Source organism: Sinorhizobium sojae CCBAU 05684 (genome assembly GCF_002288525.1).
In the GTDB taxonomy this organism is placed as follows: domain Bacteria; phylum Pseudomonadota; class Alphaproteobacteria; order Rhizobiales; family Rhizobiaceae; genus Sinorhizobium; species Sinorhizobium sojae.
This window is the reverse complement of sequence record NZ_CP023067.1, coordinates 912,902-1,138,153: the sequence shown is the minus strand read 5'-3', so window position 1 is coordinate 1,138,153 and position 225,252 is coordinate 912,902. Positions and strand designations below refer to the sequence as shown.

The 225,252-nt window shown below is 61.1% G+C and carries 228 protein-coding genes, 6 tRNA genes and 7 pseudogenes (2 of these 241 only partly in view); 82 read left to right on the top strand and 159 right to left on the bottom strand.

Features of this window, described 5'->3' with window-relative positions:
* The 8 genes from rpoC to secE form a co-directional block, all read right to left on the bottom strand.
* Positions 1-2,002: the start of a DNA-directed RNA polymerase subunit beta' gene (gene rpoC / locus SJ05684_RS05585; RefSeq protein ID WP_034858884.1), read on the bottom strand. Its footprint begins 2,204 nt before the window's first position; the window shows 2,002 of its 4,206 coding nt (coding positions 1-2,002); it begins with the start codon at positions 2,000-2,002; its stop codon lies beyond the left edge, outside the window.
* 185 nt (positions 2,003-2,187) lie between these two features.
* Positions 2,188-6,330: a DNA-directed RNA polymerase subunit beta gene (gene rpoB, locus SJ05684_RS05580; RefSeq protein ID WP_034858882.1), complete on the bottom strand. Its 4,143-nt coding sequence runs from the start codon at positions 6,328-6,330 to the stop codon at positions 2,188-2,190.
* A gap of 263 nt (positions 6,331-6,593) precedes the next feature.
* Positions 6,594-6,974 (bottom strand): 50S ribosomal protein L7/L12, encoded by a 381-nt coding sequence (gene rplL / locus SJ05684_RS05575; RefSeq protein WP_034858879.1) that lies wholly within the window; start codon positions 6,972-6,974, stop codon positions 6,594-6,596.
* Positions 6,975-7,032: 58 nt separating this feature from the next.
* The gene (gene rplJ / locus SJ05684_RS05570) at positions 7,033-7,551 is read right to left on the bottom strand and encodes a 50S ribosomal protein L10 (protein WP_034858877.1); all 519 of its coding nucleotides are present in this window, start codon (positions 7,549-7,551) and stop codon (positions 7,033-7,035) included.
* Between the two features lie 328 nt (positions 7,552-7,879).
* The gene (gene rplA, locus SJ05684_RS05565) at positions 7,880-8,578 is read right to left on the bottom strand and encodes a 50S ribosomal protein L1 (RefSeq protein ID WP_034858876.1); all 699 of its coding nucleotides are present in this window, start codon (positions 8,576-8,578) and stop codon (positions 7,880-7,882) included.
* 4 nt (positions 8,579-8,582) lie between these two features.
* A complete protein-coding gene (gene rplK / locus SJ05684_RS05560; protein WP_034858872.1) occupies positions 8,583-9,011 on the bottom strand; it encodes a 50S ribosomal protein L11 in 429 nt (142 codons plus the stop codon).
* Positions 9,012-9,218: 207 nt separating this feature from the next.
* On the bottom strand, positions 9,219-9,749 hold the full coding sequence (gene nusG / locus SJ05684_RS05555; protein WP_034858867.1) for a transcription termination/antitermination protein NusG: 531 nt from the start codon (positions 9,747-9,749) through the stop codon (positions 9,219-9,221).
* A gap of 17 nt (positions 9,750-9,766) precedes the next feature.
* Positions 9,767-9,967, bottom strand: coding sequence for a preprotein translocase subunit SecE (gene secE / locus SJ05684_RS05550; protein WP_034858866.1), 201 nt, complete (start codon positions 9,965-9,967; stop codon positions 9,767-9,769).
* A gap of 185 nt (positions 9,968-10,152) precedes the next feature.
* Here secE and SJ05684_RS29525 point away from each other — a divergent pair, with 185 nt between their 5' ends.
* The 7 genes from SJ05684_RS29525 to SJ05684_RS05520 all read left to right on the top strand — a co-directional run bounded on the left by SJ05684_RS29525 (position 10,153) and on the right by SJ05684_RS05520 (position 17,460).
* The gene (locus SJ05684_RS29525) at positions 10,153-10,437 is read left to right on the top strand and encodes a hypothetical protein (protein WP_157212029.1); all 285 of its coding nucleotides are present in this window, start codon (positions 10,153-10,155) and stop codon (positions 10,435-10,437) included.
* Positions 10,434-11,828: a tyrosine-type recombinase/integrase gene (locus SJ05684_RS05545; RefSeq protein ID WP_034858862.1), complete on the top strand. Its 1,395-nt coding sequence runs from the start codon at positions 10,434-10,436 to the stop codon at positions 11,826-11,828. The genes SJ05684_RS29525 and SJ05684_RS05545 overlap by 4 nt, the downstream gene beginning before the upstream one ends.
* Positions 11,825-12,760 carry a hypothetical protein gene (locus SJ05684_RS05540; protein WP_157212028.1) on the top strand — a complete coding sequence of 312 codons (936 nt, stop codon included), beginning with the start codon at positions 11,825-11,827 and terminating at the stop codon, positions 12,758-12,760. Before SJ05684_RS05545 ends, SJ05684_RS05540 begins: the two co-directional genes overlap by 4 nt.
* A 59-nt stretch (positions 12,761-12,819) precedes the next feature.
* The gene (locus SJ05684_RS05535) at positions 12,820-13,821 is read left to right on the top strand and encodes a site-specific integrase (RefSeq protein ID WP_034858845.1); all 1,002 of its coding nucleotides are present in this window, start codon (positions 12,820-12,822) and stop codon (positions 13,819-13,821) included.
* A gap of 617 nt (positions 13,822-14,438) precedes the next feature.
* Positions 14,439-14,738, top strand: a complete 300-nt coding sequence (locus SJ05684_RS05530) for a DUF6634 family protein (RefSeq protein ID WP_050980200.1) — start codon at positions 14,439-14,441, stop codon at positions 14,736-14,738.
* Between the two features lie 382 nt (positions 14,739-15,120).
* Complete coding sequence (locus SJ05684_RS29520) at positions 15,121-15,507, top strand: hypothetical protein (RefSeq protein WP_157212027.1); 387 nt, start codon at positions 15,121-15,123, stop codon at positions 15,505-15,507.
* A gap of 21 nt (positions 15,508-15,528) precedes the next feature.
* On the top strand, positions 15,529-17,460 hold the full coding sequence (locus tag SJ05684_RS05520) for an AAA family ATPase (RefSeq protein WP_162098825.1): 1,932 nt from the start codon (positions 15,529-15,531) through the stop codon (positions 17,458-17,460).
* Here the strand turns inward: SJ05684_RS05520 and SJ05684_RS05515 are convergent.
* Positions 17,457-17,744, bottom strand: a complete 288-nt coding sequence (locus SJ05684_RS05515; protein ID WP_050980198.1) for a helix-turn-helix transcriptional regulator — start codon at positions 17,742-17,744, stop codon at positions 17,457-17,459. The genes SJ05684_RS05520 and SJ05684_RS05515 overlap by 4 nt on opposite strands.
* A 475-nt stretch (positions 17,745-18,219) precedes the next feature.
* Between SJ05684_RS05515 and SJ05684_RS05510 the strand changes: the two genes are divergently transcribed.
* Positions 18,220-20,628 carry a type I restriction endonuclease gene (locus SJ05684_RS05510; RefSeq protein WP_095694216.1) on the top strand — a complete coding sequence of 803 codons (2,409 nt, stop codon included), beginning with the start codon at positions 18,220-18,222 and terminating at the stop codon, positions 20,626-20,628.
* A 1,405-nt stretch (positions 20,629-22,033) separates the two neighbouring features.
* Here the strand turns inward: SJ05684_RS05510 and SJ05684_RS05500 are convergent.
* From SJ05684_RS05500 to SJ05684_RS05470, 4 genes are all read right to left on the bottom strand, one after another.
* The gene (locus SJ05684_RS05500) at positions 22,034-22,978 is read right to left on the bottom strand and encodes a lysozyme inhibitor LprI family protein (protein ID WP_034858834.1); all 945 of its coding nucleotides are present in this window, start codon (positions 22,976-22,978) and stop codon (positions 22,034-22,036) included.
* Between the two features lie 85 nt (positions 22,979-23,063).
* Positions 23,064-25,283 (bottom strand): ATP-binding protein, encoded by a 2,220-nt coding sequence (locus tag SJ05684_RS30285; RefSeq protein WP_244426722.1) that lies wholly within the window; start codon positions 25,281-25,283, stop codon positions 23,064-23,066.
* A gap of 644 nt (positions 25,284-25,927) precedes the next feature.
* Positions 25,928-26,614, bottom strand: a complete 687-nt coding sequence (locus SJ05684_RS05475) for a hypothetical protein (protein ID WP_034858830.1) — start codon at positions 26,612-26,614, stop codon at positions 25,928-25,930.
* Positions 26,615-27,040: 426 nt separating this feature from the next.
* Positions 27,041-28,228: a serine hydrolase domain-containing protein gene (locus SJ05684_RS05470; RefSeq protein ID WP_244426724.1), complete on the bottom strand. Its 1,188-nt coding sequence runs from the start codon at positions 28,226-28,228 to the stop codon at positions 27,041-27,043.
* A gap of 208 nt (positions 28,229-28,436) precedes the next feature.
* Between SJ05684_RS05470 and SJ05684_RS05465 the strand changes: the two genes are divergently transcribed.
* From SJ05684_RS05465 to ligD, 6 genes are all read left to right on the top strand, one after another.
* Positions 28,437-29,414 (top strand): hypothetical protein, encoded by a 978-nt coding sequence (locus SJ05684_RS05465; protein WP_172901113.1) that lies wholly within the window; start codon positions 28,437-28,439, stop codon positions 29,412-29,414.
* Between the two features lie 68 nt (positions 29,415-29,482).
* Positions 29,483-30,193, top strand: coding sequence for an SH3 domain-containing protein (locus SJ05684_RS05460; RefSeq protein WP_244426721.1), 711 nt, complete (start codon positions 29,483-29,485; stop codon positions 30,191-30,193).
* 164 nt (positions 30,194-30,357) lie between these two features.
* A complete protein-coding gene (locus SJ05684_RS05455; RefSeq protein WP_083846268.1) occupies positions 30,358-31,992 on the top strand; it encodes a RecQ family ATP-dependent DNA helicase in 1,635 nt (544 codons plus the stop codon).
* 324 nt (positions 31,993-32,316) lie between these two features.
* Positions 32,317-32,499 (top strand): hypothetical protein, encoded by a 183-nt coding sequence (locus SJ05684_RS05450; protein ID WP_157212025.1) that lies wholly within the window; start codon positions 32,317-32,319, stop codon positions 32,497-32,499.
* A 2-nt stretch (positions 32,500-32,501) separates the two neighbouring features.
* On the top strand, positions 32,502-32,684 hold the full coding sequence (locus SJ05684_RS05445) for a hypothetical protein (protein ID WP_034858822.1): 183 nt from the start codon (positions 32,502-32,504) through the stop codon (positions 32,682-32,684).
* Between the two features lie 130 nt (positions 32,685-32,814).
* Complete coding sequence (ligD, locus tag SJ05684_RS05440; RefSeq protein WP_034858897.1) at positions 32,815-34,626, top strand: DNA ligase D; 1,812 nt, start codon at positions 32,815-32,817, stop codon at positions 34,624-34,626.
* A gap of 432 nt (positions 34,627-35,058) precedes the next feature.
* On the opposite strand, the pseudogene SJ05684_RS05435 reads toward ligD, so the two are convergent.
* The 7 genes and pseudogenes from SJ05684_RS05435 to SJ05684_RS05405 form a co-directional block, all read right to left on the bottom strand.
* Positions 35,059-35,784: pseudogene (locus SJ05684_RS05435) on the bottom strand (efflux RND transporter permease subunit); the annotation flags it as partial.
* A gap of 57 nt (positions 35,785-35,841) precedes the next feature.
* Positions 35,842-35,976: pseudogene (locus SJ05684_RS30210) on the bottom strand (ATP-binding protein); the annotation flags it as partial.
* 186 nt (positions 35,977-36,162) lie between these two features.
* Positions 36,163-37,032, bottom strand: a complete 870-nt coding sequence (locus tag SJ05684_RS05425; RefSeq protein ID WP_157212024.1) for a hypothetical protein — start codon at positions 37,030-37,032, stop codon at positions 36,163-36,165.
* A 211-nt stretch (positions 37,033-37,243) separates the two neighbouring features.
* On the bottom strand, positions 37,244-38,839 hold the full coding sequence (locus SJ05684_RS05420; RefSeq protein ID WP_034858815.1) for a hypothetical protein: 1,596 nt from the start codon (positions 38,837-38,839) through the stop codon (positions 37,244-37,246).
* Positions 38,840-39,105: 266 nt separating this feature from the next.
* On the bottom strand, positions 39,106-42,084 hold the full coding sequence (locus tag SJ05684_RS05415; RefSeq protein WP_157212022.1) for a TrlF family AAA-like ATPase: 2,979 nt from the start codon (positions 42,082-42,084) through the stop codon (positions 39,106-39,108).
* 123 nt (positions 42,085-42,207) lie between these two features.
* The gene (locus tag SJ05684_RS05410) at positions 42,208-42,942 is read right to left on the bottom strand and encodes a DUF1353 domain-containing protein (protein ID WP_050980196.1); all 735 of its coding nucleotides are present in this window, start codon (positions 42,940-42,942) and stop codon (positions 42,208-42,210) included.
* Between the two features lie 82 nt (positions 42,943-43,024).
* On the bottom strand, positions 43,025-43,762 hold the full coding sequence (locus tag SJ05684_RS05405) for a BRCT domain-containing protein (RefSeq protein ID WP_162098824.1): 738 nt from the start codon (positions 43,760-43,762) through the stop codon (positions 43,025-43,027).
* Between the two features lie 133 nt (positions 43,763-43,895).
* On the opposite strand from SJ05684_RS05405, the gene SJ05684_RS05400 reads away from it, so the two are divergent.
* Positions 43,896-44,975 carry an IS630 family transposase gene (locus tag SJ05684_RS05400; RefSeq protein ID WP_037446536.1) on the top strand — a complete coding sequence of 360 codons (1,080 nt, stop codon included), beginning with the start codon at positions 43,896-43,898 and terminating at the stop codon, positions 44,973-44,975.
* Positions 44,976-45,726: 751 nt separating this feature from the next.
* Here the strand turns inward: SJ05684_RS05400 and SJ05684_RS05395 are convergent.
* The 10 genes from SJ05684_RS05395 to SJ05684_RS05350 form a co-directional block, all read right to left on the bottom strand.
* Positions 45,727-47,343 carry a GMC family oxidoreductase gene (locus tag SJ05684_RS05395; protein ID WP_034859539.1) on the bottom strand — a complete coding sequence of 539 codons (1,617 nt, stop codon included), beginning with the start codon at positions 47,341-47,343 and terminating at the stop codon, positions 45,727-45,729.
* 30 nt (positions 47,344-47,373) lie between these two features.
* On the bottom strand, positions 47,374-48,150 hold the full coding sequence (locus SJ05684_RS05390; protein ID WP_034859538.1) for an enoyl-CoA hydratase-related protein: 777 nt from the start codon (positions 48,148-48,150) through the stop codon (positions 47,374-47,376).
* Between the two features lie 2 nt (positions 48,151-48,152).
* Positions 48,153-49,118, bottom strand: a complete 966-nt coding sequence (locus SJ05684_RS05385) for a dihydrodipicolinate synthase family protein (RefSeq protein WP_034859537.1) — start codon at positions 49,116-49,118, stop codon at positions 48,153-48,155.
* A 63-nt stretch (positions 49,119-49,181) separates the two neighbouring features.
* Positions 49,182-50,132, bottom strand: a complete 951-nt coding sequence (locus SJ05684_RS05380; RefSeq protein ID WP_034859536.1) for a substrate-binding domain-containing protein — start codon at positions 50,130-50,132, stop codon at positions 49,182-49,184.
* 62 nt (positions 50,133-50,194) lie between these two features.
* Positions 50,195-51,178, bottom strand: a complete 984-nt coding sequence (locus tag SJ05684_RS05375) for an ABC transporter permease (protein WP_172901112.1) — start codon at positions 51,176-51,178, stop codon at positions 50,195-50,197.
* Positions 51,179-51,203: 25 nt separating this feature from the next.
* The gene (locus SJ05684_RS05370) at positions 51,204-52,028 is read right to left on the bottom strand and encodes a Cof-type HAD-IIB family hydrolase (protein ID WP_034859534.1); all 825 of its coding nucleotides are present in this window, start codon (positions 52,026-52,028) and stop codon (positions 51,204-51,206) included.
* The gene (locus SJ05684_RS05365) at positions 52,025-53,491 is read right to left on the bottom strand and encodes an aldehyde dehydrogenase family protein (RefSeq protein ID WP_034859533.1); all 1,467 of its coding nucleotides are present in this window, start codon (positions 53,489-53,491) and stop codon (positions 52,025-52,027) included. The genes SJ05684_RS05370 and SJ05684_RS05365 overlap by 4 nt, the downstream gene beginning before the upstream one ends.
* 11 nt (positions 53,492-53,502) lie before the next feature.
* Positions 53,503-54,975, bottom strand: a complete 1,473-nt coding sequence (locus SJ05684_RS05360) for a sugar ABC transporter ATP-binding protein (protein WP_244426741.1) — start codon at positions 54,973-54,975, stop codon at positions 53,503-53,505.
* Between the two features lie 71 nt (positions 54,976-55,046).
* A complete protein-coding gene (locus SJ05684_RS05355; protein WP_050980228.1) occupies positions 55,047-55,862 on the bottom strand; it encodes a 3-ketoacyl-ACP reductase in 816 nt (271 codons plus the stop codon).
* Positions 55,862-57,076: a CaiB/BaiF CoA transferase family protein gene (locus tag SJ05684_RS05350; protein ID WP_244426740.1), complete on the bottom strand. Its 1,215-nt coding sequence runs from the start codon at positions 57,074-57,076 to the stop codon at positions 55,862-55,864. The genes SJ05684_RS05355 and SJ05684_RS05350 overlap by 1 nt, the downstream gene beginning before the upstream one ends.
* Before the next feature lie 143 nt (positions 57,077-57,219).
* On the opposite strand from SJ05684_RS05350, the gene SJ05684_RS05345 reads away from it, so the two are divergent.
* Genes SJ05684_RS05345 through SJ05684_RS05335 form a run of 3 tightly spaced genes read left to right on the top strand, consistent with a single transcriptional unit; the run spans position 57,220 to position 59,817 of the window.
* On the top strand, positions 57,220-58,248 hold the full coding sequence (locus SJ05684_RS05345; protein ID WP_244426739.1) for a LacI family DNA-binding transcriptional regulator: 1,029 nt from the start codon (positions 57,220-57,222) through the stop codon (positions 58,246-58,248).
* Positions 58,249-58,259: 11 nt separating this feature from the next.
* Positions 58,260-58,541, top strand: coding sequence for a muconolactone Delta-isomerase family protein (locus SJ05684_RS05340; protein ID WP_034859531.1), 282 nt, complete (start codon positions 58,260-58,262; stop codon positions 58,539-58,541).
* 19 nt (positions 58,542-58,560) lie between these two features.
* Positions 58,561-59,817 (top strand): glycerate kinase type-2 family protein, encoded by a 1,257-nt coding sequence (locus SJ05684_RS05335; protein WP_034859530.1) that lies wholly within the window; start codon positions 58,561-58,563, stop codon positions 59,815-59,817.
* Positions 59,818-60,918: 1,101 nt separating this feature from the next.
* On the opposite strand, the pseudogene SJ05684_RS30280 reads toward SJ05684_RS05335, so the two are convergent.
* From SJ05684_RS30280 to SJ05684_RS05295, 8 genes and pseudogenes are all read right to left on the bottom strand, one after another.
* Positions 60,919-61,167, bottom strand: a pseudogene (locus tag SJ05684_RS30280) (carboxymuconolactone decarboxylase family protein); the annotation flags it as partial.
* Positions 61,168-61,178: 11 nt separating this feature from the next.
* On the bottom strand, positions 61,179-61,469 hold the full coding sequence (locus SJ05684_RS05325; protein WP_014330935.1) for a hypothetical protein: 291 nt from the start codon (positions 61,467-61,469) through the stop codon (positions 61,179-61,181).
* Between the two features lie 29 nt (positions 61,470-61,498).
* Positions 61,499-62,110: a plasmid pRiA4b ORF-3 family protein gene (locus SJ05684_RS05320; protein WP_014857805.1), complete on the bottom strand. Its 612-nt coding sequence runs from the start codon at positions 62,108-62,110 to the stop codon at positions 61,499-61,501.
* Positions 62,107-63,743 (bottom strand): IS66 family transposase gene (tnpC, locus tag SJ05684_RS05315; RefSeq protein ID WP_441347416.1). Its coding sequence is split into 2 segments (ribosomal slippage): positions 62,107-63,035 and positions 63,035-63,743, totalling 1,638 coding nucleotides; the frame shifts between segments, so codons are not numbered across the junction. Before tnpC ends, SJ05684_RS05320 begins: the two co-directional genes overlap by 4 nt.
* Before the next feature lie 45 nt (positions 63,744-63,788).
* Positions 63,789-64,136 carry an IS66 family insertion sequence element accessory protein TnpB gene (gene tnpB, locus SJ05684_RS05310; RefSeq protein ID WP_014330938.1) on the bottom strand — a complete coding sequence of 116 codons (348 nt, stop codon included), beginning with the start codon at positions 64,134-64,136 and terminating at the stop codon, positions 63,789-63,791.
* Positions 64,133-64,525, bottom strand: coding sequence for an IS66-like element accessory protein TnpA (tnpA, locus tag SJ05684_RS05305; protein WP_014330939.1), 393 nt, complete (start codon positions 64,523-64,525; stop codon positions 64,133-64,135). The genes tnpB and tnpA overlap by 4 nt, the downstream gene beginning before the upstream one ends.
* Before the next feature lie 75 nt (positions 64,526-64,600).
* A pseudogene (locus tag SJ05684_RS05300) lies at positions 64,601-64,696 on the bottom strand (peroxidase-related enzyme); the annotation flags it as partial.
* A 14-nt stretch (positions 64,697-64,710) separates the two neighbouring features.
* Positions 64,711-65,586 carry a hypothetical protein gene (locus tag SJ05684_RS05295; protein ID WP_034859489.1) on the bottom strand — a complete coding sequence of 292 codons (876 nt, stop codon included), beginning with the start codon at positions 65,584-65,586 and terminating at the stop codon, positions 64,711-64,713.
* 296 nt (positions 65,587-65,882) lie between these two features.
* Between SJ05684_RS05295 and SJ05684_RS05290 the strand changes: the two genes are divergently transcribed.
* From SJ05684_RS05290 to SJ05684_RS05280, 4 genes are all read left to right on the top strand, one after another.
* Entirely contained in the window at positions 65,883-66,479 is a 597-nt protein-coding gene (locus SJ05684_RS05290; RefSeq protein ID WP_034859488.1) for a hypothetical protein, read from the top strand.
* 270 nt (positions 66,480-66,749) lie between these two features.
* On the top strand, positions 66,750-66,896 hold the full coding sequence (locus tag SJ05684_RS29510; RefSeq protein WP_157212041.1) for a hypothetical protein: 147 nt from the start codon (positions 66,750-66,752) through the stop codon (positions 66,894-66,896).
* Between the two features lie 174 nt (positions 66,897-67,070).
* Positions 67,071-67,514, top strand: a complete 444-nt coding sequence (locus tag SJ05684_RS30205) for a hypothetical protein (RefSeq protein WP_034859487.1) — start codon at positions 67,071-67,073, stop codon at positions 67,512-67,514.
* Between the two features lie 113 nt (positions 67,515-67,627).
* Positions 67,628-68,371 carry a hypothetical protein gene (locus SJ05684_RS05280; protein ID WP_034859486.1) on the top strand — a complete coding sequence of 248 codons (744 nt, stop codon included), beginning with the start codon at positions 67,628-67,630 and terminating at the stop codon, positions 68,369-68,371.
* An 11-nt stretch (positions 68,372-68,382) separates the two neighbouring features.
* On the opposite strand, the gene SJ05684_RS29505 is transcribed toward SJ05684_RS05280, so the two are convergent.
* Entirely contained in the window at positions 68,383-68,553 is a 171-nt protein-coding gene (locus tag SJ05684_RS29505) for a hypothetical protein (protein ID WP_157212040.1), read from the bottom strand.
* Positions 68,554-68,753: 200 nt separating this feature from the next.
* Here SJ05684_RS29505 and SJ05684_RS05275 point away from each other — a divergent pair.
* Positions 68,754-69,068 (top strand): annotated as a pseudogene (locus SJ05684_RS05275) (very short patch repair endonuclease); the annotation flags it as partial.
* Positions 69,069-69,191: 123 nt separating this feature from the next.
* Here the strand turns inward: SJ05684_RS05275 and SJ05684_RS05270 are convergent.
* The 8 genes from SJ05684_RS05270 to SJ05684_RS05230 all read right to left on the bottom strand — a co-directional run bounded on the left by SJ05684_RS05270 (position 69,192) and on the right by SJ05684_RS05230 (position 85,948).
* Positions 69,192-75,065 carry a DEAD/DEAH box helicase gene (locus SJ05684_RS05270; RefSeq protein WP_034859484.1) on the bottom strand — a complete coding sequence of 1,958 codons (5,874 nt, stop codon included), beginning with the start codon at positions 75,063-75,065 and terminating at the stop codon, positions 69,192-69,194.
* 2 nt (positions 75,066-75,067) lie between these two features.
* Positions 75,068-77,116, bottom strand: coding sequence for a hypothetical protein (locus tag SJ05684_RS05265; RefSeq protein ID WP_034859483.1), 2,049 nt, complete (start codon positions 77,114-77,116; stop codon positions 75,068-75,070).
* 3 nt (positions 77,117-77,119) lie between these two features.
* Complete coding sequence (locus tag SJ05684_RS05260) at positions 77,120-79,576, bottom strand: hypothetical protein (protein WP_034859482.1); 2,457 nt, start codon at positions 79,574-79,576, stop codon at positions 77,120-77,122.
* Between the two features lie 54 nt (positions 79,577-79,630).
* Positions 79,631-81,451 carry a DNA cytosine methyltransferase gene (locus SJ05684_RS05255; RefSeq protein WP_172901111.1) on the bottom strand — a complete coding sequence of 607 codons (1,821 nt, stop codon included), beginning with the start codon at positions 81,449-81,451 and terminating at the stop codon, positions 79,631-79,633.
* Positions 81,452-81,620: 169 nt separating this feature from the next.
* Positions 81,621-82,535, bottom strand: coding sequence for an HNH endonuclease (locus tag SJ05684_RS05250; RefSeq protein ID WP_034859481.1), 915 nt, complete (start codon positions 82,533-82,535; stop codon positions 81,621-81,623).
* Between the two features lie 97 nt (positions 82,536-82,632).
* Positions 82,633-82,866 (bottom strand): hypothetical protein, encoded by a 234-nt coding sequence (locus SJ05684_RS05245; RefSeq protein WP_034859480.1) that lies wholly within the window; start codon positions 82,864-82,866, stop codon positions 82,633-82,635.
* 924 nt (positions 82,867-83,790) lie between these two features.
* Entirely contained in the window at positions 83,791-85,647 is a 1,857-nt protein-coding gene (locus SJ05684_RS05235) for an AAA family ATPase (RefSeq protein ID WP_050980227.1), read from the bottom strand.
* A gap of 1 nt (position 85,648) precedes the next feature.
* On the bottom strand, positions 85,649-85,948 hold the full coding sequence (locus SJ05684_RS05230; RefSeq protein WP_034859478.1) for a DUF6634 family protein: 300 nt from the start codon (positions 85,946-85,948) through the stop codon (positions 85,649-85,651).
* A gap of 714 nt (positions 85,949-86,662) precedes the next feature.
* Between SJ05684_RS05230 and SJ05684_RS05225 the strand changes: the two genes are divergently transcribed.
* Positions 86,663-86,989, top strand: coding sequence for a helix-turn-helix transcriptional regulator (locus tag SJ05684_RS05225; RefSeq protein ID WP_050980225.1), 327 nt, complete (start codon positions 86,663-86,665; stop codon positions 86,987-86,989).
* A 96-nt stretch (positions 86,990-87,085) separates the two neighbouring features.
* Here SJ05684_RS05225 and SJ05684_RS05220 read toward each other — a convergent pair.
* The 11 genes from SJ05684_RS05220 to SJ05684_RS05170 all read right to left on the bottom strand — a co-directional run bounded on the left by SJ05684_RS05220 (position 87,086) and on the right by SJ05684_RS05170 (position 94,181).
* A tRNA-Trp gene (locus SJ05684_RS05220) sits at positions 87,086-87,161 on the bottom strand.
* 202 nt (positions 87,162-87,363) lie between these two features.
* Complete coding sequence (locus tag SJ05684_RS05215; protein WP_034859477.1) at positions 87,364-88,263, bottom strand: NAD-dependent epimerase/dehydratase family protein; 900 nt, start codon at positions 88,261-88,263, stop codon at positions 87,364-87,366.
* A gap of 975 nt (positions 88,264-89,238) precedes the next feature.
* The gene (tuf, locus tag SJ05684_RS05205; protein WP_034859927.1) at positions 89,239-90,414 is read right to left on the bottom strand and encodes an elongation factor Tu; all 1,176 of its coding nucleotides are present in this window, start codon (positions 90,412-90,414) and stop codon (positions 89,239-89,241) included.
* Between the two features lie 417 nt (positions 90,415-90,831).
* Entirely contained in the window at positions 90,832-91,143 is a 312-nt protein-coding gene (locus tag SJ05684_RS05200) for a hypothetical protein (protein WP_095694214.1), read from the bottom strand.
* Positions 91,140-91,457, bottom strand: a complete 318-nt coding sequence (locus tag SJ05684_RS05195; RefSeq protein WP_034858763.1) for a hypothetical protein — start codon at positions 91,455-91,457, stop codon at positions 91,140-91,142. Before SJ05684_RS05195 ends, SJ05684_RS05200 begins: the two co-directional genes overlap by 4 nt.
* Before the next feature lies 1 nt (position 91,458).
* The gene (locus SJ05684_RS05190; protein WP_050980192.1) at positions 91,459-91,644 is read right to left on the bottom strand and encodes a hypothetical protein; all 186 of its coding nucleotides are present in this window, start codon (positions 91,642-91,644) and stop codon (positions 91,459-91,461) included.
* A 49-nt stretch (positions 91,645-91,693) separates the two neighbouring features.
* Positions 91,694-92,053, bottom strand: coding sequence for a hypothetical protein (locus SJ05684_RS05185; RefSeq protein WP_157212021.1), 360 nt, complete (start codon positions 92,051-92,053; stop codon positions 91,694-91,696).
* On the bottom strand, positions 92,050-92,517 hold the full coding sequence (locus SJ05684_RS05180; RefSeq protein WP_050980190.1) for a lysozyme: 468 nt from the start codon (positions 92,515-92,517) through the stop codon (positions 92,050-92,052). Before SJ05684_RS05180 ends, SJ05684_RS05185 begins: the two co-directional genes overlap by 4 nt.
* Positions 92,510-92,743: a DUF7940 domain-containing protein gene (locus SJ05684_RS05175; protein WP_034858760.1), complete on the bottom strand. Its 234-nt coding sequence runs from the start codon at positions 92,741-92,743 to the stop codon at positions 92,510-92,512. Before SJ05684_RS05175 ends, SJ05684_RS05180 begins: the two co-directional genes overlap by 8 nt.
* A 60-nt stretch (positions 92,744-92,803) precedes the next feature.
* A complete protein-coding gene (locus SJ05684_RS29500) occupies positions 92,804-92,953 on the bottom strand; it encodes a hypothetical protein (RefSeq protein ID WP_157212020.1) in 150 nt (49 codons plus the stop codon).
* Positions 92,954-92,960: 7 nt separating this feature from the next.
* A complete protein-coding gene (locus SJ05684_RS05170) occupies positions 92,961-94,181 on the bottom strand; it encodes a helix-turn-helix domain-containing protein (protein WP_034858757.1) in 1,221 nt (406 codons plus the stop codon).
* Between the two features lie 167 nt (positions 94,182-94,348).
* Between SJ05684_RS05170 and SJ05684_RS05165 the strand changes: the two genes are divergently transcribed.
* Genes SJ05684_RS05165 through SJ05684_RS29495 form a run of 4 tightly spaced genes read left to right on the top strand, consistent with a single transcriptional unit; the run spans position 94,349 to position 96,914 of the window.
* Positions 94,349-95,272 carry a phosphatase PAP2 family protein gene (locus SJ05684_RS05165; protein WP_050980189.1) on the top strand — a complete coding sequence of 308 codons (924 nt, stop codon included), beginning with the start codon at positions 94,349-94,351 and terminating at the stop codon, positions 95,270-95,272.
* Entirely contained in the window at positions 95,266-96,078 is an 813-nt protein-coding gene (locus tag SJ05684_RS05160; RefSeq protein WP_034858754.1) for a sterol desaturase family protein, read from the top strand. Before SJ05684_RS05165 ends, SJ05684_RS05160 begins: the two co-directional genes overlap by 7 nt.
* Complete coding sequence (locus tag SJ05684_RS05155) at positions 96,075-96,752, top strand: methyltransferase family protein (protein WP_034858751.1); 678 nt, start codon at positions 96,075-96,077, stop codon at positions 96,750-96,752. The genes SJ05684_RS05160 and SJ05684_RS05155 overlap by 4 nt, the downstream gene beginning before the upstream one ends.
* Before the next feature lie 6 nt (positions 96,753-96,758).
* Positions 96,759-96,914, top strand: a complete 156-nt coding sequence (locus SJ05684_RS29495) for a hypothetical protein (protein WP_157212019.1) — start codon at positions 96,759-96,761, stop codon at positions 96,912-96,914.
* A 16-nt stretch (positions 96,915-96,930) separates the two neighbouring features.
* On the opposite strand, the gene SJ05684_RS05150 is transcribed toward SJ05684_RS29495, so the two are convergent.
* The 30 genes from SJ05684_RS05150 to SJ05684_RS29955 all read right to left on the bottom strand — a co-directional run bounded on the left by SJ05684_RS05150 (position 96,931) and on the right by SJ05684_RS29955 (position 120,659).
* A complete protein-coding gene (locus SJ05684_RS05150; RefSeq protein WP_034858747.1) occupies positions 96,931-98,061 on the bottom strand; it encodes a LamG domain-containing protein in 1,131 nt (376 codons plus the stop codon).
* 11 nt (positions 98,062-98,072) lie between these two features.
* Complete coding sequence (locus SJ05684_RS05145; protein WP_034858744.1) at positions 98,073-98,492, bottom strand: hypothetical protein; 420 nt, start codon at positions 98,490-98,492, stop codon at positions 98,073-98,075.
* A gap of 4 nt (positions 98,493-98,496) precedes the next feature.
* Complete coding sequence (locus SJ05684_RS05140; RefSeq protein ID WP_050980188.1) at positions 98,497-99,249, bottom strand: hypothetical protein; 753 nt, start codon at positions 99,247-99,249, stop codon at positions 98,497-98,499.
* A gap of 8 nt (positions 99,250-99,257) precedes the next feature.
* A complete protein-coding gene (locus SJ05684_RS05135; protein ID WP_034858742.1) occupies positions 99,258-102,605 on the bottom strand; it encodes a phage tail protein in 3,348 nt (1,115 codons plus the stop codon).
* Positions 102,605-103,522, bottom strand: a complete 918-nt coding sequence (locus SJ05684_RS05130) for a DUF2163 domain-containing protein (RefSeq protein ID WP_034858739.1) — start codon at positions 103,520-103,522, stop codon at positions 102,605-102,607. The genes SJ05684_RS05135 and SJ05684_RS05130 overlap by 1 nt, the downstream gene beginning before the upstream one ends.
* Entirely contained in the window at positions 103,519-104,151 is a 633-nt protein-coding gene (locus SJ05684_RS05125; RefSeq protein WP_034858736.1) for a DUF2460 domain-containing protein, read from the bottom strand. The genes SJ05684_RS05130 and SJ05684_RS05125 overlap by 4 nt, the downstream gene beginning before the upstream one ends.
* Before the next feature lie 3 nt (positions 104,152-104,154).
* Entirely contained in the window at positions 104,155-106,971 is a 2,817-nt protein-coding gene (locus SJ05684_RS05120; RefSeq protein ID WP_034858733.1) for a phage tail length tape measure family protein, read from the bottom strand.
* A gap of 12 nt (positions 106,972-106,983) precedes the next feature.
* Positions 106,984-107,214 (bottom strand): phage tail assembly chaperone, encoded by a 231-nt coding sequence (locus SJ05684_RS05115; RefSeq protein ID WP_034858731.1) that lies wholly within the window; start codon positions 107,212-107,214, stop codon positions 106,984-106,986.
* A 101-nt stretch (positions 107,215-107,315) separates the two neighbouring features.
* Positions 107,316-107,738, bottom strand: a complete 423-nt coding sequence (locus tag SJ05684_RS05110; protein ID WP_034858728.1) for a phage-derived protein YdaY family protein — start codon at positions 107,736-107,738, stop codon at positions 107,316-107,318.
* A 69-nt stretch (positions 107,739-107,807) separates the two neighbouring features.
* Complete coding sequence (locus SJ05684_RS29490) at positions 107,808-107,984, bottom strand: hypothetical protein (RefSeq protein WP_157212018.1); 177 nt, start codon at positions 107,982-107,984, stop codon at positions 107,808-107,810.
* Positions 107,984-108,925, bottom strand: a complete 942-nt coding sequence (locus SJ05684_RS05105; RefSeq protein WP_034858725.1) for a phage tail tube protein — start codon at positions 108,923-108,925, stop codon at positions 107,984-107,986. Before SJ05684_RS05105 ends, SJ05684_RS29490 begins: the two co-directional genes overlap by 1 nt.
* Before the next feature lie 44 nt (positions 108,926-108,969).
* Positions 108,970-109,386: a hypothetical protein gene (locus SJ05684_RS05100; RefSeq protein WP_034858722.1), complete on the bottom strand. Its 417-nt coding sequence runs from the start codon at positions 109,384-109,386 to the stop codon at positions 108,970-108,972.
* Complete coding sequence (locus SJ05684_RS05095; protein WP_050980187.1) at positions 109,383-109,775, bottom strand: HK97 gp10 family phage protein; 393 nt, start codon at positions 109,773-109,775, stop codon at positions 109,383-109,385. Before SJ05684_RS05095 ends, SJ05684_RS05100 begins: the two co-directional genes overlap by 4 nt.
* On the bottom strand, positions 109,775-109,963 hold the full coding sequence (locus SJ05684_RS05090; protein WP_095694213.1) for a hypothetical protein: 189 nt from the start codon (positions 109,961-109,963) through the stop codon (positions 109,775-109,777). Before SJ05684_RS05090 ends, SJ05684_RS05095 begins: the two co-directional genes overlap by 1 nt.
* On the bottom strand, positions 109,960-110,349 hold the full coding sequence (locus SJ05684_RS05085; RefSeq protein WP_034858719.1) for a hypothetical protein: 390 nt from the start codon (positions 110,347-110,349) through the stop codon (positions 109,960-109,962). The genes SJ05684_RS05090 and SJ05684_RS05085 overlap by 4 nt, the downstream gene beginning before the upstream one ends.
* On the bottom strand, positions 110,346-110,732 hold the full coding sequence (locus SJ05684_RS05080; protein ID WP_050980186.1) for a hypothetical protein: 387 nt from the start codon (positions 110,730-110,732) through the stop codon (positions 110,346-110,348). Before SJ05684_RS05080 ends, SJ05684_RS05085 begins: the two co-directional genes overlap by 4 nt.
* Before the next feature lie 11 nt (positions 110,733-110,743).
* Positions 110,744-110,929, bottom strand: coding sequence for a hypothetical protein (locus SJ05684_RS05075; RefSeq protein WP_034858716.1), 186 nt, complete (start codon positions 110,927-110,929; stop codon positions 110,744-110,746).
* A 2-nt stretch (positions 110,930-110,931) separates the two neighbouring features.
* Positions 110,932-111,441: a DnaT-like ssDNA-binding protein gene (locus SJ05684_RS05070; protein ID WP_034858712.1), complete on the bottom strand. Its 510-nt coding sequence runs from the start codon at positions 111,439-111,441 to the stop codon at positions 110,932-110,934.
* Between the two features lie 12 nt (positions 111,442-111,453).
* Complete coding sequence (locus tag SJ05684_RS05065) at positions 111,454-111,720, bottom strand: hypothetical protein (RefSeq protein ID WP_034858709.1); 267 nt, start codon at positions 111,718-111,720, stop codon at positions 111,454-111,456.
* Between the two features lie 57 nt (positions 111,721-111,777).
* Positions 111,778-112,923 carry a major capsid protein gene (locus SJ05684_RS05060; RefSeq protein ID WP_034858707.1) on the bottom strand — a complete coding sequence of 382 codons (1,146 nt, stop codon included), beginning with the start codon at positions 112,921-112,923 and terminating at the stop codon, positions 111,778-111,780.
* Positions 112,924-113,018: 95 nt separating this feature from the next.
* Positions 113,019-113,780, bottom strand: a complete 762-nt coding sequence (locus tag SJ05684_RS05055) for a hypothetical protein (RefSeq protein WP_034858702.1) — start codon at positions 113,778-113,780, stop codon at positions 113,019-113,021.
* A gap of 70 nt (positions 113,781-113,850) precedes the next feature.
* Complete coding sequence (locus SJ05684_RS05050; protein ID WP_034858700.1) at positions 113,851-114,384, bottom strand: hypothetical protein; 534 nt, start codon at positions 114,382-114,384, stop codon at positions 113,851-113,853.
* Positions 114,372-115,013: an FkbM family methyltransferase gene (locus tag SJ05684_RS05045; RefSeq protein WP_050980185.1), complete on the bottom strand. Its 642-nt coding sequence runs from the start codon at positions 115,011-115,013 to the stop codon at positions 114,372-114,374. Before SJ05684_RS05045 ends, SJ05684_RS05050 begins: the two co-directional genes overlap by 13 nt.
* Complete coding sequence (locus SJ05684_RS29485) at positions 115,010-115,171, bottom strand: hypothetical protein (RefSeq protein ID WP_157212017.1); 162 nt, start codon at positions 115,169-115,171, stop codon at positions 115,010-115,012. The genes SJ05684_RS05045 and SJ05684_RS29485 overlap by 4 nt, the downstream gene beginning before the upstream one ends.
* The gene (locus SJ05684_RS05040) at positions 115,159-115,686 is read right to left on the bottom strand and encodes a hypothetical protein (protein WP_244426720.1); all 528 of its coding nucleotides are present in this window, start codon (positions 115,684-115,686) and stop codon (positions 115,159-115,161) included. The genes SJ05684_RS29485 and SJ05684_RS05040 overlap by 13 nt, the downstream gene beginning before the upstream one ends.
* A 91-nt stretch (positions 115,687-115,777) precedes the next feature.
* On the bottom strand, positions 115,778-115,972 hold the full coding sequence (locus SJ05684_RS05035) for a hypothetical protein (protein ID WP_034858694.1): 195 nt from the start codon (positions 115,970-115,972) through the stop codon (positions 115,778-115,780).
* Between the two features lie 270 nt (positions 115,973-116,242).
* Positions 116,243-117,313, bottom strand: a complete 1,071-nt coding sequence (locus SJ05684_RS05025; protein ID WP_034858688.1) for a minor capsid protein — start codon at positions 117,311-117,313, stop codon at positions 116,243-116,245.
* On the bottom strand, positions 117,297-118,736 hold the full coding sequence (locus SJ05684_RS05020) for a DUF4055 domain-containing protein (protein WP_034858685.1): 1,440 nt from the start codon (positions 118,734-118,736) through the stop codon (positions 117,297-117,299). Before SJ05684_RS05020 ends, SJ05684_RS05025 begins: the two co-directional genes overlap by 17 nt.
* Positions 118,736-120,217 carry a phage terminase large subunit gene (gene terL / locus SJ05684_RS05015; RefSeq protein ID WP_244426719.1) on the bottom strand — a complete coding sequence of 494 codons (1,482 nt, stop codon included), beginning with the start codon at positions 120,215-120,217 and terminating at the stop codon, positions 118,736-118,738. Before terL ends, SJ05684_RS05020 begins: the two co-directional genes overlap by 1 nt.
* Positions 120,189-120,659, bottom strand: a complete 471-nt coding sequence (locus SJ05684_RS29955; protein WP_050980184.1) for a terminase small subunit — start codon at positions 120,657-120,659, stop codon at positions 120,189-120,191. The genes terL and SJ05684_RS29955 overlap by 29 nt, the downstream gene beginning before the upstream one ends.
* A gap of 25 nt (positions 120,660-120,684) precedes the next feature.
* Between SJ05684_RS29955 and SJ05684_RS29480 the strand changes: the two genes are divergently transcribed.
* On the top strand, positions 120,685-120,903 hold the full coding sequence (locus SJ05684_RS29480; protein WP_157212016.1) for a hypothetical protein: 219 nt from the start codon (positions 120,685-120,687) through the stop codon (positions 120,901-120,903).
* Positions 120,904-121,064: 161 nt separating this feature from the next.
* Here SJ05684_RS29480 and SJ05684_RS05000 read toward each other — a convergent pair whose 3' ends face one another.
* From SJ05684_RS05000 to SJ05684_RS29475, 19 genes are all read right to left on the bottom strand, one after another.
* Positions 121,065-121,847, bottom strand: a complete 783-nt coding sequence (locus SJ05684_RS05000; RefSeq protein WP_034858680.1) for a DNA-methyltransferase — start codon at positions 121,845-121,847, stop codon at positions 121,065-121,067.
* 255 nt (positions 121,848-122,102) lie between these two features.
* Positions 122,103-122,175 (bottom strand) — tRNA-Trp (locus SJ05684_RS04995).
* A 384-nt stretch (positions 122,176-122,559) separates the two neighbouring features.
* Positions 122,560-123,132: a hypothetical protein gene (locus SJ05684_RS04990; protein WP_157212015.1), complete on the bottom strand. Its 573-nt coding sequence runs from the start codon at positions 123,130-123,132 to the stop codon at positions 122,560-122,562.
* Between the two features lie 56 nt (positions 123,133-123,188).
* Entirely contained in the window at positions 123,189-123,608 is a 420-nt protein-coding gene (locus SJ05684_RS04985; RefSeq protein WP_034858674.1) for a hypothetical protein, read from the bottom strand.
* Positions 123,605-123,832 (bottom strand): hypothetical protein, encoded by a 228-nt coding sequence (locus tag SJ05684_RS04980; protein ID WP_034858671.1) that lies wholly within the window; start codon positions 123,830-123,832, stop codon positions 123,605-123,607. Before SJ05684_RS04980 ends, SJ05684_RS04985 begins: the two co-directional genes overlap by 4 nt.
* Complete coding sequence (locus SJ05684_RS04975; protein WP_034858668.1) at positions 123,829-124,041, bottom strand: hypothetical protein; 213 nt, start codon at positions 124,039-124,041, stop codon at positions 123,829-123,831. Before SJ05684_RS04975 ends, SJ05684_RS04980 begins: the two co-directional genes overlap by 4 nt.
* Complete coding sequence (locus tag SJ05684_RS04970; RefSeq protein ID WP_034858665.1) at positions 124,038-124,622, bottom strand: helix-turn-helix transcriptional regulator; 585 nt, start codon at positions 124,620-124,622, stop codon at positions 124,038-124,040. Before SJ05684_RS04970 ends, SJ05684_RS04975 begins: the two co-directional genes overlap by 4 nt.
* The gene (locus SJ05684_RS04965; protein WP_034858662.1) at positions 124,619-124,933 is read right to left on the bottom strand and encodes a hypothetical protein; all 315 of its coding nucleotides are present in this window, start codon (positions 124,931-124,933) and stop codon (positions 124,619-124,621) included. The genes SJ05684_RS04970 and SJ05684_RS04965 overlap by 4 nt, the downstream gene beginning before the upstream one ends.
* On the bottom strand, positions 124,930-125,235 hold the full coding sequence (locus tag SJ05684_RS04960; protein ID WP_034858658.1) for a hypothetical protein: 306 nt from the start codon (positions 125,233-125,235) through the stop codon (positions 124,930-124,932). The genes SJ05684_RS04965 and SJ05684_RS04960 overlap by 4 nt, the downstream gene beginning before the upstream one ends.
* Positions 125,235-126,671: a DnaB-like helicase C-terminal domain-containing protein gene (locus SJ05684_RS04955; protein ID WP_034858656.1), complete on the bottom strand. Its 1,437-nt coding sequence runs from the start codon at positions 126,669-126,671 to the stop codon at positions 125,235-125,237. Before SJ05684_RS04955 ends, SJ05684_RS04960 begins: the two co-directional genes overlap by 1 nt.
* A gap of 38 nt (positions 126,672-126,709) precedes the next feature.
* On the bottom strand, positions 126,710-127,705 hold the full coding sequence (locus tag SJ05684_RS04950; RefSeq protein WP_034858654.1) for a DNA-methyltransferase: 996 nt from the start codon (positions 127,703-127,705) through the stop codon (positions 126,710-126,712).
* The gene (locus SJ05684_RS04945; protein WP_244426718.1) at positions 127,702-129,099 is read right to left on the bottom strand and encodes a DEAD/DEAH box helicase; all 1,398 of its coding nucleotides are present in this window, start codon (positions 129,097-129,099) and stop codon (positions 127,702-127,704) included. Before SJ05684_RS04945 ends, SJ05684_RS04950 begins: the two co-directional genes overlap by 4 nt.
* Before the next feature lie 121 nt (positions 129,100-129,220).
* Positions 129,221-129,832, bottom strand: coding sequence for a RuvC family protein (locus SJ05684_RS04940; RefSeq protein WP_034858652.1), 612 nt, complete (start codon positions 129,830-129,832; stop codon positions 129,221-129,223).
* Positions 129,829-130,473, bottom strand: coding sequence for a GcrA family cell cycle regulator (locus SJ05684_RS04935; protein ID WP_034858650.1), 645 nt, complete (start codon positions 130,471-130,473; stop codon positions 129,829-129,831). The genes SJ05684_RS04940 and SJ05684_RS04935 overlap by 4 nt, the downstream gene beginning before the upstream one ends.
* A complete protein-coding gene (locus SJ05684_RS04930; protein WP_034858646.1) occupies positions 130,473-130,787 on the bottom strand; it encodes a hypothetical protein in 315 nt (104 codons plus the stop codon). The genes SJ05684_RS04935 and SJ05684_RS04930 overlap by 1 nt, the downstream gene beginning before the upstream one ends.
* 164 nt (positions 130,788-130,951) lie before the next feature.
* Positions 130,952-131,497, bottom strand: coding sequence for a hypothetical protein (locus SJ05684_RS04925; protein WP_034858640.1), 546 nt, complete (start codon positions 131,495-131,497; stop codon positions 130,952-130,954).
* On the bottom strand, positions 131,494-131,943 hold the full coding sequence (locus tag SJ05684_RS04920) for a hypothetical protein (protein ID WP_034858626.1): 450 nt from the start codon (positions 131,941-131,943) through the stop codon (positions 131,494-131,496). Before SJ05684_RS04920 ends, SJ05684_RS04925 begins: the two co-directional genes overlap by 4 nt.
* 165 nt (positions 131,944-132,108) lie before the next feature.
* Positions 132,109-132,375 carry a hypothetical protein gene (locus SJ05684_RS04915; RefSeq protein WP_157212014.1) on the bottom strand — a complete coding sequence of 89 codons (267 nt, stop codon included), beginning with the start codon at positions 132,373-132,375 and terminating at the stop codon, positions 132,109-132,111.
* On the bottom strand, positions 132,372-132,509 hold the full coding sequence (locus SJ05684_RS29475) for a hypothetical protein (protein WP_157212013.1): 138 nt from the start codon (positions 132,507-132,509) through the stop codon (positions 132,372-132,374). Before SJ05684_RS29475 ends, SJ05684_RS04915 begins: the two co-directional genes overlap by 4 nt.
* Before the next feature lie 118 nt (positions 132,510-132,627).
* Between SJ05684_RS29475 and SJ05684_RS04910 the strand changes: the two genes are divergently transcribed.
* Entirely contained in the window at positions 132,628-132,894 is a 267-nt protein-coding gene (locus tag SJ05684_RS04910) for a hypothetical protein (protein WP_034858618.1), read from the top strand.
* 5 nt (positions 132,895-132,899) lie between these two features.
* Here the strand turns inward: SJ05684_RS04910 and SJ05684_RS04905 are convergent, their stop codons facing one another.
* Positions 132,900-133,133: a carph-isopro domain-containing protein gene (locus tag SJ05684_RS04905; RefSeq protein WP_034858616.1), complete on the bottom strand. Its 234-nt coding sequence runs from the start codon at positions 133,131-133,133 to the stop codon at positions 132,900-132,902.
* A gap of 74 nt (positions 133,134-133,207) precedes the next feature.
* Here SJ05684_RS04905 and SJ05684_RS04900 point away from each other — a divergent pair, with 74 nt between their 5' ends.
* On the top strand, positions 133,208-134,038 hold the full coding sequence (locus SJ05684_RS04900; RefSeq protein ID WP_244426717.1) for a LexA family transcriptional regulator: 831 nt from the start codon (positions 133,208-133,210) through the stop codon (positions 134,036-134,038).
* 10 nt (positions 134,039-134,048) lie between these two features.
* On the opposite strand, the gene SJ05684_RS04895 is transcribed toward SJ05684_RS04900, so the two are convergent.
* Entirely contained in the window at positions 134,049-134,420 is a 372-nt protein-coding gene (locus SJ05684_RS04895; protein ID WP_034858614.1) for a hypothetical protein, read from the bottom strand.
* 406 nt (positions 134,421-134,826) lie between these two features.
* Between SJ05684_RS04895 and SJ05684_RS04890 the strand changes: the two genes are divergently transcribed.
* The 13 genes from SJ05684_RS04890 to SJ05684_RS29470 all read left to right on the top strand — a co-directional run bounded on the left by SJ05684_RS04890 (position 134,827) and on the right by SJ05684_RS29470 (position 141,179).
* On the top strand, positions 134,827-135,210 hold the full coding sequence (locus SJ05684_RS04890) for a hypothetical protein (protein ID WP_162098823.1): 384 nt from the start codon (positions 134,827-134,829) through the stop codon (positions 135,208-135,210).
* A 676-nt stretch (positions 135,211-135,886) separates the two neighbouring features.
* Positions 135,887-136,180: a hypothetical protein gene (locus SJ05684_RS04885; RefSeq protein ID WP_034858610.1), complete on the top strand. Its 294-nt coding sequence runs from the start codon at positions 135,887-135,889 to the stop codon at positions 136,178-136,180.
* A 65-nt stretch (positions 136,181-136,245) separates the two neighbouring features.
* Positions 136,246-136,503 carry a hypothetical protein gene (locus SJ05684_RS04880; protein ID WP_050980183.1) on the top strand — a complete coding sequence of 86 codons (258 nt, stop codon included), beginning with the start codon at positions 136,246-136,248 and terminating at the stop codon, positions 136,501-136,503.
* Positions 136,503-136,709 carry a hypothetical protein gene (locus SJ05684_RS04875; protein ID WP_034858609.1) on the top strand — a complete coding sequence of 69 codons (207 nt, stop codon included), beginning with the start codon at positions 136,503-136,505 and terminating at the stop codon, positions 136,707-136,709. The genes SJ05684_RS04880 and SJ05684_RS04875 overlap by 1 nt, the downstream gene beginning before the upstream one ends.
* Complete coding sequence (locus tag SJ05684_RS04870) at positions 136,706-137,041, top strand: hypothetical protein (protein ID WP_095694210.1); 336 nt, start codon at positions 136,706-136,708, stop codon at positions 137,039-137,041. Before SJ05684_RS04875 ends, SJ05684_RS04870 begins: the two co-directional genes overlap by 4 nt.
* Entirely contained in the window at positions 137,035-137,259 is a 225-nt protein-coding gene (locus SJ05684_RS04865; protein WP_034858604.1) for a hypothetical protein, read from the top strand. The genes SJ05684_RS04870 and SJ05684_RS04865 overlap by 7 nt, the downstream gene beginning before the upstream one ends.
* A 15-nt stretch (positions 137,260-137,274) precedes the next feature.
* A complete protein-coding gene (locus SJ05684_RS04860; RefSeq protein ID WP_050980182.1) occupies positions 137,275-138,288 on the top strand; it encodes a PD-(D/E)XK nuclease-like domain-containing protein in 1,014 nt (337 codons plus the stop codon).
* A gap of 2 nt (positions 138,289-138,290) precedes the next feature.
* Complete coding sequence (locus SJ05684_RS04855; protein ID WP_050980181.1) at positions 138,291-139,394, top strand: recombinase RecT; 1,104 nt, start codon at positions 138,291-138,293, stop codon at positions 139,392-139,394.
* Position 139,395: 1 nt separating this feature from the next.
* A complete protein-coding gene (locus SJ05684_RS04850; RefSeq protein ID WP_034858601.1) occupies positions 139,396-140,145 on the top strand; it encodes a DUF5131 family protein in 750 nt (249 codons plus the stop codon).
* Positions 140,142-140,537: an HNH endonuclease gene (locus SJ05684_RS04845; protein WP_034858598.1), complete on the top strand. Its 396-nt coding sequence runs from the start codon at positions 140,142-140,144 to the stop codon at positions 140,535-140,537. Before SJ05684_RS04850 ends, SJ05684_RS04845 begins: the two co-directional genes overlap by 4 nt.
* Positions 140,534-140,749, top strand: coding sequence for a hypothetical protein (locus SJ05684_RS04840; protein WP_034858595.1), 216 nt, complete (start codon positions 140,534-140,536; stop codon positions 140,747-140,749). Before SJ05684_RS04845 ends, SJ05684_RS04840 begins: the two co-directional genes overlap by 4 nt.
* Positions 140,749-141,003, top strand: coding sequence for a hypothetical protein (locus tag SJ05684_RS04835; RefSeq protein WP_034858593.1), 255 nt, complete (start codon positions 140,749-140,751; stop codon positions 141,001-141,003). The genes SJ05684_RS04840 and SJ05684_RS04835 overlap by 1 nt, the downstream gene beginning before the upstream one ends.
* Positions 141,003-141,179: a hypothetical protein gene (locus SJ05684_RS29470; protein WP_157212012.1), complete on the top strand. Its 177-nt coding sequence runs from the start codon at positions 141,003-141,005 to the stop codon at positions 141,177-141,179. Before SJ05684_RS04835 ends, SJ05684_RS29470 begins: the two co-directional genes overlap by 1 nt.
* Here the strand turns inward: SJ05684_RS29470 and SJ05684_RS04830 are convergent.
* Positions 141,176-141,391 carry a hypothetical protein gene (locus SJ05684_RS04830; RefSeq protein ID WP_050980180.1) on the bottom strand — a complete coding sequence of 72 codons (216 nt, stop codon included), beginning with the start codon at positions 141,389-141,391 and terminating at the stop codon, positions 141,176-141,178. The two genes, SJ05684_RS29470 and SJ05684_RS04830, sit on opposite strands and share 4 nt — an antisense overlap.
* A 38-nt stretch (positions 141,392-141,429) precedes the next feature.
* On the opposite strand from SJ05684_RS04830, the gene SJ05684_RS04825 reads away from it, so the two are divergent.
* From SJ05684_RS04825 to SJ05684_RS04785, 8 genes are all read left to right on the top strand, one after another.
* Positions 141,430-142,554 carry a hypothetical protein gene (locus tag SJ05684_RS04825; protein ID WP_050980179.1) on the top strand — a complete coding sequence of 375 codons (1,125 nt, stop codon included), beginning with the start codon at positions 141,430-141,432 and terminating at the stop codon, positions 142,552-142,554.
* A gap of 172 nt (positions 142,555-142,726) precedes the next feature.
* On the top strand, positions 142,727-142,909 hold the full coding sequence (locus SJ05684_RS04815) for a hypothetical protein (RefSeq protein ID WP_034858579.1): 183 nt from the start codon (positions 142,727-142,729) through the stop codon (positions 142,907-142,909).
* A 54-nt stretch (positions 142,910-142,963) separates the two neighbouring features.
* Positions 142,964-143,149 (top strand): hypothetical protein, encoded by a 186-nt coding sequence (locus SJ05684_RS04810; RefSeq protein ID WP_034858577.1) that lies wholly within the window; start codon positions 142,964-142,966, stop codon positions 143,147-143,149.
* A gap of 135 nt (positions 143,150-143,284) precedes the next feature.
* Positions 143,285-143,479, top strand: a complete 195-nt coding sequence (locus SJ05684_RS30200) for a hypothetical protein (RefSeq protein WP_210207564.1) — start codon at positions 143,285-143,287, stop codon at positions 143,477-143,479.
* Positions 143,476-143,847 carry a DUF2493 domain-containing protein gene (locus SJ05684_RS31010; RefSeq protein WP_034859903.1) on the top strand — a complete coding sequence of 124 codons (372 nt, stop codon included), beginning with the start codon at positions 143,476-143,478 and terminating at the stop codon, positions 143,845-143,847. The genes SJ05684_RS30200 and SJ05684_RS31010 overlap by 4 nt, the downstream gene beginning before the upstream one ends.
* Entirely contained in the window at positions 143,844-144,113 is a 270-nt protein-coding gene (locus SJ05684_RS04795) for a Y16D family protein (protein ID WP_050980244.1), read from the top strand. Before SJ05684_RS31010 ends, SJ05684_RS04795 begins: the two co-directional genes overlap by 4 nt.
* Positions 144,113-144,331 (top strand): hypothetical protein, encoded by a 219-nt coding sequence (locus tag SJ05684_RS04790; protein ID WP_034859905.1) that lies wholly within the window; start codon positions 144,113-144,115, stop codon positions 144,329-144,331. Before SJ05684_RS04795 ends, SJ05684_RS04790 begins: the two co-directional genes overlap by 1 nt.
* On the top strand, positions 144,321-145,463 hold the full coding sequence (locus SJ05684_RS04785; protein WP_050980245.1) for a site-specific integrase: 1,143 nt from the start codon (positions 144,321-144,323) through the stop codon (positions 145,461-145,463). Before SJ05684_RS04790 ends, SJ05684_RS04785 begins: the two co-directional genes overlap by 11 nt.
* Before the next feature lie 201 nt (positions 145,464-145,664).
* Here the strand turns inward: SJ05684_RS04785 and SJ05684_RS04780 are convergent, their stop codons facing one another.
* Both SJ05684_RS04780 and SJ05684_RS29465 read right to left on the bottom strand, forming a co-directional pair.
* Positions 145,665-145,919 (bottom strand): hypothetical protein, encoded by a 255-nt coding sequence (locus SJ05684_RS04780; protein ID WP_157747885.1) that lies wholly within the window; start codon positions 145,917-145,919, stop codon positions 145,665-145,667.
* A 51-nt stretch (positions 145,920-145,970) separates the two neighbouring features.
* Positions 145,971-146,183, bottom strand: a complete 213-nt coding sequence (locus tag SJ05684_RS29465; protein WP_157747884.1) for a hypothetical protein — start codon at positions 146,181-146,183, stop codon at positions 145,971-145,973.
* Between the two features lie 118 nt (positions 146,184-146,301).
* Here SJ05684_RS29465 and SJ05684_RS04770 point away from each other — a divergent pair.
* Positions 146,302-146,831 (top strand): annotated as a pseudogene (locus tag SJ05684_RS04770) (TrmH family RNA methyltransferase); the annotation flags it as partial.
* A 15-nt stretch (positions 146,832-146,846) separates the two neighbouring features.
* Here SJ05684_RS04770 and SJ05684_RS04765 read toward each other — a convergent pair.
* Together SJ05684_RS04765 and SJ05684_RS04760 are read right to left on the bottom strand one after the other, a co-directional pair.
* Positions 146,847-147,122, bottom strand: coding sequence for a hypothetical protein (locus SJ05684_RS04765; protein ID WP_034853986.1), 276 nt, complete (start codon positions 147,120-147,122; stop codon positions 146,847-146,849).
* Positions 147,123-147,242: 120 nt separating this feature from the next.
* The gene (locus SJ05684_RS04760; RefSeq protein WP_034853987.1) at positions 147,243-147,863 is read right to left on the bottom strand and encodes an FMN-dependent NADH-azoreductase; all 621 of its coding nucleotides are present in this window, start codon (positions 147,861-147,863) and stop codon (positions 147,243-147,245) included.
* 151 nt (positions 147,864-148,014) lie between these two features.
* On the opposite strand from SJ05684_RS04760, the gene SJ05684_RS04755 reads away from it, so the two are divergent.
* Positions 148,015-148,956: a LysR family transcriptional regulator gene (locus SJ05684_RS04755; RefSeq protein ID WP_034853994.1), complete on the top strand. Its 942-nt coding sequence runs from the start codon at positions 148,015-148,017 to the stop codon at positions 148,954-148,956.
* Between the two features lie 296 nt (positions 148,957-149,252).
* Here the strand turns inward: SJ05684_RS04755 and SJ05684_RS04750 are convergent.
* Positions 149,253-149,328 (bottom strand) — tRNA-Thr (locus SJ05684_RS04750).
* A 155-nt stretch (positions 149,329-149,483) separates the two neighbouring features.
* On the opposite strand from SJ05684_RS04750, the gene SJ05684_RS04745 reads away from it, so the two are divergent.
* Together SJ05684_RS04745 and SJ05684_RS04740 are read left to right on the top strand one after the other, a co-directional pair.
* Positions 149,484-150,254 (top strand): NAD kinase, encoded by a 771-nt coding sequence (locus SJ05684_RS04745; RefSeq protein ID WP_034853988.1) that lies wholly within the window; start codon positions 149,484-149,486, stop codon positions 150,252-150,254.
* 183 nt (positions 150,255-150,437) lie between these two features.
* On the top strand, positions 150,438-150,929 hold the full coding sequence (locus tag SJ05684_RS04740) for a hypothetical protein (RefSeq protein ID WP_034853995.1): 492 nt from the start codon (positions 150,438-150,440) through the stop codon (positions 150,927-150,929).
* 89 nt (positions 150,930-151,018) lie between these two features.
* On the opposite strand, the gene prfB is transcribed toward SJ05684_RS04740, so the two are convergent.
* From prfB to SJ05684_RS04720, 3 genes are all read right to left on the bottom strand, one after another.
* A protein-coding gene (gene prfB / locus SJ05684_RS04735) for a peptide chain release factor 2 (RefSeq protein ID WP_157211969.1) occupies positions 151,019-152,150 on the bottom strand; the annotation gives its coding sequence in 2 pieces (ribosomal slippage) (positions 151,019-152,080 and positions 152,082-152,150; 1,131 coding nt in all).
* Between the two features lie 97 nt (positions 152,151-152,247).
* A complete protein-coding gene (locus SJ05684_RS04725; protein ID WP_034853990.1) occupies positions 152,248-154,704 on the bottom strand; it encodes a penicillin-binding protein 1A in 2,457 nt (818 codons plus the stop codon).
* 349 nt (positions 154,705-155,053) lie between these two features.
* Entirely contained in the window at positions 155,054-156,232 is a 1,179-nt protein-coding gene (locus tag SJ05684_RS04720; RefSeq protein WP_244938013.1) for an N-acetylmuramoyl-L-alanine amidase, read from the bottom strand.
* A gap of 817 nt (positions 156,233-157,049) precedes the next feature.
* Here SJ05684_RS04720 and SJ05684_RS04710 point away from each other — a divergent pair.
* Positions 157,050-159,845 (top strand): Rne/Rng family ribonuclease, encoded by a 2,796-nt coding sequence (locus SJ05684_RS04710; RefSeq protein ID WP_095694205.1) that lies wholly within the window; start codon positions 157,050-157,052, stop codon positions 159,843-159,845.
* Positions 159,846-160,185: 340 nt separating this feature from the next.
* Here the strand turns inward: SJ05684_RS04710 and SJ05684_RS04705 are convergent, their stop codons facing one another.
* Positions 160,186-161,343 carry a pyridoxal phosphate-dependent aminotransferase gene (locus SJ05684_RS04705; RefSeq protein WP_083846110.1) on the bottom strand — a complete coding sequence of 386 codons (1,158 nt, stop codon included), beginning with the start codon at positions 161,341-161,343 and terminating at the stop codon, positions 160,186-160,188.
* 229 nt (positions 161,344-161,572) lie between these two features.
* Here SJ05684_RS04705 and SJ05684_RS04700 point away from each other — a divergent pair, with 229 nt between their 5' ends.
* The 5 genes from SJ05684_RS04700 to aat all read left to right on the top strand — a co-directional run bounded on the left by SJ05684_RS04700 (position 161,573) and on the right by aat (position 165,413).
* Positions 161,573-162,340 carry a DsbA family protein gene (locus SJ05684_RS04700; RefSeq protein ID WP_034854123.1) on the top strand — a complete coding sequence of 256 codons (768 nt, stop codon included), beginning with the start codon at positions 161,573-161,575 and terminating at the stop codon, positions 162,338-162,340.
* A gap of 141 nt (positions 162,341-162,481) precedes the next feature.
* Positions 162,482-162,928: a type II 3-dehydroquinate dehydratase gene (aroQ, locus tag SJ05684_RS04695; RefSeq protein ID WP_034854000.1), complete on the top strand. Its 447-nt coding sequence runs from the start codon at positions 162,482-162,484 to the stop codon at positions 162,926-162,928.
* A gap of 23 nt (positions 162,929-162,951) precedes the next feature.
* The gene (gene accB, locus SJ05684_RS04690; RefSeq protein ID WP_034854001.1) at positions 162,952-163,434 is read left to right on the top strand and encodes an acetyl-CoA carboxylase biotin carboxyl carrier protein; all 483 of its coding nucleotides are present in this window, start codon (positions 162,952-162,954) and stop codon (positions 163,432-163,434) included.
* Between the two features lie 11 nt (positions 163,435-163,445).
* Positions 163,446-164,789, top strand: coding sequence for an acetyl-CoA carboxylase biotin carboxylase subunit (gene accC / locus SJ05684_RS04685; protein WP_034854003.1), 1,344 nt, complete (start codon positions 163,446-163,448; stop codon positions 164,787-164,789).
* Positions 164,790-164,798: 9 nt separating this feature from the next.
* A complete protein-coding gene (gene aat / locus SJ05684_RS04680) occupies positions 164,799-165,413 on the top strand; it encodes a leucyl/phenylalanyl-tRNA--protein transferase (RefSeq protein WP_034854004.1) in 615 nt (204 codons plus the stop codon).
* A gap of 221 nt (positions 165,414-165,634) precedes the next feature.
* Here aat and SJ05684_RS04675 read toward each other — a convergent pair whose 3' ends face one another.
* From SJ05684_RS04675 to SJ05684_RS04640, 8 genes are all read right to left on the bottom strand, one after another.
* Positions 165,635-166,087 carry a DUF2155 domain-containing protein gene (locus tag SJ05684_RS04675; RefSeq protein ID WP_034854006.1) on the bottom strand — a complete coding sequence of 151 codons (453 nt, stop codon included), beginning with the start codon at positions 166,085-166,087 and terminating at the stop codon, positions 165,635-165,637.
* 128 nt (positions 166,088-166,215) lie between these two features.
* Positions 166,216-166,611, bottom strand: coding sequence for an NADH:ubiquinone oxidoreductase subunit NDUFA12 (locus SJ05684_RS04670; protein WP_034854008.1), 396 nt, complete (start codon positions 166,609-166,611; stop codon positions 166,216-166,218).
* A gap of 296 nt (positions 166,612-166,907) precedes the next feature.
* On the bottom strand, positions 166,908-167,405 hold the full coding sequence (locus SJ05684_RS04665) for a GNAT family N-acetyltransferase (protein ID WP_034854009.1): 498 nt from the start codon (positions 167,403-167,405) through the stop codon (positions 166,908-166,910).
* Positions 167,406-167,407: 2 nt separating this feature from the next.
* Positions 167,408-168,910: an Asp-tRNA(Asn)/Glu-tRNA(Gln) amidotransferase subunit GatB gene (gatB, locus tag SJ05684_RS04660; protein WP_034854011.1), complete on the bottom strand. Its 1,503-nt coding sequence runs from the start codon at positions 168,908-168,910 to the stop codon at positions 167,408-167,410.
* Between the two features lie 179 nt (positions 168,911-169,089).
* Complete coding sequence (locus SJ05684_RS04655) at positions 169,090-169,590, bottom strand: GNAT family N-acetyltransferase (RefSeq protein ID WP_034854012.1); 501 nt, start codon at positions 169,588-169,590, stop codon at positions 169,090-169,092.
* Positions 169,591-169,660: 70 nt separating this feature from the next.
* A complete protein-coding gene (gene gatA / locus SJ05684_RS04650) occupies positions 169,661-171,142 on the bottom strand; it encodes an Asp-tRNA(Asn)/Glu-tRNA(Gln) amidotransferase subunit GatA (RefSeq protein ID WP_034854014.1) in 1,482 nt (493 codons plus the stop codon).
* 48 nt (positions 171,143-171,190) lie between these two features.
* Positions 171,191-171,478 carry an Asp-tRNA(Asn)/Glu-tRNA(Gln) amidotransferase subunit GatC gene (gene gatC, locus SJ05684_RS04645; RefSeq protein WP_034854016.1) on the bottom strand — a complete coding sequence of 96 codons (288 nt, stop codon included), beginning with the start codon at positions 171,476-171,478 and terminating at the stop codon, positions 171,191-171,193.
* Positions 171,479-171,558: 80 nt separating this feature from the next.
* Positions 171,559-172,263 carry a metal-dependent hydrolase gene (locus tag SJ05684_RS04640; RefSeq protein ID WP_034854018.1) on the bottom strand — a complete coding sequence of 235 codons (705 nt, stop codon included), beginning with the start codon at positions 172,261-172,263 and terminating at the stop codon, positions 171,559-171,561.
* A 119-nt stretch (positions 172,264-172,382) separates the two neighbouring features.
* Here SJ05684_RS04640 and ruvX point away from each other — a divergent pair, with 119 nt between their 5' ends.
* On the top strand, positions 172,383-172,877 hold the full coding sequence (gene ruvX / locus SJ05684_RS04635) for a Holliday junction resolvase RuvX (protein WP_034854020.1): 495 nt from the start codon (positions 172,383-172,385) through the stop codon (positions 172,875-172,877).
* Here the strand turns inward: ruvX and SJ05684_RS04630 are convergent.
* Together SJ05684_RS04630 and SJ05684_RS04625 are read right to left on the bottom strand one after the other, a co-directional pair.
* A complete protein-coding gene (locus SJ05684_RS04630; RefSeq protein ID WP_034854022.1) occupies positions 172,814-173,161 on the bottom strand; it encodes a DUF6105 family protein in 348 nt (115 codons plus the stop codon). The genes ruvX and SJ05684_RS04630 overlap by 64 nt on opposite strands.
* Positions 173,158-173,310, bottom strand: a complete 153-nt coding sequence (locus tag SJ05684_RS04625) for a hypothetical protein (protein ID WP_162098806.1) — start codon at positions 173,308-173,310, stop codon at positions 173,158-173,160. Before SJ05684_RS04625 ends, SJ05684_RS04630 begins: the two co-directional genes overlap by 4 nt.
* Before the next feature lie 168 nt (positions 173,311-173,478).
* On the opposite strand from SJ05684_RS04625, the gene SJ05684_RS04620 reads away from it, so the two are divergent.
* Positions 173,479-174,414, top strand: coding sequence for an AEC family transporter (locus SJ05684_RS04620; protein ID WP_034854024.1), 936 nt, complete (start codon positions 173,479-173,481; stop codon positions 174,412-174,414).
* Here the strand turns inward: SJ05684_RS04620 and SJ05684_RS04615 are convergent.
* On the bottom strand, positions 174,396-176,048 hold the full coding sequence (locus SJ05684_RS04615) for an acyl-CoA dehydrogenase family protein (protein WP_034854026.1): 1,653 nt from the start codon (positions 176,046-176,048) through the stop codon (positions 174,396-174,398). The two genes, SJ05684_RS04620 and SJ05684_RS04615, sit on opposite strands and share 19 nt — an antisense overlap.
* Positions 176,049-176,205: 157 nt before the next feature.
* Between SJ05684_RS04615 and SJ05684_RS04610 the strand changes: the two genes are divergently transcribed.
* From SJ05684_RS04610 to rpmG, 10 genes are all read left to right on the top strand, one after another.
* On the top strand, positions 176,206-177,147 hold the full coding sequence (locus SJ05684_RS04610) for an aspartate carbamoyltransferase catalytic subunit (RefSeq protein WP_034854028.1): 942 nt from the start codon (positions 176,206-176,208) through the stop codon (positions 177,145-177,147).
* Positions 177,144-178,436, top strand: coding sequence for a dihydroorotase (locus tag SJ05684_RS04605; protein WP_034854029.1), 1,293 nt, complete (start codon positions 177,144-177,146; stop codon positions 178,434-178,436). Before SJ05684_RS04610 ends, SJ05684_RS04605 begins: the two co-directional genes overlap by 4 nt.
* A gap of 16 nt (positions 178,437-178,452) precedes the next feature.
* Positions 178,453-179,064 (top strand): glycerol-3-phosphate 1-O-acyltransferase PlsY, encoded by a 612-nt coding sequence (gene plsY / locus SJ05684_RS04600; RefSeq protein ID WP_034854031.1) that lies wholly within the window; start codon positions 178,453-178,455, stop codon positions 179,062-179,064.
* Complete coding sequence (gene dprA, locus SJ05684_RS04595) at positions 179,064-180,233, top strand: DNA-processing protein DprA (RefSeq protein ID WP_034854125.1); 1,170 nt, start codon at positions 179,064-179,066, stop codon at positions 180,231-180,233. The genes plsY and dprA overlap by 1 nt, the downstream gene beginning before the upstream one ends.
* Positions 180,234-180,460: 227 nt before the next feature.
* Entirely contained in the window at positions 180,461-183,121 is a 2,661-nt protein-coding gene (topA, locus tag SJ05684_RS04590) for a type I DNA topoisomerase (protein WP_034854032.1), read from the top strand.
* Between the two features lie 2 nt (positions 183,122-183,123).
* Positions 183,124-185,490, top strand: coding sequence for a ribonuclease R (gene rnr, locus SJ05684_RS04585; protein WP_034854034.1), 2,367 nt, complete (start codon positions 183,124-183,126; stop codon positions 185,488-185,490).
* Between the two features lie 45 nt (positions 185,491-185,535).
* Positions 185,536-185,991, top strand: a complete 456-nt coding sequence (locus SJ05684_RS04580) for a DUF983 domain-containing protein (RefSeq protein ID WP_034854036.1) — start codon at positions 185,536-185,538, stop codon at positions 185,989-185,991.
* Positions 185,988-186,695: an NUDIX hydrolase gene (locus SJ05684_RS04575; RefSeq protein ID WP_050979973.1), complete on the top strand. Its 708-nt coding sequence runs from the start codon at positions 185,988-185,990 to the stop codon at positions 186,693-186,695. Before SJ05684_RS04580 ends, SJ05684_RS04575 begins: the two co-directional genes overlap by 4 nt.
* A 116-nt stretch (positions 186,696-186,811) precedes the next feature.
* Complete coding sequence (locus SJ05684_RS04570; RefSeq protein WP_034854038.1) at positions 186,812-187,996, top strand: MFS transporter; 1,185 nt, start codon at positions 186,812-186,814, stop codon at positions 187,994-187,996.
* Positions 187,997-188,091: 95 nt separating this feature from the next.
* Positions 188,092-188,259 (top strand): 50S ribosomal protein L33, encoded by a 168-nt coding sequence (rpmG, locus tag SJ05684_RS04565; protein ID WP_012707650.1) that lies wholly within the window; start codon positions 188,092-188,094, stop codon positions 188,257-188,259.
* Between the two features lie 859 nt (positions 188,260-189,118).
* Here rpmG and SJ05684_RS04560 read toward each other — a convergent pair.
* Entirely contained in the window at positions 189,119-190,486 is a 1,368-nt protein-coding gene (locus tag SJ05684_RS04560) for a PleD family two-component system response regulator (RefSeq protein WP_034854040.1), read from the bottom strand.
* A 17-nt stretch (positions 190,487-190,503) separates the two neighbouring features.
* Positions 190,504-190,875, bottom strand: a complete 372-nt coding sequence (locus SJ05684_RS04555) for a response regulator (protein WP_034854043.1) — start codon at positions 190,873-190,875, stop codon at positions 190,504-190,506.
* Between the two features lie 156 nt (positions 190,876-191,031).
* On the opposite strand from SJ05684_RS04555, the gene SJ05684_RS04550 reads away from it, so the two are divergent.
* The 4 genes from SJ05684_RS04550 to SJ05684_RS04535 all read left to right on the top strand — a co-directional run bounded on the left by SJ05684_RS04550 (position 191,032) and on the right by SJ05684_RS04535 (position 194,898).
* Positions 191,032-191,304 carry a DUF3572 domain-containing protein gene (locus SJ05684_RS04550; protein ID WP_034854045.1) on the top strand — a complete coding sequence of 91 codons (273 nt, stop codon included), beginning with the start codon at positions 191,032-191,034 and terminating at the stop codon, positions 191,302-191,304.
* A gap of 2 nt (positions 191,305-191,306) precedes the next feature.
* A complete protein-coding gene (locus tag SJ05684_RS04545; RefSeq protein ID WP_034854047.1) occupies positions 191,307-191,963 on the top strand; it encodes a hypothetical protein in 657 nt (218 codons plus the stop codon).
* 294 nt (positions 191,964-192,257) lie between these two features.
* Positions 192,258-193,550, top strand: coding sequence for a DNA polymerase IV (locus SJ05684_RS04540; RefSeq protein ID WP_034854049.1), 1,293 nt, complete (start codon positions 192,258-192,260; stop codon positions 193,548-193,550).
* 124 nt (positions 193,551-193,674) lie between these two features.
* Positions 193,675-194,898 carry a L,D-transpeptidase family protein gene (locus SJ05684_RS04535; RefSeq protein ID WP_034854051.1) on the top strand — a complete coding sequence of 408 codons (1,224 nt, stop codon included), beginning with the start codon at positions 193,675-193,677 and terminating at the stop codon, positions 194,896-194,898.
* Between the two features lie 5 nt (positions 194,899-194,903).
* Here the strand turns inward: SJ05684_RS04535 and dnaE are convergent, their stop codons facing one another.
* Complete coding sequence (dnaE, locus tag SJ05684_RS04530) at positions 194,904-198,398, bottom strand: DNA polymerase III subunit alpha (protein WP_034854052.1); 3,495 nt, start codon at positions 198,396-198,398, stop codon at positions 194,904-194,906.
* A gap of 510 nt (positions 198,399-198,908) precedes the next feature.
* On the opposite strand from dnaE, the pseudogene SJ05684_RS04525 reads away from it, so the two are divergent.
* Positions 198,909-199,222, top strand: a pseudogene (locus SJ05684_RS04525) (hypothetical protein).
* A gap of 35 nt (positions 199,223-199,257) precedes the next feature.
* On the opposite strand, the gene SJ05684_RS04520 reads toward SJ05684_RS04525, so the two are convergent.
* Genes SJ05684_RS04520 through proS form a run of 3 tightly spaced genes read right to left on the bottom strand, consistent with a single transcriptional unit; the run spans position 199,258 to position 202,619 of the window.
* The gene (locus tag SJ05684_RS04520) at positions 199,258-199,944 is read right to left on the bottom strand and encodes an ABC transporter ATP-binding protein (RefSeq protein WP_034854054.1); all 687 of its coding nucleotides are present in this window, start codon (positions 199,942-199,944) and stop codon (positions 199,258-199,260) included.
* Between the two features lie 17 nt (positions 199,945-199,961).
* Positions 199,962-201,272 (bottom strand): lipoprotein-releasing ABC transporter permease subunit, encoded by a 1,311-nt coding sequence (locus SJ05684_RS04515; protein ID WP_034854056.1) that lies wholly within the window; start codon positions 201,270-201,272, stop codon positions 199,962-199,964.
* 18 nt (positions 201,273-201,290) lie between these two features.
* Positions 201,291-202,619 carry a proline--tRNA ligase gene (gene proS, locus SJ05684_RS04510; RefSeq protein WP_034854058.1) on the bottom strand — a complete coding sequence of 443 codons (1,329 nt, stop codon included), beginning with the start codon at positions 202,617-202,619 and terminating at the stop codon, positions 201,291-201,293.
* 457 nt (positions 202,620-203,076) lie between these two features.
* Here proS and SJ05684_RS29950 point away from each other — a divergent pair, with 457 nt between their 5' ends.
* Entirely contained in the window at positions 203,077-203,385 is a 309-nt protein-coding gene (locus SJ05684_RS29950) for a hypothetical protein (RefSeq protein WP_162098807.1), read from the top strand.
* A gap of 181 nt (positions 203,386-203,566) precedes the next feature.
* On the opposite strand, the gene SJ05684_RS04505 is transcribed toward SJ05684_RS29950, so the two are convergent.
* The 22 genes from SJ05684_RS04505 to SJ05684_RS04400 form a co-directional block, all read right to left on the bottom strand.
* Entirely contained in the window at positions 203,567-203,836 is a 270-nt protein-coding gene (locus tag SJ05684_RS04505) for a DUF1467 family protein (protein ID WP_034854059.1), read from the bottom strand.
* 201 nt (positions 203,837-204,037) lie between these two features.
* On the bottom strand, positions 204,038-204,442 hold the full coding sequence (mce, locus tag SJ05684_RS04500; RefSeq protein ID WP_034854068.1) for a methylmalonyl-CoA epimerase: 405 nt from the start codon (positions 204,440-204,442) through the stop codon (positions 204,038-204,040).
* Positions 204,443-204,476: 34 nt separating this feature from the next.
* Positions 204,477-206,144, bottom strand: coding sequence for a ribonuclease J (locus tag SJ05684_RS04495; RefSeq protein WP_034854070.1), 1,668 nt, complete (start codon positions 206,142-206,144; stop codon positions 204,477-204,479).
* A gap of 26 nt (positions 206,145-206,170) precedes the next feature.
* Positions 206,171-206,938: a biotin--[acetyl-CoA-carboxylase] ligase gene (locus tag SJ05684_RS04490; protein WP_034854072.1), complete on the bottom strand. Its 768-nt coding sequence runs from the start codon at positions 206,936-206,938 to the stop codon at positions 206,171-206,173.
* Positions 206,935-208,377: an NADH-quinone oxidoreductase subunit NuoN gene (gene nuoN, locus SJ05684_RS04485; RefSeq protein WP_034854074.1), complete on the bottom strand. Its 1,443-nt coding sequence runs from the start codon at positions 208,375-208,377 to the stop codon at positions 206,935-206,937. Before nuoN ends, SJ05684_RS04490 begins: the two co-directional genes overlap by 4 nt.
* A 19-nt stretch (positions 208,378-208,396) precedes the next feature.
* Positions 208,397-209,908: an NADH-quinone oxidoreductase subunit M gene (locus tag SJ05684_RS04480; protein WP_034854076.1), complete on the bottom strand. Its 1,512-nt coding sequence runs from the start codon at positions 209,906-209,908 to the stop codon at positions 208,397-208,399.
* Complete coding sequence (gene nuoL, locus SJ05684_RS04475; protein ID WP_034854078.1) at positions 209,908-211,902, bottom strand: NADH-quinone oxidoreductase subunit L; 1,995 nt, start codon at positions 211,900-211,902, stop codon at positions 209,908-209,910. Before nuoL ends, SJ05684_RS04480 begins: the two co-directional genes overlap by 1 nt.
* A gap of 7 nt (positions 211,903-211,909) precedes the next feature.
* Positions 211,910-212,218 carry an NADH-quinone oxidoreductase subunit NuoK gene (nuoK, locus tag SJ05684_RS04470; RefSeq protein ID WP_034854080.1) on the bottom strand — a complete coding sequence of 103 codons (309 nt, stop codon included), beginning with the start codon at positions 212,216-212,218 and terminating at the stop codon, positions 211,910-211,912.
* 27 nt (positions 212,219-212,245) lie between these two features.
* Complete coding sequence (locus SJ05684_RS04465) at positions 212,246-212,860, bottom strand: NADH-quinone oxidoreductase subunit J (RefSeq protein ID WP_034854082.1); 615 nt, start codon at positions 212,858-212,860, stop codon at positions 212,246-212,248.
* A gap of 145 nt (positions 212,861-213,005) precedes the next feature.
* A complete protein-coding gene (nuoI, locus tag SJ05684_RS04460; RefSeq protein ID WP_034854084.1) occupies positions 213,006-213,497 on the bottom strand; it encodes an NADH-quinone oxidoreductase subunit NuoI in 492 nt (163 codons plus the stop codon).
* A gap of 63 nt (positions 213,498-213,560) precedes the next feature.
* Positions 213,561-214,604 carry an NADH-quinone oxidoreductase subunit NuoH gene (gene nuoH, locus SJ05684_RS04455; protein WP_034854086.1) on the bottom strand — a complete coding sequence of 348 codons (1,044 nt, stop codon included), beginning with the start codon at positions 214,602-214,604 and terminating at the stop codon, positions 213,561-213,563.
* Between the two features lie 20 nt (positions 214,605-214,624).
* Positions 214,625-216,706 carry an NADH-quinone oxidoreductase subunit NuoG gene (nuoG, locus tag SJ05684_RS04450; protein ID WP_034854088.1) on the bottom strand — a complete coding sequence of 694 codons (2,082 nt, stop codon included), beginning with the start codon at positions 216,704-216,706 and terminating at the stop codon, positions 214,625-214,627.
* 115 nt (positions 216,707-216,821) lie between these two features.
* Positions 216,822-217,529: a helix-hairpin-helix domain-containing protein gene (locus SJ05684_RS04445; protein ID WP_034854090.1), complete on the bottom strand. Its 708-nt coding sequence runs from the start codon at positions 217,527-217,529 to the stop codon at positions 216,822-216,824.
* A gap of 5 nt (positions 217,530-217,534) precedes the next feature.
* Complete coding sequence (gene nuoF / locus SJ05684_RS04440) at positions 217,535-218,839, bottom strand: NADH-quinone oxidoreductase subunit NuoF (protein ID WP_034854091.1); 1,305 nt, start codon at positions 218,837-218,839, stop codon at positions 217,535-217,537.
* A gap of 11 nt (positions 218,840-218,850) precedes the next feature.
* Complete coding sequence (gene nuoE / locus SJ05684_RS04435) at positions 218,851-219,675, bottom strand: NADH-quinone oxidoreductase subunit NuoE (RefSeq protein ID WP_034854092.1); 825 nt, start codon at positions 219,673-219,675, stop codon at positions 218,851-218,853.
* A 16-nt stretch (positions 219,676-219,691) separates the two neighbouring features.
* The gene (locus tag SJ05684_RS04430; RefSeq protein ID WP_034854093.1) at positions 219,692-219,946 is read right to left on the bottom strand and encodes a hypothetical protein; all 255 of its coding nucleotides are present in this window, start codon (positions 219,944-219,946) and stop codon (positions 219,692-219,694) included.
* Positions 219,946-221,136 (bottom strand): NADH-quinone oxidoreductase subunit D, encoded by a 1,191-nt coding sequence (locus tag SJ05684_RS04425; RefSeq protein WP_034854094.1) that lies wholly within the window; start codon positions 221,134-221,136, stop codon positions 219,946-219,948. Before SJ05684_RS04425 ends, SJ05684_RS04430 begins: the two co-directional genes overlap by 1 nt.
* A gap of 56 nt (positions 221,137-221,192) precedes the next feature.
* Positions 221,193-221,798, bottom strand: coding sequence for an NADH-quinone oxidoreductase subunit C (locus SJ05684_RS04420; protein WP_034854095.1), 606 nt, complete (start codon positions 221,796-221,798; stop codon positions 221,193-221,195).
* A 20-nt stretch (positions 221,799-221,818) separates the two neighbouring features.
* Positions 221,819-222,397 (bottom strand): NuoB/complex I 20 kDa subunit family protein, encoded by a 579-nt coding sequence (locus SJ05684_RS04415; RefSeq protein WP_034854096.1) that lies wholly within the window; start codon positions 222,395-222,397, stop codon positions 221,819-221,821.
* A complete protein-coding gene (locus SJ05684_RS04410) occupies positions 222,388-222,753 on the bottom strand; it encodes an NADH-quinone oxidoreductase subunit A (RefSeq protein WP_034854097.1) in 366 nt (121 codons plus the stop codon). The genes SJ05684_RS04415 and SJ05684_RS04410 overlap by 10 nt, the downstream gene beginning before the upstream one ends.
* A gap of 293 nt (positions 222,754-223,046) precedes the next feature.
* Positions 223,047-223,123 (bottom strand) — tRNA-Asp (locus SJ05684_RS04405).
* 70 nt (positions 223,124-223,193) lie between these two features.
* Positions 223,194-223,270, bottom strand: a tRNA-Asp gene (locus SJ05684_RS04400).
* A 515-nt stretch (positions 223,271-223,785) separates the two neighbouring features.
* Here SJ05684_RS04400 and SJ05684_RS04395 point away from each other — a divergent pair.
* Positions 223,786-223,861, top strand: a tRNA-Val gene (locus SJ05684_RS04395).
* Positions 223,862-223,897: 36 nt separating this feature from the next.
* Here SJ05684_RS04395 and SJ05684_RS04390 read toward each other — a convergent pair.
* Positions 223,898-224,296 (bottom strand): (R)-mandelonitrile lyase, encoded by a 399-nt coding sequence (locus SJ05684_RS04390; protein ID WP_034854098.1) that lies wholly within the window; start codon positions 224,294-224,296, stop codon positions 223,898-223,900.
* Between the two features lie 302 nt (positions 224,297-224,598).
* On the opposite strand from SJ05684_RS04390, the gene SJ05684_RS04385 reads away from it, so the two are divergent.
* On the top strand, positions 224,599-225,252 hold the start of the coding sequence (locus tag SJ05684_RS04385) for a methyl-accepting chemotaxis protein (protein WP_034854099.1). It continues 1,242 nt past the right edge of the window; 654 of the gene's 1,896 nt are visible here — the first part of the coding sequence; it begins with the start codon at positions 224,599-224,601; its stop codon lies off the right edge, out of view.

Sequence of the window (225,252 nt, the reverse complement as noted above, 5' to 3'; positions counted from 1 at the left end):
ACTGCTGCTCGTATTCCTTCACGAGCGCTTCGGTATCGCCGACGATCTTCACCTTGGTGTCCGGGATCACCATGTCGTCCTTGCCGAACGAAATACCGGCGCGGCAGGCATGCGAGAAGCCGAGCTGCATGATCCGGTCGCAGAAGATGACCGTGTCCTTCTGGCCGCAGTGGCGGTAGACCGTGTCGATCATCTTGGAGATGTTCTTCTTGGTCATCTCCTGATTGCAGATGTCGAACGGAATGTTCGGGTTCTTCGGCAGCAACTCACCGATGATCATGCGGCCTGGCGTCGTTTCATAGATCTTCGAAACCGGGTTGCCCTCGGCGTCGACGCTCTTGTAGCGGCCGCGGATCTTGGCGTGCAGGGTGACGGCCTTGGTCTCCAGCGCGTGGTGCAGTTCACCCATGTCGGAGAAGGCCATGCCTTCGCCCGGCTCGTTCTGGTTCAAGATCGAGAGATAGTAGAGACCGAGAACCATGTCCTGCGACGGAACGATGATCGGTGCACCGTTTGCCGGATGCAGGATGTTGTTCGTCGACATCATCAGCACGCGGGCTTCGAGCTGGGCTTCGAGCGACAGCGGCACGTGAACGGCCATCTGGTCGCCATCGAAGTCGGCGTTGAAGGCCGTGCAGACGAGCGGGTGCAACTGGATCGCCTTGCCTTCCACCAGGATCGGTTCGAAGGCCTGGATGCCAAGGCGGTGCAGCGTCGGCGCACGGTTCAGGAGAACCGGATGCTCGCGGATGACCTCGTCGAGGATATCCCAGACTTCCGGCTTTTCCTTTTCCACCAGCTTCTTCGCCTGCTTGACGGTCGAGGAGTAGCCCTTCGCGTCGAGGCGGGCGTAGATGAACGGCTTGAAGAGCTCGAGCGCCATCTTCTTCGGCAGGCCGCATTGATGCAGCTTCAGCTCCGGGCCGGTCACGATGACCGAGCGGCCGGAATAGTCGACGCGCTTTCCGAGCAGGTTCTGGCGGAAGCGGCCCTGCTTGCCCTTCAGCATGTCGGAGAGCGACTTCAGCGGGCGCTTGTTGGCACCGGTGATGACGCGGCCGCGACGGCCGTTGTCGAACAGCGCATCGACCGATTCCTGCAGCATGCGCTTTTCGTTGCGGATGATGATCCCCGGCGCGCGCAGCTCGATCAGCCGCTTCAGACGGTTGTTACGGTTGATGACACGGCGGTAAAGGTCGTTCAGGTCGGAGGTCGCGAACCGGCCGCCGTCGAGCGGAACCAGCGGGCGCAGGTCCGGCGGAATCACGGGAACGACCTTCATGATCATCCATTCCGGACGGTTGCCGGATTCCATGAAGTTCTCGACGATCTTCAGCCGCTTCATCAGCTTCTTCTGCTTCAGATCGGACGTCGTTTCGGCCATTTCCGCACGCAGGTCGCCGGCGATCTTTTCGAGATTCATCGAAGCGAGCATCTCGTAGATCGCTTCGGCGCCGATCATCGCGGTGAACTGGTCTTCACCGAACTCGTCGACGGCGAGCATATACTCTTCTTCCGACAGGAGCTGGTTTTCCTTGAGCGAGGTCAGGCCCGGCTCGGTGACGATGTAGTTCTCGAAGTAGAGAACGCGCTCGATATCCTTCAGCGTCATGTCGAGCAGCGTCGCGATGCGGCTCGGCAGCGACTTCAGGAACCAGATGTGCGCAACGGGTGCTGCGAGCTCGATATGGCCCATTCGCTCGCGGCGAACGCGCGACAGCGTGACTTCGACGCCGCACTTTTCGCAGATGATGCCCTTGTACTTCATACGCTTGTACTTGCCGCACAAGCATTCATAGTCCTTGATCGGGCCAAAGATGCGGGCGCAGAACAGCCCGTCGCGCTCCGGCTTGAAGGTCCGGTAGTTGATCGTCTCCGGTTTCTTGATCTCACCGTAAGACCAGGAGAGAATCTTCTCCGGCGACGCGATCGAAATCCGGATGGAATCGAAGGTCTGTGCAGGCACCTGCGGATTGAAAAGATTCATGACCTCTTGGTTCATGCCTGTCTCCTTTGCGGGCGTTACGCCCTGAGCTTGGCGAGGGTGCCGGCAAATCCCGGGCGCCGGCCCCTGCCCCATAAACAGCTAAAACCGCATCGCGTGCGGCCCCGTTCCGTCCGCGGGCTATCGGCGCCCGACGGCGGAGACGGTGCGCGCCGCGCTCGCGGCACGCACCTGATGTCGCTTTACTCCGCTGCGTCCGGCAACTGCGCCGCGGTGCCAAGATCGTCGACCTTGGAGTTCTCCAACTCGACCGAGAGGCCGAGCGAGCGCATTTCCTTGACGAGAACGTTGAAGCTCTCCGGAATGCCCGCTTCGAACGTGTCGTCGCCACGGACGATCGCTTCGTAGACCTTGGTGCGTCCGGCCACGTCGTCCGACTTGACCGTCAACATTTCCTGCAGCGTATAGGCAGCGCCGTAAGCCTCCAGCGCCCAGACCTCCATTTCGCCGAAGCGCTGGCCGCCGAACTGCGCCTTGCCGCCAAGCGGCTGCTGCGTGACAAGTGAGTACGGTCCGATCGAACGCGCGTGGATCTTGTCATCGACCAGGTGGTTGAGCTTCAGCATGTAGATGTAGCCAACCGTGACCTGGCGGTCGAAAGGTTCACCCGTGCGTCCGTCGAAGAGCGTCGACTGGCCCGTCACCTTGAGGCCGGCCTTTTCGAGCATCTCGTTGACGTCGGCCTCCACGGCGCCGTCGAAGACCGGCGTCGCGATCGACACGCCACGGCGGGTCTGTTCGGCCAGCCTTACGATCGATTCATCATCATACTGCTTGATCGGTTCGCCCTTCGGGCCGGACCCGATGACGTCGTCGATCGTCGTGCGCAACGGTGAGATGTCGCCATTCTCATGATAGGCGTCGAGCATCGCCCCGATCTTCTTGCCCATGCCGGCGCAAGCCCAACCGAGGTGCGTCTCGAGAATCTGACCGACGTTCATGCGCGACGGCACGCCGAGCGGGTTCAGCACGACGTCGACATGCGTACCGTCTTCGAGGAACGGCATGTCTTCGATCGGCACGATCCGCGACACGACACCCTTGTTGCCGTGACGGCCGGCCATCTTGTCGCCCGGCTGGATCTTGCGCTTCACGGCGACAAAGACCTTGACCATCTTCATGACGCCCGGAGGCATCTCGTCACCGCGCTGAACCTTTTCGACCTTGTCCATGAAGCGCTGTTCGAGGCGCGACTTGGACTCGTCGTACTGGGCGCGTAGGGCTTCGATTTCGCCCTGGGCCTTCTCGTCCTCGACGGCGAACATCCACCACTGCGAACGCGGATATTCGCTGACGACGGCGTTCGAAAGCTCGGTGCCCTTCTTGAAGCCCTTCGGCCCGGCGACAGCAACGTGACCACGCAGCATGTCGATGAGACGCGCATAGACGTTGCGATCGAGAATCGCCTGTTCGTCGTCGCGGTCCTTGGCGAGCCGTTCGATCTCCTCGCGCTCGATCGCCATCGCGCGCTCGTCCTTCTCCACGCCGTGGCGGTTGAAGACGCGCACTTCGACGATCGTGCCGAAGGTGCCGGGCGGCATGCGCATCGACGTGTCGCGCACGTCGGACGCCTTTTCACCGAAGATGGCGCGCAGAAGCTTTTCTTCCGGCGTCATCGGACTTTCGCCCTTCGGCGTAATCTTGCCGACGAGGATGTCGCCCGGCTGAACTTCGGCACCGATGTAGACGATACCGGCTTCGTCCAGGTTCTTCAGCGCCTCTTCCGAAACGTTCGGAATGTCGCGCGTGATTTCTTCCGGACCAAGCTTAGTGTCACGCGCCATCACCTCGAATTCTTCGATGTGGATGGAGGTGAACACGTCGTCGCGTACGATCCGCTCGGAAAGCAGGATCGAGTCCTCGTAGTTGTAGCCGTTCCACGGCATGAACGCGACCAGCGCGTTGCGGCCGAGCGCCAGATCGCCGAGGTCGGTCGAGGGACCGTCCGCGATGATATCGCCCTTGTTGACCGCGTCGCCCACGGTGACCAGCGGACGCTGGTTGACACAGGTGTTCTGGTTCGAACGCTGGAACTTCTGCAGGCGGTAGATATCGACGCCCGACTTCGACGGATCGAGGTCTTCGGTGGCGCGGATAACGATACGCGTTGCATCGACCTGATCGACGATACCGCCGCGGCGAGCGGCGATGGCAGCCCCGGAATCGCGAGCCACGACCGGTTCCATGCCGGTGCCGACAAACGGCGCCTCGGCTCTCAGCAGCGGCACGGCCTGACGCTGCATGTTCGAACCCATGAGAGCACGGTTGGCGTCGTCGTTCTCAAGGAACGGGATGAGTGCCGCCGCGACCGAAACGAGCTGCTTCGGCGAAACGTCCATCAGGTTGATGTTGTCGCGCGGCGCCAGCATGACTTCGCCGGCGTGACGGCAAACGACGAATTCTTCCGCGAAAGAGCCGTCCTCGTTCAGCACCGAATTCGCCTGCGCCACGTGGTACTTGGCCTCTTCCATCGCCGACAGGTAGACGACGTCGTTCGTCACCTTGCCGTCGACGATCTTGCGGTACGGGCTCTCGATGAAGCCGTACTTGTTCACGCGGGCAAAGGTTGCGAGCGAGTTGATGAGGCCGATGTTCGGACCTTCCGGCGTCTCGATCGGGCAGATACGACCGTAATGGGTCGGATGCACGTCGCGGACTTCGAAGCCGGCGCGTTCACGCGTCAGACCACCCGGGCCGAGAGCCGACAGGCGGCGCTTGTGGGTGATTTCCGAAAGCGGGTTCACCTGGTCCATGAACTGCGAGAGCTGCGAGGAGCCGAAGAACTCGCGAACGGCGGCGGCTGCCGGCTTCGCGTTGATCAGGTCCTGCGGCATGACCGTGTCGATCTCGATCGAGGACATGCGCTCCTTGATGGCGCGTTCCATGCGCAGGAGACCCAGGCGATACTGGTTCTCCATCAGTTCGCCGACCGAGCGGACGCGGCGGTTGCCGAGGTTATCGATGTCGTCGATCTCGCCCTTGCCGTCACGCAGCTCGACAAGCATCTTGACGACAGCCAGGATGTCTTCCTTGCGCAGCGTGCGAACCGTATCCGGAACGTCGAGGTCCAGGCGCATGTTCATCTTGACGCGGCCAACGGCGGAGAGGTCGTAACGCTCCGCATCGAAGAACAGCGCGTTGAACATGGCTTCGGCCGAATCCATGGTCGGCGGCTCGCCCGGACGCATGACGCGATAAATGTCGAAGAGCGCGTCCTGCCGGTTCTCGTTCTTGTCAGCGGCAAGCGTGTTGCGGATATAGGCACCGACATTGATGTGGTCGATATCGAGCACCGGAATCTCGTCGAAGCCAGCCTCGAGGATGACCGGAAGCGTCTTTTCGTCGATCTCGTCGCCGGCTTCCAGGTAGATCTCACCGGTTTCGAAGTTGACCACGTCCTCGGCAAGATAGTTGCCGTAGAGATCGTCGTCGGTCGCCTTCAGGGCCTTCAGCCCCTTTTCCTGCAACTGCCGCAGCAGGCGGGGCGTCAGCTTCTTGCCAGCCTCGACCACGACCTCGCCGGTCTCGGCGTCGATCATCTCGGAAACCGCCTTCTGACCTTTCAGCGCATCCGGCTGGAACGGCACGCGCCAGCCATCGCCGTCGCGCTGGTACAGCGACTTCGTGTAGAAGGTCTCGAGGATTTCCTCGCCGTCCATGCCAAGCGCCATCAGAAGCGACGTCACCGGAATCTTGCGACGGCGGTCGATACGGGCATGGACGATGTCCTTGGCGTCGAACTCGATGTCGAGCCAGGAACCGCGATAGGGAATGACGCGCGCTGCGAAGAGCAGCTTGCCGGACGAATGGCTCTTGCCCTTGTCATGATCGAAGAACACGCCCGGCGAGCGGTGCATCTGCGAGACGATGACGCGCTCGGTGCCGTTAACGATGAAGGTGCCGTTGTCCGTCATGAGCGGCATGTCGCCCATGTAGACGTTCTGTTCCTTGATGTCCTTGATCGACTTGGCACCGGTGTCCTCGTCGATATCGAACACGATGAGGCGGAGCGTCACCTTCAGCGGCGCCGCATAGGTCAGGTCGCGCTGGCGGCACTCTTCGACGTCGAATTTCGGCGGCTCGAATTCGTAGGATACGAATTCGAGCATCGAAGCACCCGAGAAATCCTTGATCGGAAATACCGACTTGAAAACGGCTTGGAGTCCCTCATCCGGACGCCCGCCTGCGGGCTCTTCCACCATGAGGAACTGGTCGTAGGACGCCTTCTGAACCTCGATGAGGTTCGGCATCTCCGCGACTTCTGGAATCTTACCAAAAAACTTGCGTACGCGCCTGCGACCGTTAAACGAAAGGGTCTGAGCCATCGTCGCTCCTTGTCAATCTTGCATCCGGGCCTGCAACGGACGGGAACCGATGGCCAGTCGATCCCGTCAATCAATGAGTAGTTCAATCTCGTCCAGCTTCCGGAAGACGACAGCGCGGATTGCTGTGCTCTCTCCCGATCGAGACCATCCTCTTGAAGAACCCATTACCCAAAAGCCGTTTCGACAGGCTTTTGGGTAATATGTTCCAAAAACGTTCAAAGAGAGGCGGCCGCAATGGCCCCCTCCCTTCGCATTTCGTCGAATTACTTGACGTCGACCTTGGCGCCAGCGTCTTCGAGCTTCTTCTTGAGGTCGGCAGCTTCTGCCTTGGAAACTGCTTCCTTGACCGCCTTCGGAGCGCCTTCGACCAGGTCCTTGGCTTCCTTGAGGCCGAGACCGGTGATGCCGCGAACTTCCTTGATGACGTTGATCTTGTTGGCGCCAGCGTCAACGAGGATGACGTCGAACTCGGTCTTTTCCTCTTCAGCCGGAGCAGCAGCACCTGCAGCACCCCCAGCAGCAGCAACGGCTACCGGAGCAGCGGCAGAAACGCCCCACTTTTCTTCGAGCAGCTTGGAAAGCTCAGCAGCTTCCAGGACGGTCAGCGAGGACAGGTCTTCAACGATCTTTGCGAGATCAGCCATTTTACTTTTCCTTTTGTTCGGTTCGAACTGGTTTTATCTACAACAGCGAAATTCCGCCTCAGGCGGCTTCGTCCTTCTTGGCGTAGGCCGAGAACACGCGGGCAAGCTGGCTTGCCGGTGCTGCGACAACCGTCGCGACGCGGGTTGCCGGGGCGTTGAGGAGGCCCAGCAGCTTCGCGCGCAGCTCGTCGAGCGAAGGCAGAGTCGCAAGCGACTTGACACCTTCGGCGTTGAGCGTGGTTGCCCCCATGGCGCCACCGAGAACAACGAGCTTGTCGTTGGTCTTGGCGAAGTCCATGACGACCTTCGGAGCCGTTATCGGGTCTTCGCTGAATGCGATCAGCGTCTGACCCTTGAAGAGATCGATCATCCCTTCAGACTCCGTACCCTGAAGAGCGATCTTGGCCAGGCGGTTTTTCGCGACTCTGACGGTGCCGCCAGCAGCGCGCATTCTCGAACGGAAGTCGTTCATCTGCGCTACTGTGACACCAGCATAGTGGGCCACGACAACCGAACCGGAAGCCTTGAAGACTTCGTTCAGCTCCGTGACGAATTCGCGCTTTTCCGCTCTTTCCACTGTCTGTCTCCAGTTGACAGGGTTGCGTTTCGCAGCCCTGCCGGGTTTGCCTTGTCACCCGGGATCAAACGACGATCCCAAGCAACGCTTAAGGATCCTGTCCCCTGGCGTCCCCGGAGGTCCCGGGTCAGACACAAGGCAAGCGAAGGTTCGAACCGAATTCCGACGCCTCCGGCGTCTCAAAATTCAGATCTTACCCGTCTCATGCGGGCAACGGTGATTAAGGTAAAACCACCCGCAATCTCGGACAGGAATTCCGGACTTGACGTCCGGACATTCCCGACCCCGAAGGGCCGGGAATTCAGTGCCGGGCCAAGGCCCGCAATTATCAGGCGACGCTGAGCGTTGCCGGATCGATCTTCAGGCCGGGCCCCATGGTCGACGTAATGGCGACGCGCTTGACATAGTTGCCCTTGGCGCCGGTCGGCTTCGCCTTGACGACTGCGTCGGCAAAAGCACGGATGTTCTCTTCCAGCGCCTTGGCATCGAACGATGCCTTGCCTACGCCGGCGTGAACGATACCGGCCTTTTCGACGCGGAACTCGACCGCGCCGCCTTTGGAAGCCTTGACCGCGCCAGCGACGTCCATGGTGACGGTGCCGACCTTCGGGTTCGGCATCATGCCGCGCGGGCCGAGGACCTTACCGAGACGGCCGACGAGCGGCATCATGTCCGGGGTGGCGATGCAACGATCGAAGTCGATCTTGCCGCCCTGAACGATCTCGACCAGGTCTTCCGCGCCGATGACGTCAGCGCCGGCGGCCTTGGCTTCGTCAGCCTTGGCACCACGGGCAAAAACGGCAACGCGAACCGAGCGGCCGGTGCCGTTCGGCAGATTTACGACGCCGCGGACCATCTGGTCTGCGTGGCGCGGATCGACGCCGAGATTCATGGCGACTTCGATCGTCTCGTCGAATTTCGCCGTTGCACGCTCCTTGATCAGCGTAACGGCTTCGGCAAGGCCGTAGAGCTTCGCCGGATCGACACCCTCACGGGCCTTCTGTACACGCTTTGCAATCTTCGCCATCGTCTTAGCCCGTCACTTCCAGGCCCATGGAGCGGGCGGAACCCTCGACCATTGCCATTGCGCCTTCGATATCGGCCGCGTTGAGGTCCTTCATCTTGGCCTCTGCGATCGTGCGGATCTGAGCCTTGGAGATCGAGCCCGCCTTGGCCTTGCCCGGTGTCTTCGAGCCAGACTGGATCTTCGCTTCACGCTTCAGGAAGTAGCTGACCGGCGGCTGCTTCATGACGAAGGTGAAGGACTTGTCCTGGTAATAGGTGATGACGACCGGGATCGGCATACCCTTTTCCATTTCCTGCGTGGCGGCGTTGAACGCCTTGCAGAATTCCATGATGTTAATGCCACGCTGACCAAGCGCAGGACCGATCGGCGGCGACGGATTTGCCGAGCCGGCCTTCACCTGCAGCTTGAGCTGGCCTGCAACTTTCTTAGCCATTTCTCTCTGCCTCTCATTGCCCCTCCCCGAACGCGTTCGTGGCGGGAACTGTTAAGCCGGCTGCCCGGCCCTTTGCCGATCGAATGATCGGCGGCTGCGGTTGCGTGGTAGCGACAATCCGGCCCGGCTAAGACCGGACATCTCCCACGCGCATGCGGATCGCTCCGCCGAGCAAGCTGACGCCCACCCATTCTAAAATCTGCTTCTTCAGACCTTTTCGACCTGGCCGTATTCCAGCTCGACAGGGGTCGCGCGGCCGAAGATCGACACTTCGACCTTCAAGCGCGACCGCTCCTCATCGACATCCTGAACGATGCCGTTGAAGGAGGCGAACGGGCCATCCGAAACGCGAACCTGTTCCCCGATCTCGAAGGACACGGACGGCTTCGGACGCTCGACGCCATCCTGGACCTGACCGAGAATGCGATCCGCCTCATGATCCGGAATCGGCACAGGCTTGCTGTCCGTCCCTAGGAAACCGGTGACCTTCGGCGTGTTCTTGATGAGGTGATAGGCCTCATCCGTCAGATCGGCGCGAACGAGAACATAGCCGGGGAAAAACTTGCGCTCAGAATCAACCTTGCGCCCGCGACGTATCTCTACGACCTTCTCGGTCGGCACGAGAATCTTCTCGAACAGATGCGTCAGACCCTTCTGCCTGGCCTTCTCCTCGATGGATTCGGCCACCTTCTTCTCGAAATTCGAATAGGCGTGAACGATATACCAGCGCGCAGCCATGCTACTCTCCACCCAAATCAAGCGCCAACGTTTAGGATGAGGCTCATCAGCCAGCCCAACAGCTGGTCCGCACCAAAGAAGAAGGCGGCGGCAAGAGAGACCATGACGAAGACCATCAGCGTCGAGATCGTCGTCTCGCGCCGCGAAGGCCAAGTCACTTTCGACGTTTCGGAGCGTACCTGCTGCAGAAACGTAAACGGATTCGTTTTGGATGCCATTGAATGCTCACGCCATTACGGCGCGTAAAGCCGATCTTTCAGCCCCACGCACCGCGTGTCTGTTTGGACCCTACATAAAGACCGATTCTGAAAACCACAAGAGCCAATCAGTCTTTTTTGTGAATATCTAAGACGGCCAAGCCGCCCGCCCCGACATTCTGACCAATTGGAACAATGAGGCAAGAATGGAGTGGCTGGCAGGGGCAGAGGGGCTCGAACCCCCGACCTGCGGTTTTGGAGTCACCTCCGCTCCCGCCTGCACCTGTGAACCGGCTTGTAGCATCATGTTCGCGCGTGTTTCAAGCGGTTTCATTCAGTTCCCTAAGTCATTGGTATCATTGACTTATTTTCATTTCCGGATTTCACTGACCGAACAACGGGATGCCGCCGCCAGCGAAGCCGTTGTCCAGTTCCGTTGCCCAGAATTTCCCGATTCCGCAGTCCAACACCAAGGAAAGGAAGCGAAATGAACAGGCAGCATCTGACGGACGCCCTCATCGCAGCCCAGGAGCCTCCCCCCAATTCGAGCGGGCGGTATGACATCTACGACTCCTCCGTGGAGAACCTGATCGTCAGGATCGGATCGAAGAAGAAGGTCTTCATGCTGGTCGCCCGCTTCGGCGGTCCGGCCAGCCAGCCCTCCCGCCGCAAGCTCGGCGAGTTTTCGGAAATGACAACCGAAGCCGCGCGCGTCGAGGCGGACAAGTGGAACAAGAAGGTCGGGAATGGAGTCGACCCCGCGATCGAGGTGGCGGAGGCAAGGAGGCTGGAGGCGCTCCGCCTCCGGAGCACCTTCGCCTCGGTCATGGAAGACTATCTCGCATACATTCCCGGACGCGAGAAGAACCTCAACGCGGCGCAGGACATCGCCTTCATCAGAAGGAACATCCTGGACCCCAAGAAAAACAGGTGGCTGAAGAAGCCAATCTCGGAGGTCACTGCCGCGGACGTGGTCTCCCTGGTCAAGGAGATCAATCTGAAATTCCCGACAACCGCTTTCCATTGCTTCGTGCAGCTCAAGACGTTCTTTGGCTGGACGATGCATCCGGACATAAGCGCGGCCATCGGGCTCGACCGGAACCCGATCGAGTACCTCAAGGCCAAGCGGCTGGGGCTCCGGATCGATCCCCGCCAGCGGGTCTTCGAATACGAGGAGGCGCGCGCCTTTCTGATGGCATCCACCGCCACGCCCTATCCCTACGGACCCTGCCTCAGGGTCCTGATCGAGACCGGCCAGCGCAGGGGCGTTGTCGCGGGAATGCGCTGGTCGCAGATCAACCTGGCGCGCAGGCTATGGATCATACCGGGCACCAAGGCGCCCGGCGCGCGGCCCGGCCGCACCTCCAAGGTGGACAACTCACACAAGGTGCCGCTCTCCAACCGGGTGGTCGAACTGCTCCTTGCCATCAAGGAGAGCCAGCCGGAGGGCCACGGGGACTTCGTGTTCAGCACGACCAATGGCCAGAGGCCGATCGACCATTTCAGCGATCTGAGAATCGCGAAGAAGAACAACGAGCAGAACGAAAGCGAGATCGCGACCGGCAGGTTCGAGCGCCTGATGCTTGAGATCCTCGCAACGCTCGGCGTGGCATGTATGGAGGGCTGGATCTGGCACGACGTCAGGCGGACGGTCCGGACCCACCTCGAGCCTATCACGGGCCGGACAGAAGTGGCGGAGACGGCGATCGGGCACGGCCAGACCGGCATCGTCCGCGTCTACAATCTTCACAAGTATAGAGCGGAGATCCGCCGGGGCTTCAACAAGTGGTCCGAGATGCTGCGGAAGGTGGAGGAAGGAACCTGCACGGTCGCAGACTGGGAGCACGACGACGAGGCTTTCGATGAAGGGAGCGCGCCATGATATCGCGCGAGGAACTCTACACGCTGGTCTGGGCCGGGCCGGGCAAGGCTGCCGCCGCGCACCTCGGGGTCTCGGATAGCTATCTGTGCCGGGTCTGCACGGCTCTTGATGTCCCCCGGCCTGGCAGGGGATGGTGGGTGCTGCGGGCGGCTGGAACAGCTCCTCCCCCGCCGCCGCTGCCTCCCGCCCGTCCGGGCCTTCCGTCCCACTGGAGGAAAGGGGGACAGGGCCTGCCCCCCATCAAGCCGTTCTATCGTCGCGACATCTGGTCCTTTCCACCACGCGACGGGAGCCACCCTCTCGTGCACATTGCGCGGGTTATCTTCGGGCGGGCAGGCGACGGCCGTGACCGGAAACATCTGTCGACGCGGAGCCTCAACGCGATCGATCTAACGATCTCTGCGGAGATGCTGGAAAGCGCCCTGTCGTTCGCGAACGGCCTGTTCAACGCGTTCGAGGCCCGCGGCCATACGGTGCGCATAGAGCCGAGAAGCGGCTTCATCCGGCCGGCGCTGGAGAACTGGAGCCGGCCGCCCGACAGGACCAGCCACATCCCTCTTGCTCTGTGGTCACCCGTTGCGCCGACGATCGCGACCATCTCGGGAGTTCCGGTCGGACTCGCCATCCTCGAGATCAGCAAGGAGGTCGAGATGCGCTACATGGGCAATGGCAAGTTCGACCGCGCCTCGTCCACTAGACTGGTCGATGGGATCACCTGGACGGAATGGCAGCGCGCTCCCGCCGGCCGGCTGAAGCTCGTGGCCTACTCCCCGCACCATCCTGCGCCGTGGCGGCGGGAATGGATAGAGGCGCGCCGGAATTCGCTCGGCCGGATGGCGCAGGCGATCGTCGGCGAACTCGAAGCCGAAGCGCCGACACTGCCGCATGCCGGCTACTTCCTCCGAAGGCCAGGCGGCGGCCCCGTTGTCTAGCTCGATCGTGCAGGATTCCCGATTTCGAAGTCCATCCATCACACAGGAAAGGAAGCGATATGACCGTGAAGACATACACCTTCGCAGCAACCGTCAGGATCTATATTGAGCAGTTCCCCACACGCCGGCACAACCGCAGCGCCGACCAGGACGCCAGATTTCACGAACGATATCTTCTCGACCCTGCAAGCAACCCCATTTTGGAGAAGCCGATCGCGGACGTCACGGATGGCGAGCTCATGCGTTTCCTGTTCTCCCTGCGCGGCCGACCTGCTTTGGCGCGATCGTGCACCCAGAAGATCCGTGCCTTCTTCGTCTGGGCGATGCAGCCCGAGCGGCGCGAGGTATTCGGGCTCCGGTCGAACCCCGCCCTCTACATACTGCCCCGTTACATCGCCGGCCCAATCCGGCCCCGCGATCGCCACCTGGACGACGAGGAACTGCACGCCTACCTCGCCGCCGCGGAAACGCTCGAGCCGCCCCAACGGGCGTTGGCCGAAGCGCTGGCCCTGACAGGGCAGCTTCCTTCCAAACTCGGACGAATGAGATGGACGGAGCTGGATCTGGGCCGGAAGATATGGAGGGCTCCGAAAGAAGGGGCGCACCCAGTCGTGATAGCCCTTTCGGACGTATTCGCCAGCAGGCTGGCTGACATGCGCGCCAATCTGCCTGCCGACGCGGGGGATTTCGTCTTCAGCGCGACCCAGGGGCGAACGCCGCTTGTTCACCTGGAGCGGATGCGGTCGGCGCTGGGTCGGCGGATGAGCAGCAGCCTGGGACATACCCCGGATTCGCCGACGCCCACGTGGCTATGGATGGATCTGCGCCGCACCGTCATAAACATGCTGTTGGAGGACGGGAGCCTGCCGTTTCACGATGCATTGCGAGCCGTGGGATCCAACGCGCCAGACCTGAGAGCGCCGAAATGGCGGTGGGTTGCACCACCACGCTGCGATACGAAGACCATCCGCGACGCGCTCGACAGGCATGCGGCAGCCCTGGATGAAATCATGCGGAAGGGACCCGGCGGCAGCGGTTCCGCCAGCCACTCCGCGGCCTAGGCGTTCGCCGCGTCATATCGGCCGCCGCTTTGCAGGGCGGCGGCCGGCAGACAGGGCTACATCACGACCCCATGGCCGCGATTGGTCACTGTCTCCGCGAAGACCCGCGGCGTGCGTGTTAGGGCGGCCGCCGCGCCGGCGGGAGAAGTGTTGACAACGGCAGGTCAACGAGGCGGCTTGTGTTGACAATAGATCGCGTGGTAAGCATTTTGCTCATGACGTGATCTTTTTGATCGTGATTCGATCGTTTCACCATGGAGCCCGCCGACATGACCGGGTTTGGCGCATCCGCAACGAATTCTTCCAAGGCTCCAGGCATCCGCCCTCGTGCGTCGCCGCTCGCATCGGAAAGGCGCCGTGCCCCAGGCGTTGGCCGGACAGTGCACCTTCCAGGCGGTCGCCGGCCAGGCGCGTTGATCTGCCGCGCCGCCGCGAGCCAGCTTGCGTCGTCGGCGGACGGCGCGTCTGGGCGGCGGAAATGGACCCGTCGGCTTGGCAAGCTCCACGCGGCCCGTCCCCAACCGACGATTCTTGCAAGTTCCGCCAAGGCCGGCGAGTCCGCTGACGCACTCCGGCAACAGACAGCATCCAAAACCCAACCGAACAGGACAGACCCCATGCACTACACATTCGCCGGCGCCGAGACCTTCGCCCGCCTCACAGATGACATCCGAAAGGCTGTTTCCGAAGGATTCGATCCCAGGATGCTGGCCGGCGCGCCATTCCTAGACGAGTACGCTCTCGTCCCGCAGCCCGCGGCGGGGCTGACGGGCATCGTCACCGGACACCCGCGCATTGCCGACGGGCATCGCTGCTTCTCGACCCAGGTGTTCCATATCAATACTGCGCAGGGCGTGGCCCGCACACTGAACCGCTGGTACCGCCTGGGCCGGCCCCACGGGTCGGAAAGGAACTGACATGCGTTCCCGGCTGCACAACTCGGAGTTCCGCAAACCTTCCCGGTATCGCGCCGCCGTGTTCCTGGCGTATTACGGAATGCGAAACGCACTCCGCCGCTCGCCATCCCTGCTGCTCAGAGAGCAGATCCGGAGGGGACCGGTCATCTTCGTCGCTCCACGCCAAAAATGCCGCGTCGCCGCCGACCATCTCACCGCGGACGGCCGGGACCATGACAGGGTCCCTGGCGGTAAGCGCATCCATGCCTTCGGATGCCCGGAAAGCATCGAAGCCGCGGAACGAAGATCCTTGCACCTTCGATCGCGACAAGCTCTCGATCATCCGAAATCACAACTTGGGAATTCAACCGCGATCCGACACGCTGATGGGAGTGTGCGCACAATGCTTAGAATCGGTGAAAAACGGGCGAACTCTTCATGGGCGTCGATCGCCCGCCACGCCAATGCCGTCGAGCATCTGGCGGGGGACCTCCGACGCGTGACCAACAGCAGGTCCCTCCCCAACCTCGACGCCAGCCAGACGCCGGTCGTCGAGGAATGGTTCATCGAGAAGTTCATCGTGCCGACGCTGGTGGGATTCATCTCATATCCCGGCGGCAGCGACGAGGATCACGGGCAGCGCAGCTCGATGAGCTTCACCGCTCCCCTCCACCTTTTCTCGCTTCAGCAAGGAATGGCCCGCTCGTCGCAGCGCTGGTACCTCTTGGGCCGCCCATCGTCTGTGGCCGAGGACTCGCTGAGACGATGGAGCGTGGACGGAGAGATCTGAACGATGGGGAAGAGCTCTTCAGTGGGAAGGCTTGACGCCGACCAGTTTCGAAAGATCCGCCAGTCGCCGGTGCTTTTCCTGGCATACTGCTGCGTAGGCAGGGCGTTGCGGTCACAGCACCTACTTAGGCGGGGGCGCCCGACCATCGTCGTGCTGATCGCGGAATCGGCGATCAACCTGGGGATCTACGAGGCGGCGACCGAGCTTTTCGTGAACGGCCGCTTCCCGGACTGGACCGAGACGCGCCCTCCCAGGGCGCTGGTCCATTCCATCGAGTCCAAGCCACGGAACAAAATGCCGACGCCGGGAGGGAGTGACCTTCTTCGATCCTACGGGAAGTTTCCTGCGATCCTCGTCCTCGCCAGACACAGAAAGGACCTACCGATAGAACTGGCGGCGGCGGCCGACGCGGTAATCGACCTGCCGCGGCCCTCGGCCGCGCACATCGTGGCGGCCCGGTCGCTGCTCGGCCGAAACCCGATCCGGCCCGACACGGCGGAACTTCTCGCCGGCAACGACGTCGTGATGCTGGCTCCGGTCGTCACGAAATTCAGCCTCACATCGGATCATGCGCGGATCCTCCGCTCCTCCGCGTCTGGCACCGCAGCGGACGACGCACCCAGCCTGGAAGAACTGCCCGGATACAGGGACGTGAAGGCCTGGGCGCGTTCCTTCGCCAAGGACTTGGAGCGTGCGCGGTCAGGCGAGATCACCTGGGCCGATCTCGATCGCGGAATCCTTCTCCACGGCCCCCCCGGAACTGGCAAGACCCTCTTTGCCCGCGCTCTCGCGAAGATGTGCGGCATCCCGCTGATAGCGGAGTCGGTCGCGAAATGGCAGGCCAGGGGACATCTCGGGGATCTCCTTGCGGCGATGAGGTCGACCTTCGAGAAGGCCAGGGAATTGCAGCCGGCGATCGTGTTCCTGGACGAGCTGGATTCGATCGGCGATAGAACGAAATTCTCGGGCCATCATGTCGGCTATCAGACCCAGGTCGTGAACTCGCTCCTGGAATGTATCGACGGCGTCGACGGGAGGCAGGGGATCGTGGTGGTCGCAGCCACCAACTTCCCGGAAGCGGTTGACCGCGCCCTCCTGCGAAGCGGCAGGATCGAACGACATGTCAGAATGGATCTGCCGGATGCGGACGAGCGCGCGGAGATACTGCGTTTCCACCTGGGCGCCACGGGCGACGACCAGGAGCTTCGGAGGATCGCCGCCGACCTCAAGGCATGGAGCGGTTCCGATCTCGAGAAGCTGGCCAGGGAGGCAAGACGACTTGCCAGGGCGGCTCGGCAGCCGGCCGGACCCGCCCACGTCGCCGAGGCGCTGCCACCGCTTCAGACACTTCCTGCGCAAATCGCACACCGCGTGGCGGTCCACGAGAGCGGGCATGCCGTCGTTGCACTTGCGCTCCAGCCGGGCTGCAGGGCAAGCGTCTCGATGCGCAAGCAGTTCAGGACGTTCTCATCCGATGCGCCCGTGCAGGGAATGACGCGGTATCTGGACGTGCCAGGAGACATGGAAACCCGGGCTTCGATGGAAGCGCACATATGCAGGATGCTCGGAGGAGCTGCGGCGGAGGAGGTCCTGCTCGGCACGCGATCTGCCGGCGCGGGCGGAGGCCGCGGCAGCGATCTTCACAGGGCGACCTCGATCGCCACGCGGATGGTTTGCAGCTACGGCATGGGGCGGAGTCTCTCATTCTTGATGGAAGACGACTATCCCGGCATGAACTGGCTCAGCGGAGTTCCCGCGACTGCGAGAAGAGAGATCGACGGCATTCTTGCAGAGCAGTTGTCGCGGGCCAAGGCCATCGTGAGGGGTCATCTCGCTGCGGTCGAGGCCCTGGCAGGGCAACTGCTGGACCGGGAGCTTCTTCAGTCGGAGGACGTGCAGGCGATTGTCCGGCGACATGCGCCGAACCGATTGGGGAAAGGGATCGCCAGCTAGCCTTCCCCGAATCCTTGAGGAACCATGTCCTCAGCGGACGGGCGGCGCGCCATGGCGACGCCCGGACCGTGCTCCCGCGTGGCGTCGATGAACGCCACGCCCGAGGCCTCGAGCGCCGTGCGCACCTTCTCGACGGCCTCCACCAGGACGTTGCTCTCGCCCTTTTCGATCCTCACGACGATCTGCCGGCTGACGCCCGCAAGCTCCGCGAGTTCCTCCTGGCTGAGGCCCAGCAGCGCGCGTCCGCCCCTCAGCGCGCGCATGATTTCAGAGATCGAATCCATGGATTCGAAAAGGCGACAACCTGACGCCGTTGTCAACAATTGTGCGCAAGGATTCGATTGCATATCCCTGACGGTCGGACAGGCTCTGATCCGGGACAGTTGCTCCCATGGCTCAGCAACCGGCATGCTCGGCTCCGATTCCAAAGTTCGCAGGTTCGAAGCCTTCGGGTGCCGGACAAGGCTCCCGCGGTGCTGCTCCATAATCTCAAGCACATAGTTAGGCCGCGGAGGTTTGCGCCTGAGAGCCTAGGTCTTGCAGTCTCTCCGCCGTAGAGATGGGCCTGACCGTTCAGGATGCCCTTGGCGGCTACTCTGTGTAAAAGTGAAAAATCGAACGAAATGGTCGCTGAACGCCGGACGGCCGTGCCTTGCGGAACGCTCCTCCAATACCGACATGCACGCTCGGATTTTCAGACGGATCCAAGCCGTCGCCAAGAACGCCTGGGACGCAACTCAGGCTTAAGGGAACATTGTCATGGTCGCGAAGCAGCTCACCACCTCGCCTACCGAAGCCGACTACGAAGGGAACATGAACGCGACCATCGCTAGGGCATTCCCGTGGCTGCCGTCTGGCAGCGTCCGTCACCAGATCAAGTTCGCTTTCAATTTCGGCAGGGCCAACATCGAGGTGGACGGCGTCGCGGACTACCGCAAGGAAGGGCGCGCTGACATCGTTCTCTACGATGGCAACTCGCCCCTGGCCGTGCTCGAACTCAAGCGTCCGGGACTGCCTCTAACCGCGGACGATGAAGCCCAGGGGCTGTCATACGCCCGAGTCCTGAATCCGATGGCGCCACTGGTGGTCGTCTCGAACGGACACGACGTGCGGATCATCAGGACCCATGACGGCGGTTCGCTCGATGGGGCAACCCTGTCCGAGAGCCAGTTCACCGGGATCGTCACGGCTGCAGCGCGCGTTGCGAGAGCTGATGTGGCTCGGGCGATAGAAACGTTGATGGGCACAAACCCGACAATCTGGCGGCAGGCCGTCGAGCAGGTCAGTGCATCAGTCATCGGGGAGCTAACTTCGACCGGAAGCGACCACTCCCTGCCGTTCGAGTCGAATTTCCTCCTGAAGAGGAAAAGCACGATCGCGGTGCTCGCTCACCTCGCAGCCGGTGATCGTCTCGTCCTCGTGGAGGGCCCGCCGCTAATCGGAAAGAGTAGTGTCCTGCGGGAGCTGGTGGAGAAGACCAGAGACGACGAGAACTTCGTCACCCTCTTCCTCGAAGCTGGCGGAAGCGGCGTAATCCAGTCTCTCGCAGACGCTTTTGGCCGCGAGCTCGCATGGCCTGTCACGACAGCGGAAGCCCGTCACTGGCTCATTCAGCAATCGAACTCAGAGAGCGCCCCTGCGCTTGTGATCGCCGTAGATGGGTTCGATCCGGGAATGTCGGATCTCCGGAAGGAACTTACGGATCTCACCTCGTCTTCCTTCGGAAGCAAGGTTCGAGTCGTAGTCAGCGTCGACGACTCGGCGACGGATCTGCTGACGGGCGGGGCAAACGGACGCTCGTCATCTCCCTTGGGCAGGCGTGCGAAGCGCGTCCCCCTGGGTCATCTGGACGACGACGAATTCCGCGCAGCGGTACAAAATCTCGGCAACCGCCGCATCTATTTTATGCGCGGCGCAAATTTAGCGCGTGAACTGAGGTTCCCGTGGCTCCTCCGCTCCATGATGTCAGACATATTGGCAAGTCCGAGCTATAATAATCCCGAGTTCATGGCCGTCCTTCCCCCCTTGCTGAGCCTCGGCCTCATCGGACAAGCGCGGATGAGGTTCCGCGACACCGAGCTGCGGTATCTCTTCAAGGAGCTCGCGGAAGCCTTCATGGACGAAGCCTGGGACAGAAAGCGCCCCTCCCCCCTCATACTCGAGTCGCTTGGCGTCTTTCTGATCAGGAGGAAGAAGCTCGCCAGTCGCCTGGGAGCCACGCAGATCGCAGACCTCATAGCGCGTGGTTATCTCCGAGCGACAATCCATGAGAGCGGTGAAGCCGTCGTTGCCGTCAGGCTGCCGGAACTCCTGGCGAGCGAGCTGGCTGATCGAGTCGCGGTCGAGCTTTCGCGGAGAAGCCGGACGAACCCTTCGGACGCCGCGGAATGGCTCGCGGGCGCGGCAAGCAACATCCCGATGGGAGACGTGATCTGCGCGCAGGCAGTGTTCGACGCAGCCATGCGGGACGATTTGGGGCTGCCGTGGGAACTTGTCGTCGCACTGCTGGAGGACCGTCCCGCCCGCGACAGCCTCAGTCCCGGAGCGAAGCTTGCTATGTTTTCGGAGGAGACTGGCCGTGTCGACCTGGATGTCCGAGAAGACGGATCAATTGTCGCGAGGGCGGGCGGTCGCGAGACCCTCATCGCCAGGGAGGACGGCGAGGACCTGGACACGACCTACTCGAACTTCCATAGCTGGCTGATCCTGTCGCACCTGGCGAGCATTCCTTCGGGATTAGACATTGACGGCGAGGTGGAGAGGATCGATCCGATTATTCTGCTCGAAGTTGGATCCGCCGACATAGTCCTGCGGCAGCCCGGCCCCGAAATGCAGTTCAATTCGGTCCTGAGCCACGACGTGCCGGGTGCGGGTTCAATCGTCTGCCATCAGGCCGGGATAGTCGAGGCAGTCACCTATGCGATGTTCCGCTACCTGAGAAGAGAAGGGCGGAACGCGTCCGCCTGGCTCGAGGAAGCATGCAGGCGCGGATCCCTGCCGCTTGTTCACCGGTCCATGATCGCACTCCAGTTTCTTGTCGAGTCCGGCCCGGAGGATCACGCTGCGTTCGCAACGGAAATGCTGGACGGACCTGTGATCGAAGCGATGAAAAGGTTTCCAACCCTTCACCCCGAAGCCTCCTCGGCCGCGTCTTCAAGCGGTTCTTGAGTGAGAATCCATAGTGCGTATTTCGACGAAGTCCTGATCACACCGTCCACGATCATCGACATCGAACTCGGGATCACGCGGATCGCAGTAGATATCGGGCATACGAGACGGGGTTGCTATCGTCGCTGCACACAGGTCCGTCAGGGCAGGTCGAGGCGTCCACCATTTGGTCTACGCATGACATGAAACGAGTACGGCTCCCTCCGATACACCCCGCTCTCTGGCCTGTCGAACAACTCGGTCGAAGCTTTCTTGCCGCCGCCGTTGGGCCGTGGACTACTACCTTCCCAAATCAGTGATTCTTCAGGCGGGCCCATGGCTACTATCCGGATGATCGAGATTGAGAACTTCCGCAGCATCAAGCACTTGGTGTGGTATCCCACACTCGGATTGAATTGCCTGATCAGGTGACAGCGGCAAATCCACGATCCTGGATGCGATCGACCTGTGTCTCGGGGCGCCATGGACGGTGCAGTTCACCGATGCGGATCTCCATAAGCTGGATATCGAAACGCCATCAGCATCACGATCATCCTCTTCAGCTTGGGGCACGAACTCAAGTCGATCGACGTCTACGGCATGTACCTGCGAAGTTTCGATGAAGCGGCGCGCAAAGTCGAGGATGAGCCGGGCAGCGGATCGGAGACCGTTCTGTGCCTGAACCTCAAGGTGGAAAGCGATCCGGAGCCGACATGGCCCCTGATGTCCGATCGCGCGCAGGCGACAGGTCATGCGCGAAACCTCTCCTGGGCTGATCGGGAACGACACGTGAGGATCGGAGCCCTATCGGATTCACAATCTCTCTGGAGACGTGGATCGATCCTCAATCGCCTGACCGACGAATCCGCCGACGCTTCGACCGCCCTGCTTGCGGCGGCCCGGGAGGCGGCCCGAAATCCTCGGAGCAGTACAGGCGCTTCGATCCTTCGATCGTGTGCGCCTGGTGTCCCGAACGCTTTCCTTGATGCGGCGATCCGCATTCGCGAGCAGAGCCGGATGATCGGAAGACGGGTTCCACCGCGAGCTGCCGGGAGCCCTCTCCTTCTCAAGGGCCTGGAGGCGGATATTGGACAAGCATCCGGATCTTCTTGAGGAGGTCAGAGCCGCCTAGGCCAAGTCGTTCTTCATTTTCCGTCATGCAGTATCGCCCCCTCGTGGACCTGTGCAGAATGCACGCGATCGGCACGTCACGTCCGCCCGGGACGGGGCGCCCAACACGCTCGTCTGGAGGAAACGCATCCCGATGAGGTCTGCGCGGAAATGGTTGCCGACGCCGAAGCCAAGCGTTCCTCTGAAGCATCATCCTGCGGTGCTCGGGCCAGAGGCCCCAAGCTGGCTCCATCTCTATCGAGAAGCGACGAGTGGGGCCGGAATCCCCACCAAGAAACCTGGATACGCTCCCGCGTCAGTGGCCCTCACGACTTTCGATGAATTCTTGAAGACTTTCGGCACGCTCTTCGGCAAGCGCCTGACGCCATTCCGCCATCAGCATGGGATGAAGCGTTCCGCCCTCGGCAAATGACGCAAAGAACAACGCATCGCGCTTCGAGAATTCCTCCCACGCAGCCTGGCTCTCTTCCAGCAATCGAAGGTTGATGCCCGGAATTTCCCGGATAGTTGCCACTAGGTGAGCGACCTCCTCCTCGGCAGCTTGGAGATTTTGGACGGCATCAATGGTCATCTGCATCTGCGTGAATGGAAGCGTGCCCTCGATATGCTTGACCGTGATCCAGTCACAAGCCTCGATGAACTCAGCGGCCGCACCGCAGAAGCCGGCGACGTCCTCGTCCTTGTAAGGGCGCTGACCTGAGAGTTCGTGTACCAGAATGTGCCGGGAGGTGAAGATCCCGCTCAACAGCCGCATAGTCGTATCGACGTCTTTGATAATCGGCTCTAAGGGGAAGCCATCCTGATCCTCCGTCCAGCGCCGATGAGAGGTCCGAAGCTCCTCCTTCGCGTCTGGAAGCAAGGTCATCAGAACCTTCATGATGGCGTCGACACTGCTCAAGCTGATCGCGTGCGCAACGATGTCGCCAGGACTGAATTTCTGCTTTTCGACGCTGTCCGCAAAGATGAAGTCGAGTTTGAAATCCTTCACCAGGAGCCTCGCCCTCTCAGCGAAAACCTCCTCGCTGGAGTCGACCATCTGCCCGACCATGGATCGCACGAACACTTCAAGGATTGTGGCCAGCCTAACCACCACGTGGTCGCCGATGAAGGTCTCGCCTAGAGGCCTTGCCTCCCAGGTCTTTGCCAGCTCGGCGATCTGGGAAACAAGATCCGATGCCCGCCGCGGCTTCCCGTGGCGCTCCTTCCACTCGATAATCTGCTGCGGGTCGAGATATTTCATCCGGAATAGATATCAAACCTGATGATCCGGGCAATCCACCGGTCCTGGGAAACATTTCTTCCGAGAGCTATCATCATACAGTCGGCTAGTTGGACTTCTTCAGCGACGAGAACATCGACAGAAGGTCCGCGTTGGAAAACGATCCGCCTGAGGCCGGACGTAGTTCGCTGGGGGACTGCGAGCGCGGCGCCGGATTTCGGATCTCCTCACGCTGCTGCCTGTATTCTTCAATCTGCTGGATCGCCGCAATCCGTTCCTCGAACTCCCTCTTCTTCCAGTAGAATGCCGTCGTCGATGTCAGACCTTCTATTTTCTCGATGTACTCTAACCATTCACCGATCACCTGCTCCGGATCTTCGTTGCCGCCGATCCTGTTCATATCGAGCGCATCCACCGCCTCCTCGGCCGCCTCATCGAAATTGCTATAAAAACGTTCCGACATTTCTAATTTGGCGGAACCTAGATTGGACGCGAGTGCGGCGAGATCCTCGAGCTCCATCACATACTCCCGATCGGCCGATAGGTATCTGAAGATTTCGAGGCGAAGGTATCTGGCGTAGGCTCGCGCGTACGGGAATTTGCTATATGTATCCTCAAGTGCGTCGATCAGAGCGGGAAGGTTTCCTTCATCTGTCCAAAAAAGCCTTTTGATGCCCGGTCTCCGGAGTAACTCGCAGTAGCCGGTGTCGCCCGTTGCCAGAACGAGATCACCAACCAGATCGGCGAGCTCGTGCAGGGGGAGCTTTCCTTCGACGTGACCACCGATAAAGGAAATCAGCAATGCGTCCGCCACCTGCGCTCGCATTTTGCCGGAAGCTCGTGTGTCCATTTTCCCCCATAGCGAGATAGCGCAGGCAACGGATGGCACGCAGCGGGCAAGCGTCGAGAGAACCGTTGCGTCTCGAGTCTCGCGCGACAGGTAGTCCTGTACGGAGGGATTGATGAAGTTGACCCGGCCTCCATCAATCACGACGAAAGACGATTTCACCTCGCGAAGCGTGTCTTCAAACATCGTCGCACGCAGCTCCGCCTTCGTGATTGCGCCGAACCCCACGATCGCACGTTCAAAAAACACCTGGAGTGTTTCCAGCCTTACGCCAGGCTCGGAGAAGCGCTCCTGCTCGGCGAAGTACATGCAGTAGAGGAGGATTTGGGCGTTGGGACTGATGTGCTGCCTGAAGGCCTTGTCCCAGATCTTGTCCGGGTTTGCGAGGGTCTGCAGAAAGACTTTCGGATATTCAGACGGAGGTACGTCGCGCTGCCTGATCTCGTCGGTCATCCACTGGATGATGCGCGGCATGTAGTTACGATGGTCCACAATCTGACGGACCGTGTCGCCTGCCAGGAGGGCCTGAATCGAATCCTGGTCGATCTCCGAATGATAGAGATGATTGTAGAGGATACGCGCCTTCAGCTCCCTGGTATAGGTCGCGAGGTTAAGCACCATTTCAGACACCTCGACTTTCGTGTCGTCGAGCGCCTCGGACAGCGCCCGCGCCGCCTGCAGGATGTAGGAGCGCGTCGTCAGGATGAACCGTTTTCCCTTGTCCTTGTGCATCATGGACATGAAGCGCACGATCCTGCCGTCGTCTCGCGCCAAAGACGCGGGATCGAGCCTGATTTTACCGAGGAAATCATCGAAGACGAAGACTTGCCGATTGTCGCGTTGGAATGCGCGGAAGCCGTCTTCGATCGAGGTGATCGAAACCAGTTCCCAACCCTCATCGCTGTATTCGGCGGCGAGAACCTGGGCCAGGGTCGTCTTGCCGACACCTGGTGGCCCGGAAACGATCAGGCAGTGAGTTGCCTTGAGGATTTCCGCTGATTTCTTGAGACTGGGATTGACGACGAAGACCTTTAGAATTCGCTCGATCTCGTCGTAAGTTGCCTCGGTAAAAACTGCGATGTCGTTCTTGAGCAGCCTGTCGAGCACCGCGGCGCTGGACAACCAAAGCTTGATGTTCTGCCTTTCGACCGCAGAGTGCTTAGCCAGATATGCGTTCAGCTCCGCACGGCCCCAGATGTTCGATGCATCCACCGAGGGGTGATCGAGCAGCGAAACGAGCGTTTTTTTTCGGGCTGACGTGAGGGGCTGGGAGGTAAGAAGGTAGTACTCCGACGGCTTCAGCTTTACGAGGTTCTTCTTCTCGGCCTTGACCGCCTTCTGAAGATCCGACCATGTGCTGTTCTTGTAGTGTTTCGCTTGAAGGATGATGTCGCCATTCGCCTGGCCATGGCGGCCATCCACACCACCATCGGCACCTTCGGAAAATCTTTCGAACCTGAGGCCCGTTTCCGCAGCCACCAGGTCGACGCAGAGACCTTCGAACTCGACCGGTGACAGGTTGGCGAAATCGTATCGATCCGGCATCAGCAGGTGACCCCAATAGAGTAAACCGCTGTGATGCTACTGATAACCTTGAGACAGTCTAGCGTTCGACCCTGCATGGCGGCTGCGAATCCGACGCCTTCCCCAATCAAATTGACGATGCCCGGCTCGCTCGCGACATTAGTAGGCGGCTGGGCCTACCTTTTTAGGGCGAGATCTATCGGAGCTTGCACGGCGAAGTATGTCCTCTAAAAGCGATCTCCGCGCAGGCTTGTCTTTCCTCGCGTTTGAGCGACGGCCCGCTGGTGCGCGATCAGCGGCAAGCGCCCCGCGCCTTCTTCGTCGCATCTGGATCGTGCTCGACGGCGATACCATGGAGATCAATGGCGAGCGCATCCGCATGCACGCCTGCACGGGGAGGGTGCTCAGGAAAACGGGCAGAGCGCCAAATTGGAGGACGGATCTCCCAGAGTGCGAGAGGCTTAGCAATACACAGTCGGGGGGTAAGACCCAACACTCCTTCGCAGTAGTGTAACGTCTCAAGAGTCAGGTATAAGAGAAACCTGTTTTGGACGAAGTGGCGCAGACATCGTCGTTTCCCATCTAAAGTCTGCCGATGGTTATGGGTTGACCTCGGTCGGAATTAGTTTATCGCGCACGGCCGATAGATTTGTTTGCACGGCTCCCAGCTTGGAAGCCACAACGGCATTTAGTCGAGCTATTTCTGGCGCCTTCTGACTGGGTATCCCATGGGCATCTCCACTACAGTTGTTACCCAAAGCAAGGTCACTTGATTCACTAAAGTTGGTCAACGCTATATCTAGCTGTGACAGAGCGTCTTCCATCCGCAAATCTATCTGCTTTATTCGACCGTTTTGTTCACTGATTTGCCGCCGGATGCCCTTTACTGATTCGATAGCATCACTGACATCTATGATGGCGGTGATTTCTGACTTCACTGCGTATTTTAAAGGTGGTGCCAGTGTATCGCTATTGATGGTTATCTGGGGTGGTGGGAGTGTAGCTACCGCCCCCTGGCTAAGGGGTTCGACGCGAAAGTGTACCATGTGGACGCTGTTAGATGTCAAAGCGCTGAGGCCGGCGGCGACGACAAAACAGAACGCCCCTACATACATAAATCGTGTGAGTAAGCGCTCCCGACCGGCGCTCATTTCGCGGATCGCAAGCGCAATAATGACAAGTACCAACATCAAGCCGGCCAGGCCGAGTGGACCGAATTTCAGTAGGTTCGCCGCACCGGCAAAGTATGAACCTATGTCTACCGTCGGCCCTTCTGCTGCATTCATCTTATGCCCCTACAATCCGTCGCCCTAAAAACAATCTTAGCTTGCATCAGTAGAGGCTAAATGTCGAGGGCCGTGGAGCCCCACTGGGCGTCTGAAGCTCCGCGGGCATCTGGCCGACGCGTGGGGCCGGCGCGGTATAGTGATCGGGTATCTCTTCGGGCTTCGTTGAAATAATGGGACTTTGACGCGATGTACGATTCGCAGTCCGATAGAGGTAATCGGGTACAGTCCCTCAAGTATCCTTCAGGAAGCCGAGCGCCGCAAAAACGCACCGACGATCAGATCTGAACAATGGTAGCAGTCCTGAAGTGCTTTGACGCGCGCGAAGTTGCGCCATCGCGCGTGACGTTCCGACCGACAGGAAGGGTCGCTCAATCGGCCTATTCGCGCTTAGATCTTGAGCGGTGGCGCACTTTTAGGAAGCTGTCACTGCGCGGCCGCCTCAAGCGCATCATGAGCTCTGAAGGTCTCGCATTCGAGTGCGTCGCCGTTGGTCCACGCTTTCCAATCGCTGATCTGGACGATGACCGTGTCGCTCTCCGGATACAAATGGACGAACTGTCCGTCTCGGCCGACTGCCGTGAAATCAGTCCTGTTTTGTCTAAGCCACCAATAGTAGCGGTAGTCGAGCGGGCAGCCAGCATTTTGGGATTGATTCCCGTCCGGGATTGCGTCCTCTTCGCCCAACCGTTTTGTGGCGATCTCGAACCAGGCGCTCGGAATGACTTGCTTTCCCTGCCCGTTTCGACCCTCTCCCAGAACCAGCAATCCAAACCGCGCGAGATCGCGGACGGTCGCGCGCAGGCAGCATGGTCCGATTGCCGTTCCCGCCTTGTCGACGCCCCAGCTCGCGTCGGCTTCCGCTCCGATCGATGCCCAAAGGCCCTTCTCCATGAACTGGAGCAAAGACCTATCGTCAAGAATGTTCTCCGCCGTAACTGATGCGACCGCTGCGTCGAGTGCCGAGTAGTTGAAGTGCTGACCTGCCGTGCTTGGGAACACAAAACGATGGGCGAATGTCGGGATGCTTTCCATCAAGCCTTCTCGAACTTTGGAGCGAAACAGCTCCGCTCCGGAAAAGAAGCCGTGCCACCCGTATTCGGTCCACCACACCCCGGAACGCATTCGCAGCACGTTGTCGAGCGGAACGTTCGCATAGGCGCTCGGTATGCCTCTTCTAAGCTCGCCGACGTAGTCCCCGATGGGGCGATCAAGTACACGTTCGAACTGCTCCCGTGTCCGGGCCCCGTACCTCGTTGCGATGGCGTGTCCCAGCAGAGTGGACGTGATCGACTTGGTCACCGATGCGATGCCGTAGCGTCTGTCCGGCCCATTCGGTTCGCCTTTGTCGTCCTCACAGATTTCCGGGTCATAGTTGTATTTCTCGAATCTGATTTTCCCGCTTCTAACAACGAGTAACGCGCAGATCCTGGCGTACCGCATAAAGTCTGAAATTCGGCAACGAGACGAGGCCCCTTCCTTGCACTCGAACTCGACGTCACCGATTTCCCGGCCTTCCGGCAGCGGGCGCGCGACCGGTGGCGCGTGAACAATTCCATTGCGCGATGCGGAGGCGTCCGCGGGACTCAGAAACAACAGCAAAGCCGCCGTCACTCGGGTCAATAGGTATCTCAAGCTCCCCTCCCCATTAGCCTGTGCAACACGCACCTCGAGCCTAAATCGTCGTGAAGACACCTAGATTTATATGCAACCTAGCGAAGAAGCCTGAACCTGCCAATCATTCCACCGCATGTTTCGCGGATGGTGTGGCAATCCATCCGTCTTGATGGCGCAATGTTTGCAGCGCCCTCATGCTGCAAAAATGGACTCGCTTTTCTGCGCAACCTATGGGAGCATTCGATGTGACGGCATGAGAGAGAGGGTCGATGTCCGACTGCCGCCACCGGGGGGAACTATGAAGTCCGTTTTTATGCTCGCGGGTCTCGCGGCTACAGTCCTGCTGGTCGGCTGCGCCACGACCCAGCCAGCTCGCGTCCAGGCAATAAGAAGCTCCGCCATTCAAAGTGTCGTAGACGACATGAAGCGCCAGGTGAGCGTCTACGTCGCCTATCAGAACTCCCCACAAGGAACGCGAAGCGTGATAAACGCCTCGGCCACCAAGACTTGCGGAAATGGGCTCATCGATTTTGACGTCAAGTCCGTCAAGCTGGAAGTCTTGACGACCCACGAAAGCAGTGTCGAAGGAGGGGTGGGCTTCGGCCCCGTCGTGACTGGTTCTGCAACGCTGTCAGGGGGGCTCGGTGCGGGCCGGTCCGTCTCAAACACCCAGGAACTCGTCCTTGCCGCGGAGATGCTTCCGAACCGCTCCTTCGTGTACGCAGGAAGGGAGAGCGTCGAGTCGGCCCCAATCGCTGGCACGCTCATCAATCTTCGAGACGCTCTGATCAAGGCCGGAGAAGTACAGAACCGCGTATGTTTCAAGACGACCAAGGACGCCGATGACGGGAACACTTACAAGATCGCCCTGAATATAGAAGACCACGGCGGCGGCAATATCGCGCTGGGCCTTGCGCCCCTCGCCTTCGATGTCTCCGGCGAAACCAAGAGCACGACTGGCAACACGCTGACCGTTACCTTCGAACCCCACGAGTTCACGCAGGCGGAGGTGGCTAATGTTCGCCGACACGGCGGTCGCGGAAAGGTGGACGTCGGCAACAGCTCGGTTTGGTCGACGCCGGTCGTTCCGAAGGCGAAGGCTGGTACCGGAAATGATTGCCCTCCTGGCAGCGTCGATCCTGCCTGCCAGGGAACATTCAACAAGAAGAATCCGGAGATGTGACGAGCTTCGCAGCCGTGCTTCGGGATTGCCCCGCAACAGTTTCGACATGACCCGGATAGCGCTCAAGGGTGACGTTGTCACAGGCCTACATCTCCGAGATGGGGGCTGATCCCGCCTTGGTGCAGTTGGCGCTTCAGTATGACAGTGGCGACATGCGGTACCTGTCTCTGAGCGAAATGGCGCAATTCCGGGTGACGACCGACAGCTCCTCATCCGCAAGTCTGGAGGAAAAGCCCATTGTCCCCGAGCGACAGCCTTCGACACTCCCATTGTCCAGCCCCCCTATGCAGGCGAGCGGGCGTTTCGTGGTTCCGGAAGCTCGCTCGGGCGCGGTACGACACCCGAAGGGCCGAGCTGCCCTGAAGTCAAGGCCAGACAACAAGTCGAGTACCGTGGCCACGCTGAAGAATGGAGCGCCCGTTGATATTCTGGCCAGTGTAGACAGGTGGTTTGAAGTCCGACAGGCAGGAACCAATGGCTTCTTGCATGAAACCCAGGTTTCGGTTCGGGAGTACGACGGAGGTGCTTTCGAAGACAGGCACGTCCAAGTTCCAAGCTTCGATAACTACCTGGACGCCGAGGCTTTTGTTCGCGCATCGTCGCTACCCCTTGCGGCCTACCTGGTTTCGAGCGGTTGGTTCGCCATCACGCTGAAAGACACCTATGGCGTCGAGACTGCCGTCGACATCATGAAGATGCTGAAGGCACGTGGCGCCGTCCCTGATGACGCGTTCGTCACCTACGGCAACACTTACGTTCGGAAGGTGTGCTGTGAGTGAGGCATGGACGTTCCAGAGAGGGTTGGCGGTGGACATCCTGATATTTACTCGCTTCGACAGGCACCATTTCCTCTCGTCCCCAATCCCGACCGCGGTCACCTTTTGTCAGCGAGTTTCAGCTATCTTCGCGGCAGCAAAGGTAACGGCATGACGAGTACGGCTTCGTGAGCAAGTGGGAAGAGACCCGCCGCTTGGTTCTTGAGCGAGACGGTCACCGGTGCGTCTCGTGTTCAACGAAGCTGAGTTCGCGCGACGCCGACGTCCATCATCTTCTTCCGAGATCGATGGGAGGCTCCGACGAGCTCTCGAATCTTGTCACCCTCTGCGACGGCTGCCACGCGGCGCACCACCCGAACCTCGCCGGGGGCCTCGCACGACGGGTTATCGAACGCTGGGCCATGCGTCTCGCCCGATGGCTGGATGAAGAAGCACGGACACTCGGAGCCGACATGAATTTCGGGCCCGTCCTGCGCCTGTTCGGCACGTCCCATTTTCGCGGAGGGCAGCTTCCGATCGTCCTTGCAGCGCTTTCCGGGAAATCGATCCCGGTTGTCAGCCCCACAGGATCAGGGAAGTCGTTGTGCTTCCAGCTCCCTGCCCTGCTTCGCCACGGGATTACGATCATCGTCAGCCCGCTGAAGACCCTTATGAGCGACCAGGTTTCCGGGCTCTTGCGAAAGAAGATACCGGCCACGTTCATCAACAGCGCACTCGGGTCTGAGGAAAAGGAGATCCGCTATTCCTTGGTTAGCAGGAATGCAGTGAAGTTCCTTTACGTTGCTCCGGAGCGCTTTTTCGTGAAGCGACAGGGAGAACGCGAAGCACTATCGCGCAGCCGACCCGAATACCTCGTCGTCGATGAGGCCCATTGCGTCGATCAATGGGGCCGTGACTTCCGGCCCGAATATGGACGCCTGAGCGAGGTCCGTGCCAGCCTTGGTTCGCCACCGATCCTTGCCTTCACCGCCACTGCCGGGCAGGCAATGCAGAAGCGAATCCTTTCGTCCCTCGGCATCGAGGACGCGACGGTGTTCGTCCGCGGCGTCGACCGTCCCAACATTGCGCTGATCAGATGGATCGCGCCGCCAGGAGCTCGTCACCACGAGATCGCCAAGCTGCTGCGGCTCCCAATGTTTGCCAGCCGTAAGGCGATGATCTACGTACCGACGGCGCGCATCGGCCAGGAGTTGCAGCACGACCTCCGCAACAATGCCCTCGAGGTTCCCTTCTATCATTCGAAACTTGGAACCGAGTGGGAGCGGCAGGAATTGCTGAAGCGGTTTCAAGGAGAGAGCCGCCCGCTCGTCAACCACATCATCTGCACGAACGCCTTCGGCATGGGATTGGATGTTCCCGACGTTCGTCTGGTGATCCATTGGCAGCAGCCCGCTTCGGTGGAGGACTATCTACAGGAATTCGGCCGAGCTGGTCGCGACGGCAGGCAATCCGTCGCCGTTACGTTCATCGAAACCGCACGCCGCGCCAGCCGAGACGTTGGACTCCTTCGGTTTATGGCCGAAAAGACCGCCAGCGGTTCGGGTCTGGACGAGATCACGGCGCGGGCGATGCTGCTGCAGCGGTTCTCTCAGATAGACGATCTCACCGCCCTTCTTGGCTCGAAGGACTGCTTCCGCAAGGGACTCGTCGAGTACTTCGAGGGCCCGAAAGTGCCTGTTCGCCAAGGACTTGGGCGGGCGATCCTAAACTGGGTTTTCAGCCGGCAGAGCTGGGTCGGGAGTATGACATTGCCGACGTCGACGGCTACAGACCTGTTCCCCTCAGCGCGGCGGACTTTGTGAAAAGCTGAATTCCTGTCGGTCTTTTCAACGACCCGGTTAGTCGGCTGATCTTCCAAACAGTTCGTGGAAAACCTTGGCGCTCCGCCGAGGCGATGTTGCACGTCAATTTTCTCCTGGCTCCGTCTGCCGCGGCATCGAGCGACGCTCTTTGGTTTGTCCGCTTGTGGCACACGTGCCCATTCAGCTCCCGTCGTCCGACTTCCGCTGTCCACCCAACCACGACGCTGATAAAGGCGAATTCTCGACCCATCGCAGACGTTCAAGCTGGCGGAGAAGGTGAAGAAGCCTTAACCGTTCATCGCGGCGGGATTGAGGTGGAGCGGCTTGCTAAAGAAGCCGGCGCGGCTGTCATCCAACCGAATTCAATATTTCGTGCGTGATAACTGGCTTGATGCGATTGAGATCATCAAGACGTTGACGACCGCGCTGGAAAATAGCGCCCGCACGGTCAGCGACGGGAACCCCTTTGAGCCTGTGCCGTTCTCGTTCACACCAAAAGGAGAATGATCATGGCAACCAAGGACACGAACGCGAAACCGGAGCAGACGAATCCGGCCGACGTCCATCAACCTGCGGATCGAAAGAAACATCAGGACGAGGAGTCGATCGCGCCGCCGACAGTCCAGCCACCAGGCGCTAAGGACACGAGTGAGAAACCAAAGGTGAATCCAGTTACGGGAGGAACGCTGTAATCCCGTCACGTGTTTGCCGGCTTTAGGACCTGCGCAGCCGACAGGTCTCTTGGAACGAATCCTTCTCATAAGCGATTTGAATCGTGACATGGAGGCTGCCTTGAAGGGAAGCGCCGAAAACCGAAGCCGGATCCGTGGCAACAACGGGCGAAGTCCGGCATCCTCCGCATTTCAATTGGCCGAAATCGACGCAAAGAAATCCGCCTTCCCCACTTTCATTGAGCCCTGCCACCCGACGCTGAAGAGGCGGCCACCGGGCGGGCCGGACTGGGTTCATGAGATCAAGTTTGATGGCTACCGAGCGCAGCTACACATCAATGGCGGCAAGATTACAATTTACACGCGGACCGGGCTTGATTGGACGAAGGAGTTCAAGTCAATCGCGACGGCTGCGGAGGACCTCGCTGGCCATGACGCGGTGATCGATGGAGAGGTCACGGTCTTTGGCAAGACCGGGCTTCCCGATTTTCAGGCACTTCGGCGAGAGCTCGCAAAACGCTCATCGCCGCACCTGACATTTCAAGCGTTCGACCTGCTCTATTTGGACGGATACGACCTCCGACGCGTACCGCTGATCGAGCGCAAACGAGTGCTGCGCGAACTACTCGAAGATGCTGCCGGCACCATCGCCTATGTCGACCATCTCGAGCTTGACGAAGGAGAGGCGATTTATCGGCACGCCTGCGAAATGGGCCTGGAGGGAATTGTCTCAAAAGGAAAGGATTCGCGATACCGATCGGGGCGGCAGGAAATCTGGACAAAGACGAAGTGCACGAAGCGCGACGCCTTTCCGATCGTCGCTTTCGTGGAAAAGCTCGGCGCGCAGCCGCGGAGGATCGCCTCGCTTTATCTCGGACGCTGGGAGGGCGATCTCCTCGTCTATGCCGGCAAGGCCCAAACCGGCTACACGCTAACGGCGGCACGCGAGGTGCGGGAGCGGCTCGATCCCTTTATCATCGGCAAAAGCCCCCTCTCCCATCCGATCAAAAAGCCCAAGGCGACCTGGGTGGAACCGCAGGTCTACGCTGAGATCGACTATGGCGGAGTGACGGACGACGGCCTGCTGCGCGAACCTGTGTTCAAAGGCTTGCGGGATGCCTCGCCAGAAGCCGCGCAACCGCGACCGACCGCTGGCCCTGCCTCGGTCCGAGTACCCCGCGAGAACATATTGCAGTTGCTGCCGCACGCCGTTGCGCCCTCGAAGGAAGAGCTTGCCAACTATTGGACGCGCGTCGCCGATCGGGCCCTGCGGTTCCTCGGTGGCCGTCCGTTGAAGCTGGTGAGACACATCCACGGCACCACGTTCTACCACAAGGGACCGCTGCCGCCGATCCCACCCGAGGTCCACCAGCTTCGCATCCAGAAGCGCGAGGGCGGCGAAGGGGTGCGGCTATGGATCGATGATCTTGCCGGATTGTTGGGGCTTGTCGAGATCGGCGCGGTAGAACTGCATCCCTGGGCGGCGACCGTCGATGATATCGAACACGCCGACACGCTGATCTTCGATCTCGATCCAGGCGAAGGGGTATCGTGGGAGTTCGTCGTCGCAACCGCCTTGCGGCTGCGGGAACTCCTCGAGGCGGAGGACTTCAGAACCTGGCCAAAACTCACCGGCGGCAAGGGCGTTCACATCATGGCCCCACTGCCGGCGCAGATGACCCATAATGTGGCGCACGCCTATGCCAAACGCCTGGCGCAGCACTTCGCGGGTACGGACCCCGACCGCTACGTCACGTCGGCACAGCTTTCGCACCGGCCGGGAAAGCTGTTTCTGGACTACTTGAGGAACGGCCGCGGCACCACCGCCGTCGGCACCTACTCGCCGAGGGCCCGATCGGGATTTCCGGTCGCGGCTCCGGTCACCTGGCGCGACATCGAGCGCGGGATAAGACCGGATGCGTTCACGATGGAACGTCCGCCAAAGCGTCGCAACGTCCTTTAGCGCGCATTCAACTCACTCGCTCGGCGCAGTGATCCTCCAGGCGAGCTCCTGGACTCCGCGCGCCTCGCAAAAACCAACAAACGCAGGTCGCCAGAGCGCGGGGCTCCAGTGCGCTCGAGCTGTGCATCGGTGAGCCAAAAGCTCATCAGACTCGCGGATCCTCCCGGCCACTTGAATCACGATGGCGTGCCCGATGGAATCGGGAAGTCCGCGACGTCAGCACTGCGCCAAATGGGGGCTTGCTGCTGGAGACCCCTGCAGGTCACGATCCGACCCTCTGCAGCCGTCTGATACGCAATGCGGCAAAGACCGCTTGGAGCCCAATCCGGTCCTTCCAGGTGTCGCCGTCAGCGGCACAGGTCGATGGTGAGCGGGGGGTCGTGGCAACAGCGCTGTAGGGCAACATTCCGCCAACGACCCGACTGTGCCGAGTTAAGGTTTTGCCAGTGTTTGTGCATCAGCGGCGATGGATACGAAGTGCCGCTTGAAAGCGATATGTAGATCGTCAATCAGCGTGAAGATTGTCGGGATGACGAATAGGCTGAGGAAGGTTGACGTAAGTAGCCCGCCGATCACAACGATCGCCATTGGCTGTCGGAAGCTGGGATCGCCGCCGGTCAGGCTCAACGCCACAGGGATCATTCCTGCGCCCATCGCAATCGTCGTCATGATAATCGGCCTTGCGCGCTTGTGGCATGCGTCAACGAGTGCGTCGAACCGCGGCACACCTTGCCGCCTCGACATGATCGCGTACTCGACGAGCAAGATCGAATTCTTGGTCACGATACCCATGAGCAGAATCAGGCCGATCACCGCCGGCATGGAGAAGCTCATGCCCGTGACCAGCAGTGGAACGAGTGCGCCTCCGAGTGCCAATGGAAGCGCCATCAGGATAGTGACGGGCTGAAGGAAATCGTGGAATAGAAGGACAAGGACCGCGTAGACGCAGAACACGCCGATTGCCATTGCTATTGCAAAGCTCTCGAAGAGTTCGGAACTCTGCTGCAGTTCGCCCTGCTGGACCTGATAAACCCCCGGGGGCAACTGGCGAAGCGCTGAAAGCGCCTGCGCCTCTCGGTTCACGTCACCAAGGATGCGGCCGTTGAGTTCGACGGAGAGGGTGACGTTGCGGGCGCGATCGATGCGGTTGATTTCCGAAGTGTTGATTGCCACTGAGAACTGACCCGGCATTTCCACCGAGAATTGACCCGCCTATTAGGTTTTGTTCGGGTCGGCCGTAGTGGTCAAGCTCTTCCTTTTCTCCTTCGTAGCGTTGGTCTCGTGTGCCGAGCTATTCTTGAAGCGGAAGCTGTCGTTTCCGGTTTCAAGGATGTGGCAATGATGGGTTAGTCCTTCGGGCGGCTTTGCGATTGCGCAGCACGCGCCAATGAGTGCTCAGCCTACGCCGATGCTTCATCCGAAGGGGCTCATTGGCGCGAACCCCTGCCTCAGCAAAAACGTCGATGTCGGAGCACCGCAAAACCAAGCTAGCGGTCCCTGACGCGATGGGGTTGCCGCAATCAGGGGGCTAGCCAATTAGCCCGGCTGCGGCCCGCCGCGCTTTGCATTGTGGGCGGCGTGGAACTCGTCTCTCGTATTGATCCGCTCCCCTGCATCGGCTTTGGCGGCGTCCCAGCGAGCCCTTAGCCATAGGTACTTCGCGAGTGTGCCTTCGTCGTTGTGATACTGCTCGATCCAGGTGTCGATTTTGCGCTCGATGATCTGCGCTAGCTTTTCAGTCATCGCGTAGCCGGTCAGGAAATCCGTTTCGTAATAGCCGTCGTCGCCGCGGACGGCAAAATGCCAATGTTTGGGTAAGCCGGAGGCCGCCGCTTTAACATCATCGTCGAGCGCTCGGTCGATGATAACCCGAGGCATCTTCGCCACCTTGCTTTCGAGATGATAGGCACGATTCATCGCAGGTCCGAAAGCTATGGCATCTGTGTGGAAGAGCGACCCCACAGTCACTCCCCCACGTAGCGGCAGACCAAGCATGACCATGCTGGCCTGGAATTCCGTAACGAACTTCAGCAGCCGGAAAAGGTCGCGATAATCGGCGTATGGAAAAGAGACGATCACGCTATCGGAAAATTGCGAATATTCATCCCGCGAAGGATGGTCCGCAGTCTCCGTCTCAACATAGTCTTGCGCTCGTGCCGCGAACGACCATACCGCATTCAATAACTTTTGCCGGAGCTTTGGGTCCGTGTCCGAATTTTCGACGGCCTGCCCCCAGCCGAGGATATCGAAGAATGCGACCGCCCGTGTTTGGTATTCAACTGGCGCATTGGCGTCGTACGTCCTGACGAAGTTTCGCGGGGTTCGCTGCCTCTCTTCTCGGGAGGTAACCTTAGGTCGAAGCGTTTGCAATAACCCATTAAGTATCGTCATGACGATGTCGATCATGGCCAACGTTTTTGGTTTGTCGACCCGCTATGACACATTTCTCGCCGGAATGCTCGGATCATGGCCCGGAGAGGCGATATGTTTCGGTAAGAGCGCGATCTTGCTGGATTATTTCTGACGAAAAGGGGCGGAGCTCCTTTCTGGAGACAGCGCCGAAATCCGATGGATGGCGCCAGCGGCCGTTGAACGAGGACGAGGCTTGGCACCAGCGTCAGCCTTCAAGCTGCCGTGCCAAGCGCTTGATCGCGACGCGATCGGAATCGACCACGAAAAAGTATGGTGTTGGATATCCCTGGACCCAGGTGCCGGAGACCCGACCCTCGCCGATCTTCGAAAGGATTAGCCCGACGGCGGGATTGAACCGGCGCAGCGGCATGCCGCTCTCCGCATGCAAAGCGGGCACGTCCACCGAATCCTTTGATAGGATGAGCGGAATGAGTTGAAGCGCATCGCCGACGGGATCGCTTCCCATGCAATGCGGGTCGAATGTCAGGAATAGATCCTCTCGGACATGCACCCGGGGCAATCGTTCTGATATGAGGTGAGTCAGGCTCACGTAGCCGTCCTCGGCGAGGTCGGCGGTCGCCTCGGCTAGTTGATCCGTCGAGAGGCTCGGGAAGGCCTTAACCAGGGAGTCCTTGTCCACGTGCCCGGGCAGGCCATCGGCAGATGTCATGCAGATCCATTTACCCACGGCCGTGCCTTCCGAGCTAAGATCGCCAATGGTCTCGGTAGGTGAAATCATCGCATCCTCTTCGTCCTGTACCGCCGGAGACGGCAGGGGCAAGCCCGCCAGCATGTCGTCGATGCGCCGGACGACCTTGCGGCAGAGCGCGGCGAAGGACCGGACATCGGCGGCCACCAACTCTACAGTCTCGCCCAACTTCGCCTCCTTGGCGTGCTGTACGAATTTCGCATCCACCACACCGAGATTGTGCCCAATCAAGTGCCTTTTTTGGATGTTAAGAGAAAGCACTGCCAGCTCCTGCGCGTTGAGCTCGGCGAAGGGATCGAACGAGAACTCGCCGAAGCGCTTACGGCCCTTGTCGATGTTTTGGAAGTCGTTGCCAGCCGGTTTGACCTGCCCAGCCCCGGAAGGCCGATTCTCGATACGATGGGCGTACGCGACCTTGAGAGTCGCCTCGAAGGCGGTGAGCACGTCCTCGTGAGCATTTCCAAGCAATCGGTAGGCTAACTCTTGGCGATCTTTCCCCAAAGCTTCCGCCAGCTCTACCTGCTGCCCGACCAGCTCGACTTCGCGAGCGAAATGCAGCGCCAAGTTGGGCGCTCCGCAATCCGGGCAGAAAAGGGCGATTGCAAAAACCCCGTAGTCCCGCCCGCAGCAGTCGCAAACCAACAGGCGCATAAGGTCGCGGCGTCCAAACCGCGGGCGCGGCTGGTTCCGTCGAGGGGCAGGTTTGTAGGTAAGCGACTTGCTACCTCGCGCGACACCAGCCAGCATGCCCGAGATCGCGTCCTGCATGTCCTGGAGCGCGGCATGTTCCACCACCTTGATGGCTGCCTTGCGATCATCCGGATGCACGAACTCTGCATCGTCCGCCCTGACGCCGCTATAGGGGCAGACCGTGCCCGGAGTGCCGGGAGCATGCTTCATCCGCCCGACCTTGTCCGGATCGGTAACGAAGCTAGCGACCCGGTCGCCCAACACGAAGTGCCTGGGATGGGCGTCGACGTTGGGTGAATACCGATAAACCCTACCATCCGGCGTCTTTGGAGAAGGGATACTCAACTGCATCTTGTTGCTGGTGCCGCCCACGCGCATCTTCTCAAGTCGTTTCATCTTCATCGGCGTCCCTCAAGCGACTCGGTGGTCGTCACTATCTTATCCGTTTCCAGTCGCAGTAGTTCGGTCGGGCCTATCGTCCACTGCTCGCCGCATCCAAGGCTTTCGCTCAATCGCGTCGAGGCGGCAGTGCAACGCTTGCTGAATAGCCCCATCAGCAAAGAACGTCGCCCGCGCCGATAGTGGCGACCGCGAACCGTTGGGTGCCTAAGACCGCAATCTACGGTTCGGCCAATAAACGGCATGAAGGGCACCCATCAAGCGGAGAGCTACTTGATCTGGTACGCAAGCCGGCGTTGCACAAACGCCGGCTTTGAACCCTCCAGAATCTTCACGATAGCGTCATTGATACGCGGATTTTCGATAGATCCGGATTCATAAGTAAACTTGTAGCCAGCCGCTTTGTCCAAAGTCACGTAAAGTACCTGCTCGGCATCCGCCCCAACTGCCAGATTAGGATTGTGCGTGACCAAAATCACTTGCCGCGTCTTCTTGGCCTCGCGAATACAGTTCGCCAGGACAGTAAATATGCTGTCGTTATCGAGATTATCTTCCGGCTGATCGATAATCAGCGGCGTTTTCTCCATGTCGAGATGCAGATAGAAGACCAGGAGCAGCAATCCCTTTTCACCAGGAGATAACTCGTTTAGATTTTTCCCACCGAGACGAAGCTCGTATCGCGCGTCAAAATATTCAAATGAGAACAGCAGGTCATATAAACGCTTGACGTCCTTCACCTGCTTTGTGATGCCTGCCTGCGCAATATCTGCGACTATTCTATTGGCAAAACCTAGGATGCTCTCGACATTATTCCAGTTCACGTCCGCCATACGGGTATCAAGTTCAGCCTGACCCTGCGCAGTGCCGCGGAATGGACCGCTCGCCGACTGGTTCAAATGATCGAAGAAATCTTCCGCGAGGTCGTGAGATGGTACGAAAGAGGCATCAATCGTAACCATGAACGCCTCAGAATTTATTGTCGTCAGCCGATCTTCGACGCTCGTTTTGAGAGCTTCATAGAAAGTCCGAACCTTTGTCTTTGCTTCAAATATAGACCGCGAAATCTTGTCGCGATCCTCGTATCTTTCGTCAAGTTTGGCGCGCAGCCCTTCGTCGATATAGCGAAGGCGTCGCTCCAGATCCTTGATGGTACCGGGCTTCGGGCTTTCCTCTTCCCCCATAACGGCGGTCATTTTTGATTGAACGTCTGACAGGGCCTGCACGTATCGCTGATATCTGCGTTGCGGCGCGGACAGCGTTTCCTGCAAGCCTTTAAGTTTCTCAGCCAGGAACTGATATGCCGCACGAAGATCGGGCACGCTGGACAGCGCCGATAAATCGGTGTCGTCGGAAACCGGCTTTCCGCTCGCAAGCTCCAGCGCTTTCACATCAGCTTTGAGCGCTGCGATTTTGTCCTCAATCGGCTGTGTGTCGATCCGGTGCGAGACAATGGCGTCGATATCAAAGCCAAACCGTTTGCAGGTGGAGCGAAGTTCCTCTTTGCCCTCCTTGACCTGGGAGTCGATTGTGGCGAGGGCTTCCTTGAGCGTGTCAAGCTCAACTAGGTCCGTTTTAAGCGCCGAAACGCGCTCCACCGCAGCTCTTCCCCGCTCTTCGATATCCTCTTGAACCTGCCTCACTTCTTCGATCTGGCGGGTTACGACCTGCTGCGCTGGCGTTTCGCCTTCGGGCTTCGGTTCTTCCTTGGGTTTCGATTTTTCAAGAACGCGATATTCTTCACGCTTCTGATTTAGCTCTTCGTTGAGCCGGGTCTTGGTTGACGGATCGGCCTGATTTTCCAGATCAACGATTTCGATATTGAGTTCGCGAAGCCGGACCTTGAGGGCGCTGATATCGCTCTTGCTGTGAACGGTTTTAAGCTCTTCAAGCTCCGCGAAGGTTGATTTCCCCATACGATCGGATTTCTCGACATGGGAGAATACAACCTCTTCGATTTTTCGACGAAAGGCTTTGACTTCGATCTCGTTGGTAAGGCTCTCAAAGTAGTTTTGGGGAAGGTATTTTACGGCTTCCGGCTTGAGCGTATCCACATCGGCATCAAGTCGTTTCGAAGGGTGTGCTCCGCTCGCCCAAATCAGCTCACCGGTAAAGTTCTCTGCGTAGCCCTTTTGCCTGAACTTTCTGTTCCGGGCATCGTCGGTCAGAAAGGAGAAATGGTCGAACTGTCGCGATTCGCCTAGAAGACCGATGATGTCGGCGATAGCGCTCTTACCGCTGCCCTTGTTGCCGATGATCGCGGTAAGCTCTGGGTTGAACGGAATATCCACGTTCTTGAACCAGGAGCCATTATTGCCGGGATAGCCGGACACCTGATTCGCTTTGAGCCCAGCAATGAAGCGGGTGGCATCTTGATCGAGTCGCTCCAAAACCGCCGGACGTTCTCCGATATGAACGCGGCCCTTCGGCTCAAAGAGAGTCTGTCGCAGTCCGCGAAACGTCAGGTCGGCCTTAATCCACGTTGGCTCGTAACCGGCCTCGTCCCCCGACAAGCGGGCAAGGTCTTCAAACGAGTGCGCATCAGAACCAGAATAGACCGGCTTCTTATGGCTTTCGGAGCCGTCTTCATAGCGGTCAGATTTCAGAAAATGGTCCGTATTCTTCGATGATCCGAAGAAGGCATCGCTTGCCTTATCAAGCTCGTCGGAAATCGACATGCTGCGCGGCGATTTGCTGTCAACGCCACGAAGCCCATCGTTATTTGCTGCCGTGACAATGATGTAGGCAGTCTCGTCCGGGAAAACCTTCGCGAGAGCTGATTTAAGGTCAGTAATGCTGACCGTGGCCTGCTCGTAGTCCTCTTTGGAGGCTAACTCCCGGCAGCGCAGGCGCGCTCCATCGCGGGTTTTGTGCGTGTGCAAATCACTTAAAAGGGTGCCGAGTTTTTCCCGCGTAGCAACGTTGGGATCGATCAGCACGTGGGTGTGAACGTTACGTCCGTCGGAACTAACCGTTTCAGTGAGGCGAAACTCGATATTCGGAACGAAGAACTTTTCGCCCTCTGGGTGGTGTTGTCGATAGGCCTCCGAAACCGAAAAATAGCTGTCGAAGGAGAAGTAGTCGGTAATACCGAAAGCCTGAACATCGGAAGCCTCCAGCTCGTCAACGTAACGTTTCAGAGTCTCGTCTGTCGCTCCACCATAACTGTCGGACAGCCTCGTTCCCGGTGCATGTAGATGTAAATCCCACCGCTTCCAAGTTGAACCTATCTTTTGAAGAGAACCTGGCACCCCAAGCACCCCATCTTACCGCGCAGCTTCAGCAGCGATATGTCCAGAATCATGTTTTCGAATCCATGAACAGATGAGGAATCAACACGCCTGGGTAGTCAATAGGCAATGCCCTTCGCCACGTTACCGATCGAAGCTGATGCGGCCTACGATCACAGCAGCCGATCGAGTCCGGAACGAACGTACTTTGCTCGCGATGTCCAGGTTTCGTCGCTTGGCCTCCTCCGTCGTCGAACCCGGTATTGCTCGTTCGATCTCCTCGAGATGCTTTGGCGAAACAGCGTCCTCGTCGCACTGTCCGGGGCGACCGTTCCAAATCTTAGCGGCAATCGGACTTCGGACGGCGGCCGTGATCGCATTCTTGGCCACGTCGTTTTCGGAGACGACCCTTTCCGCCATAAGCGTCTGGATGGCCTCCCCGAGAATTCTTCCAGACTCGTCGAACTCGATGTCCGCCGTAGCCTGGTAGATCGGATCCGTCTTGCCGTCCTTTAAGCAGTGATGCGCAGTGAAGAGCCAGTCGTGCACCATATAAGCAGGTGCATATCCCCAAGGGTTGAAACCTCGAAAAGGTTGCACAATCCTCGGGACCGAGCCGCCGTCCGTATACATCACTCTTGGGGAGATAGGCCGAGAGTTCGGCGCAGCGCGTGTGAAGGTAAGTCGCTTGTCTGGATCGGGAACGAAAACGAACTTGCCGTCCCCAGCACCATCGCCTTCACCCACCCACATGACGATGAGGGTACCGGAGAATTTTCCCGCCGGAAGTTTGTCGAAATTGATCGTGGTGCAAGTGGACAAAGCGCAACCAACAACAAATGCAATGCCTAGTGAGCTCAAAAGCCTGAAACCGGGCATGCCACGCGTCGCTCCGCCTCCATCACGCTGCCCCGAAGGCGAGCGCTGCTTCTTGGACCGTATCGGAATCGCCGGTATTCTATTATCGAGACAGTGCATGGGCGAGGGTGCCCTCGTGCACGAGATTGGGACCTTGACCCTCCTTGCGCAGTTCGATTGCCCGCATGATCTTCAAGCCTTCGTGGCTGTGCCGCCAGTCGCGTGAAGCCTCGGCCGCGACGCACAAATAGTGCGTGTTTCTGCAGACGCTGTTCTTGAACTCTCCACCGCGATCCAAAATCATGCCTTGGATTGCCTTGCGGGGACCGAGGGTAAACTTGCCGGTTAGGACAAACATTCGGTTGTCGAAGACGATGTCGTTGTGATCATCAAGAGCGCCTTCGAGCACGCCGACGTTGCCAAAAGTAGCAATCCCGGTGTCTGTCGCGCTGTCGCCCACAAGGTGCGTGATCCAAGAGCAGATGTCGTCGGATTCTTCAGGTGTAATTCTGCCATCGGCGATGGAACGGCGCGCAGCGTTCCTGAGGTTTAGCACCCGGCGGTCGTCCCGGATCTTTGAGTAGCTGTCCAGCCTTGAAATAAGTGTTTCGACTTCACCGAGAGTGATCCTGTTGTCACAGGCAATACCTGCGCAGAATCCATAGAGCTCGTTGATCTCGTCCTTCTCACTCTCCAGGAAGAAATCTCTCGAGCGCATTGCGACGATGTTCTCGATTATGTCGAAGATCTCGTTCGGCTCATCCTTCCAGATCAGTAAATCTTCGACAAGCTCAAGAGCATCGGGGTCGTGAAGTAGGTTCAGGAAGTTTTGGGCTTCCACCTTAAGGGGTTCGTATTCGGTCGTTTCGACCTTATTGCTGGCTAGGATGCCTTTGAGAAAACCTAGTGGTATCCGCCTAACATAAGAGTCCGTATGGGATTCCCTTTGGCGAGTGCGTATGCGAGTGTGGCGCATGCGCACAGGAATAGCCTTCACCGTTTCGCCGACCGATCGCCAACGCCTGAGAGCCCTCATCAGTGATCGCAATGCGCCGCAGAAGCACGTCTGGCGCGCCGAGATCATCCTGCTGAGTGCCGATGGCGTCGGCACCGTCGAGATCATGCGACAGACCGGCAAGTCGAAGACCTGCGTGTGGCGCTGGCAGGAGCGCTTCGCCACGGAAGGCTTCGAGGGTCTCTTGCGCGACAAGACGCGCCCCTCGCGCATTGCGCCGCTCGGGCCGGAGATCGGCGAGCAGGTGGTGGCGCTTTCGCTTGCCGACCCGCCGGGCGAGACGACGCACTGGACTGCCGACATGATGGCGGCCGAGGTGGGCGTCAGCGCCAGCGCGGTGCGCCGCATCTGGAAGGCGCACGGTCTCCAGCCCCACCGCTGGCGGGCCTTCAAGCTCTCCAACGACCCGCAGTTCGTCGCCAAGCTCAAAGACGTTGTCGGCCTCTACGTCGACCCGCCGGCCCATGCCATCGTGCTGTCGGTCGACGAGAAGAGCCAGATCCAGGCGCTCGACCGCACCCAGCCCGGCCTGCCCCTGAAGAAGGGCCGGCTCGGCACCATGACCCACGACTACAAGCGGCATGGCACGACCACGTTGTTTGCCGCCCTCAACGTGCTCGACGGCACCGTCATCGGCAGGAACATGCAGCGTCACAGGCATCAGGAGTTCATCCGTTTTCTCAACGCCATCAACGCCCAAGTGCCGGCCGACAAGGCGATCCACGTCATCCTCGACAACTATGCCGCCCACAAGCATCCCAAGGTGCGCGCCTGGCTCGACCGCCATCAGCGCTTTACCTTCCACTTCACGCCGACGTCCTGCTCGTGGCTCAACGCCGTCGAGGGCTTCTTCGCCAAACTGTCGAAGCGTCGCCTCAAGCGCGGCGTCTTTCATTCGGTCGTTGACCTCCAGGCCGCCATCAACCGCTTCCTTACAGAGCACAACCAACAACCCAAGCCCTTCACCTGGACCGCCGATCCCGACAAAATCATCGCTGCCGTCAAACGGGGGCACCAAGTGTTAGATTCCATCCACTAGCCAATAGGCGATCGCCTTTCTGTTGTTAGATCGCGCATGAATCCGCCGCAGTTCCGGCCCCTCAACCTCAAGCTGACGTTTCGTGTCGACCACCGTATCCCCCTTGCAAGTTCAGCACTTGTGCAACCTATCAACGAATTTACGGAAATGCGAGGCCAAGCAGTATCCACAGCGGCGAAACATGGCTGCTGTGGCGCCTGCGGCGACCCAAGCAGCCCGGTTAACAGTGGATGTGTCCAGCGAGCACAGCGGGTCGCCATTGCGGACGAAAATCAGTCAGGTGCCTGAGGTTATTCCACAACCGCTGCTGGCGCTTTCCCGGCGTGGCCGCGGGCTAAGCAGACCGTCGGCTTTCAAGAACTCGATAGGGCGCTCTGAACGACCGATACGAGGGCGCGAAGTCGCCAGAACCACCCCAGCTTTGGCTAGGGAGCTGCCACCGAAAAACTGAGAACGCCCCTCACGATGAGTTCATCGCGCATTCGTTTTGGTGCGCCATCGTATCAGGAGGGTCAGAGCAGAGACGATCGCAGACAGAAGTGATCGGTATCGGCCATTGCAACGAGTCCTGGCGACCAACGGTTGCAGAGACTGTGAGACCGTTGGGGCGGCGCAACATTTCACACATGTTCCAACGTCCGCCGCAAGTGCACGGCTGGACGATCTCAAATCAACCCGGCTACCATGAACCCTGATCTGCCCACGCGGACGTCCAAGAGGATGCGGACCGCCTCTTCAGAACCGCCCATGCCTAGGCCGCATGGATACGCGTGACCACGTCCTTGACGACGCCGCGCTTGATCATGTCTGCAGCTTTTTCACCGATCATCATGCTCGGTGCATTCGTATTGCCGCTCAGCAGGACCGGCATGATCGAGGAGTCTGCCACCCTCAGGCCTTGGAGCCCCCGGACGCGGAGTTGCGGATCCACTACGGCGCTTTCATCGATACCCATCTTGCATGTGCCGACGGGGTGATAGTCGCAGCAGGCGTACTGGCGAACATAGGCCATGATGTCCTGCTTCGACTTGGCATCCGGTCCCGGAAGACGCTCGATCTTGATGTACTTCGCGATCGCCGGCTGGGAGAGAATCTCACGGGCCGTCTCGATCGAAGTCAGCGACATGTTTCGGTCGTACTCGTCCCCGTGGTAGTTCGGATCAATCAACGGCTCATCAGCCGGATTGGATGAACGAAGCCCGATGGATCCGATGCTCCTTGGCCTCAAGAACGTCGTGTTGACAGTGAATCCATGGCCGTCGAGACGGGTCTGGCCGCCGCGAACGACCATCGCCGGCGCAATGTGGATCTGCATGTCCGGCCTGCCGTTCTTTTCGGTCGAAGCAAACCCACCACCCTCGACAATCACCGACGCCGCCGGGCCATTTCGATAGAGCAGCCAGCGCAGCCCGTGGAGTGCTGCGTGCGGGAAGCGGTCCTGGCCATCGTAGCTGATTGGATCCTTCAATGTGACGTGCACATTCGAGCAAAGGTGGTCCTGAAGATTTTTGCCGACACCTTTAAGATCATGCGTCGATTGGATGCCGATCTTCCGGAGTTCATCAGCATCGCCAATCCCCGACAGCATCAACAGGCGTGGCGAGTTGATGGCCCCGCTTGTCACGATGACTTCGCGATTGCAGCGGATCGTCTGCACCGAGCGTCCCTGGGCCACCTCGACACCAACGGCGCGATCACCCTCAAGGACGATACGGATCGCACGCGATCCGGTCATGACGGTGAGGTTCTTTCGTGACTTAATCGGGTGGAGATACGAGACCGCCGAACTGCGCCGACGTCCGTCGCGGCAGGTTACCTGATAGAGGCCCGCCCCATACTGCGTCTCGCCGTTGAAGTCCGGGTTGTAGGGCAGGCCCCAGGATTGGCAGGCGCGAACGAACGCCTTGGAAATTTCATGGGGGCTGACCTGATCGGATACCCAGAGTGGTCCGCCCTCGCCGTGATATTTGTTCACGAGGCGGTCATTGTCCTCGGATTTCCGGAAGTACGGCAGGACGTCCTCATAGCTCCAGCCTTCGTTTCCGAGCGCCGCCCAGTTGTCGTAGTCTTCCCGCTGGCCGCGGATGTAGATCATCGCGTTGATCGAACTCGAACCACCGAGGGTTTTGCCTTGGGGGTACCAGATTTCACGATTGTCGAGGTTCCTCTGGGGAACCGTCTTGAACCGCCAGTTCACGCCCGGTCCGAACAGCTTTCCAATTCCTCCGGGGATATGGATCATCGGATTCCAATCGCGGCTTCCAGCCTCGAGGAGGAGCACCTTCACGGAAGAGTCTTCCGTCAACCTGTTGGCGATGACGCATCCGGCCGAGCCAGCGCCGGTGACAATGTAATCGTAGTTTTCCACTGCATTCCTCCCGATCCCGTTGGGGATCAATCAACGTCCCTTGAACACCGGCGCCCGTTTTTCAGCAAACGCCCGCAGTCCTTCCATTCGGTCTTCCGTCGCGAAAGCTTCGACGGTCAGACGCCGTTCCTCCAGTATGCCTTCCGCCAGCGGAAGTTCGAATGCTGCTTGCACCGCACGCTTCGCATAGGGCGTAATCGCAACCGAACGGGCCGCGATAGAAGAGGCCACCTCCACCGCCCGCGCGATAAGCGCCTCGGGACTTACAACCTCGCTTACCAGCCCCTTCCGTTCGGCCACTGCGGCATCGACCATCTCCCCGGTCAGGATCATCTGCATCGCGAAAGAGCGGCCAACAGCACGCGGAAGCCGCTGCGTGCCGCCGTCTCCCGGAAACGACCCGATCTTGATTTCCGGCGCAGCAAACTTCGCGACGTCCGATGCAATAATGATGTCGCAGACCAGGGCGAGTTCGAGTCCACCGCCGAGAGCGAATCCATTGACGGCCGCTATGAGCGGCTTCGCGAATGTCTCGATCTTGTGCCAGCGATCGAGGCGGTCGGGGTCGACATAGGATTCGACCCCGCGCAGCAGCATGTCGGAGATATCCGCCCCTGCGGAAAATGCTCGCCCATTGCCTGTCAGGATCACGCACCCGATAGCCGGGTCGCTTTCCGCATCGGCAAGGATTGCGATCAGATCCTTGAGAAGCTCCTTCGAAAGGGCATTCAACTTCTCCGGCCTGTTCAGCCTGAGAAGCAGCACTCCTTCGGCAGGGCGTTCTTGCAGGACGAGCATTTCAACCATCGCTAGGCGACCTTCTTGTAGAGCGTTTCCGACGTGAGACCCGCTTGCGCCAGGCAGCGACGGATTTTCTCGATTTCGGCATCTGTGGGTTTTACCAGCGGCGGACGCACATAGGCTTCCTCCCAACGGCCCAGAATGACAAGAGCCTCCTTCATGCGGTTGTGCATGTCGAGAAGCGGATGATCGTAGAACGCCCGAACCGTCGGGTAGATCTTCTCGTTGATTGCCTTCGCAGCGTTGAGGTCACCGGCCTTAACGGCGCGGCACAGCGCGACCTGAAGGTTCGCGATGACTGAGCCGGCACCCGAGAGAAGACCGTCGCAACCGAGAGCAAGCGAACCGAGCAGCCATCCGCTATGCGTGGTCAACGTGCGGACCTGGCGGTCGAGTGCCCTCAACTCGCGGATCTGGCGTTCATGTAGGTTGCCGTCGCCGCAGTTGTCCTTGATCGCCTTGATCGAGGGGAAGCGTTCGCACAGCTCCAGAAGCGTTGGCAGCGGGATGGCCAGATTGGAATTGAGCGGGAACTGATAATGGATGATCGGGAGATCCGACGCATCCGTGATGCGCTTGTAGTGTTCCTGGATCATCTCCGGACGCATATGCCCGCCAAGCGACATTATCTCGGGTGGAAACACCAGCAGGCCATTCGCACCCTCGTCCTGGGCCTTGCGGGCAATGCGTGCAGCCTCCAGGCTCGAGTTCGTATAGACTGCAACGATAGTCGGCACGCGCTCCTGAAGGACTTCCTTGGTAACCGAGATCGCCCGGAACTGCTCATCCACGGTCAGCGATGCGACTTCGGCCGCGTGGCCGTTGATAGTGATCGCGCTAATGCCTTCGACGGCGCTGATGTCCGCGAGGTGGTTGCGATAAGCCTTCTCGTTGATCCCCATGTCGGCCGTGAATGGCATCAGGACTGCCGGGATCACGCCTTGAGGATTGTCATAGTGGCTGACGGATGTCATCGCTTGTTCCTTCTCTTCGAAAATGGGGCCGCATCCTCGCGACGCGGCCCTTCCGTGGTAGGATCAGATCCCCTTGCCGAGATACTGATCGACGTTTTCGCTGGAGACCTGGACGGTCGGCAGGATGATCTCCTTGTCGACGGTTTCGCCCTTGGCCATCTTGTATGCCGTTTCGATTCCTTCCGGAGCGCAGAACGGATAGATGAAGCAGGCCGACATCTTGCCGTCCTTGATTGCCTGGAACGCGGTGTTCTGGCCATCCATACCGATCACCTTCACACCTTCGAGGCGGCCGGCGGCTTCCATCACCTGGATTGCGCCCAGCGCCATCTCGTCGTTGTGTGCGTAGACAGCCTGAATCTCGCCCGGCTTGAAGCGCTGGAGCATGTCCTCCATGAACTTCACCGCCTTGTCGCGGGTGTAGTCGCAGTTCTGGTCAGCGACGACCTCGAATGCCGAGTTTCCGGCGATCGCGCTCGCAAAGCCCTTGTGACGGTCGTTCGTCGCGGATGCGCCCGCTGTGCCCTGAAGCTCGATGATATTGCCGCCGTTGGGAAGCGCACTGAGCAGGAACTTTCCGGCGCCTTCGCCAAGCGGGAGGTTCAGACCGCCGAGATGGCAGGTCACCTCTGTGTTGACCTTGCGGTCCAGGGTCAGAACCGGAATGCCCTGAGCCATCGCGTCCTTTACGACAGGGGTTAGAGCCTGTTCGGTGAGCGGCGAGATCACGAGAATCTTGATGCCCTGGGTAAGCAGGCTTTCGACGTCGGCGACCTGTTTTGCCGCGTCGTTGTTGCCGTCGGTAACGATGATGTCGAGGTCCGGGTAATGCTCGGCCGCAAACTTCTTATTCACTTCGACCATGGCGATACGCCACGGATGGTTCATCGTGCCCTGGCTGAAACCGATCTTGATCTTGTCGGCTGCAAGGGCACCGCGCATTGGCAGTCCGACTGTGCCTGCCGCGGCAAGTGCAGCAGATATCGTAAGAAACTGTCGACGGCTGGTATTCATGATCACTCCTCCCGAGGATGGACATTTACAACTATCCGCGCGTCCCCATGACGCGGCGGCATTCAGGCGCGCTGGCGGTGGCGATAGACTTCGAACATCACGGCAGCGATAATGATGGCCCCCTTCACGATCTGCTGTGTGAACGGCGAGATGCCGAGCAGATTGAGGATGTTGGCGATGACTGCGATAATTGCGGCGCCGATGACGGTGCCCACGATGGTACCCTCGCCTCCAAAGAGGCTCGTGCCGCCGATCACCACGATAGCGATGGCCTCAAGCTCGAGATTGGTGCCTGCGGTCGGCTCACCGACGGTCAGGCGTGAGATGGTGATGAGCGCGGTGAGCGCGGCAAGCACGCCGGAGATGACATACACCGACATAAGCACTGCGCCGACCTTGATCCCGGCGAGACGGGCAGCCTCGGCGTTGGAACCCACGGCATAGACCTGGCGGCCAAATGCGGTCGAGCCGAGAACGATGAACGCGATCAAGGCAACACCAGCGAAGATCCAGATCGGAACAGGAACGCCAAGAAGGAACCCGCCACCCAGGAAATAGAAGGCGTCGGTCGCATCTCCGAGGTTCTGCGGCTCTCCATTCGCGATGGTCATAGCAATGCCACGCCCCATCACCAGCGTGCCGAGCGTCATGATGAAGGGCGGCATTTGAAAGACGACGACGCCGAGGCCGTTGATCGCACCGAATGCAGCGCCCATGAGGAGCGCCAGGATCATGACGAGCGGAATCGATGTTCCGGATGACAGTAGCATCGCGCTCGTTACCGCGACCACGCCAACGATCGATCCCACCGATAGGTCAATGCCTCTTGTGAGGATGACGAAGGTCATGCCGATGCTGACGATACCGAAGAGCGCGATCTGGCGACCGACGTTCATCAGGTTCCCGACTTGCAGGAAGCTCGGCGAAAGATAGATCGCCACCGCGCACAGCGCGACGAGAACCCAGAACAGGCCAAGGCTTTGCATGAGCGACCACGCCCGCGCCGTCGCCGGGGGTGCAATCGTCTCGTCTCTAGGAGTTGCCATGTGGGCCATTCCTCTCTCCTCCCGTTTAGTTCAATGGCTCGTAGAGCCGGTTGTTTAGCCAGTCGACGGCTGCGGCCATGCCGCCTTCGTCGCAGGACGGCCCCGTAAAGGCCGCGAAAGCCTTGATCTCATCGAGAGCGTTGCCGACAGTCAGGGCGACGTGCGCCCAACGAAGCATTTCGACGTCGTTTTCGGCGTCTCCGGCTGCCGCGCATGCCTCTCTCCCCATTCCAAGGTGCTCGGAGAGAAACTCGATCGCGACCCGCTTCGAGACACCCGGCGGATTGATCTCCAACAACCGCCAATGGGATCTGACCAAGGAGAGCGATCCAGAAAGCTTTTCGTGCAATGCATCGAATGCGGTGTCGTCATTCGGATCGGTGCGAACGCACATGATCTTGCCAGGCTGGCCTGGAAGGGCGTCGACAGTGTCAACAATTCCCAAGGTCTCGGCGGTGATCCTGACTTCGTGCTCGACGGTCGGATTGCTTGCCAGCGCGGAGACCCGATCATGCCCGTACCAGAGTGCGTTCAGGCCGAGTTCGGTCGCCATGCGCATGGCGGCTAGGCCTTCATCGCGATTGATCGTCGTCGATACCAGCGACACGCCGGACCGAAGGTCGCCTATCCATCCCCCATTGAAGCAGGCTGCCAGGGAGGTGAGTCCGAGACGCTCGGCAAAAGGCCGCAACGCCTCCGGAGAACGTGCCGAAGCCAGCACGATCCTCACGCCCTTCTTCTGAAGCCGACCGACAGCCTCCACCACCTGTTCCGGAAGAACGTAGTCGTGGGTCAGCAACGTGCGATCGACGTCCGAGACCAGCAGGGAGATGGATGGCGAGGTGCTCATTTCGCAAACACCGGTTCGCGAGGACCCGTGTGGAGGAACAGCGTCTTGATCTGCGTGAATTCCTCGAAGCCGGCCTGCCCCATTTCATAGCCGAAGCCAGAACCCTTGACGCCTGTCAGAGGAAGCTGCGGCGCACCGTCGATGATCGTGTTTGCCTGCACCCATCCGCTCTTCAGGCGGCGGGAGATCGTCATCACCGTGTCGATGTTCTTCGACCAGACATAGTTCGACAGGCCATAAATGCTGTTGTTCGCAAGCTCGATGACCTCGTCGAGGGTATCGAAACGGGTGACGCTGAGGACCGGTCCGAAGATTTCTTCCTGGAATATCGTCATGCTCGGCGTAACGTGGTCGAAGATCGTCGGCTGGACGAAATTGCCAGCGCTGTTCTCCACGACATTGCCGCCGGTCAGAAGCTTAGCGCCCTCTGTGAGGCCAGTGTCCACGAGGCTCATCACCTTGGAGAGGTGCTTGCTGTCAATCATGGCACCGATGTCGGTGTCGTCGTCGAAAGGATTCCCGACTTTCAAAAGCGCTGCGCGTTCACTGACGCGACGAACGAAATCGTCGGCAATCGACGACTGGACGAACAGGCGCGAGCCGGAGACGCAGCATTCGCCGTTATTGAAGAAGACACCCATCAATGCCCCGTCGACCGCAGCGTCGAGATCGGCATCCGCGAAAACGATGTTGGCGGACTTGCCACCGAGCTCGAGCGACGTCTTCACGATGTGCTTCGCCGATGCCTCGATGACGGTCTGGCCGATCCTTGTCGATCCGGTGAAAGAGATGAAGTCTACGTCGGCGTGCTCCGTCAGAGACTGGCCGATGACCGAGCCCTTGCCGCTGACCACATTGAACACGCCGTCGGGGACACCAGCCTCGGTCGCGAGCGCCGCCAGTTCGAAAGCGCTTCCGGAGGTGAACTCGGAAGGCTTGACGACAACGGCGCAACCAGCGGCGAGAGCGAACGGAACCTTTTGCATCAGAATGAGCGCTGGGAAGTTCCATGGCGTGATCAGGGCGACAACCCCAACAGGCTCCCGCATCAACAGCGCAGTCTTATTCGAACCAAGGTTCGTGTATGTCGTTCCGGACATCTGCATCGCCAATGAAGCGGCGTAGCGGATAAGGCCAACGCAGCCAGCGATGTCCCCCTTGGCGAAGCGGATAGGCTTGCCAACCTCTTCGACTTCGATGCGAACCAGCCTGTCGAAGTTCTTCTCGACGAGGTCGGCGAATTTGTTCAGGATCTCTGTCCGCTGCATGCCGCTCATCTGCGGCCACGGGCCATGATCGAACGCTGCGCGGGCCGCGGCTACAGCACGGTCCATATCCGCGACCTGCCCGCTCGCGAACCGAGCAACCAGTTCCCCGCTGGCCGGGGACGTGCGGTCGACATAGGAGGCGGCTTCGCGTTCGAAACGACCATTGATGAAGTGGGTGTACTGACGTGTGGACATTTCCATTCTCCTCAATTCCATACCGCGTGCGACATCAGGGATTCTTCGGTAGCGCCCTTGCCATCGACGATGGCGGAAACCGATCCCTGCCTCATGACCATGATGCGGTCGCACATCCCAAGGACTTCGGGCAGTTCCGACGAGACCATCACGACGCTTGCGCCAAGCGTCGAAGTGAGCTGCACGAGCAGTTCGTAGATTTCACGCTTAGCCGCGACGTCGACGCCGCGAGTCGGTTCATCGACCAGCAAGATGCTCGTGCCTGCGTTGAGCTGTCGGGCGATCCCGCATTTCTGCTGGTTACCGCCGGAGAGCGTACGGACGCGCGTCGCTCCGGACGGCGTCTTGATCCGCATCTGACGAATGTAGTTGGCGACCTTTTCCCGCTCCTTTCCGGAACGCAGCAGTCCACCCGACATCATCTCGCCCAATGCGGAGATCGTGACGTTGAAGGCCACCGACTGATCAAGGAACAGGCCCTCAGTCTTGCGATCCTCCGGAAGAAGCCCGATACCGTTCGACAACGCGACCCGCGGATTGCGAACGTCGAGCTTCTCGCCATCGATCTTGATCTCGCCGCTGTCGATCCGATCCGCGCCTGCGATCGCCCGGAGGACTTCGGTGCGACCCGAGCCGGCGAGACCGCAGATTCCAAAGATCTCGCCGCGGCGGACTTCGAATGAAATGTCCTTCAGCACACCCCTGCGGTTCACATTGCCGACGGAGAGCCGGATTTCACTCTGTGGAGCCGGGCGAGCGGGGAAGATGTCGTTCATCTCGCGACCGACCATCTGCTTGATCAGGTCGGCCGTTGTGATGCCCTCAATCGGTGCGCTCGATATCATTTGGCCGTCACGGAGGACGGTGACATCGTGGCAGATCTCGTAGAGCTCCTTGAGGCGGTGCGATATGTAGACAAACGACACGCCCTCCTCCCGGCTGAGAGTCCGGATGAGCTCAAAGAGGTTGTGCAGCTCGCTATCTCCGAGCACAGCCGATGGCTCGTCAAGGACGATAATACGCGCGTCCCGAGAGACGGCCTTGGCAATCTCGACCATCTGCCGCTGGGCGACGCTCAAGCGATCGATGCGTGCAGCGGGATCCACATTGAAGTTGAGCTTGCTGAGGATCGCACGGGCATCCGAGCGAGCCTTCCTCCAATCGACTGTTCCAATGCTAGTCTTGGGAAGCCGGCCAAGATAGATGTTCTCGGCCACGGTCAGATGCGGCGCCTGGGCCAGTTCCTGATAGATAACCGCGACACCGAGGGCGAGCATCTTTTCAGGATTGGGATTGTCGATATCCCTCCCATCGATAGCGACCGTGCCCTCCGATGCCTGATAGGCCCCGGAAAGAATACGCATGAGCGTCGATTTCCCGGCCCCGTTTTCTCCGACCAGTCCATGCACGCTGCCTTTCGCGACTGAAAAACTTACGTTTTTCAGTGCGTAGACGCCTGGAAATCGCTTATGGATTCCCTTCATCTCCAATGCTGGAGTCGCCATAGCCTTCCTCCCAGAAAATATGTGAAATCGTTTTCTCCAGATTCCGAAAGCTAAAGCCTTGGAACCTGCATACCCCCACCAATGTTGTAGACATCGCCCGTACTGAACGGGATGCCGCCAATAACCAGCGTCGCGATACCGCGCGCTATGTCTTCCGGCTGCCCCCAGCGCCGAATGGCCGAGAGAGCACCGCTTTCGATACCGTCGCTGTAGCGTTCGACGACATCTGCGGTCATGTCGGTCCGGATAAGGCCGGGCCGGATTTCATAGACATGGATTCCGAATTCGGCGAGCCGGAGGGCAAACTGCTGCGAGGCCATCGATAGACCTGCTTTCGAAATGCAGTACGGTCCCTTTTCCGGAGATACCAAGTGGGCGTTCGCCGAGGTTATGAAAACGATGGCTCGCTCCTGAGGCGACACCTTCCGGTCGGCCATCCTCCGCGCAACCGCCTGCGTCAAGAAGAACGTACCACGGAGGTTGATGTCCAGCAGCCGATCGAAGCTTTCTTCCGACACATCCAGCAGGTCGCCGCGCTCAGTCACCTGGACCCCGGCATTGTTGACAAGGCAGTTCACCACGCCGAGATCTGCCTCGACTGCCGAAAGAAATTCGCCATAGGAACCTGTCTTGGAGATGTCGACCTGATAGAAACGGGCACGACGACCGCGCTCGCCTACCAGTTTGACTGTCTCAGCCCCACCTTCATCCGACGTGACATCCGCAACGGCGACATCGAACCCTGCAGCAGCCAGCTCAATGCAGATGGCGCGTCCGATCCCACGCCGAGCACCCGTCACGATCGCAACACCCCGCGGGGCAGCTTCACTGGCCATGCTCTTCTCCTCCCGGATCGAGATATCCATCACGCAGCCCCCTTCTCTCCAAGGTCAGCATCGGGTGCCGTGACCGCCTTCGAAGCGAAGAGATGCTCAATTTCGGACGGGGTAAATCCATGCTCAGCAAGGATCTCACGCGTATGCTCCCCGATGTCGAGCGCTAGCACTCGAAGATCAGGAACCTTGCCGTCGTAACGGTTCGGGTGGTTCACCAAGTGGATCTTCCGACCCCGCACATTGACTTCGCGGAACACTTCCGAGTGCACGAGCTGCGGGTCGTAAAGAAGGTCGTCATAGTAGTTGACCGGCGCCCACCAGACATTGTGACGATCGAAACGCTCTTCGAGTTCCGCCATCGAGAACTTCGCCGTCGCATCGGCGAGTGCCTTTGCGAATGCATCTCGCTCTTCATACCGATTGCGGCCAACCAACTCACGCAACGCGTGGCTTTCAACAGCCTCAGCCAGATCCTTTGTCTCGCACAATGAAACAACGACATGGCCGTCGCTTGCCGGGTACACGCCGTAGGGGGCCTGATGGAACCAGGTAGCGAGGTTCTTCTGACGGTCGAGCGCATTGCGCTCGATCTGCCCGGCGAACCAATTTACAAGCGGTTCCGTCTGCAGATCGATGCCAGAATTCAGCAGACTACCTTCGACACGTGTTCCTTTGCCTTCCCGGAAGCGGCGAACGAGCGCCCCGAGGATACCCATCGCAAGAAGAGCCCCACCGTGCTGATCCACGACCGCGGCCCCGACAGGCGTCGGACCGCTCTGTGGGCTGCCGGTCACGCTGATCAAACCTGAGCGCGCCTGGACGAGCAGATCCTGACCCGGCTTGCCGAGCATCGGCCCGCTAGATCCAAAACCGCTTGCAGAGGCGAAGATGAGGGTCGGATTCAGGCGCTTGAGTTCTTCATCATCGAAGCCGAGGCGCGCGAAGACGCCGGGACGAAAGTTCTCCAGAACAACATCGGCTTCCTTGATCAACTTCCGAGCAACTTCCTTACCCGAAGGGCTTTTCAGGTCGATCGCGATGGAGCGCTTGTTTCGGTTGGCGCAGAGATAGAAGCCGCTGACGCCTTCAATATAGACATCCGCTCCGGACCAGGCGCGCTCATAGGCACCCGTAAGCGGCTCGACCTTGATGACGTCCGCACCCATGTCAGCGAGATACTGGTCGGCTGCCGGCCCCTGAAGGAAGTGGCAGAAGCTGACGATTTTGATGCCGTTTAACAGCATGCGTTTCCTCCCGTGCGTTCGTGAAATCGTTTTCTCAGAATTTCACATTCGTGTCAATGGCCCTCTCACAAGTCCTATAATTCTTGCATTTCGAGTGTTCGCGTGCAATAAATCGTTTTCACAGGAAGACGCGGGAGAGGCATGTGACCATCGATACGGATCGCCTGGATACGAAAATCGGAGACGTGGCTAAAAAGGCCGGCTGCTCTCCGGCCACGGTATCGCGCGTCCTCAACAACAACCCCAAGGTCGGCCTCCATGTGCGGGAAAAAGTTCTAAAGGCCGCCATGGAACTTGGCTACGTTCCGAATGGGCCAGCAAGAGCCCTAAGGTCAACCCGATCCAGATTGGTCGGCGCCGTCATTCCAACCCTGGATCACGCGATCTACGCAACGATGATGAACTCCCTGCAGGCGAGGCTGGCGGAAAAAGATGTCTCGATCATCGTCAGCACCTCCGGTTACGATATCGACATGGAATATGAGCAGGTCCGACTGCTTGTAGAGCGAGGGGTTGAAGCCATCGTTCTTGTTGGCACCATCCATCGCCCCGAGACAATCGCCCTGCTCGAACAGCGGAACATCGCCTACGTTTTCACATACACCTCGGCATCGACCGACGTGGGCGCCGCCATCGGTTTTGACAACGAGAAGGCTGGCAGGATGGCAGCGAGGTACCTTCTCGATCTTGGCCATACGCGCGTCGCGATGATCGCCGGCATCACCGAGAACAACGACCGGGCTGCAGCTCGACGCGATGGATTCGTCGCGGAGGTGGAAAGGAACGGGATCGCGAAGGCTGGCGTGGCGGTCTTGGAGTCCGCCTATAAAATTGAAGGCGGACGCAACGCGATGAAGCGCCTGATGGAGAGACCTGGCCGGCCTACAGCCATCTTCTGTGGCAGCGACATCATCGCTGCGGGCGTTATAAAGTATTGTCACGAGAACGCGATCGCAGTGCCAGGCGATATCTCAGTGCTTGGATTCGACAATCTCGAGATTGCGGAACTGACCACGCCCGACCTGACGACCGTTGAAGTTCCCGCACGGGAAATGGGAACGATCGCTGGCGACTACTTGTTGGCTTCGAGCACACAGCGACAGCACATGCGACAGCGCGAGCTTCCGCTCCGGCTCGTCGTGCGTGCCAGCACCGCCCCAATAGCTCGATAGGACGGTCGATCTTGCAGTTTCTCGTGATTTCCCGTCGCCTCACCGAAAAATTCGCAGACACCGATTTTGAACCCATGGTCCCTCTTGAGGGTGCGAGAGCGCGCGAACTCTACAGCGCCGGTTTTACGCGACAGATCTGGCATCGCGGAGACCAACCCGGTGCATGCCAGATCGTGGAAGCGGAGGACATCGATGCGGTGCGGAAAAACCTTGCAACGCTTCCGCTCGCCGCTGCCGGCATGATCGATTTCGATATCATTCCCCTGAAGCCATACGCAGGATTCAATCCCTAATAACCTTCGAAAGCCAGCCATGCAGGACCATAGAACATTCCTCGTGACCCTCTTCGACGCCGCAGTGGAGGCCGCAAATCCGGATCACTGCATGCGCGCTTTTCTTCCCGAAGTGCCTCGCGGGCGGACCGTCGTCGTGGGAGCCGGGAAAGGGTCCGCTCAGCTTGCACGTGCTCTGGAAAAACTATGGCCGAGCACACTCGAAGGCGCAGTCGTGACGCGGTACGGCTATGGCACCGAATGCGAGCGCATTCAGGTTCTCGAGGCCTCACATCCCGTTCCCGACGATGCAGGACTGCTCGCCTCGCAGCGAATGCTTGAATTGGTCAGTGACCTGACCCCGGACGATCTAGTTATCGCGCTCATTTGCGGCGGCGGGTCGGCATTGCTTCCAGCCCCACCGGAAGGATTCGACCTCGCGGATGAAATCGCTTTGAACGAAGCACTGCTCAAGTCGGGGGCGCCGATTTCTGCAATGAACTCGATCCGGAAGCAATTCTCCAGGATCAAGGGTGGCAGACTGGCGGCCGCGGCATATCCTGCAAGGGTCGTATCGCTCGTCGTTTCGGACATTCCCGGAGACGAAGCGGCGCTCGTGTCCTCAGGCCCTACGATACCGAGCTTCAGCACGCCCCAAGACGCATTGGCTATGATCAATCGGTACGGAATTGAAGTTCCTCCCCGCATTATCGACCACATTCGCTCGCCTAAGCCTGCTCCCTTGCCCGACGATCGCGCGTTCGAAGGAAACACGGTGAGCGTTGTGGCATCGGCGAAGGTCTCATTGGAGGCCGCCGCCGCTGCTTCCGAGAGGATCGGTATCCCCGCAGTAATACTGTCGGACTCCCTCGAGGGAGAGGCGCGTGAGGCCGGTGCGTTTCACGCCGCTCTTGCCAGAGAGATCGAAAACAACGCCCGACCATTCGCGCGCCCGGTCGTCCTCCTCTCCGGAGGCGAAACGACGGTGACCGTGAAGGGTAAGGGAAAGGGAGGACGAAACACCGAGTTTCTTCTTTCCCTCGCCCTTTCCATCTCTTCGACCGATCGGGTGCACGCTCTCGCTGCGGACACCGATGGGATAGACGGAAGCGAGGACAACGCCGGAGCGTTCGTGGACAGCGGGACCATCGACCGAATGCTCGATCGTGGTATCCGCGCCGAAAACCATCTTATGAACAATGACGCATGGACTGCCTTCGAAGCCGTGGGAGATCTGTTCGTCTGCGGGCCCACCGGCACGAACGTCAACGATTTCCGGGCGATCTTGGTGTCCTAGGTTTTGAAGGAGACGCCGAATATCCCAACGAAATGAACTCGTTCGGTTCCCGTACTGTGATCCCGCCGGGATCGTATTCTATCCGCGCTACGTGAAATGATTAAAGCGACCGTCGAAGACTGGTTCGCAGATGTCGTCGGCATCGATTTCGCGAGGATCCATGGGGGAGTTGGAAAGCGCAATCCCAGTAGCATCGCTCGAAATCGACTTTAAGGCTCCCTCTCGGCTTGGAGAGGTACTCGACTTCGATCTTTCGGAGACACCCAGACTAACGGCGCGCTTAGCGTTGGTTCACATCAGCAAACACGACTATCCATCGCCCCCTTCGACTACCGAGATGCGTTCGCGGTTTGGTGGAAATCCTAAGCCCCGGATGTCCGCTAAAGTGGCTTTCAACGATCGCAGTGAAGGCCCATCATTAAGTTTATCTCGTCTCTTGATGGCCGCTCGGCGTTGTCGGCATGATGGGCGAGTCCGATCGCCCTGGGCGTGAAACAAACCACACTTGGATCGTGTACGGGTAGCTTAAAATTCAGATATCCCCGCATTCGACCGGTCAAATGTAACCGACACGGCCGCCGGCGCTCTGATCGCTACTGGAGGCGGCGAGGAAACCGGACCGTCCGCTTCCGGGGCGTTTAACGTCTATCCTCAAGGACTGAAATGGGGCGCACAGCGGTCGTTCATGAACCGTGGCGGGAACGACTGGACCGGCCAAAACAGGCCATCCGGATACAGAGTTGTCAGCGCCGGGTGATGCCTCTCCTACGACATCGGATGCGATAACGAAGCACGAACGCAGGGAGTTATTAGCGAGATAGCGAGGGGCCAGGCTCGGTCACTTGCTCGAGCTGGAAGATGAAATGCCCGTCGTCTCCCCCAGCCCTTAACCAATATGTGGAATCGTGGTTGAATGTCTGGGCAACAGCCATGCGCCTTCGTCATGCGCCGCAACTTGGCCCGGCGGGAGACCCATGATCTCCAAACTGGCCGTCGCTCTGTTCTCGGACGGCCGGACTCAACGTGACGATCTCATCGCTGCGCTGCAGATGATGCGTGACAAGCGCAGACCGGCGCCTGCGGTCACGGTTCGTATCATATTCAGTCCGCCAGCGGCTCACCGAGCGTATGCATTAGCCGGTTCGCCCAACCGAAGATCGCAGACGAGAGAACGAGATCGAGACACTCCAACTCGGAGAAACCGACGTCCGTCAGCGCCTGCGCATCGGACTCCGTCGCCTCCGGCGGCGTCGTCGACAGCCGCGCCGAGAAGTCGAAGATTGCCTGGAGATGCTCGTCGAGTTCAGCATCGAGTCCGTCGGCGAAGACGGCGTCGATGACGTCCGTGCGTAACCATCCGGTCAGGACCGCAGTAGCCGAGGCTTTTTGCGATTTCTTTCTGCCACTGGTTTCGATGGCGGGTCGCCAATTCCGCGAAGATTGCGGATAATCTGTTGAAGGTTTTCGATCCCCACTTGGGTGAACAAGATGATGTGCTCGCTGAGCTCCGAGGCCGGATAGTCATCATATGCCCACAAGCAGCCATCTTCAGAGAACATCTCAATCGAACATTCTCGCAAGAAGTCTTCGTCCTCATCAAGCATCGCGGCGACATATTTCAGGGTGTAGAGGGCAGAGTTGCGGTAGCCCATGATGCCTCGTTCTGTGTTTTCAGATTTGGTCAGTGCTGCTGGTTTTGGCTCTTCGCAAATCCAGCTTTTCCAAGTGTCCGACGGCGGGCAATTTTAGCGACACGGTCTTGAATGATATCAACGCTTAAATCTTCTGGGTCGAAGCGGCCACCATACCAACGCACGAACTCTCGATGCTGCGCATGCCGTGGCTTCGCCATGACGTTCAGGAATTCCTCGAACCCCGAGGTGCTGCCAACATCTTCCGGCGGCGCTCTGCGCTCACCATCGATGAAGCGCGGATATTCGATGCTGGGGTTTCCATCCTCCACTGCCTCGACCGTGATAGTGTGCCGCCAGTTATCACCAAAGTCATAGGTGTAGCTAAAGGTCGCGATCCCACGCTCGATGAGTGCCGCTATGCGGACGTTGCGAGCAGCAAAGGTTTTGCGTTCGTAGAGGTCTTCTGGATCCGGCACATCGTAACATCGCCCACCAGCCTCGAACTCGAACAGATGATAATCCTCGAACAGCATCACGGCCTGAATGACATCGTGGAGCCCCTTCAAGCTCATCGTGAGTGGAACCTCGACCCTGCGCCAGATCAAAGGCTCGATATCGTCGAGTTGGATATGTAGCCTGGCGATGCGATCGACGGTCATGATGCCAAAGCCATCATAGGCCGCGGACCTGTCCAATTCCACGGCAGCAGCTCTGCAAGCTTTGTTGTCGGCGTGTCAGCGATACGCGCGAGAACGTCGGCAAGCCAAGCCTGCGGATCGACGTCGTTGAGCTTGGCCGTCATGATCATCGTCGCCATGAAGGCGGCGCGATCAGCACCACGATCAGAACCCGCAAACAGCCACGACTTCCTGCCGAGAGCGAAGCCGCGCAGAGCGCGTTCGGCGGCATTGTTGGTCAGGCAAATCCGACCGTCGCCCAGGAAGGACGTAAAGCCCTCCCAGCGCTTTAGCATGTAGTCGATCGGCTCGGCGACCGGAGAGCTGCGCGACAGCTTTGTCCGCTCGGCCCGCATCCAGGCCTCAAGCTCTTCGACAAGACGACGGCTGTCCCGCTGGCGTCGCGCCAGTCTTTCACTTGCAGCGAGACGATTGATGTCACGCTCGATATCGAACAGGGCATCGATCCGTTTCACGGCCTCGAGCGCCACCGGCGAGATCGGCGTGGCGTTCTTTCCCCGTTTGGCGTTGGTGGCGATGTCGGCAAGCACGAAGAACTTGCGACGCGAATGCGACCAGCACAATGCCTGGGTCAGCGGACCAGAATCGCGGTCCATTTTGAAGAGCGGGTTGTAGCCGCCATAGGCGTCGGCCTGCAGAATGCCGGTGAAGGTCTTTAGATGGCGCTCGGGATGTTCCTGCCGCCGATCGCGGGAGGCATAGTAGAGGGCGGCTGGCGGCGACGTTCCGCTGAACGGCCGATCGTCCCTGACATAGGTCCAAATCCGCCCGGTATCGGTCTTGCCCTTCGCCAGGATCGGCACGGTCGTGTCATCGCCATGTAGACGCTCGGCGGTCAGCACATGCGCCTCGATCAATCCGTGCAAGGGCTTCAAGACCGCGGCGCAAGCCCCACCTGGTCGGCAAGCGTCGAGAGGCTGAGGTCGACACCCTCGCGGGCATAGCGTTCACTTTGCCGGTTCAGCGGTTGATGCTGGCCGAACTTCTCAAACAGGATCATCGCCAGCAGGTTTGGCCCTGCAAAACCGCGCGGCGTCACATGGAAAGGGGCCGGTGGCTGGGCGATCTTCTCGCATTCGCGGCAGGAGAACTTCTCGCGCACCGTCTGGATGACCTTCCACTGGCGCGGGATCACTTCCAGCGTCTCGGCAATGTCCTCGCCCAGTTTCGCCAGCTTGGCCGAGCCGCAGCATGGGCAGCTTGTTGGCGGAGCAATGACGACGCGTTCGCGCGGCAGGTGCTCCGGAAACGGCTTGCGCGATGGACGCTTGCGCTCGAAGGCCCGAACCGTCGAGGATCGTGCCGCCAGTTCAGCGGCCAATTCGTCCTGGCTGGCGTCCGCCTCCAACTCTTCGAGCTGCAATTCCATCTGCTCAAGAAGCCGCGCCTTGCGCTCCGAGCGGCTGCCATGAATGTCGCGCTTGAGCTTCTCGATCTCCAGCCTCAACCTGGCAATCAGCGCATCCGAATGCGAGTTCACTGCCTGGGCTCGGGCAGCAACGGCCTCGGCTTCACGGCGTGCCGCGCGCTCGGCGAGGATCATCGCATGCGCGCTGGCAAGGTCGTCGGGAAGCTGATCGGCCGCATCGGTCATGGCGAGATGGAATCATATTCGCTCCGACCTTTCCAGCCATTTCCACTATCCAGCAGAGCTCGGACGCCAGGTTTTTTGCGGCATTCGCCAGTCGATTCCTTCGAGCAGATAGCCGAGCTGCGCCGGCGTGATCACCACCGTGCCGTCGGCCGCTGACGGCCAGATAAAGCGGCCGCGCTCAAGCTTCTTCGTGAACAGGCAGGCACCCTGGCCGTCGTGCCAGATCACCTTGATTAGGCCGCCCTTCCTGCCGCGGAAGCAGAACAAATGGCCGCTATGCGGATCACGCTTCAGTGTCTCCTGCACCATCAGCGACAGGCCAGGAAATCCCCTCCGCATGTCCGTATAGCCCGTCGCCAGCCAGACCTTTACGCCGCTCGGAACCGGGATCATCGCCGTTCCACGACATCGAGGATGCGGCCCAGAGCTTCGGTGTCAACATCACTCTCCACTCGAATGCGCCGGCCGCGGCCAAGCTCGATCGTCACGATACTTGGCTTCTTGCGCGCCCGTGGTGCCGGTGTCGTCTCCAAAGGATCAGGCGCTGGCAACGCCGCGACGACCTCAATCGGAATGAATGGAGGCACGGACGGCGCTGACATTTGGCAGAGCTCTTTGCGCCACCGGAATAGCTGACTGACATGAATCCCGGCCGAGCGCGCCACATCCGAAACAACGGTTCCAGGCTCTAACGCCGCCGCTACCAGCCGTTCTTTCTCTTCGCGAGACCAATGCCGGCGACGCTCGACCGACGTGATCACCTCAATATGCTGCTTCGTCATAGGACTACTCCCAGTGCTACCACCAGGACTTCCAATGTTCGGCATCACATCACAAGACGGCCGTCACCGTGGGGATACGTCCGTGCGCTTCGTCAGATTGTTGAACCGCGATGCGTGCACGGCGGCGCAGTAGACGCATCGGTTCACAACGGATGCCGCGACGGCGGCAAGGTACGGCGTATCGCTCACGGCCGCGACGCTAAGGTGGCTTGTCCTAGAGCTATGGTGGGAGGAAGATCATCGATGACCAAGAGACCACGATAATCCTTCAGCAAGCCGGCGACATTAATCTCGGCTCCCGCTCGCTTCAGGAGCATCGACGATAGTTCCGTCATATCCTTGAGGTCGTGTCCGTGTATCCAAATCACGGTTCGATATGCATCGGCATGATTGGTGAAGGCGGCGGCTGTATCTGACTTGCCGCTCCCTCCGATGCCCGAGATCGACATGACGGGGAAATTTGCAAGTCGGCGGCCAATCTCCTCGCTGACTGCAGAACGCGCTACCCGGCCAGGGTCTATTGCTGGCAGCGTAAGAGTTGCCAAACTAGCGTTTAGGATCCGTTGCAGTTCCGGGAGATGCTCGACGAGTGCTTGCGTCGCGGTGTCCAAGAGGAGAAGATCGTCAACAATGATTTCCGCGACCTTTCTGGCGTCGTAGAGATGGACCTTTCGGTCTCCCCATCCGAACCAATCTTTCACACGTCCGACGAAAGAAGGTATGGATCCTGTCGGCGCCACCTGCGACGACAGCAAGTAGATGTCTTGTGCATCTGGATGCTCCCGTAGAACGTGGAGGATGTCCCTCACGGGCTTATCCCAATCGCCACTGAAGTACGTTTTCTCCGCCGAATATACAGCAGCGACTGTGCCTTCATCGTTATAGGAACCAACCGTTCCACTTACCGGGGCGTTGGCGTTGTTGAGACCTCGATGGTTCAGCCTGCTTTGCAGATGCTCGTCGATCAGCTTCCCGCCGAATCTTTCGAACATCGGCCCGGGTATAAGCGCGATCCCCTCGATGAGCTTCGCGATATGTTCGGTCCGGAGAGATACCTGCATTAGGCCGACGCTTTGCTTTTGAAATAACAATGATTTTAGGCAGCGCGACGTCCAGTGGCAACATCTCACTGACGTATCCCAGGCTCTGTAGTTTTTCACCCGATTTGGGTCGGCAGGTTGAAAGGCACCACCACACGGCATCTTCACCTTGAAGGGCTTAGTGATGAGAAAGACCCACGCCGATGAATTGACATCGCGTCCGCCTCAGCAAACCATCTTGTTGCGAGCCAGAAGGAAGGATACGAGGCTCGTCCTGTCGGTCCTTCCTTGTGGCGAACTGAGGCGGTGAAGAAGGTATGGTGAAGCTTCCGGAGAGTTTTAAGGCGTTCCAATATCAGACGGGGATCGACCGCATCCGCGATGCATATCGAGCATCGGCGGCGATCCTAGAGAAAGCACATGCGGATGCTACGCAGGCCTATGCTGACTACGACGCCATCGGTATCGACGGAGACGTTCACGATGCAGACGGGACTCTGATCGGCTCTATCGGGCTGACGCGCGCCCAGGCGGAGATGGATGCGTTCTTACAGGTTAGCCTCGTGCGAGAGGCTTTCGTCACAACTACGTTTCACTATTGGGAGCGGTCCGCGAAAGTGTGGACAGGCATTCATGGGTTCACCAATTTTCGTGTCTTGAGCGCGAGAAGCGCGATGCAATATCCGTTAAGTCCCCAGCTCGAAACTCTTAATCGACTAAATAATCTCTTAAAGCACGATACCGCGCGGGTGGATCCGCAGCTTGTAAACGATCGTCCCGACTACTTCTGCAGTCTACTCCCTCCAAAACCCGGCAGCACCCTTCGGAAGCCAAAGCTCCAGCTCCAACACGAGCACGTCGAGGAAGCATTCGAAATCGTGAGAGCTTCCGGTCCGACGTACCAGGTCTCGTAGAGCTGAACCGCTTCCCCTTGTGAAGGATTCAACGACGACGATGCGCTCGGGCAGCCACGCCGCCCTTTATGCTCCTTCGAAAGGCTCGATCCAGCCTCCGGAGGAGGTTGAAAACAGGTCGTTAGTTCTCGGAAACTTGGGCGAACCCACAGTTTACCCTGATGCCAAGCAGAGGTACCTCGGTGCACGCTGTTGCCCGGCACGGTGCACGCCAAAGCGCCAACGCGTTCCCAAAAACTCAATGATTTCTATGATTGTCGGTGTGCGCTGATGACGAGCGCTACAGAATATCTGCAGGGATTACCGGTCGAACCCAGGGCAGCGGCTATAGAATACATCCGAATGGCACCGAAGCAGATCGATACCGCCTATCGGCATGAGATCGTGCGCCTCTTGCCCGAGGCCGCTGACGACTGACTGCGACTGCGCAGGATATGACACATGTCGGCGTTGCGGAATTGACGATCCAAGACCCTTTTCACCGAGACAGCTCTCTGCCGTGGAAGAGGCAGGACGAGGTAAGGATTGACTGGGCTGTTCGCTGGGTGAGGTCGGATAGATCGGCAGGCGCGCCAGCGCAAGGAGGGTATTATGCCACGACGGAAACCGAAGCCACGCCCCGCTGTTGCCTTGCCGGAAATTGAGGTCGGTGACTGGCATGGGGAGTTCGCTGGCTCACCCTCTGGCAATATCGGTCAACACATACAGCCAGGGCCGCCCATCATGGTCGCAGAGTTTACCTACTTGCTCGCCGGAGCGGTGGTCATTTCCCCGATCAGAAAATTCCGTTGGCCAGCGGTAGTCTCCTTTTGGGTCCGAACGCCGTTGACACCCGAGAGGGTCGAAGCTGGCCTAATGTTTAAATCCGATGAAATCCCGTCTGTGAATGTCAGCTTCGAAGTCACGCGGCAGCAGTTCACCGAGACCTGTTGGCTGTTCAGAGAAAAATTGCTCAACGACTTTCATTTCCGAATTGGGCCTGGGACAGATAATCATTGGCCGCTGGAGAGCTGGGGAGCGAGTTTTCAACTTTGATTGACCGCGATTTGGCCTCCGCCAAAAAGTCGCCCTGCACTCCCACGCCAAGCCGACATAATCAGACGCTAGCGTCGTCCCGATCCCCGCTAGGCAATTGAGAGGAAAAATCCATGCTTGAAGATGACCGGATATGGAAGGTTCGAGATTTGGTGAAGGAGCACGTTTCAAGCCCATCTCTGCGGCATATTCGCGACCCAGCAGCTATCCTTTCAATCTCGCGTAGGATTCTGAAGAGCACTGATCGTGGCCCCGGTATTTGGCAGAAGTGGGAGGGAGAGCGCGAGGTCCTCATAAGATCGGCCGTCGGATGTTGGATCCCAACTGACAGACTCAGGGACTACCTAAATCTCTTTTCGGGTCCGAAGCTCACCTCCACTGACGTTGTTCAACGGATGAAGGCCATCGAAGAAGAAACCTATACCTCATGCCCAAACGATGACCTTCGTGAGGGATGCTTGGCGATCTTCAATGAAGAGAAAGAACTTGGCACCGAGCTGTCGGCTATCATCGGCCGTATCGCCGATTTCGTTTCAGAGGAGGAGGAACGCCTCCGCTTTGAGCGCGAGCAGCGCTACAAGCAGGCCCGCGTCGAAGAGCAGGTTGCCGCGGAAGCCAGATTAATCGCTGGCGCGGATTGCAAATGGACGCAGTTGCGGGGAGCGCCTCATTTTTACTGTCGAACTAACGGGCGCACCTATCGGCTGTCGCCGACCGTCGATAAGAAATGGGAGCTTTTTCGCGTGGAAAAGCCTTCGCCAGACGACAAAGGTGCATATATCGGCCGATACGGTGGCCGTGGTAACGCGACAAAAGTCGTCGCTGAAATCGCATTTCAGGCGGAGTACCGACGCTAGGAGCGGAAACTTCATTGAGGTGAAACCTTGCTCTTCGGAAACACATTTTGCGTTGGCATGTAGACACCCCGGCGGACATGCAACTCGTTGAGCGAACCTGTCCCCTTATCGCCTAGATGATCAAGATAATCTGGCAAGAATGCATCGATAAGGCCGTTGTTCGCTTCGAGGATCGCGGCCATGTGAACCAACCAAAACGCGCTCCAGCGTGGCGCGGTCGCCGTTCCGGCACGTGGGGGCATACAGGTTCAGAGCGGCCATTTGCTGGCGGTATCTCAGCGCCAGCGACCTTAACCAGCAGCAGTGGCCGGAGGCCGCCGCGCGAGAATCTCCTTCTGCCAATCCGTTCCTCGCGCAGCCTGGCCATCATCACGCCACCGAGATGGTATATCGAAGACATATGGATCTCAAAGCAACGCCGTCTGTCCGTCGACGCATGCAGCGCACAACGAAGCGCGACAATCCATTCGAGGTCTCAATCAGATCGCAGCTCTACGACAAAAGGCTCCGCTATCGGGTCCATTATCCCGTTCCCGGAATGAAGCGCATCACCTGCGACATCGCCATGCCCGGATTAAAGATCGCAATCTTCCTCGATGGCTGCTTCTGGCATGGGTGCGATGTCCATCCGCCATCGGTGAAGAAGAACACCGCCTTCTGGATGGAGAAAATCGAACGCAACCGCGCACGTGACAGGCGGGTCCGCGAACACCTTGCAGAGATCGGCTGGACGCCTCTTCGCTTCTGGGAACATGAGACGGTCGAAGCGATCGTGAAGAAGATCGTTTCGACCGTCGAACAATGTAGAGCAGCGAAACCCTCACCTCGCAGCAGCGCGTGCTCGTTGCAGAACATGAAGCGGGCGGCGCGACAATTCGAAGCTGTCGACGGGGACGTAGTTGTTACGGAGGTCCAGACGGTCGAACAGCTTCCCCGCGTCCCATAGCGGATGTACGACCACGCCCCATCGGCTATTGCGGTCGTCGAGGGAGAAGATCGGAATGTCCGCCCTCCCCTTGACGCTCGAGACCGTATTGCCGGGAATGAACGTCTTCGTTTGGAGCGCGAGTTCCTTGGCGGTCTTCGACCAGTCTTGCAGTTCGAAGTGGCCGTAGTTCCCGTCAATGCCGCACTCGTAGCAGGGGTCGACCATCGCCCGCAGGTAGGAAAGCCCCAGCCGCCAGTCGAGAAGACCGTGGAAGTTCCTGTTGTTGTACCTCTGAAGGCACCTGTAGCAGGAGGATCCGCACCGCTTCATGTGGTCGGGATCGGCGATGTCCGTTCTCGGCCATTCCCCTTCTTCATCGAGGATGCTGTGGATCAGGGCGGAGACCGGGATGGTACTGTCGCCCAGCAGATGGCGGCAGAAGCCCGAGCCGTTCGGCAGCGCGTCCGATATCTGGAGGTATGGCAGACGCTCCCCGCTCGGCGAATGCATGATGTTCGGCGCCAGTGCGTCGAATTCCTCCGGCGCGATGTCCAGATCGAGCGCGGCACGCTGGACGATGATCTCCGTCGCCGAGATTGCGGCGGCGCGGACGCTTGTGCGGGACGGATCGCGGCGGCCCATGGAAAGGCCGATGTCCATGTCGAGCAGGCGCAGGTTCGGGTTGAGCTTGACCGGGCCTATCTGCAGCGAGTTGGTGACCTTGGTGGAGGCGAGCCAGGCGCTGACCGACGGCTCCTCGACAACCCGGTAGCGGCCGTTCTGGTCGTCGGAGAGGACATCTGTGGCGATCGCCTGCCCCGACAGCTTCAGAAGCGGCTTGTCCGGCCACCACCAGATGCGCTGCGCGTTGGTGTCGACCGTTTCCTGAACCTCGAAGCCCGAGAAGTCCGTGTCGTCCCTGAAGCCGGGATTGACGAGGAAGATCTCGGACTGCTCCGCGAAGTTGACGCTGAGATTTGCGTCGGTCTTCTGCTCGTCGGGCTTGCCCAGGCTCGCGAGAGTCATGCGCTGGCCGACCTTGGAGGCAAGGTTCTCGTCCGTGGGAATGAGCTCCGTACGGTAGGCCGCGGGCGTGATGCACCGGATCGGGGCATCGGCGAGGGGCGCATCGCAGGCGTGGCAGGAGGCCGTGTGCTCGGTGCCCCTGGTCCACGCGCCGCACTGGCCGCAGAAGCGGAGGTGGAAATCGTCCTTTCTCCAGTCGGAGATGGGATCCACGGGGCCATCGAAGTTCGTCGCATGCTGATCAGGGTCGAGCAGCACGCCGGTGAACCCGATGCAGCGGTGGCGCAGCTTCTCCCGCGTTCGCACGCTTCCGGGCGCGAAGTCGAAGATCGCCATGTCCTGGTCGCGGTCGATGGTGTCCCACTCGGCCTCGAAGTTCCCCCTTCCATTCGCCTTCTTCAGCTCCACGTAGAGATTCCGCGACCGTGTCGGCATGCCGTACAGCGGCAGCAGCCCGCGTTCGGCGAGCGCCGCGGCGATGCCGACCGCCTGCAGTCCGAATTCCTCCTCGAGGGCGTCGATCTGCGCAAGGACCGTGTCTGCCGAGACCTTCTCCGTGATCTTATTCAGATCGCAGCCGGACACCGCGGCGAGGATGCTCGCCAGCCGGACACGCCGATGATCCGTCCGCTGCAGTGCATCGGACAGCCGATCACGCCAGTTCATGTCCTGCCGGAAGTATTCCCTGCAGTAGAGGAACTCGCCGTGAATGTCGCCGGGGATGACATCGTCGCCAGCCCATGTCCCACCGGACTCTTCGCGCAGGATGCGGAAGGCCTCGACTAGCCAGAACTTGCGGAGCAGTCGGGACGGAATGTCCGTCAGTCCCGTCGTGATGAATGGCGGAGGCGGAGCCGACCCTGTGATCTCGATCGGATTGTGGAAGTAGTGGATGTCGTGGCTCTTGCTGCGGCAGACCGTCAGAACCGTAGAGAAGGCCTGTCCTCGGCGGCCGGCGCGTCCCACGCGCTGCTGGTAGTTGAAGCGCTGCGGGGGCATGTTGCCCTGGTAGACCGCCTGCAGGGAGCCGATGTCGACCCCCACTTCCATGGTCGTCGTGACGGAAAGCAGATCAGCCGTGTCGAAGAGCCTCCGCCAGCGGAAGTCCTCGTCGCTCTCGTTGTCGTCCTTGACGAACACGCCCTTGAACTGCTGGAGCCGCTCGGCCGGATCGCTCGTCTGGCCCGTAAGCTCCTCGCACTTGAGCCTGAAGTGCGGCTCGTCGCTCGAGATCGCCCGCATCACCCGGCGTCCGAGGAAGTTTTCTCCGGATATCTTCGAGGCCGTCAAATCCTCCGGACGGGTGAGCGTCTCCCCGCATCGGGTGCAACGTCCGAACCCGGAGTGAAGGTGAACGCGGCCGCAGCGCTTGCACCGCCAGGCGGCTCCGGCCGGATCGGCGGCGCGGAAGTAGAGCATGCTGATGTCGATCGATCCATCGCCTCGGGTCTGCTTGAGCGTGGTGCGGAGCTTGTCGAGGAAGTCGTTGCACTCCTGCTCAGGGTGCTGGAGGATCCTCTCCATCAGACGGCGGAACTTGTTGTCGCCCCTGCCGAGCATGTCGAACGCGTTGCTCCATGCATTGCGGGTCACGTCCTGGAACTGGTTGGGCGTGATCCGGTAGGCGTCCGCGAAGATGCGCAGCATCGCATCGTCGCGCGACTTCTCGGGCGTGTATTCCTCGGGTCCATAGAAGCTCGGCCATCCAAGTCCAGTCTCCTCGAGCGCGAAGTATGTCTTGCTGAACAGGAGATCCGTCGCGTCCAGCGGCTGATCGTCCTGCACCCTCTCTCGCGCCTTTCGGATCAGCTTGAGCTGTTCCTCGGGAACGTCATGCTTCCACGATATCTGATCACTTCCGTCCCTCTCGAAGAACTCGTACCAGGCGTGGCGCTTGTTGATGCGATTGAGCTTCGTGTCGGCTCCCTCGACCGGGGTGGAGCCGAGCTTCATGAGTTCGGTCAGGATCGGACGCGTGATATTGCCCACCTTGTCGCGTTCGAACTCGAACAGCTCTTTCAGTGGGATGCTTGGAGGTTTGCCTGCCGCGTCCTTCCGCTTTCTGAGAGCCTTGAGGCGTGGCTGAAGATGCTCGGTGTCCTTGTCCTCCATCGTCAGCGTGGCAACTTCATTCCTGAGGCGCTGGTACTCAGCCTCGTCTTCGGCCCCGAAGGCATAATCGGCCGCAATGCGCGTCGCCGCCGAGATCAGGATCTCCCGGCGCAGATCACGCTGGTGCTGGACTTCGACCTCGAGAGCCAGGTTCGCCGCATCCTCGCGGCTGTCGGAGAAGGCGACCAGCTTTCCGTCACCGCCCTGCGCCTTCAAAGAGGCGACCAGTTCGGTGGCGAGGAGCTGGGAGGTCTTGCCGAAACCAGTTCTGAAGCTTCGGATGGGCGATAGGCGGCCCTCGCGCCTCTTGGAGTTCGCCTGCCGATAGCGTCCGGAATAGTCGGTACCACACTTGGCGCAGCAGAACGGAACGGCAGTGCCGTCGTCTTCCATCGTGCGGCTCTGGAACCCGTCGGTGCCTGACCAGCGAAGCAGGTGGCCGGGCACGTCGCCCTTCTCTTCCTTGTCGCTCACGACTCCCGTTCGGGGATTAAGGAAGCCCGGTGTCCATCGGTACGGTGTCCTGCCCGTGCGGATCTCTACTTCGGGCTGCCCCTGGCTCGGCCAGAAGAGGGCGAATTCGCGGTAGCTGGCATCCTCGAACCGTATGGATGAGGCACTTTCGGGAAGCTTTTCCAGTTCCTGCGGAGCTGGAAGCAGCGAGACCCTGCGCGATGAGCCGGGATCGGTCTCCCCGCGCTTGCCGCCTAGATAGAGATCCCCGCACGCCTCGCAGTAGAGCATCTCGAAGAGCCGCTTGCGGCCTTCCTGATCGCTTTCCCCGTCGTAGTTCTGGCCGCGCTCGATGCCGGGGGCTCCCCAGACGACGGCTCCGTCCTCCTCGCGATGGATGGACGCGAACAGGCCCTCGATGTTGCGGACGAAGCAGTGCATCCTGAAGCCGGGAAGCGTGGCGACGGTCGCGCGCTTCGGAGCAAGTTCGGCTGGCAATACGGTGTCCGGAAGGTCGGGGATCGCGCGCAGCGCAAGCAGGCCGCGGACGGCTAGCCTGTCTTCTGCGTCGAACAGGGCGTTGCCGATGTCTGCGACCGTGCGTGGACGCTTGGCTCCAAGCTTTTCGGGGTTCTGAAGCGCGAAGTCGAGCATCGCGGCCGCAATCGCGGTGGCCTCCTCAAGCATGGTGGCAGGGGTCTTTCCAGCGGCGCCGGGGATGCTCGCGGCCGCCGCAAGGAAGCGGTCGAAGAGTTCGCTGGGATTGCGCCGATGATCCAGCTCCTCCAGCGCGCGTGCGAGATCGGCGAGGCTTTCGCGCGACGGCATTGCCTCCGGGCGCTGGACTTCGATCGGACGCCCTGTGACGACGCTCTGTCTCCAGGCTTCATCGATGTCTTTTGCCCCGGCCGTTCCAGCGTCGCCGAACATGTTCTTCAGGTAGTCGATGCTGGCAGGAGCGTTTTCCTCGTCCATCGGCAGCGACGCTGACGAAGCAAGAATGCGCAGCTTATGGGCGTGGACAGGATCGGTCAGACCAAGTCGCTCAAGAAGCACCTTGAGCAGTCCGGCCATTTCAGCACCCGCGGATCCGCGGATGAGGTGAAGCTCGTCGAGCACAAGGAAGAAGCGCGCGTCCTCGTTTTCCATGAGCCATGCACGCGTCTGCGACAGGATCGGGTCATCGACCTCGCGCACCAGCATCGCATTCAGAATCGACTGGTTGGTGACGAGGATGTCCGGCGGGGTCGCCTGCATGTCCCAGCGCGATATCAGTTCGGCGCCGTCGGTCGTGGGGAAGATGTAGCGCAGGTCGGGATCGCCCTCGGCAGCGAGCCGCTGCTGGATGGACTGGTAGCGCTGCAGCTCCGTCTTCAGCTCCTTGCGCGCGCGCGCGTTCCGCTTCTTCCATGCCTCGTCCTTGCTCTTGCGCGGATGGCGCAGGAACCCGGTGACCGGGGACTTGCCCGTGTACCGTCCGAAGAAGATGCGGTTGCCATTGAAATGGCGCGCCATGACATGCTGAGCGTCGTCGGAATCGAGCGCCTTGCGCAGGCGCACCATCTGGTCCTCGACGAGCGCGTTGAGAGGATAGAGGACGAGCGCGCGGACCGCCTTGGGTCTGTCGGCATGCTCGTTCCTGCGATGGTGCTGGAACTCGCGCCCCTTCTCGAGCCACAGGTCATCGAGAGGCTGCAGGGGCGCGGGCCAGGACGTAGCTTCCTTGGCGATCTGGGCGAGGATCGGCAGCATGAAGGATTCCGTCTTGCCAGAACCCGTGCCCGAGGTGACGATGCCGGGAGTTCCGTCGCAGGCGCCCTTTTCCAGCATCTCGACCTGGTGGAGATAGGGCGCGTAGGCCCCCTTGATCTCCTCGCTTGACCTGTCGCGGTCGAAGAGGCCGGAAAGTGCAAGTTCCACGAAAGCCTGTCGTTCCGCCTGCGAGAAATGGGGGAGCCGGCCTTCGGGATCGCCGATCAGCCCCTCAAGTCCGTATCCGATGGGTTCGTAGCGTGGAACCGCCTCGAAGATCGGGTCGAGCGCAAGCTGCCCAGGTGTGGTCAGAAGCTCCCTCCTCATCGCCGACACACGCGGATCATCGATCCGGTACGCCGTGTCCAGGTACGCGAGGAATTGGTCGATCATCCGGTTGAAGCCGCCAATCGGATCAAACATGTTCAGGCCTCTATGTCTATGAAATATTCGTCGTATTCGTGCTCGTGACCCGCGGCTATCGCAGCAAGCCATTTCGCCTGCCTCAGGAAGACAAGGACCGCATCGGAAAGCTGCATCCACGACGGGGTGCGAGCGAGCGCCCTTGCCACGGCTTGCATGGCAGAACCCTCCAGCTCGCGGCCTGCGAGGACCTCCACCGCCTCACGGACCCTCTCCTGATCCAGATTTGTCATCGGCCAGAGACCTTCGAATTTCGCGGATCCGGGCCGCGGCGCTTTCGAAGGTTTCAGCGGGAACAGGTGTCGCAGCGTGGAATCCGGTATCGGAACACGGAGGCCGTCCACGCCCGCGCTCGCGACGAGCGCGAGGTTGCGCGGCAGACGTCCGACCCGCCTCATCGCGATGATCTGGGGAAGCCAGTATTCGCATGGACCGCTCGTGATGCTGCATATGGCTGCGGCAAACAGCGCCTCGGGGCGCTCCTTCGCCTTTTCGATGGCTTCTCTGAAACCGGAATGCTCGTCGTTCACGAGATCCGTCAGGGAGATCTTGGTGGGGTCGCAGAAGACGATGGCGGCATCGTCTCCGGCAAAGGCCGTGGCAATGTCGACCGCAGCCGCAGCAGAATCGGGTCCGAGCAGCACCGGAACGACATCTGTGGCCGTTGCGACGATGGCGGCAACCTCAGAATGCGTCAGGCCGGTTGCGACAGCCAGCTCATTGAGGGTCTTCTGCCTCTGCTCGTCCGAAGCGAAGCGCGGTGGCGGAGCTGCCGGGATCGGCTCCTCGGTCTGTGCCGCCGCGACTGGCACTGGGGCGACTGGCTCTGCGGCGGCGGGAACGGCAGTGGCAATGTGGGCCATGTCATCACGCAGTCGGGCGACCTCGTCGCGGATGGCAGCGGTTTCGCGGGAGGATTCGTTCCTTATTCCCTCCGCTGCGCTTGCGATCCTGCTTCGCAGCATCTCCTCGTGCTTCTCGGTCTCGCTCCTGAGGAGCGCCTCCCGGTGTGAGAACGACGCGAGCTTCGTCTCCGCGTCCGCGACTTCGATCCGAAGGGCAGCCAGGCGGGCGCTCTCCACCTCCGTCTCCCTGCGGAGCTGCTCTTCCAGCTCGGCTCGCAGTCGCGCCTTCTCCGATTCCTCGAAACCTGCGAGCCTGTCCCTGAACGTGGGATCGCGCCCCAGTATCTCGGGCAGGACGTCGGCAAGCTCGCTGCGCTTCGACAGGCGCCCCGCGATGGATGCCAGGTCAGCCCTCTCCTCCTCGCTGATGGCCCTGTCGACCAGCAGGCGAAGGAGTTCTGCAGGCTCCAGAGAACCAGCGTCGCCCGGAAGGCTCAACGCCGCCTTGGACCTGGAGATCCACCGCTCCACGGACTGGAGGATCTCCTCCTCGGACCGCAGATCCGTGTTCCTCGGCTCCGACCATTTGGGCTGGGACACGAACACGACAAGGCCATTCGCCAGCCTGATCGTGTCGGGACGGTTTTCGAGCGAAGCCGTGGCAACCGACCGAAGGGCCTGTTGGCGCAGTCCGTAGCGCCCCGCTGGCAGAGCATCGAAGCCCGATCTAAGCCATTGGCCAGGCCGCACCTCGATCGCCGAGACAGGAGCCTCAAGCGGAATGTGCAGCGTGCCTTGCGAGAGCGAGGAAAGCAGTTCCTCGAACCCGCCGGCCTGCGGACTGTAGCCGACATTGAGCCTTGTGGCGGTCGTGAAGGACACGGCTTCGAGCTTCCCTGGACCTGCGTTGTCGTTGACGACCTTTGGAAGCTCGAAAACGGAGCTTGCCCGGAGTCTCGAAGCCATGGACGGGATGCCTGACGCGAACGCCGGGACGGGAGCGTCTTCCTTCTGAGGGACGAGCTTCTGCTCCTTCTCTCCGCCAACCAGCCAGAAGGAGTCCGTCCCGCCCAGCGTTATCCTGCTGTCGCGGGTCTCCCTGACCTTGCCGCCGAGGGCCTCTCCGTCCCTCACTTCGGCGATGATCGCGACATCGTGCGCGACCAACTTTCTTACCCGGTAAACCGTCTTGCCTGATGCTGACATCTTCTATCTCTTTTCGGCCATGACGCGCGCGATCCGCGTCGTCCGTGATCTGCTGTCATGGATCGCCCGGCCCCGGTTGGAGGCCGATGCGAGAAATCTATAGATCCATTCCGTGCCTTTCGCTTCCTCTTCGTCCTCTTGCTCCGTGACGGGCACGAGGCGGGAGATGGGCAAGAGGGAGGAAGCGCCGATGGCGTACTGGTACCGCCATCCACCTTCGGAAAAACCGGGAGCGGCATTGCACAGCACCCTGTCGGACGCCCATCTCGCCCAGCTCGACGGCAGGAGGACGCGTGAGCGCCGTGGCTCGAGGATTCCGTCGCGATGGAGGAACAGCGGGCCGCCAGCGCGCAGATGATGGGAGAGGATTGCCACAGACGGTGAGACGTAGGTCTGCACGGGCTTCCCGTCGATGACCGAGCGGTAGAGGAAGGGATTGCGCGATTCCTTCCTTTCGAGCCTGTAGAGACCGTCGGTAACGCTGTCGTCGTAGCGGACTGCGAAGAAGCCACGCTCCTCGTCAAGCCTGCCGATCACCTGGTAGCCGTGGACTCCGTCCGGGTTCCCGACATCGGCGAGCGCCAGTTTCGGTGTGGGCTTTTCAGCGATGGCCATCCTTCCGATGAAGTCCTGGCGCACGCGCTCGTTCGGACACCTGACGGCATAGCGGGCCAACGCCCATTTCGACAGGCCGTTCCATGTCTCGACTTTGGCTCCGGCCGCGCTGGCTGCAGCATGAAGGCGTTCGACCACCGCGATCGGCGTCGGGCCGCTGATCCTGACGAGATCGGAGCCGACGCGCTCGGCCGCCAGCGGGTTCTGCAGTATCCGGCGCACGGGGAAATGGCGCAGCAACGTCATCTCCAGCCAGCCAGCGTCGGAGAAGGATCGAAGCAGATCCCATTCGGAGGGGCAGTCGTCCTCGGGCATGCCTTTCAGGACGATCTCGATGGCCTCGGAGAACGAAAGTCCCCGTGCCGTTCGTTCGTAGAGGGCTTCGCCGATCGTCACCAGTTCATCGCAGGGAGGGGTGCGTTCGCCGCTCCACTCCTCGACGGTGGAGACAAGCGACGGCGCTGTGCCGTGGTGGAATTCGTCCTCCGAAATCTCCCTTGAGCAATCGAAGGAAAGCCGTCGGATGTCGCCGACCTCGTTCGCCCGCGGGACAAGTAGGATCTCGCGGTTTTCCCGGTGGCTGCGGGCGACGAACGTTCCCGAGTGGATCCCATCCTTGAATGACAGGCCGTCATCGCGCCGAACCATGTCGATCGGCTTGCCATTCTTCTCGACACGGATGGCTGCCGGCATCGGACCTGCGATCATCGGCGCCAACGGCGTGCGGCCAAGGTACGCGCCGCCAACCCTGATGCCGTCCCGCCAGCCGAATTCCCTCGGGGTGCTCTGCGTCTGGGCCCCGCCTCCGACCTGGTTTCGGAAGTTGGCCACGACCCAGCCGGCGTTCAGTCCGGCAACGGATCGGATCGCGTCGGAGTCGCATTCTGCGAGCTTCGAACTCTTCATCAGGAGGATGTTGGATGGCGATGTTCCTGCCCGGTATCTGCCGAAGCCGAGGTTCTCGAGGAACACGACCCCGTTCCGAACGAGCTTCCCAAGAGGCTTGGGAATGAACTTGAGCGCCTCCTCAGGGGTCGAGATCGGCACCCGGTCGCCAAGCGGCGAGACCCGGAAAAGCTCATGCTCGCCGAAGTCACCCTCTGCAACCTCGATGTCCTCGAGCGCGGCCTGTTCCGCCACGATCGAATACCATGCCTGCCAGAAGGGCGTCTCCATGTATTCGCGTACACCACGTTTCCGCGCGTCATCGAACTTTTCGAAGTTGTACTCAAACGACTGCATCGTATCGCCGAGAATATACCGTGACGTGTGGATTCTATTGGCGACGAAAAGTGGGTCGAGAAGTCTTTCCTGCGGAATGAATTGCCTCAGTTTCCGCAATGCGGCTCTGTCTCGCCAGGTTGGAAAGGCCATCTGCAGCGTGCGGCCAATCCGGCGAATGTGGTGCGGAACATTCTCAGGAAGCACAAGATCAATCCCGTGCTCCCGCCAAAGGAACTCCTTCAGGTGCCCCCACATCAGATCGAGGCCGACCATCGAGGCCCCTTTGAAGTTCTCACCAAGCTGCTTTGCGAGAATGTCGTCGCGGAAATCCCGATCCCCGCGCTGTCTCGTCTTGGTGGTCTGCATCCAGCAGAGGAATACAAGGATCCTCACATAGTCCGGCGCTCTTCCTTTCAGCGGCGCCGTAGCTCCGGAAAAGCGTTGCCTGAGGATATCGATATGAGGAAGGTTTCGGATGAGCTGTTTTCGAGCCTGTTCCAGATCGGTGACGCCGAAGATATCGAGAAGATCCTCGTCGGCGACATAGACGCTGCCGATCGGACCCGTGCTGCCCGGAGCCAGAAAATACCTTTCGATGCATTCCGCCTCGAAGTTCCTCAATCTGTCTTCCCCTCCCCCTAAGACATCCCTGAACCGAAGCCTGCCCCACCCTTCCTATCGGTAGCGCAGGTGGTCCTCCGCGGCCTTGTCCTTGCCCTTCGTTCGCAGCGGATCGGGATGAAGGACGAGATGCGGAGCCTTGAGCGACGCGTCGGCCGACATGTCCGTGTCCTCGAAGGTCAGCCGTGCGAGGCGGAACGTTCCCTTGTCGCTTCCGAGCAGGACAGCAGCGCCGTCCTCCGGGATTGCCAGCGGCGGCAGGTTTGAAACGCGCCTCTCGGAGAGCTGGTCGTGCAACAGCTTCAGGCGTGCGCGGAGGTAGCGTACGGGGATGTCGAGTTCCATCTGACCTGGCTTCGAGCCAACGATGGCAAGAAGCTGGACGATGGCCCGGTCGATAGCGTCCACGTCGCCTTCGCGTGTCAGAGGCAGCGCAACCAAGTCCGCGGGACCCACGCCGCGGCGCTGCTGCTCCTCGTAGACGGCGACGAGATCCTGGTCGGTGAACTTGTCGCGCGAGGCGCGCCATTCATCGCGGCGACGAAACCGCAGCGGCATCTCGCTCAATCGATAGCCATTGGCGGCGACAGCGTCGGCCGCAATCGGTTCGCCCCAGCCCGCCGGCCAGTAGGTTCCTCCGCCGTAGCCATCGCGGGCGCGCACGGATTCGTTCTTCTTGTTCATGTAGCGCCTGACCATCTTCGGCAGCTTCCTGCCGCTGGCCAGAGCACTCGACGTGATCCTTGCCGGAACGCCCTCCGTGCCCGCTGTCAGGTGCGTCAGGAGCTTGCTCATGAAGAATGGCGGAACGGCATTCCCGACCTGCCTGTACTGTGCACTGCGTGGCCCGGTGAACTCGAACGTGTCCTGGAACCCCTGGATGCGCGCCCCTTCCCTCACGGTCAGAGCCCGGTCATGGATGGGATGTGTGAAGCATCCGGATGTCACGTTCGCGAAACCTGCCGAGATCGTATAGGCAGGCGCCGCCTCGTGCAGTCGCCCGTACAATGTCGCATAGTCGGTCAGTCGGACGCGTCGAAAGCGGTCGGGAAGGAGTTCCGGAGGAATGTCCTTCCAGCAACCGCCCTGTGGCACCTGTGCGATCCTCTTCGCGTTGATCTCGGTCAGCGAGTTTGCGAAATGGCTTCCGACCCCATCCGCCCCGTTTCTGGCGAAGCGCTGGAAGGCGGTCTGGTTCACGGCTTCCGGCAACCGGACGATCCCGTCGCCATTCGCATTGCATTGAACGAGATCACCGATCGCCTCGGCGACTGTCACATAGCCTTCGAGATCGCCGCCGCCGTCGGGAGCATGGGTGGGCATGGGAAAGGTCGCGGCGATGGGATCGACGGACGCGACGAGAATGAACCTGTTGCGGAGCTGCGGGAGGCCGTAGTCGGCCATGTTCACGACGTCTGCGAAGACATGGTAGCCTCGCTCCTCGAAGAGCTTGAACAGCTCCTTCACGATGACGAGGTTCTTGCCGTAAACGACGCCCGGAACGTTTTCCATAATAACGCGCTGCGGGCGCCGTCCAGCCGCCGTAAAACCGTCCAGCAAGCGGATGAAATGTACGAAGAGCGCGTTGCGGGGATCATCGAGGTGGAAGACGCCCATCGTGCTGACCGCCTGGCAAGTCGGCCCGGCGAAGAACCAGTCGATCTTCTCGATTACCGCGCGCTCAATCACGTCAGTCGCCGATACCAGCGAAACATCGCAGCAATCGACTAGCGCTTCGGGATGAGCCTTCTTGAAGGTCGCGGTCGCGTTCTTATCAATGTCGAGCGCCCATTTCACTTCGAGACCGGGGATTGCAATGGCCGCACCAGCCGACATGCCGCCGCAGCCGGAATAGAGATCGATAGCAGTCTGCATGATTCCCCCAAAATTCCCGCGGTACACTATCAAGACCAACTGCATTCTGCGATGGCATTTAGTGTGACCGGACTAAATTTATACGTGTTTCTACATCAAAGAATCGCTTCGGGAGTCGTGGCGGAGGCTCGCTTTCAGAACCGTCCTCTGGTGGGGGCCGACTTGCGCCCTACACGATCCCGCTGAACTTCTCCCTATGCAGCGCCAAATACGCCGGGTGGGGCCACAGCCGCTCATCCGCGGGCAGATGTATCCGATCCATCTGCTTCGCGAACAGCATCCGCAGCTCCGACGGCACCTTGTTATGCGAAACGAGGATTCGGTAATCGTCCGTCAGCGAGATCAGATGCCTGTCGAAGAGCCAATGGACCGTGGCGGAAAGTGCGATGCCATTCTGGACGACGTCCGGACCGCCGTCGGCAACAGACCATATGTGAGCGGCCTGGGCTTCGGACTTGCCGCCACCGTTGACGATCCGCAGTCCAGTGATTGCACAGCGGCTATCGTAGGCATCGCAGACCTTTCGCCGAAAGCTTGCTTCTCGGATCTTGCGATTCGTCAGGATCTGCTCGATGCGGCGCTCCTGGTCCACGAGCGGGAGGTCGAGAAGTTCCTGCGTGGGGCCGTCGACGTGTCGAGGGTCAAGTTCGAGCCTAATGGCGTTGTCGGCCGCCAGTGTCTCGGACAGCCCGGCGCGGACGATCGCTGCGAAGTCGCTTTCCGGAATTGTGCGAATGGACTTTCCCTGAAGAAAGGCCCCGACACGGCTGGGATCTGCGACCACTAGCAGTGCCGTTTCCCAATAGCGGCCGCCCTGGAAGAATGGCACGGGTTCATCGAACTCCTGGTATTCGGCCATAGCAGCGTATGCGAACCCCAGTCGGAGGGGATCGTCGTTCACCTGCACTACCTTAGCCGTCGCGACATACGCCTGTCTTCCGCCATTACGACGGGGCTCGCGATAGATGACCCGGTCGCCAACCAGTGTCTCGGCGATCGGGCGGTAACGTTTAGGAAAATGGTACCGAAACGCGATCTCGTCGTCGTACCCAGAATCGCGTTTGGTGTCGAAAATGCCCTTCACAAATTGCCCCTGCCCTCGTCTGCCGAATCCGGCGCGTGCGGGCGAGCGTAGAGCGGGCGGGATCGGCGAACAAGAGACGTGAAACCGAAGACCAGGACTACTCGCCCACGAGCTCCAATAGCTTCTCGAATTCGGCGAGTTGTGAGGTAATGGCGGCGCGCAAGCGTCGGCGGCCTTCCTCAACGTCGGCATCGTTATTGCCGTGGTTGAGAACTGAAAGCTGCTCAAGGCCCGCCCCAAACGCCAAGCGCGTCGAAGCGCATGACATCCGAAACATGATCTCCATGAAGTCGATGTTCTTCCTGAATTCGATGAGTGCTTGCGCGTCCATAACAGCTCCTAGAATACGAAAGATAGGCCGTCCAGTTGCCTTCTACGGCGGAGAGCGCAGGTCACAGGACCCTATGATAGGCCAAGCTCTTCATCGCATCGAAGATTGATTACTTATTATTTTACGAGACGCCCTACGCAATCCCGTTGCCCACCCATATTGCCGAAACCTGATCCCATCCGCCTTCGCCAAGCCATCGAGGACGCAAGCGCCGCCCCAGGGCATAGACGATCGCATCGAGGCAACCCCCAAACGCATTTCATATCCACGGGCGGCGATGGGAGCGCTTCTGCTATCCCTCGCACCTGAGCATCCAGCAGCACAATGATCCGATCCCACGTTTCGAAATCGCGCCGGCCAGTATTTCCGGGTCTTGAACAATCAGTGCCGGAGCCTGCGCTCGGCGGCGGGTTCGCCGATGGCGCAGCCCATGCGCCCACCCTGGCGGACGGGATGACGGTATGCGGTTAATAGAGCCGCACGTGCCTCGAGGAAGGAAGACTGCCGATGGATCAAGCTTCGGTAGTGGAAGTCGGGGGGGGAGAAGGAGCGCGCATATCGGTCACATTCCGGAAACGTCTACCTGCTGGAGCCTTTGGGAGGCCCCTTCTTCAAAGGCTCTCTGCGTCTCCCTTGCGACATGACTTTGCGACCGACTTTGGCCGGCTCGAATCCCTCTCTTGACAAAGCTTCGCCGAGCGTTTCGTCGTGGTCTGCCTCTTCGCCGATCCGGCCGGCGTCGCCGGCCTTGCCTGCATCGTCCTTTCCGCCGTGTGACATGCCTGACTCCGATTTCGCAGCAGCCGCCAACCGTTCACTATCTCAGCAACGAGTGTGCATACGCCCTCCACCAGCGGCCGGCTGAATGCCCTGCCGCTGCAATGGCGGTGCCGCTAGCGAACGGATGGCATCGCCCGGATGCCGCTAGGCGGCCTCCGCTATTCCATCGCGCTCGATCCTCACCGAACGATTGGTGACGACTTCGGCCGCCAGGTCAAGGATGCGTTTCTGCCCCTCCGTGAGCATCGCGAGCACCCGCTCCCACTCCTCCGACAGCATTTGCGCCACTTCCGCTTCCAGCCGTTCGGGCAGCGGCCCGTTTCCGAGGTCTTTAGGAGTGCCGAGAAAAATTGGCGTCTTGCCGAGCCCAAAGCTTCCAACCATCCGCCGGGCAATTGAGGTCGCCCGTTCGACATCGCTGCCAACCGTGCCACCCGAGCCGACTGACCGATCGCCGTACACCGCTGCCTCAGCCGCCATCCCGGCGTAGCTCACTGCGATGCGATTGCGCAGACTCGTTTCCGTTGGAAAGTGATCCGGAACCAGGGTGTATGATGCCAGCCCCCCAAGAAACTCTGTTGCAGTCGGATCAAAGCTGTCCTTGATCTCGATGGTCACGCTCGTTGCATATCCCAGCGCGAGCGAGACCAGGGCATGTCCGGCTTCGTGGACCGCAAGCCTGAGCTGCTGTTCCGCCGTGTATCGCATTTTCTCCGGGAGGCGGTTGATGAGATCCCGTAGTTCCAGCTCTCGATCCTCGCTTCGCGCAGCCTCGCGTGCATCGCGCACCAGCTTCTCGAGGTCAGCCCCCGAGGCGCCGTCCAAGTTCTCGGCGATATCGGACAGGGAATCGAGCGATATGGCATCACCAGCATGATGCTTTAAGATCCCGGCCCGCGACTTGTGGTCTGGGAGAGCTAGCTCGAACTGATTTTCGAGGCGCCCGGCGCGCAAGATAGCTGGATCGATCCACTCGGGAAGATTTGTGGCCCCGATCACCACCACGCCATCGCCCAGGTTGCTCAACAGGTAGAGAAAATCGTTGAGGACGACCTGCCAATAGTGGTCATTGCGGTGAGTGGGACGAGCGGATCTCCTTCCGATACTATCGAATTCATCAATGAACAGGACCGAGCCCTCCCCGTCATCGGCATCGCTGAAGCTCTTCCTCATCGCCGCGAGCGTGTCATCGAGATGGCCTTCTGACTGCCAGCTCCCTATCGTGGTCGAGATCAGCTTCACACCAAGCGCGTTGGCCAGCGCCGACGCGAAGAGGGACTTGCCGGTCCCGGGAGGGCCGGATATGAGGGCGCCCCGATTGACAAGTCTCCAGGGCAGCTCGCCGCTCCGCCAGCGGGCGAGGTCAGACGAGAGCCTTCTCGCCCACGGCTTCAGTTCCTCATACCCCGGCAATTCGAAGAGGCTTGGCGCGCCGGTTTCGCAGCGATTCAAATCGTTGACTTCGCCAATCCTGCCTTCAGCCATGTTCGGCTGAAGAACCGCGGCGAGAAGGGCGTTCTGCGGCTTTTCTGCCAGTAGAGTTGCCACCTCCCGGGAGAATGGCGTCCGCCCCGAGAGCCGGCGTACGGCATTGATGTGTCCCGGCGTTGGCCGCTCCACCAGCATAACCGCCGTGGCTGCAAAGCGCACGTCTTTCGGGAGCTCGCCGATGTCCCTGGCGATCAGCACCTCCAGCCCCGTGAGGTCGAATACGGACACGCGCTTTTGGGGGACGCCCTTCTTCCTGGGTGGATTGGCAAACTGAACTTTGACCTGCTGGTCCAGCCAATCACCACGCTCGGGTCCCAGGAGGCTCAATGCTGCCGCTTCGTATTCCTGCGTGCGGTAGCCCCTTGGGACCACGAAGATGACAAATCCGGTGGCACCAGACCGGAACAGCCCGGCGGCCCGCAGTGCGCGCACGAGAGTGCAGGACGCGAGGAATATGCCGGGATCCCCGGATTGCTTTCGGGCGAGCGCGCGATCAATCTCGAACCTCATCTCATTGCCCCCAGCTTCTGTCGCGGGCGCCGAGGCGATACCACCGGTTCATCGTCCGGGCGATGCCCAGGTTCGGATCCAAGTAGAAAAGCTGGCTGGTGACGACCCTGCGTCCGTCATCGATGCGGGGATGCCCCTGCACGATGCCAGTCAGGGCGAATGCGTGCCCCACAGCGGTCCTATAGCACTCCAGCAAGGGGGCTTCCGCGATGACGGCTTGGTCCAGCCCCCCCGCGTTCGCGCTGTGAATGCTTTCGAGAAGGCGTTCTACCGTCTCGCTGTCCATCCAATGAAAGTTCAAGCGCTTTCCTGCTCACGTCTCGCACCGTCGCGAGTTCACGTTCATTCCCCGCAAGGGCGGAGTTCCTGCCGATGTATCGGAGGCGGCCGAAGCGGGAGCCCCGGCGTCGCAACCGCGGGGTCGGAATGACCTCGGGTTGGTCAGAGGAATCCTGCTCGCGCCGACGGGCGCGCATCATCTCGACGACATCCTGTCCTTTCGATTGCCGTGTCGCTCCGCGTTCTCCGGATACCTCCTCAGGATTGGGACGTCTCGGCGCCCCGTCCGCCGGATCCGGCGCCGTCACGCCGAGACCGCCTCCCGTCGCCGCCGACGTCCATGGCGTACTCGAATCCCTGAAGGATTCGCGCCCAAACAGCGACGTCCACCCGTCGCAAACAACGAGTCCCTAAATCAAAACATTATGCTCACTCTGTAAGCATTACGATCATGCGCGGCCAATGTCAACTTTTATTGCCGTGATCGGCGTCGGTCCGCCCGCATTCGCAGAGCCGCAGGGCCACTGGATTCGTTTCGGAACGATTTTTCCTTATGTCAACAATTATGGTCGCCCATTCGACTTCATTCGGCGCTTCGGTAGAACACAAATCCAGATAGGCTTTACGTCGTGGAATTTTAGTGCTAGGATCACCTCAACCGTCAAATCATTCGACTGAGTGCCGCGTTCCCGATGCCGGAACGCGAACGCTACAGCTTGCGCTTTGGAGGCAACCCATGGGATGGGACGAGATGATGCGACTGCTCAGGCGCAGGGAGGTGGAGCTCATCACCGGGCTTTCGCGCACAACCCTCTGGCGCTACGAAGGCGACGGTCGCTTCCCCGGCGCCCTTCGGCTGCCCGGCGGTGATCTGAGGTGGCTGGGTGGCGACGTCTGGGCCTGGATTCTGGCGCTGCCGTCCGGGAAGGAGCAGGCGCGGGCACGGTGGGAGCACCTGGCGGCACGCAGGTTCAGGAAGTCCGAGCGAAACGCAACCGCCGCCCGCACCGACGCGGGTTCCGCTTCGACGGGTCCGGGAACGAGCCCGGAGGAACGGCCTTGAGGAGACCGGTGCCGCCCCCGTTGTCCAAATCCGTTGTCCAGATTGCGCTGGAGAGCCCGTTTCCGCGGCTTGTCTATGCCAAGTGCTTGAAAGAAATGGCAGGGGCAGAGGGGCTCGAACCCCCGACCTGCGGTTTTGGAGACCGCCGCTCTACCAACTGAGCTATACCCCTATGATCGTGGCGCCATCCAAATACCGCGGGAAGCGCCTCAAGTCAGCGGCTTCATATTCAGTTTGACGGGCGCTTTCAAGCGCATTTGCAACAAAAGCGGAAAAATCCGGGAAAATTTCCGCGCCGCTCCCCGCCTCTCTCTCGCGAGGGTGCTCGCGCCCCGCCGGCACCGCGCCTTTCCTTGCGACTTGAATGAACCAGCTCAGCGGTCGACGCGCACGTATTTTCGCCAGTCATGCTGTTCCTCAAAGCCGAGCACCTCGCGAATCTTACGATTCGAAAGAAGTCCCTCGAACTCGCCGATCTCCCGCTTGAACGGAACATTCGGGTAGAAGCGCTTGGCAAGCTCGCGAGACGGCGTATCGGCAGAGACGGTGTCATTCGCGGCGTTAAAGATTGCAAAGCCGAGCCCGTCTTTTTCGATGCAGAGCTTGACGATCTGGCCAAGATCGCGCGCGTCAATATAACTCCATGCAATCCGCTTGCGGATGTCCGGATGCGCGAAATAGTGCGGGAAGTGCTCGTATTCGTGCGGCTCGATCACATTACCGATGCGCAAGGCATAGATATCGAATCCGGAACGCTCCGCGAAAGCCCGTGCCGTCTGCTCGTTCACCACCTTGGAAAGCCCGTAGGAATCCATTGGATTGACGTCGTAGTCCTCCTCGAGCGGAAAGTGATGGAAGTCCCGGTGGCCCTCGGCGAAGCAAACGCCGTAGGTTGTTTCGCTGGAGGCAATGATGATCTTGCGGATCCCGAGCTTCACCGCCGCTTCGATCACATTATAGGTTCCCATTACATTGACCCGGAAGGTCTCATTGTCCGGCTTGATGAGAATTCGCGGAACGGCGGCGAAGTGAACGACGGCGTCGAAGCCTTGCGGCCCCCGCCCCGGATCGAGATCGGGAAAATCGCGATGCATGGAAAGCGCGTTGAACATCTGGCCGCCGTCGGTGATGTCGGCGATCAGATTGGTGACGCCGGGACTGTCGAGCGGCACGAGATCGACATTGTGCACTTCATAGCCCGCCTCGACGAGATAGGGCACCGCATGCCGCCCGGCCTTGCCGGCGCCGCCGGTGAACAGAATACGCTTTTTCATGACGCCCCCCTTGAAAAGACACAAACAGGTTAGTTGCTTCACCTCGTTGCGCAAGATGCAAGATGCATGCTCGCAGCTTACCACTTCCAACTGTAGCGCAGGGTGAACAGACTACGCGGTGCCAGCAACGGGTCGACGACAGCGGCGCCGAGTTCGAGATTGCCGACCCCTTTTCGACGCGAATGCGGTCGAGACCGCTGAAGCCTTCACCCGATAGCCTGCTCTGCACCGCAATCGAGGTCCTCGCTGCGGTGGAGGCGAGCCTCGCGGATTGCGTCAACCTGGGGCGATCGCAGTGCTTTTCATAGACATTGCACTGAACGGCGATGTTCCGCTGGACCTCCACATCGAGCATCGGGGTAAGGATCCACGTCCTTGCGGAACCTGCACCGATATTGCCGGCGCCGGTCACCGGATCGAACGCCATACTGATCCGAGAAGAGCGTTGGGCCGCCCGCGGGACGCTCCTGCGCGAGACCGTGCCCCAGAGGCGAACCGGCGCCTCCGGCGGGACGATCTTGCCGGAGGGAGCCGCCTTCATCGACATCTCGGCGCCGCCCGCAGTCTCCCATAGGCCCGGTGAGCGGAGGCCGAACCGGAGCCTATAGGCATTGGAGCCGGTCCTGGAGGGGGCCCAGACAAGCGGGCCGCTTTCACCCGCCAATGCCGGCGCGAAAGGGCCCACGCAAATCAGAGCGATGCCGGCAGCGGTGAACCGCGCCGCGATACGTCTTCTCATTGGGGATTCCGATCCTCGGCCGTAACCGTGCCACGCGGACATTCATCGGGATCGGAGAATAGCACAGCCTGGCGGCAAAGACCTTAGATACTTGGCGGCGACGGGCAGAACCCTGTTCACACTGTTGCAGACATCACACAGCGCTGTCCGACTTGACAGATGCCCGACGCTGTCGACCGCACATAGAAAAACCCCGCAGTCGCCCGCGGGGTCTCGAAATCCGGTTGTGGCCGAAATTACTTGATGATCGAGGCGACGATGCCTGCGCCGACGGTGCGGCCGCCTTCGCGGATCGCGAAGCGCAGCTTCTCTTCCATCGCGATCGGCACGATCAGTTCGACGTCGACTGTCACGTTGTCGCCCGGCATCACCATTTCCGTGCCTTCCGGCAGCGTCACGACGCCCGTCACGTCCGTCGTGCGGAAGTAGAACTGCGGACGATAGTTGGTGAAGAACGGCGTATGACGGCCGCCCTCTTCCTTCGTCAGGATGTAAGCTTCGGCCTTGAACTGCGTGTGCGGCGTGACCGAACCCGGCTTGCACAGGATCTGGCCGCGCTCGACGCCGTTGCGGTCGACACCGCGAAGCAGCGCACCGATGTTGTCGCCGGCCTGGCCCTGGTCGAGCAGCTTGCGGAACATTTCAACGCCCGTGCAGGTCGTCTTCGTCGTCGGACGGATGCCGACGATCTCGACTTCCTCACCGACCTTGATGATGCCGCGCTCGACGCGGCCGGTCACGACCGTGCCACGGCCCGAGATCGAGAACACGTCTTCGATCGGCATCAGGAACGGCAGGTCGATCGGACGCTCCGGCGTGGGGATGTAGGCGTCGACCGCTTCCATCAGCTCGCGGATCGCGTCTTCGCCGATCTTCTTGTCGGAATCTTCGAGAGCGGCCAGCGCAGAACCCTTGATGATCGGAATGTCGTCGCCCGGGAATTCGTAGGACGACAGCAGTTCGCGCACTTCCAGCTCGACGAGCTCCAGCAGCTCGGCGTCATCGACCTGATCGACCTTGTTCAGGAACACGACAATCGCCGGAACGCCAACCTGGCGGGCGAGCAGGATGTGCTCGCGCGTCTGTGGCATCGGGCCGTCGGCAGCCGAAACGACGAGGATCGCACCGTCCATCTGCGCGGCACCGGTGATCATGTTCTTGACGTAGTCGGCGTGGCCGGGGCAGTCGACGTGCGCGTAGTGGCGGTTCGGCGTCTCGTACTCGACGTGCGCCGTCGAAATCGTGATGCCGCGGGCCTTCTCTTCCGGCGCGGCGTCGATCTGGTCATACGCCTTGAACTCGCCGAAATACTTCGTGATCGCTGCCGTCAGCGACGTCTTGCCGTGGTCAACGTGGCCAATCGTGCCAATGTTCACGTGCGGCTTGTTGCGCTCGAATTTGCTCTTTGCCATGGGTACGCTTCCTGTGGTCAAAAATACGATGGATCAGCCGGCTGGGCCGGTTTGTCGAGCCGTTTAAGGGTTTCGCGGCCTTTGCGCAAGACTTAATTGCGTCCGCTTGACGGTACAGCCTGACCCCACTTCGTAAGTTTGTCACGAAGATTCGCCAAACGCCGGCCCATAGATCGCCCAAAGCCATGAAAGTCAACACAATCAGGCATATGCGGCAATTCCCTAAAGTCTCATATAAAGACTGCGGAACGGTGCAATGGAGGTTTGGAGCGGGTAGCGGGAATCGAACCCGCGTATTCAGCTTGGAAGGCTTCGAGAACTGTGAATAGAATCAATATAGCCGTGTCACTGAGGCAATAGGCGTGTCTCTAACGGCGGCGGGTTGTTTCACTCGCCGCCGTCACTGCATCCCGACCTTCACGGCCAGCCATTTCCACAGCAGGGCAATCCCCCGCCAATGGCGACGAAGACGCCGGCAATGAGCATCTGCGCCCCAATGAACCGTTCCTTCCACCGCTTGATATCCGAGATGATCGGCGCAGCTTCATTGAAGCGGTCGGTGACCGACGAGAGCTTTTGATCGGTCGCATCCAGCCGGCGCTCGATCGCTTCCGACTTTTCCATTTGATGTTGACGGGCAAACCGGGCTTGTTCCTGATCGGCCAGGATCATGTCGAGCTTGCCCTCGAGGCGGCCGAGGCTGCGCTGGGTTTCGCTTTCGGTCGTCATACCGGCGTTCCAAACAGGTTGGTGGATTCGGATCCGGCTGCAATCACGCAGGCGACGTCGGGCATGACCTTGAGCAAGGTCCAAGATCCGTTCTTGCCCGTCATCAGCAGGAAGACAGCGGCCTTGTCCTTGGCGTCCTTGCCGACCCAGGATTCGGTTTCTCCGTAGGTGGCCTTTAGCGAATCGATCAACTCGCGGCGCGGTGCACATGTGCTGGGGTCTACTTGCGCCACGGCGGGCTGGACCCAGAAGCAAAAGAGGATGAACGCCAGCGCGATCAGAGACAGCGCGCCCAAGATGATGCCCTTCAGCATGTCATTCCCCTTTCGCCAGGCGTTGCCGGAGTTGGTCGTAGAATTCAGCGCATGCAGTCTTGATCTCGTTCTCGTTCTCACGGACCACCTGCCATCGAAGCTGGACGCCGCGCCATTTCTCGCCCTCTTTCGGGTTCACGACGCCGGTTGCATCGCGGCAGGCTTGCGGAAGGTCGGGCAGGATCACCGTCGCCCTCGCCTGTCCTTGCTGGATGGCGGCTTGCTGGAGGCGCTGGTTAGTGCTTTGACAGCCAGTCGAGATCCCCAGAAGTAACCCGAGGAGCGCCGTCGTCAGTGCGGTTGTCGCTTTCAATGTCCTGCTCCGCTTTTTCGCTGTTGGCCTTGTTCCGCTCAGAGAGGGCCGTGTATCGCCGTTTGAACTCTTCGGCTGTCTGTGCCGCAGCGAGCGCTCGACGTCGTTCCTCGGCAAGCTGAGAGGCGATTGCATCGCGTTCCGATTTGAGGACGTACCCCCGGAGCGCTTCACGTCTCACGAGAGGATCGTCGACCATGCCGTCGTACAGGCTGAAGAGTGCAAAGGCTGCGAGCGCGCCGACGGCGATATAAACCCAGTCCAAGAAGCGACCGAGCATCACAGCCCCTCAAGGCAAAGCCGGCGCTCTTCGGCGCGGCGATTGGTGAGGCCCTTGACGACGCGGCCGCCGGCCTTATTCCAGAGCGCCAGGGAATCGCACGCACCGCGGAGATCGCCGGCATTCGCCTTGCGAGCCATTGACGAGCCGCAGAACGCCCGCGTCCCGATGTTGTAGGAGGCGGACAGGAACGACACATAGACCTTGTCAGGCAGGCCGTCGGGGTTCTTCAGGCAAGCGCGCATACCGGCTTCAAACTCAACGAGCGCGTCACCGAGCATCACCTTGCATTCGTCGACCGAATACCGATCGCCCATCTTTACGCCGCGGGTCTCGCCGAAGCAGACGGTGGGAATCCCGACAACATCGCGATAGGCCACTGTGCGCAGCCCTTCCCATGCGCCGACGAGGGCGATTGCGGCCGCACCGATCGCCGTCATCTTGCCGGCCTTCTTAAGCCTACTCATCGGGCTTTCCTCCTGAGATGGACGTTTGCGCCACGAAGCGGGCGATGTTCGCGAGGATGGTCGTCACGCACGCCAAGGCGGCGAACGTGCCGTGCGGGATCGGCAGGCTTTCGGGGTTGATAAACGTGAACCAGACCTCGAGCCCGGAAAGCAGGGCGGCAAGGATGTTCAGCCGGAACGACCACGCATAGCGCAGCACCGCCCGCCAATCGGCGATCAGTTTCATGGGGGTTCCTATGGGGAGATGCCGGTTATAACGAATCTGCGGAAAGGGTATAACGCGGGGTCAGTCGTACCGGAGCGAGCTCGAAAACTGCATCAGCATGTCGATGATCTCGGCCTTCGACACGTCCGCGATCTTGTATTCTTCCCGCATCAATTCGCGCTTGATGCTGCCGTCTTCGTTTTTCGTGACCCTGATGTGGAAGCGCGCCATGGTTGCCTCATGAGATTTCGACTTCGGAATGGCCTCTGGCGCCCTTCTCGACGTGATAGGTGTAGCTCTTCATCGATCGGCCGGAGAGATAGCCGTGCCAGGCGTGGTAGGCGTCCTGTGCGACCGGAGCCCGGTGCGAATAGACATGCACGCCGCCGATCTCGCGCTCCGTATCGTGATGAATATGACCGGTGTGGATGTGTCGGGTCGCCGTGGCGCTCCAGTCTTCTTTCCGCCGGTTCGCCATGATCATCGGAAGGTCTGGGGGCTTCGCCTTGTCTCCATGCGTCCCGCCGATCAGGTTGACGCCGAAGCGGCGCCAGTAGAAAGCGTCCGGGCTGGTGTCGACGGAAACCCGCTCATTATCCCGCCAGTACATGCGGAGCGCCTGGCGGATGCCCACGGTGCTGTTCTCGTCGTGATTGCCTGGCTTGAAGACAGCTTCGACGTGCTTGTGTTTCGCCGCGATCAGTTCCGAGGATTCGGCCATCAGGTCGCAGACGGTTTCGAGGCACTTGGAATAGCGGGTGTCGACGTCCAGAACGTTGCCGGATCGCTCCGTCATGTTCCGGCCGTTATCAGCATGGAGAAGGTCGCCAAGGCCGAGAATGACCGCCTGAGCACTTGGCGGCGACGTCTCGACAATCTCACGCACCGCGGCGGAAAGCGTCTCTCGAGCGATGGTCAGATCCCAATCGGCCCCGCCCGTCTCCCGACCCCAGGCGAACAGCCCGACATGCCAGTCGCAGAAGATGTAGGCCGTCAGCCTTTCGGTATCGCTGTCCCGCGGCGGAAGCACGATCGGAGCCTTCGGTTCGAAGTTTTCGAATGCGGCCTTGATGATTTCGGCGGTGCGCTCCGGATCCGGCTCCCCTTCCCGCGTCTTCACCCATTGCCCGCGGACTCGGCCGTCCGGATCGATGAAGGCGGAGACGCCCTTGATCTTGTGGCCTTCCGGGACGGTGAAGACTTCTCCCGGCCCCGGCTTCTGTTCGATCGTGGTTCCGCGCGGGCCTGTCTGGACTCGCGTGACCTCAAATCCGGGCATCACCTGCGCGGCATTGGCCGGCGCAACCAACCCCCGGCGTGCGGCCATCTTCAAGTGACCCTGTAGCCCGGCCCGGCTGATGCCGATCATCTCGGCGGCCCTGCACTGGTTCCCGCCGCAGGCCGCCAACGCCTCAAGCGAGCGCAGGATCACGTCGTCCGGAACCGGAGGAGTTGCCATCGGTGTTGACCCCATTAACTAACCAGAAAGGATGATATTGCCGTCAGGCGCAACCAGTGGTTCAATCGCGTGGGATATGGGGGCTACCTATTATGACCGAAGCTGTAATCAGCACTTCCGCATCAAGGCGACCGTCGCGGTGGTTGAGCATCTCTTGCGGAGCCTATGTGATCGCGGCCTTCAGTTTCGCTCCCGCGCTGTACATGCGGAACCTGAGCGCATTCGCGCTGCAAGTGCTGCCCGCAGCGCTTGTCCTGTCCGCCCTCGGTCTGTTGGCTTCCGCCATTGTTAGCCGCCCGACGGCACCTCTCAGCCACGTGGCCGGCATCATTAGGCGCCGAGGAAGCGGAGCGCTTGTCATCGCTGCGGTTATATGCGTCGGCATGGCGGCGTTCTGGACAGTGAAGTTCCATATCCCGCTCGTCGTTCCGTTCTACGCAGATCACGCTCTCGCAGAGACTGACCGCATGATTCACTTCGGCGATCCGTGGCGTTTGGTGCACTCCATAATTCCCCCGATCGCGATGCAACCCATGCTCATCGTCTATTTCCCACTTTGGCTGCTCGAGTTCATCGGCTGCATTGCCTTGGCCGCCTTCCACCCAAGCGATCGGCTGCGATCAAGATACCTGCGATCATTCGCCGCGACTTACGCGGTCCTGGGCACCCTGCTGGCCGCCGTAACTGCCTCCGTCGGGCCCATATTCTATGATCAGTTTTTCGGTGAAGGCCGGTTCGCAGAGCTCGTCCTGACACTCAAACAAAACCCGGACGCCAGATACCATTTCTTTGTCGCCGAGCGGCTATATGCCGCCTATGTTTCCGGCGCGGAGGACATCTTCGCCGGCATCTCAGCAATGCCGAGCATCCACGTGGCAGTTGCAAGCCTGAACGCACTCTTTCTGACGCAAATTAACCGGTGGCTCGGGCTCGCGGGATGGGCTTTCGCCGCCCTGACGTTGCTCGGCTCGGTCTACTTCGGCTGGCACTATGCGGTGGACGGGTATGTCTCTGCTGCTGCCGTTTTCTTTTTTTGGCGGCTTTTCGATGCGCCGAGCCAAAACAAGCAATCATCGGGTGTTACATGTTAGAGCTCATCGACCTGAAGGCGATCCTGATAATCGCCATGATCTTCATTCCGCTCGAGCGGCTTCTCCCGCTTCACGCTGATCAGAAAGTGCTGCGAAAGCACTGGCTGAACGACGTGATCTACCTCTTCTTCAACAGCATTCTGATCAAGCTCGGTTTCATCGCCCTGGTCGGCTCGATCATGATCGCCATCCGGTTTGTCATTCCGGGAGGCGTGTTCGCTGTGGTGCAAGCCCAGCCGATATGGTTGCAGGCGATCGAGGTCACTCTTGTTGCCGATATAGGATTTTACCTAGCGCACCGCGCCTTCCATTCCGTGCCGTTCCTGTGGAAGTTTCACTCTGTCCACCACAGCATCGAGGAGATGGATTGGCTGGCCGCGCATCGTGTTCATCCGGTCGACCAGATCGTGACCTCGGCTGCCTCCCTGATTCCGGTTTACGCTCTTGGCTTCTCCGGATCTGCAATCGCGATCTATGCTTTGATTTATCAGGCGCAGTCGCTTTTGATCCATTCAAACACTCGGATCAGGTTCGGCCCTCTCAAATGGGTGCTCGCCTCTCCTCAATTCCATCACTGGCACCATGCCAACGAGCGACAGGCCTACGACAAAAACTTCGCCGGCCAGCTGCCCTTCATCGATGCCCTCGCTGGCACTTTGTACATGCCTGAGCGTATGCCGAGGGTCTACGGCACCGATGATCCGGTGCCCCCGCTCTATCACCAGCAACTCGCCTATCCACTCAAGCAGCTTCGAGTTCCTGCGGGCGCGTTATCGCAGCAACAACCAGGAGACACGCACCCATGATCAGCAGGATCGAAGATCTTCTGGGCAAGACTTTCCTTACACTCGTCTTCTTTTACCTGGCGCTGCAGCAGGTCGCCTCGATCGTAGCGGTCATTCGGTTTCGGGAGAGCATAGAATTCTGGCCGCTCGTCCTCTCTTCGCGATTGCTGGGTTTGCTGTTCTTGTGCTTGGTCGTCGGCCTGACAGTGGTTCGACTGCCGCCGCGGCGGAGCGCGGAGGGGATAGAGCCCCGACTGAGCGCGCTCGCGGGGACGTTTGGGCTGATGGTCCTCATAGTGCTGCCGCGGGGCACCGCCGGACCTGGGATGCTCGTCGCGTCGACCGTCCTGGCCCTCATCGGCACGGCACTGTCGATCTACTGTCTGTTCTGGCTAGGGCGCTCGTTCTCGGTAATGGCATCAGCTCGCAAACTCGTCGTGACCGGTCCCTATGCAATCGTCCGCCACCCGCTGTATGCTGCGGAGGCAATCAGCGCCGTCGGGTTCCTGATCGCCAACTGGTCGCTGGCCGCGTTGCTGGTCGGTGCCGCCCACTTCGCCTTCCAGTTACGGCGGATGTTCAACGAGGAGCGCGTCCTCAGACGCACTTTCCCTGAATACGACAGCTACGCCAGCAGCGTTCCCATGTTGATCCCAAGGCCGTTGACGCCCGTTGCAAGGGCTGAAGAAGGGTAAAGAGCGATGCCCACCGAATATCGTCCGCCTAAGCGCAAAGCCGACATTACCGGTGTCGAGTGGTTAGTGCTGACCGCCATAATCGTTTCCGGCTTGGCGGCCCTGGTCGTTTCGGGCTCGTCGCTCGACCTCTCGTATTTTTCGGTGCTGCCCCACAACTAGGTCAACGCGGCATTTCTTATGACCGTGGATAGGCGGACGTCGGAACCGTGAAGCCGGAATCGGATGCATACCGCGCCACGCCCTTGGTAATGCGGACCTCGTCTAACCAGCCATCCATGTCTGAAGACCCGGTGCCGTCAGTCGCACCGATCGCTAGAGCCGTGCTTTCGTAGTTGATGGCGTTGGCTGTGGTCAGGCTGCCGCGCATGACGCCGTCGATATAGAGTCGGATCTTGTTCGAGCCGTCGCGATCGACGCAGAGGTGATACCACTGGCCGGTCGCCGCAGTGACTCCGGACGATGTGATGATCTCGTTGAAGGACGATCCCCCATTCGAGCTGAATGCGAATTGGAAATTACTCAGCCCAGCATTGATGCCCATCACAAAGCTGGCTGCGTTAGATCCAGAACTGCCGAGAACCGACCTACTTGTGGATGTGATCGTGTTGAAACGAGCAAACATTTCGATGGTGAAGGGGGAACTTCCGAAGTCCCAGTCGGTACTTGCCGCGCAAGTGACTATATCGCCAGTCCCATCAAGCAACAGACTGGACCCGCCGAACTTCTGCTGCGCCGTGTCGAGTTGCGCGTTGCCTACGAAGGTGAGCGTGTGGGCGGAGTTGCTGTCGTCCGTTGATGTGGTCGCCCCGTCCGTACCGTCAAAGCCGCACAGAAGAACGACGCTTGAGAAGTTCGGGTCTGTCGCGCCATAAGTTAGCGTCGCCGCGTTCCCCGTTAGCGTGAATGAGCCCTGTGCCGCCGCCATGGCGAGCGCCCGTTTGAACGCCGCGTCGACGCCAGTCAGCGTGAACGACCCGCCCTCTGCAAGGACGGTGAGGGTCTTACTGAGACCTGCCACGTTGCCGGTAAGCGAGAACGCCCCGGCGCTTGCTTCCATGCGCAGCGCCCGTGTGAGCGCAGCGGCATTGCCCGTGATGGTGAATGTCCCGGTCTCCGCTACGAGATCGGGATAGCCGGTCGAGATATCCGCGTCGTTACCCGTCAGCGTGAAGGCGCCGGCAGCCGCCTCCATGCGCAAGGCGCGCAACAGGCCCGCATTAACACCGGTCAGGGTGAACGTGCCGGCCTCTGCCGTCAGCGTCGCGCCGGCCGACAGATAGACGAACGGGTTGATGAGGAAGCTCATGAATGCTCCGCTTAGGCGATCGTGATCGCGCCGCTTGCACTGAAGTCGATGGTGAGGCTTTCGCCGTCGGCAAGCGTCAGGTCGGAGCCATAGTCGTACCAGCCGATAAGCGGGTCTGCCGGCGACGTCGGCGTGTCGTTGTAGAGCGCGATGTACCGGAACGGCCCGACAGAGCCGCCGGACGCCGTCAGCGTCAGGTCGGCGAGCACAAGGCTGTAAGTGCCGGACGTCTGTGACGACGACGAGGTCGTGACGTTGCGCGATGACAGGTTCGTGTAGCTGATCTGCGTGAGATCGGCCAAGACGCTGTTGGTCGCAACCGGCGCATTTGCCGCCGCCGTCAGGGCCACGACAAGTTGGTCCGCCCCAAGGTTGTGCACCTTCTCCGCCAGGTTCTCGACGAAAGCGTTGATTTTGTTGAAAGCCGCCAATGTTTTAGCTCCTTGTTCCGATCAGCGCGACCTTGAGCCCCTTGGCCCCTGTCCCTGCCGTGTCGATGTCGATGGTCATTTCTGCGTCGTCTGCGAGTGAGGAGTCGGAGATGACGGGAGGCGTCGCCGCCGTGGTCGATGTCTTCTCGTTCGCGTCGATGGTGATTGCCGTGGAGAGGATCGAAACGCCGCCCTCGTTGATGTCGACGGTCACGACACCGGAAGATGAAGCCGTCGTGAGCGATGCCCGAACCGCCGTAAGCGTGACCGCCCGCGGCATGCGAAACGTGACCTTTGCCGTGCCGGTGGTGAGCGTCGTTGTCTCGTCGGAAGCAGCGACGACGAGTTCGAACGCCGTTCCCGTGCTCGGAGCCGAGACCGCCGCCCGGACATTGACACCGTCCGAGATGAAGGTTTGCGTCGATCCGCTGGCGACGGTCGGCGCTGTTACCACCTGCCCGGAAATGGTCACCGTGACCGTCTGGCTGGTGTTGTTGACGACGGTGAAGCGGCCGATCTCGACCGCGGCGACCGTGAGCGTTACCGGGCCGCCAGGAGCCGGGGAACCGGTGTTGAGGATGAAGCAGGCATTGGCCTGCATCTGTGCCGACGTCAGGCTTTCCGACGTGCTGTCAACGGAAACCGTCAGGGCTTCCGTCAGTTTCGCGTCGAGCCGCCCGAGGTTGTCCTCAAGGTCGTCAAAGACCCCTGACCCCTGGTTGGCGGCAACCGGGGTGCGTCCAGTGTTGTTCGTCATGGGTGCCCCTAGAGGGTTATGGTATCTTCAGCGACATAGCCGCGCCCGACGAGCGCGCTGATCTGGTAGACGCGGAAGGTGATATCGGCCGGCATTGAGCCCCAATCCGAAGAGATGTCCGCGGCGAGATAGGTCTTTTCGTTGGTCGTTGCGGTCAGCGTGCGCTTCACCGTCGAGCCGTCCATGATGTCGATCTCGAAGGACAGGCTGGATTCTCCATGAACCGTATCGGCCGGCCCGGTCAGAATGGCGATCGGGTTGAGCCTTGAGCGCCAATCCCAGCCGAGCGCAATGTCTGATCCGACGATTGACGCCGTGAGGTTCGTGGCTGGGAACGGCATTTCCGCCCGCCCGACGAGGGTATGCGACTCGGTCGGAACCTGCGAGATGTTGAAGGCATCCGACGCCGCCTTGTAGAAGACGCTATCGCCGAGCCGCCCGGCCTCGCCCGCGAACCGGACATGGTGACCGGGCTGGAGAAGGACGAAATAATCCCCGGCCGTCAGGTCATCCAAGAACGTCTGATAGTGCGGAGCCGACCAGATGATGTTGGAAATCGTCGCGGTCTTGTCGGTGACGGAAACAGTCTGGAAATAGATGATCACCCACCGCCCAGGCTTGCCGACCAGCGCCTTGTTCTGACCGGTGTAGAGCTCGGCCTGTGTAATGCTGGCGAGGTCGGCCGTATCGCCCGAGATGACCGCGACCGTGAGGCTCGACGCGGTGTCCGTGCCCGGATTAACCACAGGGCTACCCGTAATCGCCTCCAGACGCCCAACGACGGGCGAGACGCCATAGCGGGAGGTCAGCACCCCGTATGAGCTTCCATCGTACGAGCGGTACAGTGTGGCGCCCTGGAATGTGCCATACCCATAGCCGGACAGCATTGCATATTGCCGAACCGCTGTTCCCCCGAGGTCATCGCCCAGGCTCAAAAGCGGCGCGTCGAGATACAGAAACCGCGTCAGCCATGACGGGTCGGTAATGTCCGACAGGTTGAGGTCGACGCCGGTGAAGTCCGCATCGATCGCCTGCACGTATTGGGTGACAACCACGTCCTGGGTGAACAGTTCTCCGGAAAGGTTCGCCTCGTTGATCTGGCCGACGATGGTGAAGCCTTCGAAATCGAACTGCACGATATCGGCGGGCTCGTTGTAGAAATTGCTCGGTGCCAGCGTGAAGGCATACTGATCAAGCCCGAAATTCGAGCGGTAGACCTTCGTCGTGACGGCCTGCATCGCCTGGGTGGACGACAGGACGAAGTTGGTGGAGACGTCTTCGACCCGATCGGAGCGGGTGACCGAGTAGATGCCGACCGGCCGGCGGTATTCCTGCTCCGTCCTTTCGAACCGGGCGTTCTTGTCGATGTAGGAGATCCGGGCCCCGACAAGCGATTGCTCGTCCGAGAGCATGGTCTTGCGGATGTTGAATTCGGCCTGCTCGACGATATCGGTTGATGCAAGGGTGTCGTCCACGGCGAAGGAGCCGTCGCGCTTGGCCTTGATGTATTTCCGCTTGCCGTCGGAGGGGACGATCTTGACGTCGAAGATGTTGTTGGCGTCCTGCTCGGCATTGTCGAGCGTGGTGTCGTTCTCATAGACGACGCCGTAGCACTCACCCCCGGAGAAGTTGGTGAAGGTCAGATCCGAGGACGAGAACTTGCCGCGGTACTCCGCCAGCTTCGTGTAAACGGTCTGCAGGTCGAAGACGGGAACCGTGGAGAGCGGCAGGGTGTAGCGCGTCATGCCGGAGAACGTCAGGTTCACCGCGTCCGTGGTCAGATAGCCCTTCGACTGGTCGTAATAGACGTAGCCGCTCATGTAGTCGCTATCGTCGATGATGAACGACGTGGAGCCGTCGGAGAGGTCGATCAGATAGACCGCGCCATCGCCGAAGACCCGGCAGCCGGCCGCGAACCCGTCCCGGCATTTGAAATTGAACTGGCCGCCCGTCTCGTAATGCGAATAGTTGATCCGGAGATCGGTAACGCCAGTCGCGACCGTGTAGAGGGTGGACCCCAGGCTATCGATCTTCTTCAGCGCGCCGGTGGCGTCGTAGACGACAATGGTGTCATCGGTCCAATCGTAGGCGACGTCTCGGCAATCCGTGCCGGTATGGGCGATGGCAACGGAGACGATTCCGGCTTCAGAAAAGACCGCTTTCCAGACGTTGTTATCCTCGCCGCCGCCTGCGTCGGACGGAACGAAAAACATGATCGCCGTGCCATCGACGGATGGGCCGGGGCATGTTGACCTGATTTCACCCGACCCACTCGCCGCAACCGGGTTTGTGAACTGGTGTACGATGTTCGTGAGCGTGCCGGCGGTGATGTCGGCTACTGTGACCATCAGCGGGCAATTGCCGTCGCTGACCGTGCCGATTGCATCCGAATAGACGAGATACTTCGTCGCCGCTCCGCTCGAGATCAGTTGCGCCCGGATCGGATTCGGCTCAAACGGCGTGCCGGTCTTGGTGAGCGGGGCCAGGACTTCATCAACGACGCCCGTCACCGTGTTGATGAGGGCGAGTTTATAGAGGTTGTCCGCGTCATCGATCAGGGCGCCGACGATGTAATCCGAGCCGTCGAGAGACACCCAATAGCCGATGTAGTCGGTCGTCCCGCCAGCCCACGAGACCTTGGCCCGGTTGATCTCCTGATTGGTCAGGATATCGATGGTGAGGATGTAGACGTCGCCCGTCGAGTTATCGAGGTCGGACGTGTAGAAGTGGTTGCGGACCCGGTCTATGGCGTTTTCATCGCCGCCGGAACCATCATGGATCGCGCCGAAATTGAGCGTTGCCTCTGCGCTGGAAAGCGCGCTCGAGCTTGCCCCGGTCGAAAGCTCTGCCTGGAATGACGGAAGCTGATTGCCATAGGGCGCGATATCAAACCCTTCCAGCACCGCATAGGCGAGTTTCGGCCAATAGGTCGGGTTATCGAGGTTGTCCTCGAGCAACGTGTCGAGCGCCGCCTGGTCGCCGCCATAGAAGCGGATCGTGCCGGGAAAGGTCTTGGTCGGCGTCTCCGTGCGATAGATGTACTTGTCGTTGGCCTTGAGGTTGATCAGCGACACCGTGCCGCCCAGGGACGTTTCGCAGAACGCCAGAACGAGATTGACCTTGGTCGTGTCGCCGGATTGCGTGACGCCGCCCAGCAGATCGGGGTCGACGATCAGCTTGCCGTAGACCGGGAACGTGCCGATGCCCTGCGGGATCTTGTCGCCCAGCGGAGACGGCAGGCCGATTTCTCCAGACGACGTGCCGCCGGAAGACGTGACAACGGGTTCGGTCGTCGCAATGCCATAGAACGGGCCATATGGCGTTACGCCGCTCTGTCCGACTATCCCCCACGCCATTAGCCTTGAGCCCACCTTACATAGCTGTCGTTGTCGCCGCTCGATTCCTGCGCGGGCGCCGGTTGCTTGACGTTGAAGGTCAGATCGCCGGTCGGAAGATCCTCGAAGGCGAAGCGCCGGGCGATGTTGGAGAACCGCTCGCAGCCATTGGCCCCGACGGACTTGTCACACCCTGCATGGATCAGAGCGGTATCAGAAGCCGCCACAGGAGCCCGCAGAGGCTCCCAGAGCTTCACCGTGGACGAGGACTGCACCCAACGTCGGACGGCATAGGAAAAGCCCTCATTCTCGCCCGACGTGAACTTGATTGCGCCATTGGCGAAGAAGTCATCGACCGCCGCGCCGCGCGCACCGGAAATCGTGAAGGTGAAGGCGTCGGTATAGGTCGCGACGGTGACAGAGTCCTGCCATGAGCCGGCGACGTCGACGCCGCAGCCCGTTTCCCCTAGATCCCATTGGCAGCCCGGCTTGAACGACTTCAGCATCAATTCGCGTTGGGCGCGCTCTGCCGCTCTGACGTCCAAGGTCGCCCGTCGGCTGTCCAGCGCATCGACGGCGCCGACATACCATTGAAAGCCAATCTCGACGTTTTCCAGGGAGGAATGATCTATGATGTAAAGCCGGATGCGGGCCTGGTCGAGCTTGCGCCGTGCGGCGGCGTCGAAGAGAATGGGCGTCGTGTCGTCGATTGGCAGGATCAATTCGACCGAGGGCGGGTCGCGGCCGTCCGTCACCCGGATATTGCCAATGTCAAAGCCTGGATTGCCGAGGTAGACATTCCCGCCGACGGTGACGTTCTTGCCGAAATTGTTCAGGTAGACATTCGCGCCGTCGATGGTCGTGATCCGGCACAGCCAGCCAAGCGTCGTCACGGTTGATGCAGCGGCGCTCTTGAGGGCGGCCGAGGCGTTCCTCATTCCAGCACCTCTTGTGCGTCAAAGCTCTGGATGGAACCGTAATTGGCCGATTGCGAGGACATCTGCAGGCCGGCGAAGTCGTTCCGGAAGCGGACGGGGAAATAATATTCGGTCGGTGATGCAGCCGTGCCGATCGTCACCACCTGTCCCGCGGTGAGCGGAGCGGAGAGCGTGACGAGTCCGTCTGTATGGGTTGCGCTACCATCAAGAACGCCGTCGACATAGACCTTGAGCGTGCCCGAGGCGATGTACTTGATCGTGCGGGTAAAGGGGTTCCCCCCGATGTCATAGCGCTTGATGACCTGGGCCGTGGTTTCGCCGCCGGCCGCGACAAGCACCGTCCCGCCGATCAGCGCCGTTTCGTCGACGAGCTCGAAATTCCACGGGTCTTTCAAGAGCCACGAATAGAGCGGCCCGCGGCGGCCCATGTAGAAGTCGAGCATGTCGCGGATTTCATCGTCGTTGAGCTCGGCAATGGAGAAGTCAAAACGCCAGCGGGGGTTGGCCCTGCGCGCGTTCCGACGTTCATAGCCGCCTGAAACCGACGTGATCGCCGTCAGGAACTCCGGCCCCGAGGTGTAGCCGACCGCCAGATTGTCGGAGAGGATCGCGGTGGAATGATCGACCATAGCTTACTTCACCTGCTGCACGGCGCGGCGGAACTGGTCTTCCATCGCTTGGCGGGATCTGGCGTCGCCGATGTTGCCGCCATTGAAGTTATTGATGATTTGGATCGGCCGGTCGCTCTTCGCCGGCTGCGCGCCGCGCTGATCCGACACCCGGTTGTCATCGACGATGATCACCCGTTCCTTGTTGCGCTTGAAGAACTCGACCTTCTGGTCTTCGCCCGGCATGATCTGGCCGTTGTTGGCGAAGCCGACTTGCCGCTTGAGGCGATCGAGCAAGGTCGGAGAGGAACCGGCGCCCCCGATATTGATGCTGCTGAGATAGGCGCCGCCGAAATACCCGGGCCCCTGGCCAACGCCAGCAAGGGCGCCGACATTGCCGTTGAGCATCGCATCCGCGACCGGATCGTACCGGCCCCCGCCCGTGCCGGCGAAATTGCGCGCAGCATTGAAATAGTAGGGCGAATACGGGTCGAGATGGCTTTGTCCGCCCGACGAACCGGACGAACCGCCATAGGAACCCCGTGACGATCCACGAGAATAGGACGAACCGCCCGAATAGGATCCGCCACCGCTGGAGACAGCCGACTTGAGCGACTTGAGGCAAGCGACCATTTCGGAGAATTCGCTTTCCGCCGTCTCCCAATAGTTCGTGTGGATGCGGAGCTCCTGGACGACGTTGTAGAGATGGTCCTCGATCAGCGAGAGCGTGTCACGGCCGCCGGAGAGGATCGCCGCCGTCGAGTTCGTGTCGGTGACGTTCCCGGCCCCGGACATGGTGAGCAGCTCCGGGCCATTTTCGCCGACGAGATAGGTGCCGCCCGCCGATACCGGACCGCCGGCCGCGCGGGTGCCGCTGAGACGGCCCATCTGCTGGAGCGTCTGCATGTCGTAGGGCGAGTCGTAGTAATAGCCGCTCTGGCCGCCATAGGAGCCGTTGCCGGCCGACACGCCGACGGTCTTGCCGCCGCCGACCTGATACTGCGAATAGGAGAAATCGGCGTTGCCGCCGATGACATTGACATTGGCCGTACCGCCGTTGGCCGAAGGAACGGTGTATTGCTGGATGCCGATGCGGATCAGCTTGTCCGGGATGTTCTGAATGGAGTTGGAGAGCGACTTGACCGCCGACTCCAGATCGCGGGCGCGCATGTTGCCGTTGATCAGGGCGTTGATGAAAGCGTCGACGGACGCGGTGTTGCCGCCAAGCTGGTGAAGGCTTTGCCGGATCAGTTCAAGGCTTTCGTGCGCCGTCCTTGCCGTCATGGTGCCGCTATCGAGGGCGTTGAACACCTTCTGTATAGAGGAAGCAGCCGCTTCGATGGCACTGGAGGCCCCGTTGATGTCCCGTCCGAACACGTCCGCCACCGGCGTCTGAGCCGCAGCGGCAAGCGTTGCCTGGATGTCCTTCAGTTCCGACTTCATGGAACGAAGCTGGTTTCCAGACTGCTCGAACCCCGCGAGCGTGGCGCGGCGCGCGTCCATCATCTGCTGGTTGACGTCGATGACGGTGGAACGCGCCTGCTGTGCTGCCGTCGCAATTCCTCCGACTGCCTGGCTGAGACCGGTAGCGCCTTGGATGGACCGCGAAAAGTCCATATTAGCCAGATCGGCAAGGCGGGACTGCGCGCGGTTGGTTCCGATGCGATCAACGACGTCAGAGCCGAAGTCGCGCAAGGGCGTGCTCGTCATGATGGATTCGATATCGGCATTGCGCTGCTGTGCGGCGCGCGCCAGTTCCTCCGCATAGGGGTTGCGCTGTTCCGGGATGGTCTGGTCAGAGGCACCTATGGTGGGGATATCCACGCCGGGGATGCGATTGAACGCTGCTATGATCTGATCGACCGCGTCGGCGTTCCTCTTGATCAAGCTGTTGAGCTCGCGAATGGCAAAGTTCACAGCGCCGACAAAGGCAGCGCCCATCATGTTCGGGAACTGGTTCCAGATGAACTTGACGTCCTCGTAGGCCGCCCGGAAGGAGTTGATCACCAATTCGCCCACGTCGACGGCCGCCGAAGAGAGCTTTTCGAAGGCATAGAACAGCGGGTCGAGCAGCGTGGAGACCGCCGGCCCGAAGGTGTTCTGCAATCCTTCCCATATCGTCTGGAAGGTCGCGGTCATCACCTCACCCCAGGTCACAGAGGACCGTAGAGCGGCTTCAGCCTCGCTCTTGATATGACCAAGCCCGAGAGCGACAGGCGCAAGCACGGCGCCCCAGCGGCCGAAACGGGATGCAGCGCGACCGGCCATGTCCGCCGTCTCGCGGAGTGCAGCCGCTACCCCGCCCTGCCCGGCATAGATCTGGCTGATCTGGCTGCCCTGCTGCGCAAAGACCATCAGCGGATTCATGCCGGAGGCGAGCGAAACCGCGATATCGTTCAACTGGAAGATCAGGTTCGTGCGCTGGAAGGAAGCCATGCGCATTGCCGCATTGTTCGCATGGATGGCGACGGTGTGCGACTTGAGCGCTGCGACATTGGCAAGCGCCGCCTGCCGCTCGCGAGACAGCGCGTTCGCCATCTCATTGGCAGACAGTGCCCCGACACGATGCGCCATGCGGATCTCGTCCTGCACCTGCTTGTAGCGCTGGAGCACGGCGAAGGTCGGGTTGAACTTGGCCCGAAGCGCGTCCTGTTGCTGGGTGAGAGCCTGCGCCGATGCCTGGGCCGACTTGGCCATTTCCTGCTGGGCGCGCGTCAGTTGATCGGTCATCTTCTGCGCGCCGATCGCCGCGTCGCCGATCTCCTTCAGTTCCCGCTTGACGACGCGGCCGCCGGTCTGCGCGCCGGACGGATCGATGAATATCGAAACTCCTCTTTCCATAGCGTCAGACCCTTATTTCGGTTGTGGTTTGCGGGCGCGAGCCCATTCGAGAGCCGCCTCGTCCATCGCGACGACGATCCGGCAGAGTTGCCCCCGAAGATCGAGGTCACGGACCCCGACCAGATCGGCATAGGCGAGAATGTCGGCAATCAGGATATCGGAGACACCGTCAAAAGCCGGCCTGCGGGCCTTGCTGAGCGTCTGGAAGGCTTTCCAGAAGAATGCGTTGCCCTGATCCGGCAAAACGCGCCTGTCGAGCGCTGGAGCCGATTTACCGGCATCTCGTCTATCCTGGAGAAATTCGAGATGTTCGCCCCACTCCAGATTCCAGAGCAGGGCCTCGATCAGTTTTTTGCGGCGTCCTCTTCCTGTTTGGCGCGGAAGTTGGCGAGGTCGCCGCAATCCTCCTGAAACAGCGCGAAGACGCGCCGGAAGGCCGGGGTTTCCATCATCGCCACGAAGTTGTCGACGGTGGACTCGATCGGCTTGCCTGCAGACTTCGCCGTCGTCGACCATTTCAGGACAACCGTCGTTCCATAGAGGCGGATGATGTCGGAGAACTGCTTCACCGCGTCGACCTGACCGAGCTTGCGCTCGCGGTCATGGCGCTGGGAGAGCTTGACGAAGGCTTGCGTGAAGTCCTCGTTATCGTCGCCGGCAATCTTGGAAATGATCGTCACGTTGCCGTAGGGCGTGTCATAGACGAACGTCACGCCCTCTTCGAGCGCAATCGTCTTGTCGGCGGGAACAAAGCCGTCAATCTGCATATCGGGATTCCTTCTGTCGGGAGGGGTGGCCGTGGCGAGCCCGACACCCGCCACGGCCTAGCGTGCACACTATTCGTTGTCGGGGGTGGCTTTGGATTTCTTGCGGGTAGCCATGCCCTTGTCGGTCAGGAGCTTGGCGTAATGCTCGGGAACGGAGGCTTCGACGCCCGCCTGGAACGACACCTTCTTGATGCCGTCCGGGTAGCCATCGAAGTCCTGCGAGGGGATGACGCGGACGACTGCCATTAGGAGACGGCCCGCGTGATGATGATGCTGGCGTTGTTGGCCGGCGAGCCCGAGGTGTCATAGATCGCTTGGAAGTCCATGTTGACCATGACGTCCTGGTTGTTGCCGGGGGTCTGCGCGTCGCCTGCGGTCATGTAGAGCTTCGGCAGGTTGATCGTGTACTTCTCACCCGAGACCGAGCCGACCGTGAAGGACAGCGACGAACTCGTGTGGTTGTCGAGCAGGTCGAGGACCGCCTTGTTCTCGAGGTATGCCTCGATCGAGCCGGTGACGACGTGCTGACCGAGGCCGACGCCGGCCAGATCATCGGAACCTATCTTGTCCTGAGCCCGCAGGTTGTTGTTGAGGTTGAGGCGGATGGAGCGGACCTGCAGCGCCGGGGAGACGGAACCGATCGTCAGCGAGGCGAAGTCGGAAGAGCAGTTCATCACCGCCTTGGTGTTGGCGGCGGTATAGGTGGCGCCGGAGAGTGCCGCGGCAGCCGCCGAATAGGACCGGCCAATCAGGGACATGTTGCCGGTGACGATCTGCTTCGCCTGGAAATTCAGCGTCGTGGTGTTGATGAGGCAGCCGGCATAGCGGCGGAAGACGTCGGTCGCGCCGGTCTCGAAGGTCTTTTCGAAGGTGAAGGCGTGCCGGTCGCGGCCGTTCTTCAGGACGTTCGAAGACCAGGTGCCGAGCAGCGCACTTTCGAGCAGACTGTCGAGGGTGGCATAGGTCAGCTCGAAGTCAAAGCCGCCCGAGACCATCTTGCCGACTTTGGTGACGTCCGGCACGTTGCCGTCGGAGCGGATTTCGTTCGACGAGACCGTCTGCTTTTCGCCGACGAGGGATTCGCCGGTGAAGCGGAGAACCTGGAAGGTGGGGGAGGAAGGAGTCGTGCCTTCCGTCGACTCCGTGACGAAGGCAAGGCGGGTGCCCGAGGTATCTGCAATGGTCATTGAGGGTTCCTTTCAAGAAGAAGCCCGTCAACCGGGCAGTGCTGTTAGCCGTTGTACTCGTCACGCTCGAAGGGGCAGGCAATGGTCGAGAGCAGGAAGGGCGGTTCGTCTTCCCTTCCGATGACGTAGGGGACGCGACACCTGACGCCGCCGAAGGTGACGTTGCGGAAGAACCCCATGATCGTCTCTTCGATCGGGCGGAGTGTCGCGGTCCCTACCCCGCCAGGCGTGGCGATCTGGAAGAGGATCACGCCGACGTTCCGAATGAGATTGGTGCCTGGGCTGCCGAAGCTGATCTGCTCTGCGGCGCCGTCGGCGATCCGCATCCGAACCGACGTGGTGTTGGCGACGAATTCGAACTTCTGCCCGTCGTAGCCGACCTTGAGAGCCGAGTAGGCAGAGGCCGCCCATTGCGTCGCGAAGCGGGATTCGATCGCGGAGCGTTCCGTTTCCAAGGTCATCTGAATTGGCTCTCGATTTCAGCAATGGTCAGGGCGACGACGCCGGCAGGCGCCTGCTTCGACCAGCCCGTTTCCAGGCGGCGCGCATAGGGCAGATTGTTGGATATCCAGACGGTGCGATAAGGCGGCAGGGCGGCAATCAGCGCCGCACCCTTGGCGATGGTCTCTCCCCCGCCCTTGTCGGTCGCATCCGTGATCGATGTGTCTTTGGCGTCGACCGAGACCGTCCAGTTGCCGCGGAAGCGTCCAGTGTCGACCGGGCTCTTCATCACGACGCCGCGCAACGCCTGCAGCGCGACCTTCTGCACGACCTGCTGAACGGCGTCGTCGGTCAGTTCCTCACCGAGCGCCTGGAGGCTCAAGGCGAAGTCCATAGCCTTCTGCGCCATCAGTGGACCGTCATTTCTTCGCAAGAGGTGATTTCGAAAGCGAGCAGCCGCCCGTCTCCCGTCTGGCAGACAGCGAAAGCCGCGTCATCGAGGTCGTCCGTTTCATCGCCATCGTCATCGAGTAGGCAGACGATCGGCAGTTCCTCGCCTTCCTCGGTCGTGAGCATCATCGGGACGGGCTCGCTCATGCGGCGATCACGATGAAGAACGAACCGGCCCCGACGACATCGCCGACAGCCTTGATCGTGCGCGTGACACCGCCGGCCGCGATCGTGTCGTTCTCCTTTGGGTCGCCGGTCAGCCCCTCGAGGATCATCACGACGTCCGCCGGCCCCGCGACATAGCCGGGGAAGATGTCGGTGATCTTGGCCCCGCCTACGCCTTCCACGGTCGCGCCGGTGCAGATCAGCGCCCGCCCAGTGTAGGTGCTCGTCGTCTCGCTATAAGCGCCCGTGGTGGCGTCATAGGCGCCCTGCGTCTTGTGGGTGACGGTGCAGGACAGGATGACGTCCGAAAGCTCTTCGGCGACCGCGTCGAAGACTTCCTCGGCTATTGCGGCGACGGTGGTGGTCATTTCGGCAACCCCCTCGTCTTATCGAATGCTTGGACCAACGCCATCGATATGGCCTGCATCGAATAGGCTTCGAATTCGGCGCTAGGGCTCTTTTCGCCCATGTGCTTCAGGATGTACTGCCAGACGTGGGTTGCCTCGTGGACGAGAAGCCCGACGATTTCGAGCATATTCCGCTCGCTCTCGGCGCCGTCGGCAATGGTGACGAGGATGCATTCCCCCCAGCCCTTGGTCTCGTGAAAGACCGTGCACGTTCCAGCATTGGTGGGGTACTCAGCGTCTATATGGCCCAGACGCTTGACTTCCTTCTTCCACGCCTTCTCGCTGGGGCAGAAGCCGAAGTACATCGGCTGCCAGCCCTTGTCACACCAGATGACGCGGTCCATGCGATCTCCGATCAATTCACGATGAAGTAGACCAGCCAGGCGACCAGCGAGACGAGTGTCGCGAACGCGAACAGCATGAAGTTGGCAAAGCCGATCAGCAGCGATCCCCATTCGCTCCGCATCGGCTCCCCGTCGCAAAGGCTGAAAGCGATGAAGAACGCCCCGAACGAGAGAGCCGCCGGGACGATCCACCACATTGTCAGGCCCTCAGAAGGTCGATGCCGTTGCTGTTGGTGATGAAGCCGGTCAGCAGCCCATCGATCGAGGTGACCGTCGAGCGCGTCGGTGCGCCGCCGTCATATTCGGTCTCGACTTCGGCAGGTCCGGCCTTCACCTTCTTGCGTTTGATGGCATTGCCGCGGGTGAGCACGGGCTCGAGGTCGGTTCCGGTCAGGATCAGCAACGCCGCTTCGAAGTTGGCGCGTTTGATCGCGGTCGGGATCGCGTCCGATGCTATCGGATAGCCATCGAGATCGTTGACATAGGCCCGAGGCCAGGCGAGCGCCTGTGTCGAAGACGTCTTCACGCCCACCCAGCGGCCCGCATAGAGGCGTTCAAGGTAATCGCAGCCTCGGATGAGGGCTTCCTCTTTATCGCCTTCTGTGCCCGTCCATGTGGAAATGCCGCGGGCCGTGAAATAGGTGGCGGCTTCAGCAGCAGAGCCATAGGCAACGGCGGTTGCGGAGCCGGCTGTAACGTCAATGGCCATGGGATACCCCTATCAGCGGCGCGCCAGTTCCGCCTTGATGATGGCTTCGGCCTCGGCCTTGTTCGCCGGCGGTTTGTTGGAGAAGTTGGCGGCCAGAGAGCGGAGCGCAAACCACTTCATCTCCTGCCAGTCGGCTGGGATTTCTGCGGTGCTTGCCTCTGCCTTCGCTTCACCCCACCGCTTGTGGACGGCCGGATCGAAGTCGCTTTCATTGATGATCGCGTAGTCGCCCGGCTTGCGGGGGTCGGCAATCTTCACTGTCGGGATCTGGTTGCTCATGTCTGGATTCCTTCATGGTTGGGAGAAGGGGCGGATTGCGCCGCCCCCGTCTCATGGTTAGCCGAGCAGGGTAGCGACGTGCGCTTCCTTGATGACCTTGAAGCCCCAAGCCAGGCGGACGTGGTAGACGACCTGCAGGAACTGGCGATAGACGGCGATTTCGAAGGCGAGACCGGTACGGTCGTCGACAAGCATCATCGCGTCATCGGCCATGTCACCGCCGTTCGGCATAGCCGGAGCGCGGGTGGCAAGGACGATAGCCGAGCGGTCGAAGGCGACGTTGGCGGTGTAGTTGTTGCCAACAGTGATCGCGTCGTTGTCGGTTTCGGCAGCGACAAGACCGGGCTTGCCGATGACGAAGGAGCCGGACGACAGGGCCGTGTTGACCACGTACTTGTCGGTCGTGCCCGCGAAGGTCACGATGTCGCCGGCCAGGATCGTGCCGGAGCCGCCGTCAGCTGCGATCGTGGTGTCGCCGACTGCCGAGGACGCATCGTTGAGCAGGTAGCTTGCGCCCGTGCCCTTGGTGTGCAGGCTAACAGCGTCGGAATGGCGGAGAGCCATGCCCATGACGCGGTCGGTCATGCCGTTGCGGAGCATGTCGGCGGAACCGGCTTCGTTGACCTTGAAGAGGCCGGACTGCTTGCCGCGGAGGTTGGCAACCGCAGCATGACCGAGGACAAGCTGCAGGTCGGTCTTCGGGGCGCCGTTCTCTTCGAGGATGCGCATGACGCCCGCGAAGTCGGACATGTCGGCGGCGGTGCCGAACGGAGTCGTGCCGGCCGTACCGTAGGCGCGGGACGAGCTCTGATAGGCTTCCGTCCAGAGATCGGTTTCGATCTCGTTCACCAGCGTGCGCATGCCCTGGTAGAAGCGCTGCGCCTGGATGCTGGAGAAGGTGCCGGCGTTCTGCAGGCCCTTAGTCTCTTCGCCGTTCCAGCGCACCGCAACGTGCTTGGACTTCGTGATCGACACGGAGACGTTATCGATCGTCTGGTCGCCGGTATCCGGGGCGTTGACGCCAGCGGTGTTGTCGGCGGACGACGCGGACGGGGTGACCGGGATACGAACGGTCTCGTTGAGAGCCGCGCGCTCGATCGAGGAGTTGCGGGAAACCGCCGGGATGAAGCCGGTCAGTTCGCGGGAAACGACATCCAGAGCCTCGTAGAGGTCCGGAATCAGGTTGGTAAGCGTATTGGCCACAGTGGGCTCCTTTCGGTTTCAATTGATGGTTTGAGGCTGAAAGAGGCCACTGGCCTTGGGGGAACGGGCGACCACTGGACGCCCGCGGGGAGTTGTCAGTCGACGATCTGGGTACCGCCCGACACGGTTTCGCGCTGTGCCTTGTGGTCGAGGGCGTTGAAGTCGGCGCGCTTCATCGTCTTGCCGCCGAGGTTGCCCTTGCCGCCCGGAGGGTTCGGGCCGGTGGACTTGGCGACGTAGATTTTGCCGTCATCCGAGCCCGCCCAGTCAGTGACGAAGCGAGACAGCGACACGGGGCCGAGATCGGTTTCGACTGAGGCTTTGAAGACGTCTCCGTCTTCTTCGACCTGGATCTTGCCGGCGGACTTCAGGTAGGGCAGCAGCTTCGCCTTGTGCCGCGGGTCGATCGATGCCTCGTCCATGGCGCGGGAAAGGCCGTCGTCGATCGTCATCCGCTGCAAGGCGGCGTTGAGTTTGGCGTTGCGCTCGTCGCGGGTCTGGATTTCGCCGTTGTACTTGGTCTCGAGGGTCTGGCGGACCTTGTCGCGGATCTGTTGGATTTGCTCCTCGGTCGGGGCGCCGCCCTTCCCTTCCGCCGCCTGCTTCAGGGTCTCGTAGGCGGAACCGTCGAAATCGTCCGGCAGACCGGTCAGGCGGGATTCGACAGCCGTCAGCTTCTCGGTCAATTCGCGCTTCTCGCCGCGGACTCGGTCCAGTGCGCCCTTCAGCGCCTTGGCGTCCGGATGCTCTTGCAGGCCGCCGATCTGCAGGACGAACACGCCGTCCTTCTCGGCATAAAGGCCGCGGAACTGTTCTTCGACACTGTCGAGGTCTTGTACGATTGCTTTGATGGCCACTGGCCTTGCTCCATAAAAAAAGGCCCGTCACTGACGAGCCGGTTGGGGTCGGGGTTCGGTAGTTTGCGCTCTATTCGAGCCATGCGCGGGACGGAGCCCCGAGCAATTCCTTGGTGCGTCCACTCATCGAACGGACCTTGTCCTTGATATGTGGATAGGCGATCGGCCAGGCATCCCAGAAGCCCGCGACCGCATCCCAGTTCACGTTGTCGAAGAAATGCGGGGTCGCCGTCATCGGCACGCCGCAAAGGACTATCTTTTCGCAACCCAGCTTCTTGATCGCCACTTCCACAGCGAAAAGGCCCGACGATCCGGGCCAGGTATACGGAACCATGAAGGAAAGCGGGAACGCATTACGCCGCGCGGCATGCGTGTTGTCTTCATGAGCGACATGGTGCCTCGCCGGTGCGAAGCCGTTTTCCTGGCGCTGCTTGGCCCATATTCCAAGTTTCTCCGGATGCAGGGTCACCCAATAGTCGACAATGCCGGGATATTTCGCCCCAGCATCGTTGATCGCGATCAGCAGATCGAAGTCACAGAGCGATTCCGCTTGCTCGAGCTCGTCCCAGACGGGCGCCCCGCCGCCGATGACTACCGCCCGCATACCATCACCACGTCGCGGTGCGGCCGCGCCACGACCTCATAGCCGTGCGAGGCAAGGAACTTCTCCGCCTGGTTCTGCTTGTAGCCGTAGCGCTCGGAGAGGCCCTTGTCCTCGATCGCAATGACCGGCTTGAACTTGACGATGGTGGAGAGACCGCCCATCAAGGCCATCATCTCGAAGCCCTCGATATCGAGATAGAGCAGATCCAGCGCCGGCAGGTTCAGATCGTCGAGCGTGACGACCGGGGCGACATCGCCGAGTTTGACCTGATGGGCGCCGGCATTGCCCGCTTCCCGCTCCAGATCGCACCATGTGCCGCCCTTCGAACCGAGAGCGCAGGGCAGCGCCAGGATGTTCTTTGCCGTCGAGGTGTTGTGGACGAGCGCCCGGAAGTTGACCGGATCCGGTTCAAACGTCACTACCCGCTTAAAATCCTGGGCAAGCGACAGAGCCCAGACGCCCATGTTGCCGCCGGCCTGCACTGCGAGATCGAACTTCCGGCAGTGCTTGAGCGCATGGTCCATGTCGGGCACGGTGTCGAACACGACGGCCGCGCAGTCCCGGTCATCGGCAGGCCAGAGCAAGCCGCGCTCCAGCCGGTAGCCGGTGGGCAAAGGCAGAACACTCATCGCGCCACCTCGGTATTGTATGCGCCGAGTTTCCACATAGCTTTGATGCGCGGCGAAACCGACCTGTCGAAAAGACGACGGCCTGCGACATGCCACCAGAAGCGCGGGACGACCGGTATACGGGCTTTGAGCACCTTGAAGCGCACTACAGTTTCCATCCGATGTCTCTTGGTTTCGGCCGACCGTGAAAGATCACCGCTCGGCAGTTGTCGGGAACGCCGCGTTCGGCCATGTGGGCCGCCTTGTAGGATTGAACTTGCCCCGGAAGAACATCCTGCCAAATGGCCGCTTTCCCGAGCCACAGAAGCTCGAGGAACGCTTGATCGCCTCCGCAGGAGTATTGCGCCATGTAATGCGCCGGATCCTCTGTGAAGACTTCCCAGACCTGTTTCCGCACGGCTTCCGGAATGAACATGACCGAGGATTGCAGCCCGTCCGGCCGGTAGACGTCCCGCATGATGGCGAGGCGGCCGATCGATGCCATGTCCGACAGGTCGCCGGTGATGATCGTGTCGAGATCGAAGTAGAGCAGATCGCCAGCGATATCTGCGCGGAACAGTTCCATCTTCGACCACCAGCCGGGCCAGCCTTCCTCGAGCGGGACCATGTCGCAGAGCACATGCATGTCGGTCAGGCAGACGAAGCGATGCGGGATGCCAAGATGCGCGCTCACGCCGGCTTCAAGGCGCAAGACATCCTCAGCGTCATACACTCCGCCAGAGCGAAGGACGCATGCAACTGTGAGCAACGATGTTCCTTGAGGTTTAGATGACGCGCCAGCGAACCGGGTAGCCGAACGGGAACGCCCCGTCAGCGGTTTCGATTTCAAATATCGGGTTATCGCTTCCGGCCGTGTCAGCGTTGAGCAGACCTGTGACTGTGCGCCCGTCTTCCAATTCGACTTCGACGCGCTTGCCCACGTCTTGCCAATCCGGCCAGTCGTCGCTCTCGTGGATCAATCGCCACTCGCTCACACCAACCTCGTCAGCTTCCCGCGGGCCAAGCAGAACCCGCAGTAGATGACCTTCGACCCGCCGAACGGTTGCCCGTCGCGGATCATCCGGCCCTGTTTCATTTCGAAGGTGAGCGCCGTTGCGATGCCCGTGTCCTGTTCGCAGACGCTGCAGGTCAGAACTTCCGGCTCGCCACGCTTCCTTGCGCGATATGCCTTGGGCTTTGCCTCGCCGTCGCCAGCGGGGCCGCCTGGAATCACTCGGAAGCGTTGCGGTTTATCGGTCAATGCCAGCCTTTGCAAAAGCCTCGCTCTCGCGCTTGGCGAGTTCCGCTAATGTATACTCGTGGCCTTTGGCGTCAACAAACCTGTCGAGGGTCAAGCCGCCGCTGCGGAACAGTTTCGCCTTGGCAACCCCGAGAATGTCGTCCTGTACCTCTTTCGGCTGCTTTCTCAGCCAATCCGAATAGGTCATCGACGCCGGGACTTGACCGTCCATTGACGCTCTCGTGCCTTCCGGCGCTTCCTTGAGGTTGATGCCCATTTCCTTCCACGACTTCAGCACAGGGGCCGTCGAGGAGCGGCAGTTGATATGCGCCGGCGGCCGGGGTCCGCTGTCGAGCGGATAGACCTTGCCGTCACGACCGCGACAGACCGCAGTCGTACGATGATCGAGAGTCGCCACCCAGACGACGCCTTTGATGACGTCGCTGTTCGCCTTGTACGTCTCGTTGCGGGCAACGGTGGCGGTGTGGTTGATCGCCGTGCGGACGGTGGCCTCGGCTCCCCTGCGGGAGATTTCGAGAATGCCGTCCTTGTATCGCTGCGCCCTGGTGCCGCGAATGTCCCTGACGATCTGATCCGTCGTCCGGCCTTCGACATAGCCCATGCGGATTGAGTCCCGAAGGCGGCGGTAGGCGCCGGCCTCAAGATCCTTGTACCAGTCCCGCAGCAGCAGGCCGTTGAATGGGCGGGCCGTCACCGCTGCATAAAGCTGTGCGCTGGTCGGCTTGATGAAGTCGAAGCGAACCGGGATAGATCGACCGAGCATGTTCAATTGAAAGTCGCGCTCGTAGGTCGACAGGTCTTTCAGTTCGTCATTCAGCGCCGTGGTGGCCTTGCCATAGGCTTCGGCTATGATGGCGCGCACCGAGTCCAACAGCAGTTCCAGGCGGCGCTGGGTAAAACCCTGATCCCCTACCCCGCGCCTGGCGATTTCATTGACGAGCCGGTCGTCGACCTTATTCAGCAGCGAGACGACCTTGCGGACGACCGACGAGGAATACCGCAGGATGCCGATCTGGTGACGCACCGAGGCGTCTAAGGCTTCCTCATTCGCCGTTGCCATTGTCGCCCTCACCCGACGTCATACCGGCAAGCACCGGATCGCCGGCAATCAGTTCGCTTTCGTCTTCGAATGTGCGTTCCGGGTTGGCGACACCGCCGCGCTGCAGGTTCTCGTAAAGCGTCAGGCGCGAGTAGCCGCCCGACTGCCAGCCGGAGACAAGCGCCATGATCTCCTGCGGCGTCAGTTGCCGATCGATGAAGTCGAGGTTGGGCTTGACAGTGACCTGTTTAGGATCTTCGCTATTCCACACTGCGATCTGGCGCAGTGTCTGCTCGAGACCGGCGGCCGATGCCTTGGCGATCATGGTGAGCGTCGACGTCTGCGTGCCAAGGCGGAGTTCCAATGCCTCGCCCGATTCCGCCGCCCGCTTATTGTCCGCGAAAAGCTGAGCTCCGAAGATAATGGCCCGCTCGAGCGTGTTTTTGATCGCTTTTTCCTGCTCCGCGATGCCAGGGCCGTTGAATTCGAGAAAGCCGCACTCAGCCCCTTCCGGCTCAAGCACCCAAAGCTTCGAAGCTCCGATCGTGATCGGCGCAGCATCCTTATTGACGCCAGACACCCAAGGCGTCGGCTCCGAGGTCATGTGCAAGGCGGTGACGTAGTCCGCGTCAAGCCGGTAGGCCCGGAAGGCGAGCTTTGCCAGGCCATAGAGAGGGATGTCGTCCGGCTCTGTCGTCAGGTCCATCGTGTCGATGAAGGTGAACGGCAGGATCGGCAGGGCGTCCTTGCCCTTGATCGTGGCGGAGACCCACTCGCCTATGAGCCATTCCTTCTTGCCGTCGACGACCTTCGCGACCCATTCGCGCGACAGGAACACGCCGCGCTCGGTATCGACGAGGCATTCACGATATTGCTCGCGGCCGTCCCATTTGTTCGTTACCGGGTTGCGGACCTGGGAGGATTCGTCGAGGACGAGGAAGTAGAGCTTTCCCGTCTCGTCGACGTCCCAATTGATGACGGTTTCCGTGGTGTAGCCGGCGATGTGGAATGCACCGTCTTCCGCAACACCCGCCAGCAGCCCATAGCGCCCCACACGCAGCAATTCTGCGGTGATGCGCTGGTGCAGCCCCTCAAGCGTCAAACCCTCTTTGGTGGCCTTCTCCAAGAGCGGCTTCAGGCTGGACGGCAGTTCATAAACCGACGGCTTCGAATGGATGAGCCCGAGGCAGCCGCGCACCGTGGGTGAAACGATCTCCGGAAACTCCGCCCGGTCCTTGTATGCCTTGTATGCGGCTTCCTTCGCCTGCTGGTCGGACATCGCCCGCATCGCGGACTTCATCGGCAGATACTTTTGATGCCCGACCGTGTCGCGCGCCTTCACGCAGTCTTCGCCGTCGACCGCATCGCGCATCATCCGCCACTGGTCGATATAGGCGTCGTAGCTCGGATGCTTCGCGGTGATGTCGAATTCGGTATCGGTCATCAGTAAAGCCCCGTTATCTCGACTTCGTGCCCGCTCCGCGGTGCGTTTATCAGCTTCCCGAAGGCGCCGGACGAGCCGTCGACCTGGTCTTTGAACGAGCCGCCCGGGAACATGCAGAGCTCGTCGAGGTAGTCCTCATTCCACTCACCCGCGACGAGATAGACGTTTCCCGCCTCGCACTGGCTCGAGAACGGTTCGGCTCGCGTGATCTTGTCGCCCGTTTCCGGTTCGGCGGTCACCTTCCAGCCCGCCAACATTGCGACCATGTCTTTCGCCTGCACCTTGCCGGCCTGTCCTGGATCCTGCGGGAGGCTGATATCGACGCTCTTGCCATCCACTTCCGCTGTGGCCTTGATCAGCATCCTGACCTTATTGCCCTCGTCCTGGGTCTTGACGACGTGGCCGACGATGAACGAGCCATCAGGCGCGCGACCGAGCTTCACGCCGGCGGTGCGCGCTGCGGTGACCTTCTTTGTCGCGGCTAAGTCCCAATGCCTGACCCATCGCGTTCCGGCCGGCGCCTGGCTGATGATCTTGCCGGCGAACCATTCGCGCTTGAACATGCCGCCTTCACGGGGCACGGGCCGCTGTTGATACTGGCCGGCGAATGCATAGGAGCCCATGTCGCGCTTTAGGTTGGCGACAACGTCGGGCGGGAATCTGACAGGGTCCAGAAGCTCGCCGTCATATGTCCGCGGATCTTCGAAGCCGATGCAGGTAACGCACTTGCGCTCCGGCTCGAATTCCATCGGAAGCATCAGGTGGACATAGTCCATGCCGAGTTTCTTGATCACACCCGACACGTCTTCCTCATGCAGGCGCTGCATGATGACCACGATGGCGGATGCTTCCTGATCGTTCAGGCGGTTCTGAGCACCCTCGCGAAACTTGCGGGTCGTCGCCGTGCGCTCTGCCGGGCTCTCTGCGGTCTCAGTCGAATGCGGGTCGTCGATGATCAGCCGATCGCCGCGCTGTGACGTCAGGGAGCCGAAGGGAACGCCTTCCCGCGTCCCTGTCGATGTGTTGGCGAAGGATGTCTCGCCCGTCCGGTTCAGCTTCACTTCCGGCCAGAGCGAGCGATACCACTCCGACAGGATGAGGTCGCGACACTTGCGGGTATCGCGCTTGACCGGGCCATCGTTGAACGCCGTCGTCAGGTAGCGGAGGGAAGCAAGACCCTTCGGCCCCCACTCCCATGCCTGCCACATGACCGAGACGATGACCGACTTAGACGAGCCTGGCGGAACGTTTGCCAGCAGCCGATTGATCCGGCCGTCGGTTATCGCCTCGAGGTGAGCGCAAAGCGCGTCCAGATGCCAGTTCCATACCAGCTTCTGCGTCGGCTCGAGCACATGCCAGGCTTCGCGGACGAACCCCGCAAGCGACTGGCACCGCGCCCGGATACGCTCTGCATCCTTGGCAATACGCTCGCGTTCGGATTCAGCGGCTCGCCTAGCCTTCTCCGCTCGTATCGCCCTCATCATCGCCGCCGGGTCCACCGGCAAGCGGACCAAAGAGAGCTTCGAGGCGTTCGAGGTCATCAGCACTCACGTTGGTCAGATCGACTGTTGAGATCGGGCCGCCGTTGGCGCCCGTGATCTCGCGTTTGGCCGGCGCGTAGCTGCCTTGCATCTTGTTCGCTTCAGCAATGGCAGAGATGGCCACACGCGCGTCTTTCTCTGCGGCGGCATCGAATATCGTCTTGAGGGCTAAAAGCCTGTCAGCGGCCGTCCATTCGGCCCTCTCGGCCACCCTGCCCTGTATCTCTTCAACACGTCGACTGATGTTGACATTTGTTGACAACCGCGATGCGGCGGTTCGATCGCCCTTGTACCCGGCGGCCGCATATGCATCCGTCGCCGTCTTGCCTTTGGCGAGCGCCTGGGCGAACTTCTCGTGCCGCGCGTTCTTTAGGACGGGCATCAGTTAACCTTCGAAGGGGGTCATCATGTCGTTTATCTCAAAGCTTCGTGCGAAGGTCCGCGCTTGGACTGCCTCGAACGAGGAGGCTGCCGAGCGTTACCGTGAACAGCGCCGGCTTCTCGCAGATGCCAGGAAAGAGGCGCATCAGAACGACCTCGCGATTGCTCGAGCAGACCAGACCCTGTTGCGCGACCGCTTGGCCAAGATGGACGAGAAGCTTGAAAAGGCAGAGAAGAAGCGTTGAATCCCGACTTGCCCACTTCAGCGCGTTCATGAAGGGAATGCCACCCCGGAGCGGCGCGCTGGCTTCTACAGCCACGAGTGAAGGCCTTGTGCCAAGTGTCGGTTGACTCGGGTGAGATGTCCGCTCCTGCGAAAACTATTTCCCTGGCTTCGGCTTGCCGGTCATTGGTCCGAACCAGCCGGGACGCCATTGAGGCTTGGGCATGAGGCAATACGCTTCTTCGCTATCTCGAAGTAGATCGGATCTCGCTCGATGCCGATGAACTTCCGACCGTGGACCAGAGCCATCTTCCCGGTCGTTCCCGATCCAAGGAACGGATCGAAGACCGTATCGCCCTCGTTCGACCAGCTTAGAATGTGGTCGCGCGCAAGGCATTCTGGGAATACCGCAGGATGTCCAGATCTGTCGCTCCCTACCGAATAAGTCCAAATACTTGTTCGGTACTTGTGCGGATGAACCGCCCCGCCTGAATTAAATGCAACGCTTCTCCCATCGGCTAGCCTCTGCTTTGAGCCGCCCACAAGGCCTTTTGAAGGGACCATGATGGGGTTAAACGATTCTGGCTTTCCCTTGCTCCATACAAACATATATTCGAAGCATGGCTGATAACGGTTATGATGATAAGGAACCGGGTTCTGCTTCTCATAAATCATCGTGTCATGCAGCCGGAACCCGCATTCCGTCGCGTGGAGCGCCTGACGAAAGCTGGTGCCAGTCTCGCTTCCCTTGACCGTGGCGTCTCCAACCACCCAGACAACCACGCCTCCCTCTTTGGTGACGCGGTACAGTTCAGCAATGATCGCCTTCCACTTCTCAGGCGTCCAATCGTTCAGCGTGCCGTTATAGGTGCGCAGATTGTCGTAGGGCGGAGACGTGACAGTCAGGTCTATGCAGCCGTCATCCATGCCTCGTATAACGTCGAGGCAGTCACCAAGCAGAAGCATAAAGATCCCACCTCGTGACTGATGCACTCAAACGAAAACCCGCCCCTGCGAACAGAGACGGGCTGTGATTGTCAGGACGGGCAGTCCGGTATATTCGCCTACGGGACCGATACCCTCTGAGGTGCGGTGTTTGCTTCTTCCGGCGCAGTTCCGGCGTCCGCTATCTGCCGCTTCGGCTACTTGCCATCACTCCGCCGCGGTCCTGATGAGTAACCCGCAACGGTGCGCTTCTGTGAGAGGCGGAGCGGGTCTTGTTGGCACCCGGTGCGGGAATCGAACCCACGTAATCGGTTTTGGAGACCGACGCTTTACCACTAAGCTAACCGGTATGGGTTCAGGAAGCCGGGGCATGATCCGTCACCACGCCGGAAACCGGCTGTGATAGGCCCTTATGGCACTCGCTTCCCGATCTCGGTGAGGCATTGCCGCGAATTGGCGCCCTCCCTAGGTAGCCAGTTATTCCCCGGCTGGGGCTACTCCACGCGACGAACCTAAGTCCGTTTCTGCCTTTCGGCTTCATCAGGCGTAAATGCCGGGCCAGATGTCCACACGTTCGGAGGGCTGGTGGACCACACGCCTTTGCTGCCACCTATGTGGCGAATTGGTGGAACCCGCGCGTTCTGCCCGCGCCTTTTCGCTCATGACCCCTGTAAAGAGGATCAAAGTCGGGCGATCAACCCCGCTGCTGGCTGCTTGCCAAAGGCCCCGATCTCTATGCCGCCTTCCTCGCTTGGCGCTGGCGGCGGCGTTCGTTCTGGAGATTGGCCCAAGTGAAGTCTTGCGCCTCTGGCTGCATCTCTCTGGTGAAGGCGTCCGGCGCCATCCATGAGTAGGTGCGCGTCTCTCCGATGTTGGCACTTTTATCGCCGATTTCCGGGGTGTCTTGCAAGGCGCTGTTTTCTGAATTGTGTATATCGATCAATGCGTTACGAAGAAGATGGGCCGTTATTTCCGTCGATGCACGCCGCCGGCACTCATTCCCGTAGTTCCGATGGATGTGTTCTATATCCTTGCACCAGCGATTGAAAGGCATTCCGCCGGCCTTCGATCGCGACCAGGCCCAGAGGCATCGCCGGTCGCGTTCCCTGCTGACGAGGACGATCAGGTTCATACACTCTTCCCAAATCGCCACGTCCTTGGTCTGCATCCTCGTCGATCTAGCATCCCAGAAGGCTTGCCGTTCTTCGATGAGACGGTCTGTTCCCCATCCGAGCATGTCGTCGAAGTCATGGACATAGGGCATGGCCTGGGCCTTGAGGCGTGCCGGGCGGGCGGTGTCGGGCAAGCGCCGGTCGATCTCCGCGCCTCTTATGAAAAGCTCTTCGATTTCCTCTGGCGTCATCAAAGCTCTCCGATTTGTGGCTCGCCATAGACACGACGGAGCCGTTCATAAACCATGCCTGATAGGGCGTCACGTTGCTTTACTGTCCCGCGCAGCCCCTGGGCGAGGTACTGCAGATATCCGATCGGCATCCTGTCCCACAGGGATAGCCACAGAGAGGCGTCCTGCTCTATCTCGGCATGGAATACCCGCACCATGTCCGAGGCCATCCATAGCCCTACCTCGTCGACTGCAGCCTTGTTGTTTTCCGTCTCCGCCAAGGTGGTCAGCACGAGGCGGGCATGCTCTTCGCCGTATCGCTCGATAATCCGGCGAATGGTGTTGGTCGCGCGCGTCTGCCCGATGCGGGGATAGGCCGTGCTCTCGATGCACTCGATGCCGACTTCCTCGCAAAGGGCTTTGACACGCGGGTCGATCACTGCCCTGCTCCTCCTGCGGCACATACGCCGATGCCAGTCACCCCGATCACGTCGTTTTCCCATTTGAGCGGAGTGAACTGGTGGCGATAGAGAAGGATCAAGACCGGGTGGCCGGTGACTGCATAGAGCCCGGTCGCGCGATCGAAGCTCTTGACCTCGACGGTGCGACCGTCTCTCATCCGCACCTCGTCGCCGATCGCGATGGGTTCGTGGTCGCCGGTCATCGCTCCCACTCTCCCCGTCCGCCGTTGTTGGCATAGCCCGCATAAGGGATGACCTTCGGCTTCTCTAAATGCTTGGCCCGCTTGAACTTCATCCGCATCCGGCCGTCGACATAGGCCGACGATACCCATTGCAGGCCCTTGCGCTTGTGCTTGGCTATCAGACGATCCTTGTCGGCCGCACTGGTCGGGAATTCAAAGGTGACGGTCATCGCTTCGCCCTCTCCCTCCGGCGCAAGTTCTCGCGCTCGCGGAGTCCAGGGTTCAGATACTTTTGAACCGTCGTCCTATTCACCCCCGCTGCTTCTGCGATCTGCGGGTAGGTGAGCCCCTTCGATCGCAGCCTTTTGATCTCTTCGACCTTATCTGCGGGGATGCCCTGCCACCTCGGGGCTTCTCCCTTAAAGGCGTCGAGCACGGCGGAATGGTGAAGGCCGCCGAACAGCCAGCCGATCCGAACCGAACTCATCTGCGGGTATCGCGCCTTCACCTCCCTGATTAGCTGACGCCTCGCGACGACTACAGGGTACGCCCTGATCTTTGGGTCTACGATTTTGGCGTGCGGCAGATCAGACATCTTGCATCGCATTCGCACATACGAGGACGCTGATGGGCATTCGGCCACTTTGGCCATGAATTCCCGGTACGCCTTCACATGCGCGTCTGCGGGGCTGTCTGGCCGTTTCGGCTGCTGCTCCTTCGGCTTGACAGCAAGGTTGACGACCCGGCCGGAGCCCATCAGTCTTGCCCGACGGGCGGTGATCTCGGCAGGGGATGGAACATGCAGGTTCATGCGTCCACCTTCGCTTTCTGCTCGGTCAGCATGTCGGTGAAAACGCTGATGTCGGTCTTGCGATCGACGACGGGGCGGAAGCGGGCGGCGTTGAAAGATGCCTCGTCGTCCGTCCCAGGCGTGGTGTGGTTGACCAATTCGTTGAGCAGGATGAAAACGATGCCCTCAAACGGCGGCCGAATACGGCGGATCGTATAAACGACTTCCGGAGAAGGGAGAACATCACCGTTTATCGTGGCTCTGATAATGGCGTCGGCACCATAGGGTTCGGCAAGGACAACCTTCTGCCCGACGTAGAAATTGCACGTCATGCGGACCTCCTTTGCTTTGGTTTCGGGGATGCGCTGCCTTTCTGCTTGAAGACCCGCTCGGCTTCGGCCTTGTGCGCCGCCAGCTTGTCGCCACTGCGAACCATGACGGGCTGCTCGAGTTGGCTCTTGCGCCGCCACGCCACGAGTTCGGCTTCGACCTCGGACGTGAAATACATGATCGGTCCCGGCTTCCCGTCGTTGCGGAGAAACCGGACAGGCTCGTGCTTGGCCTTCCAGACGAGGCGGTATTCGCCCTTCCATCCTTTGGCTGTTAGGACGCCTCTTGCTTCGGCGAGGTTCATCAGAGCATCCTCGTCTGCGCGGTCTGCTGCAGGTCGGTGAACATCGTCCGCGGTCCATCCCACCCTACTTCGCGGCGTTGCGGCCATCTCGTATGGCGGGAGAGCGCAAGCACGATTTCCGCCTTGTCCTTCACCGTCGACATGACCTCTTCCCAGATTGGATGCAGATCGGATTGTTCGGCCGGCTCGAGCTCGGTCAGGATGGTTTCGGCCCGGAAGGGAATGATCACCTGGTTGGCGTCCTTCTCGCAGGAGCCGAAGATGTCGCCGTATTTCGGCCGGCGGCTGATCGCGGCCAGATAGGTCTTGCGGCTGATGTTGCGGTCGGTGATCTCGAAGGTGTTTTTCTTGAGTTGGGCCGCCGCGACAATCGGCAGATTGCATTCCCCTGCAGCCATCTTCAGAGACCGCGTGACGAGCGGCGCGAATTCCGCGTCACTCATGCGTGTCTGGCCCGCTTCGCGCTCCACGAGGCCGATATGGTCAACTACGGCCATGCCGCCGGGGTGACGCTTGGAGAAGTCGGCAATCTCGCGCTTGATCTGCCGGAGCGTCATAGAGTCGTCGCGGATATAAACCCGGTCTTGCCACGTCTCGGCATTGCGGCGGGCCTGATCCAGCTTTTCATATTCCTGATCGGAGACCTTGCCGCGGATCTGCCGCCATGCCTGGATATCGGTGAGCCGGGACAGCGCCCGATGCGCCAGTTCCTCGTCCTTCATCTCGCCGGAATTCACCCATGCCGCATGGCCGTTGATGGCGGCGCCGGCAATGATCTGTTCGATAAGGGTCGACTTGCCCTGCTTGGTCGCACCGCCCACGATGATCAATTGGCCCGGAAGGAATGGCCCGATCATGTTCATCAGCCATGACAGGCCGTAGTCGACGCCGGCCACGCCTTTGCCCTGGTAGGCGTCTGCGGTTGAAGCCAAAGCCCGCTTCGCTGCATCGGCCAGCGTCTTTGCCCGCTGCTCGCCATTGAGAGCCCTCACGACTTCATCGAACCGCACCCGGAGCGCGTCGACCTGATCCATGATCTCGATGTCTCTGGAGAAGGCTGCATCCTCCAGCTTCTCGCCAAGCGTGATGCAGGCGCGCCGGGCGGCGCAGTCCATGATCGCTCGCGCGTAATCGGGAGCGCTTACGACGTTGACCGCATTGGATGCCAGATGCGCCAGGTATTGCGCCACGGTCATCGTCCCGACCTGGCCCTCGGGGACGAGCATCTTGACGGTGACCGGATTCGCGATCCGGCCCGCTTTGCGCATCTCGCAGATCGCTTCCCAGATTTCGACGTGAAGTCGCTCGAAGAAGTGTCGGGCTTCGAATCCAGAGGGCAGTACGTCAAATGCGGCATTGTTGACGAGTACCGCGCCGATCAGCGCGCACTCTGCGTCAAGATTGGCGGGCAACTCGCGCTGTGTGCCCGAGTGCATCGCCCTTTCCTCGGTGGATAGGTCTCTCGCGTGGGCGTTCATGCCACACCAGCCATTGAAAAGAGGCTGTCGGTCGCCGCCTTGTCGAGCTCGGCGATGTTCTTGACCGCTTGGCGGAAATAGGACGGCTTGAGCTCGAACCCGATACCCTTGCGGCCGAGTTTGACCGCGCTGTAAACCTCGCTGCCGATGCCAAGGAACGGCGTCAGGACGGTTTCACCGGGTGCCGACCACAGATCAAGGCAACGCTCGATCACGTCCAGTTGCAGCGGGGAAATATGCTGCTCGTCCTTCTCGTCGCGGCCGGCGCGATATTGCAGGGTGTTCGTCTGGTTGATGTCCGTCCAGACGGGCGAGGCATAACGCTGCCAAACGAGGATCGATCGCCATTGCTCGAACGGCCATGCCTTGCGGCCCTCTGCCTCGGTCTGCTTCCGGTGGCGATCGTATGCCTCTCGGCTGATGTCGAGGCTCTCGTCGCCAGACCAGCGATCGAACATGCCGGAGACCGGGTTTTCGTTGTCGCCCGGCTTGCGGAAGCTGACGATGTAGTCAGCAAGTCCCATGCCGCTAATCGTGCTGTCCTTGGTGATCTGCTTATGCAAAAGCCGGATTGACTTGGTGCGCTGCTGCGCAATCACCGGGTCTTTCCAGATGCAGACCTCGGAATGGAAGATCCAGCCAGCGTCCTCGTAGGCCCGGACGATTTCGCCACGGAAGTCGCGCATGCCGATGAAGCCGTGCCGCGTCTTGCTCGTGGGAAGCTGCATGCAATGAACGGAATGAATGCGGCCCGGACGGGTGACGCGAAAGAGCTCGGAGATCAGGAAGGCGTAATGCTCCCAGAATGCCGGCCCGTCGTTGTTGCTGATGTCACGATCATAGTTAGAGAACTTGTACAGTCCCTCGAACGGCGGGGAGTGAATGCCGAAGTGCACACTGTCTCCAGGAACGGCGCGGATGAGCTCGCAGGCGTCGCCCTGGTAGATCGCATAACGATCGGTCACGACTTGATCGACGGCGTTCACTGTCATGCAGCGCACTCCCCTACCCATGCTGGAATTGTCATTGGAACTTGCGGGTTGTAGTCGGGCCGATCACGCACAGAACCCCGTACAATCGCGCTCGACAGGTCCGCCATGTGGAGAACCATCGCGGCGGCCATTCGCTCTGCGTCGGCTTCCTTGCGGCGAATATTGGCAACCGTGGCGCCTTCCATCTCGGAGGCGATGAAATGCACGTTGACCGGCTTTGTCTGGCCGAAGCGCCAGAAGCGGCGGATTGCCTGATAGACCTGCTCGAAGCTGTCATTGAGCCCGACGAACCCGGTATCGGCGCAATGCTGCCAATTCATTCCGAACCCGGCGATTGATGGCTTTGTGATCAGAACGCGGATGCGCCCTTGCGAGAAGTCGACCAGCTTTCGGCGCTTGTCATCATCTTTGTCGGAGCCGGACAGGTTGACTGCGCCGGGGATGGCCTTGGCAAGACCGTCCGCCTCCGAATTGAGGTTGCACCACCACACGAACGGACGATCGGTCGGCGTGATCTTTGCCGCGAGCTCGACACGTCCCTCGACGCTATCGCGGCGGGCCGAAATTCGCTCTTGCAGCGTCCGCGCCTCAATCGGGAACAACAGCCCCGTATCCATGCTCGGGGCATAGTCGACCTGGACGGTGTGAGACGAATAGTTGAGCGGTGGCAGGTCATAGCCGGCGTTGTCGTAGCCGAGATCCGATGGCTTGCGGAGCATGACGGCCCAGGACGCCATCCACTTCCAGAACTCTGTTTCAGCGTGGCCTTTCAGGCGCCATTTCTGAGTGTCGCCGCCGTCGTGGGTGAAGAACGTTGCGAGCATGTCGGTGTAGGACATGACGCCGAGAAACTCGGCGTGGTTGCCGAGCTCCATAAAGTCGTTCGGGGCCGGCGTCGCCGTCGCTGCCAGGCGGAACGGCACCTTCGCGCATTCCTCGATCAGCCGCGTGCGGTACTTCCCGTCCGTGCTCTTGAGAATGGAGCTTTCATCCAGAACCACGCCGCCGAATGCCGACAGGTCGAAATGATCCATCTTCTGGTAGTTCGAGACGTTGACGCCCCATCCTTCCTCGGGATGGAAGGAAACGAGATTGGCAGCCATGCCGAACTTCTCAGCTTCGGAAATGTGCTGCTCGGCAACGGCGAGCGGCGCGAAGATCAGGACGGCCTTGCGGGTGTGGTCAGACACCCGGCTCGACCATGTGAGCTCCATCAGCGTCTTGCCTAGTCCCGTGCCCGCAAAGATGGCGGCGCGCCCGCGGCGGAGTGACCAACGCACGATGTCGCGCTGGTGCGGCTTGAGGACGTCCGGCAAGGACACTTCGGAGGCGATGCCGGTTTCAGGGTCGACGAGGCGCTTGCGTTCGAGGAATTGGCTGTAAGCGTCCATCATGCCGCCCTCCTCTTGTCTTCCGTCTTGGTAGGCTTGCGGCATTCCTCGCACCAGCGCTCGATCACCTCGGCGGCGGTCAGGTCACGCTTGCAATCTGGGCAGCGGAGAGAGTGGGGAATGGTCATGCGGCCGCCCTTTCGTGTCTCTGCTGAAGCATGTTCTGGAATGCGGGCCGGTAGCGGCCGGCGTGAATCTGAGCACCGCGCCAGCAGATGGCGATTGCGGCGGCCTCGCCGGCGTTGTGCGCAATCGTCTTCTTCGTTGGCAGGGTGATGCCTTCGCGCTCGCATTGCGTGACGATCGCCTCTTTCCAGAGGTATTCGATCTTCTCCATCCGGCCCTTTTTGTCAGGCTTGGCGAGCTTGATGACCTTGTGCGGCGGTTTGAACCCTTTGCCGTAAAACATCACGCGCCAGGTCGCCGAGGAGATCGTGCCCCACGGAATCCCGAAATTCGCCACGGTGGAGAGCACCGCCCCATGAAGCATGCAGGAGACGACCGTCGCCAGCGTACCGCCGGGGCTCATCTTCAAGGCCGTTTCCATGATGACGAAATCGGGACGGAATCGCTTGATCAGCGCCGTCACCTTGAGCCCCATCTGATCGGCGCAATATTCGATCGATGCCTTGGCCGGGAACTCGAGCACGTCGCACTCGATCGACGAGACGTGCTTGCTCGTGTCGTAGAAGGCCCAGCCGGCGGTTTTGCTCGTGTCGAAGGAGAGGATCTTCATGCGGTCCTCCGGCTGACAGCGGCATGGGCTGCGCAATACGGCCTGCCTTCGGCCCGTGGGGCGCCGCAGCAAGGCATCGTGGGGCCGTTGGGGCTATCGGGGCTCGAGACCGGGAAACGGCACTGGTTGAGCCGCAAATCGACAAAGGCGACGGGTTCCACCCCAGCCAGAATAAACCGACGCCCGTCAGCAGCTGCCTTCCCCTCGGATTGTTCGAACAGTTCGTCGAGATTGTCGGGGATATCGAGGCGGGGCTTGCGCGGTCGGTATTGCTTGGACCGATCGACGGAGAACATCGGCTTGTAGCGCTTCTTCACCTGGACGAACGCCGCCTTGGACACGTCGAGAGCATCCGCGACTTCTTCCTCGGTCCATCCGGCTTTCCAGAGATTGGCGGCGGTCGATAGCCGGGCTTCCGTCCAGACCGAGTTCTTGCGGGGAGCGATTGGCTTACCGTCGGTCTTGGTTGCTTCCGGGTTCCGCTTGGGGAAGTCGTCCCTGTTGCGGTTCATCCGCCCGGCGACTTGGCATGTCGTCATCCCCAGGGCGTTGGCGATCTCCGATTGCGAGGCACCGCCGGCCCACATGTACATCGCTTTTCTATGGCTGATGTCGTTCCATGAGGGGGTTTGCTTGAGCATCACGCAGCCTCCGGGATCAGGCGATAGACGCCGTGCTTCAGTGGCGGGTTGCGCTGGATGTGGTAGCCGTAGCGGTCGAGCTTCTGGCGGATGCGAGAAACGAGTTTTGCCGTCCGGTTCATCTTCGATTCGGCGGTGCCGAGATCGCCGAACAGATGGATAGAAAGATCCACCTTGGCGATACCTTCCGGGCCCGAGGCGAGAAGCTTGTCGAAGACGCGGATTTCCGCCGGAGTTAGGCAGCCGCGCACCTTGTCAGGTTCCGGTAATTCTCCGAGGTGACCGCCGCAGGTCGGGCATGTGACGCAGATCATGTGAACCTCTTGAGAAAGCCCCCGAGAAGCATTCGCGCTCCTCGGGGCAGGTAGCCTCGCCGCAAAGCTGTCATGGCGGCAGGCCGGGGAGAGAAAGGCCGGGGCATTCGCGCCCCGACAGGTGTTGCGGCCACGCCTGGGAGGGGAGCCGGCCGCCTAGAAACTCATGCGGCGTCTTCGAAAGGATCGGAGCCATCCGCCGGCGGCTCTTCCTTCGATGCGGCGGCATTGATGCGCGCCAGGATGTCGGGAATGTCGGACTCGTATTCGGCTTTGCCGGCGTCGTAGGAATCCAGCCACAGCTTGTCGTCGACGGAGCCGGCGTCGTAGCCGGAAACTCGGTCAAGGCCGGTCAGGCCTGCATGGAAGCCCTTGGCGCGGATCATCTGTTCGCCGTCGACGCGGTCCATTTGGGAGAGAAGGTCGCCGCCGCTGGTCGCCGGGATGTAGCCGAGCCACTCGAGATTTTCTCGCTCGGACTTCAGCTTATCGACCGGCTTCTGATGGTCTTCGGCTTGGAAGGCTTTCAGGTAGTGGTCGAGCTTCTGCGCGGGGAAGCCGCTTGCCTTGGCGTTCTGGCGGTTCGACTTCTTCTCCTCGCCGAGCGCCTTTATCTTCGCCGCAATGTCGCGGTCTTTCTTGTGGTAGTAGGCGAAGAGAACGCGGCGTTCGCGCTCTGCCTTGCTGTTATCGCCGATCATAGCCGTCATTGAGAGATGTCCTTTTTGCGTGTTTGAAGCTCATCAGAGAGAGCTTGAGCTTCAGCAGCCAAAGCCTCGATTTGAGCTTTAAGATCCTGAAAACGATCACTGGCGAACCTCTTCCGGTATATGTCCATTTCGTGCTGCATCTTGCGGACCTCTTCTTCCCAGAGGCCGAACCATCCGATACGGATGCCGTGAATGAACCCCCATGCGGGTTCCTTGATCTCGCCGGAAAGGAACCGGCGAAGTTGGCGGGCCGTCATCCCGCAACGGGCGGCGACACGTTCATAGGCGTTCATCTGATCGCCGTTGCCGCTGCTCTCTTTCTTGAGCATTCTACGGGCGAACTCCGCCGCCTCTTCTGGGCCGAATGCGTCTACTCCAAACATCGCTTTCGAACTTCCCTTGTTGATTCCCATTGCCAAAATTCGGTCTGAGATTTTCCGAACCATGTTCCGTTCTCCTGATAGTCTTCTTTTTGTGAACAGGAGGCGGTTATGAAAGGCGTTACTCAGAACCTCCTGAACGCTTACTCAGGAACGACAACGGCGGGGCGCAAAGCAGTTTGCGAGACAGGCAAGGCGCCTACGCCGAAGCATGCGAATAAATAAAAATACTCATTGCTGACGCGCCGCTTCTTCGACGCGGGCGCGCTCTTGCTCAGAGGCCCGATAGACGGCCTCGCGAACACCGGCATAGTCCGGGGTCTTAGTTTCCTCGTTCGCCTTCTGGCGGACACGAGAGACGCCCCAGGAAACGATCAGAACGATACCGACGGCCGAGAGGATCAGAAGCGAACCGGTCGCGCCGATCGAGGCAACAGCCATCGCGTGCTTGCCGACTTCGTACGGGCTGGTTGACGTGTAGAGATACGTGTCCATCACCGAGCGGCCTCCGCGTTCTTCTGGTCGCAGTAGGTCTCAGCCTGATCGCGAGTCCCGAAGACGCCCATAATGAAGCCGTCGGCGCGCAAGACCTCATATCGACCGGAAGCCAGAAGGCGATATCTGAAGGTCATGGCGATCAATCCTTGAGGTAGATGTCGTGGAGGACCAAAGCGACCGCGAGCGCGATCAAGACAATCCCGATGGCGTGCATCATTGCCGTGTCTCCCCACTGTTTTCGAAGGTGCTGAAATGACCAAAGCTGCAATCGGTGGAACCGTCGGAAAGGCCCAAGACCTGGATGGGGAATGGGTGTTCCTCTTCGATCGAGGAGCCCCGACCCTCTACGCCGACCTCGTCACCGAAATGCACGAGCGCCGCGGCGTCGTTCACGTCTCCTTCGCCGCCGTATCCATCAATGGCGACGGCATTCCAAAGGGCACACTGGTCGTCCGACTTCGAATGCCGAAGGAGGTTGCAAGGCAGTTCTGCGAAGACCTGCAGGGGCTGGAGGGATGAGCCGGTCATGCCGACACCTCGGCGAGACCAAGGAGCATGTCTGCCGTGATCTCAACGCCGGCCACCTTCCCGACCGCAATCAGGCGCTCCCAGTAGTCCTGCGGGATGCGCTTCCGTTCCTTCCAGCCCTGGACCGTCGAGATGGCGAAGTCCTTGTCGTCGGTGGACAGTAGACGGGCCGTCTTGGACAGGCCGCCCAGCGCTTCGATGATCTTCTCCGCAGGGGAAATGTCGGTCACGGTGTTTGCCTCATTCCGTTCTATTTACGCACTTGTACGTTCTTTGCGTAAATATGTCAACGTGGAAAACGTAAATGAGACTCACGTATGACGATTCGATGCAAAAACCGCCAATCCCAGTGACCGAGAAATTCCGTGAGCTTCGCGAGCGCTCGGGCCTGTCGATGACTGCGCTCGCCAAGAAGATGGGCTATGCGGCGGCCTCGAGCATTCAGCGCTATGAGAGCCAGACCGATTACAAGAAGACCTATCTGGACCCAGATGTCGCCGAGAAGCTAGCAAAGGCCGTCGTAGGGAGGGGAACCCCGCCCATTGAAGCCCGTGAGGTATGGGCGCTCTCCCGGCCGACACCCAGCGGTAATTTGATTTCGAGCTTCGATCCGGACGCAGCAGAGGGGGAAAGCAGCGGCGAAGACGACGTCTATTCGCGGGAACATTGGAGCCCGCAAATCACTGGCGCCCTGCCAGAGATCGACGTGAAACTCGGCGCCGGCGAAGGCGCGGTCGGCGAAGTCATCAACCTGCCGGTCGGCAAGGAAAACGTCTCAGGCCATCGCGTTGTTGCTGAATGGGTGATCCCGCAGGACTATCTGCGTAGCGAGGCCAAGGCTTCGCCTAACCAGACGATCGTCATGGAAGTCATCGGCGATTCGATGTTCCCGACCTACATGCCTGGTGATCGGGTGATCGTCGATCTGTCGCAGAACCGCTTCGTCTCCGACACGGTCTATGCGATCAGCGATGGGCTTTCGGAGCCGCAGATCAAGCGGCTACAGCGCGTCATGTTCAGCGATCCGGTCCAGGTGAAGATTATTTCGGACAATCCCAATCTTGAGACGGTAACCGTCGAGCTTGATCGTCTGACCATCATCGGCAGGATCTGCGGGCACATCGCCCGGAAGTGAAAGCCGGGGATCAGCCCGGCTCTCTCAGGAAGCGCTCGTCTCGTGTCCGAATATCGGCGATCACGATCGCAGTGACCAGAGCATCAAATCTCTCTCTGCTCAAGTGATGGACAGAGCCGCGGCGGTTCTCCTGCGACAGCATGAGCCCGCCTTGTCCGTCAAATGCGTTGCTGACGCGGAAGAGTTCCTGCCCCCCGCCGACGTCCAGAAGATAAACGCCCTCCCCTCGATAGTCCGATACAGGCGCAAGCAATGCATAGTCCCTGCCCCCTCGAAATGTCGGTTCCATCGCGTCGCCAACGACCGCATGAACGCGGAATCGGCCGGACAGCACATTGCCCGGCGGGATAGGCGGAAGGGCAACCCCAATATCTGAAAACATGTGTTCTCCCCAGCAGTCGAAATACCACCTCACGTTATCCGAAGGTTGTATTTTAGCGAGTGGATTTTTTTCAGTCGTGCCCCCTGTGGATTGTCATAAACGCTGTCACATTTCTTTCGCCAGCCGAGCGTCAAGCCGTCGTCTGTGACAGTTTTGTGAAATTGCGGACTAGTCCAGGTATAGGACGCCCCCTAAAAATCATGGGGTGTTTTGTGGTCTGGTTGACGAAAGATAGCCGACCAAGCCGGATTGTGTCCAAAATTGGCGCGCCTTCACTTATCGTAAAAACCTGTAATCTAGCGTGAATTTCGCGCGGTCAGATGGTGGCGTACCATCCGGCTCAATGAAGCGTTGCACAGGAGGGGATTTGGCAATGCGCAGATACTTGACGATGATCATTTTGGCAATGGCGACGCCGGCCGCTGCAGAAGAATGCAAGCCTGACTTCGATCAGGCCAAGGAACACTTCGACGTGGCGTTTGCGTCGATCTACAGGCATCAGGGCTTTGCCTGGGTGTGCTCGCCCTACATCGGCGATGATCTGGCTCAAAGCAGCATCGTCCACGTCGAGGGTCTGCTTGAGGATTTCGGGGTCTCGTCGACCGATGCGACCATTCAGGCCGACGAGCTCAACGCCAAGGCCAGATCCGAGGCGGCCAAGGATACGGAACTCCAATCTTCCGACGCGAGCCGCGACGAGGTGATGATCGCATGTTCGCAGATGATGGATGCGGAGTACCAGAAATTCCGCGTTGATCGGGTGAAGATGCGCAAGGCTCTGTGCCGGTAGGCATAACCAAGGCATTAGGATGGTCTCTAACACACGAGACATCCGACCCTGTGCCGGTCCTGCCGACACCAAAGCATCCGTGGAATGAACCTCTCCTGAAGCTCGGTTTGGTATCCCAGCCGCTAACTGGGTCTAACACCGGGTGTCTTTTTCTCGCGCTGGTCAGGCGCCTTTCTTGTCCGGTACGAGCATCGTCCCTTTTCTTCGGGCGACGGTATAAGCTGCTTCAGTTTTCCCGGCGCGGTGCAAGCGCGTTTCCCCGGCGGGCCATCAACCCCGTTCGATTCCGCTCGGTGAGCCTGGCGCCGATACCGCGAGGGATTTCTTAGCCGGATCGATCGGCGGCGCGGGAGGAACCCCGGGAAAGACCGCTGCCCTTGCGCCTCCGAACACATCATCTTGGCGGGAACCTCCGAGCAGACCCAAGATTTTGCGATTTTCAGCGCCTGACAGCGACCAATCCGATTGCATTTCGTGAGCAGTTTTGCTAAGCAATCGGTAGCACATGGAAGCCATCAGCCCCGGTCGGATCGTCCCGCCGGGGCTTTTCTTTTGGCACACGTACGCACGATACGCAAGAATTTTACGCACTGTTCGTAATTCTGCTTGCGCTTTACGTTTCTTGCGTATAGTCTCTTCTCATCAACAACGGCAACGGCCGGATGGGAGACGAGAGATGGAAAAGGCAAAGGTCAAATACACGCTCACCCACAGCGAAGCGTTCCGTAAGGCTCGCCACATGGCTGAGGTAGCCCGCCCGGCAATCACGGATCACGAATTCTGGAACAACGACTACACGGACGACATGATCGCGATCATCCGCGACCCGTCCTTCATGTCGAAACCGACATTCTTTGCAGCGGCCTTAACCGACGAAGACCGCGACTTTTGCGAACAGTACCTCCTTCGCGCTCGTGAGATCGACATCGAAGACCGCGCCGCCCGCGAGCGGCTCCGCTCCGCCGCCTGATCCGCTTCGGCATCCGCCCTTCACTGCGGCGGATATCGAAACTGATCTCAACCGAGGAAACGACGATGGGCACGATGGTCACCCGCTACCGCGTCGAGAACGCGAAAGGCTGCGTCCTGACCGACGAGGGGTTTTTCACCAGCGAGCGCGACGACGCCGCCGAGTTCACCGATGAAGACGCCGCCCACGAGGAAGCATCGTCTTTCCCGGGCGCAACTGTCGAGGAGTTCCGTCGGTATTCCGACTTCGCGGATCTGATTGTCCGCGGCGCTCGTCTCGACCATCGGGAAGCAATCGACGAATTCAACCGGAGGGCTGGGTGATGAGCGACTGCCGCACCTGCAAGCACAACGCCTATCGCGACATCAAGGACTGCGAATGGGTCTGCTGCGCCCATCCTGTCACGATCGCCAAAGCGCCTCGCCCGGAAGCTGGAGACCCCTCATGGGTCAATGCCATGACCGCCGACATTCGCGCCTCGGAAATGGACCGGGTCGGCGAATGCTCAACATGGGAACCGATGCAATGACCACGAAATACCACACCCGCAAGCCGCTCCTGGTCTCGGTCTCCGGCCTCGATATCGAGCTTGACCTTGATGTCACCTACTCGGTTTCGCGCTATCGCGCCGCGACCCTTACGCAGCCGGAAGAGCCGCGATCGGTCGAGGTCGAGAACATCCGCACCTTCCGAGACAAGGTCGAGATCGTCATTCCCGGCTGGCTGGATGACGCGATTTCGGAGAGCGACGGCTTCAAGTCCTCGCTTCTGGAAGACGCCGCCGACAAGGACGCTGCGGCTGCGGAAGACGCCGCCGAGGCGAAGCGCGAACGCGAATGGGAGGATCAACTGCCATGGTGATCAAGGACAGCATGGAATTCTACCGGGCCTTTCTGGCCTGCCGCTACCTCGAGGAGTCGCTCCTGCTCGCATACGCACAGCAGGAATACGACCCGGCCCCGTCCGGCTTCGGGGCGCGTGACGCCGAAGAGAAGCTCGGCGAGTTGGCGGAAAAGATGGGGTTCGATCTCGTTCGCCGCGAGACAGTCGCAGCCCCCGCCAAGCAAGCCGCCGAATAATCCCGAGAGGAAGTCATGAGCAACCATGTTGATATCGACCGCGACGGCTTCCAGTCGATCGGCGGCATTGCGTCCAAGCTGGTGAACGGCTTCAAGCAGGAGCGCCAGTACCAGGGCGGCCAGATCGATCTTCGCGGCGTCTATGCCGGCGTACCGATCGAGGCCTACCACGGCGATACAAGCCTGTTCCCGAGCTTCTCGATCTCGAGCTCTGGCTTGCGTGCCGTCCTGCGCCGGCCGTCCGAATATTGGGCCTATTCGCCATACAATCCGACGCCCTTCGACCGCGAGGAAAAATCCTCTCTCGAGTTTGGCAAAGCGGCTCACATGCTGCTCTTGGGCGAAGAGGGCTTCAAGGAGCGCTATTCGCTCCGTCCGGCGACGTATCCGGACGAGAAGGGCAATGAGAAGCCTTGGAACGGCAATTCGAACTGGTGCAAGGGCTGGCTTGAGAAACAGCGCGGGGCCGGTCGATCGGTCATCACCGAAAACGAGCTCGGGCATATCCAGAACATCGCTGCCGCTCTAGCGACGAAGGAACCAATCCGGCTCGGCATTCTCAATGGTCGAATCGAGCGGTCGATCTTCTGCAAGCACGGCAACATCTGGCTGAAGGGCCGCCCCGACGTCGTCCCGAACGACAGCGGCGATTTCGTTGACCTGAAGACTGCGGCGTCGGTCGATGACGAAAGCCTGTCCAAGGCGATCTATTCGCACGGCTATCACGTCCAGGCAGGGCTTCTCCGGATGATCGTCCGCGACGTGCTCGGGCCGGATGCCTTCACCTCGTTCACCTTCGTCTTTGTCGAGAAGGCTCCGCCCTACGACGTCCGGGTCCTGCAGTTGAAGGACGAGGACATCGACCTCGGCGAGCGCCAGGCACGCAAGGCAATCGCCATCGTCGAGCGCTGCCTGAAGGTAAATCACTGGCCCGGATACGACGGCTTCGACCGGGAATTCGGATGGGTGGAAATGCCCTCTTGGGCCAAGACCCGGATCAACATCGAACTGCAGGCGGAGGCCGCTTAATCATGAACCAGATCGCAACTCAGCAGCCGAGGCTCGGCGAACAGGTTTCGCTTACCAGCAGCGATGGTGGCTTTGCCGTCACCCCCCAGACCCTAAACGACATTGTAGAGTTCGCCCGGTTCATGGCGTTGTCCAACGCAAGCATCCCCAGCTATCTCCGGGGCAACGCGCCCGACTGCGCAGCGATCACCATGCAAGCGTTGAAGTGGGGATTTGATCCGTTTTCCGTCGCGCAGAAGTCCTACAAAGTTAAGGACGTTCTGGCCTACGAAGCACAGTTGATCGCGGCCGTCATCAATTCGCGTTCCGGCATCAAGGGGCGGCTCAAGTACCAGTTCGCTGGCGAAGGCGATGATCTCACCTGCACCGTCACGGGCACGCTCGATGGCGAGGATTGCGTCTACACCTCCCCTCGGGCCGGCAACATCACCACGAAAAATTCACCACTCTGGAAGACGGACCCGCAACAGCAACTCGGCTACTACAGCGCCCGCAATTGGGCTCGGCGCCACTGCCCGGAAGTGCTCCTCGGGGTCTATGATCGGGACGAGGCCGAAGAGTTCCGCGGGCCCGACAACGCGAAGGACGTCACCCCGCAACAGCCGAGCGTCATGCAGCGCTTGCGGGCGGCTCAGGAAGCCACACAGCAGCCCCAGGACGCGCAAGAAGGCTTCGACCCGGCACACGTAGCCCGCGAGACCTCGGACGCGCTGACGGGCGAGATTTTGGAACCCGATACCGGCGAAGCCTCCACGCCGGCCGACGCGGACTCCCCCTCCGCATCGCAAGAGGACGGCGGCCAGACCACCTCGGAGCCGTCGTCCTCCCCCCTTTCCGCAGAGTTGCGGCAACACCTGATGGACTTCGCCCGGAAGGCAACAAAGACGGTCGCGGACAAGGAACTCGATGATTCCGCCAAGATGGAAACGATCGACGACATGCTCGTGAACTACCGCGACGTCATCGCCGAGGAGCACTGGCCGAAGCTGTCGACCATCAAGATCAGCATGCACGCAGTCATGACCGGCAAACGCTCGGTCGAGCAGGCGCGGAAGTTCATCGCGTCCGACCTGCTGGATTGCTCTGTCGAAGAAATCGGGGGCTGAGATGGCTGAGAACAGCAAGATCGAATGGACCGATCACACCTTCAATCCGTGGATTGGTTGCACTAAGGTTTCGCCGGCATGTGATGGTTGCTACGCCGAAAACCTCATGGCGAACCGATACGGTCGCGTCCAGTGGGGAGCAGGCGAGGACAGGCAGCGCACAGGCAAAGCCAACTGGCGCAAGCCCTACGCATGGGACAAGGCTGCCAAGGAAGCCGGGAGCCGCCCCTACGTCTTCTGCGCATCGCTCGCCGACGTCTTCGATAACGAAGTTGACGAGATGTGGCGCCACGACCTCATGAACCTGATCGAGGCAACGCCGAACCTCATTTGGCTGTTGCTGACGAAGCGCATCGGCAATGTCAGGAAGATGACGGACCCGGAGCGCGGTTGCCGTCTTCTGCCGCGCAACGCCGCCATCGGCGCGACCATAGCCAATCAGGAAGAATACGACCGAGACCGGATGAAGCTCTGGGAGGTCAAAGAGACACGCGAGCCGCTATTCACGTTCGGTAGCTTCGAACCACTCCTCGGCCGCATCGTGCTCGACAAGTACGCGCCCGATTGGATCATCACGGGCGGCGAGACCGATCAGGGACCGCACAAGGCCCGGCGCACCGATCCGGATAACTTCCGCTATCTGCGCGACCAGAGCGCAGCGCTAGGCCGTGCGTTCTTCATGAAGCAGATGACGCGCAAGGAGCCGATCCCGGCCGATCTCCTAATCCGCCAGTGGCCGGAGGTAGCATGAGGAGCGTCCCGGAGTGGATCGGCAAGACCGACGACGCCATGCCGCCCGCGCGCGTCAAGGACCGCATCCGCGAGCGCCAGGATAACCGTTGCGCTCTCACCGGCAAGGAATTCCGCCCCGGCGACAAGATCGAATACGACCATGTAACCCCGCTCTGGCTTGGCGGGACCAATACCGAAGGCAATCTGCAAGCGGTCCTGCATGAGCCGCACAAGCGCAAGACGGCGACCGAGGCGAAAGTCCGGGCCAAGTGCAATCGCACCCGCAAGAAACACCTCGGGCTCGACAACAAGGCGAAGGCCAGCGGGTTCAGCAAGCGGTTCAAGCGCCGGATGAATGGCGACGTGATCGACACGCGCACCGGCGAAGTCATCAACGGGAGACGCCCATGACCCCCACCCATCTCTCCATGTCGCACGAGGGGAAAGAGACGTTGCGGCAGATGGTCGAGCACCCGGCGTTCTGGAACGAATACACGGCTCCGAAATCGGCGATTGCGTCGCTTGTCCAGCAGCCCGCTTACAAGATCGACGCCTTGGCGCTGTCTGATGCGTACATGCAGGATTTCCGCCGAGCCCGCGCAGCGCTCAAAGGAGATGAGTGATGACCTTCAGCGCAAAACTTATGGTGACGCTCGAAGAGAAAGACGCCGAGATCGAACGCCTCGGTTCCGAGCTTTCCACCTCCCGCCGTACCGCGCTTCAGGAAGCGGCGCGATATCACGACGAGAAAGTTGCGGAGATTTGGAACGCCGACCCGGAACAAATGACGGACGCGGAGAAGACAGCGCGAGGTGTTGCGTACTCGGTGCACATCATGGCTGCAGACGCCATCCGCAAACTCGCGGAGGAAGCGTGATGGTCGCTCTCCCCTACATCTACCGCTGGAATCGACAAGGCCGCAAAGGCCAGCCCTGCGAAGTCCTCATCCGAGCCAAGGTCATGAATAGCTGTCTCGTTCGGTTCGCGGATGGATACACGATGGTCACGAGCCGCAACGCGCTGATGAAGAACAAGGAGGCCGACCAATGCTAATCCTGCTCGTCATAAATCGGCTTCCGCCTTCCCCCGACCGGCTTTTCCTTGGGCGGTCTCTCTTTCGGGAGGACTTCGTCGATGTCCTCGGGTCTGACGGTTATCGGGTAATCGAGGCCATCCGGATACAGGCTGACGAGGCCGTTGGGCCAGACGCGCGAGACCTTGCCGGAGATTTTGACGCGGTCGCCTTTGGAAATTCGCTGAACCATCAACCGTATTTGGCGCGAACAGCGCAGGAGGCAAGACCATGAGCATTGAGATAAAGCCGCTTGAATGGCACACCCCGCCATGGAGCATAAACCTAAGCCGTGCGGTAACTATCATCGGCGCGTATGCCGTATGGACCCATCATGAAGCAAACGGCCGCTGGTTTTGGCGTCTTGAGAATTCCATCGCCACAGAAGGCGAATGTGGTTCTGAGGTCGAAGCCCGCTCCGCAGCCCAATCCGATTTCGACGCGCGTATCCGGTCTGCGATCGAGAGGAAGGCGGAGCCGGTTGCGTGGGAAGACCCGGAGACGCGCAAGAAGGTTGTGCGGCTTGCTCTGAAGCATTGGAACGATGACCAAGCCCCATGCCTCTGGAACTACGAGAACCGGGACCATTACATCATTCGGGCGGCGTTCGAACTCGCGTCCTCCACCCCTCCCGCAGAGCCGGTTACGGACAACGGTGAATTCCCAGACGACGTGATGAAACTGGCCCGCGAAGCATGCAAGGCTATTCTTGGGCGCGAAGCACATTTCGACCATATGCCTAAATCGATCGCAAGCGTCATAATGGCGGATCGCGCGGGACGCATGAAACTGCGCTTCGATAACGAATGGCTAAAGGCGAAAATCGCCTCAGATGGTGACTGCGAATGTGAGGCAGGAGCCGCCCTCTCCGCCTCTCCCTCTCCGGTTACGGTGGAAAGCGATCCGGTGGCTTGGACGACAGAGACTAACCTTGCCGCCGCGAAACACGACCCGGAACTGGCGTTGACCATGTGGGGAAAGCCAACCGGCCGAGAGCATGTCGCCCTATATCGCTCCGCCCCTCCCTCTCCGGTGGGAGAAAGCCGGGATGCGCGCCTTCCAGACGACATTATCGAGCGGCTTCTCGCTGTTGGCCGAGTGGAATGGGGAACGTCCCTGTATCAGGCCGACGAAAAGCACGTCGAGGATTTCCGAGACACGCTGCGCATCACGCGAGAGCATTTCGCTACAGAAGCAGATGAGACGGCCATCCACGGCGTCTATCTGGAAGGAACCGGGACAGTCCTTGCGCACACCGGCAATAGCCCGAACTCGCCGCAGCACGCTCGCATCCTCGTGGGCGCGTGGAACCAGCTAGTTGACATGGCCCTCGCAGCCAAGGATCAGCAGTCATGACCCTAATAGCCGACGTGCTTTTGTGGATCGCTCTGCGCATTTGGAAGACCGATCTGGCCTTTCGGCAATACCCCTTCGGCCCTCCGGACAGCGGCATCAGGTATGGATTCGCGATGTGGGCTTATAGCATGAGCCTTGAGATCGAGCGCCGAAAAGCATCCAAGGAGCAGCCATGACCGAAAAGTTCGAACTCACAAAAGAAGACGGCGAAGCCATCTGCCGGTTCTTCCATGAATTCTGGCAGCGCGGTGAACTCTCCGATGAAGAGAGGTTGCTGTACTTCCGCATCATTGCTGCTGGCGACTTCGGGCGACCAGTTCCAGATCATAGAAGCGGCGGTGGCATGAAGCCATGACCCTCACCCGCACCGCCTCCACTTCCGCCGACGAAAGACAGGAAAGGATAACGCATGATTGAACGCGTTAACATCGAAGGTCAATGGCGCGAGATCACTCTCGAAGAGTGGCACGCCGACGTTGAAAAATGGGACGAAGACCGGCGCCGTTCGATTTTGTTCTATGCGGCTATGGGCTTCCGCCTCCAAGGCTTCGTGGCTGGCGTAATCGCCTGCGCGGTCGCCCTGTATTTTCTTTGAGGAGCGCCCATGACATCCTCATCGGACATCCACTGCACCGCCTCCCCAACGACCGTTGCTTTCCGCAACCTTCCGGCCGACATTCAAGCCGCTTCGTTTGATGCAGTCGGACACCTGCCACGGCCGATGAGCCATATGGAAATGCTGCTGGCCGTGGGGCAAGCCGTTTTGGCAGAACGGGAGCGCGCCTGGAACGCCGGCTACCTCTCGGGCTTCATGGCGAGCGGCGAAGGTTGGAACGGGGAATATCCGTTTGAGTTCCGAGGGTCACCGGAAGATGACGAGACGTGGATAGAGCGCCGCGAAGAAATCAGACGAGGTGCGAAATGAGAGTCCTTGTTTGCGGCGGCCGAGACTATTGCGACTATGAAACGATCAAGCGCGTCCTAGATGATCTGCACGCAGAACATCCGATCGAGGCTGTCATCCACGGCAATTCGCGCGGTGCCGATCGCTTGAGTGGGGTTTGGGCGAAGCTGCGGAATGTCCCTTGCTGGCCGGTCCCGGCTCAGTGGGCAAAATACGGGAAAGCAGCCGGACCAAAGCGCAATCAGGCAATGCTCGGGCATCGTCCGGCGCTGGTTGTCGCATTCCCAGGCGGCAACGGAACTGCAGACATGATCCGCCGAGCCAAAGCCGCCAGCATCCCAGTTCACGAGGTGCAGCCTCTCCCAAGCCCACCAGGAGCGAGCGAATGACCGACCGCGTCACCATCGTTGCGGCCGCCATCTTTCACGGCTCGGTCATATCCCTGCCGCCGCCAGCACGCCACCACACCATCTTGCACAGCATGGATTGCGAGATGGGTATCGACCCGACAACGGTCCCGCCGGCCAATCAAGGATTCCTCACGAGCGAGGGGAAATTCGTCAACCGCGTCGAGGCTTTCTACATCGCGCACCGGGCCGGCCAGATCGGCGCCAAGGACGATGCGCCGAGGTTATTCAGCGAGGATTTGTGGTGATGAGCAGAGCCAATTTCCGCCAGTCAGACATGGAACGCATCTTCAAGGCGGCCAAGAGCTCGGGCGCAATCGTGCAGATCGATCTTCGCTCGCTCGTTATTACCGCAATCCCCAATGCTGCGCCGGCTGAACCTGTTGACACATCCCAGCAACAGGGAGGCATCCTACCATCGGGCAATCTCGCCCCAGATGGAAAGGAAAATTGGGATGAGGACTGACAGGCCGGGTTACCAGTACCGGCTGAACAAGGACGGGAAAACCGTTCACTACTGGAATCCGAAGCGGGCGATAAAGGGAGCGCCCGACTATCTGACGACAATTCGTCTTGCTGATGGCCTTGCCGATGAGGCCATCGCCGCGGAGTGCCGGCGTCTCACAGATCAGTTGCGCGACGATCTGCGCAATCTCGACGCCCCGCCGAAATACGACGGCACCATCAAAGCCCTGATAGACTGCTACCGCCACGATCCGACGAGCTCGCTTCATTCTGTGAAGCACTCGACACGCATCAGGGACTATGAACCCAGCTTGCGCGTGCTCGAGAAAAACGTCGGCACCCGGCGCATAGACGCGCTTCGGGCGTCCGACTTCAAGGACTGGTTCGGGAAATGGCGCAAGAAAGGCCACAGGAGGGCGTCAGGCGCGATCAAGCTGTTGCGGCTGATCATCTCCTACGGAGCCGGCGAACGCCTCAGCGGCTGCGCACAGGCGCGTGAAATCCTGTCCGACATGCGGTTTGAGCAGCCGACGGCGCGCACGGTCGTCATGACCTATGACCAGTGCCTAGCAATCGTGCAGAAAAGCATCGAACTGAAATGCCCGTCGATCGGGTTTGTCGAGGCGCTGAAGTTCGAATCAGCCCTGAGACGCATTGACGTGATTGGGGAGTGGGCCCCGCCGCCCGAAGGTGGCGCTTTCCGCTGGCGCGGACTCACGGGGCAGAACATATCGAAGGATATGATCCTGACGCTCAAGACGAGCAAGACAGGTGCCGAGGTGTCTCGGGACTTGAAGGTCATGCCGTTGGTGCAGGAGGCGCTAAAAGCCTACCGAATACCGGATATCGGACCTGTGGTTATCGATGAGGACTATGGGAAACCATATTGGGAGAATCGCTACACCGAGAAATTCCGGAAGGTGCGCGATGCGGCCGGCGTCCCGTCGAATGTCTGGTCGATGGATGCGCGGGCGGGTGCTGTGACGGAGACGGTCGAGGCTACCGGCTCATTGGAAGACGCCAGCAATCTGGCGACGCACAGCACGACGAAGACCACTCGCCGCTATAGCCGGGGCGATGGTCTGGAGAAGAGCCGGCAGATTGCCAAGGCTCGGGCTGAAAAGCGGAAGTGAAACGCCGTGACACGAGTGACACGCCATTCTTCTAAGTCATTGAAAAAGTTGGAGCGGGTAGCGGGAATCGAACCCGCGTATTCAGCTTGGAAGGCTTCGAGAACTGTGAATAGAATCAATATAGCCGTGTCACTGAGGCAATAGGCGTGTCTCTAACGGCGGCGGGTTGTTTCACTCGCCGCCGTCACTGCATCCCGACCTTCACGGCCAGCCATTTCCACAGCAGGGCAATCCCCCGCCAATGGCGACGAAGACGCCGGCAATGAGCATCTGCGCCCCAATGAACCGTTCCTTCCACCGCTTGATATCCGAGATGATCGGCGCAGCTTCATTGAAGCGGTCGGTGACCGACGAGAGCTTTTGATCGGTCGCATCCAGCCGGCGCTCGATCGCTTCCGACTTTTCCATTTGATGTTGACGGGCAAACCGGGCTTGTTCCTGATCGGCCAGGATCATGTCGAGCTTGCCCTCGAGGCGCCGAGGCTGCGCTGGTTTCGCTTTCGGTCGTCATACCGGCGTTCCAAACAGGTTGGTGGATTCGGATCCGGCTGCAATCACGCAGGCGACGTCGGGCATGACCTTGAGCAAGGTCCAAGATCCGTTCTTGCCCTCATCAGCAGGAAAGACAGCGGCCTTGTCCTTGGCGTCCTTGCCGACCAGGATTCGGTTTCTCCGTAGGTGGCCTTTAGCGAATCGATCAACTCGCGGCGCGGTGCACATGTGCTGGTCTACTTGCGCCACGCGGGCTGGACCCAGAAGCAAAAGAGATGAACGCCAGCGCGATCAGACCGGCTCAACGTAACCCAGAACGCGGCTACGCGGCTGGAGCTCGGCGAAACCGGACGCGATCCACCAGGGCGTGATGCTGGAAGCGCAGCCGCTGCCGCACCGCAGATTGGAGCGCTGCGCGACTGTCCGTTGCTTCTGGTCCTCGACCAGGTGACGGATCCGCACAATGTCGGTGCGATCATGCGCTCCGCGGTCGCTTTCGATGCGGGAGCCCTGATCACGACCATGCGCCACAGCCCGACCGAATCGGGCGTTCTGGCAAAATCCGCTTCCGGCGCCCTGGAACTCATTCCTTACATCCAGATCACCAACCTTGCAGATACCATCGACGAGTTGCGCCGAATGGGCTTCCAGACAATCGGCCTTGATTCGGAGGGGCCGCAACCGCTCGAGGCCACCTTCGCCGGCGACCGCGTTGCGCTCGTGCTCGGATCGGAGGGCAAGGGATTGCGCCAGAAGACCCGCCAGACCGTCAGTGCGCTGGCACGGCTCGACATGCCAGGCGCGATCAAGTCGCTCAACGTCTCGAATGCCGCCGCGATCGCCATGTATGCGGCGAGGCAATATCTGAAGACGTAACCAGGAAGTAGCCGGTCAGTACACGGAAACACTCATCGGCACGATCTCGGCCGTCGGGCACCCATCGCGCAATTTCTTCCAAGTCATGACATTGAGGTTCATCTCGCAGCGTGCGAGATAGGATATGTCCCCGACGCGGATGCAGGCGGTCTGGCCGAGTTCGTATCTCGCCCCGTCGCGATTGCGGCAGGCACAACGCCGGTCGGGCGGGGACGCAGAAACGGAGCCGGCGACCATGGCGGCGGCCGCCAGTGACAGCGCCAGAAGCTTGAGCAAGCCCAGCCGTTTCATGCGCTGTAGAATAGCGCAATTCCGCCTCGCCTGAAACGAAGAATGCCGGCCGTATGCTCGGCCGGCACCCTTCCGCAACCGACCGGATATGCGCCGGTCGAGATGACTGTGACGTCTTGTTTAGCTTGCCAGCCGCAGGACATTGCCCTCGGCAATAGTCTTCTCGGCCTCGGCGATGGCCGACTGCTTCTGATCGGCACCGAGGTTCAACCCTTCGGCCCGAACGAATTCGACGTCGGTGATCCCGAAGAACCCGAAGACGGTCCGCAGGTAGCTTTCCTGATGGTCCATGGCGGCGGCCGCACCGGCGGAATAGTGCCCGCCGCGGGTCGAGACAATAATCACCTTCTTGCCCTGGGCGAGGCCTTCCGGACCGGCTTCGGTGTAGCGGAAGGTCTTGCCGGCCACGGCCAGACGATCGATCCAAGCCTTGAGCTGGCTCGGGATTGAAAAGTTGTACATGGGCGCACCGACGACGATGGTGTCGGCGGCGAGGAACTCCTCGAGCATCTGGCGGCCGGTGCGGATATCCGCGGCCAGGGCAGCGTCGACGCCGTCGAGATCGGCCGGCGCCATGATCTGCGCGCCGGTCAGATGGGCGACGGGCTCGGAAACGAGATCGTGATAGGTGACGTTCGCATCCGGGCGATCGGCCTTGATCTGAGCGATGATCGCCGCCGTCAAGCGACGGGAGACCGAGTGTTCACCAAGAATGCCGGAGTCGATGTGAAGTACGTTCATGGGAGGCACCTTATGTTTCGGGTTGCGGTGCACAACATATGATTTGAAAACAATCGCCCGATAAGATCCGGATTAATTGACATTCCGTTTCCTGAGAGAAACAATGATGGGCGCCGGTTGGGTGGTGCCCTTCCCTTCCCATGGACGTCTCATGCAGGACCTTAACGATATCGCTCTCTTCGCCGCCGTGGTGAAGAACAATGGCTTCAGCGCTGCCGCGCGCGACCTGAACATCCCGAAATCCAAGCTCAGCAAGCATGTGGCGCGGCTGGAGGAGCAACTCGGCGTGCGCCTGCTCGAGCGCTCCACGCGCAAGCTGCGCGTGACCGAGGTCGGCCGCGTCTTCTATGAACATGCCCAGGGGCTCCTGGACGGCGTCGCGGCCGCGGAGGCCGAAATCGCTGCGGTGCGCGGCGAGCCGTCCGGCGTCGTCAGACTGGGCTGCCCACTCGGATTCACACCGATGCTGGCCGATATCCTGCCCGGTTTCCATCGCCGCTACCCGGGCGTGCGGCTGCTGATCACCGCCACGAACCGGCGCCTCGACCTGATCGAAGAGCGATTCGACGTCGCGCTGCGCGCACGCAACCAGCTCGACACCGACAGTCAGTTGATCGTCCGCAAGCTCGGCGAGGGTCGGCTGCGGCTCGCCGCCAGCCCGACGCTTCTTGCCCGTCTCGGCGAGATCACCACATCCAATCTCTCCGAGATGCCGACGCTTTCAATGAACGAACAGCACCCGAACGACGTCTGGCGCCTCGTTCACGCGAATGACGGAACAATCGAGATCGCCCACCGGCCGGTGATCGGCTGCAGCGACTTCATCATTCTTGAACGTGCCGCAATCGAGGGCATCGGCATCGCGCTTTTGCCCGACCACATCTGCGAACGCGCCTTTCGCACCGGCGTGCTCCTCCCCGTTCTACCGGAATGGACGTCCGGCGACGTGATGGTCCATCTCGTCTTCCCGTCCCGCCAGGGCGTGCTGCCGGCAACGCGGGCACTGATCGATTATCTTGCGGAAAACCTGATCAAGGCCATGGAGCGCTGCCGCGAGATCGAGCCGAGGCCGGCAATGTCGTTCGAAATCTGACAAGAGCGGCGGGCGCCGCTTTGCCGTGCTGACGCTCTAGCCCTGCGCCGACTTTGGTGGGAGCGATCAGGTCCTTCGCTCCACTGTCATCACGACGGTGACACGCAAGGCGTCATACCGCGCGCTGCGCGAGAGCACCTGATGGGAGACTACAGCGCCGCGCGTCTAATCAGGCGCGCAAAGGTCGCTGCAGCACTTCGGATGATGCGAAGCTCAGATCGGCGGGACGCGAAGACTCACGTCGCGTCGAGACGGCTCGCACGAGCAAGAAAGGAAAGCTAAGCACCTGAAAAGAATGGTGCCCCCAGAGAGACTCGAACTCCCGACCTACTGATTACAAATCAGCCGCTCTACCAACTGAGCTATAAGGGCCCGTATTCGGATCGGAGTTACCATATTCTGATTCCGTGTAAAGCAAAAATGCGGATTCCCTCAATTTTTCGGGTGCACTGGCGGTAAGGGCGTGCCAGAAAAATGAAACTGGATTTCACTGCTGCCTCGCCTCGCAACGATAACGGACTGATTTCATGGCCCAGTTAAGCACTCTCGCCTTCATCGCGTCCCCGGCGGAAGAAGCGCAGAAGGCGGCAAAGGAGCTCAAGGAGATCTATGGAGACCACGATCCGGGCGAGGCTGATGTCATCGTCGCGCTCGGCGGCGACGGTTTCATGCTGCATACGCTGCACGAGACGATGAATACCGGCAAGTGCGTCTATGGCATGAATCGCGGCTCGGTCGGGTTCCTGATGAACCGCTACAGCACCGATAACCTTCGCGAGCGCATCGCCAACGCCGTCGAAAACGCTTTCCATCCGTTGGAGATGAACACGGTCGACGTCCATGGCAACGCGTTCACGGCGCTGGCGATCAACGAGGTCTATCTGTTCCGGCAATCTTATCAAGCCGCCAAGCTCAAGGTCATCGTCGACGGCAAGGTGCGGCTCGACGAACTGACCTGCGACGGGCTTCTCTTGGCGACGCCCGCGGGCTCGACGGCCTACAATCTCTCCGCTCACGGCCCGATCCTGCCGCTGGAGGCGCCCCTGCTCGCACTCACCCCCGTCAGCCCTTTCCGTCCGCGGCGCTGGCGCGGGGCCCTGCTCCCCAACCGGGTGACCGTCGAGATTGAGATTCTCGAAGCGGAGAAGCGCCCGGTCAACGCGGTTGCGGATCATCAGGAGGTCAAGTCCGTCGTCAAGGTCACCATTGCCGAATCGGAGAAGCTGACGGCACGTATCCTGTCCGACCCGAACCATTCCTGGTCGGACCGGATCCTCGCCGAACAGTTCTCACATTAGAAACGCAGATGGAAACCGAAGACGACAGCTTTAGCGCACTAGCCCGAAACCGGACGCGATTATGGGAACCCTCGATGCGCAGATTCAAAGAGTTACAGCGACGTTTGCGCGTCTGAAAAGACGCACGGCGCTGTAAAGCATGGCCTTGCCATTGGCCGAACGAAACCTAAGGATTTGCCGATGATGGAAAAAGCGGTGGTATTGGCATTCTGTCTCAATCTGGCTGCTGGCGCCGTGCTCGCGCAGGATGGGGCCATTCTCCCCCCGAACATCATCTTCGTCACCAGCACCGGCTTCTGGGAGGAAAGCGCCAGCGATATCGAAGCCGGAGCGGACGACGAGGCCACCGAGCCTGGCGCCGCCACGGGGCGACGGGGCTATTACAAACTTGTTGCACTGCGCCGGACGGACGGCACGGCAGAGATCCATCTGCAGCAGATCGCCTCGACGCCGGCAGGGCCCGAAATCGTTTCCTCCGCGGAACTCGAGGAATTCACCGCCCTCAAGCCCTATGTCACCGATATTCGTCCGGAGACGTCGACGGGCGTCACGCATCAGCCGGGCATGTTCGCAACTGTCTACCTGAAGACCGATCCATCGGCCGCGGAACCGGAATCCTGGAGCGTGCTGATCGACGAACTCGGCGACATCAAGATCGAGCGCGCGACGAACTGACCGAGCACATTTCGCGCGGCAAGCGCTTGAAAAAGAGAGCGGCCGGGCGCTGTCTTGCCCGGCCGTTCACGCATGTGCCTCATCGGAGATCAGCTCAGTTCGTCTATGACCGCATCGCCGCCACCGCTGACGCGGTGCGCAAGCGCAGCCTCCATGAACTCGTTAAGCTCGCCGTCCAGCACGTCACCAGGGCTCGTGCTTTCGACGCCCGTTCGCAGGTCCTTCACCAGCTGATAGGGCTGCAGAACATAGGAGCGGATTTGATGGCCCCAGCCGATATCGGTCTTGGAGGCCGCCTCGGCATTGGCCGCCTCCTCCCGCTTCTTCAGCTCCGCTTCGTAGAGCCGAGCGCGCAACATGTCCCACGCCTTGGCGCGGTTCTTGTGTTGGGAGCGCTCCTGCTGGCACTGCACGACGATGCCGCTTGGCATGTGCGTGATGCGCACCGCCGAATCGGTCGTGTTGACGTGCTGGCCGCCGGCGCCCGAAGAGCGATAGGTATCGATGCGGCAGTCGCTTTCGTTGACATCGATCTGGATCGATTCGTCCACGACCGGATAGACCCAGATCGACGAAAACGAGGTGTGGCGGCGGGCATTGCTGTCATAGGGCGAGATGCGCACAAGCCGGTGCACGCCCGATTCGGTCTTCAGCCAGCCATAAGCGTTGGGGCCCTTGACGAGGAGCGTCGCCGACTTGATGCCAGCCTCTTCACCGTCCTGGATTTCCAGCAGCTCCACCTTATAGCCCTGGCGCTCCGCCCAGCGGGAGTACATGCGAAGCAGCATGTTGGCCCAGTCCTGGCTCTCGGTGCCGCCGGCGCCCGAATGCACTTCGAGGTAGGTGTCGTTCTGGTCGGCCTCACCGGATAGCATGGCTTCCACCTGCTTCTTCGCCGCTTCGCTGCGAAGCTGCCGGAGCGCCTCCTCGGCCTCGGTGACGATCCCCGAATCGCCTTCCTCTTCGCCGAGTTCGATGAGTTCGATGTTTTCGTTGAGGTGCTGCTCGAGCCGGCGCAGGGCGTTGATGTTGTCATCGAGCTGCTGGCGTTCGCGCATCAGCTTCTGCGCCTCGGCTGCATCGTTCCAGAGCGACGGATCTTCCGCCTTGTTGTTCAACCAGTCCAGTCGCCTTATCGCCTGGTCCCAGTCAAAGATGCCTCCTCAGCAGGCTTATGGCCTGCTTGATTTCGTCGACGATGTTCTCGATTTCGCTGCGCATGATCCTGTTTCTTGTGTCGTTGTAGGATGGTCAGGGTCAAATAGCGATGCCCGCCGCCGATGTAAAGGCGACGGGCGGGAAGCTGCAACCGAAAGGGTCAGAAGAGGCCGTTCGAACCGGAGGTCACGGCCTCGTTGGCCTGCGGAGAGTTCCTCAGAATCTCCTCCGGCGGCGCATATTCGTCGAGGTCGCCGATGACCGAGAAGCTCTCGGCCGGGCCCGTGCCGGGCTTGAAGGCTTCGATGATCGTGTCGGGCTCGCCCTCGAAGGCCGCCATGCCGGTCTTGCGATTGACGGGAATGAGGCTCATGCCCTCCGGCACGACGAACTTGCCGGGACGGGTACCCTTGACCGCCTCCTGCATGAAGGTATTGAAGATCGGCGCCGCAAGGCCGCCGCCCGTCGCACCGCGGCCGAGCGGAGCCGGATCGTCGAAGCCCAGATAAAGGCCCGCCACGAGATCCGGCGTATACCCGACGAACCAGGCATCCTTTTCGTCATTGGTGGTGCCGGTCTTGCCCGCCACCGGCCGATCGAGCTTGATCTTGCCCGCGGCCGTGCCCCGCGCGACCACGCCCTCCATCATCGAGGTGATCTGGTAGGCGGTCATCGGATCGAGCACCTGCTCGCGATTGTCGGTCAGCACCGGCTCTTCCTGCTCCGCCCAGTCATTGGCGTTGCAATTGTCGCAAGTGCGGTCCTCATGGCGGAAGATGGTCTTGCCGTAGCGGTCCTGAATCCGATCGATCAGCGACGGCTTGATCTGCTTGCCGCCATTGGCCAGGACGGAATAGGCGGAGACCATGCGCAGAACCGTCGTCTCGCCGGAACCGAGCGACATGGCCAGGAGCGGTTGCATCTTGTCGTAAATGCCAAAGCGTTCGGCATATTCGGCAACAAGGTTCATGCCCATGTCGTTGGCAAGGCGCACCGTCATCAGGTTTCGCGATTTCTCGATGCCGAGGCGCAGGGTCGAGGGGCCGGCGGAACCGCCGCCGTAGTTTTCAGGCCGCCATACCTGTCCGCCGGAGACGATCTCGATCGGCGCGTCGAGGATAACCGATGCGGGCGTGTAGCCGTTGTCGAGCGCCGCAGCGTAGACGAAGGGTTTGAAGGACGAGCCGGGCTGGCGCATCGCCTGGGTGGCGCGGTTGAACTCCGACTGCGCGTAAGAGAAGCCGCCGACCATCGCCAGCACGCGGCCCGTATGCGGATCCATCGCCACCAACCCGCCCTGGACTTTCGGCGGCTGGCGAAGGCGATACTCGGCCTCTTCGCCCTCGATCGGTTCGACATAAACGACATCGCCGGGCCCGAACACTCCTTCCGGGGATTTCGCGTTCTTGCGGTCGCGGCGGGCGGAGCGGTAGGCCCATTCCATGTTCTTCGCGGCAATATGGCCGGTCACGCGTTCGGCGACGATCTTGCCGGAGGCTTCCTTTTCCGGCTGAAGACCGACCACCGCCCCTTCGCCGTCGACGGAAAGCACGACGGCAAGCTTCCATTCCGGAACGTCGCCGAGCGCTGCGATCTTGCTCAGTGGCTCGCCCCAGTCGCCGCCGATCTCGATCGTATCGATCGGGCCGTGGAAGCCGCGGCGCTCGTCATAGTTGACGAGCCCGTCCTGCAAGGCCTTGCGGGCGATGACCTGCATTTGCGGATCGAGAGAGGTGCGCACCGAGAGGCCGCCCTCGTAGAGCGCGTTGTCGCCGTATTTCTGGATGATCTGCCGGCGCACCTCCTCGGCGAAGTAGTCCGACGCGAAGAGGTGGGCGCCACCGCGGCGCGGCATTACGCCGAGCGGCTGCTGCTTCGCCTCCTCGCCGTCCGCCTTGGTCACGTAACCGTTCTCGACCATGCGGTCGATCACCCAGTTGCGGCGCTCAATCGCCGCATCCGTCTTGCGGAACGGGTGATAATTGGCCGGCCCCTTGGGAAGGGCCGCGAGATAGGCGCTTTCGGCAATGGTGAGTTCGGTGACCGACTTGTCGAAATATGTGAGAGCCGCGCCGGCGACCCCGTAGGCATTCAATCCGAAGAATATCTCATTGAGATAGAGCTCGAGGATGCGGTCCTTGCTGTAGGCCTGCTCGATGCGGAAGGAGAGGATCGCCTCCTTGATCTTGCGGTCGATCGTCTGGTCGGAAGTAAGCAGGAAGTTCTTCGCGACCTGCTGGGTGATCGTCGAGGCGCCGACGGGGCGCCGGCCCGAACCCAGGTTCTGGATGTTGACGGCGATGGCACGGGCGAGACCGGTAACGTCGATGCCCGGATGCTGGTAGAAATTCTTGTCCTCTGCGGAGATGAAGGCGGCCTTGACGCGATCCGGTATGGCCTGGATCGGCAGATAGAGCCGGCGCTCGCGGGCATATTCGGCCATCAGCGCGCCGTTACCGGCGTGGAAACGGGTCGTTACCGGCGGCGCATATTTCGCCAGCACCTCATAGTCGGGCAAATCCTTCGTCAAGGCGCCAACATAGATTGCCACCGCCACGGCAGCGCCAAGCAGCAGAAACACACCAACGCCGAAAAAATAACCTATGAGTCTGATCATCAGTCAGGTACCGGTACCTAATTATCGTCCATCGCCAGGCCGTGGAACTCGAAAGCCCCGCTTTCGCAAAACACATCGACCCTGCCAAGCGCTTCCGTCAGAAATCGTCTCGTACTGCAGCTACACCCTCGCGGGCTCCCTCATATGGCGAGGAGCCCCACGCATCAACACCGTTTCCCAACAAAACGGGACCCCTTCCCCCAAAAGGCCCGGATTGTGAGTAAAATAGGGCTGGTTTCGATTATCCCGTGCGCATCCAGCTGAAAAGCATATGCCTGTTACAGGGGCGACACAAATCACTTCAGGCCCGCGGGGGGGCCAATCGGCCCGCGCAAGATCCCGCCACTATTCAGCCGCCGTTTGCAACCGCCGCTTGCCGATAGCGCCGGACGGCGTCCGCGATGAGGCCAGACACCTTCTTGCGCCATTCCGCATCGAGCAGCAGCTTCTCATCCTCCTCGTTGGAAAGGAATCCGAGTTCGAGCAGTACCGATGGCACGTCGGGCGCCTGCAGGACCCGAAAGCCGGCGTGGCGATGAGGATTGTTGATCAGCTTGATCTGCCCCTCGAAGGAAGTGACGACGTTGCGCGCAAGACTGACCGAGAACGCCTGGGTTTCGCGGCGCGTCAGATCGATGAGGATATCGGCGACCTCGGGCGGTTCGCTTTCGATCGCGACGCCCGCAATCTCATCGGACAGGTTTTCCCGCTGCGCAAGCTCGGCTGCCAGGTGGTCGGACGCCCTGTCGGAAATGGTGTAGACGGTTGCGCCGCGAATATCCTTCTGCCTCAGCGTATCGGCGTGAAGGGAAATGAAGAGATGGGCGTTTCCCTGCCGCGCGATCTGCACCCGCTGAGCCAGGGAGAGGAACTCGTCGCGGTCGCGCGTCAGGAAAGCCTCGACGCCGGCCTCGCGGTTCAGGGTCTCGGCGAGCACCCGCGCGAAATCGAGCGTGATGTGCTTTTCCTCGATCTTGCTCGTCGCGCCGACGGCGCCGGTGTCGATTCCACCATGGCCCGCATCCACCGCGATCACGAATGTGCCGGCCTTGGGCGGCGGCGCCGCCGGCCGGTCGGCCTTGACCGCGCGCCCTGTCCCCTTCCACTGCTGCTCGTTCAGCAGCCTTTCAAAGCGCCCCCGATCGATCCTTTCCGCATCGAGCACGAGACGGAAGCCACTTCCGTCTTCCTCCGGCATCACCTTGGCCTCTGTTATCTCGGTCGGCCCGTTGGCGGAGAGGACGAGCCGGGAGGCCCCCGCCCCCACCCCCCCATAGCGTATGGCATTGAAGAGACCTCTGGGTTCGAGGCTCTCCGGCTTCAGTCCGAAGGAGGTTTCCGGCAGGTCAACGACGACGCGAACAGGATCTGCGACATAGTGAATCGAGAAATCCGGCTTGCGGTCGAACGCGATGACGAGACGCGTGCGCGCGTCGTCGCCGGCGATTCGCGCGCCGAAGGCGAGAAGCGGCGCCTCCTCGTCGGCGGCCATGCCTGGAGACGGCTGTGCGGCAACCAGCGCAAACAAGACGGCAAGCGAGCGCGCCGCCCGCCGCAACGTTGCCGTCGCCCACAACGAGCGCACCACATTTGCCGTAGCCCTCACCTGAATTCCCCCGTCATCTTTTCAAAAGCTAAAGCGCCCTCGCTTCGGCACGCGGTCCTGGCGTCACTCGAGCGACATTCCACCAATGCCCTTCCATGGTTAACCAAAGTTTGACATCAAGAGCCACGGGCGGGCATCCGCGAGGCTGCCACCACCCGCCGGCGGCGCCGCTTCACCCGCGCAAGCGAATCGATCAATATTGTGGCGGCACCGGCTTTTCCCTTGCCAATGTGACATAGAATCCATAAAAGCGTCACAAGGAGAAAGTGTTGACGGGATAGAATCGTCGGCCGGGCAGCCGGGGCTTTCCCGAGCTTGGCGCCAGGGAGCGATCGAGCCGGACAACCGGTTGCAACCGTATCGTGCTTCCGCGGCCGCAGGCATTCATCCGCCGTCGCTGCATTTCCTCCTTCGTACACTGGATCGCAAATTTCCGGCGGTGGCCGGAGTTCTTGATGGTGATTTTCACCGAATGCCCGCAAGCGGGCACATTCATCGGGCCCCGTTTCGGGGCCTAAGACATTGGCATTCTTGTTTGGTCATTTGATGTGAGTCAGCAGTATCGGTCAGAAGTAAAGAGGCCCTGGGACGTGACCGTTCCGGCTGCCGTCTGGCTGTTGCACCATCGCCTGCGCCAAACAGGACCCCTTATATCCGGCGCAGCTCCCGGCGTGTTCGACAGTTTTCCCAGTGAAGCCACTCTGTCTGCCGTCCGCCTGCGCCGAGGAGCACAGCTTAGATGGCAGAGAAGATGCTTATCGATGCGTCTCACTCAGAGGAGACGCGCGTCGTTGTCGTACGCGGGAACCGCATAGAAGAATTCGATTTCGAATCGGAACACAAGAAACAGATCCGCGGCAATATCTACCTGGCGAAGGTAACGAGGGTGGAGCCTTCGTTGCAGGCCGCGTTTGTCGACTACGGTGGCAACCGCCACGGCTTTTTGGCTTTTGCCGAAATCCACCCCGACTACTACCAGATTCCGCTCGCCGATCGTCAGGCGCTCCTGAAGGCGGAGGCCGAAGAGGCCCGCCGCGAGGAGGAGAGCGACCCGGTCGACATCTCTCCGGAAGAGGCCGCGGCACCTGCCGAAGCGGAGGGCCAGGCGCCGATAGCGGCGCCGGCAGAGGAAGGCGTCGCCGAAGCGGCTGACGCAGAGGCTCCCGCGGAAAAGCCCAAGGCAAAGCCCAAGCGCACGCGGAAGACAAAGGCCAAGGCGAGCGAAGCGGCGGAAGCCGCAGAAGCAGTCGACGCTGCCCCGGAGGTTGACCAGGAAGGCAACGCCGGAGAGATGGCTGCGATGGTCGACACGGACTCGATTTCCGAGGAGGTCGACACGCGCCGCCGCAGCGATGAGGACGACGACGACAACCATGACGGCGAGAACGAGGTCATCGAGTCGGTCGGCGCCGAAGACGCAATGGAAGAAGTCCCGGACCGCCAGGCCCGCAAGCCGCGCAAGCAGTATCGCATCCAGGAAGTCATCAAGCGCCGCCAGATCCTCCTGGTCCAGGTCGCCAAGGAAGAGCGCGGCAACAAGGGCGCGGCGCTGACGACCTACCTTTCGCTTGCCGGCCGCTACTCGGTTCTGATGCCGAACACGGCGCGCGGCGGCGGCATTTCCCGCAAGATCACCAATCTGCAGGACCGCAAGCGGCTGAAGGAAATAGCCCGCGGCCTCGACGTGCCGCAGGGTATGGGCGTGATCCTGCGCACGGCCGGTGCCAACCGCACCAAGGGCGAGGTCAAGCGCGACTTCGAATATCTGATGCGGCTCTGGGAAAACGTCCGCACGCTGACGTTGAACTCGACGGCGCCGTGCCTCGTCTATGAGGAAGGCAGCCTGATCAAGCGCTCGATCCGCGACCTCTACAATAAGGATATCAGCGAGATCATCGTTGCCGGCGAGGAGGGTTACCGCGAAGCGAAGAGCTTCATGAAGATGCTGATGCCGAGCCACGCGAAGGTCGTCCAGCCCTACCGCGATGTGCATCCGATCTTCTCGCGCTCCGGCATCGAAGCGCAGCTCGACCGGATCCTGCAGCCGCAGGTAACGCTGAAGTCGGGCGGCTATATCATCATCAACCAGACCGAAGCGCTGGTCTCGATCGACGTCAACTCCGGCCGCTCGACGCGCGAGCACTCGATCGAGGACACTGCGCTGCAGACGAATCTCGAGGCGGCTGAGGAAGTGGCGCGGCAACTGCGCCTGCGCGACCTTGCCGGCCTGGTCGTCATCGACTTCATCGACATGGAGGAGAAGCGGAACAACCGCGCCGTCGAGAAGAAGCTCAAGGACTGCCTCAAGAACGATCGCGCCCGCATCCAGGTCGGTCGTATCTCGCATTTCGGCCTATTGGAAATGTCGCGCCAGCGCATTCGCGCGTCGGTGCTCGAGAGCACGATGCAGGCCTGCCCGCATTGCAACGGCACGGGCCATATCCGCTCGCAGTCCTCCGTCGCGCTGCACGTGCTGCGCGGCATCGAGGAACATCTGCTGAAGAACACCACACACGACATCAGCGTGCGGACAGTTCCGGAAATCGCGCTTTACCTGCTCAATTACAAGCGTGGCACGATCACGGACTACGAACAGCGCTTCGGCGTTTCGATCATCGTCGAGGCCGACGCCCATGTCGGCGCGCAGCATTTCGCGATCGATCGCGGGGAGCCGGTGGAAAACCCGGTCAAGATCGAACAGCTGCTGCACTTCGAGCCGGAACCGGAAGAAGAGGACATCGTCCTCGAAGAGGATCTGGACGAGGAGGAGGCCGCGGATCCGGCCGAGAGGACGGAACAGCCGAAGGCGCAAGCCTCTGACGACCAGGGTGGACGCAAACGCAAACGCCGCCGCCGTCGCCGCGGCAAGGGCGCGGCCCAGACGGACGAGGCGGCTGCCGGGGAAGCGATCGAGCTTGCTACGGCGGATGAAGCCGCCGATGCCGAGGACGAAGACAACGGCGAGAGCGGGACGCTGGAAGCCGACGAAGCGGCAGGCGATAGCGAGCAGAAGCGCAAGCGTCGCCGCCGCGGCAAGCGCGGCGGCCGACGCAACCGTCCGGAATCGGACGAGCTTGCCGGCGCCGACTCCGAGACCGATGGCGATGCGGAAAGCGCGGAGGAACCTGAAGCCGGCGAAGAGGCCGAAGTAGCCGTCCCGGCGGCCAGCGAGGCGGCCGCCGTCGAAGCTGTGGCCGTTGCCGCCGAGGCCGCGCCGGAGGAAGAAAAGCCCGCCAAGCCGAAGCGCAGCCGCAAGAAACCCGCGAAGGCAGCCGAGCCGGCAGCGGAAGAAGATGTCGACGCGGTCGCCGAGAAGGCGGTCGAGTCGCAGCCGGAAGATCTGACCATCCCTGAGCCTGCGGTCGTCGAGGAAGCGGTGGCGGATCTCGAAGGCGCCAAACCGGCACGGGCGAATCGCGATCTCACGACGATCGCCTCCGAACCGGTCGTCACTTCGAACAAGTCCGAGAGCGGCGAGGAAGAGGCAAACAAACCGAAAAAGGGCGGCTGGTGGCAGCGCCGCGGCTTCTTCTGATAGAAATTCGAACTCCTAAAACAGAAGCCCGGCGCAGATGCGCCGGGCTTTTTTGATCCGCCATCGTCGCCTTTGGCGTGACGATCGTGTCGCGGTTAAACCTGTTCATGCGACGGGCATTGAGACTGGTCTCGCTGTGTACATCGGGAGACATGTCTGAGCGCGATGAAGCGTGGCAAGGCTTCGTCGGCCCGCGTCCGCAACGCCAGCGAAATACCCCCTCTGCCCTGCCGGGCATCTCCGCCACAAGGGTTGAGATCGGCTGGCGCATCGGCCCGAAAATCGGAACCGATTTTCGGAAAGCTCGATGCGCAGAGTCAAAGAACCGACAACAGTGGCACTACCCCAGCCAGCGCGCGATGCGGTCCATCGCTTCAGCCATCTCCGCCGCCGCGCCGGCGTAGGAGAAGCGCATGGTGCGGTGTCCCTCCACGGGGTCGAAGTCGAAGCCAGGCGTGGCGGCGACGTTGATTTCGCTCAGCATGCGCCGGGCAAAAGCCATGCTGTCATTTGTGAAGCGGCTGACGTCCACATAGGCGTAGAAGGCACCGTCCATCGGCGAGGCGATGGAGAGGCCGACCTCGGGCAGGCGCCTCAGGAGCAGATCGCGGTTGGCGGCATAGGCGCGCTTGTAACCATCCAGTTCCTTCTGCGCGCCGAGCGCCGCCTCAGCCGCGATCTGTGAGAGTTCCGGCGGTGAGATGTAGAGGCTCTGGGCGATGCGCTCGAAGGCGCGCACCTGGGCCTCCGGCAGCACCATCCAGCCGATGCGCCAGCCGGTCATGCAATAGTATTTGGAGAAGGAATTGATCACGACCGCATCGTCGGCGACCTCGAGCGCGGTCGCCTCCTCACCGGCGAAGGTCAGCCCGTGATAGATCTCGTCGGAAATGAAGGCGATCGACCGTGCGCGGCAATAGTCCGCCAGCACCTTCAGCCGCGCCTTGCCAGTCACCGTGCCGGTCGGGTTTGCGGGGCTTGCAAGGAGTACGCCTTTGAGTGGCTTGCCTGCTTTTGCCGCCGCACGCTCCAGGCTTTCGGGCGTGAGCGTGAATCCGGTCTCGGCAGTCGCCTCGACCTCGACGACCGTCAGGCCAAGGGTCGCCATGATATTGCGATAGGCGGGGTATCCGGGACGGGCGATGGCAACGCAATCGCCCGGATCGAAGAGCGCCAGGAAGGCAAGGTTGAACCCTGCCGACGAGCCGGTCGTGACAGCGATGCGCTGCGGGTCTACCGCGATCCGGTGGCGGCTCTGGTAGTGAGCGGCAATCGCTTTCTTCAAGGACAGCGTGCCAAGCGCATCCGTGTAGCCGAGTCGGCCATGTTCCAATGCCCGCCGCGCCGCCTCGAGCGCCGCCTTGGGAGCCGGATGCGCCGGCTGACCGACCGCCATGGAGATGACAGGGTGGCCGGCATCACGCCGGCGCGTGGCCTCCGCCAGGACATCCATGGCGTGGAACGGATCGACGGCGCTGCGTTTCGACATCTGTGCCAATGGCAGATCCTCATCAGGGTATTGCTGATGCCCGCCCCTTTGCCTGATCGTTTTCGCCTTCACAAGTGTGCGAGTGCCGCAATTCGGCCGATTTTGCCGTTTCGTTTCACCGCAGCACCCCCTATGCTCGCAAAGCCGGCAGCGGCCGGGATTTGTCGTTGTCTTTCGACAGGCATTGACGCAGCGGTGAATTCGGCGACAACAGGGCACGGAAGACAACGAGGAAATGATGATACTCAACAAGAAGATGATTGCCGCCGGAACGCTGATCGCGCTTGCAGCCGGCATTGCCCTGCCCCAATCCGCAGCCGCTCTGGATGCGAAACAAAAGGAAGAGATCGGCGCTTTCATCAAGGAATACCTGCTCGCCAACCCGGAAATCATGCTGGAGGTCCAGGAGGCGCTCACCGCCAAGCAGCGCGCGCAGCAGCAGGAGGCAGCGACAGCGGCGATCGCCAACAACCGGTCGGCCATCTTCAATTCCGCCCATGACATTGCTCTCGGCAATCCCGAGGGCGACGTCACGATCGTCGAATTCTTCGACTACAATTGCGGCTACTGCAAACGCGCGCTCTCGGACATGGATCAGATCCTTGCCAAGGACAAGAATGTCCGTTTCGTGCTGAAGGAGCTTCCGATCCTTGGGCCCGACTCCCTTGCCGCGCACAGGGTGAGCGCCGCATTCCGCGCCATCGCTCCGGAAAAATACGGCGATTTCCACCGCGAGCTTTTGAGCGCCGAGGAACGGGCGACGGAGGATACGGCGATTGCGGTCGCCGCCAGGCTCGGCGTCACGGAAGAGAAGTTGCGCGAGAAGATGGAAGACGACTCGCACGACGCTGCCGTGCGCGAGGCCTATATGCTCGCCAACGATCTTGGCATCACCGGCACGCCCTCCTATGTGATCGGCAGCGAAGCTGTCTTCGGGGCGGTCGGTTCCGGCGAGCTGACGAAAAGGGTTGCCAATATGCGCCAGTGCGGCAAGACGATCTGCTGACGAGCGCCCCCTTCCCATCACCAAGCCGCACCTTCAAGAAGCGCCAGGACTTGTGGACAAATCCGCGCGGTTCCCAAGGGGCTTTCCCTCGCGGAACCGTCGGTCTATAGGTAAACCTCCATCATCCGACCGGAATTCCTTATGTCCTCGACTATTTTCGTGCTGAACGGTCCAAATCTGAATGCCCTCGGCAAGCGCGAGCCGGGTATTTACGGTGGCCAGACGCTGGCGGACATCGAGGCCATGTGCAAGGCGGCGGGGCGAGCTCTCGGGTTCGAGGTCGACTTCCGCCAGTCGAACCACGAAGGCTTCCTGGTCGACTGGCTGCATGAGGCCGGCGAAAAGGCCGCGGGAGTTGCCATCAATCCAGGAGCCTACGGTCACACGTCGATCGCCATGCATGATGCCATCCGCGCAATTGCCGTTCCCGTGGTGGAACTGCATCTTTCCAATATCCATGCGCGCGAGGAATTCCGCCACAGGTCGATGATCGCGCCGGCCGCCAAGGGCGTGATCTGCGGCTTCGGCGCGCAGAGTTACATTCTTGCGCTGCATGCGCTAAAGAACCTGACAGACAAGTCGAAATAAGAAGAACACGAGGCTCATATCCCATGGCTGACAAGAAACCCGGTATCGATCAGGCGCTGATCCGCGATCTCGCCAATATCCTCAAGGATACCGACCTGACCGAGATCGAAGTGGAACAGGACGACCTGCGTATCCGCGTCTCGCGGAACGGCACGCCCGTCGCGATGTCCATGCCGACGATGCCCACCTATCACGTACCGCCGATGGCAGCGGCCGCACCCGCACCTGCAGCCCCGGGCGCTCCGGCAGCTGCGGAAGGCGGCCACAACGCCAAGAACGCCGTGACCGCTCCAATGGTCGGCACCGCCTATCTCGCCCCGGCACCGGGCGCCCGTCCTTTCATCGAGGTCGGCGCCACGGTCAAGGAAGGCCAGACCATTCTGATCATCGAAGCAATGAAGACGATGAACCAGATACCGGCCCCCCGCGCCGGCAAGGTGACCGAAATTCTCGTGCAGGACACGGCCCCGGTCGAGTATGGCGAACCCTTGATCGTGATCGAATAAGGCCGGTTGCGATGATCTCGAAAATCCTCATTGCCAATCGCGGCGAAATCGCTCTTCGGGTGCTGCGCGCCTGTAAGGAGCTCGGCATCGCCACCGTCGCAGTACATTCGACCGCAGACAGCGACGCCATGCATGTCCGGCTGGCGGACGAGAGCGTGTGCATCGGACCGCCTCAGTCTCGCGAAAGCTATCTGAACATCCATCAGATCGTCGCTGCCTGCGAGATCACCGGCGCTGACGCGGTGCATCCGGGTTACGGCTTTCTTTCGGAAAACGCCAAGTTCGCCGATATCCTCGAGGCGCATGGCATCACCTTCATCGGCCCGACGGCCGAGCACATCCGGCTGATGGGCGACAAGATCACCGCCAAGAAGACGGCTGAAGAGCTCGGCATTCCGGTGGTTCCGGGCTCCCACGGAGAGGTGAAGCCCGAAAACGCGCTCAAGGTCGCCCGCAAGATCGGCTTCCCGGTCCTGATCAAGGCCACGGCGGGCGGCGGCGGCCGCGGCATGAAGGTTGCCAGAACCGAGGAGGAGCTCGACAACGCGGTGGCGACGGCACGCTCCGAAGCGGCGGCAGCCTTCGGCAATGATGCGGTCTATATGGAGAAGTTCCTGACAAAGCCGCGCCACATCGAGGTGCAGATTGTCGGAGACGGGGAAGGCAACGCCATCCATCTCGGTGAACGCGACTGCTCGCTGCAGCGCCGCCACCAGAAGGTCTGGGAAGAAGCAAATTCGCCTGCCCTCAACGTCGAGCAGCGCATGCAGATCGGCCAGATCTGCGCCGATGCGATGAAGAAGATGAAGTATCGCGGCGCCGGCACGATCGAATTCCTCTACGAGAACGGCGAGTTCTACTTCATTGAAATGAACACGCGCCTGCAGGTGGAGCACCCGATCACCGAGGCAATCACCGGTATCGACCTCGTGCACGAGCAGATCCGCGTCGCATCGGGCGCCGGTCTCTCGGCGAAGCAGGAGGACATCGTCTTCTCCGGCCACGCCATCGAATGCCGCATCAATGCCGAGGATCCGCGTACTTTCGTCCCCTCCCCCGGCACGATCACACATTTCCACGCACCCGGCGGCCTCGGCGTGCGCGTCGATAGCGGCGCCTACCAGGGCTACCGCATTCCGCCTTACTACGACAGCCTGATCGGCAAGCTGATCGTGCACGGGCGGACACGCGTCGAATGCATGATGAGGCTGCGCCGCGTGCTCGACGAATTTGTCATCGATGGTATCAAAACGACCTTGCCGCTGTTCCAGGATCTGATCAACAATCAGGATATCGCTAACGGCGACTATGACATCCACTGGCTCGAGCATCATCTGGCCACTACATCGGCGTAGGACACGACATTGAAGGGGTCGCGCAGCAGAGAACCGGAAATAACCCCGGACATGTTGTTGCGCGCCTATTCCATCGGCCTCTTCCCTATGGCCGATTCAGCGGACGATCCGGAGCTTTTCTGGGTCGAACCGGAAATCCGCGGCGTCATACCGCTGGACAGCTTTCACGTTTCCCGCAGCCTCGCAAAGGCCATCCGCAAGCGTCCTTTCGAGATCCGCTACGACACGGCCTTCGACGCGGTTGTTGCGGGGTGCGCGCGGCCGGCGCCGGGCAGGCCGACGACCTGGATCAATACCAGCATCCGCTCCCTCTACGCGGCGCTCCACCGCATGGGCCATGCCCATAGCGTGGAAGCCTGGCAAGGCGAATCGCTTGTCGGCGGTCTCTACGGCGTGTCCCTCGGCGCCGCCTTCTTCGGCGAGAGCATGTTCTCCGTGCGCAAGGACGCCTCCAAGATCTGCCTCGTCCATCTGGTGGAACGACTCCGCGCCAGGGGCTTTGAGCTTCTCGACACGCAATTCACGACCGAGCACCTGAAGTCCTTCGGCGCTATCGACGTGCCGAAGGCGGAGTACGATCTCCTGCTCGCCAGGGCGATCGCCTCGCCGAATCTTGAGTTTTGAGACGGGACAAGGAAGAAGCTGCGCTTTTCGCCGCACGAGGCCTCTCATCCCGCTCCCGCGACCCTCTCCCGCACGCGGGGAGAAGGAACTCGTGGCGCCCAACACCTTTCCGCGCACGCTGCCTGCCGGGGACACCGAAGCCTGCAGCGAGTCACCTTCGCCCCGCAGACGGAGAGAAGGTGGCCGGCAGGCCGGATGGGGGCATTCACCACACTTAAAAATTATTGCTTGGCCGCAGCGTCCGGTGGCGGCACCTCGGACGTCTCCTTGCAGGACTGCAGCCAGACGTCATAGACGGCATGCTCGACGGCATTGAGACCGGGGCTGTCGGCGTACATCCAGCCGGTAAAGATACGCCGGATCTTGCGGTCGAGGGTGATTTCGTCGACTTCGACGAAGGTGGTCGTCTTCGGAGCTTCGGTTTCGTCGCGGCTATAGCAGACACGCGGTGTCACCTGAAGCGCGCCGAACTGCACCGTCTCGCCGATATAGACATCGAAGGTGGTGATGCGGCCAGTGATCTTGTCGATGCCGGAAAAGACGGCAACGGCATTGGCAAGGCGCGTGGCCCCCGCCGGTCCCGTCGAGGAAATCAGCGGAAGAGCGAGAAGCAATCCAAGGCTGGCGGGCCGGGCGATCCGACCGATCAAACTCCGCAGACAGAACCCTGCCATTTCCGCCAATCCCCGTGTGCTCGCTGTTATCCTCAGACGAAGCGCTAGACCCGAATTGTGGCTGCGCCGTGTTCAGTTCTCGTGAGTTGAGAATGGTTTGGGCGATGATCCTGCCCCTGCCTGCCCGTTTAAGAGCGCGGCGTCCAGGCGTCGTAGTCGCCGGTGACCCGCGGGCGCTCGCCGGCGCGTGCGAGAGAGCCCTTCGGCCGGTAGGCCAGGGGCGTGCCGGTCAGATTCGGACGATGCGGCTTCTGCCAGTCGCGCTCTACGTAGCGTTCATCAGCAGGAGAAATATCGGTTCGATGATGCATCCAGCCATGCCAGCCCGGCGGGATCGCAGAGGCCTCGGCAGGGCCGTTATAGATCACCCAACGGCGCGTCCGGCCCTCTGAATCCTTGCCGCCTTGGTAATAGACATTGCCGAACTCGTCTTCCCCGACGCGCTGTCCATGGCGCCAGGTGTGAAAACGCGTACCGATCGTTTGTCCATTCCACCAGGTGAAAATCTGCAGCAGGAGCTTCATGGATATCGTCCCTTACCGGCCGCTGGGAGACGGCCGGACATCAAAATCTCGCTCCCGCTTATGCCGCGCCACTCCCGCCTTGTCCAGTGATTCCAGAGGGTGCGTGGTCATTTCACCTGCATCTTCGAGCCGAAATGGCCGCGCTCGCAGGCAGGTCCCCACGATTGTTTTGCAGATTTCGACATCGGCCGTCATCGCAACACTCCTTGCGCCGCCGCAGCTTTATGGCAGATCAGGCATCAGTGTGCGACAGGATAGAGACCGTTCCCGAACGAACCGCGCCCGGCACCGTCGGGTCAAACCAAGCGCTTCTCCAGGATCAGCGCCGGAATGCCGGAGTGCTCGTCGCCGCAGCTGGCGGTGCTTGCAACGTCTGTGAATCCATGCGCCCGATAGAAGGCCAGCGCGTGCAGGTTCTGCGGCTCGACTTCGACCCGCATGCGCTCGGCATCGGGGAAGCAGGTTTCCAGTTCGGCGAACAGATCGCGGCCGATACCCTGTCGCTGGTATTTCGGCAGAACGTAGAGCTGGTGGAGGATAGTGGTCTTCTCGAGCCTGTCGGACATGGCCGCAAAGCCCATGCCGGCGATTTCGCGGCCATTGTCCGCAACGACGAATTCCGCATTCTTACGCTGCAAGCGCGCCTTCAAGGCGTCGATGGAATGCCATCTGGCGGTCAGCTCGTTGACCTTGTCGACGCCATAGAAGCTGTCGTAGGTGGCGTGCCAGGTCTCAGCAAGCAGGGCGCGGACCTGAACGAGGTCGCGCTCGCTTGCCGTGCGGACGAAGAACACCGTCACTCCTCGATGCCAAGCTTGGACTTGACGAGCGCCTGGACCGCCTGGGGGTTGGCCTTGCCGCCGGTCGCCTTCATCACCTGGCCGACAAACCAGCCGGCAAGCGACGGCTTCGCCTTGGCCTTCTCCACCTGGTCGGGATTGGCCGCGATGATCTCGTCGACCGCCTGCTCGATGGCACCGGTGTCGGTGACCTGCTTCATGCCGCGCCTCTCGACGAGTTCCGCCGGGTCGCCGCCCTCGTTCCAGAGGATCTCGAAGAGGTCCTTGGCGATCTTGCCGGAGATCGTCCCGTCCTTGATGAGGTCGATGACGCCGCCGAGCTGTGCCGGGGAAACCGGAGTCTCTTCAATGGTTTTGCCGGCTTTGTTCAAGGCGCCCAGGAGGTCGTTGATAACCCAGTTGGCCGCCATCTTGCCGTCCCGGCCCTCGGCCACGGCCTCGAAATAATCGGCGATCGCCTTTTCCGAAACGAGCACCGAGGCGTCATAGACCGACAGCCCGAGATCGCGGACGAAGCGTTCCTTCTTGTCGTCCGGCAGTTCCGGAAGATCGGCCTTCAGCGCCTCAACATAGGCATCGTCGAATTCGAGCGGCAGCAGGTCCGGGTCGGGGAAGTAGCGATAATCGTGCGCATCTTCCTTCGAACGCATGGAGCGTGTCTCGCCCTTGTTCGGGTCGAAGAGTCGGGTCTCCTGATCGATGACGCCGCCGTCCTCGAGGATAGCGATCTGGCGGCGCGCCTCATATTCGATCGCCTGGCCGACGAAGCGGATGGAATTGACGTTCTTGATCTCGCAGCGTGTGCCGAAGGGCTCGCCCGGTCGGCGAACGGAGACATTGACGTCGGCGCGCATCGAGCCTTCGTCCATGTTGCCGTCGCAGGTGCCGAGGTAGCGCAGGATCGAGCGCAGCTTGGTCAGGTAGGCCTTGGCCTCGTCCGACGAGCGCAAGTCGGGCTTCGAGACGATCTCCATCAGGGCAACGCCCGAGCGGTTGAGGTCCACATACGACATCGATGGGTGCTGGTCGTGCATCGACTTGCCGGCGTCCTGCTCCAGGTGCAGGCGCTCGATGCCGATTTCCACGTCCTCGAACTGGCCCTGGCGGTCCGGCCCGACGGAGATGATGATCTTGCCCTCGCCGACGATCGGATCCTTGTATTGCGAGATCTGATAGCCCTGCGGCAGGTCGGGATAGAAATAGTTCTTCCGGTCGAAGATCGAGCGGTGGTTGATCTTGGCCTTAAGGCCGAGGCCGGTGCGCACCGCCTGCCTCACGCATTCCACGTTGATGACCGGCAACATGCCGGGCATGGCCGCGTCGACAAGCGAAACATTGGCGTTCGGCGCATTGCCGAATTCGGTCGAGGCCGCCGAAAACAGCTTCGAATTGCTCAGCACCTGGGCATGGACTTCCATGCCGATGATGACCTCCCAGTCCCCGGTGGCGCCGGGAATGAAGCGTTTCGGATCGGGAGTGCGGACGTCGACGATGCTCATCTCATGCTCTTCTCTGAAGCCTGAATTCGAGGTCTCTCGGTAGAGCAATTGATCCCGCCGTGCAAGGCTTCAGAGGCATGCGGTGGCGACCTCGATTCTGTGCAGAGAGGGGACGACCGTGAAGCGTCGGGAGTTGAAGTTCGCTAAGAAAACACGTCATGGGCGTCCCTTCTTTCGAGTTACTCTTCCTCGACACACTCATGTTGCACAAGCGGCTTGGCGAGACCGATGAATTCGACATCGCGGTCGAGCCTTTGCGAGTAGGCGGTAGAAAGCCACTTCACCCGATAGCCGGCGCGCTCAAAGAAGGCGACCGCAGCCGTATTCTGCGCGTGGGTCTTCGCGCTTGCCACCTCGAAGGCGTCGGCGGCAATTCGTCGTTCGATATCGGCCAGCAGCGCAGAGCCGAGCCCCCTGCCCTGAGTTTTCGGATCGATCCACAGATCGGAGATTGTGCCGTCGAGTTCCTCGCGCGCGGCCCAGCCGCAGATTCGGTTGTCGTCCTCCACGAGGAGGACGGAAAGCCAGTGGCGCGCCAGGAAATCGTCGAAGGCGCGCTTCGCGGGATCACGCATGGCTGCAACGTCGCCGATGCCGGCAGTCGCCTTCTCCCAGGCGCTCAGCCCGATTGCGGAGAGAAGGTGAATTTCATTCTGGCGCGCGTGGCGAATCACGACCATGAAGCGGAACCCCTTTCCGCTTCACTACATCATGTCTCACGCGGCTTGAACATCGGCCGGCAGGAGCCGGTTACCACCACTTGGCGGGGGTGAAACGACCGGCGGCCTGCTCGATGACGTGGGCTGTCTTGAAGAGCGTTTCTTCCTCGAAAGGCTTGCCGATCAGTTGAAGACCAAGGGGCAGTCCCTTGTGGTCGAGCCCGCCGGGAACCGCGATGCCGGGCAGTCCGGCCATGTTGACCGTCACCGTGAAAATGTCGTTCAGGTACATCTTGACCGGATCGGCTGCGAGATCCTCGTCGGCGATACCGAAGGCGGAGGACGGCGTGGCAGGGGTCAGGATAGCATCGACGCCTGCCTGGAAGGCGATCTCGAAGTCGCGCTTGATCAGCGTGCGGACCTTCTGGGCGCGCAGGTAATAGGCGTCGTAATAGCCGGCCGAAAGCACATAGGTGCCGATCATGATGCGGCGCTTGACTTCGCGGCCGAAGCCGGCGGCGCGCGTCTTCTCATACATGTCGACGATGTCCTTGCCGTCGACGCGCAGCCCGTAGCGCACGCCGTCATAGCGGGCGAGGTTGGAGGAAGCCTCGGCCGGCGCGACGATGTAATAGGCCGGCAGCGCATACTGCGTGTGCGGCAGCGTAATGTCGATGATCTCGGCGCCGGCGTCCTTCAGCCAGGCGATACCCTGCTGCCAGAGCGCCTCGATTTCCTCCGGCATGCCCTCGACCCGGTATTCCTTCGGAATGCCGATCTTCATGCCCTTTATCGACTGGCCGATCGAAGCCTCGTAATCGGGTACCGGCAGGTCGACCGAGGTCGTGTCCTTGGGATCGATGCTTGCCATCGACCTCAGGAGGATCGCCGCGTCGCGCACGTCGCGCGCGATGGGCCCGGCCTGGTCGAGCGACGAGGCGAAGGCAACGATGCCGAAGCGCGAACAGCGGCCATAGGTCGGCTTGATGCCGACGGTGCCCGTGAAGGCGGCAGGCTGGCGGATGGAACCGCCCGTATCGGTTGCCGTCGCGCCGGCGCAGAGCTGCGCCGCGACCGCGGCTGCCGAGCCGCCGGAGGACCCGCCGGGCACGAGATCGAGGTTGGAGCCCTTGGCGCGCCACGGGTTCTTGACCGGGCCGTAATAGGAGCTCTCGTTCGACGAGCCCATGGCGAACTCGTCCATGTTGAGCTTGCCGAGCATGACGGCGCCGTCGTTCCAGAGGTTCTGGGTGACGGTCGATTCATAGCGCGGCTTGAAGCCGTCGAGAATGTGGCTGCAGGCCTGGGTGTGGACGCCCTCGGTCGCGAAGAGATCCTTGATGCCAAGCGGAATGCCCTCAAGCGGCCCGGCCTTCCCTGCGCCGATACGGGCATCGGAGGCCCTGGCCATCTCGCGCGCCTTGTCCTGCGTCACGTCGACATAGGCATTGATGGTTTCGTTGGCTGCCTCGATCGCGGCGATGTAGGCATCCGTCAGTTCAACCGCAGTAATTTCCTTGGCGGTGAGTTTCGCGCGTGCTTCGGCAATCGTGAGGCTCGTGAGATCGGTCATGGTGCAATCGGACTTTCGCAATCTAGACGTCGGGGCGGGAGGGGCGCGCTATTCGACCACCTTCGGGACGAGGAAGAAATCGCGGTCCGAATTCGGAGCGTTGGCAACGACGTCGGCCGCCTTGTCGCCATCCATGACGATGTCTTCCCGTTTCTTCATCTGCATCGGCGTGACCGACGTCATCGGCTCGACGCCGTCGACATTCACTTCGGAAAGCTGCTCGACGAAGCCGAGAATACCGTTGAGCTCGCCCGTCATCCGTTCGGCTTCCTCTTCGCTGACGGCGATGCGGGCAAGGCGCGCGACGCGCTTCACAGTGGCAAGGTCTACGGACATGATCGTCTCCGGTATCTCAAGATTTCCCCCGCTATAAAGGCGAGTTCAATGCTGCGCAACGGGGGAATGTCGACCAACCGTCAGACCGAGACGACGCCGCCGACCTCGGGCGTGGCGACCAGCGTCGAAGCGCCGTCCATGCCGGTGACGAATGTTTCCGGCGTCTGATCGATGATCGGGAAAGAGCCGTAGTGGCAGGGAATGGCGGTGTGGAACGTGAAATACCGCTGGCAGGCAAGTGCCGCCACCGCCCCGCCCATGGTGAAGCGATCGCCAATCGGCACGATGCCGATCTCCGGCTCGTGCAATTCCTGGATGAGTTCCATGTCGGAGAAAATATCCGTATCGCCCATGTGGTAAAGCGTCGGCTCCTCTTCGAAATGAAGTATGAGTCCGTTGGCATTGCCGAGCGAGTGGGAAACCCCGTCCTCTGTGATCTGTGCCGAGGAATGCAGCGCGTTGACGAAGGTCGCGGACAAGCCGCCGAGATGGATCGTGCCGCCGGTGTTGCCCGGCTCCAGCTTGTCGAGGCCTTGACGGCCGAGCCACATGCAGAGATCGAAGTTCGCGACGACGGTGGCGCCGGTCTCTTGGGCGATCGCCACCGTATCGCCGACATGATCGCCATGGCCGTGAGTGAGCAGGATGTGCGTCAGTCCGGCGGTTGCCGCCTTGCGCTCGCCCTCGCGGAAGGCGGGGTTGCCCGTAAAAAACGGGTCTATCAGGATTTTTGCCTTCGCGGTCTCGATATGGAAGGCGGAGTGACCCAGCCATTTGATCTTCATGACATTCTCCTTCCGATCACGACGGCTCGGGAAGCCAGATCATAAACGTGATCGCTTTCTCTGTCAGACAAGCATATGGATCAACCCGACCCAGTGGAAAGATCGAATCGGCAAATCCCATGGCAATTCTCACCATCGACGAGCTCGCGACCCGACTGCCACCGCATCAGGCGATCGCCGGACTTGATCTCGGCACCAAGACGATCGGGGTCTCTGTTTCCGATCTCGGGCGACGCTTCGCGAGTCCGCGCGAGGTGATTCGGCGCGTCAAGTTCGGCATCGATGCGCAGGCGCTGCTGGCACTGGCCGCGAAGGAGAAGATCGCCGCCTTCGTCATCGGCTTCCCGGTCAACATGGACGGGAGCGAAGGACCACGCTGCCAGGCAACGCGCGCCTTCGTGCGCAACATGGGCGAAAAGACGGATATTCCCTTCGTGCTCTGGGACGAGCGGCTTTCGACGGTCGCGGCCGAACGGGTCCTGATCGAGATGGACGTATCGCGAAAGAAGCGCGCCGAACGCATCGACTCGGCTGCCGCCTCCTTCATCCTTCAGGGCGCGCTCGACAGACTGGCCTTGCTCCCCAAAGGCGATGCTGGTGCGCCCGGCGATTGAGCCGCCGTGCCGAAGCGTCGCCGGTACCAGGCCATGATCTGCCGGCGCTTGCGAAGGGCCACGAGGCCGAACAGGACGATGGTGTCCACGACCATAGCCCGCGCGACGAGCGGCGGGATCGTCTCGGGCGGAATTCCGAGAACACGGCCATAGACCCGGAAGACCAGGTCGTGCGCATCGCGCGTCAGCATGAAGATGCCGAAGCTCATGTCGTAATAGGAGAGCCCGTACCAGCCGGTCAGAAGCAGCACCGGCCCACCCCAGAACATCAGAAGCCACTTCATGCGCCCCTCCCCTCGGCCAATCCGCTGATCAGCGGATAGACCGCCCGGTCGGCCAGAATGACGGCGACGAGGGCGGCGGTCAGCGACGCTATGTCGAGCGCCAGCCCGGCGAAAAACATCATCATGATGATCAACAAGCCAGTTCTCACCGAACCGCTCCGTTCCGAATGCATTGAACTGCGGGCCACTATCCCAGCGTCCGGCCGCCCAGTGCAATGTAAACCATTTGTTAAGGTTAATATTCACAGGCGGCCTTCGGGTTGCGGGGCACCATCCGGCGTTCTATGGGTAGCACCTGCCCTTTCGATAGGCCCGCCATGACCATCATCTTCGAAAGCATCCTGCCAATCTTCCTGCTCGTGCTCCTGGGCGTCTGGCTGCGGCGCACCAAACTCGTCGATCAGGGCATGTGGTCCGGGCTCGAGCAGTTCGGCTACTACTTTCTCTTCCCCGCCCTGCTCTTCTCGACATTGGCGAAGGCGGATTTCACCGGCATGAGGGCCGATGCGACCGCCGTCGCAACCATCGGCAGCGTGACGCTGATGTCCATTGCGCTTCTCCTCACCTGGCCGCTTCTCAGGGCGCGTGCGGTCTCGGGTGCCACCTTCACCTCGATTTTCCAGACGGCCACCCGCTGGAACGGTTTCATGGCGCTCGCTATCGCCCAGAAGCTTTACGGCGCAGTCGGCCTCAGCCTGACGGCGCTGGTGATGACGCTGATCATCATTCCGATCAACCTCTACAATGTCGCCGTGCTCGTCTGGTTCAGCGGCCGCAGCCGCGGGCTCGGCTTTTTCATCTTCAAGATCCTGACGAACCCGCTGATCCTGTCGTCGGCGGCGGGCATCCTTCTGAATCTCGCCGACATCCCGATCTATGCGCCGGTGATGACGGCGATCGACATGCTGGCCACCGCTTCGCTCAGCCTCGGCCTGATCATGGTGGGAGCCGGACTCAAGATCGCCGACGCATTGAAACCGGGTGTGCCTGCTCTTTTCGCGGTCACGCTGAAACTCATCGTCATGCCGTTCCTCATGGTCGGTGCCAGTGCCTTGCTCGGCATCCGCGGCGATGCCTTGCTCGTCATCGCGATCGGTGCAGCCGTACCGACGGCGATGAACGGCTATCTGCTGGCAAAGCAGATGGGAGGAGACGCGGAGCTTTATGCAGCCGTTGCCACGGTGCAGACGGCTGCGTCCTTTTTCACGATACCGCTGGTGCTCGCCATTACCGGCTATGTCGCCGCCGGGTAGAGCAGATCGAGGATGTAAGCCGAATCGAAGCGCGAATCGAGCATGCCGTAGGTGGAGCGCCAGCCGGCAGCGAGACGCGATTCGAGGAATGCATCGGCAATGCGCCCGGCGCCGAGCCGGTAGAGTTCCGCCGCAGCAGCGGCGAGCGCCAGTTGCTCGACCAGCATGCGGGCAGCCCCCTCATCGCGCTCGCAGAGCGACATGGCGGCGCGCAGCACCTCGATCGTCTTGCGGCCGGCAGGGCCGAGATCGCGGCTGAAAACGCCGAAGAGCTGCTCGAAAAGCTCCTTGCGGCGCACCAGGACACGAAGCACGTCGAGCGCCATCACGTTGCCGGAGCCTTCCCAGATTGCGTTGACCGGCGCTTCGCGATAGTGGCGGGCGAGCGAACGTTCCTCCACATAGCCGTTGCCGCCGAGGCATTCCATTGCCTCGTAGATCAGCGCGGGAGCGATCTTGCATGACCAATATTTCGCAACCGGCGTCATGATCCGGGCATAGGCGGCGTCCTCGGCGCTGCCATGCGCCTTGTCGAAGGCGTCGGCGAGGCGGAACGACAGCGCGCTCGCGGCCGCGACATCGAGCGCCATGTCGGCGAGCACCCGGGTCATGATCGGTTGGCTGACGAGCGCCTTGCCGAACACCTTGCGGCCGCGGGTGTGGTGCACCGCTTCGGCAAGCGAAGCGCGCATCATGCCGGCGGACGCGAGCGCACAGTCGAGCCGCGTCAGCGTTACCATATCGAGGATCGTGCGGATGCCCGCATCCGGCGCTCCAAGAAGGAAGCCAAACGTGTCCGAGAACTCGACCTCGCAGGAGGCGTTGGACCGGTTGCCGAGCTTGTCCTTGAGGCGCTGGAAGCGCAAGCCGTTTGCCGAGCCATCCTCGAGCAGCCGCGGCACCAGAAAACAGCCGAGGCCGTCGCGGGTCTGCGCCAGCATCACGAAGGCATCGCTCATCGGCGCGGACATGAACCACTTATGGCCGTTGAGGCGATAGATGCCCTCGCCGACCCGTTCCGCCGTGGAAGTGTTGGCGCGCACATCCGTGCCGCCCTGCTTCTCCGTCATGCCCATACCGATGGTCACGGCGGATTTCTGCATCCATGGCCGGTTGGAGGAATCATATTTCCGCGACAGGATTTTCGGCGCCCATTCCTTCTGGACGGCGGGCGACGTGGTAATCGCGGCAACAGAAGCGCTGGTCATCGTCAGCGGGCAGAGATGGCCGCATTCGAGCTGCGCCGTCAGATAGAAGCGGATCGCCCTCACCTTGTGCGAGCGGCCGCGCTCGTCGGGAAGACTCTCCCAGGCGGAGGAATGCAGCCCCGTCGTCATCGACCGACGCATCAGCGCGTGCCAGGCCGGGTGAAACTCGACCACGTCGAGGCGTTCGCCACGCGGCCCGTGGGTCTTCAGCTTCGGCGCGCCCTCGTTGGCCATGCGCGCAAGTTCCTGCGCCTCGGGCGAAGTTACATAGCGGCCGAGCGCATCGAATTCGTCACGCAGCGACTTCGGCATGCCCGAGGTGAGGTCGACCACCAGGGGATCGGAACGATAGGCATTGACGCCGGACCAGGGTTTCGGCTGGTTCAGTTCCGCAAGTTTCTGTTCGGTCCGGCTCATCTGATTCATGAGCCGGTTCTAGCGCAAGTTTCGGAGGGGCGAAACAGGCCCGTGGAAAGAAGGTACGGCCCTGACAAGTTTTCTTGAGAAGAGCCGGCGCGCCGCTTGCCGCATCCCGGACCACGTTCTATAGAGCGAGCCAAATCCCAGCATGCAAGGGCGGCTCATGATCACTTTCCCGCATCGCCACCTGCTCGGCATCAAGGGGCTGACGGAACAGGACATCACGCTCCTGCTCGACCGCGCCGACGAAGCCGTGAAGATCTCCCGCCAAAGGGAGAAGAAGACTTCTACCCTCCGCGGACTGACGCAGATCAACCTTTTCTTCGAGGCGTCGACACGAACGCAATCCTCGTTCGAACTCGCCGGCAAGCGGCTCGGCGCCGACGTCATGAACATGTCCGTCGGCAACTCCTCCGTGAAGAAGGGCGAGACGCTGATCGATACGGCGATGACGTTGAATGCCATGCATCCCGACGTGCTCGTGGTGCGCCATTCGTCGGCGGGTGCAGCAGCCTTGCTGGCTCAGAAGGTCTCCTGCTCCGTCGTCAACGCCGGCGACGGCCAGCACGAGCACCCGACACAGGCGCTGCTCGACGCACTGACGATCCGCCGCGCCAAGGGCAAGCTCGCCAGGACCATCGTGGCGATCTGCGGCGACGTCCTGCATTCGCGCGTCGCCCGCTCGAACATCCTGCTCTTGAACCAGATGGGCGCGCGCGTGCGCGTCGTGGCGCCCGCGACATTGCTGCCCGCCGGAATCGAGCAGATGGGCGTGGAGGTCTACCACTCCATGGCCGAGGGGCTGAAGGATGCCGACGTGGTGATGATGCTGAGATTGCAGCGCGAGCGCATGGCTGGCTCGTTCGTGCCTTCGGTGCGGGAGTACTTCCACTATTACGGCCTCGACGCGGAGAAGCTGAAAGCCGCCAAGGAGGATGCGCTCGTCATGCATCCGGGCCCGATGAACCGCGGCGTCGAGATCGCCTCGGAAATCGCCGACGGGCCCCAGAGCGTCATCGAGCAGCAGGTGGAAATGGGCGTCGCGGTGCGCATGGCCGTGATGGAGACGCTTCTTCTTTCCCAGAACCAGGGCCCCCGCCTATGACCAGACCACTCGTTCTGCAGAACCTGCGCATCGTCGATCCCTCGCGAAACCTTGATGAGACCGGCACCATCATCGTCGGCGGCGACGGCCGCATCCTAGCGGCCGGCAAGGATGCGCAGAACCAGGGCGCCCCCGGCGGCGCTGTCGTCAAGGACTGCGCGGGCCTCGTCGCCGTGCCCGGCCTCGTCGATGCCCGCGTCTTCGTCGGCGAACCGGGCAGCGAACACCGCGAGACGATCGAATCTGCCTCGCGCGCGGCGGCCACCGGCGGCGTCACCTCCTTCATCGCCATGCCCGACACCAATCCCGTCATCGACGACATCGCGCTCGTCGAATTCGTGCAGAAAACCGCCCGCGACAAGGCGCTCGTCAATGTCCATCCGTCCGCCGCACTCACGAAGGGCCTGCTCGGCGAAGAGATGACCGAACTCGGGCTGCTCAAGAATGCGGGCGCGGTCTGCTTCACCAACGGTCGCAAGCCGGTGCATGATTCGCTGGTGCTTCGCCGCGCCATGACCTATGCGCGCGAGTTCGGGACCGTGATCGCGCTCGAGGCCAGAGACAAATATCTCGGCACCAACGGTGTCATGAACGAAGGGCTGCTCGCGAGCTGGCTCGGCCTTCCCGGCATTCCGCGCGAGGCCGAGATCATTCCGCTCGAGCGCGACCTGCGCATTGCCGCGCTGACGCGGGCCGCCTACCATGCCGCCAAGATCTCCGTCCCCGAATCGGCCGAGGCTATCCGGGTGGCGCGGCAGCGCGGCGCAAACGTCACCTGCGGCATCTCGATCAACCACCTGACGCTCAACGAGAACGACATCGGCGAGTACCGGACCTTCTTCAAACTGTCGCCGCCCTTGCGCGGTGAAGACGATCGCATCGCCATGGTCGAGGCGCTGGCGGACGGCACGGCCGACATCATCGTCTCCTCGCACGACCCGCAGGACGTCGACACCAAGCGCCTTCCCTTCGCCGATGCCGCCGATGGCGCGGCCGGGCTCGAAACGCTCGCAGCCGCAGCACTCCGCCTCTACCACAGCGGCCAGGTGCCGTTGATGCGGCTGATCGATGCGCTGTCCACCCGGCCGGCCGCGATCTTCGGACTCGAGGCGGGCACCCTGAAACCCGGGGCGAAGGCCGACATCACCATCCTGGACCTCGACCAACCATGGGTTCTCTACAAGGAGGCGCTGGTCTCCCGTTCGAAGAACACACCTTTCGAAAATGCGCGCTTTACCGGCCGGGTCGTGCAGACCTATGTTGCGGGCAAGCTCGTACATACGGTGTGAGAGCGGGGGACAACCGGTGGACATTCTTTTCTGGCAGCTGGGGCTGCCTGCAACGCTCTTGTGTCTGGCTTTCGGCTATCTTCTGGGTTCGATCCCGTTCGGCCTCATCCTGACCCGCGTGGCGGGGCTCGGCGACGTCCGCAAGATCGGCTCCGGCAATATCGGGGCGACGAACGTGCTGAGGACCGGCAACAGGAAGCTGGCCGCGGCGACGCTTCTGCTCGATGCGCTGAAGGGCACCGCGGCAGCGGCGATCGCCTCCTACTGGGGGGGCGAAGCGGGGATAGCCGCCGGTTTTGCCGCCTTTCTCGGGCACCTCTTCCCGGTCTGGCTCGGCTTCAAGGGTGGCAAGGGCGTTGCGACCTATATCGGCGTGCTGCTCGGCCTCGTGCCCGTCATGGTGCTTGTCTTTGCGGCAATCTGGCTCGCGGTGGCAAAGGTCACGCGCTACTCCTCGCTGTCGGCGCTCACCGCGACCGCCATCATTCCGGTGATTCTCTACGCAACGGAATATGAAAAGGTCGCGGTGCTCTTTGCCGCCATGACAGCCATCAGCTGGATCAAGCATCGAGCCAATATCCAGCGGCTCCTGAGCGGCACGGAAAGCCGGATCGGAGAAAAAGGATGATGCTGAGAGGCAGCGCTCGACCATCCGGAACCGCGCTGACGGAACGGCAGAAGATCGCCTGGCTGCGGCTGATCCGCAGCGACAATGTCGGCCCGGCGACCTTTCGGGACCTGATCAATCATTTCGGCTCCGCCGAGGCCGCGCTCGAGTCGCTGCCGGAACTTTCCCGGCGCGGCGGTGCCGGCCGAGCCATCCGTGTTGCCTCGGTCGCCGATGCAGAACGCGAGCTCGAAGCGGCGTATCGTTTCGGCGCCACCTTCGTCGGCATCGGCGAGCCCGACTATCCGCCGGCTCTCAAGGAAATCGACGGGGCTCCCCCGCTCCTTGCCGTCAAGGGCGACCTCAAGGCGGCGACCCGCCCTTCGCTCGGCATCGTCGGTTCGCGCAATGCCTCGGCCAGCGGCGCCAAGTTCGCCGCGATGATCGCACGCGAGGCCGGGGCCGTCGGCTATGTAGTAACCTCCGGCCTTGCTCGGGGGATCGATACTGCAGCCCACCGCGCGAGCGTGGAGACCGGCACGATTGCCGCACTGGCGGGCGGCCTCGACCGTCCCTACCCGCCGGAGAATGTCGGGCTGTTGCAGGAAATCACCTCCGGGGCGGGTCTCGCGATCAGCGAGATGCCTTTCGGCTGGGAGCCGCGCGCCCGCGATTTCCCGCGGCGCAACCGCCTCATAGCGGGCGTCAGCCTCGGTGTGGCCATCATCGAAGCCGCCAGCCGATCGGGCTCGCTTATCACCGCCCGCTATGCCGCCGATTTCGGCCGGCTCGTCTTTGCGGTGCCTGGCTCGCCGCTCGATCCACGCTGCCACGGCACGAACGACCTCCTGAAGCAGGGGGCGACCGTGACGACCTCTCCTGCCGACGTCATCGAGGGCTTGGCACCGCTTAGCCGCGACGACCTCTTTTCGCGCCTGGACATGGAGGAGCCCCCGATCGAGGAGCGGCGATCCGCCCCGGCGGCGGCAACGGCCAGGACCGCGCCGGGTGACAGCGACCGCGCCCGGATCGTCGAGGCACTCGGGCCGACGCCGGTCGAAATCGACGACGTCATCCGGCATACGGGCCTTTCCGCCTCCTCGGTCTATCTTGTGCTTCTGGAACTGGACCTTGCCGGCCAGCTCTGCCGCCATGGCGCCAATCTGGTCTCGATCGTCTCTGGCGAATAAGGCCGAGGCATCCGCCTGGCGCAAGGTCGAAGCGCCCGTCAAATCTCCGAATTGAACAACATTGCGTTGAAAAATATCGGAACTTGCTACTTGATTGCGAGCGACCGGGATATCGCTATTTTGATATAACCCCTTGACCGCGCCCGAATCCCTGTCCATTTCGTGGCGTCGAAGTTCGGCGCACAAGGGCTTGCGCCTTGCCATAAGAGTTGTCTCAGAGAATGACGATGAATGTTGTAGTGGTGGAATCGCCTTCCAAGGCCAAGACGATCAACAAGTACCTGGGCCCCGGCTACAAGGTGCTTGCCTCGTTCGGCCATGTGCGGGACCTGCCGGCCAAGGACGGCTCGGTGCGACCGGACGAAGACTTCGAAATGTCGTGGGAAGTCGATGGCGCCTCGGCCAAGCGGATGAAGGATATTGCCGATGCGGTGAAATCCTCCGACGGCCTTATCCTGGCGACCGACCCGGATCGCGAGGGCGAGGCGATCTCCTGGCATGTGCTCGACCTCCTCAAAAAGAAGAAGGTGATCGGCGACAAGCCGGTCAAGCGAGTCGTCTTCAACGCGATCACCAAGAAAGCCGTGCTCGACGCGATGGCGGAGCCGCGCGACATCGACATCTCGCTGGTCGACGCCTATCTCGCCCGCCGCGCCCTCGACTATCTCGTCGGCTTCAACCTTTCGCCGGTTCTCTGGCGCAAGCTGCCGGGCGCCCGCTCGGCCGGCCGCGTGCAGTCGGTGGCGCTGCGCCTCGTCTGCGATCGCGAGGCGGAGATCGAGCGCTTCGTGACGGAGGAGTATTGGAATATCTCCGCGCTCCTGAAGACGCCGCGCGGCGACGAATTCGAGGCGCGGCTCGTTTCGGCCGACGGCAAGCGGCTGCAGCCGAAGGCGATCGGCAATGCGGACGAGGCCAACCGGCTGAAGGCGCTGCTCGACGGCGCGAGCTATGTGGTCGAAAGCGTCGAGGCCAAGCCGGTCAAGCGCAATCCGTCGCCACCGTTTACCACCTCAACCCTGCAGCAGGCCGCCTCCTCCAAGCTCGGCTTTTCGGCGTCGCGCACCATGCAGGTGGCGCAGAAGCTCTATGAGGGCGTTGACATCGGCGGCGAAACCGTCGGTCTCATCACCTATATGCGTACCGACGGCGTTCAGATGGCGCCGGAGGCGATCGATGCGGCGCGCCGGGCGATCGGCAGCCAGTTCGGCGACCGCTATCTGCCGGAAAAGCCGCGCTTCTATTCGACCAAGGCCAAGAACGCACAGGAAGCGCACGAGGCGATCCGCCCGACGGATTTCTACCGCACGCCCGACCAGGTTCGCCGCTTCCTGGACGGCGACATGCTGAAGCTCTACGACCTCGTCTGGAAGCGGGGCATCGCCAGCCAGATGGCCTCGGCCGAGATCGAGCGGACAACCGCCGAAATCACGGCTGACAACGGCGGCAAGAGGGCCGGCCTGAGAGCGACCGGCTCGGTCATCCGCTTCGACGGCTTCATCGCCGCCTATACGGACATGAAGGAAGATGGCGAGCAGGCCGAGGATGGCGAAGAAGGTGGCCGCCTGCCGGAGATCAATGCACGCGAGAGCCTCGCCAAGCAGAAGATCAACGCCAGCCAGCATTTCACCGAGCCGCCGCCGCGCTATTCGGAAGCGACGCTGATCAAGAAGATGGAGGAGCTCGGCATCGGGCGTCCCTCGACCTATGCCGCGACGGTCACGACGCTCATCGATCGCGACTATGTAACGATCGACAAGCGCAAGTTGATGCCGCAGGCCAAGGGCCGGCTGGTGACGGCCTTCCTCGAGAGCTTCTTCACCCGCTATGTGGAATATGATTTCACGGCATCGCTCGAGGAGAAGCTCGACCAGATTTCCGCCGGCGAACTCAACTGGAAGGACGTCCTGCGCGAATTCTGGAATGATTTCTTCTCGCAGATCGAGGACACCAAGGAACTGCGCGTCACCAACGTCCTCGATGCGCTCAACGAGGAACTGGCGCCGCTCGTCTTCCCGAAGCGCGAAGACGGCGGCGATCCGCGCACCTGTCAGGTCTGCGGCACCGGCAAGCTGTCGCTGAAACTCGGCAAATATGGTGCCTTCGTCGGCTGCTCGAACTATCCGGAGTGCAACTACACCCGCCAGCTTTCGTCCGATAGCAATGGCGAGGCGGAAGCGGCCGTTGCGAACGAGCCGCAGAGCCTTGGCAAAGACCCGCATACCGGCGAGGAAATCACGCTGCGTAGCGGCCGCTTCGGCCCCTATGTCCAGCGTGGCGACGGCAAGGACGCGAAACGCGCCAGCCTGCCGAAGGGCTGGACGCCCGCCACGATCGATCACGAGAAGGCGCTCGCCCTTCTCTCGCTTCCGCGCGATATCGGCGCGCATCCGGAAACCGGCAAGATGATCTCTACCGGCATCGGCCGCTACGGACCCTTCGTGCTCCATGACGGCAGCTATGCCAATCTCGAATCCGTCGAGGACGTCTTCTCGATCGGCCTCAATCTTGCCGTCTCGGTCCTGGCCGACAAGCAGTCGAAGGGCGGAGGAGGCGCGCGCGGACGCGCAACGGCGGCGGCCCTCAAGGAGCTTGGGGAACATCCGGATGGCGGCGCGATTACGGTGCGCGACGGACGCTTCGGCCCCTATGTCAATTGGGGCAAGGTGAACGCCACCCTGCCGAGGGGCAAGGATCCGCAATCCGTCACGGTCGAAGAGGCGCTTGCCCTGATCGCCGAGCGCGCCGCCAGGAGCGGCTCGAAGGGTAAGCCGTCCAGAAGCAAATCATCGGCCGCAGCGACGAAGAGCGGCGGGTCGAAGGCGGAAAAGCCCAAGGCCGCCGCCAAGGCGAAAACCAGGACGGCCACCAAGGCCAAGAAGGACTGATCTTGAGCAGAATCCCGCGGGACCCGACGGAACGGCCTGCCAAAGGCGCCGGCAAGAAACAGTTTAGCGCGGCCAAGGCGGCGCCCGCTGCAAGCGAGACGATCATTCACGGCGCGGTGCCGCCGCGCGACGTGCTGTTGCGCTTCATCGCCGAGAACCCGCATCAGGCGTCAAAACGCGAGATCGCCAAGGCCTTCGGACTCAAGGGCGAGGCTCGGGTCGAGCTCAAGGCGCTTTTGCGCTCGCTTGAGGAGGATGGACTCGTCGAGAAGAAGCGCAAGTCGCTCATCCGCCCCGGCGGCCTGCCGCCGGTCACCGTTCTCGACATCACCATCCGCGACGTGGACGGCGAACTAATCGGGCGTCCGGCCGAATGGCTGGATGATGAAGGCGTCGCGCCGGCCGTGCTCATCAAGCAGTCCTCTGTCGCCAAGGCGAAGGGCAAAGCGCCGGTTGCCGGCCTCGGCGACCGGGTGCTCGCCAAGATCTTTCCGGCGAAGGAGCGCGGCGGTCCGGCCTATACCGGACGCGTCATCAAGGTTCTCGACAAGCGCAAGGATGCGGTTCTCGGGGTCTTCCGCTCAACCCCCGGCGGCGGCGGCCGGCTGATGCCGATCGACAAGCGCGGCGAAGAAGTGCTGGTCGAACCGAATTTCACCGGCGACGCCGCGGACGGCGATCTTGTCGAAGTGCATCTGGCGCGCCTCGGACGCTACGGGCTGCCGCGGGCCCAGGTGCAGAGCGTCATCGGCTCGGTCGCTTCCGAGAAGGCGATCTCGATGATCGCCATCCACGCGCACGGGATTCCCCATGTTTTCCCCGAGCGCGTGCTGAAGGAGGCAGACGCGGCAGAGCCGGCGACGATGGCGCATCGCGAAGACTGGCGCTCGCTGCCGCTGATCACGATCGACCCGGCGGATGCCAAGGACCACGACGATGCCGTTTTTGCCGAGCCGGATCCCTCGCCCGATAATCCCGGCGGCGTGATCGTCACCGTCGCGATTGCCGACGTGTCCTGGTACGTCAGGCCGAAGTCCGCGCTCGACCTCGAGGCGCTGAAGCGCGGCAACTCGGTCTACTTCCCGGACCGCGTTGTGCCGATGCTACCGGAACGGATCTCCAACGACCTCTGCTCCTTGAAGGAGGGCGTCGATCGCCCGGCGCTTGCGGTGCGGATGCGTTTCTCGAAGGAGGGCCGCAAAGCCGCCCACACGTTCCATCGCATCATGATGCGCAGCGCCGCCAAGCTTTCATACAGCCAAGCTCAGGCGGCGATCGACGGGAACCCGGACGACAAGACAGGCCCGATCCTCGAACCGATCCTGAAGCCGCTCTGGGAAGCCTATCGCATCCTTGCGCGCGGTAGGGAGCGGCGCCAGCCGCTCGAGCTCGATGTGCCCGAGCGCAAGATCATCCTGAAGCCGGACGGCACCGTCGACCGGGTCTTCGTGCCGGAGCGCCTCGATGCGCACAAGCTTATCGAGGAAATGATGATCCAGGCCAATGTCGCGGCCGCCGAGACGCTGGAGCAGAAGCGGCAGGCGCTGATCTACCGCGTGCACGACCAGCCCTCGCTTGCCAAGCAGGAGAGCCTGCGCGAATTCCTGGCGACGCTCGACATCTCGCTCTCCAGAGGCGGCAGCATGCGGGCGAACCATTTCAACGGCATTCTCGCCAAGGCCGACGGCAAGCCTTACGAGACCATGGTCAATGAGATGGTGCTGCGCTCGCAGAGCCAGGCGATATACAGCCCCGAAAACATCGGCCATTTTGGCCTCAACCTGCTGCGCTATGCTCATTTCACCTCGCCGATCCGCCGCTACGCGGATCTGGTGGTGCACAGGGCACTGGTTGCCTCGCTCGGTCTCGGCGAAGGCGGCCTGACGCCGCAGGAGGAAGGCGCGCTCGATGACATCGCCGCCGAAATCTCCACCTTCGAACGGCGCGCGATGGCGGCCGAGCGCGATACCGTCGACCGGCTGATCGCCCATCACCTGAGCGGCCGCGTCGGCGAAGAGTTCGACGGACGCGTGTCGGGCGTGACCAAGGCGGGACTTTTTGTCACGCTGCCTTCCTATGGCGCCGACGGCTTCATACCTGTATCGACGCTTGGACGCGATTACTTCATCTATGACGAAGCTCACCAGGCGATGTCCGGCGAGAAAACCGGCCTCGGCTACCGCCTTGGCGACCCGGTGCGCGTCAAGCTTGCCGAAGCGGTGCCGCTTGCCGGCGCGCTTCGCTTCGAGATGGTGAGTGAAGGGCGCAAAATGCCAACCGCGATGCGCTCCTTCCACAAGGCCGGCCGGCGCAATCGTATAAATGCGGGCAAGCGGCCGGGAACGCGCCCGCCGCGCGGCAGACGCTGATCCGCCGGGAAAGTGGCGCTCCGTTCGGTACGAAGGGTTTTGGACATGAAGGCAACGGCGACGGATATGCTCCAATTCGGTGGCGCTGAGAAGGACGAACGGCCGGTTGGCCGCTCGATCAAGCGCGGCTTGCTGAGCCGTTGCCCCGCCTGCGGCAAGGGCCGGCTGTTTCGAGCCTTTGTCAAATCGGTGGACGTATGCGCCGGCTGCGGCGAGCGCATGGACCATCACCGCGCAGACGACTTCCCGCCCTATATCGTGGTGACGATCGTCGGCCATCTTGCGCTCGGCGGCTATATGGCCACCGATCTCATACTGCCGCTCACGACCTGGCAGCACCTGGCGTTCTGGGCGCCGGTTACGCTCGCAAGCGCGATCGCGCTGATGCAGCCCGTCAAGGGCGCGGTCATCGGCCTGCAATGGGCCTTGAAAATGCACGGCTTCGGCGGCCACGCGGACGAGCCGGAAGATGTTCTGCCGCCGCGAGATTCCTCCGCATGATGCGCGAGCGCTGCCGCGCTTCCCTGCCACAGCCCCCGGTAAGCAAGCCCCCTACGATCCGACCGCGGGACGCGGCATCGATCATGTTGCTCGACCGCTCCGGCGGCACCGTGCGCGTGCTGATGGGAAAACGCCACAGCGCCCATGCATTCATGCCGGACCTCTATGTGTTTCCGGGCGGCCGCTGCGACCCTACCGACTATCGGCTCCAATTCTCCGGCGACCTTCACCCGGCAGTTCTGCACTCGCTGAAGGCGACCGTTGGCCGGCCGCTCACCGAGGCGCGCGCCAGGGCACTGGCGCTTGCGGCCGTGCGGGAGCTCTATGAAGAGGCAGGCGTGAGCCTCGGCAGCAGGCAAGAGCGAGCACACGCCCCCCTTCCCTTTCTTCCCGACCTCACGAACTTGCGCTATATGGCTCGGGCCATCACTCCTCCGGGACAGCCGAGGCGTTTCGACACCCGCTTCTTCGCGATATTCGCGGACGAAGCAGAAATCGATCCGTCCGAGGTTCTGGAAAGCCGGGAGCTTCAGGATTTGCAGTGGATCGATGTGAACGACTGTTCTCTTAGAATACCGGAGATCACCGCAACTATTCTCGCGGATCTAAGGCATGCCCTTGAATCCGATCCCCTGCTCCCCCGCGGAAGGCCGGTGCCGTTCTATTCTGCGCGCTACCGGCGCTTCGTCCGCACGCTTCTCTAGAGCCGGATACGCTCACCGATGCTTGCGTTCTCGCTCTTTCCGTATGTCATTGCAGCATTTCAGCGACGTCAGGTGAGCCCACCTGCCGGCAAAATGCTCTAGGGAACCTGTCAAAAATGTCGAAGCCGCTATCCGGCAAGCGCGCGCCGGTCGACGAAATCCACTGGCCATCGCTGATCGCCGCTGTTGCCTCCATCACCTCCGTCGGCATCGCCATCGGACTAGGGCTGCCGCTGCTCAGCATCATCATGGAGAAGCGCGGCATTTCCCCGACGCTGATCGGGCTCAACTCGGCAATGGCCGGTCTCGCCTCGATGGCGGCCGCCCCGCTAACGACGAAGCTTGCGCATCGCCATGGCGTCGCACCGACTATGCTGCTGGCAATCGTCTGCTCCGCCGCCAGCGCCCTCGGTTTTTTCTACATCACCAATTTCTGGCTCTGGTTTCCGCTCAGAATCGTCTTTCACGGTGCCATCACCGTGCTCTTCGTTCTCTCGGAATTCTGGATCAATGTGACCGCGCCTCCGAACAAGCGCGGCTTCGTTCTCGGCATCTACGGCACCGTCCTGTCGCTCGGCTTTGCCAGCGGGCCGCTGCTCTTTTCGATCCTCGGCAGCGAGGGCATCCTGCCCTTCGCCGTCGGCGCCGGCGTCATTCTGCTTGCGGCGATACCGATTTATATCGCTCGCAACGAAAGCCCCGTCATCGACGAAAAGCCGGGGCGCCATTTCATGCGCTATGTCTTCCTGGTGCCGACCGCGACCGCGGCCGTCTTTATATTCGGCGCGGTCGAATCGGGCGGCCTCTCACTTTTCCCGATCTTTGCGACCCGCGCGGGCTTCACCGAATCGCAGGCCGCGCTCCTGCTCACCGTCATGGGCGTCGGCAACTTCATCTTTCAGATCCCGCTCGGCATGCTCTCCGATATGGCTAGAGACCGCCGCACGATCCTGTCTGCGCTGACGGTGATCGGCCTCATCGGCGCTCTATTCCTCCCCATGCTCATCGAAAGCTGGTTCCTGATGGCGGTGGTCCTGCTCTTCTGGGGTGGATGCGTCTCCGGCCTCTATACGGTCGGCCTCAGCCATCTCGGCTCGCGCCTGCAGGGGTCGGATCTCGCGGCAGCCAACGCGGCCTTCGTCTTCTCCTATGCCGTCGGCACCGTCGCAGGGCCGCAGGCGATCGGAGCGGCCATGGACGTCACCGGCAATAACGGCTTTGCCTGGGCCATTGCCGCCTTCTTCGGGCTTTATGTTGTGCTTTCCATCGTGCGCATCGTTTTGAACCCAAAACGGCCTTGACTTTTCGAGCGCGATTTGTAGTTTCGCGCCAACCTTGACCGTGGCCCGCAACCGGTTGTCCACGGCTTTCATTTTTCTATAAAGGCAGGACGACCATGGCGAAAGCTACCACCATCAAGATCAAGCTGCTGTCGACGGCCGACACGGGTTACTTCTACGTCACGACCAAGAACAGCCGCACCATGACGGAAAAGATGACGAAGACGAAATACGACCCGGTCGTCAAGAAGCACGTCGAATTCAAGGAAACGAAGATCAAGTAAGATCTTCGCTGCTTTATCAGAGGGCGCCGACCGAAAGGTCGGCGCCTTTTTTCTTTTTGGCGACGCCTCTCGCGCAGTTGTGCAAGTGAATCCGGTTGTCATGCGCCGGCCCCTTCGGTTCCGACCTGTATGTCTCCTCAAATCGGCATCGATTACAGCGCCGCGCCTGATAGGACGCGCGGCGCTACCGTTCGGAAACTCGCAACGGGCCGGAGCGCTACGCCACGTTGCGCGCGCTGCAGAACGCACGGCTCTGTATAGGCGTCTGCGGCTTTTCGGACACACAGGCGCGGCCATGACGTCCTGAAGCGCGGCGTCGGCGCTTCAAACGGTTTCGATCCGGGAAGGCAGGCGGTAAACTCGCCCCGTTCGTATCCAATGAAGAACGCCAACTTCTTTCGAAGCGGCGTTTTCAAAGGGGGTCGGCTGGTCCCAGCAGCGGCACGAGGAATCCGCAGACGCCGGAAACCAGCCGACCGACCCCACGACCCAGGAGATGCGGCGGACCTGAGCATCATGGGGTAACGAATTGGTAATGGAAGTGGCACTTCCTTACCTATGAGCATTGCCTGAAACTAAAAAAAAATCAATGAATTCTTAATCACCGAAACAAGCTTGCTCGGTGTTTGGTTAATTTCTGTCCCGTATTCGGACGCATCCAAACGGGCCGCCCATAAAAGATGCTTTGCCCCAGCACCAGTGACGCCGGAAGAATACAACCTGTGAGGCAGTTGACAAGAGCAGGGGACGAAGGTTTCAGGCCCCACCTACAGACGTCTGGCTATTGCACGCGCCTGATTAGACGCGCAGTGCTGCAGGGAAAGGCTATTGCGAGCATCAGCACCCTTCCCAATCAAACTCAAGCTGCTGCGGCGACGACCCTGTTTCGCCCATTGTTCTTCGCTTCGTAGAGCGCCACATCGGCGCGCTTGAGCAAGGCTTCGGGCGTATCGCCCTCCGGTCGCAGGCTGGCAATGCCGAGCGATGCCGTGACGCTCAGTACAGTGTCCGCGCGCACGATCTCGAAACCACGACTTTCAACCATCAGTCGAAGCCGCTCGGCGACGACCGCGGCCATTTCTGGCGTGGTGTCCGGCATTACGATCACGAATTCCTCCCCACCGAAGCGGCATGCGAGATCTGCGCCGCGCACGGTCGCACGCACGCGATTGGCAAATTCGCGCAGGACTTCGTCGCCGGCGTCGTGGCCATAGGTGTCGTTCACCTGTTTGAAGCGGTCGATATCGGTGATGCAGATCGATAGCGGCCGCCCGCGCGCCATTGCCCGATCCAGGAGCAGCTTCAGGTGACCATCAAGGTAACGGCGATTGTGCAGACCCGTGAGATCGTCCGTGATCGCCAGTTCGATCGTCTGCTGCACGCTGGCGCGCAGCCGATCATTGCATTGCTTGCGACGAATCTGTGTCAGACAACGGGCGAGCAACTCATTGGGATCGACCGGACGCATGATGTAATCCGTCACCCCGAGTTCGAGTGCGCGGACGATCATCTCGTCATTACCCTGATCCGCGACCAGGAGGATCGGGATGAAACGCGTCCGCTCGAGAGAGCGCAGTTGCGAGCAGAGACGCAACGGGTCGTACGCATCGAAATTCGCATTGACGATGACGAGATCGAAGTTGTTCTCGGCGGCTTCGAAGAGGGCGGTCTGCGGCTCGGCCATGACCGAAACCCTGGCAATCGGCTTCAACGCCCGCACCAGCCGCTCCTGTGACGAGGCACGGCCGTCGACCAGGAGCACGGAGCCGGGCTCGTCCGGCCGGTCCTGCCGCAGCATTTCCTGCAGACCGATGGTGTGCGCGGTCTGAGCCCTCAGGCGCAGTTCGTCGCTGACGTTCTTCAAGCGTACGAGACTCTTTACCCGCGACATCAGTTGCAGGTCGTTGACGGGTTTCGTGAGAAAGTCGTCCGCGCCGGCCTTCAGCCCACGGACGCGGTCGGAGGGCTGGTCGAGTGCCGTCACCATGACCACGGGAATATGCGCTGTCCGGCTGTTCGCCTTCAGCCTCTCGCAAACCTCGAAGCCGTCCATGCCGGGCATCATGATGTCGAGCAGCACGAGATCCACCGGCGTCGTTTCGCAGATCGCCAGGGCGGAAGGTCCGTTTTCCGCGGTCAGCACGTCAAAATACTCAGCCACCAGCCGCGCCTCGAGGAGCTTCACATTGGCTGGTACGTCATCGACGACGAGGATACGCGCAGTCATATCAGTTTCCCGGCAGTTCAGGCATCGCCCAGGTAGGTCTTGATCGTTTCAATGAATTTGGGAACGGAAATCGGTTTTGATACATAAGCTTCGCAGCCGCCCTGGCGAATTCGCTCCTCGTCGCCCTTCATGGCGAAGGCGGTTACGGCAATGACGGGAATGACGTGAAGCTCGTCATCTTCCTTGAGCCATTTGGTCACTTCGAGACCGGAGACCTCCGGCAGTTGGATGTCCATCAATATCAGATCGGGCCGATGCTTGCGCGCCAGTTCGAGCGCTTCCATGCCGTTGCGCGTCTGGATCGTCGTGTAGCCCGAAGCCTCAATCAGGTCTCGGAAGAGCTTCATATTCAGCTCATTGTCCTCAACAATCATCACCTGTTTGGGCATATCGATCCCTTGCTGTCTGTCGCCGCCTTGCAAGTCCCCTTTAGAGATATAAGTTTCACAACTGGCGACTCGACCCATTTCCTCGATCGCAAGGCTAGCGCTATTTGGTTGAAAAAGAGGTAAACCCGGCCGCCAAAGGAGAAGAGATTCAACACGATGAAGAGCGCCGACGAAACAGCAATCGCCATTCTGTCCTGGCTGGCGGGCGAGACGGAACTCATGTCGCGCTTTCTGGCGCTCTCCGGTACCGATGCCGGCTCGCTGCGCCAGGCCGCCGGCGACCCCGGCTTCATGGGCGGCCTCGTTGCCTTTCTGATGGAGCACGAGCCGACGCTGATGGCGTTTTGCAGCGCGACCGGAACGCCCCCGGAGGAGGTCGTCAGGGCGCACCGGGCCTTTTCCGGCCCGGCGGATTTTGCGGACGTCTGACTATGGGTATGTGGGGGGCCGGAACCGGCATCCGCCTTTCCGACCGCCCGCTGATCGTCAGCGATGTCGATGAAGTCGTGCTCGAATTCCTGACGCCCTTCATGGCATTTCTGCAGGCTGAGGGCCATGCGCTCCTGCCCCGCTCCTTCCGTCTTTCCGGCAATATCGTCGACCGGGAGAGCGGCGAAGCGGTGAGCGACGTTGCAGCGGAAGCGCTGCTCGAGGCCTTTTATGCGGCGCAGGACCGATGGCAGACGCCGGCGGTGCAGGTGGTCGAGACGCTGAAGCGACTTTCCGGAGACGCCGACATCGTTTTCCTGACAGCGATGCCGTCGCGTCACGCGGTGTTGCGCCGCTCTCTGCTCGACGCCCTCGATCTTCCCTATCCAATGCTCGCCTCCGAAGAACCCAAGGGGCCGCTGGTCAAGCGGCTGCATCGAGAGCGCGATCTGCCGCTCGTCTTCATCGACGACATTCTGCGCAATCTCCATTCCGTGCGGGAACACGCTCCGGCCAGCCTTCTTATCAACATGATGGCGAATGCGGAATTTCGCGCCCTTGCACCGGTGCCCGCCGCCGACATCCGCGTCGCGGCGGACTGGGCGGAGGCGGCGAAGTTGATACGCGGTCATTGGCACGCACAGGCCAAGACCTGCTGAACCGCCATTCGGTGCCGCCGAGCCGGGACAAGTCATGTCCGGATGAACCCTCATTCCCTCAATTCCAGTCGCATCGGGGCCTGTCATCCCTGCGCCCTGGGTGCAATTTGCAGGGCGATATCCCATAATGCCTCGAACCTTGAGACTTACTACAGTGCGGGCGTCCATCAGACGCAGTAAGGTCGCTGTGGCGCTTTGACTCGCTGCACGATTTATCCTTACATCGGTTCCGGTTTGAGGAATCATGCAGTAGCGTAGAGCGTAAAGTCACCTCGTTCAACATTTGTTCCAGACATGCGAGACAGCACTGCAGCGATTCCGGGCTTCTGCCGAGACTGCCTGAAGGAACAGGCCGCCCTCGCCCGGCGGTGCCGCACCTGCGGCAGTCCGCGTCTCCTGCACCACGCCGAGCTCTACGGGCTGATGCTGGCGCATATCGACTGCGACGCCTTCTACGCCTCGATCGAGAAACGCGACAATCCGGAGCTCGCCGACAGACCGGTCATCATCGGCGGCGGCAAACGCGGCGTTGTCTCGACCGCCTGCTACATCGCCCGCATTCATGGCGTGCGCTCGGCCATGCCCATGTTCAAGGCACTCGAGGCCTGCCCCGAGGCGGTGGTAATCAAGCCCGACATGGAGAAGTATTCCCGTGTCGGGCGCAAGGTCAGGGCCATGATGCTGGAACTGACGCCACTCGTAGAGCCGCTGTCGATCGACGAGGCCTTCCTCGATTTGAGCGGCACGGACCGGCTGCATCACGCCCCGCCCGCCCGGACGCTGGCCCGCTTCGCCCGGCGCGTCGAGCAGGAAGTCGGCATCACAGTCTCGATCGGCCTCTCCTACTGCAAGTTCCTCGCCAAGGTCGCCTCTGACCTGCAGAAGCCGCGCGGCTTCTCCGTCATCGGCCAGGCCGAAGCCGTTGACTTCCTGAAGGAGCGTCCCGTCACCTTGATCTGGGGTGTCGGTAAGGCCTTCGCCGCGACGCTCGAGCGGGATGGCATCCGCACGATCGGGCAGTTGCAGACGATGGAAGAGGCCGAACTGATGCGCCGCTACGGCACGATGGGTCAGCGGCTTTACCGGCTTTCGCGCGGCCAGGACGAACGCAGCGTCGAGACTGGCGGAGAGGCAAAAAGCGTTTCCTCGGAAACGACCTTCAATGTCGACCTGTCTCGCCCGGAGGAACTCATCCCGCATCTCAGGCGCCTGAGCGAGCAGGTGGCGCTCAGGCTGCGCAAATCCGAACTCGCCGGACAGACCGTCGTCCTGAAATTGAAGACGGCCGACTTCAGATCCCGTACGCGCAACCGGCGCTTGGACAGCCCCACCCGCCTTGCCGACCGGATTTTCCGCACCGGCCTGCAATTGCTCGAGAGAGAAGTCGACGGGACGAGATACAGGCTGATCGGCATCGGCGTCAGCGATCTTTGCGATCCCGTCCTTGCCGATCCGCCGGATCTCGTGGATCCCTCTGCAGCGCGACGGGCGGCCGCCGAGGAGGCGATCAACAAGCTGCACGACAGGTTCGGCAAGACCAGCGTCGAGACGGGTTATACCTTCGGCCAAAGGCGCCGCGATCAATAGCCCGTGATAGCCGGCGCCAGGATTCAATTCCTTAAATATTGAAGGATAGCCTGGCTCGACAACTCCGGTGTGTCACGGTCTGCGCGCCGTTTGGAGACGCCGCCATCGGAAATGAGGGTTTGTCTTGCGTTCCACTCTCAGGATAGGGCTCGTCGTCCTCGTCATGTCGTCGTCACCCTCCACGGCAGCGGGCAAGGCGCCATTGCAGATCGTAGTATCGCGCGAGCAGCAGTCACTCGTCGTCTATGATGGAGATAGAGTGGTTGCCACCTCGAATGTGTCTACCGGAAGAGAGGGCCATCGGACTCCGACGGGTATCTTTTCGATCCTTGAGAAGCGCCGGCACCACGAGTCGAACATCTATTCCAATGCGCCAATGCCGTTCATGCAGCGGCTGACCTGGTCCGGCATCGCCCTGCACGGCTCCAATCACGTGCCGAATTATCCGGCTTCGCACGGGTGCGTGCGGCTTCCCGGCCGCTTCGCCGCCGATCTTTTCAAGATAACGGAACGCGGCATGCATGTGGTCATATCCGAGCGGCAGGTCGCCCCCGTCAAGGTTTGGAGCGACGCGCTCTTCCAGCCGAAGCAGGCGCGGCCGGCGGCACCTCTTTCCGACGTGCCCCTGCGCCCGGCTCTCAGCCACCTGGCGACCGGCAGCGTCGAGGTGGCGATGGCCGAACAATCTCCCCCGCCGCCGTCTTTCAAACGCGACGGAGCGCCGATCCGCATCCTGATTACCCGACGCGGGACGCGAGAGAACGTGCGCGACCTGCAGATGCTCCTGACCACGCTCGGCCACGATGCCGGCGTCCCGGACGGGTATAACGGCCCCGCGACGCTCGCCGCCATCCGTGCCTTCCAGGCGGCCGAAGGCATGCCGGCTGATGGGGAGATCACGCCGGCTCTGCTCCAGGCCGTTTTCCGCAAGGCCGGTCGCGGCACACCGCCGAACGGGATCCTGCGCGTGCGCCGGACCTTTCAGTCGCTCTTCGAAGCCGATGTCGAAATCGACAAGCCCGAACTGGCGCTCGGGACGCATTTTCTGCAGTTCCAGGAGCTCGACCCGCAATCCGGAGAAGGCGAATGGTTCGGTCTTTCCCTGGACAACGTGCTGAGGAATGCCACGAAGAAGCGCCTCGGGATTACGACCGATGCGGATGCCTTGGACTTCAATGCCCTGAGGCGCACGCTCGGTCGCATCACGGTGCCCGAGGATGCCCGCCGGCGCATCGCGTTCCTTCTCGCCAATGGCTCCTCGCTTTCGATCTCCGACACCGAATTCGGGACGGAGACAGGTGAAGGAACCGACTTCGTCACCATCACTCGCACCGTAAGCGACGACTGACCCTTTTAAACCAGCTCGACGTCGAGAACGCCGGGGGCAGAACGGAGAGCCGCGGCGATTTCCGGCGATATCCGGTATTTCTCGCTAAGTTCGACCTCGATTTCCCGCTGGCCCTTATCCTTGATGACGATGAAGGAAACCAAGCCGTCCCCCTTCGTGTTGAGGTGGGAGGCAATCGAGCGCAAGGGGCCGGAATCGCGCACATAAACGCGCAGCGCCTTCTGCATCTGCAGCGATTCCTCCTCGAGCGATCGAAGCGTGCGGATGCGAAGACCGATGCCCTCCGGTCGCTCCTCGGCATCCACCGTCATCACCAGCGATTTGCCCGGCTCCAGCAAATCGCGGTTCTGGTGCAGGATTTCCGAGAAGAGGACCGCCTCGAACTGACCGGAGGCGTCGGAAAAGGCGACGATTCCCATCTTGTTGCCGGTGCGCGTCTTACGCTCCTGTTTCGATGTCACAGTCCCCGCGAGCCGGCCGGCGGTGGCACCCTTTTTCACCGCAGCGGAGAAATCGCCGAATGTCTGCACCCGCATTTTCTCGAGCAGTTTGTTGTAGGTATCGAGCGGATGGGCGGAGAGATAGAAGCCGAGCACCTGGAATTCCCGATGCAGTTTCTCGGAGGCGAGCCAGGGCGTATAGGGCGGCAGCACGATCTTTTCGGGACCGGTCGCAGCGCCGGCTCCGAACATGTCGCTCTGGCCGCTCACCTTGTTCTCCTGGGCACGCTGCGAAAAGCCGAGGATGCGGTCGAGCCCGCCAATGAGCTCGGCCCGATCGTAGCCGAAGCAGTCGAAGGCACCGGCGGCGATCAGACTCTCGAAGACGCGCCGGTTCAAAAGCTTCGGATCGATCCGGAGGCAGAAGTCCTCAAGGCTCGCGAAGGATCGGTCACCACGAACCTCGACGATATGGTCGACGGCCGACTCGCCCACGCCCTTGATCGCCGCGAGCGAATAATAGATGCGGTTGTCGCCGGTCTCGAAGTAACGGAACGACGTCTGCACCGAGGGCGCGATCACCTCGATGCCGAGGCGCTTGGCGTCCTGGCGAAAGTCGTTGATCTTCTCCGTATTCGACATGTCGAGCGTCATGGAGGCCGCCAGGAACTCGACCGGATAGTGCGCCTTCATAAAGGCGGTCTGGTATGAGACGATGGCATAGGCGGCCGCGTGAGACTTGTTGAAGCCGTAATTCGCGAATTTCGCGAGCAGGTCGAAGATCAGGTTCGCCTGTGGCTTGGAGACGCCGTTCTGAACCGCGCCGTCGACAAAGCGGGCGCGCTGCTTGTCCATCTCCTCCTTGATCTTCTTGCCCATGGCGCGGCGCAGCAGGTCCGCTTCGCCGAGCGAATAGCCCGAGAGCACCTGAGCGATCTGCATCACCTGCTCCTGATAGACGATAACGCCCTGGGTTTCCTTGAGCAGGTAATCGATCTTCGGGTGAATGGATTCAATCTCTTCCTCGCCATGCTTGCGGGCGTTGTAGACCGGGATGTTCTCCATCGGTCCCGGGCGGTAGAGCGCGACGAGTGCGATGATGTCCTCGATACAGTCCGGGCGCATGCCGATCAGCGCCTTGCGCATACCGGCACTTTCCACCTGGAACACGCCGACCGTTTCGCCGCGGGAGAGAATTTCGTAGGTCTTCGGATCGTCGAGCGGGATGCTGGCAAGATCAACCTCGATGCCACGCTTGGCGACGAAGTCGACGGCAGTCTTCAGCACCGTCAGCGTCTTCAGGCCGAGAAAGTCGAATTTGACGAGACCGGCCTGCTCCACCCACTTCATGTTGAACTGTGTTACCGGCATATCCGAACGCGGATCGCGATACATCGGCACGAGCTGCGACAGCGGCCGATCGCCGATAACGATACCGGCCGCATGGGTCGAGGCGTGACGATAGAGACCCTCGATCTTCTGCGCGATGTCGAGCAGGCGGGCGACGACAGGCTCCTTCTCCGCCTCCTCCTGCAGGCGCGGCTCCTCCTCGATCGCTTTCGACAGCGGGGTCGGGTTGGCCGGGTTGTTCGGCACAAGTTTGCAGATCTTGTCGACCTGCCCGTAAGGCATTTCCAGCACCCGGCCGACGTCACGCAGCGCCGCGCGCGCCTGCAACGAACCGAAGGTGATGATCTGCGCCACCTGCTCGCGTCCGTATTTGCGCTGGACGTAGCGGATGACCTCCTCGCGCCGGTCCTGGCAGAAGTCGATGTCGAAGTCCGGCATCGATACGCGCTCGGGATTGAGGAAGCGCTCGAACAGCAACGAAAAGCGCATCGGATCGACATCGGTGATCGTCAGCGCATAGGCGACCAGCGAGCCGGCGCCCGAGCCACGGCCGGGACCGACCGGAATGTCATGCTCCTTGGCCCATTTGATAAAGTCCGCAACGATCAGGAAGTAGCCCGGGAACTTCATGCGCTCGATGACGCTGAGCTCGAAGCCCAGCCGCTCGCGGTAATCCTCTTCCTTGTAGCCGGGCGCCATGCCGAGCTTGGCCAGGCGGAGATCTAGCCCCTCCTCCGCCTGCCGGCGCAGCTCCGCCGCTTCCGCGCGCTCGGCTTCCTCCGGATCGTCCGAGCCGCCGGTAAAGCGCGGCAGGATCGGTTTGCACGTATTGAGCATGAAAGAGCAGCGGCGCGCGATCTCGACCGTATGCTCCAGCGCCTCCGGCAGATCGGCAAAAAGCGCCGCCATTTCCTTGCGGCTTTTCAGATAGTGGTCCGGCGTCAGTCGGAACCGGCTGTCGTCCGAGACGACGGCATTATGGGCAACGGCCATCAGGGCATCATGGGCGTCATAGTCAGCGGGCGAAGGAAAGAAGGCCTCGTTGGTCGCAACGAGCGGAACGTCGTTGCGATAGGCAAGCTCCACCATGCGGCTCTCGTGACGCCGGTCGTAATTGCCTTGCCGTTGCAGTTCGACATAGAGGCGATCGCCGAAAAGCGCGAAGAGCACCTTGAGCCGCGACTCGGCAAGCTGCTGCGAGCCGGCCTTGAGCGCGATGTCGACGGGGCCGCCGGCAGCGCCCGTCAAGGCGATCAGCCCTTCCGTTCCACCATCAGCAAGCCATGAACGCGTGATCCGCGCCGCCTGGTGTCCTTCGCCGTCGAGATAGGCGCGGCTGACGAGGTGGACGAGTCGCGCATAACCGGCCTCGGTCGCGGCGATGAGGACGATTGCGGGCAGCTTCGCTAACTGCTGTGCGTGCCCCCGCCGCTCGCCATCCTCGTCCTCCATATCGATGGAGAGCTGACAACCGATGATCGGCTGCAATCCGTCGTCTGCCGCTTTCTGGGAGAATTCCAGCGCCGCGAACAGGTTGTTGGTGTCGGCTATGCCGATCGCCGGCTGGTCATCGGCAACCGCCTTGCCAAGAATCTTCTTGAGCGGCAGCGCGCCCTCGAGCAGCGAATAGGCGGAGTGCACACGCAGATGGACGAATTGCGGATTCTCTGCACCCGTGATGTCCTGCCCAGTGCCTTCGCCATTTGCCATCGTCGCACTCCGATTCCTGTCCGGTGCGGAGCATATCCCGTTTCCGGTCCCGACTGTCCAGTCTTGCAGCCGGGACGGGGAATTTTTCAGCCGGCGAGTCCGGTGGGATGCATTCCGGGGAAGAAGGGAATCACATGCCCAGTGCGATCACCGAAACGCTCACGATGAAGAGCGTCATCGATGCGAAGGCAGCAAGATCACGAACGAAATCTGTCATAACATGGCTCCTTTCCGCTATTGTTCTACTTTTGTTCCATTTTTGTTCGATAGTCAAGCAAGGGCGAATGAAACGCCCGCTATTCATCGGCTATGGTTAACGCAACCGGACGGCGTGCAAGTCATCCGCGGCCCCGAGCCCCAGCGGGGACCTTCACAGCGAAGCCGTTCGAACGACACACGAGGACGAACCACATCCGGAAGCGAACCAGCCCTTCGCCAGCAACCCGCATGCTTCTCTTTTCGTTCTTTGCAAGAACGGTTGCTTTCGCCATTCTCGGCGCGGATCGAGGGATGCTCATCATGACCAGAGAACTGACGGACTTCATCGTCGAAGCGAAAGCGTGTTGCTATGTCGGCGACGGTACGAGGCTTGCGGGTTGCCGCCCGGCTCCCACGATTTGGCTCACGAACGCGGCAGCTGGCGCTATCTCTACAGCTATTTCGGCGGAACAGACTTTGCCGGACAGGAGACCGTTTGGCACGACGGCGAGCCGATCGACCGCGGCGACGGCGAGACCGACCACTTCTCCGGGCACGAGACGATATTCGTCGATGGTGAAGTGGCCTATGAACTCGACTGTCGCGGCGGGCTCATCGTACCCTGACTCGCGACTGGAGCGCCTAGCATGCGGCCCAGCCGTTATTCCAGTTCGACTATCTTGCCGTCCTCGATCGTCACGCGGCGGTCCATGAGCGAGGCAAGTTCGTGATTATGCGTGGCGATCAGCGACGCAAGGCCGGACTGTCGAGCCAGCGCTTCCAACGCCTCGAACACATAGCCCGCCGTCTCGGGATCGAGATTACCGGTCGGCTCGTCGGCCAGCAGAATGAGCGGCGCATTGGCGACCGCGCGAGCGATCGCGACGCGCTGCTGCTCGCCGCCGGAAAGCTCGGTCGGGCGGTGGGAAGCGCGATGGCCAATGCGCATATAGTCCAATAACGCACTTGCGCGCTCCGCCGCCTCCGCCTTCGCAAGGCCGGCGATCAACTGCGGCATCATGATGTTCTCCAGCGCCGAGAATTCCGGCAGGAGATGGTGGAACTGGTAGACGAAGCCGATCTCGTTGCGGCGGATCGCGGTGCGCCGGTCGTCGCTAAGGCCGTTGCAGGCCATGCCATTCACGATGACATCGCCCCCGTCCGGATGTTCGAGAAGCCCCGCGACGTGCAGCAGCGTCGACTTCCCCGTGCCGGACGGCGCCACCAGCGCCACGGTCTCGCCGCGCCGCAACGTCAGGTCGACGCCCTTGAGGATCGGCAGGAAGGTGTCGCCCTCGCCATAGTGCCGCTCGACGGCCGAGAGCTGCAGTGCCACGCGCGCATTCATTCCGCTTCTTGTCCTTGTTATTCGTACCGCAAGGCCTGCACCGGATCGAGGCGCGAGGCGCGCCAGGCCGGAAAGATCGTCGCGAGGAAGGAGAGCGCCAGCGCCATGACGATAACCGCGATGGTCTCGTCGACATTCATGTCCGCCGGCAACTGGCTCAGGAAATAGAGCTCCGGATCGAAGAGTGTCGCCCCGGACAGCCACGAGAAGAACTGGCGGATCGATTCGATGTTCAGGCAGACGATTACCCCGAGCGCGACGCCGGCCACCGTCCCCGCCACGCCGATCGCGGCACCTGTCATGAAGAATATCCGCATCACGGCGCCCGAAGTCGCGCCCATGGTGCGCAGGATGGCGATGTCGCTGCCCTTGTCCTTGACCAGCATGATCAGGCCCGAGACGATGTTGAGAGCCGCCACCAGGACGATCAGCGTCAGGATCATGAACATCACGTTGCGTTCGACCGAGAGCGCGGAGAAGAATGTCTTGTTGCGATCCCGCCAGTCTGTGATGAAGACCTGCCGGCCGGCGGCCTCCTCGAGCGGCTGGCGCAGATCGTCGACGGAATCGGGATGTTCGACGAAGAGCTCGATCGATTGAACGAGCCCGTCCGCATTGAAATAGAGCTGCGCCTCCTCGAGCGGCATGAAGATGATGGTCGCATCATATTCCGACATGCCGACCTCGAATATCGCCGAAATCGTGTAGGCCTTGATGCGCGGGTTCATCCCGAGCGGAGTCACGTCGCCGTTCGGTGAGGTCAGCGTGACCGTGCCACCGACGGTAACGCCCAACTGGTCCGCCATTCGCGACCCGATGGCGATGCCGCTGCCGGACGCGAAGCCGACGAGATCGCCGGAAACGATATGTTCCGATATCGACTTCATCTTCGAGAGATCATCCGCCCTCACGCCGCGAACCAGCGCACCCGTCGAAGCATCGCCGATGCCCTGGGCAAGCACTTGCCCCTCGACGGTCGGGATTGCCATGGTCACGCCCGGAACGGCGGAGAACCGCGCGGCAAGATCGGCATAATCGGTGAGCGGACCATCGAGCGGTTGTACGATGACATGGCCGTTCATGCCGAGGATACGCGAGATGAGCTCGGTACGGAAACCGTTCATCACCGCCATGACGATGATCAGCGTCGCCACGCCGAGCATGATGCCGGTGAAAGAAAAACCGGCAATGACCGAGATGAAGGCCTCCTTCCGCCGTGAGCGCAGGTACCGCCAGGCGACCATGCGCTCGAAGGCGGAGAAGGGACGGCTGGAAGACGCGCCCGCCGGGGCGGCTGCCTTTGCTTGCTCTTCCGTCGCCGCGGCCATCTTCGATCCCTTCGCCTCTTATTTCGCCGCGATCAGTTTGTTGATCGCGGCCTCGACCGTCATCGTCTCGCGTGCGCCGGTCTTGCGGTCCTTGACCTCGACCTCGCCATTGGCGATCGAGCGGGGCCCGACGATGATCTGCACCGGAACGCCGATGAGATCGGCGGTGGCGAATTTTGCCCCGGCCCGATCGTCGGTATCGTCCAGAAGCACATCGAATCCCGCGTTACCAAGATCCGAGTAGAGCGTGGCGCAGGCTGCATCGCAAGCATCATCGCCCGTTTTCATGTTGATGACCACGACGTCGAACGGCGCGACCGACTTCGGCCAGATAATGCCGTTTTCGTCGTGCGAGGCTTCGATGATCGCCGGCACCAGACGGGTGGGGCCGATGCCGTAGGAGCCCATGTGCACCACGTGCTCCTTGCCGTCGGGGCCGAGCACCTTGGCGCCCATGGCCTCCGAATATTTCGTGCCGAAATAGAAGATGTGACCGACTTCGATCCCGCGTGCCGACAGGCGCTCGGCTTCCGGAATGGCGCCGAAAGCGGCCTCGTCATGCATTTCCGACGTCGCGGCATAACGCGAAGTCCACTTCTCGAAGATCGCCTTCAGGCCGGCGACGTCATCGAAGTCGGTGCCCTCACCCGGGATCCCGAACCCGAGGAAATCCTTGTGGCAGAAGACTTCCGACTCGCCGGTATCGGCAAGGATGATGAATTCATGGCTCAGGTTTCCTCCGATCGGGCCGGTATCGGCGCGCATCGGAATGGCGCGCAGCCCCATGCGGTCAAAGGTGCGCAGATAGGCGGCAAACATCTTGTTGTAGGCATGTTCCGCCCCTTCCCGGCCGAGGTCGAAGGAATAGGCGTCCTTCATCAGGAACTCGCGCGAGCGCATGGTGCCGAAGCGCGGACGGATCTCGTCGCGGAATTTCAACTGGATATGGTAGAGGTTGAGCGGCAGGTTGCGGTAGGACTTCACGTAGGAACGGAAGATATCCGTGACCATCTCCTCGTTCGTCGGGCCGTAGAGCATCGGCCGATCCTGCCGGTCCTTGATGCGCAGCATCTCCTTGCCATAGGCGTCGTAACGTCCGCTTTCCTGCCAGAGTTCCGCGGACTGCAGGGTCGGCATCAGAAGTTCGATCGCGCCGGAACGGTTCTGCTCCTCGCGGATGATCGCGTTCACCTTGTCGAGTACGCGCTTGCCGAGCGGCAGCCAGCTGTAGATGCCCGCCGACTGCTGGCGGATCATGCCCGTCCTCAGCATCAGACGATGGGAAACGATCTCCGCTTCCTTCGGATTTTCCTTCAAGATGGGCATGAAATAGCGGGACAGGCGCATGACAGGTTCCAGAACTGGTGAATCTCGCACTATCGATGGATTCGGGCGAAATGACGTTGGGCTTCACCCCTCCATTGCCCGTGCCGGGCAAAGGCGGCGCTGCTTTGAATTCGGCTCTTGGTCTCCCGTCGGCGGTCGGCGGGAAGCTTTCAAGTCAAGCGTTCATAGCCGCTTCGCGCACGGAAGAAAACCCTGCCCGAACGGCATAAGATCCAGCGTAATCGGTGGGGTTCCGTGATGCGGACCACTCGGGCCGTCCGCGGCTATTTGGGCGCCTCAAAGACCGGATGGCGCCGAGAGGAGAAGCCCATTGGCCCCGGTCCCGCCTGCGGGCACCGTAACCGTCTTCGCCTGCGTCAAAAGAGCACGCTAGTAACAGGAGGAGACCGGCGACTGTCAACCGGAAAAATTTACCTGAGTGTAGCAAAAATGCAAAAAAATCGGGTGACAGCGCCCAATGTTTGAGCTAATTTCGGCCCACAAAACAGGCAGGAAAGCTAAATTCCTACCGAATTTCGCGGTCAAGTCTTGGGAGGATAAGATCTTAGGCGCGCTTGTTCGCTGCCGCCGGAAACGGATTAAAGATCACGCGAAACTTAAAACAAGGCCTTGGCCTTGTTTTTTTTTGCTTTTTAGCTCCAGCCCGGCGAAGCAGCGACGCAGAATACGGCATTTAGCCGTCTGTCAAGGCGATCACCTGCAGCCGATGCGCGAAGGCGTTGACCATCACGAGCAACCGGAAATCGGCATGCTTTTTGCTTTTTGACAATTCTCATGCATGTCGCCCGAAGTGTGCAGCGGTTTCAGGGCAATGACATGCACGATAACAAAGACCTAAAGCGCGTCGCACGGGTACGTTTGATCGCGACGCGCTTTCGGTCCGGCGAACGCCTCTACATCGCCCGGAAACCGGTTCCGATTTCGAGTCGATACGGGAATGGACGTAGTTATCCCCGAGGAGCAATGAAGCCGAATAGCGTATCCAGGTCATAGCCGAGCCTGACCGACAGGACATACCAGCCGAGATGAATGGCGGCGGCGACGATCGTCGTCAGCAACACGACGCGCAGACCACGAAACCTTGCAGGCGCACTCTCGACCGTGCCGAGCACCACATCGTTCTCCTCGGCCTGCGTCCTTACACCGAAAGGCAGCACCACGAAGAGAGTGATCCACCAGATAATGAAATAAACTGCAAAGGTCGAAAAGGCGGACATCCATCATCCCTGAAAGGAGACGCGGTCGAGCTGACCTGCAGCAATTCTCGCGGTGGTTCGTCTTGCTCACGATGCAGCGGCTATCGCGCCGTGCGTCCTACCAACTGACAGAATCGGGCCGATACGCTCGTCCATCGAGCACTGGACGCCTTATAGCGCCATTGCGGCCCAAGGCGCAAACATTTCCGCCGCGCCCGACTGTCACACCTCTTCGAGCTCGATCAGGGTCCCTTGGAAATCCTTCGGATGCAGGAAGAGAACCGGCTTGCCATGGGCACCGATTTTCGGGTTTCCGTCACCGAGGACACGCGCGCCTGCCTGCAGCAGGCGATCGCGCGCCGCGACGATGTCCTCCACCTCGTAGCAGATGTGATGCATGCCGCCGGACGGGCTCTTCTCAAGGAAAGCGGCGATTGGCGACGCATCGCCGAGCGGCTCCAGGAGCTCCACCTTCGTGTTGGGAAGCGTAACGAAGGCGACGGTCACGCCGTGTTCCGGCAGGGCCTGCGGCTCGGTGACGGAAGCTCCGAGGGTCCCGCGGTAGCTCGCGGCCGCGGCCTCCAGATCCGGCACTGCGATCGCCACGTGGTTCACTCTTCCGAGCATCGGACGTTCCTCCTCCGCGGCGGCAGCCTGCCAATCAGACCTTGGTGACGAACACCGTGACGATCGGCTTCTTGCCCCAAACCTGGTTGGCCGTGCTGCGCACGGCGCGCCGGACCGCTTCCTGCAGGGTTGCGAGATCTCTCCGCTTGGGACGGGGAATGCTTTCCACCGCACCGAGCACCGAGTCATAGAGCACGTCGGACATGTCATCGCCTTCGTCATCGAACTCGGGAAGTCCGATCGGCACGACCACCGGATCGTTCAGGAAATCATAGCGATTGTCGAGCACCACATTGACGGAAACATGGCCGGCGAACGAGAGCTTGCGCCGCTCGCCTATGCCCATCTCGTCGAAGTCGCCGATCAGCATGCCGTCCTTGAAGATGCGGCCGTGGGGTGTCTCATCTATCACCTCCGCCGGACCGGGCGCCAATCGCAGCATTTGGCCATTGCGCAGGCGCGGCACGTCCGCAATGCCGGAATGCCGCGCAAGCTCGGCATGCGCCGTCAGATGCGCCGCTTCCCCATGTACCGGCACGACGATGCGGGGGTTCAGCCACCGGTACATCTGCTGCAACTCGTTGCGTCGCGGGTGACCGGAGACATGCACCAGCGCCTCGCCATCGGTGACGATGTGGATGCCCTGCTCGATCAGGCCGTTCTTGATGTCGTTGATCGCCTTTTCATTGCCCGGAATGGTGCGCGATGAAAACACGATGGTGTCACCGGCCGAGAACGCGACATTGCGCATCTCATCGCGGGCGATCTTCGCAAGCGCGGCCCGCGGCTCTCCCTGGCTGCCCGTCAGGATGACGACCACCTTGTCGCGCGGGATGTAGCCGAATTCGTCCTCGGCGAGGAACGGCTTCAGCCCTTCCATCAGGCCGAGATCCCTTGCAACGGAGACGACGCGCTTCATCGAACTGCCAAGCAGGAGCACTTCCCGGCCCGCGGCCTCCGCCGCCTCGGCGACCGAACGAATACGGCCGACATTGGAGGAGAAGGTCGTGATGCCGACGCGGCCCTCGGCATCGGCGATGATCTTGGCCAGGCTCTCGGAGACCTGCCGCTCCGACGGCGAGACGCCGTCGCGCAGCGCATTCGTCGAATCGCAGACGAGCGCCAGCACGCCCTCCTCGCCGATCTGGAGAAAGCGCGTCTCGTCGGTCAGCGGCCCCAGCGACGGTTCAAGATCGATCTTCCAGTCGCCCGTATGCACCACGGTGCCGAGGGGCGTGCGGATGACGAGCGACATCGGTTCGGGAATGGAGTGGTTGACGCCGACCGCCTCGATACTGAACGGACCCACATTGATGCGGTCCCCCGACTTGAAAACCGTGACGGGAATTTCGCTGCGCGCCTTCTCGTAATCGCGCTTCGCCTCGAGCATGCCGGCGGTGAAGGGCGAGGCATAGACAGGGACGTTCAACCCCGGCCAAAGATCGTTCAAGGCGCCATAATGGTCTTCATGCGCATGCGTGATGATGATGGCCTTGAGGTTGCGCCGCTCTTCGGCAAGGAAGGAGATATCCGGCAGGATCAGTTCGACGCCCGGGAGATCCGGGCCGGCGAATGTCACGCCGCAATCGACCATGATCCATTGGCGGTTGCCAGGCTTGCCATAGCCGTAGAGGCCGAGATTCATGCCGATCTCGCCGACGCCGCCGAGCGGCAAGAAAACCAGTTCTTCTTCCTGCGCCATTTATGCTATGCGCCCCTGTTCCTCGTTCATCCGAAAAATACGTCCCCCGCTGCAATCGCCTGCGGCGCCCCGGCGCCGGCATCAAGCAGGAGTCGGCCGTCCTCGTCGATACCGACGAAACGCCCGGAAAGTGATCGGTCCGGCAGGTTCACGGTGATGGTTTGACCTATGCCTTTTGCCGCCGCCTTCCACTGATCGATGATGGCAGCTATGCCGGCACCCCGGTCCCAAAGCGACAGCGTCTCGGCCATCGTCACGAAGAGATGGGCGAAGAGCTCCACGGGCGATACCGTGGCACCCACCTGCCGAAGCGAGGTGACCGGATAGAGCGCCTCCTTCGGCATCGCCGCCACATTGACCCCGCAGCCTATCACCAAAGCATAACGTCCGTCCGGCAGCCCCTCGCCTTCGAGCAGGATGCCGCAGGTCTTCCGACCATCGATCAAAATGTCGTTGGGCCATTTGATCGAAACTTCCGGACCACCCGGGGGCATGACCCGGCGGATCGCGCGGTGAACCGCAACGGCCGCCGCGAGCGGCAGCGAGTGCAGGCGTTCGACGGGAGCGGAATCGACGAGCAGTAGCGACGCATACAGGTTTCCGGGCTCCGAAAACCAGGCGCGGCCACGCCGGCCACGCCCGCCGGTCTGGCGCTCCGCCGTGATCCAGAGAAAGCCCGGATCCCCTGCGCGAGCCCGCGCCAGGCACTCGCTGTTGGTCGAGACCGCCTCGTCGAGCGCAACATGCCGGAAATCCTCAGCTGAAATCCGGCCGCCGCCCTGCCCGCGCGTCAAAAGAAGGTCCGCGCCGCGACTTCCGCGGCATTGCCAAGCGGTCCGCCGATCAGCACATATCCGAGCACGAAGAGGCCGGACAGCCCGAAGACGAGCCGCAATTCACCGGCGGTGCGGGCAAACTCGCCCTTTGCCTCGTCGAACCACATGACCTTGACGATACGCAGGTAATAATAGGCGCCGACGACGGAGGCGAGCACGCCGATGATCGCGAGAGCATAGAGCTGCGCCTCGATCGCCGCCACGAAAACGAAATACTTCCCGAAGAAGCCGGCAAGCGGCGGGATGCCCGCGAGCGAGAACATCAGGGCCGTCAGAACCGTCGCCATGAAAGGGTTGGTCTGAGACAGACCTGCGAGATCGTCGATGCCTTCCACATTCTCGCCTTCCCGGCGGCGCATGGCGAGAATGCAGGCGAAGGTGCCGAGCGTCATCACCATATAGATCAGCATATAGAGGATCACGCCGCGCACGCCGGTCATCGAGCCGGCGGCAAGGCCGACCAAGGCGTAGCCCATGTGGCCGATCGACGAATAGGCCATCAGACGCTTGATGTTGCGCTGGCCGATCGCCGCGAAGGAACCGAGCAGCATGGAAGCGATCGAGATGAAGACGACGATCTGCTGCCAGTCGGCAACCACCGGCTCGAAGGCGTGGATGACGATGCGGACGAGCATGGCCATGGCCGCGACCTTCGGCGCTGCGGCGAAGAAGGCGGTGACCGGCGTCGGGGCACCTTCGTAAACGTCCGGCGTCCACATGTGAAACGGCACGGCGGAGATCTTGAAGGCGATGCCGGCCAGGATGAAGACGAGACCGAAGACGAGGCCGAGCGAGCGGCCCTCCGCGGTCAGCGCGTTGGCGATCTGGTCGAAGCCGGTATGGCCGGTGAACCCGTAGACCAGCGACATGCCGTAGAGCAGCATGCCCGACGACAGGGCGCCGAGGACGAAATATTTGAGGCCCGCTTCCGTCGAGCGGATGCTGTCGCGATTGATGGCTGCAACGACATAGAGCGCGAGCGACTGCAGTTCCAAGGACAGGTAGAGCGAGATCAGGTCGTTGGCCGAGATCATCAGCAGCATGCCGAGGGTGGCGAGCAGCAGAAGCACCGGGAACTCGAACCGATCGATCTGGGCCGAGCGGGCATGGCCGACGGTCATCACCATGACGGTGATCGAGCCGATCAGCGCCAGGACCTTCATGAATTTCGAGAACGGATCGGAAAGGAAGGCGCCGCCATAGGCCGCGCCCTCTCCCGTCTTCAGAACCAGCCACAGCCCGGCGAAGATCAGCACCGCAACCGAGAGTCCGGTCACGGTCGCCGTCGACCTTTCGCTTGAAAAGACACCGACCATCAACAGCACCATCGCGCCGATCGCGAGGATAAGCTCGGGCATCGAGAGTTGCAGGCTTGCAATAAGGGTTTCAGCAGTCATGTCCGATCACGTCCTGTGGTCATTGCGCCGAAAGCGCGACGTCTTGCGCTGCCTGCAGGGCCGCGGCGTAGTTGTTGACGAGCAGGTCCACCGAAGCCGCCGTCGCATCGAAGACCGGCGCCGGATAGACCCCGAAGAAGATCGTCAGGATTACCAGCGGGTAGAGGATCAGCTTCTCGCGCCCAGACAGGTCGAGCAGCGCCTTGAGGCTTTCCTTTTCCAGCGCGCCGAAGATCACCCGGCGATAAAGCCAGAGCGCATAGGCGGCCGACAGGATCACGCCGCTGGTCGCGAAGAGCGCAACCCAGGTGTTGGCACGGAAGACGCCGACCAGCGTCAGCACTTCGCCAATGAATCCCGAGGTGCCCGGGAGGCCCACATTGGCCATGGTGAAGACCATGAAGGCCACGGCGTATTTCGGCATGTTGTTGACGAGGCCGCCATAGGCGGCGATTTCGCGCGTATGCAGCCGGTCATAGACGACGCCGACGCAAAGGAAGAGCGCGCCGGAGACGATGCCGTGCGACAGCATCTGGAAGATGGCGCCCTGGACACCCTGGACGTTGGCCGCGAAGGTGCCCATCGTGACGTAACCCATATGCGCGACCGACGAATAGGCGATCAGCTTTTTGATGTCGGTCTGCATCATCGCCACCAGCGAGGTGTAGATGATCGCGATGACCGACAGCGTGTAGACGAGCGGCGCGAAGAAATCGGAGGCCAGCGGGAACATTGGCAGCGAGAAGCGCAGGAAGCCATAGCCGCCGAGCTTCAGGAGAATACCCGCCAGGATGACCGAGCCCGCCGTCGGCGCCTGGACGTGCGCGTCCGGAAGCCAGGTGTGGACCGGCCACATCGGCATCTTCACGGCGAAGGACGCGAAGAAGGCGAGCCACAGCCACGTCTGCATCTGACGCGGGAAGCTATACTTCAGCAATTCGGTGATGTCGGTGGTGCCGGCCTGCCAATACATGGCCATGATGGCGAGCAGCATCAGGACAGAGCCGAGCAGCGTGTAGAGGAAGAATTTGTAGCTCGCGTAGACGCGGTCCTTGCCACCCCAGACGCCGATGATGATGAACATCGGGATCAGGCCTGCCTCGAAGAATACGTAGAAGAGCACGATGTCGAGCGACACGAAGACGCCAAGCATCAGCGTTTCCAGGATCAGGAACGCGATCATGTACTCCTTCAGCCGCTTCTCGATCGTGACCCAGCTCGCAAGCACGCAAAAGGGCATCAGGAAGGCCGTCAGCGGCACGAAGAGAACCGAGATGCCGTCGATCCCGAGGTGATAGGAAATGCCGGTGCCGAGCCATTCGTGCTTCTCGATCATTTGGAAGCCGGGGTTCGCACTGTCGAACTGGTACCAGACGTAGAGCGACAGGACGAAGGTGAAGATCGTCGTCAGCAGCGACACGTTCAGGATGTTGCGGCGGCCGTAGGCGCTGTCTTCCCGCATCAACAGGAGAAGCAGCACGCCGGCGAGCGGCAGGAAGGTGACCGCGGAAAGTACGGGCCAATCGGTCATCAGAAGGAACTCCCGAGCATCATCCATGTAACGAGCGCTGCAATGCCGATCAGCATCGCAAACGCGTAGTGATAAAGGTAACCGGTCTGCAGCCGGACGACACGATCGGTCACGTCGAGAACACGCGCCGCCACACCGTTCGGGCCGAAGCCGTCGATTACGCGACCATCACCCTGCTTCCAGAGGAATACGCCAAGGCGCTTGGCGGAGCGGACGAAGAGGAAATCGTAGAGCTCGTCGAAATACCACTTGTTCAAGAGGAACTGGTAGAGACCGCGATGCTGCTCGGCGAGGTACTTCGGCGTCTCCGGCGAGCGGATATACATGTACCAGGCGGTCACGAGGCCGAGCGTCATGGCGACGAACGGGCTCCACTTCACCCACAGCGGAACGTGGTGAAATTCCTCGAGGATCTCGTTTTCCGGCAGCGTGAAGAGCGCACCCTTCCAGAACTCGGCATAGTGATGGCCGAAGAAATAATCGTGGAAGAGGAAGCCGGCAACGAGCGCACCAATGGCCAGGACATAGAGGGGCACCAGCATGACCTGCGGCGATTCATGCACGTGGTGCATGACGTCGGCCGACGCGCGCGGCCGGCCGTGGAAGGTCATGAAGGTCAGACGCCAGGAGTAGAAGCTGGTGAAGAGTGCCGCGACCACCAGGAGCACGAAGGCGAAACCCGAAATGACGCTGTGCGAAGCAAAGGTCGATTCGATGATCGCATCCTTCGAAAAGAAACCGGCCGTCCCAAAGAGCGTGCCGGGAATGCCGACGCCGGTCAGCGCGATCGTACCGATGAACATCATCCAATAGGTCATCGGGATGTGCCGGCGCAGGCCCCCCATGTGACGCATGTCCTGCTCGCCGTCGACGGCGTGAATGACGGAGCCGGCCCCGAGGAACAAGAGAGCCTTGAAGAAGGCGTGCGTGAACAGGTGGAAGATGGCGGCGCCATAGGCACCAACGCCAAGCGCCACGAACATGTAGCCGAGCTGCGAACAGGTCGAATAGGCGATGACGCGCTTAATGTCGTTCTGGACGAGCCCGACGGTCGCGGCGAAGAAGGCGGTGATGGCGCCGATAACGGTGACGACGGTCAAAGCGTCAGGCGACAGCTCGAAGAGCGGCGACATGCGGGCGACGAGGAAGACGCCGGCAGTCACCATGGTTGCGGCATGGATGAGCGCCGAAACCGGCGTCGGGCCCTCCATGGCGTCCGGCAGCCACGTATGCAGCAGGAACTGCGCCGACTTGCCCATCGCACCCATGAAGAGCAGCACGCAGGCCGCGGTCAGGGCATCCGCCTTGCCGAGCTGCATGCCGAAGAGATTGATGACTGCCTCGCCTGCCCCGGCGCCCTCTGCCGGAAGGTAGTTCTGCGCGGCTGCGAAGATCGTCTCCAAATTGACCGAGCCGAAGAGAACGAAGACCGCGAAAATGCCGAGTGCAAAGCCGAAATCGCCGACACGGTTGACGATGAAGGCCTTCATCGCCGCGGCATTGGCCGACGGCTTCTTATACCAGAAGCCGATCAGCAGGTAGGACGCAAGGCCCACGCCTTCCCAGCCGAAGAACATCTGCAGGAGGTTGTCCGCCGTCACCAGCATCAGCATGGCGAAGGTGAAGAGCGACAGATAGCCGAAGAAGCGTGGACGATGCGGATCGTGGTGCATGTAGCCGATCGAGTAGATATGCACCAGCGTCGAGACCGTATTGACGACCACGAACATAACCGCGGTCAGCGTGTCTACGCGGAAAGCCCATTCGACATCGAAGCTGCCGGACTGGATCCAGCGCAGCACCGAAACCCGGAGCATCTCTTCGTGGCCGAGCGCGACGTTGAAGAAGACGAGCCAGGAGAGCGCCAGCGCGACGAGCATCAGTCCGCTGGTTACATATTCGGATGCCTTGGCGCCGATCTGAGTGCCGAGGAGGCCGGCGATCAGAAAGCCGATCAGAGGCAGGAAGACGATAGCCTTGATAATGGTATCCATGGCCCTGTCAGCCCTTCATCATGTTGACGTCTTCGACCGCGATAGAGCCGCGGTTGCGATAGAAGACGACGAGAATTGCAAGTCCGATGGCGGCTTCCGCGGCCGCGACGGTCAGAATGAACAGCGCGAAGACCTGGCCGGTGATGTCGTTCAGGAACGACGAGAAGGCCACCATGTTGAGATTGACCGCGAGCAGAATAAGCTCCACCGACATCAGGATGACGATGACGTTCTTCCGGTTGAGGAAAATGCCGAATACGCCCAGCGTGAACAGAATGGCGCTAACGGTCAGATAGTGGGAAATTCCGATTTCCATGATGTAGTCCTCGACCTCGCGTCCGAATTAGATGCCCTGCCCCGGCTTGACCGTGACCACCTCGACGGCGGTCTCGGGCGTGCGGGCAACCTGGTGCGGAATGCTTTGGCGCTTGATGTTCTGACGATGACGCAGGGTCAGCACGATGGCGCCGATCATGGCGACGAGCAGCACGAGCCCCGCGATCTGGAAGAAATAGACGTAGTGGGTGTAGAGAACGTCGCCGAGCGCCGCCGTGTTGCTACGCTCGGCGAGCGCCGGGATCGGCATGGCGACCGCCTGAGCGATCTCCGGCGAGAAGGTCGATCCGCCGACGACGATGATCAGTTCCGCCGCAAGGATCAGCCCGATCAGCGCGCCGATCGGCGCGTATTCGAGCACGCCGGCACGCAATTCGGCGAAGTCGATGTCGAGCATCATCACCACGAAAAGGAAGAGCACCGCGACCGCACCGACATAGACCACCAGCAGGATCATCGCCAGGAACTCGGCACCGGTCAGCAGGAAGAGGCCTGCCGCGTTGAAGAAGGTCAAGATCAGGAACAGAACCGAATAGACCGGATTCTTCGCCGCAATGACCATGAATGCCGACGCCACGGCGATGAAGGCGAAGAGATAGAAAAAAAGAACCTGCAGACCCATGATCGGTGCCTTTTTCGTCTTGCTTGGGGTGAAGGCTTCGCCCGCACTCCATGAGGCAAAGCCGGACCTGCGCCCGGCCGATGCCCAAACCCGTTTTGCACGCATCGCTTAAGGAGCGACGCGATACTCCGTTACGCGGACGGCCTCAGCGATAGGGCGAGTCCATTGCGATGTTGCGCGCGATTTCCCGCTCCCATCGGTCGCCATTGGCGAGAAGCTTTTCCTTGTCGTAGTAGAGCTCTTCGCGCGTCTCGGTGGCGAATTCGAAATTCGGCCCTTCGACGATCGCATCGACCGGACAGGCCTCCTGGCAGAAACCGCAATAGATGCACTTCACCATGTCGATGTCATAGCGCACCGTGCGGCGCGTCCCGTCATTGCGACGTGGACCGGCCTCGATGGTGATGGCCTGGGCGGGACAGATCGCCTCGCACAGCTTGCAGGCAATGCAGCGCTCCTCTCCGTTCGGATAGCGGCGCAAGGCATGCTCGCCACGGAAGCGCGGGCTGATCGGGCCCTTCTCGAAAGGATAGTTCACCGTCGCCTTCGGCCGGAAGAAATAGCGCATCGACAGCATGAACGCGGCGACGAATTCCTTGAGGAACAGCGAGTTGACCGCTTGGGAGAGACCGGCCATCTTAACCTCCAAACTTGCCGGCGCGGATGGGGCCGGCGGTATGCAGCGAAGCTCGAGCGGCCATTACGCCCACCCCATCAGCTTCAGAACGAATGCGACGATGACCACCATGGCGAGCGACAGCGGCAGGAAAACCTTCCAGCCGAGACGCATCAGCTGGTCGTAGCGGTAGCGGGGGACAAAGGCCTTCACCATCGCAAACATGAAGAAGACGAACGAGGCCTTCAGCACGAACCAGACGATACCCGGTACCCAGTTCAGGAGCCAGATGTCGACCGGAGGCAGCCAGCCGCCGAGGAACAGGATCGTCGTCAGCGCGCACATCAGGCAGATGGCCGCATATTCCCCGAGCATGAACATCATGTACGGGGTCGAGCCGTATTCGACCATGAAGCCGGCGACGAGCTCGGACTCGGCTTCGGGCAGGTCGAAGGGCGGCCGGTTCGTTTCGGCGAGCGCCGAAATGAAGAACACGATGAACATCGGGAACAACGACAGCCAGTGCCAGTCCAGGAAGGAGGCCGGCAGGCCGAGCATCGTTCCGAGGCCGTCGTTCTGGGCGACGACGATGTCCGTCAGGTTGAGCGAACCGACGCAGAGCAGGACGGTGATGATGACGAAGCCGATCGAGACTTCATAGGACACCATCTGCGCGGCGGAGCGCAGCGCACCCAGAAAGGGATATTTCGAGTTCGAGGCCCAGCCGCCCATGATGATGCCATAAACCTCGAGAGAAGATATGGCGAAGACGAAGAGGATGCCGACATTGATGTCCGCGATCACCCAGCCCGCATTGAGCGGAATGACGGCCCATGCAGCAAGCGCCAGCGTCACCGATACGAGCGGCGCCAGCAGGAAGATCGTCTTGTTGGCGCCGGCCGGAATGACCGGCTCCTTGAAGACGAACTTCAAAAGGTCGGCGAAAGACTGGAACAGTCCCCAGGGACCGACGACGTTCGGTCCGCGGCGAAGCTGCACGGCGGCCCAGATCTTGCGGTCAGCGAGCAGGATATAGGCGATGAAGACCAGGAGCGCGACCAGGAGCAGGAGCGACTGGCCGATGATGATGGCCGCGGGCCAGACATAGGTCGAAATGAAAGCGTCCATGATGCTCTATTCCCTCGCGCTCATTCCGCGGCAGCTTTGAAATTGTTGCGCGCCAAGGCCGAGCATTCGGCCATGACGGCGGATGCGCGCGCTATCGGGTTCGTCAAATAGAAGTCTTTGACGGGAGACGCAAACGCGGATTTCGCCATCTCACCGGCTTTTTGTGCGAGTGCGGCAATTTCGTCGCTGCTGGCGACGGCAATGCCGTCGGTCTCCGCGAAGTGCGGATGAGCCGCGCAAAGCCTTGCGCGAAGCCCGCCAAGCGAATCGAAGGGCAGCTTGCGGCCGAGCACATCCGAGAGCGCGCGGATGATCGCCCAGTCCTCGCGGGCGTCGCCAGGCGCGAAACCGGCGCGATTGCCCATCTGAACCCGGCCCTCGGTATTGACCCAGATGCCGGATTTTTCCGTATAGGCGGCACCCGGAAGGATAACGTCGGCGGCGTGCGCGCCATTGTCGCCATGCGAACCGATATAGACGGTGAAACCGCCCTTGCGTGCTGAGAGATCGATCTCGTCCGCACCGAGCAGGAACAAGACTTCGGCACCTGTAACCATCTCGGCTGCCGACATGCCGCCCTGGCCGGGCACGAAGCCGAGATCCAGGCCGCCGACGCGCGAGGCTGCCGTATGGAGGACCGCGAAACCGTTCCACGCCTCGCCGACGGCGCCGACTGCGACGGCAAGCTTGGCGGCATTGGCGAGAACGGCTGCCCCGCCCTCCCCTGCGAGGGCCCCCTGGCCCACGATGATCAGCGGCCGCTCGGCCTTCTTCAGCGCCGTGAAGAACTTCGCCTTGCCCCCGAGGAGATCGGCAAGCGTGTCGGTGCCGGCGCCGAGATAGTCATATTCGTAGCGCAATTCACCCGGTTCGCCGATGACGGCGATTGGGAAATTGCCCATGCGATAGCGCTTGCGAATGCGGGCATTGAGAACTGAAGCTTCAAAACGCGGGTTCGAGCCGATAATGAGAAGCGCGTCGGCGCTTTCGATGCCCTGGATCGTCGGATTGAAGAGGTAGCTTGCACGGCCGAGCGACGGGTCGAGCGCGGCGCCGTCCTGACGGCAGTCAAGGTTCTCAGAGCCGAGCGCGGCGATGAGCTCCTTCAGCGCGTACATTTCCTCGACGGCGGCGAGGTCGCCGGCAATCGCACCGATCTTCTCGCCCGATGTCCTGTCGACCGCGGCCTTGATGGCCGCGAAGGCCTCGCCCCAGCTTGCCGGCTGCAGTCGACCGTCCCTCTTGACATAGGGCCGGTCGAGGCGCTGCGTCCTCAAGCCGTCCCAGATGAAGCGGGTCTTGTCAGAGATCCACTCCTCGTTGATGTCCTCGTTGACGCGCGGCATGATGCGCATGACCTCGCGGCCGCGCGTATCCACGCGGATTGCCGAGCCGAGTGCGTCCATGACGTCGATCGATTCGGTCTTGTTGAGTTCCCACGGACGGGCGGTGAAGGCGAAGGGCCTCGAGGTCAAGGCGCCGACCGGGCAGAGGTCGACGACGTTGCCCTGGAGTTCCGAGGTCATCGCCTGCTCGAGATAGGTGGTGATTTCCGCATCCTCGCCGCGGCCGATGAGGCCGAGTTCCGCGATCCCCGCGACTTCCGTCGTGAAGCGGACGCAACGGGTGCAGTGAATGCAGCGGTTCATCACCGTCTTGACGAGCGGGCCGATATATTTGTCCTCAACGGCGCGCTTGTTCTCGTGGTAGCGCGAATTGTCGATACCGAATGCCATCGCCTGGTCCTGCAGGTCGCACTCGCCGCCCTGATCGCAGATCGGACAATCCAGCGGATGGTTGATCAGCAGGAACTCCATCACGCCTTCGCGCGCCTTCTTGACCATCGGCGTCGTCGTGAAGACTTCCGGCACCTCGCCGTTCGGGCCGGGGCGCAGGTCGCGAACACCCATGGCGCAGGACGCCGCCGGCTTCGGCGGCCCGCCCTTCACCTCTATGAGACACATGCGGCAGTTGCCGGCAACCGAAAGCCGCTCATGGAAACAGAAGCGCGGAACCTCGGCGCCCGCCTCTTCACACGCCTGAAGCAGCGTGAAATGATCCGGAACCTCGATCTCTTTTCCGTCGACTTTCAGCTTTGCCATCTTCGTACTCAATCCTGTCTTCCGTCCGCCTGCCCTTCCTTGGCGGCGGACTATCTCTTCACGGCCTGTCCGTCACGACCTTGCCGCTTGCGGTTAAAACCGAGCGGCCATCACCTTATTTTTTCTTCATCAGCGCCTTTGCCTGGCCGACCCAGTCGTCGCGCGCAATGCGGCCGTCCAGGCCGAACTCGGCATCGAGCCGCGCCACGTCTTCCGCGCTCAGGGCCGCGATGTCGGCGAGCTGGCGAATGCCCTTGCCGTTCAGCACCTGCTCCAGTTTCGGGCCAACCCCGGAAATGCGCTTGAGATCGTCGACGGCCCTGCTCCTCGGCGCCGACGTGGCCTGCTTCCCGGGCGCTTTCGGCTTTCGCGCGGCAGCGGGAGCCGCCGCGGTTGGCGATGCTTCTGCTTTGGGCAATGTCGGCGCCTTTGCGGACACTGGCGACGCCTTGGCGGGCTCTGGCAAGGCCTTTACGGAGGTTGCCGGTGGCTCTTTTGCGGGCCTAGCCGGCGCCGAGGCACTCGGCTCTGCGGCGCGCCTGGACTCAGGCCTGCTGACACCGCCTTGAAGCACGCTCGCTGCGCCCTGCATCGCGCCGAACATCATGCCGGCGAAATGGCTGGAAAGCCCGAAGCCCAGAGCCGTGGCGGCGGCAACCGCTGCCGCCGGATGCGTCATCAGCGGATGCAGCGGCATTTGCGGCATGCTCTTCATCCATTCGGACATGCCGAACGGGTCGGCCAGGTCGACACCGACGGACCGCACGAACGGAATGACTGTTGCCGTTTCCCTGCCCTGTGCTTCCTTGCTTTCCCTGGCCATCGCTCCTACTCCGCCGCTTCCAACACCGCGCCGTGGGACGTCGCATTGCGCGTGTATTCGTCGATCCGCTTTTCCATTTCCGGACGGAAATGCTTGATCAGGCCCTGGATCGGCCAGGCGGCCGCATCGCCAAGCGCACAGATCGTGTGACCCTCGACCTGCTTCGTGACGTCGAAGAGCATGTCGATTTCACGCTTCTGCGCGCGGCCCTGTACCATGCGTTCCATGACCCGCATCATCCAGCCCGTGCCCTCGCGGCATGGCGTGCACTGGCCGCAGCTCTCATGCTTGTAGAAGGCGGAGAGCCGCCAGATCGCCTTGATGATGTCGGTCGACTTGTCCATGACGATGACGGCGGCGGTTCCGAGACCGGAGCCGAGCTCGCGCAGGCCGTCATAGTCCATGATCGCGTCCTTCATCTGCGCGCCGGGCACGCAGGGGACGGACGAACCGCCGGGAATGACGGCCAGCAGGTTGTCCCAGCCGCCGCGGATGCCGCCGCAATGCTTTTCGATCAGTTCGTGGAACGGGATCGACATCGCGTCCTCGACGGTGCAGGGGCGGTTCACGTGGCCCGAAACCGAGTAGAGCTTGGTGCCGTGGTTGTTCGGACGGCCGAAGCTCGTATACCAGCCCGCGCCCCGGCGCAGGATGGCGGGCGTCACGGCGATCGACTCGACGTTGTTGACCGTCGTCGGGCAGCCATACAGGCCCATATTCGCCGGGAACGGCGGCTTCAGGCGCGGCTGGCCCTTCTTGCCTTCGAGGCTTTCGAGCAGTGCCGTTTCCTCGCCGCAGATATAGGCGCCGGCGCCGTGATGGACGAAGATGTCGATGTCGTAGCCGAGCTTGTTGTTCTTGCCGAGCAGGCCGTACTCGTAGCACTCGTCGATTGCCGCCTGCAGCGCCTCGCGTTCGCGGATGAACTCGCCGCGCACATAGATATAGGCGGCATTCGCACCCATGGCGAAGCTCGCGATCACGCAACCCTCGATCAGCGTATGCGGATCGTGGCGCATGATGTCGCGGTCCTTGCAGGTCCCGGGCTCGGACTCGTCGGCATTGACGACGAGATAATGCGGGCGACCATCGCTTTCCTTCGGCATGAAGGACCACTTGAGGCCCGTCGGGAAGCCGGCGCCGCCGCGGCCGCGCAGACCGGAGGCCTTCACCTCGTTGATGATCCAGTCACGGCCTTTTTCCAGGAGCTCCCTGGTCCCGTCCCAGTGACCACGGGCCATCGCGCCCTTCAGCGACTTGTCCTTGAGGCCGTAGATATTGGTAAAGATGCGATCTTCATCTCTGAGCATGGTACACCTCTTTACCGCTTCTTCTGAGGCTTGGACTTGTCCACCGTGGTCTCGCCCTCGGTTTTCGCGATCTTCGCCGCCGCCTTCTTCGCGGTCGCCGGGGTCTTCAGCGCCGGATTGGTGACCTGGGAGGTCGTCTTCGGCTTGGCTGCATTCGCCGGCGGCACGCTGATCGCCTCTTCGTCCGGGGCTTTCCGTGCACGGCCGGCCGTCTTCTTCTCTGCCGGAAGAGCCTGCAAGGTCGTCGGACCGCCGATCGGTGCCGAATAGATTCGGTCGATCTGCGGGCCGGGCTGGACTTCAGCGCCCTTGCCCGCCTCGAAGGAATCGATGATCTCCTCGAGCCGCTCGGGCGTCAGGTCTTCATAGCTATCTTTGAAGATCATCACCATCGGCGCGTTTACGCATGCGCCCTGACATTCGACTTCTTCCCAGGAGAGCGTGCCGCCCTCGTTGAGGGTGAACGGCTCGGAAGCAATCTTCTTCTTGCAAATCCTGATTAGATCTTCCGCGCCGCGCAGCATGCAGGGCGTCGTGCCGCAGACCTGCACATGCGCGCGCGATCCGACCGGCTTCAACTGGAATTGCGTATAGAAGGTCGCGACTTCGAGCACGCGGATATAGGCCATGCCGAGCATGTCGGCGATCGACTCGATGGCGGCCTTCGTCACCCAGCCGTCCTGCTCCTGCGCGCGCATCAGCAGCGGGATGACCGCCGACTGCTCGCGGCCCTTCGGATATTTCTTGATCGTTGCCTTGGCCCAGGCGGCGTTTTCCCTGCTGAATGCAAAGGTCGCTGGCTGGACTGTGTCTTCGGCTAGTCGACGAACGGACATTCTAGTGGACACCTTATCAGTTGATCGAACCGCACCGCGATCTCGTCAGCGAGACGAATTCGCAGGCATAGGCTGACTGGTCTTTCTGCAGAAACACGATATAGCGCGTGCCGTTGGCGACGGCGGCCTTGATCTCGTAACCCTTCTCGAGAAGCGCTGCCATGGAGCCGCCGCGCAATCCCGAGCCGCCCGTGCTGCCGACCTCCTCCTGGGCGAAAGCCGTCGTCGCGAGCGCGAGACATCCGACTGCGGCAAAGAGCGCCAGACGCATCAGCGATCCACCTCGCCGAACACGATATCGAGGGAGCCCAGCACGGCCGAGACGTCGGCAAGCTGGTGTCCGCGACAGAGGAAATCCATGGCCTGGAGATGGGCATAGCCCGGCGCGCGGATCTTGCAGCGATACGGCTTGTTGGTGCCGTCCGAGACCAGATAGACGCCGAATTCGCCCTTGGGCGCCTCGACCGCAGCGTAAACATCGCCGGCCGGGACGTGATAGCCCTCGGTGTAAAGCTTGAAGTGATGGATCAGCGCTTCCATCGAACGCTTCATCTCGCCGCGCTTCGGCGGCACGATCTTGCCGTCGAACGAGGAGACCGGGCCGACTTTCGCGTCGCCGAGCAGGCGGTTCACGCACTGACGCATGATGCGGGCCGACTCGCGCATCTCGATCATGCGGATGAGATAACGGTCGAAGCAGTCGCCGTTCTTGCCGATCGGAATGTCGAATTCGAGATCCGAGTAGCATTCGTAGGGCTGTGCGCGCCGCAGATCCCAGGCGGCACCCGAGCCGCGTACCATGACGCCGGAGAAGCCCCAGGCCCAGGCATCTTCCAGATTCACTACGCCGATATCGACGTTGCGCTGCTTGAAGATGCGGTTTCCGGTCAGGAGCTCATCGATATCGTCGACCGTCTTCAGGAACGGATCGATCCAGTTGCCGATATCCTCGACCAGCTGGTGCGGCAGGTCCTGGTGCACGCCGCCGGGACGGAAATAGGCCGAGTGCATACGTGCGCCGCTCGCACGCTCGTAGAAGACCATCAGCTTCTCGCGCTCCTCGAAGCCCCAGAGCGGCGGCGTCAGCGCGCCGACGTCCATCGCCTGGGTCGTGACGTTGAGGAGATGCGACAGGATGCGGCCGATTTCCGAATAGAGCACGCGGATGAGCTGACCGCGGATCGGCACTTCCGTGCCCGTCAGCCGCTCGATGGCAAGCGCGAAGGCGTGTTCCTGGTTCATCGGCGCGACGTAGTCGAGCCGGTCGAAATAGGGCACGGCCTGCAGATAGGTCTTGGCCTCGATCAGCTTTTCGGTGCCGCGGTGCAGGAGGCCGATATGCGGATCGACGCGCTCGACGATTTCGCCGTCGAGCTCCAGCACCAGACGGAGAACGCCGTGGGCGGCCGGATGCTGCGGACCGAAATTGATGTTGAAGTTGCGGACGTTATGTTCGGTCATACCGATTGCTCCAGGCCGGATGGCGCCCCAACGGGATCGCCGCGGGCCCTCTTATGTCACCGTGCCTTCGCCTTCTCGTCGCCGGGCAGCACATAATCCGTGCCTTCCCAGGGCGAAAGAAAATCGAAGTTGCGGAATTCCTGCCTCAGTTCGACGGGCTCGTAGACCACCCGCTTGACCTCGTCGTCATAGCGCACCTGGACGAAACCCGTCAGCGGGAAGTCCTTGCGCAGCGGATAGCCCTCGAAACCATAATCGGTCAGGATGCGCCTGAGATCGGGATGGCCGGTGAAGAGGATACCGTACATGTCGTAGGCTTCGCGCTCGAACCAGTCGGCACCCGGGTAGACGGCGGTCGCGGAGGGCACGGGCTCGTCCTCGGCCGTCGACACCTTCACGCGGACGCGAAGGTTCTGACGCGGCGACAGGAGATGATAGACGACGTCGAATCGTTCCGGCCGCTGCGGATAGTCGACGCCGCAGATGTCGATAAAGCTGACGAAACCGCACTGCACGTCGTCGCGCAGGAAGGTCAGGAGCGCGATCAGATTCTCGGCCTCGACCGTCAGCGTCAGCTCGCCGTATTCGATCACCGAATCGGCGATTAGCGCGCCGCGTGTCTCGCGAAGGTAGGACGAAAGCTCGTTAAGGGCTTCACTCATGATTGCAAGACCCCCTGCCCTTAGCGCTCGATCGTGCCGGTGCGGCGGATCTTCTTCTGCAGCAGAAGCACGCCATAAAGCAACGCTTCCGCCGTGGGAGGACAGCCTGGCACATAGATGTCGACGGGCACGATGCGATCGCAGCCGCGCACGACCGAGTAGGAATAATGATAGTAACCGCCGCCATTGGCACAGGAGCCCATGGAGATGACGTAACGCGGCTCGGGCATCTGGTCGTAGACCTTGCGCAGAGCCGGCGCCATCTTGTTGGTGAGCGTGCCGGCGACGATCATGACGTCCGATTGACGCGGCGACGCGCGCGGCGCAAAGCCGAACCGCTCGGCGTCGTAGCGCGGCATCGACATCTGCATCATCTCGACGGCGCAACAGGCGAGACCGAAGGTCATCCACATCAGCGAGCCGGTGCGCGCCCAGTTGATCAGTTCGTCGGTCGAGGTGACGAGGAAGCCCTTGTCGGCCAGCTCGTTGTTGATCTCGCCGAAGAATGCGTCATTGCTGCCGATCGGCTTGCCGGTCGCGGGATCGAGGATCCCCTTCGGCTGCGGCGCAACGAGCGTGGTGCCGGATGCTAGTTCCATTCCAGCGCTCCCTTCTTCCATTCATAGATAAAGCCGACCGTCAGGACCAACAGGAAGGCCATCATCGACCAGAAGCCGAACCAGCCAATCTCCTTGAACGAGACCGCCCAAGGGAAGAGGAACGCGACCTCAAGGTCGAAGATGATGAAGAGGATCGACACGAGATAGAAGCGGATATCGAACTTCATGCGGGCGTCGTCGAACGCATTGAAGCCGCATTCATAGGCCGATAGCTTTTCCGAATCAGGCGCCTTGAAGGCGACGGCAAAGGGAGCGACCAGGAGAGCGAGGCCGATCACAAGCGCGATTCCAATGAAAATCGCGATCGGAACATAGGAACCGAGAAGTTCAGTCATTTTATCCGTCCCTGCCTGCGGAGCGCGCTGGGAGACGCACTTTGAACACATGTAGCCGCAGGCCGAAAATCATGTTGCAACGCCAGAGTGGTTAGCGCAGCACGCGGCTGGGCGCAAGCCTCGAAGGGGGATTTAAACCGGTTCATGGCACAGCTTTGCGGCGCCGTGTCTCACCATGGACGCAGGCGGCACCGTCCGCCCGGCAACGTGCCGAAGCATCGGGAAGCCGCAGGCCGGGACCGATCGCCGCAGCGCAGCAAACGAAGACGTCCGAGGCGAAAACGATGAAGAAATGGCGCGAGTGACGGGGCTCGAACCCGCGACCTCCGGCGTGACAGGCCGGCACTCTAACCGACTGAGCTACACCCGCGCATCGTGGCCTCGCGGCCATTATCTCATCATCGGCACGTTTTGAGAATGCCGAGGTCCAGTTTCAAGAGTGGCGCGAGTGACGGGGCTCGAACCCGCGACCTCCGGCGTGACAGGCCGGCACTCTAACCGACTGAGCTACACCCGCATCCTCTTGACTGGCCGGAGCGCTTACGCACCCCTCTCAAGGCGGCCCGGCCGTCTTGATGAGCGGCTAACTAAGCGGTTCGCATTTGGGTGTCAAGCGTGTTTGAAGACAAATCCGTGACGGACGGAATTTTGATCCACAGGGGCTCCAAACGCGTAGGAAGGCCGAACCGCAGCTGGTCCACCTTCCTGCTGAGCGGCTATTGCCGAGGTGCTGTGGGCGGATGCGGTAAGCGGAGTCCGCTCCTCTTTCATCGACCCGCTCTTGGGCCGCCTTGAGCCGAGGATGACGAAGGCCGAGGACGGCAGGCGCCGTCGTCCTCAAGGCAAGGACATTCCCCTCCAACATTCGCGGTCGGCTGGTCGACTTCTCCACAGCCTCGTTCTGCATCGATCCAAGCATTCGAGGCGGCTCACAAAAAAATAGAAAAAATCGCCGAAATCCTCTTGCGGTTTTTCCCGGTTGCGCATAGATCACGCCCACCGACGCGGCGGACACGGCTTCGCAACGCGAAAGGGCGATTAGCTCAGTTGGTAGAGCGCCTCGTTTACACCGAGGATGTCGGGAGTTCGAGTCTCTCATCGCCCACCATTTCCCTTTCGATGACTGACTTCCACCCCACTCTGCTCACCCTCCGCGATATTGCTCGTCGGTCACATGCTCGAGCCAGTCCACCGCCTTGCCGTCGAGCACTTCCTGGATGGCGATGTGGGTCATCGCGGTCTCTGCGGCGGCGCCGTGCCAGTGCTTCTCGCCCGGCGGAAACCAGACGACATCGCCGGCGCGGATCTCGCGCATGGGCCCGCCCCAACTTTGGGCCAGGCCGCGCCCGTTAGTGACGATCAGGGTCTGGCCGAGCGGATGCGTGTGCCATGCGGTACGCGCGCCGGGCTCGAAGGTCACCGTTACCACGCGAACCCGTGCGGGCGCCGGCGCCTCGATCCCCGGGTCCTGACGCACGGCGCCCTCAAAATACTCGGCCGGGCCGCGCAGCGACGGCCTTGATCCACATTCATAAATTTCCATCCGGAATTCCTCCTGGTGCAATGGCGTGGCGGGTTCTCCCACGTTATGGCCAATCGCCGGCGCTTGGAACTCCTTCTTTGGCGGGCGTGGTTGCCACCCGGAGGATTGTCTCGTTACTGCCGCCCGCCGGCATGCGCCGCCGGCTTTACGCTTCAGAAACTTCTTTTTCAGAGACTTCTCACATTCGCCGCGGCCTCAGCCGTGCCGGCCATGACGGCTTCCTCTCCAGATGCGATCTGTCGATGCCCCTTGATTGATCGGCAGGTCCGCCCATGGTCCGCCGGCGAAGGACCAGTAGCCCGATGCAAAAGTTGTTTTCCAAGCTGTCGCTGACGACGAAGCTCGCCGCGATCATCATCATGATCAATCTCGTCGGGCTCGGCGCAATCACCTATCACGGGTGGCGCAGTGAGATCGATTCCTCACTCGAGGGCGCAGAGCAGGCTTGGACCATCACCACCCAGCAAATGGCGAACATCGCTGCGGGCGGCGTCAAGTGGAACAAGGCGGAGGCCGTACAGGGGGCCTATGCCCTCTATCGCGACGAGTCGCAGGGAGCGCTGATCTATTTCAGCGCCGTGAACGGAAGCGGCGCCGCGGTCGATAGCTGGGCTCGCGATGGCGCAATCACCGTCGAAGCGGGAAATGCCGCAGCAACGGCACTCATCAGCAAGGCCCCGGAAAACGCGGCCGCCGACGAAACGGCCGGCGGCCCCGGCACCGTCACGGTTGTGGTGCCGTTGCCCGCCGGCAAGAACGGCAAGCCGGGCGGCTATGTCACCACGATCTGGTCGACCGGTACCATTCTCGCGGCGGCCGAGGCGCATAGCCTGATGCTGGTCGGCTCGCAGTCGGCGGTCATAGCAATCGTCATCGGCACCTTCCTCGTCGCAATGCGCGGCCTTGTCGGCAAGCCGCTCACCGCCCTCAGCACACGCATCGGCCAACTCCAGAAC

Excerpts from the sequence above, each read along its gene's own strand:
- SJ05684_RS04640 (WP_034854018.1), bottom strand. The coding sequence starts at position 172,263 with ATGAAGATCAAATGGCTGGGTCACTCCGCCTTCCATATCGAGACCGCG.
- SJ05684_RS04610 (WP_034854028.1), top strand. The coding sequence starts at position 176,206 with ATGATCACTTTCCCGCATCGCCACCTGCTCGGCATCAAGGGGCTGACG.
- SJ05684_RS05360 (WP_244426741.1), bottom strand. The coding sequence starts at position 54,975 with ATGAAGGGAATCCATAAGCGATTTCCAGGCGTCTACGCACTGAAAAAC.
- SJ05684_RS04920 (WP_034858626.1), bottom strand. The coding sequence starts at position 131,943 with ATGGTTCGGAAAATCTCAGACCGAATTTTGGCAATGGGAATCAACAAG.
- SJ05684_RS29485 (WP_157212017.1), bottom strand. The coding sequence starts at position 115,171 with ATGGAAACTGTAGTGCGCTTCAAGGTGCTCAAAGCCCGTATACCGGTC.
- nuoH (WP_034854086.1), bottom strand. The coding sequence starts at position 214,604 with ATGGACGCTTTCATTTCGACCTATGTCTGGCCCGCGGCCATCATCATC.
- SJ05684_RS04815 (WP_034858579.1), top strand. The coding sequence starts at position 142,727 with ATGACCGAAAAGTTCGAACTCACAAAAGAAGACGGCGAAGCCATCTGC.
- dnaE (WP_034854052.1), bottom strand. The coding sequence starts at position 198,398 with ATGGCAAATGGCGAAGGCACTGGGCAGGACATCACGGGTGCAGAGAAT.
- SJ05684_RS05245 (WP_034859480.1), bottom strand. The coding sequence starts at position 82,866 with ATGGACGCGCAAGCACTCATCGAATTCAGGAAGAACATCGACTTCATG.
- SJ05684_RS04420 (WP_034854095.1), bottom strand. The coding sequence starts at position 221,798 with ATGAGTGAAGCCCTTAACGAGCTTTCGTCCTACCTTCGCGAGACACGC.
- tnpA (WP_014330939.1), bottom strand. The coding sequence starts at position 64,525 with ATGACGAAGCAGCATATTGAGGTGATCACGTCGGTCGAGCGTCGCCGG.
- SJ05684_RS05420 (WP_034858815.1), bottom strand. The coding sequence starts at position 38,839 with ATGAAGATGAAACGACTTGAGAAGATGCGCGTGGGCGGCACCAGCAAC.
- rplA (WP_034858876.1), bottom strand. The coding sequence starts at position 8,578 with ATGGCGAAGATTGCAAAGCGTGTACAGAAGGCCCGTGAGGGTGTCGAT.
- SJ05684_RS04430 (WP_034854093.1), bottom strand. The coding sequence starts at position 219,946 with ATGCGTCTGGCGCTCTTTGCCGCAGTCGGATGTCTCGCGCTCGCGACG.
- SJ05684_RS05465 (WP_172901113.1), top strand. The coding sequence starts at position 28,437 with ATGGACTCGCTTTTCTGCGCAACCTATGGGAGCATTCGATGTGACGGC.
- SJ05684_RS04445 (WP_034854090.1), bottom strand. The coding sequence starts at position 217,529 with ATGGCCAGGGAAAGCAAGGAAGCACAGGGCAGGGAAACGGCAACAGTC.
- SJ05684_RS05235 (WP_050980227.1), bottom strand. The coding sequence starts at position 85,647 with ATGAGGTTCGAGATTGATCGCGCGCTCGCCCGAAAGCAATCCGGGGAT.
- SJ05684_RS05140 (WP_050980188.1), bottom strand. The coding sequence starts at position 99,249 with ATGACGAACAACACTGGACGCACCCCGGTTGCCGCCAACCAGGGGTCA.
- SJ05684_RS04630 (WP_034854022.1), bottom strand. The coding sequence starts at position 173,161 with ATGAAGTGGCTTCTGATGTTCTGGGGTGGGCCGGTGCTGCTTCTGACC.
- SJ05684_RS05085 (WP_034858719.1), bottom strand. The coding sequence starts at position 110,349 with ATGACCACCACCGTCGCCGCAATAGCCGAGGAAGTCTTCGACGCGGTC.
- SJ05684_RS04740 (WP_034853995.1), top strand. The coding sequence starts at position 150,438 with ATGGAAAAAGCGGTGGTATTGGCATTCTGTCTCAATCTGGCTGCTGGC.
- SJ05684_RS05215 (WP_034859477.1), bottom strand. The coding sequence starts at position 88,263 with ATGAAAAAGCGTATTCTGTTCACCGGCGGCGCCGGCAAGGCCGGGCGG.
- SJ05684_RS04940 (WP_034858652.1), bottom strand. The coding sequence starts at position 129,832 with ATGAAGATCCTCTCCTTCGACACGAGCAAAACCGCCGGCTGGGCCTTC.
- SJ05684_RS29480 (WP_157212016.1), top strand. The coding sequence starts at position 120,685 with ATGTCGTTTATCTCAAAGCTTCGTGCGAAGGTCCGCGCTTGGACTGCC.
- SJ05684_RS04710 (WP_095694205.1), top strand. The coding sequence starts at position 157,050 with ATGGCAGAGAAGATGCTTATCGATGCGTCTCACTCAGAGGAGACGCGC.
- SJ05684_RS04880 (WP_050980183.1), top strand. The coding sequence starts at position 136,246 with ATGGGCACGATGGTCACCCGCTACCGCGTCGAGAACGCGAAAGGCTGC.
- SJ05684_RS05155 (WP_034858751.1), top strand. The coding sequence starts at position 96,075 with ATGATCAGCAGGATCGAAGATCTTCTGGGCAAGACTTTCCTTACACTC.
- SJ05684_RS04760 (WP_034853987.1), bottom strand. The coding sequence starts at position 147,863 with ATGAACGTACTTCACATCGACTCCGGCATTCTTGGTGAACACTCGGTC.
- rplK (WP_034858872.1), bottom strand. The coding sequence starts at position 9,011 with ATGGCTAAGAAAGTTGCAGGCCAGCTCAAGCTGCAGGTGAAGGCCGGC.
- SJ05684_RS04615 (WP_034854026.1), bottom strand. The coding sequence starts at position 176,048 with ATGAATCAGATGAGCCGGACCGAACAGAAACTTGCGGAACTGAACCAG.
- SJ05684_RS05105 (WP_034858725.1), bottom strand. The coding sequence starts at position 108,925 with ATGACCATTGCAGATACCTCGGGCACCCGCCTTGCCTTCGTCACGGAG.
- SJ05684_RS05385 (WP_034859537.1), bottom strand. The coding sequence starts at position 49,118 with ATGACATCCGTCAGCCACTATGACAATCCTCAAGGCGTGATCCCGGCA.
- SJ05684_RS05000 (WP_034858680.1), bottom strand. The coding sequence starts at position 121,847 with ATGCTTCTGCTTGGTGACTGCCTCGACGTTATACGAGGCATGGATGAC.
- ruvX (WP_034854020.1), top strand. The coding sequence starts at position 172,383 with ATGGCAATTCTCACCATCGACGAGCTCGCGACCCGACTGCCACCGCAT.
- tnpB (WP_014330938.1), bottom strand. The coding sequence starts at position 64,136 with ATGATCCCGGTTCCGAGCGGCGTAAAGGTCTGGCTGGCGACGGGCTAT.
- secE (WP_034858866.1), bottom strand. The coding sequence starts at position 9,967 with ATGGCATCCAAAACGAATCCGTTTACGTTTCTGCAGCAGGTACGCTCC.
- SJ05684_RS05390 (WP_034859538.1), bottom strand. The coding sequence starts at position 48,150 with ATGGTTGAAATGCTCGTCCTGCAAGAACGCCCTGCCGAAGGAGTGCTG.
- SJ05684_RS05535 (WP_034858845.1), top strand. The coding sequence starts at position 12,820 with ATGACCGTGAAGACATACACCTTCGCAGCAACCGTCAGGATCTATATT.
- SJ05684_RS05255 (WP_172901111.1), bottom strand. The coding sequence starts at position 81,451 with ATGCAGACTGCTATCGATCTCTATTCCGGCTGCGGCGGCATGTCGGCT.
- SJ05684_RS05375 (WP_172901112.1), bottom strand. The coding sequence starts at position 51,178 with ATGGCAACTCCTAGAGACGAGACGATTGCACCCCCGGCGACGGCGCGG.
- SJ05684_RS05425 (WP_157212024.1), bottom strand. The coding sequence starts at position 37,032 with ATGATCGACATCGTCATGACGATACTTAATGGGTTATTGCAAACGCTT.
- SJ05684_RS04810 (WP_034858577.1), top strand. The coding sequence starts at position 142,964 with ATGATTGAACGCGTTAACATCGAAGGTCAATGGCGCGAGATCACTCTC.
- SJ05684_RS04520 (WP_034854054.1), bottom strand. The coding sequence starts at position 199,944 with ATGAATGCGCGCGTGGCACTGCAGCTCTCGGCCGTCGAGCGGCACTAT.
- nuoE (WP_034854092.1), bottom strand. The coding sequence starts at position 219,675 with ATGTCCGTTCGTCGACTAGCCGAAGACACAGTCCAGCCAGCGACCTTT.
- SJ05684_RS05355 (WP_050980228.1), bottom strand. The coding sequence starts at position 55,862 with ATGGATATCTCGATCCGGGAGGAGAAGAGCATGGCCAGTGAAGCTGCC.
- SJ05684_RS04830 (WP_050980180.1), bottom strand. The coding sequence starts at position 141,391 with ATGGTTCAGCGAATTTCCAAAGGCGACCGCGTCAAAATCTCCGGCAAG.
- SJ05684_RS04670 (WP_034854008.1), bottom strand. The coding sequence starts at position 166,611 with ATGAAGCTCCTGCTGCAGATTTTCACCTGGTGGAATGGACAAACGATC.
- SJ05684_RS04855 (WP_050980181.1), top strand. The coding sequence starts at position 138,291 with ATGAACCAGATCGCAACTCAGCAGCCGAGGCTCGGCGAACAGGTTTCG.
- SJ05684_RS05150 (WP_034858747.1), bottom strand. The coding sequence starts at position 98,061 with ATGAGCTTCCTCATCAACCCGTTCGTCTATCTGTCGGCCGGCGCGACG.
- SJ05684_RS29470 (WP_157212012.1), top strand. The coding sequence starts at position 141,003 with ATGGTCGCTCTCCCCTACATCTACCGCTGGAATCGACAAGGCCGCAAA.
- SJ05684_RS04895 (WP_034858614.1), bottom strand. The coding sequence starts at position 134,420 with ATGTTTTCAGATATTGGGGTTGCCCTTCCGCCTATCCCGCCGGGCAAT.
- SJ05684_RS04930 (WP_034858646.1), bottom strand. The coding sequence starts at position 130,787 with ATGATCTGCGTCACATGCCCGACCTGCGGCGGTCACCTCGGAGAATTA.
- SJ05684_RS05500 (WP_034858834.1), bottom strand. The coding sequence starts at position 22,978 with ATGAAATATCTCGACCCGCAGCAGATTATCGAGTGGAAGGAGCGCCAC.
- SJ05684_RS05325 (WP_014330935.1), bottom strand. The coding sequence starts at position 61,469 with ATGGGCTACCGCAACTCTGCCCTCTACACCCTGAAATATGTCGCCGCG.
- SJ05684_RS05265 (WP_034859483.1), bottom strand. The coding sequence starts at position 77,116 with ATGTCAGCATCAGGCAAGACGGTTTACCGGGTAAGAAAGTTGGTCGCG.
- SJ05684_RS29490 (WP_157212018.1), bottom strand. The coding sequence starts at position 107,984 with ATGGCAGTCGTCCGCGTCATCCCCTCGCAGGACTTCGATGGCTACCCG.
- nuoG (WP_034854088.1), bottom strand. The coding sequence starts at position 216,706 with ATGGCAAAGCTGAAAGTCGACGGAAAAGAGATCGAGGTTCCGGATCAT.
- SJ05684_RS04910 (WP_034858618.1), top strand. The coding sequence starts at position 132,628 with ATGACCAAAGCTGCAATCGGTGGAACCGTCGGAAAGGCCCAAGACCTG.
- SJ05684_RS05180 (WP_050980190.1), bottom strand. The coding sequence starts at position 92,517 with ATGAGTAGGCTTAAGAAGGCCGGCAAGATGACGGCGATCGGTGCGGCC.
- SJ05684_RS05400 (WP_037446536.1), top strand. The coding sequence starts at position 43,896 with ATGCGCACAGGAATAGCCTTCACCGTTTCGCCGACCGATCGCCAACGC.
- SJ05684_RS05320 (WP_014857805.1), bottom strand. The coding sequence starts at position 62,110 with ATGACCGTCGATCGCATCGCCAGGCTACATATCCAACTCGACGATATC.
- SJ05684_RS04870 (WP_095694210.1), top strand. The coding sequence starts at position 136,706 with ATGACCACGAAATACCACACCCGCAAGCCGCTCCTGGTCTCGGTCTCC.
- SJ05684_RS04620 (WP_034854024.1), top strand. The coding sequence starts at position 173,479 with ATGACCATCATCTTCGAAAGCATCCTGCCAATCTTCCTGCTCGTGCTC.
- SJ05684_RS04860 (WP_050980182.1), top strand. The coding sequence starts at position 137,275 with ATGAGCAACCATGTTGATATCGACCGCGACGGCTTCCAGTCGATCGGC.
- SJ05684_RS05410 (WP_050980196.1), bottom strand. The coding sequence starts at position 42,942 with ATGCCCGGTTTCAGGCTTTTGAGCTCACTAGGCATTGCATTTGTTGTT.
- SJ05684_RS29950 (WP_162098807.1), top strand. The coding sequence starts at position 203,077 with ATGTTTGAGCTAATTTCGGCCCACAAAACAGGCAGGAAAGCTAAATTC.
- SJ05684_RS05515 (WP_050980198.1), bottom strand. The coding sequence starts at position 17,744 with ATGGATTCGATCTCTGAAATCATGCGCGCGCTGAGGGGCGGACGCGCG.
- SJ05684_RS04885 (WP_034858610.1), top strand. The coding sequence starts at position 135,887 with ATGGAAAAGGCAAAGGTCAAATACACGCTCACCCACAGCGAAGCGTTC.
- SJ05684_RS04540 (WP_034854049.1), top strand. The coding sequence starts at position 192,258 with ATGCGAGACAGCACTGCAGCGATTCCGGGCTTCTGCCGAGACTGCCTG.
- SJ05684_RS05370 (WP_034859534.1), bottom strand. The coding sequence starts at position 52,028 with ATGAGCACCTCGCCATCCATCTCCCTGCTGGTCTCGGACGTCGATCGC.
- SJ05684_RS05200 (WP_095694214.1), bottom strand. The coding sequence starts at position 91,143 with ATGACGACCGAAAGCGAAACCCAGCGCAGCCTCGGCCGCCTCGAGGGC.
- SJ05684_RS04545 (WP_034854047.1), top strand. The coding sequence starts at position 191,307 with ATGGGTATGTGGGGGGCCGGAACCGGCATCCGCCTTTCCGACCGCCCG.
- SJ05684_RS04425 (WP_034854094.1), bottom strand. The coding sequence starts at position 221,136 with ATGACCGAACATAACGTCCGCAACTTCAACATCAATTTCGGTCCGCAG.
- SJ05684_RS30200 (WP_210207564.1), top strand. The coding sequence starts at position 143,285 with ATGGAAATGCTGCTGGCCGTGGGGCAAGCCGTTTTGGCAGAACGGGAG.
- SJ05684_RS05135 (WP_034858742.1), bottom strand. The coding sequence starts at position 102,605 with ATGGCGTGGGGGATAGTCGGACAGAGCGGCGTAACGCCATATGGCCCG.
- SJ05684_RS29955 (WP_050980184.1), bottom strand. The coding sequence starts at position 120,659 with ATGCCCGTCCTAAAGAACGCGCGGCACGAGAAGTTCGCCCAGGCGCTC.
- SJ05684_RS05350 (WP_244426740.1), bottom strand. The coding sequence starts at position 57,076 with ATGCTGTTAAACGGCATCAAAATCGTCAGCTTCTGCCACTTCCTTCAG.
- terL (WP_244426719.1), bottom strand. The coding sequence starts at position 120,217 with ATGAGGGCGATACGAGCGGAGAAGGCTAGGCGAGCCGCTGAATCCGAA.
- rpmG (WP_012707650.1), top strand. The coding sequence starts at position 188,092 with ATGGCGAAAGCTACCACCATCAAGATCAAGCTGCTGTCGACGGCCGAC.
- SJ05684_RS05195 (WP_034858763.1), bottom strand. The coding sequence starts at position 91,457 with ATGCTGAAGGGCATCATCTTGGGCGCGCTGTCTCTGATCGCGCTGGCG.
- SJ05684_RS05100 (WP_034858722.1), bottom strand. The coding sequence starts at position 109,386 with ATGACCTTGGAAACGGAACGCTCCGCGATCGAATCCCGCTTCGCGACG.
- SJ05684_RS04575 (WP_050979973.1), top strand. The coding sequence starts at position 185,988 with ATGATGCGCGAGCGCTGCCGCGCTTCCCTGCCACAGCCCCCGGTAAGC.
- mce (WP_034854068.1), bottom strand. The coding sequence starts at position 204,442 with ATGCTCGGAAGAGTGAACCACGTGGCGATCGCAGTGCCGGATCTGGAG.
- aroQ (WP_034854000.1), top strand. The coding sequence starts at position 162,482 with ATGTCCTCGACTATTTTCGTGCTGAACGGTCCAAATCTGAATGCCCTC.
- SJ05684_RS05130 (WP_034858739.1), bottom strand. The coding sequence starts at position 103,522 with ATGAGGAACGCCTCGGCCGCCCTCAAGAGCGCCGCTGCATCAACCGTG.
- SJ05684_RS04980 (WP_034858671.1), bottom strand. The coding sequence starts at position 123,832 with ATGACCGGCGACCACGAACCCATCGCGATCGGCGACGAGGTGCGGATG.
- SJ05684_RS05125 (WP_034858736.1), bottom strand. The coding sequence starts at position 104,151 with ATGGTCGATCATTCCACCGCGATCCTCTCCGACAATCTGGCGGTCGGC.
- SJ05684_RS04495 (WP_034854070.1), bottom strand. The coding sequence starts at position 206,144 with ATGGCGCAGGAAGAAGAACTGGTTTTCTTGCCGCTCGGCGGCGTCGGC.
- SJ05684_RS05175 (WP_034858760.1), bottom strand. The coding sequence starts at position 92,743 with ATGAAACTGATCGCCGATTGGCGGGCGGTGCTGCGCTATGCGTGGTCG.
- SJ05684_RS04835 (WP_034858593.1), top strand. The coding sequence starts at position 140,749 with ATGACCTTCAGCGCAAAACTTATGGTGACGCTCGAAGAGAAAGACGCC.
- SJ05684_RS04570 (WP_034854038.1), top strand. The coding sequence starts at position 186,812 with ATGTCGAAGCCGCTATCCGGCAAGCGCGCGCCGGTCGACGAAATCCAC.
- SJ05684_RS29465 (WP_157747884.1), bottom strand. The coding sequence starts at position 146,183 with ATGTGCACCGCGCCGCGAGTTGATCGATTCGCTAAAGGCCACCTACGG.
- gatA (WP_034854014.1), bottom strand. The coding sequence starts at position 171,142 with ATGACCGATCTCACGAGCCTCACGATTGCCGAAGCACGCGCGAAACTC.
- SJ05684_RS05045 (WP_050980185.1), bottom strand. The coding sequence starts at position 115,013 with ATGAGTGTTCTGCCTTTGCCCACCGGCTACCGGCTGGAGCGCGGCTTG.
- SJ05684_RS04825 (WP_050980179.1), top strand. The coding sequence starts at position 141,430 with ATGAGCATTGAGATAAAGCCGCTTGAATGGCACACCCCGCCATGGAGC.
- SJ05684_RS05445 (WP_034858822.1), top strand. The coding sequence starts at position 32,502 with ATGGCAACCAAGGACACGAACGCGAAACCGGAGCAGACGAATCCGGCC.
- SJ05684_RS04560 (WP_034854040.1), bottom strand. The coding sequence starts at position 190,486 with ATGACTGCGCGTATCCTCGTCGTCGATGACGTACCAGCCAATGTGAAG.
- SJ05684_RS29520 (WP_157212027.1), top strand. The coding sequence starts at position 15,121 with ATGCTTAGAATCGGTGAAAAACGGGCGAACTCTTCATGGGCGTCGATC.
- SJ05684_RS05050 (WP_034858700.1), bottom strand. The coding sequence starts at position 114,384 with ATGCGGGCGGTAGTCATCGGCGGCGGGGCGCCCGTCTGGGACGAGCTC.
- SJ05684_RS05380 (WP_034859536.1), bottom strand. The coding sequence starts at position 50,132 with ATGAATACCAGCCGTCGACAGTTTCTTACGATATCTGCTGCACTTGCC.
- SJ05684_RS04580 (WP_034854036.1), top strand. The coding sequence starts at position 185,536 with ATGAAGGCAACGGCGACGGATATGCTCCAATTCGGTGGCGCTGAGAAG.
- SJ05684_RS05095 (WP_050980187.1), bottom strand. The coding sequence starts at position 109,775 with ATGGCGCAGAAGGCTATGGACTTCGCCTTGAGCCTCCAGGCGCTCGGT.
- SJ05684_RS04965 (WP_034858662.1), bottom strand. The coding sequence starts at position 124,933 with ATGACGTGCAATTTCTACGTCGGGCAGAAGGTTGTCCTTGCCGAACCC.
- SJ05684_RS05025 (WP_034858688.1), bottom strand. The coding sequence starts at position 117,313 with ATGGCAACGGCGAATGAGGAAGCCTTAGACGCCTCGGTGCGTCACCAG.
- SJ05684_RS04945 (WP_244426718.1), bottom strand. The coding sequence starts at position 129,099 with ATGATGGACGCTTACAGCCAATTCCTCGAACGCAAGCGCCTCGTCGAC.
- SJ05684_RS05530 (WP_050980200.1), top strand. The coding sequence starts at position 14,439 with ATGCACTACACATTCGCCGGCGCCGAGACCTTCGCCCGCCTCACAGAT.
- SJ05684_RS05160 (WP_034858754.1), top strand. The coding sequence starts at position 95,266 with ATGTTAGAGCTCATCGACCTGAAGGCGATCCTGATAATCGCCATGATC.
- SJ05684_RS05295 (WP_034859489.1), bottom strand. The coding sequence starts at position 65,586 with ATGCAGGTATCTCTCCGGACCGAACATATCGCGAAGCTCATCGAGGGG.
- gatB (WP_034854011.1), bottom strand. The coding sequence starts at position 168,910 with ATGAGCATCGTCGACGTCCGCACTCCCGATCCGAAACGCTTCATTCCC.
- SJ05684_RS04465 (WP_034854082.1), bottom strand. The coding sequence starts at position 212,860 with ATGGGTCTGCAGGTTCTTTTTTTCTATCTCTTCGCCTTCATCGCCGTG.
- SJ05684_RS05280 (WP_034859486.1), top strand. The coding sequence starts at position 67,628 with ATGCTTGAAGATGACCGGATATGGAAGGTTCGAGATTTGGTGAAGGAG.
- SJ05684_RS04875 (WP_034858609.1), top strand. The coding sequence starts at position 136,503 with ATGAGCGACTGCCGCACCTGCAAGCACAACGCCTATCGCGACATCAAG.
- topA (WP_034854032.1), top strand. The coding sequence starts at position 180,461 with ATGAATGTTGTAGTGGTGGAATCGCCTTCCAAGGCCAAGACGATCAAC.
- SJ05684_RS04840 (WP_034858595.1), top strand. The coding sequence starts at position 140,534 with ATGACCCCCACCCATCTCTCCATGTCGCACGAGGGGAAAGAGACGTTG.
- SJ05684_RS04780 (WP_157747885.1), bottom strand. The coding sequence starts at position 145,919 with ATGATCCTGGCCGATCAGGAACAAGCCCGGTTTGCCCGTCAACATCAA.
- SJ05684_RS05545 (WP_034858862.1), top strand. The coding sequence starts at position 10,434 with ATGAACAGGCAGCATCTGACGGACGCCCTCATCGCAGCCCAGGAGCCT.
- SJ05684_RS05070 (WP_034858712.1), bottom strand. The coding sequence starts at position 111,441 with ATGGCCATTGACGTTACAGCCGGCTCCGCAACCGCCGTTGCCTATGGC.
- SJ05684_RS05225 (WP_050980225.1), top strand. The coding sequence starts at position 86,663 with ATGGGATGGGACGAGATGATGCGACTGCTCAGGCGCAGGGAGGTGGAG.
- dprA (WP_034854125.1), top strand. The coding sequence starts at position 179,064 with ATGCTGAGAGGCAGCGCTCGACCATCCGGAACCGCGCTGACGGAACGG.
- SJ05684_RS29475 (WP_157212013.1), bottom strand. The coding sequence starts at position 132,509 with ATGACCTTCAGATATCGCCTTCTGGCTTCCGGTCGATATGAGGTCTTG.
- SJ05684_RS30205 (WP_034859487.1), top strand. The coding sequence starts at position 67,071 with ATGCCACGACGGAAACCGAAGCCACGCCCCGCTGTTGCCTTGCCGGAA.
- SJ05684_RS05075 (WP_034858716.1), bottom strand. The coding sequence starts at position 110,929 with ATGTGGTGGATCGTCCCGGCGGCTCTCTCGTTCGGGGCGTTCTTCATC.
- SJ05684_RS29505 (WP_157212040.1), bottom strand. The coding sequence starts at position 68,553 with ATGGCCGCGATCCTCGAAGCGAACAACGGCCTTATCGATGCATTCTTG.
- SJ05684_RS04925 (WP_034858640.1), bottom strand. The coding sequence starts at position 131,497 with ATGACGGCTATGATCGGCGATAACAGCAAGGCAGAGCGCGAACGCCGC.
- SJ05684_RS04700 (WP_034854123.1), top strand. The coding sequence starts at position 161,573 with ATGATACTCAACAAGAAGATGATTGCCGCCGGAACGCTGATCGCGCTT.
- SJ05684_RS29500 (WP_157212020.1), bottom strand. The coding sequence starts at position 92,953 with ATGGCGCGCTTCCACATCAGGGTCACGAAAAACGAAGACGGCAGCATC.
- nuoF (WP_034854091.1), bottom strand. The coding sequence starts at position 218,839 with ATGCTCAGAGATGAAGATCGCATCTTTACCAATATCTACGGCCTCAAG.
- nuoN (WP_034854074.1), bottom strand. The coding sequence starts at position 208,377 with ATGACTGCTGAAACCCTTATTGCAAGCCTGCAACTCTCGATGCCCGAG.
- SJ05684_RS04970 (WP_034858665.1), bottom strand. The coding sequence starts at position 124,622 with ATGAACCTGCATGTTCCATCCCCTGCCGAGATCACCGCCCGTCGGGCA.
- SJ05684_RS05475 (WP_034858830.1), bottom strand. The coding sequence starts at position 26,614 with ATGAATGCAGCAGAAGGGCCGACGGTAGACATAGGTTCATACTTTGCC.
- SJ05684_RS04725 (WP_034853990.1), bottom strand. The coding sequence starts at position 154,704 with ATGATCAGACTCATAGGTTATTTTTTCGGCGTTGGTGTGTTTCTGCTG.
- SJ05684_RS04390 (WP_034854098.1), bottom strand. The coding sequence starts at position 224,296 with ATGGAAATTTATGAATGTGGATCAAGGCCGTCGCTGCGCGGCCCGGCC.
- SJ05684_RS04410 (WP_034854097.1), bottom strand. The coding sequence starts at position 222,753 with ATGACTGAACTTCTCGGTTCCTATGTTCCGATCGCGATTTTCATTGGA.
- SJ05684_RS04935 (WP_034858650.1), bottom strand. The coding sequence starts at position 130,473 with ATGCTCAAGCAAACCCCCTCATGGAACGACATCAGCCATAGAAAAGCG.
- SJ05684_RS05270 (WP_034859484.1), bottom strand. The coding sequence starts at position 75,065 with ATGTTTGATCCGATTGGCGGCTTCAACCGGATGATCGACCAATTCCTC.
- SJ05684_RS04765 (WP_034853986.1), bottom strand. The coding sequence starts at position 147,122 with ATGAAACGGCTGGGCTTGCTCAAGCTTCTGGCGCTGTCACTGGCGGCC.
- SJ05684_RS05110 (WP_034858728.1), bottom strand. The coding sequence starts at position 107,738 with ATGCAGATTGACGGCTTTGTTCCCGCCGACAAGACGATTGCGCTCGAA.
- SJ05684_RS05540 (WP_157212028.1), top strand. The coding sequence starts at position 11,825 with ATGATATCGCGCGAGGAACTCTACACGCTGGTCTGGGCCGGGCCGGGC.
- SJ05684_RS31010 (WP_034859903.1), top strand. The coding sequence starts at position 143,476 with ATGAGAGTCCTTGTTTGCGGCGGCCGAGACTATTGCGACTATGAAACG.
- nusG (WP_034858867.1), bottom strand. The coding sequence starts at position 9,749 with ATGGCTGCGCGCTGGTATATCGTTCACGCCTATTCGAATTTCGAGAAG.
- nuoL (WP_034854078.1), bottom strand. The coding sequence starts at position 211,902 with ATGGATACCATTATCAAGGCTATCGTCTTCCTGCCTCTGATCGGCTTT.
- SJ05684_RS29510 (WP_157212041.1), top strand. The coding sequence starts at position 66,750 with ATGACGAGCGCTACAGAATATCTGCAGGGATTACCGGTCGAACCCAGG.
- SJ05684_RS04975 (WP_034858668.1), bottom strand. The coding sequence starts at position 124,041 with ATGACCGTCACCTTTGAATTCCCGACCAGTGCGGCCGACAAGGATCGT.
- accC (WP_034854003.1), top strand. The coding sequence starts at position 163,446 with ATGATCTCGAAAATCCTCATTGCCAATCGCGGCGAAATCGCTCTTCGG.
- SJ05684_RS05080 (WP_050980186.1), bottom strand. The coding sequence starts at position 110,732 with ATGGACCGCGTCATCTGGTGTGACAAGGGCTGGCAGCCGATGTACTTC.
- SJ05684_RS04415 (WP_034854096.1), bottom strand. The coding sequence starts at position 222,397 with ATGGAACTAGCATCCGGCACCACGCTCGTTGCGCCGCAGCCGAAGGGG.
- SJ05684_RS04755 (WP_034853994.1), top strand. The coding sequence starts at position 148,015 with ATGCAGGACCTTAACGATATCGCTCTCTTCGCCGCCGTGGTGAAGAAC.
- SJ05684_RS05090 (WP_095694213.1), bottom strand. The coding sequence starts at position 109,963 with ATGAGCGAGCCCGTCCCGATGATGCTCACGACCGAGGAAGGCGAGGAA.
- SJ05684_RS29495 (WP_157212019.1), top strand. The coding sequence starts at position 96,759 with ATGCCCACCGAATATCGTCCGCCTAAGCGCAAAGCCGACATTACCGGT.
- SJ05684_RS04955 (WP_034858656.1), bottom strand. The coding sequence starts at position 126,671 with ATGCACTCGGGCACACAGCGCGAGTTGCCCGCCAATCTTGACGCAGAG.
- SJ05684_RS04675 (WP_034854006.1), bottom strand. The coding sequence starts at position 166,087 with ATGGCAGGGTTCTGTCTGCGGAGTTTGATCGGTCGGATCGCCCGGCCC.
- SJ05684_RS04515 (WP_034854056.1), bottom strand. The coding sequence starts at position 201,272 with ATGGCCGCGGCGACGGAAGAGCAAGCAAAGGCAGCCGCCCCGGCGGGC.
- gatC (WP_034854016.1), bottom strand. The coding sequence starts at position 171,478 with ATGTCCGTAGACCTTGCCACTGTGAAGCGCGTCGCGCGCCTTGCCCGC.
- SJ05684_RS05335 (WP_034859530.1), top strand. The coding sequence starts at position 58,561 with ATGCAGGACCATAGAACATTCCTCGTGACCCTCTTCGACGCCGCAGTG.
- SJ05684_RS04960 (WP_034858658.1), bottom strand. The coding sequence starts at position 125,235 with ATGAACCTCGCCGAAGCAAGAGGCGTCCTAACAGCCAAAGGATGGAAG.
- SJ05684_RS04505 (WP_034854059.1), bottom strand. The coding sequence starts at position 203,836 with ATGTCCGCCTTTTCGACCTTTGCAGTTTATTTCATTATCTGGTGGATC.
- SJ05684_RS04785 (WP_050980245.1), top strand. The coding sequence starts at position 144,321 with ATGAGGACTGACAGGCCGGGTTACCAGTACCGGCTGAACAAGGACGGG.
- SJ05684_RS04850 (WP_034858601.1), top strand. The coding sequence starts at position 139,396 with ATGGCTGAGAACAGCAAGATCGAATGGACCGATCACACCTTCAATCCG.
- SJ05684_RS04900 (WP_244426717.1), top strand. The coding sequence starts at position 133,208 with ATGAGACTCACGTATGACGATTCGATGCAAAAACCGCCAATCCCAGTG.
- rplL (WP_034858879.1), bottom strand. The coding sequence starts at position 6,974 with ATGGCTGATCTCGCAAAGATCGTTGAAGACCTGTCCTCGCTGACCGTC.
- nuoK (WP_034854080.1), bottom strand. The coding sequence starts at position 212,218 with ATGGAAATCGGAATTTCCCACTATCTGACCGTTAGCGCCATTCTGTTC.
- SJ05684_RS05365 (WP_034859533.1), bottom strand. The coding sequence starts at position 53,491 with ATGTCCACACGTCAGTACACCCACTTCATCAATGGTCGTTTCGAACGC.
- SJ05684_RS04950 (WP_034858654.1), bottom strand. The coding sequence starts at position 127,705 with ATGACAGTGAACGCCGTCGATCAAGTCGTGACCGATCGTTATGCGATC.
- SJ05684_RS04480 (WP_034854076.1), bottom strand. The coding sequence starts at position 209,908 with ATGACCGATTGGCCCGTACTTTCCGCGGTCACCTTCCTGCCGCTCGCC.
- SJ05684_RS04865 (WP_034858604.1), top strand. The coding sequence starts at position 137,035 with ATGGTGATCAAGGACAGCATGGAATTCTACCGGGCCTTTCTGGCCTGC.
- SJ05684_RS04655 (WP_034854012.1), bottom strand. The coding sequence starts at position 169,590 with ATGGTCGTGATTCGCCACGCGCGCCAGAATGAAATTCACCTTCTCTCC.
- SJ05684_RS04890 (WP_162098823.1), top strand. The coding sequence starts at position 134,827 with ATGGCGACGCCGGCCGCTGCAGAAGAATGCAAGCCTGACTTCGATCAG.
- rpoB (WP_034858882.1), bottom strand. The coding sequence starts at position 6,330 with ATGGCTCAGACCCTTTCGTTTAACGGTCGCAGGCGCGTACGCAAGTTT.
- SJ05684_RS04790 (WP_034859905.1), top strand. The coding sequence starts at position 144,113 with ATGAGCAGAGCCAATTTCCGCCAGTCAGACATGGAACGCATCTTCAAG.
- SJ05684_RS04795 (WP_050980244.1), top strand. The coding sequence starts at position 143,844 with ATGACCGACCGCGTCACCATCGTTGCGGCCGCCATCTTTCACGGCTCG.
- SJ05684_RS05170 (WP_034858757.1), bottom strand. The coding sequence starts at position 94,181 with ATGGCAACTCCTCCGGTTCCGGACGACGTGATCCTGCGCTCGCTTGAG.
- SJ05684_RS05290 (WP_034859488.1), top strand. The coding sequence starts at position 65,883 with ATGGTGAAGCTTCCGGAGAGTTTTAAGGCGTTCCAATATCAGACGGGG.
- proS (WP_034854058.1), bottom strand. The coding sequence starts at position 202,619 with ATGCGCCTGTCCCGCTATTTCATGCCCATCTTGAAGGAAAATCCGAAG.
- SJ05684_RS29525 (WP_157212029.1), top strand. The coding sequence starts at position 10,153 with ATGGAGTGGCTGGCAGGGGCAGAGGGGCTCGAACCCCCGACCTGCGGT.
- SJ05684_RS04550 (WP_034854045.1), top strand. The coding sequence starts at position 191,032 with ATGAAGAGCGCCGACGAAACAGCAATCGCCATTCTGTCCTGGCTGGCG.
- SJ05684_RS05120 (WP_034858733.1), bottom strand. The coding sequence starts at position 106,971 with ATGGAAAGAGGAGTTTCGATATTCATCGATCCGTCCGGCGCGCAGACC.
- accB (WP_034854001.1), top strand. The coding sequence starts at position 162,952 with ATGGCTGACAAGAAACCCGGTATCGATCAGGCGCTGATCCGCGATCTC.
- SJ05684_RS04745 (WP_034853988.1), top strand. The coding sequence starts at position 149,484 with ATGGCCCAGTTAAGCACTCTCGCCTTCATCGCGTCCCCGGCGGAAGAA.
- SJ05684_RS05510 (WP_095694216.1), top strand. The coding sequence starts at position 18,220 with ATGGTCGCGAAGCAGCTCACCACCTCGCCTACCGAAGCCGACTACGAA.
- tuf (WP_034859927.1), bottom strand. The coding sequence starts at position 90,414 with ATGGCAAAGAGCAAATTCGAGCGCAACAAGCCGCACGTGAACATTGGC.
- SJ05684_RS04605 (WP_034854029.1), top strand. The coding sequence starts at position 177,144 with ATGACCAGACCACTCGTTCTGCAGAACCTGCGCATCGTCGATCCCTCG.
- SJ05684_RS05065 (WP_034858709.1), bottom strand. The coding sequence starts at position 111,720 with ATGAGCAACCAGATCCCGACAGTGAAGATTGCCGACCCCCGCAAGCCG.
- SJ05684_RS04845 (WP_034858598.1), top strand. The coding sequence starts at position 140,142 with ATGAGGAGCGTCCCGGAGTGGATCGGCAAGACCGACGACGCCATGCCG.
- SJ05684_RS05020 (WP_034858685.1), bottom strand. The coding sequence starts at position 118,736 with ATGACCGATACCGAATTCGACATCACCGCGAAGCATCCGAGCTACGAC.
- SJ05684_RS04555 (WP_034854043.1), bottom strand. The coding sequence starts at position 190,875 with ATGCCCAAACAGGTGATGATTGTTGAGGACAATGAGCTGAATATGAAG.
- nuoI (WP_034854084.1), bottom strand. The coding sequence starts at position 213,497 with ATGGCCGGTCTCTCCCAAGCGGTCAACTCGCTGTTCCTCAAGGAATTC.